Here is a 230,686-nt window from a genome sequence, read left to right as displayed (position 1 = left end):
GCCGCCTCGATGCGGCGCTCGGCTCCCAGCGTCCGCTCATGGCCATTGGCTTGCTCGAAGGTTTCGGGACCCGCGATGCAATAGCTGCATAATTGTGCCACCGACGCATAGGTGCCCGGTGGCGGCTCGTCGGGCCAGCGATCCTTCATGAGATTGACGAGGGTAAGCTTCACGCCCTCCGGCACAAGGGCTGGATGCAGATCGGCGCCGCGCAATGCATCGTCGAGCTGCCTCAAATCGCCCGAACGGCCGAACACTCCGAGGAAGCCGAGGGAAGATCGCCGTCCGGCCATGATGTTTCCTTCCATTTCCAGCCCACTTAGGTGGTGGGCAAGCGGATTGCAAAGGCGGTGCTGTCTAACCAGCCGCCGCCAGCAAGATCCCTGCAAGGGCGGATAGCGCGAGTGTCGGCAGCATGCCGACTTTCAGCTTCAGGATGGCGACCATGGCGGCCACGGAAAGCAAGGCCGCGCGCCAGTCGATCGACGAAGGCACCGGCACGTTCATGCCAAGGCCCGTCGCGTGCACCTCACGGAAGATGACGTGCAAGGCAAACCATAGGGCCAGATTCATAATTACCCCGACAACGGCGGCGGTGATCGCGCCCAGTGCGGCCGACAGTGCCTTGTTGCCGCGCAAGGCCTCGATGTAGGGCGCACCGAGGAATATCCAGAAGAAGCAAGGCGTGAACGTCACCCACAGAGTGAGCAAAGCCCCCAGCGATCCGGCAACCAACGGGTCCAGCGAGCCGGAATGGCGGAACGCGGCGATGAAGCCGACGAACTGCAGCACCAGGATGAGCGGCCCTGGCGTCGTTTCGGCGAGCCCAAGGCCATCGACCATTTCACCCGGCGCCAGCCAGCCGAAGGACTGGACGGCTGCCTGTGCGACATAAGCGAGGACCGCATAGGCGCCACCGAAGGTGACGACAGCCATGAGACTGAAGAACCGGCCTATCTCGGTCCAGACGCTTGCAGAGCCGGTGAACCACCAGATTAAAAGAACAGGCCCGAGCCAGAGCGGCAGCCAGATCGCGACGGTGCGCGGTGCATGCCATCTGGTCGGTTTGACATGGGCCAGTTCGCCACGTTCGAACATCAGGTCGACCGCTCCCTTGAAGTCGGCAACATCGTCCTTGCCATGGGCCGAGCCGGAAAACAGGCCGGGAGCAATGCGATCCCCCAGCCATCCCGTCAGGCCGGCTAGCAGGACGATGAGCGGAAAGGGCACATTCAACGCATAGATGGCGATGAACGCCGCGACCGCGATCGACACCATGACCCGGTTCTTGAGGGCACGCCGGCTGATCCGGACCACCGCCCCGACGACAATGGCAAGCACAGCCGCCTTGACCCCGAAAAACAGCGCCGCGACAAGCGGCACGTCGCCATAGAGGACGTAGAGGCTGCTCAAGGCGAGCATGACGAGCGCGCCCGGCAAGACGAACAGGATGCCGGCGACAAGGCCGCCGGCCGTCCTGTGCAGCAGCCAACCGATGTAGATGGCGAGTTGCTGGGCTTCCGGGCCAGGCAGCAACATGCAGTAGTTCAGCGCGTGCAGGAAACGCCGCTCACCGATCCAGCGCCGCTCCTCGACCAGTTCCTTGTGCATCAGCGCGATCTGCCCGGCCGGACCGCCAAAGCTGAGCAATCCGATTTTCGCCCAGACCTTCACGGCCTCGGTGAAGGTTGGTGCAGCCGGCACCGGGACGGTTCCCGCCTTATTGTCCGGGACAAGAGCGGTCACGACGGCTTACCCGCAGCCGGCCAGTTGTGCGTTTCTTCGGTGGCGTCGCGACACCAGCGGAAGAACGCGTCGTAGAGCAGCATGCCTGCTTCCAGTTGTTCCAGATCGTCGCGGTACATACGCGACAAACCAAGCGAGGCAGCCAGAAAGCCGGCCGCCTGAGGCACCAGGTCGAGGCTTGCAGTGTCGGCCGCGCGCACGATTGCAGCGAGGCCATCGAGCGCCGCGGATTCCAGCCCGAACTCCTCGATCATCGTGTCGAAGGTGCAGCGCTCGCCGCGATGGCTCCAAAACACATTGTCGATGTCGAACGGCACGGCCTGAAAGCGGTCGGCAACAGCCAACACTTCAGCGGGTTCGACGAACAGGAACACTGCGTCGGGGTCGACGAAACGCCGGATCAGCCACGGGCAAGCGATGCGGTCGACCTTCGGGCGCGATCGCGTCACCCAGACGGTGGCGCCCTTTTCATTGCGTGGCGGCATCTTGGCGGTGCGGGCCAAAAGCCCTCCGGCATCGCGCCAGGCCTCAAACCCGCCTTCGAGAGATTCAGCTGATATCCCCTCATGGCGCAGCCATGCGGTCACGCCTTGCGAGAGCTTTTGCCCCCTCTGGCAAACGACGGCCACCGGCTTGCCGGCGAACGTGGCCGCCCAGCTTGAAACGGTTTTGAAATCGCGACGGCACGACGCCGGCAACAGCCGCGGATCGGCGTCGAAATCTTCATCTATGCGAACATCGACAATGACTGGGGCGCCCGGCAGACCTATGAGCCGGGACAATTGCGGTACGGTGATAGCGGTTGTTGACGGCATGGCGTCCACCTCCTGAAAAGAGAAGCTTGGACGCGAACGTTGGGCTGACGCCTCACGGGGTCGTCGCGATGCACCCCTTGTCATGATGGTGGATTTCTTGGGCGCGCTTGTCAAGGACGGTGGCCGTTCTCGACCTACCCGGCCGCGATGCAACACGCTGACCGGAAAACCGACGGCGGCCTGATTTGATCAAGCCGCCATCCGTCGATCCAGAATCAATGATTGTCCCTGGGGACACCGCTGGTGTGCGCGACATCCTGGTATTTCACCGCCGGCTTCAGCACCATTCCCTCCGAAAACTGCGCGACCATACCGCGCTGGATCTCCTGCCAGGGCGTCTGGTGCTCGGGATAGTGGAAGCCGCCATTGTTCTGCAGTTCGGCGCGGCGCCGGGTGATCTCGTCGTCGGTGACGAGGATGTCGGCCGTGCCCTTGCGCAAGTCGATGCGGACCCGGTCGCCCGTCTTGAGCAGCGCCAGTCCGCCGCCGATCGCCGCTTCCGGCGAGGCGTTGAGGATCGACGGCGAACCCGACGTGCCCGACTGGCGGCCGTCCCCGATGCAGGCGAGCGCGTGGATGCCCTTCTTGATGAGATAGGCCGGCGGCTGCATGTTGACGACCTCGGCACCGCCGGGATAGCCGACCGGGCCGGCGCCGCGCATGAACAGGATGGTGTGTTCGTCGATGCCTTGCGCCGGGTCGTCGATGCGGGCGTGGTAATCCTCCGGCCCGTCGAAAACCATGGCGTTGCCTTCGAAAGCCTCGGGATCCCTAGGATTGGACAGATAGCGCTCGCGAAACTCGGGCGAGATGCCGCTGGTCTTCATGATCGCCGAATCGAACAGATTGCCCCTGAGGTTGATGAAGCCGGCATTGGCCTTCAGCGGCTTGGCGACAGAGCGGATGACGTCGGGGTTTTCGTTGGCGACGCCCTCGCTATTCTCGCCGATCGACTTGCCGTTGACGGTGCGTGCGCCGGGATGCGGCAACAGGTCGCCCTTCATCAGTTCGGCAATGACCGCCGGCACGCCGCCGGCATGATGGTAGTCCTCGCCAAGATATTCGCCCGTCGGCTGCAAATTGACCAGCAGCGGCACATTGAGGCCGACCGTCTGCCAGTCGTCATTGTCGAGCTTGACACCAAGGTGGCGGGCGATGGCATTGAGGTGGATCGGCGCGTTGGTCGAGCCGCCAATGGCCGAATTGACGACGATGGCGTTCTCGAAAGCCTCTCTCGTCATGATGTCGGACGGCTTCAGATCCTCATGCACCATCTCGACGATGCGTTTTCCGGTCTCATAGGAAATCTGGCCACGCTCGCGGTAGGGCGCGGGAATGGCGGCCGAGCCCGGCAACTGCATGCCAAGCGCCTCGGCCAGCGAGTTCATCGTGGTGGCGGTGCCCATGGTGTTGCAATAGCCGGTGGACGGCGCCGACGAGGCGACGATGTCCATGAACTCGTCATAATCGATCTCGCCGGCCGACAGGCGCTGGCGTGATTCCCAGACGATGGTACCGGAGCCGGTGCGCTTGCCCTTGTGCCAGCCATTGAGCATCGGCCCGACCGACAGCGCGATCGCCGGAATGTTGACGGTGGCCGCTGCCATCAGCAGCGCCGGCGTCGTCTTGTCGCAACCGATGGTCAGCACGACGCCATCGAGCGGGTAGCCGTAAAGCACCTCGACCAGGCTGAGATAGGCAAGGTTGCGGTCGAGCGCTGCGGTCGGGCGCTTGCCGGTCTCCTGGATCGGATGGCAGGGGAACTCGAACGGAATACCGCCCATCGAGACGATGCCTTCGCGCACACGCTTGGCCAGTTCGATATGATGACGGTTGCAGGGCGACAGATCCGAGCCGGTCTGGGCGATGCCGATCAGCGGCTTGCCGGACATCAGTTCGGCGCGCGTCAGGCCGTAATTGAGATAGCGCTCGAGATAGAGAGCCGTCATGCCCGGATTGTCGGGATTGTCGAACCACTCCTGCGAGCGAAATTTTTTCTTATGGGTGGGGGCGCCTGCCATCATGGTCTCCGTATTTGTAAGACAAATCGATATGGCAACGCGCGGGAGCAGGCAAGAGGGCGTGCGGTCGCAACCGGACTTTGGTGCGATAGACACGCACCAAGCCGTGCGTTACGGGTTCGGACAGTCTTGTCCGGGAGGTTTTCATGGCTTTGGTGATCGAAGGCGAGGAGCGCATTGCCGCACCGCTGCAAAAAGTGTGGGAAGCGCTGAACGATCCCGAGGTCTTGAAGGCGACCATTCCCGGTTGCCAGAGCCTGGAGATGAAGTCGCCGACCGAGATGGCGGCAACCGTGGTGGTGAAGATCGGACCGATCAAGGCGACGTTCAACGGCGAAGTGACGCTGAAGAACCTGAAGCCGCCGCACTCCTACACCATCCAGGGCGAAGGCAAGGGCGGCATTGCAGGCTTCGCCAAGGGTGGCGCCGACGTGACGCTGACGGCAGATGGACCCGACGCCACGATATTGAACTACGCGGCCAAGGCCGATGTCGGCGGCAAGATCGCCCAGCTCGGCAGCCGGTTGATCGAATCGACCTCGAAGAAACTGGCCGGACAGTTTTTTTCCAGCTTCGGCGAGAAGGTCGGCGCGGCCTAGGCTGCAGAGCGGCGGCGGCTACCGAACAAGCTACTCGAAAACAATACTCGGCACCGCCGCTGCCGCAGCACCACGCTCTTCGTTAACCCGGTCCCAGACCTTCGAGGCGATGTCGCGGTAGATTTTCGCCTCGGCGCCGTCGGGCTTGGAGACGACAACCGGCGTGCCGGCATCCGAGCTTTCGCGAATGCCCATCTCGAGCGGCACCTCGCCGAGGAAGGTGACGCCAAGGCGCTCGGCCTCGCGCCGCGCCCCGCCATGACCGAAGATGTCGTAGCGCTTGCCGGTGTCCGGGGCGATGAAATAGCTCATGTTCTCGACGATGCCGAGCAGCGGCACGTCGACCTTCTTGAACATGTTGAGGCCTTTTCGCGCGTCGATCAGGGCCAGGTCCTGCGGCGTCGAGACGATGACGGCGCCAGCCAGCGGCACCTGTTGGGCCATGGTCAGCTGCGCGTCGCCGGTGCCGGGCGGCATGTCGACGACGAGCACGTCGAGACGGCCCCATTCGACTTCACGCAGCATCTGCGTCAGTGCCGACATCACCATCGGACCACGCCAGATCATCGGCGTTTCCTCGTCGACGAGGAAACCCATCGACATCACCTTCAGGCCGTAATTCTCCATCGGTTTCAGGATCTTGCCGTCGACGGTCTGCGGCCGGCCGTGGATGTTGAGCAGCCTTGGCATGGACGGGCCGTAGATGTCGGCATCGAGCACGCCGACGCGCAGGCCGTTGGCGGCGAGGCCGAGCGCGATGTTGACGGCGGTGGTCGACTTGCCGACGCCGCCCTTGCCGGAAGCAACGGCAATGATCGCCTCGATACCGGGTACGCCACGCTTGCCCGAGCTGTGCGAGGCCGGCGCGTGCGGAGCCGCACGCGGCGCGGCGGCAGCGGGCGCAGCCGGCGGAACGGGCCTGGGTGCGGGGCGCGATGGAACCGGCGCCTCCATGCCGCCGCCCTTCTTCTCCGCCGTCAGCGCGACGACGGCGCCGGCGACACCGGGGATCGCCTTGACGACACGCTCGGCAGCGGCGCGCAGCGGCTCCATTTCCTGGGCGCGGGCGGCGGGAACGGTAATCGAGAAGAAGACCTTCCCGTCGGCGATGAAAATTTCCGAAACCATGCCGAGGTCGACGATGTTGCCGGTGAAATCCGGCCCGTTGACCGTCTTCAGACGCTCGGTGACGATTTCCTTGGTGACGGACATGGCAGTTTTTCCTTACGCAGCTTGCGCCTGAGATGCAGCTTGCACCTGAGATAATGCAGTTTCCGGACAGAACCAAGCCGTGGAGCAATGGCTGTCTTGGCGTGCCTGAAAAACCGGCGGGTCCTGCCGGATTTCATCCGCGCCAAACGTCCTCCAGATAAGCGAGCGCCGATGCGGCCAGCAATCAATCCAGCCGACAGTCGCCAAACGATCGCAGCGACATATTTCAACGACCAGCACGGGACCGACAAGCCGAGAAGGAGGCGATTATGCTCGCAAACAGCAACGCAACGGCAAATCTGGCGGTAAGCGATCTGGCAAAGGCCAAGGCTTTCTACGAAGGAACGCTTGGCCTGAAACAGGTGCAGGATGAGGGGGGCGAACTGATCGTGTACAAAAGCGGCGATACCACCCTCAACGTCTATCATTCCCAATTTGCCGGAACCAACAAGGCGACAGCGGTGACCTGGATGGTTGGCGACGAGATCGGCAACATCGTCAAGGAGCTGAAGTCGAAGGGCGTCGCCTTCCAGCACTATCAGATGCCGGGCTTGACGCTGGAGGGCGATCTCCACGTCGGTTACGGAATGAAAGTTGCCTGGTTCAAGGATCCAGACGGCAACATCCTGAACCTTGTGGACAGGTAGATTTCTTCACCTCACCTCGCCAGGCCAACCGCGAGGTAGGTGAGCGCCGAAATCAAAGCGGTGGCCGGCAAGGTAACGATCCAGGCGATGACGATGTTGCCGGCAATGCCCCAGCGCACGGCCGAGACGCGGCGGGCGGCGCCGACGCCGATGATGGCGCCGGTGATGGTGTGGGTGGTCGATACGGGAACGCCGAGCCAGGTCGCCGCAAACAGCGTGATCGCCCCACCGGTTTCGGCGCAAAAACCCTGCATCGGGTTCAGCCGGGTGATCTTCGAGCCCATGGTGTGGACGATGCGCCAGCCGCCGAACAGGGTGCCGAGCGCCAGTGCCGACTGGCAAGTGAGGACCACCCACAGCGGCACGTAGAAAGTCGCGCCGAGCATGCCTTGCGAATAGAGCAGCACGGCGATGATGCCCATGGTCTTCTGGGCGTCATTGCCGCCGTGCCCGAGGGAATAGAGCGAGGCGGAAAAGAACTGCATGACGCGGAAGGTGCTGTCGACCGCAAACGGCGTCTGGCGCACGAAGAGCCACGAGACGACGAGAACCAGGACGAGCGCCAGGATAAAGCCCGTCGCTGGCGACAAGACGATTGCCGCGACCGTCTTGCCAAGCCCGGTCCAAACGATGGCGCCCACGCCTGCCTTCGCAACACCGGCGCCGACCAGGCCGCCGATCAGCGCATGCGAGCTGCTCGAAGGGATGCCGGCGATCCAGGTGACGATGTTCCAGACGATGGCGCCGACCAGGGCTGCAAAGATCACCGCCGGGGTGACGATGCTGACGTCGACGATGCCTTTGCCTACGGTCTCGGCAACGTGGAGGCCGAAGAACATGAAGGCGATGAAATTGAAGAATGCCGCCCACAGCACCGCATATTGCGGCCGCAGCACGCGGGTGGAAACGATGGTGGCGATGGAATTGGCGGCGTCGTGCAGGCCGTTGAGAAAGTCGAAGAACAGTGCGACGGCGACGAGGCCGGCCAGCACGGGAAAGGCAATGGTTGCTTCCATCACCTAGACATTCTCAATGACGATGCCGCTGATCTCGTTGGCGACGTCCTCGAAGCGGTCGACCACCTTTTCCAGTTGGCCATAAATCTCGCTTCCGATCATATAGGCCATCGGATCGCTGCTGCCGTGCTTCCTGAAGAGATCCTTCAGCCCTTGCTCGTGCAGGTCGTCGGCCCGGCTTTCGACGCGCATCACCTCTTCGGCGATGGCGTTGAGGCGCACAGTATGCGTTGCGACCTTGTTGAGCAGCGGGATCGCCTCGGCCACCAGCTTGGCGGCGGCGACGATGACGCCACCCATTTCCTGCATCAGCGGATCGAACTCCTTGCGCTCGAACAGCTTCACCGTCTTGACCGTCTTGTGCATCATATCGATGGCGTCATCCATCGACTGGATCAGGTCCTTGATGTCGCCGCGATCGAAAGGCGTGATGAAGGAGCGCCGTACAGCCAGCAGGACTTCCGCGGTGATGTGGTCGGCCTCATCTTCGAGATCGATGATTTTCTGGCACCAGAGATCGATATCCCTGCCCTGGAGAAGCTGCTCCAGCGCCTCGGCGCCGCCGACCACGGTGCGGGAATGTCGTTCGAACAGGTCGAAGAAGCGATCTTCGCGCGGCAAAAGCTTGCGGAACCAGCCCAGCATGGTCGATCTCCCAGTTTCATCCACATAGCGCCGCATTCAGCCGCGGGAAACAGGTAGCCGGCTTAAAGGTGTGGATGCAGGGCAATTGTGCGTGGCGCTTGCGGTAGAGCACAATTTCCCCGACCTTGCAGCGAACGACCGGAAAGATCACATGATCGACAAGCTGGAATTCTTCATCGCGCTCGCCAGGGAGGAGCATTTCGGCCGGGCGGCGGAGGTGTGCGGCGTCACGCAGCCGACGCTGTCGGCCGGCATCAAGCAGTTGGAAGGCCAGCTTGGCGTCATGCTGGTTCTGCGCGGCTCACGCTTCCAGGGGCTGACGCCGGAGGGAAAACAGGTGCTGGTGTGGGCACGCCGCATCGTCGGCGACACCAGGACCATGCGCGAGGAAATGCGCGCGGCGCGCCACGGACTTTCGGGCCGTATCCGCATCGCCGCCATCCCGACGGCGCTCGCCATGCTGCCGCGGCTGACGACGCCATTTCGCGAAAAGCATCCCGGCGTCACCTTTTCGGTGCTGTCGCGGACTTCGATCGAGGTGCTGTCGCTGCTCGGCAATTTCGACATCGATGCCGGCATCACCTATCTCGACAACGAGCCGCTGGGGCGGGTGACCAGCGTGCCGCTCTATGACGAGCGCTACCAACTGATCACCGCGATGGGAAATCCCTATTCCGACCGCGACAAAGTGACATGGGCGGAGCTCTCAAGCCTGCCGCTGTGCCTGTTGACGCCGGACATGCAGAACCGCCGCATCATCGACCAGCATCTGGCCGAAGCCGGCGTGCAGGTGCGACCGACGCTGGAATCCAATTCGATGATCGTGCTGTTTTCGCACATCCGCACCGGCAAATGGTCGTCGATCATGCCGCTCAACCTTGCGGAAACATTCGGCTTTTCCGAACCGATCCGGGCCATTCCAATCATCGAACCAGACGCCAGCCACACGGTCGGCCTGGTGGCGACACCGCGCGAACCGCACACACCTTTGGTCTCGGCGCTGCTGGACGAGGCAATGGCGCTGGCGGACGATTTCCATGCCAACCGTTCCGCTAGACAGGGTTAGTCAAACGGAACGATAGAAGATTTCTATCGTACAACGAAACCGCTTTATTGATTTCAGAGGTTTTCTCTGGTTTCTTAAGCACTTAGCGATAAAGCGGCACGCGCATGTCGTTGTTCCAAAACAGCTTGATGCTTTTGGCCGATATGCGTGGGTCGCTACGATAGGGAGGGCGCTGCATGACAATGCAGCCTGCAAGTACCGAGATTACGTCGCGCACGGCCGCGATCATCCAGGAGATGAAGGGGCTCGAAGGCCCTTTGCTGCCGATCCTCCACGGCATCCAGGAAGAGTTCGGCCATGTGCCCAAGGATGCGCTGCCGGTCATCGCCGAGGCGCTGAACATTTCCAGGGCCGAGGTGCACGGCGTCGTCAGCTTCTATCACGATTACCGAAGCCATCCGGCAGGCCGGCATGTGTTGAAGCTCTGCCAGGCGGAATCCTGCCAGTCCATGGGTTCGGATGCCATCGCCGCCAAGTTGAAGCAACTGCTGGGCATCGGCTTTCATGAAACGACCCGCGACGGTTCGGTGACGCTGGAGCCGGTCTACTGTCTCGGCCTGTGCGCCTGTTCGCCCGCCGCCATGCTCGATGGCGAGGTGATCGGACGGCTCGATGACGAGAAGCTCGACGAGATCGTTGCAGAGGTGCGCTCATGATCCCGCGTATCTACATTCCCGGCGATTCCGGTGCGCTGGCGCTTGGCGCCGAAAAGGTCGCCAAGGCGATCGCCGGCGAACTCGCCGAGCGCGGCATCGAGGCCAAGATCGTGCGCAATGGTTCGCGCGGCGCCTATTTCCTCGAACCGATGGTCGAAGTCGCTACAGCCAACGGACGCATCGCCTACGGGCCGGTCAAACCGTCCGACGTCAAAAGCCTGTTCGACAGCGGCTTCCTTACCGGCGGCCATCATAAACGCTGGCTGGGCGCGCCGGACAAGATCCCCTTCCTGGCCAAGCAGACGCGGCTGACTTTCGCGCGCTGCGGCGTCACGGATCCGCTGTCGCTCGAATCCTACAAAAAACATGGCGGGTTGAATGGACTGATGAACGCGCTGGCGCTGACGCCTGCCGCCATCGTCGCAGAGGTGACCGAATCCGGCCTGCGCGGGCGCGGCGGCGCCGGCTTCCCGACCGGCATTAAGTGGAAAACGGTGCTCGATACATCAGGCGACCGCAAATACATCGTCTGCAACGCCGATGAAGGCGACTCCGGCACTTTCGCCGACCGCATGATCATGGAGGGCGATCCCTTCGTGCTGATCGAAGGCATGACGATCGCCGGTATAGCCACGGGCGCGACCAAGGGCTTCGTCTATGTCCGCTCGGAATATCCGCATGCGGTGGCGGCGATGAACAAGGCCGTCGAGATCGCCCGCAAGGCCGGCGTTCTTGGCGCCAGCGTGCTGGGTTCCCCTCACGCGTTCGACATGGAGATCCGGGTCGGCGCCGGCGCCTATGTCTGCGGCGAGGAGACGGCGCTGCTCGATTCGCTCGAGGGCAAGCGCGGCATGGTACGCGCAAAGCCGCCTCTGCCGGCGCATAAGGGGCTGTTCGGCAAGCCGACGGTGATCAACAACGTCATCAGCCTAGCCTCTGTGCCCGTCATCATGGACAAGGGTGCTGCCTTCTACAAGGATTTCGGCATGGGCCGCTCGCGCGGCACGATCCCGGTCCAGATCGCCGGCAATGTCAAATTTGCAGGGCTGTTCGAAGCCGCTTTCGGCATGACGCTTGGCGAGATCGTCGACGAGATCGGCGGCGGCACGGCCACCGGCCGGCCGGTCAAGGCAGTGCAGGTCGGCGGACCGCTCGGCGCCTATTTCCCGCGCGCGCTGTTCGACACGCCATTCGACTATGAAGCCTTCGCGGCCAAGGACGGGCTGATCGGCCATGCCGGTATCGTGGTGTTCGACGACACCGCCGACATGCTGAAACAGGCGCGCTTCGCCATGGAGTTCTGCGCCATCGAAAGCTGCGGCAAGTGCACGCCCTGCCGCATCGGCTCGACGCGCGGTGTCGAGACCATCGACAAACTCGCCGCGGGCATCGAGCCGGAGAAGAACCTCGCTCTGGTCACCGACCTCTGCAACACGATGAAATTCGGCTCGCTCTGCGCGCTGGGCGGCTTCACGCCCTACCCCGTGATGAGCTCGATCACCCATTTCCCCGACGACTTCAAGCCCGCGCCCGTGCGCGTGGCTGCCGAATAGGAGCTGGCAGATGAACATCAAGGCCGACTTCCCCTCCCTCGTCGAAGAGATCGACTACGGAACCCCGCAATCGAAGGCGCAGAAGCAGGTCACGCTGAACGTCGACGGGCGCAGCATCACCGTGCCGGAAGGCACCTCGATCATGCGTGCCGCGATGGAGGGCGGGGTCGAGATCCCGAAGCTCTGCGCCACCGACATGCTGGACTCCTTCGGTTCGTGCCGTGTCTGCCTTGTAGAGATCGAAGGACGCGGCGGCACGCCGGCATCCTGCACGACGCCTGTCGGCGAAGGCATGATCGTGCGCACGCAGACCGAGCGGCTCGATGCCATTCGCCGTGGCGTCATGGAGCTCTACGTCTCCGACCATCCGACCGGCTGGAACGAACAGGCCGGAACCGGCGCCAGCGAGTTCGACGCGGTGGCGAAGTCGATCGGCCTGACCGAGAACCGCTACGGCATCGAGGGCCGCAACCACGTCAAGCCGGAAGGTGGCGTGGCGCCCGGCCATGGCTCGCTGGCAGTCGATTACATCGCCCGCGACGAATCCAACCCCTATTTCACCTATGATGCCTCGCAATGCATCGTCTGCTCGCGCTGCGTGCGGGCGTGCGAAGAAGTGCAGGGCACGTTTGCGCTGACCATCGAGGGACGCGGCTTCGAATCCCGGGTTTCGGCGGGAATGCACGAGGCGTTCATCGATTCGGAATGCGTGTCCTGCGGCGCCTGCGTCCAGGCCTGCCCGACCGATGCGCTGCGTGAGAAGACGGTGCTTGCCAAGGGCCTGCCGGAGCGCTCGGCCGTCACCACCTGCGCCTATTGCGGCGTCGGCTGCTCGTTCAAGGCCGAGGTGAAGGGTGACGAAGTCGTTCGCATGATGCCCTACAAGGAGGGCAAGGCGAACCACGGCCATTCCTGCGTGAAGGGCCGTTTCGCCTATGGCTACGCCACCCACAAGGACCGCATCCTGTCGCCGATGATCCGCGAAAAGGTCACCGATCCGTGGCGCGAAGTAAGCTGGGAAGAGGCGATCGCCCATACCGCCAAGGAATTCCGCCGCATCCAATACCAGTACGGACGCACCGCGATCGGCGGCATCACCTCGTCGCGCTGCACTAATGAGGAAACCTACCTCGTCCAGAAGATGGTGCGGCAGGGTTTCCGCAACAACAATGTCGACACCTGCGCACGCGTCTGCCATTCGCCGACGGGCTACGGGCTCGGCCAGACATATGGCACGTCTGCCGGCACGCAGGATTTCGATTCCGTCGACTTCACCGATGTCGCCGTCATCATCGGCGCCAATCCGGCTTCCGCTCACCCGGTGTTCGCCTCGCGGCTCAAGAAGCGGCTGCGCCAGGGCGCCAAGCTGATCGTGCTCGATCCGCGCCGCACCGAGATGGTCAAGTCGGCCCATATCGAAGCGGATTACCACCTGCCGCTGAAGCCCGGCACCAATGTGGCCGTGCTGACGGCGCTGGCGCATGTGATCGTCACCGAGGGCTTGTTCGACGAAGCCTTCATCCGCGAACGTTGCGACTGGACGGAGTTCCAGGATTGGGCATCGTTCGTCGCCTTGCCGGAAAACAGCCCCGAAACCGTCGGCAAATTGTCCGGCGTCGATCCCGAGCTGATCCGCGGGGCGGCCCGCCTCTACGCCACCGGCGGCAACGGTGCCATCTATTACGGCCTGGGCGTGACGGAACACAGCCAGGGTTCCACCACTGTGATGGCAATCGCCAACCTCGCCATGGCCACCGGCAACATCGGACGGCCCGGCGTCGGCGTGAACCCGCTGCGCGGCCAGAACAACGTGCAGGGCTCCTGCGACATGGGCTCGTTCCCGCATGAGCTGCCCGGTTATCGCCACATCTCCGGCGAAGCCGTGCGCGATATCTACGAGACCTTGTGGGGCGTGAAGCTGGACGACGAACCCGGCCTGCGCATCCCCAACATGCTGGACGCCGCCGTCGACGGCAGCTTCAAGGGCATCTACATCCAGGGCGAAGACATTCTGCAGTCCGATCCCGACACCAAGCATGTCGCAGCCGGCCTTGCCGCGATGGAATGCGTCGTCGTGCACGACCTCTTCCTCAACGAGACGGCGAACTACGCCCATGTCTTCCTGCCGGGCTCGACCTTCCTGGAGAAGGACGGCACCTTCACCAACGCCGAGCGCCGCATCAACATGGTGCGCAAGGTTCTTGAGCCGAAGGCGCGCTACGCCGATTGGGAGGCGACGCAGGAGCTTGCCCGCGCGATCGGGCTGGACTGGAACTATAAGCATCCCTCCGAAATCATGGACGAGATCGCGATGACCACGCCGAGCTTCGCCGGCGTCTCCTTCGAGCTGCTCGACCGTGTCGGGTCCGTGCAATGGCCCTGCAACGAGAAGGCGCCGCTCGGCACCCCGATCATGCATATCGACGGGTTCGTGCGCGGCAAGGGCAAGTTCATCCGTACCGAATATGTGGCGACGGACGAAAGGACGGGGCCGCGCTTCCCGCTGCTGCTCACCACCGGCCGCATCCTGTCGCAGTACAATGTCGGCGCGCAGACCAGGCGCACCGATAACAGCATGTGGCATTCGGAGGACCGGCTGGAGATTCATCCGCACGATGCCGAGAACCGCGGCTTGCGCGACGGCGACTGGGTCCGGCTGACCAGCCGCTCGGGCGAGACGACGCTGCGCGCGCTGATCACCGACCGGGTGTCGCCCGGCGTGGTCTACACGACGTTCCACCATCCGGACACGCAGGCCAACGTGATTACCACCGACTTCTCCGACTGGGCGACCAACTGCCCGGAATACAAGGTGACGGCGGTGCAGGTCGGCGCCTCCAATGGGCCGTCGGAATGGCAGCGCGACTATGACGAGCAAGCCAAGCAGAGCCGGCGCATCGCGTCTTTGCAGGCGGCGGAGTAGCCTTGAGCGCGCGGCGCAAAGCCACGACGCAGGTATCGCGGCTGGCGCACCGCGCCAGCGGCACTGCTACGGCGAACCGCATGGTGCCGGAAGAGACGCCGGTGGCGTTCTCCTTTGCCGGCACCACGCATGCGGTGATGATGGCAAGCCCGGCCGATTTCGAGGATTTCGCGCTTGGCTTCTCGCTGACCGAGGGCATTGTAGCTGCGCCGGAGGAGATCGAAGCCATCGAGGTCGAGGACCATGGCGCCGGCATCGACATCCAGATCCGGCTGAAGGACCGAGCCAACACGCGCTTCGAAGCGCGGCGGCGAAGGCTCGCGGGTCCGGTCGGCTGCGGGCTCTGCGGCATCGAATCGATCGAGGAAGCGATGCGTTCGGTCGACGCGGTTGGTGTGTCAAAGCTTACGCTTGATGCCAACGATATCGTCCGTTCGGTCAAGCTTTTGTCGAAAGTGCAGCCGCTGCACACCGAGACCGGAGCCGTGCACGCCGCCGGCTTCTATGTGCCTGGTAAGGGCATCGTCATGGCACGCGAAGATGTCGGCCGTCACAACGCGCTCGACAAGCTGGCCGGTGCGCTGGCCAAAGCCGGCATCGATGGTGCATCCGGTGCTGTCGTGGTGACATCCAGGGTTTCGGTCGAAATGGTGCAGAAGACGGCTTCTATCGGTTCGGCCTTCATCATCGCCGTCTCGGCGCCGACCGCCCTTGCCATCCGCACGGCGCAAGAGTCCGGCATGACGCTGGTGGCGCTGGTTCGCGGCGACGATTTTGATATTTTCACCCACCCCGACCGGGTGGTTTGCGGAGTTGCCAAGCATGTCGCATGACGAAGAACACATTATGAGCACCGCCGAGAAGCTGGTGCGCATGGCAAACCAGATCGCCGACTTCTTCCATTCCAAGCCGCGCGAGGAAGGCATTGCCGGCGTCGCCGAGCACATCAACAAGTTCTGGGAGCCGAGGATGCGGCGGCAGTTCTTCGAAATGCTGGACGACGGCACCGGGAACTTCAACGAGTTGGTGGTGGCCGCCTCCGCCAGGATCAAGCGACCGATCACGCCGGCTGCGGCCGACCTCAAACTCGGGCTCAAGCCCTCCCCTGCCGACGTCGCCGCCTCGCAGGAATAGCCGCCAAGCCGCGCCAGCTTACATTCACAATCGCTAAAGTTTAAGCTGCCGCAATCTGCGCTGTTCTGCTATGGTTTGACGACCAGAAATCGTCAGGCCGGGGTGGAAATCTCGTGAGGCCGATCGAGACGCGATACGCCTGTAGCGGCGATGTGCGGATCGCCTATCAGGTGGTCGGGCAGGGATCGTTCGATCTCGTCTTCGTGCCGGGCTTCATTTCCAACCTCGACCTGCACTGGGAAGACGAGGGCTACACCAGGCTCTTGAAGCGGCTTTCGGCGTTCTCTCGGCTGATCCTGTTCGACAAGCGCGGCACCGGCCTGTCCGACCGTGTCGACGCGCATAACCTGCCCAGTCTCGAGACGCGGATGGACGATGTGCGCGCGGTAATGGACGCCGCCGGCAGCGGTCGTGCGGCGCTGCTCGGCTCCTCCGAAGGCGCGCCGATGGCGATGCTGTTCGCCGCCACCTATCCGGAGCGGACACGGGCGCTGGCGCTCTATGGCGGCTATGCGCATTTCCACAAATGGGTGATGTCGCCCGAACGCCTCGACGCTTTCATCGAGATGGCGGAGACAGCCTGGGGCACTGGCGCCACGCTGCCCCATTTCGCGCCGAGCCGGGTCGACGACGCGCATTTCGCCCAGTGGTGGGCACGTTTCGAACGATTGTCGGCGAGCCCGACGGCGGCGGCGGCGCTGGCCCGCATGAACGCCGACGTCGACATCCGCCATATCCTGAGCGTGATCAGCGCGCCGACGCTTGTAATCCATCGCCGCAACGATGCGCGGGTCGACCCCGATGCCAGCCGCTTCCTTGCACAGAAGATCCCCGGCGCCCGGCTGGTCGAGAGTCCCGGACGCGACCATCCGATCTGGACCGGCGATGTCGATGGGGTGGCCGACCTGATCGAGGAATTCCTGACCGGCGAACGCGCCGTGGGCGAAGTAGACCGCGTGCTGGCCGCACTGCTGGTGACACGCATCTACGACACGGCACGGCTCGGCGACCGGATGTGGAGCGAACGCAGCCAACGCTTCCAGGAAACCTGGCGGCTGCTGGTCGGGCGCCATGGCGGGCGCTCTGTGGGCCTGCATGGCGAGTTGATGATTTCGCGCTTCGACGGCCCGGCACGCGCCATACGCTGCGCGGCAGCGCTGCGCGAGGCGGCGCAGGAAATCGGCGTGGCAAGCGCACAAGGGGCGCATGTCGGCGAGATCGAAGTGCGCGGTCCACCCGTTGGGACGACGGCGCGGGTGGCAATGCAACTGGCCGCCCATGCCGGCCGCGGCGACATTATCGCGTCGCGTCTGATCGCCGATCTGGCGGCTGGGTCGGGCCTGCATTTCACCGACGCCGGGCGCATCAGTGTCGACGAGCTGGAGCAGCCGCTGGCGCTGGTCCATGCGACGTCCGAACAGCATCTGGAACCCGCCTGCCGGCCCAAACCCAAGACCGCCGAGCCGGCCGCATTGACGGCGCGCGAAAGCGAGGTGGTGAGCCTCGTCGCCGACGGCAAGAGCAATGCCGCGATCGCCGCCGAATTGCGGCTGAGCGAACACACGGTCAAGCGCCATGTCGCCAACATACTGCTCAAGCTGGATCTGCCGTCGCGGGCGGCGGCGGCGGCGTTTTCGGCCAGGCACCCTGGCCCGCACGGGCCATGAGAGCCATGGCGCTTTCGGGCGAAGCGGCCATGGGCGGGTAAGCGCTATCAATTCTCTCCACGCAGGCTAGGCGGATGTCGCTGGAAAAGGCGCTGCGAACGGAGGAGGAAATGCTGAAGTCGAACCGGACACTCAAATTGCTTGTGATTGCTGCAAGCGTTGGCGCGTTGTTCGCCATCTCTCCCGCAAAGGCCGAGGACGCGTCCGCGGCGGCCGCCTACAAGGACATCGAGGCAACGCTCGGCTCGGTGCCGGACATGTTCAAGACCCTGCCGGATGTGGCCGTCGCCGGCGCCTGGGCCGAGATTAAGGGCGTGCAGCTCAACCCGAAGACGGCGCTTGACGGCAAGACCAAGGAACTTTTGGGCCTCGCCGTCGCGGCGCAGATCCCATGCCAGTACTGCATCTATTTCCACACCGAGGCGGCCAAGCTCAACGGCGCCAGCGACGAGGAGATCAAGGAGGCGGTGGCGATGTCCGCCATCGTGCGCCATTGGTCGACGATGCTCAACGGCAGCCAGGTCGATCTGACGACCTTCAAGAAGCAGACCGACGACGTATTCGCGGCCGTCAAGGCGAAGTCGCAGTAAGAACCACTGCCCGGCGATGAGCGCCGGACGGCACATCGACCATCAACCGCCCGGTCGGAAGACGGGCCAATGGAGGATGAAATGCTGACCAAGACCCAAACAGTGGACGGCGCCGCGATCAAGAAGGCGATCGAAACCCGTGACGGCAAGATGCTGTCGAGCTTCTATGCCGAAGACGCGCTGGTGCGGGTGATCGACCGCAACAACCCGCCGAGCAAGCCGCGTGAAATCCGCGGGCGCGCCGCGATCACCACATTCTGGGACGACATCTGCAGCCGGGCGATGACCCACAAGGTCGACACCACCATCGCCGACGGCGACAGCCTCGCCTTCACCCAGGCCTGCGCCTATCCGGACGGGACCAAGGTGTTCTGCGCAGCGATGCTGGAGCTGAAGAACGGTCGGATCGCAAGACAGACCGTCGTGCAGGCCTGGGACGAGTAGATCAACAACCGTGGATCAACCGCGGCCTGGGCCGCAAACCTGGAGGAGAAGACGATGTTCAGCGCCAGATGGCAGATCGACGCCAAGTTCGGACACAAGCAGACCGTGCTCGATCTGTTGAAGAAATGGGAACGCGAGATCGGGTCACAGGTCGGCCTCGACGAGCTGGAATTCCAGATCATGACCGGTTCGATCGGCGCGCGGGAGGCGACGGTCGAGTCCCATCACCAGGTCGAAAGCCTGGCCCAGTTGGAGGCGTTCTTCGCCAAGATCGGCAAGATCGACGCGCACGCGAAATGGGGCAAGGAGATCGAGCCCTATGTCGTGTCTGGCACCAGCCTGTGGAATATCTATCGCATCGTGGAGTAGTGGTCTGCGGTCTTACCTCTCCTCTTGTGGGAGAGGTCCGGATTGCCCCGATTTGTCCTTCACAAATCGGTTGGCAACCCGTGTGAGGGGTAAGCTGGCGTCAAGCTGGAACACCCCCTCATCCGTCTCGGCGCTACGCGCCGATCCACCTTCTCCCACAAGAGGGGAGAAGGCAAAACTAGCCATGCGCAACCATCACATGCCGCACGGCGGTGTAATCCTCCAGTGCGTAGAGCGACATGTCCTTGCCGTAGCCGGACTGCTTCAACCCGCCATGCGGCATCTCGTTGGTCAGCATGAAGTGGGTGTTGATCCAGGTGCAGCCATATTGCAGGCGGGCGGCCGTCGCCATGGCGCGCGAGACATCCTTGGTCCATACGGATGACGCCAGGCCGTAGTCGCTGTCATTGGCCCAGTTCACCGCCTCGTCGACTTCCGAAAAACGAGTAACCGAGACGACCGGGCCGAACACTTCGCGGCGCACGATCTCATCTTCCTGCAGCGCGCCGGCGACGACGGTCGGCTGGTAATAGAAGCCGGAGCCCTCGCCCGGCTTGCCGCCGGTGGTGATCTCGATGTGTTTCAGTTCCGAGGCGCGCTCGACGAAGCTCGAGACGCGGTCGCGCTGGCGGCGCGAGATCAGCGGGCCGATTTCGTTTTCGGTATCGTCGGGGCGGTCGTACTTGATGGTCGAGACGGCCGAGGAGAGATCGGCGACGAGCTTGTCGTAGATCTTCTTGCCGGCGTAGATGCGGCAGGCGGCGGTGCAGTCCTGGCCGGCATTGTAATAGCCGAAGGCACGCAGGCCGTTGACCACGGCGCCGAGGTCGGCGTCGTCGAAGACGATGACCGGCGCCTTGCCGCCGAGCTCGAGATGCGTGCGCTTGACCGACTTGGCGGCCGCCTGCAGCACCTTCTTGCCGGTGGCGACATCGCCGGTGATCGAGATCATGTTGACCTTGGGATGATTGATCAGCGTGTTGCCGACGCTGTCGCCGCGGCCGAGCACGACATTGACGACGCCTTCGGGCAGGATGTCCGCAAGGATTTTTGCCAGCTTCAGCGCCGTCAGCGGTGTCTGCTCGGACGGTTTGAAGACGACGGTGTTGCCGCCGGCGATCGCCGGCGCCAGCTTCCAGGCCATCATCATCAGCGGATAGTTCCACGGCGCGATGGAAGCGACGATGCCAATGGCATCGCGACGGACCATCGAGGTGTGGCCGGGCATGTATTCGCCAGCGACGACGCCCGGCATCGAACGGACGGCGCCGGCGAAGAAGCGGTAGCAATCGACGATCGCCGGGATTTCGTCATTGAGCACGGCGTTGATCGGCTTGCCGCAGTTGAGCGCCTCGAGCGTGGCGAACTCCTTCGCGTCGGCTTCGATGCGGTCGGCGATCTTCAGCAAATAGCCGGAGCGCTGCGCCGGCGTGGTGCGCGACCACAAGACGAACGCCTGTTCGGCAGCAGTGACCGCCGCCTCGATCTGCGCCTGGCTAGCCTCGGGCAGGTTGAGGATGGTCGCCCCGGTCTTTGGATTGAGGATCGGCTCCTCGGTCTCGGTGCCCTTCTCGAATTTCGAGCCGATCAGCATCTGGGTGTCCATAAGGTTTCTCCCTTTACAGAAGCGAGTAGCGAGTAGCTGAAAGCGAGTAGGGTTTGACCGTCGATGATCCCTATTCGCTACTCCCTATTCGCTGTTTTTCATTTCCCGCTTCCAGCGATCTGGTCGCCGTCACGGCTGAGGTAATAAGCGGCAAGGATCGGCAGCAACGTCACCAGCATGACGACCATGGCAACGACATTGGTGACCGGGCGCTGGCGCGGACGGATCAGTTCTTCCAGCATCCAGATCGGCAGCGTCTGCTGCTGGCCGGCGGTGAAGGTGGTGACGATGACCTCGTCGAAGGACAGCGCGAAGGCCAGCATGCCGCCGGCAAGCAGCGCCGTGGCGATGTTGGGCAGCACGACATGGCGGAAGGTCTGAAAACCGTCGGCGCCGAGATCCATCGAGGCCTCGATCATCGAACCGGAAGTGCGGCGGAAACGGGCGACGGCGTTGTTGTAGACGACGACCACGCAGAAGGTGGCGTGGCCAAGCACGATCGTCCAGAACGAGAACGGGATGTCGGCCAGCGAAAAGGCCGAGCGCAGCGCAATGCCGGTGATGATGCCGGGCAGCGCGATCGGCAGGATGACCAGCAGCGAGATGGTTTCGCGGCCGAAGAATCTTGTCCGCGACACCGCCGCCGAACAGAGCGTGCCGAGGATGAGCGCGATCGCCGTCGAAATCGCGGCCACCCTGACCGACAGCGACAGCGCCTGCCAGACATCTGGCCGGTTCCAGGTCACGGCGAACCACTGCGTCGTCAGCCCTGGCGGCGGCCAGACGAAACTCTTCTCTTCGGTGGTGAAGGCATAGACGAAGATCAGCAGGATCGGCAGGTGCAGGAACAGCAGCCCGCAGGCGGCGGCAATCTTCAGGCCGAGCGGAGCCGACTGGGAACCATCAGAGCGCATCGAAGGCCCCCATGCGCTTGGCGCTCCAGAGATAGAAGCCCATGATGACGATCGGCACCACGGTGAAGGCGGCGGCGAGCGGGATGTTGCCGGCGGTGCCTTGCTGCGAATAGACCGCCTGGCCGATGAACAGACGCGAGGTGCCGATGATCTGCGGGATGATGTAATCGCCGAGCGTCAGAGAGAAGGTGAAGATCGAACCGGCGACGATGCCCGGCAGCGCCAGCGGAAACAGCACGTTGCGGAAGGTCTGTCCCGGTGAAGCGCCGAGGTCGGACGAGGCCTCGACCAGATTGCCGGGCACGCGCTCGAGCGCCGCCTGAACGGGGAGGATCATGAAGGGTAGCCAGACATAGACGAAGACGATGAAGGTGCCGGTGAACGATACCGACAGGGAATTGCCGCCGACGATCGGCAGCGACAGCCAAGCGTCGAGAACCCACAACAAATGCAGCTTGGCGAGCAGCCAGGTGAGGATGCCTTCCTTGGCCAGGATCAGCTTCCAGGCGTAGATCTTGACCAGATAGCTCGACCACAGCGGCAGCATGATGCCGAGATAGAACAAGGCCTTCCAGCGGCCGCGCGCATAGCGCGCCGCGTAGTAGGCGATGGGGAAGGCGATGACGGCCGAGGCCAGCGTGACCAGAGCCGCCATCGTCACCGTGCGCAGGATGATGTCGAGATTGGCGGCCTGGAACAGATCGCCATAGGTCTTGAGCGTGAACTCGCGGTTGATGAGGCCGGAAAACTCGTCGATGGAGAAAAAGCTCTGCGCCAGCAGCGCAAACAGCGAGCCGATATAGACGATGCCCAGCCACAAAACCGGAGGCAGCAGCATGAGCAGCAACAGGACCTTCGGCTTGCGCCAGAAAAGGTCCGACAGAGCGCCGCGCAGACCGCCGCTACCCGGCAGGATGGCGGGGGCCGTTGCACGCACCATGGCGGCGTCGAGGCTCATGCCGGCTCGTCCATCAGATGCAGGTGCTCGCGGTTGAAGGTCAGCACAACCGCCTCGCCTTCTGCCGGCAAGGCGATGCCGGCCGGCACGATGGCGTGCAGCCGCAGCCCGTCGGCGTCGAGCGCCAGCTTTGTCGTGGCGCCGAGATAATTGGTCGAGATGAGGCGGGCCGATACGCCTTCACCACTTGTGACCCCCTTGGCCGCGCGGCCGACGCGAATGGATTCGGGGCGGAGACTCCCCCAGCGATGCTGGCCGGAATAGCGCTGCACGAAATCCGGCGGCAGCACGTTGGAGGAGCCGACGAAATCGGCGACGAAGCGGGTCCTCGGCCGCTGGTAGATATCTTCCGGAGTGCCGATCTGCATGATCTTGCCATCGTTGAAGACGGCGACGCGGTCGGCCATCGACAGCGCTTCGCCCTGGTCGTGAGTGACGAAGACGAAGGTGATGCCGAGCGCCTTCTGCAGCGACTTCAACTCCTCCTGCATGTTCTCGCGCAATTTGAGGTCGAGCGCGCCGAGCGGCTCGTCGAGCAGCAGCACCTTTGGCTGGTTGACCAGCGCGCGGGCCAGTGCCACGCGCTGGCGCTGGCCACCGGAAAGCTGGCCGGGCCGGCGGGCGCCATAGCCGGGCAGCCGCACCAGTGACAGCGCCTCTTCCGCCGCCTTGTGCCGCTCAGCCTTGCCGACGCCCTTGACCATCAGCCCGTAGGCAACGTTGTCGAGCACGTTCAGATGCGGGAACAGCGCATAATCCTGAAACACGGTGTTGACGTTGCGGCGATAGGGCGGAACGCCCTCGGCGCGGTCGCCGAAGATCGAGATCGAGCCCGATGTCGGCTGCTCGAAGCCGGCGATGAGGCGCAGGCAAGTGGTCTTGCCGGAACCGGACGGCCCGAGCATGGCGAAGAATTCCCCAGGCGCGATGTCGAGATCGACCGCGTCGACCGCGCGCACGCTGCCGAAATGGCGCGAGGCTTTCTGGAAGGAGACGGCGGAGGTCATGAGATGTCAGTCCGTTGCCGGTTTGATGTGTTGATGTCGCGCGACGTCCCACCTCCCCCTTGGGGAGGTCGCGACGAAGCCGCGGGTGGGGGTGTCTCGAAAAACCCCGAGCAGACCCCGCCCAGACGCTATGCGTCGACCCTCCCCACAAGGGGGAGGTAAGGATGCTCATCGTCCGCCGATGACGCCGATATAGTCCGACACCCAGCGATAGTAGGGCACGCACTGATCGTTCTGGGTGGCGCATTTCGACACCGGCGTCTTCCAGAACTTGATCTTGTCGAAGTTCTCGTAGCCGTTGGTCTTGCAACCCTCGTCGGTCAAAAGCTCATTGCCCTTGCAGGCGGCGGGCACGACGGGCAGTGAGCCGAACCAGGCTGAGACATCGCCCTGCACCTTCGGCGACAGCGAATGTTCCATCCACATATAGGCACAGTTGGGGTTGGCGGCGTCGGCCTCCATCATGGTGGTGTCGGCCCAACCGGTGGCGCCCTCCTCCGGGATGGTGGACGCGACCGGCTTCTTGGCGGCGACCAGCGTGTTGACCTGATACGGCCACGAGCCGGAAGCGACGACGCCTTCGTTCTGGAAATCGTCGACCTGGATGGCGGCGTCGTGCCAATAGCGGCCAACCAGTGTGCGTTGGACGCGCAGCAATTCGAGCGCCGCCTTGTACTGGTCCTCGTTCAGTTCATAGGGATCCTTGATGCCGAGTTCCGGTTTGTGGAACATCAGATAGTTGGCCGCATCCGCAATGTGGATCGGCCCGTCATAGGCCTGGACGCGGCCCTTGTTGGACTTGCCGTCCGGCAGCTTCATTTCCTCAAAGACGATGTTCCAGCTCTTGGGAGCCTCCTTGAACACGTCGGTGTTGTACATCAGGACGTTGGGACCCCACTGGTAGGGAACGCCGTAGTGGGCGCCGCCGACGGTGAACCACGGCGCGTCCTTGAGGCGCTCGTCGACCGTCTTCCAGCTCGGGATGAGATCGGTGTTGATCGGCTGCACGCGCTTGCCGGCAACGAGGCGCAACGAGGCATCGCCCGAAGCGGTGACGAGGTCGAAGCCGCCCTCATTCATCAGCGAGACCATCTCGTCGGAGGTGTTGGCGGTCTTGACGTTGACCTTGCAGCCGGTCTCCTTCTCGAAGGAAGTCACCCAGTCATAGCCCTTGTCGGTTTCGCCGCGCTCGATGTAGCCCGGCCAGGCAACGATGTTGACCTGGCCTTCGCCCTTGCCAAGTTCCTTGACCTGGGCGACGGCCTGACCGGAAAAGGTCAGCGCGACCGTCAGAGCAGTGCATGACTTCAGGAATGAATTCATTGTCGATCTCCCATTTAGGCGCCTGACCCTGAAAGCCGGTTTCGGTCTTCGTTAGGGGTCACGCGCGGACTGAAAACTGTCAGTTCGTCCGTTGGGCTTGATGCCGCTCTGATGGCGGCTTTGGTCCCTGAACCGAAAGTGCTTTGAAAATTCCGGTTTCGCAAATTCATTTATCAGAAGGGCGATATCGGTTTTTCCGATAGATGTGCAGCCGGCCTCTCAGGGACGCTGGCGGACCGTCCGTTGCGACTGGGCAAGACCGATGAAATCGCGCGCGGCCTGCGGCAGACCGGAGCCGCGCCGCCAGACCATGCCGACCTGGACCACCGGCAAGGAGCCGGAAATATCGCGCGATTCGATGCGGTCGCCTTCCAGCGACCAGGGCCGGTAGACGAGATCGGGCAGCAGCGCCACGCCGGCACCGGTGGCGACCAGACTGCGCACGGCCTCCACGGAACGGGTGCGGAAGGCGACATGCGGCTTGGCGCCGATCGCCGTCAGCAGCTTGCCGGTATTCTCCTCGATCTCGTCGACGGTCAGCATGATCAGCGTTTCGGAGGCAATGTCGCCAATGCTGATGATGTCGGCGCCGACGAGCGGATGACCGAGCGGCAGCCACAGCCGATAGGCCGAGACTTCGAGGATTTCCGACTGCAACGCGGTGCGGTCGCGCAAATTGGAGGTGACCATGACGGCAATGTCGAGCTTGCCGCCGATCAGGAGGTGTTCGAGATAATCGCCATTGTCCTCGATGGCAGAGACCTCGACGCCCGGATAGGCACGGCGGTAGCGGGCGAGCAGATCCGACAGCACATAGCCGGCGACCAGCGAGGTGACGCCGAGCTGCAGCCGGCCGGCCGCCACCGCCTGCTCGCCGGAGAAAGAGCGGCGCGCGTCGGAAACATCGGCGAGGATTTTCGTCGCATGGCGCAGGAACTGGTGACCCTTGTGGGTGATGTTGAGGCCGCGCGGGTGGCGTTCGAACAGTTCGACGCCGAGATCGCTTTCGAGTTCCTTGATCGCTTCGGTGACCGACGATTGCGAGATGGAGAGGTTCTGGGCGGCGCCCGAGACCGTGCCTTGCTCGGCAACGGCGATGAAGAACTGCAGCTGGCGGATGGTGAAAGCCATGCCCGGACTAAACACCGGCGGCCGAATGAAGGAAAGCCGACTGCAGAGCTTATCCCATGACCTGAGAGCTGGCGCTCAACCGAGCGCCAACTTGATGCGCCGCCGGCATGCGGGGCCATAGCGCAGCGCAAGCATGAATGCCGTCTCCAGAGCCACGACGATGACAATGATGCGCAGGCCCACCGTGAAGGAGTCCCGGCCGCTGCCGCGCAGCAGATAGCCGGTGGTGAGAAAGCCCGCGTTCCAGAACGTGGCGCCGAGCAGCGTCGCGGCCGCGAAGGGCAAAGCGGGCAGGCAGAGTGCGCCGGCGGCGATCGGCAGGTAATTGCGCACAGTCGGGATGAACTGCGCCAGCAAGGACACCCGGACGTGATTGCGCCGATAGGCCTGGCCGAGCCTGCGGTAGGTCGCGTGGCGCAGGAACACGTACTTGCCGAAACGCTCGACCAGCCTGTCGGCACGGTCAAGTCCAACCCGGCGGCCGACCGCATACCAGACAAGGCAGCCGCTGGCGGACGCAAGCGTCGTCACCATCAGCAGGATCGCCAGCGTCGAAGCATCCGGCGCCGCCGTCATGCCGAGGAACAGCAGCAGCACATGCGAGGGCGGAATTGGCAGGATCTTTTCGGTGAAGGCGAGGCAGAAAACGCCCAACAGACCGAAGCCGAGGATGGCTGCCAGCGGCCCCGTCATGCGAAGCGACATGGTGACGCCGACACCAAACGGTGCCACGGTCCATCTCTGGAGAAAAGACAAAGCATCAGGCAACCTTCATCCTGGATCCAACGCTTCGATCGGTCGGCGTGGCGTTTGCTGCAGTCAGCGTCGGACCCGAAATCCGTTGCATATGTCGGGTCCGACGCCTTGGCGCCGGCATACGAGGTGAATCGCGCACCGACTGGTTCTGTTTGCCGCGAATGGATTGCGTGGACATTGCGCCTCGGCGCGGATGAGACGTGTTTGACATCGACACCAATCGTAACTAACTAAGTTACATGAAGCGCAACAGCCGGCTGTCCTCTACCCTGCACATTCTCGTCCACATGGCCGAGAAGCCCGAACAGGCGCTGACCTCCGAGCAGCTTGCCACCTTCATCCACACCAATCCGGTGGTGGTCCGCCGCACCATCGCAGGCTTGCGCGACGCCGGCATCGTCACCTCGTCGCGCGGGCACGGTGGCGGCTGGCTGCTCGGGCGGGCGCCCGAGAAAATATCCCTGGCCGAGATCAGCGTCGCCCTTGGCGAGACACTGCTGCCGTTCAGCACCGATCCGGAAAGCCCCGGCTGCCTCGTCGAGCAGGCGGTGATCGCCGTGCTCGACGATTTTCGCAACGCCGCCGAAAGGCTGCTGGCGGAGAAGCTGAGCCGCATCACGCTGGCTGACCTGACCGCCGATTTCCGCCGCCGTTTTGACCTCATTGGAGTCTCCAGCCATGCAGTATGATCTTGCCGTCGTCGGCGGCAGCTTTGCCGGCCTGTCCGCCGCCATCCAGGTGGCGCGGGCAGGACGCAAGGTGCTGGTGATCGACGCCGGCCGGCCGCGCAACCGCTTTGCCGAGCATTCGCACGGCTTCCTCGGACATGACGGGCGCGCGCCCGGCGCAATCCTGGATGACGCAAGGCGCCAACTACTGGCCTATCCGGCAGCCAGGGTTGTCGACGGGCGCGCCGACAAGGCCCTTGCCGCTGGCAGCAGCGATTTCGAAATCACCACCGAGGGTGGCGAGACATTCGGCGCGGCACGGCTGGTACTGGCCACTGGGGTGCGCGATATCCTGCCGGAGGTTGCCGGGCTTGCCGAGCTCTGGGGAAAGAGCGTGTTGCACTGCCCCTACTGCCACGGCTACGAAGTTTCCGGCGGGCCGCTCGGCGTGCTCGCAACCGGTCCGATGTCCATGCATCAGGCACAGCTGATCACCGATTGGGGCGATGTCACGCTGTTCGGCAATGGCCTGTTCGAGCCTGACACAGAGCAGATGCGCGCGCTGGAGAGCCGAAAGGTGCGGTTTGAGCCCACCAGCGTTGCCGAGCTAGAGGAAGACGGCTCCGGCGGATTGATCGTCCACCTCGACGACAGCAGAAAGGCCGGCGTCAGGGCGATGTTCACCGCTCCGCGCAATATCATGGCCAGCCCGCTGGCCGAACAGCTCGGCTGCGGCTTCACCGAAAGCCTCCTCGGCACGGTGATATCAGTCGACGACAGGCAGCAGACGACCGTGCCCGGCGTCTACGCCGCCGGCGACGCGGCACGTTCGATGCACAACATCGCCTTTGCAGTATCGGGTGGCACCTTTGCGGGCGTCTGCGCCCACCAATCGCTGGTCTTCGGCTAGAACCCGGCTTCCGCGCCGGCGATGCTGAGCCGGGCGCCGGCCTGCGCAAGGGCGGCGGCCAGGTCGTGCGGCGGCGAGCGGTCGGTGGCGAGTTCGGAAAAGCTGTCGAAGCCGCAGACCTGGACCAGACCAAGACGGCCGAATTTCGAGTGATCGGTGATGACGAGGGACCGCTGGCCGCGCGAGAGCACCATGCGGGCGAACTCGGCCTCATCCAGATCAAAATCCATGACGCCCATCACCGCGTCGACCCCCCCGGTGGAAATGATGGCGTGACTGACCGAGAAGCGACTGACAAAATCGATCGCCGAGGCGCCGAAAGCAGCGCCGGAATCGCTGCGCAACTCGCCGCCGGCCATATAGACCTTGTTGCCGTTGATGGTGGCCAGCGTGCGGGCGATGTCCGAGGAATTGGTGACGACCGTCAGGCGCCGGTGGCCAAGCAGTTCACGCGCAAGGAACGAGGTCGTCGTTCCGGTGTCGAGCATGATGGATTCCCCGTCGCGGATGGTGGCGGCGACCATGCGGGCAATGACGCGCTTGGCGTCGGCGTTCTCACGCATGCGCCGCTCGAACGGCGCTTCGCCGATCATTGACGGCAGGCCGATGGCGCCATGCATCTTGAGGACAGAGCCATCACCGGTCAGTGGCTTGACGTCGCGGCGCACCGTCTCGAGCGACACGCCCAGCCGGTCGGCCAGACTGGCGATGGTGACGGTGCCCTCTTCCTGCAGGAGCCGCAGGATCTCGCCGTGTCGTTTGGACTGGGCCATCTGGTTTCCCGAACTGATGCTCTTGACCGATTCTAAGGTAATTCAATTGCTTTTAAAGGAACTACCTTATGCTTTCAGGCAAAATACCCAAAAAAAGTCACAGCTTTTTATTGACAAGCGGGAAACCCTGGCGTGAAATCAAAGACATCAACAGGCTTCAGATCTGCGACTGGGGGCAGAGCCGCAACTCAGCGATCAGGCCGTTTGGAACGTGCCTGTACAAGGAATTTTCAGATCCGCGGGGGCGGATGCCGGGCTCAAAAACCTGGCCAAGGGGCTCGTCGGTGCGGTGCGGGATACCGATCCTGGCGTCCCGCACCGACGAGATTATTTACGTTTCTCCCCGCCGTCGTTGCGCTGTTCACGGCGCCTTGTCGAAGCCCAGCAAACCAGGGATGATTCCGTGACCGCCGAAGATCGCATCCGCGCCCTGCCCTGCTGGACCGGTGGCATCGAGATCGCACCGCTGCCCGGCGGTCTGAGCAACGCGAATTATGTGGTCACGGACGCGGCGGGACGACACGTCGTGCGCTTCGGCAAGGACTATCCGTTCCACCATGTCTTTCGCGAGCGCGAGGTGATGACGGCGCGGGCGGCGCATGCCGCCGGTTTCGCGCCGGCCGTCCGCCATGCCGAACCGGGCATCATGGTCACAGAGTTTCTCGGCGCCAAGACCTATCTCGCCGAGGACGTACGCGCCAATCTTGGCCGCGTCGCAGCCCTGATGCGCGCCTTTCACCGGGAGATGCCCAATCACGTCTCCGGCGCCGGCTTCATGTTCTGGGTGTTCCATGTCATTCGCGACTATGCGCGCACGCTTGAAGAAGGCGGCAGCCGCAAGCGCAGCGACCTGCCACGCCTGCTGACGCTGGCCGACGAACTGGAGCGCGCGCAGAAACTGCTGCCGATCGTCTTTGGCCACAATGATCTGTTGCCGGCCAACATTCTCGACGACGGCAACAGGCTGTGGCTGATCGACTTCGAATATGCCGGCTTCAACACGGCGATGTTCGACCTCGCAGGCGCCGCCTCCAACGCCGGCATGAGCGACGAGGAATCCTTCGCCTTTCTGACCGCCTATTTCATGAAGGAACCGGACGAAGCGATCCGCCGTTCGCACGCGGCCATGCAATGCGCCTCGCTGCTGCGCGAGGCGATGTGGAGCATGGTGTCCGAGCTCTATCTCGACGCGCCCGGTATCGACTACGTCGCCTACACCGAGGAAAATCTCGCCCGGCTCGACACGGCGCTGGAAAACTACAGAACGAAGTACGGGATACAGAAATCATGACATTGCCGACCCAGGCCGCCATCGTCGTCATCGGCGGTGGCATCATCGGCTGTTCGACGGCTTATCATCTGGCGCGCGACCACAAGGCCGATGTCGTTCTGCTCGAACAAGGCAAGCTGACCTCGGGCTCGACCTGGCATGCCGCCGGCCTTGTCGGCCAGTTGCGCTCGTCGGCTTCGATCACCCGCGTGCTGAAATACTCCGTCGACCTCTACAAGGGCCTCGAGGCCGAGACCGGCCTTGCCACCGGCTGGAAGATGACCGGCTGCCTCAGGCTCGCCACCAATGCCGACCGCTGGACCGAGTACAAAAGGCTGGCGACGACGGCGAAAAGCTTCGGCATGGACATGCAATTGCTGTCGCCGGCGGAAGTCAAGGCAATGTGGCCGCTCATGGAAACCGGCGATCTTGTCGGCGCCTCCTGGCTGCCGACCGATGGCCAGGCGAGCCCCTCCGACATCACGCAGTCGCTGGCCAAGGGCGCGCGCATGCATGGCGCCAAACTGTTCGAGGATGTCCGCGTCATCGGCTTCGAAATGAAGGACGGCCGCATCACGGCGGTGAAGACCAACAAGGGCGACATTGCTTGTGACAAGGTGGTCAACTGCGCCGGCCAGTGGGCGCGGCAGGTCGGCGCCATGGCCGGCATCAACGTGCCGCTGCAGCCGGTGAAGCACCAGTACATCATCACCGAGAAGATCGACGGACTGGCGACCGACGCGCCGACCATCCGCGATCCGGACCGGCGCACCTATTTCAAGGAAGAGGTCGGCGGGCTGGTGATGGGCGGCTATGAGCCGAACCCGCAGGCCTGGGCTACTGGTCTCCCCGGCGGCGACGTCCCCAATGATTGGGAATTCAGGCTGTTCGACGATGATTACGACCATTTCGAGCAGCACATGAGCCAAGCGATCGCGCGCGTGCCGGCGCTGGAAACTGTCGGCGTCAAGCAGATGATCAACGGGCCGGAGAGTTTTACGCCAGACGGCAATTTCATTCTCGGCACAGCGCCCGAATGCGCCAACATGTTTGTCGGCGCCGGCTTCAACGCCTTCGGCATCGCCTCGGGCGGCGGCGCCGGCTGGGTGCTGGCGCAGTGGGTGGTCGATGGCGAAGCACCGCTCGACCTGTGGGTGGTCGACATCAGGCGCTTTGCTAATTTGCACCGTGACCGTCAGTGGGTCTGCGACCGCACGCTGGAGGCCTATGGCAAACACTATACGATCGGCTTTCCGCATGAGGAGTATGCCAGCGGGAGGCCGCGCATCGTCTCGCCGCTCTACGACAGGCTGAAACAGCAAAATGCTGTGTTCGGCTCGAAGCTCGGCTGGGAGCGGCCTAACTGGTTCGCGCCCGAAGGCGTCGAGCCGCAGGACATCTATTCGATGGGCCGGCAGAACTGGTTTGTGGCGGTCGGCGACGAACACCGGCATGTGCGCGAAAAAGTCGGCATATTCGATCAATCCTCCTTCGCCAAATACGAGCTGAGCGGGCCCGATGCGCTGAAGGCGCTGGACTGGGTCTGCGCCAACGACGTCAGCAAGCGGGTCGGCCGGCTGACCTACACGCAGCTTCTCAACACACGCGGCGGCATCGAGGCCGATCTGACGGTGGCGCGGCTGGCCGAAGAGAAGTTCTACATCGTCACCGGCACAGGCTTCCGTACGCATGATTCCTCATGGATCGGCGATCATATCGGCGAAGGGCTCGATGCCAGGCTCGTCGATGTCACCGAGGATTTCGGCACGCTGTCGCTGATGGGTCCTCGGGCGCGCGACGTGCTTTCGGCCGTGACCGAAGCCGACGTGTCAAATGTGAGCTTCCCATTCGGCCATGTGCGTGAGATTGCCATCGCCGGCCACACGGTTCGGGCGCTGCGCGTCACCTATGTCGGCGAGTTGGGCTGGGAACTGCACGTGCCGATCGCGGCCACCGGCGAAGTCTTCGACGCGCTGATGGCGGCAGGCAAAAAGCACGACATCCGCCCGATCGGCTATCGGGCACTGGAATCGCTGCGGCTGGAAAAGGGCTATCGTGCCTGGGGCTCCGACATCACGCCCAACGACACGCCGCAGGAAGCCGGGCTCGGCTGGGCGGTCAAGCTGCGCAAGAACACGGATTTCATCGGACGGCGCGCGCTGGAGAAGACCGGCGGCACGGCAATGAAGAAACGCTTTGCCGGCTTCACGGTCGACGACCCCGAGATCGTGCTGCTCGGCCGCGAAACCATCCTGCGCAATGGCGAGCCTGTCGGTTATCTCACCAGCGGCGGTTATGGCTATACGCTGGGCAAGACCATCGGCTACGGCTACGTGCGCAACGCCGACGGGGTCAGCGACGATTTTCTCGCCTCGGGCGACTACGAACTGGTGGTTGCGATGGAGAGGACGCCGGCCAAGATCCACCTCGAGCCGATGTACGACCCGGCAGGCGCGAGGGTCAAAGCGTAGGTCAGGTCACGCGCAGTGCGAGGCCGCGGCTGGGCACGGTGTCGGCTTCGCCGGGCATCGAGACATAAGGGCGCGTTTCCTCGACGCGGGTGACGAGGCCCTGCGCCTCGAGCTCAGCGACGCGCGTGGCGAAGCCCTGATCCCACAGCGAGTTCTTGACCGTCAGCACGATGATGCCGCCCGGCCGGCATATGCGGATCAGTTCGTCCAGCCCCTCGACGCCGACATGACCTGATGTGAAGACGCCGGCCGAGATCACTCCGGCATAGGCATCATCGGCAAAGGGCAGATGACCGCCCAGCGCCAGGCAATGGAGCGCGGAATAGACACCCTTGCGGGCCGCCTGATCCAGCATGCCTTGTGAAATATCGAGTGCCTCGACTTGCGGGTAACCGGCAATATCAAGCCATTCGCCGATGAGACCGGTGCCGGCCCCGGCATCGAGCAGCGGTGCTGAACCGCGCGGCAGATGGCGGGTCAGCAGCGCAAGGCAGATCGTCGGATGGCGATAGCCGGCGGCCGACATGTCGGCGTCGTAGGTCTGCGACCAACGATCATAAAGTGCGGCGACCTCTTCGGGCCGCTTTGCCGCGTAGGCCGCGCCAAGCGCACCCTGATGTTTGTTGTCCGCCACTTTGATCCAGTCCGCCAATTTTTGATCTCGCAGTGATGATAGCCAAAGCGCGAAAATTGTGGAACCGTTGCCGCGACAAATAACAGTGTGTGGGGGCGCAGGCATGATTACAGACGAGGCGCGTGCGGCACTGGACGCCATTCCCATGCTGGCCGGCTACAGCGGGCCGCTGGAACGGCTGGGCGGCCTCACCAACCTCGTCTTCAAGGCCGGCGACTTCTGCCTGCGCATTCCTGGCAAGGGCACCGAGGAATACATCAACCGGGCCAACGAAGCGGTGGCCGCACGCGAAGCGGCAAAAGCAGGGGTCAGTCCCGAGGTGCTGCATGTCGATGCCGGCACCGGGTTGATGGTGACACGCTACATCGCCGGCGCCGAAACCATGTCGGAGGAGAAATTCAAGGTTCGGCCGGGCAGTCCAGCCCGCGCCGGCGAGGCCTTTCGCAAGCTGCACAATTCAGGCGCGGTGTTTCCCTTCCGCTTCGAGCTGTTTGCGATGATCGACGACTATCTCAAGGTGCTGTCCACCAAGGAGATCGCCCTGCCCGCCGGCTATCATGACGTGGTGCGCGACGCCGGGACAGTGCGGTCGGCGCTGGCCGCCCATCCGCTGCCTCTCGTCGCCTGTCATTGCGATCCGCTGTGCGAAAACTTCCTCGACACCGGCGAGCGGATGTGGATCGTCGACTGGGAATATTCGGGCATGAACGACCCGCTCTGGGACCTTGGCGACCTCTCCGTGGAAGGTAAATTCGATCTGGCGCAAGACGAAGAGATGATGCACGCCTATTTCGGCGGCGAGGCGAGGCCGGCGCAGCGCGGCCGCATCGTCATCTACAAGGCGATGTGCGACCTGTTATGGACGCTGTGGGGGCTGATCCAGCTCGCCAACAACAACCCGGTCGATGATTTTCGCGCCTATGCCGACGGGCGGTTCGCGCGCTGCAAGGCGCTGATGGAGACGTCCGAGTTTTCACGGCATCTGGCGGCGATCCGCCGGGGGTGAGCCTGGACTAATTCACGCCCTTCGGCACGTTTTCGGGCGGCACCGTGGTCTCGACCACTTTCTGGCGGTGGAAGATGAACAGGCCGGCGAGAACGACAATGCCCGAGCCGATCAGGATGCGCGGACCGGGAACGTCGCCGAAGAACACCAGTCCGAACACCACCGCCCACAGCAGCAGCGTGTAATGCAGCGGCGCCAGCGTTGAGGCCGGCGCCAGCTTGAGCGCCCTGGTGATCATCAGATGGGCGCCGCAGGAGACGATGCCGAGCAGCAGCATGGCGCCGAGATCGAGCGCCGACGGCGTCTGCCAGGCGCCGATGCTCAGCACGCCGCCGACCAGCAGCGTGCCGATGGTCTGCCATGTCACTAGATTGGTGTCGCTGGTGCCACGCAGGCGGCGGTTGAGGATGATGGCGAAGGCGAAGGCGATACTGCCCACCAGCGCAAAACCCGATGACAGCGAGAAGGCCGCCGAGGACGGTTTCAGCATGATCAGCACACCGCAGAAGCCGAGCAGGATCGCCATCCAGCGGCGCCAGCCGACCTTTTCGCCAAGCAAGAGGTGCGAGAGTGCCGCGACGTAGATCGGCCCCGCCATGTAGAAACTCATCACATCGGCCAGCGGCAGATAGACCACGGCGGCATAGAAGAGCGCGGTGTCGAGCGTGGTCATCACCACCCGCAGCAGCTGCAGCTCCAGGCGTTCCATGCGAAACAGCTTGGCCGGGCCCTGGTTGGCGATCATCGGGCCGAGCACGAAGAAGGCGCCGATGGAGCGGATCAGCACCACCTGGCCGACGGAGAAGCTGGCGACCAGCCATTTGCCCATGGCGTCGTTCAGCGCAAACAGGAAATCGCCGGCCAGCATCAACAGAATGCCGGCCAAAAGCACATTCCTGATCGTCGAATTCTGCGCCACGGGCTGCGTCATGCCGATCCCGATTCCTCCCCCTTGTAAGCCCGCGTCGTAGACGGAAGCAGCGGCTTTGACGAGGAGAATTCGGGCGATGGGTAAGACCAGCGCCGGGAATCGGCTGTATCTAGAGCATGATGCCGAAAAGTGTGAAGCGGTTTTCGGACGACATCATGCTCTATCTCTTTGATTGGAGCCGGATATGTGCCGCCGGTTCACCATTCCCGGCCTTCCGCCGATGGACAGCCTGGTTTCCTGCTTCGTCCGCTCCGCCACCACCTTGCCCCTGGCAATGACGCACAGGCGCTCGGCGCGCAGCCGCAGGGCTTCGACCGGATTGCCGGCATCGAGGACGACCAGGCTGGCGCGCTTGCCGACCGCCAGGCCGAGATGATCGAGGCCCATGATCGCGGCATTGACGTTGGTGACCATGTCGAAGCAGCGCGCCATCTCGGCCGGGCTCGACATCTGAGCGACGTGCAGACCCATGAAGGCGACATCGAGCATGTCGGCGGTGCCCAGCGAATACCAGGGATCGAGCACGCAATCCTGGCCCCAACCGACGCGAATGCCGAGCGCCAGCATCTCCTTGACCCGGGTAAGGCCGCGGCGCTTCGGGAAGGTGTCGTGGCGGCCCTGCAGCATGATGTTGATCAGCGGATTGGGAATGACCGAGACGCCGGCCTCGGCGATCAGCGGCAGCAGCTTCGAGACGTAGTAATTGTCCATCGAATGCATCGAGGTGAGGTGCGAACCGGCGACCTTGCCCTGCAGACCAAGACGCTGCGTTTCATAGGCCAACTGCTCGATATGGCGCGACAGCGGATCATCGGTCTCGTCGCAATGCAGGTCGACCATCAGGCCGCGGCTGGCCGCGATCTCGCACAGCTCCGTTACCGAGCGCGTGCCGTCGGCCATGGTGCGCTCGAAATGCGGGATGCCGCCGACGATGTCGACGCCCATGTCGAGCGCGCGGATGGTGTTTTCACGCGCCGATGGAGAGCGATAAAACCCGTCCTGCGGGAAGGCGACCAATTGCAGATCGATGTAGGGAGCGACCGTCTTCTTGACCTCGAGCAGCGCCTCGACCGCCAGCAGGCGGTCATCGCAGACATCGACATGGGTGCGGATGGCGAGCAGGCCCATCGACACCGCCCAGTCGCAATAGGCCAGCGCGCGATCACGCACCGCCTCATGCGTCAAAAGCGGCTTCAACTCGCCCCACAGCGAAATGCCTTCGAGCAGCGTACCCGACGCGTTGATGCGCGGAATGCCGTAGGAGAGCGTCGCGTCCATGTGGAAATGCGGATCGACGAAGGGCGGCGAGACCAGATTGCCATGGGCGTCGACCTTCGTCCGCGCGGAACCCTGGAGAACGGGCTCGATCGCCGCGATCGTCTCACCGTTGATGCCGATGTCGGCAACCCTGCCATCAGGCAGTGTGCCGCCGCGAACGATAAGGTCGAAATCCATCCGTCGTCATCCCGTCAAAAGAATCATCTGATATAGCCGAGGCTGAAAATCGCATCCCGTCGATGCCGCTTGCAACAGCGATTTGTCCGCGGCGGCCGCGGATGGTTTCATCCGGCCGCAACTCCCTCTATAAGCCGCCTTCGTTGTCCCGGTTTCAAGGATCCGCCGTTTGTTTCGTTTCTTCCGCTCGACGGAAAACCAGCGCCTCGTCGCGAGGTTGATCCGGGAATCCTTTTATCAGCACAGGTTTGGCTACGGCGCCGCGATCTTGTCGATGCTTGTGGTGGCCGCCACGACCGGCGCCAGCGCCTGGATTCTCAAAGAGATCACCGACGAATTCGTAGTTTTCAAGCGGATTGACCGGGTCAACCTGATTGCGGGCGGGGTCGCCACGATCTTCATCCTCAAGGGCCTCGCCAACTTCATTCAGGCCTATTTCATGAGCCGTGTCGGCAACGCCATCATCGCCGACCGCCAGCGCAAGATCTACGACCGCATCCTGGCGCAAGGCATCGAATTCTACCATTCGACCTCGTCGTCCGACCTGATCACACGCATGACCAACAATGCGCAGGCGGCACGCAACGTGCTCGACCTCGTTGTCACGTCCTATGTGCGCGATCTGTTGTCGCTGGTCGTCCTGGTAGGAGTCATGGTCTGGCAGCAGCCAGCCTTGTCTATAATCTGCTTCGTCGTCGGCCCCTTGGCTATCTACGGGGTCAACCGCATCCTGAAACGTGTTCGCAAGTTCGCCGCGATGGAGTTTCGCTCGGTCGGCCAGATCGTGCAGGTGATGCAGGAAACGGCAATCGGCGTGCGCGTCGTCAAATCCTTCAACCTCGAAGGCGCAATGCGCAACCGCATGTACAAAGCGGTGTCGGACGTCGAGAACCGGGCCAACAACATCGCGACGCTGGAGGCTGCGACAAGCCCGGTGATGGAGACGCTGGCCGGGCTGGCAATTGCCGGGGCCATCTTCGTCAGTGGCTTCCTGGTCTTGCAGGGCGGCCAAATGCCGGGAAACATCATGGCCTTCATCGGGGCACTCCTGTTTGCCTATGAGCCGGCAAAGCGCCTTGCGCGCGTGCGCATATCGCTGGAAAGCGGCATTGTCGGCGTGCGTATGATGTTCGAGCTCGCCGACCAGCCGCTCACTCTGGTCGAGAAGCCGGACGCGAAGCCGCTTCTGGCCGGACCGGGCGAGATCCGGTTCGACGCCGTCGACTTCGCTTATCAGAAAGGGCCGCCGGTGCTGGACAGGTTCGATCTGACGCTTGCGCCCGGCAAGATGACGGCGCTGGTCGGGCCTTCCGGCGGCGGCAAGTCGACGATTCTAAACCTGATCATGCGCATGTATGATCCGCAGAGCGGCAGGGTGCTGTTCGACGGTCAGGATATTTCCCATGCGACGCTCGCATCGCTGCGGGAAAAGATCGCCTATGTCAGCCAGGATACGTTCCTGTTTGCCGGCACCATCATGCACAACATCCGGCTTGGGCGCGAGGGTGCGACCGACGATGAGGTGATCGCCGCCGCCAAGGCGGCCAACGCGCATGACTTCATCAGCGCGCAGGCGAAAGGCTACGAGACGGATGTCGGCGAGAATGGCGGCCTACTGTCGGGCGGCCAGCGCCAACGGATCTCGATCGCACGCGCCATGCTGCGCAATGCGGAGATCCTGCTGCTGGACGAAGCGACCAGCGCGCTCGACGCCGAATCGGAAGCGCTGTTCCGCGACGCGCTGCAGCAATTGACGGAAGGCCGCACGACGATCGTCATCGCGCACCGTCTGTCGACCGTGCACCAGGCCGACACAATCGTGGTGCTCGAAGCCGGCAAGGTGGTGGAAAGCGGCCCGCACAAGGCCTTGCTCAAGCAGGGCGGGCTTTACCAGAAGCTCTATGAGTATCAGTTGATGCCGTAGCACTTCTCTTCCCTTCCCCCACTTGTGGGGGAAGGTGGATCGGCGCGCGTCGCCGAGACGGATGAGGGGTGTTCCAGCGGAGTGAGACATCGGTGTTCTCTGGAACACCCCTCATCCGTCGCCTGCGGCGACACCTTCTCCCACAGGGGGAGAAGGAAGAAACCTCACTCCGGCACAAACCTCACCGCGCCCTTGGCCGCGCTGGTGGCCATGGCGGCATAGGCGCGCAAGGCGGTCGTCACCTTGCGCTTGCGCTTTTCCTCCGGCTTCCAGGCCATGGCGCCCTTGGCTTCCATCGCCGCCCGTCGCGCAGCGAGTTCCGCCTCATCGACAGCCAGGCGGATGCTGCGGTTCGGGATGTCGATCTCTATCGTATCGCCCTCCTGCACCAGCCCGATCAGCCCGCCTTCGGCGGCTTCCGGCGACGCATGGCCGATCGACAATCCCGAGGTGCCGCCGGAGAAGCGGCCGTCAGTGACCAGAGCGCAGGCCTTGCCGAGGCCCTTCGACTTCAGATAGCTGGTCGGGTAGAGCATCTCCTGCATGCCGGGGCCGCCGCGCGGTCCTTCATAGCGGATGACGACGACATCGCCGGCCTTGATCTCATTGGACAGGATCGCCTTGACGCTCGAATCCTGGCTTTCGAACACGCGGGCCGGGCCGGTGAATTTCAGGATCGATTCATCGACGCCCGCCGTCTTCACGATGCAGCCGTCGAGCGCCAGATTGCCCTTCAGCACGGCAAGGCCGCCATCCTTGGAAAAGGGATGTTCGGTCGAGCGGATAACGCCTTTCTCGCGGTCGAGATCGAGCTCGTCCCAGCGGCGCTCCTGGCTGAAGGCGACCTGTGTCGGCACGCCGCCAGGGGCGGCGAGGAAGAAATCGCGCACGCTCTGGCTGGTCGTGCGGGAAATGTCCCAATGGTCGAGCGCCTCGCCCAGGGTTGACGTATGCACCGTCGGCAGGTCGCGGTTGAGCAGGCCGGCATTGTCGAGCTGGCCGAGGATCGCCATGATGCCGCCGGCGCGGTGGACGTCTTCCATGTGGACGTCGGACTTGGCGGGCGCAACCTTGCACAGCACCGGCACCTTGCGCGACAGCGCGTCGATGTCGTCCTGATCGAAATCGATCTCGCCCTCATGCGCGGCAGCCAGGATGTGCAGCACGGTGTTGGTCGAACCGCCCATGGCGATGTCGAGCGTCATGGCGTTCTCGAAAGCGCCCTTCGAGGCGATGTTGCGCGGCAGTGCGGTTTCGTCGTCCTGTTCGTAATAGCGCTGCGCGAGATCGACGATCAGGTGGCCGGCCTCGACGAACAGACGCTTGCGGTCGGCATGCGTCGCCAATGTCGAGCCGTTGCCGGGCAGCGACAGGCCAAGCGCCTCGGTCAAACAATTCATCGAATTGGCGGTGAACATGCCCGAGCAGGAGCCGCAGGTCGGGCAGGCCGAGCGCTCGATGACCTTGACGTCCTCATCGGAGATCTTGTCGTCGGCGGCCGCGACCATGGCATCGACCAGGTCGAGCGCCTGCGTCTTGCCGGCGAGCACCACCTTGCCGGCTTCCATCGGACCGCCGGAGACGAAGACGGTCGGGATGTTGAGGCGCAACGAGGCCATCAGCATGCCGGGCGTGATCTTGTCGCAATTGGAGATGCAGACCATGGCGTCGGCGCAATGCGCGTTGACCATGTATTCGACGGAATCGGCGATCAGCTCGCGCGACGGGAGCGAATAGAGCATGCCGTCATGGCCCATGGCGATGCCGTCATCGACGGCGATGGTGTTGAATTCCTTGGCAACGCCGCCGGCCTTTTCGATCTCGCGCGCGACCAATTGGCCGAGATCCTTCAGATGGACATGGCCCGGCACGAACTGGGTGAAGGAGTTGACCACCGCAATGATCGGCTTGCCGAAATCCGAGTCCTTCATGCCGGTGGCGCGCCAGAGGCCGCGAGCGCCGGCCATGTTGCGGCCATGGGTGGTGGTGCGGGAACGATAGGCAGGCATGTTTTTTCCTTGGTGGCTGGCCGCAGCCCAGGGGTTGGCGCGGCGGAGCTGAATTCGGACCGCAGGCGTTATAGACGCGCAAGTATGGTCTGGCCACAATTTTGCAATGCGCCAGATTCTCTCAAAAAAATGCGTGGCACTGTCGGATGGCGCGCTGCATGTCCGTCCTTGGGCAGACGGCAAGGAGATGGCACCATGTTCGGAGTCAGCCGTTTCACAGGAACAGCGACCGAAACAGCACGAGGAGCACGACATGCAAAAGATCACCACCTGCCTGTGGTTCGACGGCCGAGCCGAAGAGGCCATGAACTTCTACGTCTCCATCTTCAAGAATTCCAAGGTGCTGAGCGTGATGCGTTGGCCCGAAGGCCACGCCGATGCAGGCAAGGTGCTGGTGACCACGTTCGAACTCGACGGCGTGCAGTTCCAGGCGCTCAATGGTGGACCGCAGTTCAAGCACAGCGAAGCGATGTCGCAGTCGATCGACTGCAAGACGCAGGAAGAGGTGGATTACTTCTGGGACAAGCTCATCGAAGGTGGCGGCCAACCATCGCAATGCAGCTGGCTGAAGGATAAATTCGGCGTCTCCTGGCAGGTTGTGCCGGAGCAGCTGCCGCGCCTGCTTCTGGATCCGGACCGGGCCAAGGCCGGCCGCGTAATGTCGGCGATGATGCAGATGAGCAAGATCGACATCGCCAAGATCGAAGAAGCCGCTAGAGGATAGTCGAGGGTCGCGCCGCCCCTCAACCGCCCTTCGGGCACCTTCTCCCCGTGAACGGGGAGTAGGAAAAAGCGCGACTTACGCCGCTCTGTCGCGGACCTGATAGTCCTTGATCGTGGCAAACTCGATCGCCTTCCAGCGCTCCGCTTCGTAGTTCAGCGAGAAGGCGTGCTGGGCGAGGAACACCGGGTCGTTGTCGAGGTCGCGGGCGATGTCGCCGCGATGCGCCTCGATGAAACGCTGGACCTCGGCCTTGTCGTCGGCCGAGATCCAGCGGCACACGGAAAAGCGCGACATCTCGAATTCGACCGGCAGGGTGTATTCGAAGTTCAGCCGTTCCTTCAGGACGTCGAGTTGCAGCGCGCCGACGACACCGACGATGGCCGGTGAGCCGTCCTCGGGCGAAAACAGCTGCACGACGCCCTCCTCTGCCATCTGGTGCAGCGCTTCCTTCAGCTTTTTGGCCTTCATCGCGTCGCCGAGGCGGACACGGCGCAGGATTTCCGGGGCGAAATTCGGAACGCCGCGGAACAGGATTTCCTCGCCCTCGGTCAGCGTATCGCCAATACGCAGCGTGCCGTGGTTGGGAATGCCGACGACGTCGCCGGCAAAGGCCTCGTCGGCGGTGACGCGTGTGCGGGCAAAGAAGAACTGCGGCGCCGACAGCGACATCGGTTTTCCCGTGCGTACCAGCTTGGCCTTCATGCCGCGCTCGAGCTTGCCCGAACAGACGCGGACGAAGGCTATGCGGTCGCGGTGGTTGGGATCCATGTTGGCCTGGATCTTGAAGACGAAGGACGTCATCTTCTCTTCGGTCGCCTCGACCTTGCGGGTGTCGGCCTCTTGAGCACGCGGCGGAGGTCCAAAAGCGCCGAGCGCCTCGATCAGGTCGCGCACGCCATAATTGCGCAGCGCCGAGCCGAAATAGACCGGCGTCAGGTGACCCTCGCGGAAGGCTTCTATATCAAGGGGTCTGCACGCTTCCCGCGCCAGCTCCAGCTCCTCGATGAAGGCCTCGCGCTCGTTCTCCGGCAAAAGGCCGGCGACGTGGTTGGAATCGGGACCGTTGACCGGCGTGCGCTCCTTCTCGTCGTCGCCCCTGCGCACGGCGTTCAGCGCCAGATGGTAGGTGCCGGAAAAATTCTTGCCCCGGCCGATCGGCCAGGTGATCGGCGCCGTATCCAGCGCCAGCTTCTGCTCGATCTCATCGAGGATCTCGAACGGATCGCGGCTTTCGCGATCCATCTTGTTGACGAAGGTGATGATCGGGATGTCGCGTAGCCGGCAGACTTCGAAAAGCTTCAGCGTGCGCGGCTCGATGCCCTTGGCGGCATCGATGACCATGACGGCCGAGTCGACCGCCGATAGCGTGCGATAGGTGTCGTCTGCGAAATCCTCGTGGCCGGGCGTGTCGAGCAGGTTGAAGACATTGTCCTCATACTCGAAGGTCATCACCGAAGTGACGACTGAAATGCCGCGCTCACGCTCGATCTTCATCCAGTCCGACCGCGTCTGGATCTTGTCCTTCTTGGCCTTGACCTCGCCGGCAAGCTGGATGGCGCCGCCGAACAGCAGCAGCTTTTCGGTGAGCGTGGTCTTGCCGGCGTCCGGGTGCGCGATGATCGCGAAGGTGCGGCGGCGCGCCACTTCTTCTTCTATTGCTTCGGGCATTCTCTGGGATTTCCGTGTGACAGGCCGGGCTTCTAGCAGCGCACTGCCGGCCTGTCGACCGGTCCGGCGGCAGGGAAGCCGCCGGAAGCCATGGCTTGCTTCAGGCCAATTCGGCCGTGCGGCTCGCCTGAACGACCTCGGGGAGCCAGCCGGCAATGGTGCCGCCTATCGCGTCGGCATGGTCTTCCTGCAGATAGTGCGCACCGGGTCCGAGATTGATGAACCGGCAGTTCTTCAGCCCGGCGGCGAATTCGCGTGCGGCCTGCGGCGCAATCAGCGCGCCGGGATCGCCCGCAAACAGCAGTTTCGGATAGGTGGAGAGCCGAAGTGCGCGATGATCATGTTCGCTGATGGCGGCAACGTCGGCGGGCTGGCCCTCGATCGGCAATTCCCGAGGCAGGCGCAACACCGGCTTTCGCGATTGCGGTGTCGGGAACGGCGCCCGGTAGACGGCCATCTCCTCATCGCTCAGTGTACGCAGCACCGAGGCCGGCAACACTTTTTCGACGAAGACATTGTCTTCCAGGACCAGCTTCTCGCCGACACCCGGCGTGCGCAGCGCCTTGAACATTTCGCGGGCTTGCGGGCGCTGATGAAAATCCTCCCAGCGCTCGAAGGGTCGGACGAATTCCATGAAGGCAAGGCCGAGCACGCGTTGCGGTCGCCGCGCCGCGAGATGGAAAGCCAGGGCCGTGCCCCAGTCCTGCGCGACCAACACCACTTCCTGGATGTCGAGCACGTCCAGGAAGGCGTCGAGATAGCGGACGTGATCGAAGAAGCGATAATCGATATCGGGCTTGCCGGATTGGCCGTAGCCGATCAGGTCGGGCGCGATGCAGCGACCGAGCGGCGCGACATACGGGATGATGTTGCGCCAGATGTGGGATGAGGTCGGATTGCCATGCAGGAACAGAACGGTGGGGCCGGACGCTCCCGTCTCGACATAGGACATGGTCGAATCGAGCACGGCGATCTGCGAGCGTCTCGGTGCAGCGACGCCAGCTTGAGAAATGTTGGCTTTCGAACTCATGGGGTCGGCTCCTTTGCAAAAACTGTGCTGAAGATGATTTTCTTGAACCGCTCGAGCGGCGCGGGGCTACGTTCAACCTTCATGCGCAGCATGGCGCCCTGCCAAGACGACAGCAGGAAGTCGGCAAGGTCCTCGGCCTCGAAGGCCTTGGAGATGTCGCCGGCTGCCTGGCCTTCGGCGATGCAGGCGGCGAAGGGCTGGCGCCAGCGTTCGAAGATGTCGACGAGTTGCAGGCGCAGCGGCTCGCTGTGGACCGCGGTCTCGAGGCTGAGATTGCCTATCATGCAGCCGCGTGCCCAATCATGCGCCTCAAGCTTCGAGGTGATGACATCGACGTAGCGCCTCAGCCGGCCGATGGGCGGCGTGCCGTCCTGCGCCAAGGCTTTCTCGACCAACGTGCCGACATAGGCGAAATAGCGGTCCAGCACCTCCCCGGCAAACTCCTCCTTGGAGGCAAAATGGTTGGTGAACGAGCCGGGCCGGGCGTCGGCGGCGGCAACGATGTCGCGCACACCGGCGGCGGCATAGCCGGAATTCCAGATGGTCCGGAACCCGGCGTCAAGGAGGTTTTCGCGGAGTGATTGTCTGGCCATACCGATATAATACGTACGTACGTATTGATGTCAAGCCGAATAATTTGCGTTGCCGATGTTGGCAAGCGGGGGTGGCACTGGAAGAGTGTCCCTCCGGGGGTGGCGAGTTTGAGGAGCGAACATGGCTGCGGTGAAACAAGTGATCGTCATCGGCGCCGGCATCATCGGTGCTTCCATGGCCTGGCACCTGACCAGGGCAGGCGCACAGGTGACGGTCATCGCCGCCGACAGCGCCGCCGGTGGGGTCGCCACGCCGAACTCCTTTGCCTGGATCAATGCCACCTGGGGCAATCCGGAGCCCTATTTCCGGCTGCGCACCCGCGCCATGGCCGAATGGTCGCGGCTGGCGCGGGACGTGCCCGGCCTGCCGCTCAACTGGTGCGGCGGCCTGTGCTGGGATCTATCGGCGGCCGACATGGAAACCTATACCGCGCAGCATTCGGCCTGGGGCTACGGCATCGAGCGCGTCGACCGCGCCGGCGCGGCCCGTATAGAGCCTAATCTCACCGAACTCCCGGACGTCGCTTTGCATGTCGCCGAAGAGGGCGTTGCCGAGCCGGTCGCGGCAACGAAGGCGCTGCTGGCCGATGCCGAACGACGCGGCGCGCGGATCATCTCCAGCACGGTGACGGCGCTTGTCCAGACAGGCGGCAGGATTTCGGGCGTCGACACATCGCATGGGCTGCTTGCCACCGACGAGGTGTTGATCGCGGCCGGCGTCGGCTCGGCGGGCATTGCCGCCACCGCCGGCATAAATCTGCCGCTCGAGACGCCACCTGGCCTGATCGTCCACTCGCGGCCCTACGAGAAACTGCTGAACGGACTGGTGCTGGCCGAGCGGCTGCATATGCGCCAGACCGCCGAGGGCCGTATCATCGCCGGTTCCGATTTCGGCGGCGCCGACCCCGGCATGGATGCGCAAGCCACCGCCAGCGAACTGTTCGCGGTCCTGAAAGCCAGCCTGCGCGGCGGAGACGGGCTGGCGCTCGATTTCCACACGGTCGGTTACCGGCCGACGCCGATCGACGGTTTTCCGATCATCGGCCGCGCCGAGGGCATGGACGGCGTCTATGTCAGCGTCATGCATTCCGGCATCACGCTGGCGCCGGCCGTCGGCCTGTTTGCCGCTCGCGAAATCCTTGATGGCGAGCGCGATCCGCTGCTCGCGCCTTACGGGTTGGGACGGTTTGCTCAATAACCCGGACGGACGGCAGCGTCGGCCGATGTCTGTATAGGTTAACGCCCTACGGCGCCCCCCTCTGTCCTGCCGGACATCTCCCCCTCGAGTGGGGAGATTGGCAGTTTCGGCGCCTCGCTCAGTCCCGCAAGGTCGGCGATTGGCGAAAGCCGTCGCGACATCCAATCTCCCCCCTTGAGGGGGAGATGTCCGGCAGGACAGAGGGGGGCGCTGGCCCGCGGCGTTGCCGCAATTTGCAACTACCCGGCCAACGCCAGCTTCGCCACGGCCGGAGCAAAAGGCCGAATGTTGATCCCGTCCCTGGTCATGGTGACGAAGCTCGATGGCGGGATCGCCTAGGCGCGATCCATAAGAGCCGCAGGCTCCTTGGTCGCGTGCGTGCCTCTGTTGTGCGTCCGCTCGTAAAGCTCGCGAACGATTCGGCTGGCGGTAGTTTCAAACAGAAATGGCAAGAAAGCATGAACGAGCGCGGCGCCGGCCGCCATCAACAGGCGCGACGAAAACCAGGCGGCAAAGCCCATGTGGCTGAAATAGGTTTCGCCGACCTTGGCCGGATGAGAGGTGAAAATCCTTGCAACCGACATGCTGGTTCCCCTTCAGCGCTTGAAGTTCCTGATATGAGTATCCTGACATGCTTCGCCGGTTCATCGGTCTCAAAATGTCCTTGTATTTCGGTGATGCATGGGACAAATATCCCACATGGCGCTGGAAATTGACGAAATCGACCGGAAATTGCTCGCCGAGTTGCAACGCGACGGCACGCTGTCGGTCGACCAGTTGTCGGAACGGGTGGCGCTGTCGCGCAATGCCTGCTGGCGCCGGGTGAAGCGGCTGGAGGAGGCCGGTGTCATCACCGGCAGGGTGGCGCTGGTCGATGCCGAAAAGCTCGGGCTTGGCCTTTCCGTCTTCATCCTGATCCGCACGTCCAACCACGATCCGGAGTGGCTGCAGAGATTCCGGGCGGCGGTGACCGGCTTTCCCGAGATCATCGGCGTCTACCGCATGTCCGGCGACCTCGACTACGTTCTGCGCGCCCGCGTCGCCGACGTGAAGGCCTATGACCGGCTCTACCAGCGGCTGATCGCCAAGGTGGCGCTGTCTGATGTTTCCGCCTCTTTCGTGATGGAAGAGATCAAGGAGACGACGGTGGTTCCGATGGAAGTGCGCTAAGATATGTCGATATTCAGGTGATGCCGGCCTGCAAACGACGGGTTTCGACTCGGCCTGACCTGAATCTCAACACACCTCAGGCCATACTGATGCCTGAAAGAAAGCCGTTGATAGGCTTGCGGGCGAGTTGACCGAATCGCCGTTCGCGCCGATAGGATCGATTTTATGCGCGCAGCCCTTCAAACTCCCTCCGTCATCGGTCCGACCGTCGGCTTCGTCAGGTTGCCGCATGCTGAAGGACTTCCCCTTCCTGCTTATGAAAGCACCGGTGCTGCCGGCATGGATCTGCGCGCCGCGGTGCCGGACGACCGGCCGCTGCTGATCCTGCCCGGAAAACGCGCTCTGGTGCCGACCGGGCTGATCCTGGAAATTCCCGAAGGCATGGAAGGCCAGGTGCGGCCGCGCTCGGGCCTTGCCTTCAAGCATGGGCTTACCGTCCTCAACACGCCCGGCACCATCGACAGCGACTATCGCGGCGAGGTGAAGGTGCTGCTGATCAATCTCGGCGATGAGGACTTTGCCGTGACGCGCGGCATGCGCATCGCCCAGATCGTTTTTGCCGCGGTGACGCAAGCCGCCGTGGAAGAGCGCAACCTGGCCGGCGGCACGGCGCGCGGCGCGGGCGGGTTCGGATCGACCGGCACCGCCTGATGCCTGAACTGCCTAAACTTGTCATCTTCGACTGCGACGGGATCCTGGTCGATACGGAGAACCTGGCCAATCGGCGCCTTGCCGAATGGCTGACCGCTGCCGGCTATCCGACAAGCTTCGAATATTGCCGCAAGAATTTCTCCGGTCGCAGCATGGCGTCGGTGCAGAAAGAGATCGAAGAAGAGACCAGCGTCAGGCTTGGCGCCGATTTTGTCGATCTCTGGAACGCCGGCCTGCCGGATTTGTTCGCCCACGGCGTCGAAGCAATCCCTTATGTCCGCGAATTCGTCGAGGCCGTGCGGTCAGCCGGGATCGCCTATTGCGTCGCCACCTCGGCCCGGGTATCGAAGATGCACATCACACTTGGCCAGACCGGGCTGTTGCCGCTGTTCGAACACGCGATGTTTTCCTCGACGATGGTCGCGCGCGGCAAGCCGTTTCCGGACCTGTTCCTGCATGCTGCGAAAACGGTGGGCTTTGCACCTGCCGACTGCATCGTCATCGAGGACAGCGTCGCTGGCACGCAGGCCGGCATCGCGGCCGGCATGCGGGTGTTTTCCTATCACGCCGATCCCTATTCCGACCGCGACGGCCTTATCCAGGCCGGCGGCATCCTGTTCGACGACATGCGCGAACTGGCCGGGCTGGTGCCGATCCACTGAGCTGGCTGACGGACTGGACGGGTTGGGAGGCTGTGCTACGTTCCGCGCGGCCGACAGCCTGAGGCGACCATGCCGACGAACCTGCTTCGCTTCATCCTCGCCGTGATGCTGCTGCCATTGCTGTGGACCGCAGCCGGCGCGCAAGACGCCAGCCTTCCGGAGCTCGGCAGCCCACTGCCCGGCCAAAAAGACATCACCTATCTCGACCTCGCCAGGATGATCATTCCAGACCTCGCCGCCGACAAGAATGGCTTTTACAGGGGCGGGCTGCCGATCGCGATGCGCCATATCGAGGGACCCGACAGCGGCGGCTCGCCGCCCGAAACCTCAGGCTTTTCCAATGCCTCCGTGCTTGCCATCAAGGCGGGAGGCAAGGACCGCCTGACCATGCTGTTCGATCTCGGCGATTCCTCAGACAGCGCAGAAGGCTATGCGGTGCTAGCGCTCTACGACATTACGGGCAAACCAAGGCTGCTCGACGCCGCCAATGTCGCCCTCGACCGCAGCACCTATTTCCGCGAACCCGGCAAGCTCGGCATCGGCGCCAATGATGATATCCTCATGATCGAGAGTTCGCATTCCAATTCAAACCAGAACTATATGATCGTCCCGCTGATTATGGTCGCCAGGGACAAGTTGAAGCTGATCGACATCATCTATTTGTTCGACGAGCACGTGTGTGCCTATAGCCGGACGCAGGACGTTGCCTTTAAAGCCATCGCAGAGGGCCGACGCCATGCGGCGATCAAGGTAACGGTGACCGATGCCACCGTCGTGAACGACGAAAGCTGCGATGACCAGCCGCCCAAACCTGAATCTCACGACATCTCCGTCACCTATCATTGGGACAAGACAACGTCGCACTACGCCAAGGATTCCGACGCGCTGAACAATTTGGCAGGAGAGAACGCCAAACGCTTCTGAACCAACCGCATTCGTTTGCCCGGCCAGATGGAGCAGGATAAAATCCGCTTCGCCACACCGCATATGATGGGGGAACTACCATGGACAAGGGCAAGATCTTTCGCGACCTGCATGCCTCGACCTTCGTCGTGCCCAATCCCTGGGATATCGGCACGACCAAGCTGCTCGGCTCGTTCGGCTTCACGGCGCTGGCGACGACCAGCGCCGGCTTTGCCTTTTCGCGCGGCCTGCCGGACGGCGCGGTGACCTTCGACCAGATGATCCACCATTGCCGCGAAGTGACCGCGGCGACCAGCCTGCCGGTCTCGGCCGACCTCGAGAAAGGCAAGGGCGACAGCGCCGAGCAGGCCGCCGAAACCATCTTCGCGGCGGAAGCTGCCGGCCTTGCCGGCTGCTCGATCGAAGACCACACCGGCGATCCGGACAAGCCGATCTATGATTTTGCGCACGCCGTCGAACGCGTTGCGGCGGCCGTGGAAGCGGCGCGGGCCCTGAAACGCGATTTCGTCTTCACTGCGCGGGCCGAGAATTTCCTCTGGGGCAAGTCCGACCTCGACGACACGATCAAGCGGCTGCAGGCGTTCGAGAAGGCCGGCGCCGACGTACTCTATGCGCCAGGCATCGGCAACGTCGAGATGATCCGCACGCTCTGCTCTGCCGTCAGCAAGCCGGTCAATGTCATGGCGGTACCGGGTTTTACCATCGCCGATCTCGCCATGGCCGGCGTCAAGCGTATCTCGCTCGGGCCGTGGCTGACCAATTTCGCCTACGGCATGCTGGAAACGGCGGCACGCGAAATCCAGCAAGACGGCACCTTCGGCTTCACCCGCGCCGCCATGCCGTTCAGCAAATTGCAGGCCCTCTTCGGCAAATCTTCGGATTAATGGGGCCCGTCGCATGACGCTGACCGTGATCGACATGCATACTGGCGGCGAGCCGCTAAGGATCGTCACCGGCGGCTATCCCGGTATCCCCAAGGGCACGATCCTGGAAAAGCGCGCCTATGTGCGCGACCATCTCGATCATCTCAGGAAAATCCTGATGTTCGAGCCACGCGGCCATTACGACATGTATGGCGCCTTGCTGGTCGAGCCGGACCTGCCCGGCGCCGACCTCGCCGTGCTGTTCATGCACAATGAGGGCTATTCGACGATGTGCGGCCACGCCATCGTCGCGCTCGGCCGCTACGCCATCGATGAAGGGCTGGTGGCGAAACAGGAACCAGTCACGACAGTCAATATCGAGGCGCCGTGCGGGCTGGTCGTCGCCTCGGTCGAGGTCAGGGACGGCAAGGCCGGTGCGGTTTCGTTCGAAAGCGTGCCGGCCTTCCTGTTCGCCGGTGGACAGGCGATCGAATTGGCGAGCCACGGCACGATTGGCTTCGACGTCGCCTATGGCGGCGCCTTCTACGCGCTGGCCGATTGTCACCAATTCGGGCTCGAATTCGGCAGAAGCCGGATGCGCGATTTCGTCGATGCGGCAACGGGGCTGACGGACAGGCTCAAGGCTGAATTTCCGCTGTCGCATCCCGACCACGGCGACCTTGCCTTCCTATACGGTACCATCCTGACCGATGGCCGCGACACATTTTCCGGCGAGGTGACCAAAAACATCTGCGTCTTCGCCGAAGCCGAGGTCGACCGCTCGCCAACCGGTTCCGGCGTCACCGCAAGGCTGGCGGCCATGCATGCCAAGGGCGAGATCGCGATCGGACAGACGCGCACATTCGAGAGCATCGCCGGCTCGCGTTTTTCCGGAGCCGTGGCGCGGACGGCGAAGGCTGGACGGCATGAGGCGATCATCGCCCGCGTCGGCGGCCGCGCCTATTATTCCGGGCGGGCCGAATTCATCGTCGAAGCGGACGACGAGCTCGGACGCGGATTCCTGTTGCGCTGAAGAAAATGCTCAGCGGCGCGAGGAGCGAGCCACTTCCCGCACCGAGATCGCCTTGTGCAGATGCACCATCATGGCGGCGGCGAACAGCGGCGTCAGCAGGTTAAGCAACGGCACGGCGAGGAAAGCCGCGATGAGCAGCCCGGCGAGAAACACCGTGCCGGCATAGTGCCTGCGCAAGGCCCTGGCCTCGTCTTCCCCGCGAAAGCGCATGGCTGCGAATTCGAAGAACTCGCGCCCGAGCAGATAGCCGTTGACGATGAAGAAGGCGGCTATGTTGACGCCCGGCACCAAGAGAAGCAGCAGCGCGACGATGTTGCCAAGAATGACGACACCGAGGAATCGCGCCGACAGCACCAGCGAGCGCAGCGCCGGCATGGCGCGGCCGGTCGGATCGCCGGGGTAGTCGGTGCGCTCGACCACTTCGGCGATATCGTCGAGGAACAGGCCGGCGACAACAGCCGTCACCGGCGCGATGAGCAACGCCATGCCGAAGGCAAGCGCTATTGCCGCGATGATGCCGCCGAGCCACCCGGCCCAGGACGGCATGCCGGGCAACAGCGTCTGCAGCCACGGCAGCGCCAGCCACTCGACGAGGCTGGTCAGGCCGAACCACAGAGCCACCAGTGCCAGCACGGTCAAGCCCAGCGTCTTGACGAACACGGCCCGAAAGGGAGGCGAAATCAGCTCGAGGGCCGCAGCGCGGGCAGCGTCGAAAATCACCTTGTCACACCCCCGGTTAGCTGACGCCGCCTAAAAGGCGGATGCTTCCGAGATAGGCAGCGCAGGCCATGAGCACAAGCGGGCTGGCGTTTACCGCGCAAACGCCGGCTTTCGAACCGGGATGGTCATGGCAGCGACCCCGGCCACGACAAAACCCATGCCCAGCCATGCCGTCGAACCAAGACTTTCGCCGAGGAAGAGAGCGCCGATGCCGACGCCGATCGGCACGCGCAGATAGGCCTGCGAGGTGGTGCCGACCGAACCCAGCGTGTGGATGAGGCGGAAATAGATAACGAAGGCCAGCGCGGTGGAAAAGACCGACAGGCCGAGCAGGGCCAGGATCGACGCGGTCGATGGCGCCAGCGTCCACGGCTGGTCGAACACCAGACTGAGCGGCACGAGGATGACGGCGCCGCACAGCATGGAACCGGCGGCCGGTAGCATTGGGTCGAGGCCCTTGAAACCACGGCCGAAAATGGCGGCCCCGGCATAGCAGACCGTCGCGGCGACGATTGCCAATTGCGCCCACAATTCATGACCGAGGCCACTCAGCGCCTGCGTGCCGATAATGAGGCAGATGCCGGCAATGCCGGCGCCCACACCGATCAGTTTGCGCAAGGTGACCGGCTCGTGGCGGGTGATGAGCGCGGTCAAGAGGAAGGTGAAGATCGGCGAGGTCGCGTTGAGGATGGTGGCGAGGCCGGCATCAACCGAGCGTTCGGCCGCGGCGATCAGGGTGAACGGAATAACGCTGTTGAGGCAGGCCTGGAAGGCGAAGCGGCGCCAGCTTGCAGCATCGCCCGGCAAGGCGAGCCCGCGCCAGCGGATGATGGCCAACAGGATGCCGCCAGCGATCAGGGTGCGGGCGGCAATGAAGGTGACCGGCGGGATGGTTTCGACGCCGATCTTGATGAAGGTGTAGGAGGCGCCCCAGAGCACTGCCAGCACGACGAGCAGTACCAGGTCGGTGGTCAGATCGTTTTTTGCAGGCTCGTTCTTCGTCGACATGCTTTTTGTAGACATTGGGGGCTGGCTCGCCTTCGAAGCGGGATCGTCTGATCCAGGCTTATAGGCGGTGCGGCGATGAAATGCTTCGGCCACGGTCGAATTGTCATAGCGCCTCGCGGCTGATGCGCCTTTGCCTGTTCCGCCAAAGTTGCGTGTCAAGCCCTAGGCAAACCGGTTTCAAATCGCTAGACCCGCGCCGGGCCGGCGTGGCAAGAAGCCGGCCCGGGTTTTTGGCGGAGATTTTGATGCCGGATTATGACGTGCTTTGCATCGGCAATGCCATTGTCGACATCATCGCCCAGTGCGACGAGGAATTCCTCGAGACCAACGGCATCATCAAGGGCGCGATGAACCTCATCGACACACAACGCGCCGAACTGCTCTACAGCCGCATGGGCCCGGCGATCGAGGCGTCCGGCGGCAGCGCCGGCAACACGGCGGCCGGCGTCGCCAGCTTCGGCGGCCGCGCCGCCTTCTTCGGCAAGGTCTCCAACGATGCGCTGGGCGAAATCTACGCGCACGACATCCATGCACAGGGCGTCGCCTTCGACACCACGCCGCTCAAGGGCGAGCCGCCGACGGCGCGGTCGATGATCTTCGTCACCCCTGACGGCGAGCGTTCGATGAACACCTATCTCGGCGCCTGCGTCGAGCTTGGGCCGGAGGATGTCGAGGCCGACAAGGCTTCTGGCGCCAAGGTCACCTATTTCGAAGGCTATCTGTGGGACCCGCCGCGCGCCAAGGAAGCGATCCGCCAGACGGCGAAGCTGGCGCACGCAGCAGGCCGCGAAGTGTCGATGACGCTGTCGGATTCGTTCTGCGTCGACCGCTACCGCGACGAATTCCTCGAACTGATGCGTTCGGGCACGGTCGACATCGTCTTTGCCAACAGCCACGAGATCAAATCGCTCTACCAGACATCCTCGTTCGACGAGGCGCTGGCGCAGATCCGCAAGGATTGCCGGATCGCCGCCGTGACCCGCTCGGAAAAAGGCTCCGTGATCGTGCGCGGCGACGAGACGGTGGTGATCAAGGCGACCGCCATCAAGGAACTGGTCGACACGACGGGCGCCGGCGATCTCTATGCCGCCGGCTTCCTGCATGGCTACACACAAGGCCGCGACCTGCAAACCTGCGGCGACCTTGGCTCACTGGCGGCCGGATTGGTGATCCAGCAGATCGGCCCCAGGCCCCGGCAGAATCTGCGCCGCGAGGCTGAGCAGGCGGGGTTGCTTTAACAACCGTCAAGCTGCCGCCCCTCACCGTCGCGCAGTTGTCATACATCGCACCTACACGCAATCTGGGCGTCCCGCGACTGACATTTCGGTGCGCCCTCAGTCAGTTGGGGTGTCAAGAAATGCTGGACAGCATGCTGTCGGGCGGCCGGACCGGTTGCCGCCGCGATTTCCGTTTTCCGCACTAGAAGTTCAACAATCGGCCGCAACTGAGGGGGAGCGCGCGGCCAGAAGACAGATGCATGAACAGATTTCAAATCCAGGGCCTCAAGCAGGACGACTTCGCGGAGATGGTCGCGGAAGACGTCGAACGTGCACTTGCCCACTATGACGAGGCCATCAACAAGCCCACCATGGTCTCGGTCGGCAAGATCGCCGGCAGCATAGCGTCCGCCGTCACCTTGCTGTCACCGAAGCACCAGCGCGCCATCGACGCCATCCATGCCGACCTGCCCGGCCTGGCGTCGAAATTCGTGCGCGCGCTGGCGGCGGAAGCCGCGCGCCGCAGCGAAGCCGGTATTGCCGGCGTGACAAATCCGCCGACGACCCCGTTGGCCGATGTCGAGCCTCCTTCGCTGCCAAAGTCCGACGATCTCGAATCGATGCTGATCGAGGACTGGGCCGGCCGCGTCGCCGGTTCGACCTATCTGGAAGAGCATCTGCGCATCGCCCGCTCGACCCTGCACCGCTGGCAGCGGCGGGGTGAGGTCATCGCCTTGCGCAAGGGCGGCCGCAAACATGTCTTCCCGCTGGCGCAGTTCGTCGACGGCCGGCCGGTTGCAGGCATTCGCGACGTGCTATCCCTGATCACCAATCCGAGGCTCGCATGGCTGTGGCTGACGCGGCCCTCGGCGCAGCTCGACGGCCGCGTCCCGATCGACTTGCTGCGGCAGGATCAGGTGGACGAGGTCGTCGAGGCCGCGCGCGTATTCGCGCCGGGCTGAAGGCAGCGCGCCCTTGATAAGGCGCGCGCCTAGGCAGTCTTGCTTATCGAGTGGCGAGGACCGGACGATGGTTGTTGCGGCGCCATTTCCCTGGCGGTGACCAGCCGGTTGCGGCCGCTCTTTTTTCCGATGTACATCAGCCGGTCGGCGAGCGCGATCAGCGCCTCGGAATCGGTGGCTTCCGCCGGATACATGGCCACGCCAACGGTGCAGCCGACCTGGATCTCGCCATTCGGCGTCGGAACCTTGATCCGCAACCTTTCCAGGATGCGTTCGGCGACGCGCACGGCCTTCTGCTGTGCCAGATCGGCGTCGCCCGAGAACAGGAAGGCGAACTCGTCACCGCCAAGCCGAGCCACGAAATCGGCGCTGCGCAGGATCGAGCGAAGCTGGCTCGAGACGCGCTGCAGCAGCGCATCGCCGGCCTCGTGGCCGAGCGTGTCGTTGACTTCCTTGAACCGGTCGAGGTCGATGAATAGAAGACCCGCCGCCTCGCCGGTGGCGCCGCAGCGGGCGACCACCGATTTCAGTTCGTCGTGGAAGGCGCGCCGGTTGGGCAAGTCGGTCAATGCATCGTGGTTGGCCGAATGATCGCTCTGCTGCTTCGCCACCTCGATCTCGCGCTTTTGCGCCGACAGTTCCTCATTGGCGGTCTTCAGGTCCAGGAGCAGCTGGGCGTTGAGGTCCTCGACCACCTTGCGGTCGCTGATGTCGACGACGAAGCCTTCCAGAAACTCGAGTTCGCCGGCATCGTCCCAGACACCGCCGCCGATCTCGCGGACCCAGAGCGGTTCGCCGGCCCTTGGCACGATGCGGTAGTCGACGTTCCAGTTGCAGCGCGCCTCGAGCGCGGCATCGACAGCGGCATAGACCGAGGGCAAGTCATCCGGGTGGATGGCCGAGACGTAGTCGCGCACCGCGTTGTGAATAAAATCGCTTGGCCGGTAACCGCTGACGGTGAGAATGCCGTCGCTGATGTAGAGCATGGTGTAGGAGGCGTCGTTGCGGCAGCGGTAGAGGTAGCCGTCCATCCGCCCGGTGATGCTGAGCAAAGCATCCAATCGCTCGTCATGGTAGGCTCGCTCGCCGACCACGGATAAAGAAACTCCGTCATGCTTCATGGCCGCACCCCCATTTGGCGGTCTGAGCGCGCCGTGGATGCCGTCACGGCATGCGGCAAGAGCTTCCCTATATCAGCTGAATCTTATCAATGTCTTATGGCAAACGTGGGCGCTGAATCGGCCGCTGTTGGTCAGTGCGCAATCGATCGACAAAATGAGCACTGGTGTCTGTTCCGCATGACCCATTTTTCATTTTACTTTTTTTGACGTAGAACTAACCTTTGGGATATGTAGATTCGATGGGGGAGGAATGATGTCGAAGTTTAAGATCAAGATGAAACTCCAGGGTTTTGAATTGGAAATCGAAGGCTCAAAAGACGACATTCCTTTGATCGCACAAAATGTGGGACAGCAGATTGCAGGCTTAATTCAACCTTCGGCTGCGATAGTTGAGGGTGATCCATTGAGTACGGGCAATGGACGGCAGCACCCATTAACTATCGACAACTCCGACCGTGACGTGACCAAAAGTAGAAAGCCGCGACGTACGAAGAGATCAGGGGGTGAGCCCCAAAACTCCGTTGAGACGCCTACAATCGAGTGGAGACATGATCCAGCAAAATACGGCAATCCAAAACAAGACTGGAATGCGGCATCAAAAGCTCTGTGGCTAATTTATGTAGTCTCCCAGGAACTGGAATATGCGCAGCTGTCTGTAACACAAATTTCAAATACTTTTAACCGAAAATTCAAGCAGTCAGGAACAATTAGGCCGAGCAATATTTCACGTGACCTGGGAACTTTTAAGACAAAAAACCCGGCCCTAGTTGGCGATGATACCACAAAGTCTTCTACTGAGTGGTTCCCGACCGACGCCGGCATTAGGAAGGTTCAAGAGCTTATAGTGGAAACTCTTTCTCCGGCGCCTTAATACGATGGGACTTATTGAAAAGAGCAAACTCGTCAGAGAGCTTAGCCCCCCATTCGATCATTTACTTTGTACACAGATCGTTGACGAGTTTATTTCAGCAGAGCGACGCTTCATTCAACGTGATTGGGAGCCAGCAGAGCTCGATGGAGGTCAATTCTGTGAAATTGCGGCGCGGATCTACTATCATATAGATAGTGGGAATCTAAGCCATACCAAGCCGTTTGATGATTGCGTCAAATATCTAGAAAATGACCAAGTTCCTCATGCCATAAGCCCTCGGCATGACGCTTTGCATGTCGGGCGCGTCCTAAGAACAGTTTACAAATTTCGGAGCCAACGAGGGGCGGTACATATATCTCCTAACTACGGCCCAAATCACATGGATGCCCGTCTTATAGTAGAGTGCATTAGATGGGTAATGAACGAGACCCTACGAATCTTCTGGAGAGGTGATCGAGAGCAGGTCGCGCGGGCAATTAGAGAGCTTCTGCAGTTTGATGTCCCCTGTATCGGCCTGTTTGAAGACGTTATTTTGGTCCAGCGAACCGACCTAACCGCTGAGGAGGAGATTCTCGTCCTTTTACATTACGCAGGTGAAATTGGATTTTCACGCACTGAAATCGGCAAGGCGGCTAAGCGCGCTCCGTCAACCGTTACCACAACACTTCAAAATCTCTCATCGCCAACAGTCAGGCAAATTGTGAAGATAGGCAGCGGCAACTACCGCCTTACAGGATTGGGATCGAAACGAATCAGAACGAGTTTGGCTGACAAACTCATTCTTGAGTAATCAAGGAGCAGTCTCAGCACCGGAGTGATGCCCCTCAAGTCCCCGCCGTGTACGCCGCGATCGCCGCCATGTTGACGATATCGCTGTCCTTGGCATTCAGCGACACGATCTGAACCGGCTTGTTCAGGCCGACCAGCAGCGGCCCGATCACCGTCGAGCCGCCGAGTTCCTGCAACATCTTGGTCGAAATCGAGGCCGAGTGGAACGCCGGCATGATCAGCACATTGGCCGGGCCGGTCAGGCGGATGAACGGATATTGCGCCATGGCGCGGGCGTTGAGGGCGACGTCGGCGGCCATTTCGCCGTCATATTCGAAATCGACGCGGCGCTTGTCGAGGATGCGCACGGCTTCCTGGACGCGCTCGGAGCGTTCGCCCTGCGGATGGCCGAAGGTGGAATAGGCGAGCATGGCGAGCCTCGGCTCATAACCCATGCGGCGGGCAAAGCCTGCCGCCTCCTCGGCGATGTCGGCGATCTGCTCGGCGTTCGGCATATCGTGCACGGCGGTGTCGGCGACCAGCACGGTCTTGCCCCGCGCCAGCACGATCGAGACGCCGATGACGCGGTGGCCGGGCTTGGCATCGATGACGCGGCGGATGTCGTCGAGCGCGGTCGAATAGTTGCGGGTGACGCCGGTGACGATGCCGTCGGCGTCACCCAGCGCCACCATGCAGGCGGCAAAGTGGTTGCGATCGTTGTTGATCAGCCGCTGGCAGTCGCGAAACAGGAAGCCTTTGCGCTGCATGCGCTCGTAGAGGTAGTCGGTGTAGATGCCGTTGCGGCGCGACAGCCTTGCATTGATGATCTCGATGCCTTGCTTGTTGAGATCGATGCCGGCGTGCTTGGCGTTTTCCTTGATGACGTCGTCGCGGCCGAGCAGGATGGCGGTGCCGAGCTTCTGGTTCACATAGGAGACGGCGGCGCGCATGACCTGTTCCTCCTCGCCCTCGGCGAAGACGATGCGCTTGGGCTGGCGGCGCACGCGGTCGTAGATGCGCTGCAGGGTCGAGGCGATTGGGTCGCGGCGGGCCGACAGTTCCTGCGCGTAACGGTCGAGGTCAAGGATCGGCTTGCGGGCGACGCCTGAATCCATCGCCGCCTTGGCGACCGCAATCGGAATGGCCGAGATCAGGCGCGGGTCGAACGGCACCGGGATGATGTAGTTGGGGCCGAATTTCGGCCGATTGCCCTGATAGGCGGCGGCGACGTCGTCGGGCACGTCCTGGCGCGCCAGTGCCGCCAGCGCCTGGGCGGCGGCGATCTTCATGTCGTCATTGATGGTGGTTGCCCTGACATCCAGCGCGCCGCGGAAGATATAGGGGAAGCCGAGCACGTTGTTGACCTGATTGGGATAATCGGAACGCCCTGTGGCCATGATGGCGTCTGTGCGGATTTCGGCGACCTCCTCCGGCGTGATTTCCGGGTCGGGATTGGCCATGGCGAAGATGATCGGGTTCTTGGCCATCGACTGCACCATGGCGGTGGTCAGCGCGCCCTTGGCGGAGAGGCCGAGGAAGACGTCGGCGCCGTCGAGCGCCTCGGCGAGGCTGCGCGCCTCGGTCTTGACCGCATGCGCCGATTTCCACTGGTTCATGCCTTCGGTGCGGCCCTGGAAAACCACGCCCTTGGTGTCGCACAGGATGATGTTTTCGGGCGAAAAGCCCATCGCCTTCATCAGCTCGATGCAGGCGATGCCGGCGGCGCCGGCGCCGTTGCAGACCATTTTCGTGGTCTTCATGTCGCGACCGGTGATCTCCAGCGCGTTGATCAGGCCGGCGGCGGAGATGATCGCAGTGCCGTGCTGGTCGTCATGGAAGACCGGAATGTCCATCAATTCGCGCAGCCGCTGCTCGATGATGAAGCATTCCGGCGCCTTGATGTCCTCGAGATTGATGCCGCCGAAAGAGGGCCCGAGGAAACGCACGCAGTTGATGAACTCGTCGGCGTCCTCGGTGTCGACCTCGAGGTCGATGGAATCGACATCGGCGAAGCGCTTGAACAGCACCGCCTTGCCCTCCATCACCGGCTTGGAGGCCAGCGCGCCGAGATTGCCAAGGCCGAGGATGGCTGTGCCGTTGGAGATGACTGCGACCATATTGCCGCGCGTCGTGTAGTCGAAGGCGCGCGAGGGGTCTTCGGCGATGGCCAGGACCGGAACCGCGACACCAGGCGAATAGGCGAGGCTAAGGTCGCGCTGCGTTGCCATGGGCTTGGTGGCGACGACCTCCAGCTTGCCCGGCCGACCCATGGCGTGGAATTCGAGCGCTTCCTGCGCACTGACGGACGGACCGCTGTTCTCGGTTTTCCTGGCCATGATGTACTTGATTTCCTCACCGGTGCAGCACCTCGTTGAAGCGGGTGCTTTGTGTCGGACCGAATTAAGACCACGCGCCGCCGCGTGTAAACCGCCAGCGTGCGGAATCGCGGTTGGTACGCGCGATTGCGGGCATCCTGCCGTCCCGGTCGTCCCCTGTTTTTCGAAGCCCCGGCATTAAACCGCGCGATCACATCTGCTAGCGTGCGGCGCATGAACATGCACAGCCCGAACGAGCCAGACGCCCCCGAGGCGATGACGCCGGTGCCGACCGCCCACGCCGGCGCCACGCCGATGATCGAGCAATTCATCGAGATCAAGGCGGCAAACCCGGATTCGCTGCTGTTCTACCGCATGGGCGATTTCTACGAGCTGTTCTTCGACGATGCCGAGAAGGCGAGCCGGGCGCTGGGCATCGTCTTGACCAAGCGCGGCAAGTATCAAGGGCTCGACATTCCGATGTGCGGCGTGCCGGTGCATGCTGCTGACGACTATCTGCAGAAGCTGATCGGCCAGGGTTTCCGCGTTGCCGTCTGCGAACAGATCGAGGATCCGGCCGAGGCGAAGAAACGCGGCGGCAAATCGGTGGTGCGCCGCGATGTGGTGCGGCTGGTGACACCAGGCACCATCACCGAGGACAAATTGCTGGCGCCGTCGGAATCGAGCTTCCTGATGGCGCTGGGGCGGGTGAAAGGCGGAGCGGACCACTCCTTTGCGCTGGCCTGGATCGACATCTCGACCGGCGCCTTCCGCGTCACCGACACCACCGCCGACCGGCTTTTGGCTGACATCTTCCGTGTCGATCCGCGTGAGTTGATCGTTGCCGAGCCAGTGTTCCACGATCCGGAGCTGAAGCCGGTGTTCGACGTGCTCGGCCGCGTCGCCAGCCCGCAACCTCCGTCACTGTTCGATTCGGCGTCGGCGACAGGGCGCATCGCCCGCTTCTTCGATGTGGCGACGCCGGACAGTTTTGGCGCCTTTTCGCGCGCCGAACTGTCGGCGATCTCGGGCGCCATTGCCTATGTCGAGAAGACGCAGAAAGCGGAGCGCCCGCCGCTGTCGCGGCCCGAACGCGAGGAGCAGGGTTCGACCCTGTTCATCGATCCGGCGACACGCGGCAATCTGGAACTGCTGCGCACGTTGTCGGGCAGCCGCGAAGGCTCGCTGTTCAAGGCGATCGACCGCACGGTGACCGGCGGCGGCGCAAGGCTGCTCGCCGACCGGCTGATGGCGCCGCTGACCGACCCGGCGGCGATCGGCGCCAGGCTGGACTCAGTGTCGTTCTTCCGTTCCGAAACGCGACTTTGCCAGGCGGTGCGGTCGAGCCTGAAGAGCGTTGCCGACATGCCCCGCGCGCTGTCCAGGCTGGCGCTCAACCGGGGTGGGCCGCGCGACCTCGGCGCGCTGCGCGCCGGCTTCGAGGCTGCAGGCGCGATCGCCGAAATCTTTGCCGCCACCGCCCTGCCCCCGGAACTTGCGGCGGCATTGGCCGCCATCCATGCACTGCCCCAAGCGCTTTCGCAGCATCTAATGCAGGCACTTGGCGACGAACTGCCGCTGCTCAAGCGCGACGGCGGCTTCGTTCGTGGCGGCTACCATGCCGATCTCGACGAAATGCGGGCGCTGCGCGACGAATCGCGAAAGGTGATCGCCGGGCTGGAACGCTCGCTGATCGACGAGACCGGCATCCGCTCGCTGAAAATCCGGCACAACAATGTGCTTGGCTACTATATCGAGGTGACCGCCAACCATCATGCGGTGATGACCAGCAGCGATGGCGCCAAGGCGCGCTTCATCCACCGCCAGACCATGGCCAACGCCATGCGCTTTACCACGACCGAGCTTGCCGAGCTCGAGACCAAGATCGCCAATGCCGCCGACCGGGCGCTCAACATCGAACTGGCCGCCTTCGAGGCGCTGACGACGGAAGCGGTCGGCGAAGCGGAGAAGATCCGTGCCGGCGCCGATGCGCTGGCCGTGCTCGATGTCTCCGCGGCGCTCGCGCTTCTGTCGGAAAGCGAAGCCTGGTGCCGGCCGGTGGTGGATTCGAGCCTTGCCTTCGAGATTACGGGCGGGCGGCATCCGGTGGTCGAACAGGCCTTGCGCCGCTCCGGCGAAGGCCCGTTCGTCGCCAATGATTGCGACCTGTCGCCGGAGGGAGCTGCCCGGAACGGCGCGATCTGGCTTTTGACCGGCCCGAACATGGGCGGTAAATCGACATTCCTGCGGCAAAACGCGCTGATCGCCATCCTGGCCCAGACCGGCTCGTTCGTGCCGGCGACATCGGCCCATATCGGCGTCGTCGACCGGCTGTTCTCGCGTGTCGGCGCCTCGGACGATCTGGCGCGCGGCCGCTCGACCTTCATGGTCGAGATGGTCGAGACGGCAGCGATCCTCAACCAGGCCGGCGAGCGCGCACTGGTGATCCTCGACGAGATCGGCCGCGGCACCGCCACTTTCGATGGCCTGTCGATCGCCTGGGCCGCGGTTGAATATCTGCATGAGAAGAACCGCTGCCGGGCAATCTTCGCCACCCATTTCCACGAAATGACCTCGCTGGCCGGCAAGCTGGCGCGTCTCTCCAACGTCACCATGCGGGTCAAGGAATGGGAAAACGACGTCGTCTTCCTGCACGAGGTCGGCAAGGGTGCCGCCGACCGCTCCTACGGCGTGCAGGTGGCGCGGCTGGCCGGCCTGCCGGAAGCGGTGGTCGACCGGGCCAAGGAAGTGCTGCACCAACTGGAAGAGGGCGAAGTTTCGGGCAAGACCAACCGGCTGGTCGACGATCTTCCATTGTTTTCGGTGGCGGTGAAGCGAGAAGCGCCGAAGCCGATCAAGAGCGACGCGCTGGGCGCGGCACTCGGCGACATCAACCCGGACGAAATGACGCCACGCGAGGCGCTGGAAGCGCTCTACCGGCTGAAGGGGTTGGCGGGGACATAGTCAGATCATCTCCAACCCGCGCTTGCGCGCTGGTGGCGGGAAGGCGCGGTCGAGATCGGCGATGTCCTGCGGCGCAAGCTTGATGTCGAGCGCAGCGACATTCTGGCGGACATGCTCCTCGCTGCTGGCCTTCGGGATGGCGATGACGCCCTCCTGATGCATCACCCAGGCCAGGGCGATTTGCGCTGGGGTCGCATTGTGGCGGACGGCGATGGCTTCGAGCCTGGCATTGCGCGCCAACGCACCCTGCTCGACCGGAGAATAGGCCATCAAGGGGATGCCGCGCTGCCGGCTCCAGGGCGCCAGATCGAATTCGAGGCCACGCCGGACCAAATTGTAGAGCACCTGGTTGGTCTGGACATTGCCGCCATCGGGCAGGCCGATCAGCTCTTCCATCTCGTCGGTGTCGAAATTGCTGACGCCCCAGTGGCGGATCTTGCCGGCCTTTTTCAGGGCCTCGAAGGCCGCGACGGTTTCCGTCAATGGCACGCTGCCGGGCCAATGCAAGAGATAGAGATCGATGCGGTCGGTGCGCAGGCGTTTCAGGCTGTTTTCGCAGGCGCGCTGCACGCCCGCGCGCGAGGCGTTCGACGGTAGCACTTTCGAGACCAGGAAGGTCTCGTCGCGGCGCCCGGCAATGGCTTCGGCCACCACCTCCTCGGCACCGCCGCTGGCATACATTTCGGCGGTGTCGATCAACGTGATGCCGAGGTCGAGGCCGAGCTTGAGGGCATTGACCTCATCGGCGCGGCGACGGGAATCTTCGCCCATCTTCCATGTGCCCTGGCCAAGCACCTGAACGGCTTCGCCGGAGGACAGTTTGGTGGTTCTGATGGTCGGCATGGCGGGCTCCAGTTGGGGCCGGATCGCATCACAGGCTGGGCGATAAATCCAGAGGCGTTCTCGCCGCGCTGGCGATGGCTGAAGACTTACTTCACCGGATGGGCGGCGAGCCAGGCCTGCATCTGCTTGATCTCTGCTTTCTGCGCGGCGATGACGCCTTCGGCCAGCTTGCGGATTTCCGGGTCCTTGCCATTGGCAAGTTCAACCTTGGCCATGTCGATCGCACCCTGATGGTGCGGGATCATGCCTCTGACGAAATCGACGTCGGCATTGCCGGTGTAGTCGGACGCCATCATGTCGGCATGCATCTTGTCCATCGCCGCCTTGTAGCCTTCCGTCGAAGGACTGGTCGCGTCCGTCGCCATGGCGCCCATGTCGTGTTTCATCTCTTCGCTCTGCGCCGGAACGCTTTCGAGGAAGACGGCAACCAGCATTCCGGCCGCCATCAGCAGCAGCACGAGTTTTTTGGCGAAGGTCATACATGGTCTCCTGTGGATGGGTTTCGTATTTGGGGGCTTGGATCAGAGTTTCAATGTTCTCAGCCGCAATGCGTTTGCGATCACCGACACCGAGGACAGGCTCATCGCCGCCGCTGCCAGCATCGGCGACAGAAGCGTGCCGGTGAGCGGATAGAGCACGCCGGCGGCGACCGGCACGCCAAGCACGTTGTAGAGGAAGGCAAAGAACAGGTTCTGGCGGATGTTGCGGATCGTCGCCTGAGCCAGCGTGCGCGCCCGCACGATGCCGTTGAGGTCGCCTTTGACCAAGGTGATGCCGGCGCTTTCGACGGCGACATCGGCGCCGGTGCCCATGGCGATGCCGACATCGGCGGCGGCAAGGGCCGGTGCATCGTTGACGCCGTCGCCGGCCATGGCAACGCCGGTGCCTTTTGCGCGCAGTTCCTCGACAAGGGCTGCCTTCTGTTCCGGCAGCAGGCCGGCGCGGACCTCGTCGATGCCGAGGCTTCTTGCGATCGCGTTGGCCGTGCGTTCATTGTCGCCGGTCGCCATGACGATCCGCAAGCCGCTTTCATGCAGCGCCTTGATCGCCTCGGCCGTCGTTGTCTTGATAGGGTCGGCGACGGCGACGATGCCGGCCGGTTTTTTGTCGACAGCAACGAACATCGCCGTCTTGCCTTCGAGTTGCAGCGCCTCGGCCTTGGCCGAGATGGATGCGATGTCGACGCCAAGGTCGGCCATCATCGCGGCGTTCCCGAGCGCGACCGTCTTTCCCGAGACCGAACCGGACACACCCTTCCCGGTGACCGCCTCGAAGCCGCTGGCCTCTGCAACGGTCACGCCGCGCGTAGCGGCGCCGTCGACGATGGCTTCAGCCAGCGGATGCTCCGAGCCTTTCTCCAGGCCCGCGGCAAGCGCCAGTAATTCGTCTTCGGAGAAGCCGTTTGCCGTGACGACATCGGTCAGCTTCGGCCGGCCTTCGGTCAGCGTCCCCGTTTTGTCGACGATCAGCGTGTCGACGGAAGCGAAGCGTTCGAGTGCTGCGGCTTCCTTGATCAGCACGCCGGCATGCGCCCCGCGCCCGGTGGCGGTCATGATCGACATCGGCGTCGCCAGGCCGAGCGCACAGGGACAAGCGATGATCAGCACCGACACCGCCGAGACGATGGCAAAGATCAGGCTGGGCTCGGGTCCAAACACGGCCCAAGCGATGAAGGCGACAATCGCGACAAGGACGACGGCCGGGACAAAGTAGAAAGAAACGCGATCAGCCAACCCTTGGATCGGGGCGCGCGAGCGCTGCGCCTTGGCGACGAGCTCGACGATGCGCGCCAGCGTCGTCTCGGCGCCGACCTTCTCAGCGCGCATGATCAGCGCACCATTCTTGTTGAGCGTGCCGCCGGTCAGCGCATCGCCCTCGACCTTCTCGACCGGCAACGGCTCGCCCGTGATCATCGATTCGTCGAGCGAGGACCGTCCTTCCAGCACCGTGCCATCGACCGGCACGGCGTCACCGGGGCGTATGCGCAGGCGATCGCCGGCCTTGACGGCGTCCAGAGGCACGTCGTTTTCGGAACCATCGGCGGCGATCAGCCGCGCTGTCTTCGGTGCGAGATCGAGCAAGGCGCGGATCGCCGAACCGGTCTTTTCACGGGCGCGCAGCTCCAGCACCTGGCCAAGGAAGACCAGCGCGACGATGACGGCGGCAGCCTCGAAATAAACCGGCACCGCACCGCCATGGCCGCGGAACTGATGCGGAAAGATATCCGGAAACAGCGTGGCGACGACGCTGTAGAGATAGGCAGCGCCGACGCCGAGCGAGATCAGCGTCCACATGTTGGGGCTGCGGTTGACGAGCGAATCCCAGCCGCGGTGGAAGAAAGGCAGTGCCGCCCACAACACGACGGGGCTGGCCAATGCCAGCTCAAGCCAGACCTTCGTCCGCTCGTCGACAAAAGCCTGGAAAGTCAGGCCAAGCATCGGCGCCATGGCGACGACCAGCAAAGGGACGGATAGAGCGGCACTGACCCAGAATCGCCTGGTGAAATCGACCAGTTCCGGATTGGGACCCTCGTCACCCGTTGGTATGCCCATCGGCTCCAGCGCCATGCCGCATTTCGGGCAGGATCCGGGCTTGTCGCGGACGATCTCCGGGTGCATCGGGCAGGTGTATTGCGTGCCCTTGGGCATCGGCTGCGGTGCTGGCCTGCCGCCGAGATATTTTTGCGGCTCCGCCTCGAATTTCGCCTGGCAAGCGGCCGAGCAGAAATAGAAGCCCCGGCCTTCGTGGCGGGCAAAGTACCTGGCTGTCGCGCGGTCGACGCTCATGCCGCAGACCGGATCGGTGGCGGTCAGGAATTCTTCCGGTTCGGCGACGAATTTCGTGCGGCAGCCCTGGCTGCAGAAATGATAGAGATGGCCATCATGTTCGACCGTCGGCTTGCCAGCCGCCGGATCGACAGTCATGCCGCAGACCGGGTCGCGGACGACGCTCTTCGTGGTGGGCACGGCGCCTTTTGTCGAGCAGCAGCTACCGTGCGCGTGATGATCGTGATCGGAATGCGTCATTCGAAAATGCCTTGATGGATCGGTGTGTGACGTGGAGATAGGGCTTCCAGTAACTGGAAGGTCAAGGGCTGTTTCGACTTTTCTTCTCCGGTCCACGGCGCGTCCATCCACCCCAGAAAAAGTCTCACGCGGCAACACCAGGCCTGCTAGAAAGCGCGAGCGTCGCGGGGGTGGGGATTTTCTTCGGCAATGAAGCGTCTGGTCATCAATCTCGATCGGTCTCCCGATCGCCTTGCCCGTGTGACGGCGGAGTTTGCCCGCATCGGCGTTGCATTCGAACGCGTTCAGGCCATAGACGCACGCGACCGGCCGGAGCTGGACCAGCTGCCGCAAAATGTCGGATATCGGAACAGGCTGCCATTGACTGACGGCGAGATCGCCTGCCTGCTCAGTCACCGGGCCTGCTGGGCTGTCATCGCGCAAGGCGACGCCCGCTACGGGGCGATTTTCGAGGACGACATCGTCTTTGCCGCAAAAGCCGGCGCATTGCTTCGCGACAGCGACTGGATCCCAGCCGATGCCGAAGTCGTCAAGCTCGAAAGCTACTTCTGTAAGACCGTGATCCGACGCAAGCGCATTGCCATCGGTCACGGCTTTTCCACATCCAAACTCGACGCCGGACATATAGGAACCGCCGGCTACATCATCTCCAGGCAAACCGCGCTCGACCTGATCAAGGCCACCGAGGAGATCGGCATCGCTGTCGACGACCTTGTCTTCAACCCCGAGTTTTCGGTTTTGCGAGGCGAGACGATCTATCAGCTTGTTCCTGCGCTCTGCGCGCAAGATCAGTTCCTTGGCGACAGGGCGCTCCATTTGCCAAGCCTGCTCAGAGAAAAGCGGGATATCCAGTGCGCCGCACCTGCCGGGACCGGGAAACGCAGAAAGACAGCCATAGCGAGGGTCAAAGCCGAGGCTCGGCGAATAGGCAAGCGCATTGTCGATTTCGGTCGACTGAAGCGAAGAATGGTCATTCCATTTACTTATCCGAGCCAAAACTCAGCCGGGTCTTGAACCGGCTTCAACGCCCCATACCCAGCGCCGCCAAAACGCGCTATAGACGCCGCCGAAACGGCAAGGCCGACTGGATATATGGCAAGAATCTCCCTGAAGCTCGACGAATTGATCGACGGCGAAGCCTTGCGCCGCGAGATGACCGCGCTGACCGCGGGCACGGCGGGCGACGGCTCAGGGCAGGCTGCGCGCAATGGTGTGCTCCAGCTGCTCAAGGGACGACTGGCGGACGGGCGCGCCATTGCCGAACGCATGCTGAGGGACGATGGCGGCGGCAGCGCCTGCGCGGCGCGGCTGTCGCATCTCATGGACGAGATCATCCGGGCGCTTTACGATTTCGCCGTCACCCATGTCTACCGGGTCAAGAACCCGTCCTCCGCGGAGCGCATGGCCGTCGTCGCTGTCGGCGGCTACGGCCGTGGAACGCTGGCGCCGGGGTCCGACATCGACCTGTTGTTCCTGCTGCCTTACAAGCAGACGCCGTGGGGCGAACAGACAGTCGAATACATGCTCTACATGCTGTGGGACCTGGGGCTGAAGGTCGGCCACGCCACACGCAATATCGACGAATGCCTGCGCCTGTCGCGCACCGATGTCACCATCCGCACCTCGATCCTCGAAGCACGTTTTCTGTGGGGCGAGGAAAAGCTCTATGATGAACTGATGCTGCGCTTCGACCATGAGGTGGTGCGCACGACCGGCCCCGAATATGTCCAGGCCAAGCTTGCCGAACGCGATGACCGCCATGCCAAGGCCGGCGAAAGCCGCTATCTGGTCGAGCCCAACGTCAAGGACGGCAAGGGTGGCCTGCGCGATCTGCAGACGCTGTTCTGGATCGGCAAATATTTCTACCGGGTGCGCACCGGCGAGGAATTGGTCGATAAAGGCGTCTTCACCGAGGGCGAGTACCGCGAGTTCCAGAAAGCCGAGGATTTCCTGTGGGCGGTACGCTGTCACATGCATTTCCTCACCGGCAAGGCCGAGGAGCGGCTGCATTTCGACATCCAGCGCGAGATCGCCGAACGGCTCGGCTACACCACGCACCCCGGCCTGTCGGCGGTCGAGCGCTTCATGAAGCACTACTTCCTCGTTGCCAAGGACGTCGGCGACCTGACCCGCATCTTCTGTGCCGCGCTCGAGGAGGAGCAGGCCAAGCACGTGCCGGGCTTCAACCGCATCTTCCTGACTTTCTCGCGGCGCAAGCGCAAGCTGGCCGGCACGTCGGACTTCATTGTCGACAACCACCGCATCAACATCGCCGACGACCAGGTGTTCGAGCGCGATCCGGTCAATCTGCTCAGGCTGTTCTGGTTCGCCGACAAGCACGGTCTGGAATTCCACCCCGATGCGCTGAAGCTGCTGACCCGTTCGCTCGGCCTGGTCAACAAGTCGCTGCGGCGCGACGAGGAGGCCAACCGGCTGTTCCTCGACATATTGACCTCGGATCGCAATGCCGAACTCAATCTGCGCCGCATGAACGAGGCCGGGCTGCTCGGCAGGCTGATCCCGGATTTCGGCAAGATCGTCGCCATGATGCAGTTCTCGATGTACCACCACTACACGGTGGACGAGCATCTGATCCGCTGCATCGGCGTGCTGGCCGAGATCGAACGCGGCGACGGCGAAAAGGTCCATCCCCTGTCGCACACGCTGATGCCGGGGCTGAAGAAGAGCCGCGAGGCGCTCTATGTCGCCGTACTGCTGCACGACATCGCCAAGGGGAGGCCGGAGGATCATTCCGAGGCGGGGGCCAGGATCGCACGCCGTATCTGTCCGCATATGGGGCTGTCGCCTGCCGATACCGAGACCGTTGCCTGGCTGGTCGAGAACCATCTCGTGATGTCGATGACAGCCCAGACCCGCGACCTCAACGACCGCAAGACCATCGAGGATTTCGCCGCGATCGTGCAGTCGGTCGAGCGGCTGAAGCTGCTTTTGATCCTCACCGTCTGCGACATCAGGGGCGTCGGACCGGGTGTCTGGAACGGCTGGAAGGGCCAGTTGCTGCGCACGCTCTACTACGAGACCGAATTGCTGTTGACCGGCGGGTTTTCGGAAGTGTCGCGCGCGCAACGCACGGCGGCGGCGCGCGAGCGTCTGGCCGAGGCGCTTGCCGACTGGCCGGACAAGACCCGCAAGCGCTATGTCGGCCAGCACTACGAGAATTACCTTTTGACCGTCGATCTCGCAGACCAGCTGCGCCATGCCGAATTCATTCGTGAGGCTGACGCGTCAGGCAACAAGCTTGCCACCATGGTCAAGACCCACCAGTTCGAGGCGGTGACCGAAATCACCGTGCTGGCGCAGGACCACCCCCGCCTGCTCTCGGTCATCGCCGGGGCGTGCGCCGGGGCCGGCGGCAACATTGTCGACGCGCAGATCTTCACGACGTCGGACGGCCGTGCGCTCGACACGATCCTGATCAGCAGAGAATTCGACCGCGACGAGGACGAGCGCCGGCGTGCCGAGCGTGTCGGCCGGCTGATCGAGGACGTGCTGTCGGGCAAGAGCTGGCTGCCGGAAATGATCGAGAAGCGCACCAAGCCGCGGCGCGGCTCCAAGGTGTTCAAGATCCCGCCGCGTGCCGAAATCCGCAACACGCTGTCGAATCGTTTTTCGGTCATCGAGGTCGAGGGCCTCGACCGGCCTGGGCTGCTGTCGGAGATCACCGGAACGCTTTCCGACCTGTCGCTTGACATCGCATCGGCCCACATCACCACCTTCGGCGAAAAGGTCATCGACACTTTCTATGTCACCGATCTCACTGGCCAGAAGATAGATAGCCCGGCCCGCATCGCCACCATCCGCAATCGGCTGATGGCAACGCTCGAAGGCATCGTGCCCGAACGCGGCGGCAAGTCCAGGGCGGCGGCCGAGTGACAACGACCATCACTTTGTCCCAATTCCGCAGGCAGTTCCCAAAAGCATGAGCCTCGTCAAGAAATTCGCAACGGTCGCTTCCGGCACGCTGATGAGCCGCGCGCTCGGTTTCGGCCGCGAGATGCTGATGGCCGCCGCACTCGGCACCGGACCGGTCGCCGATGCCTTCAACGCCGCCTTCCAGTTTCCCAACACCTTTCGCCGGCTGTTTGCCGAGGGCGCCTTCAACGCCGCCTTCGTGCCGCTGTTCGCCAAGGAGATCGAGACCCACGGCACCGAAGGCGCCAAGCGCTTTTCCGAGGAAGTGTTCGGCGTGCTGTTCACGGCGCTGCTGGCGCTGACCATCATCATGGAACTGTCGATGCCGCTGATCGTGCGCTATCTGGTGGCGCCGGGTTTTGCCGGCACGCCGGGGAAGTTCGACACCACGGTGACGCTGGCGACGATCATGTTCCCTTATCTGATCTGCATGTCGCTGGGCGCGATGATGGCGGGGATGCTGAATTCGCTGCGCCGCTATTTCGCCGCCGCCGTGGCGCCGGTGTTCCTCAACATCATCCTGATCGGCGTGCTCGCCTATGCCTGGTACAAGGGCTCGGATGCCCTCACAGTCGGCTACGGGCTGTCCTGGGGCGTGCTTGCCGCCGGACTGGTGCAGCTGGCGATCGTCTGGGTGGCAGTGCGCCATGCCGGCATCTCGATCGGCTTTCGCCGTCCCAGAATGACGCCTGCGGTCAAGCGGCTGCTGATCCTGGCGCTGCCGGCGGCCATCACCGGCGGCATCACCCAGATCAACCAATTGATCGGCACGGCGATCGCCTCGGCGCAGAACAGCGCGGTCTCCTCGCTCGCCTATGCCGACCGCATCTACCAGTTGCCGCTCGGCGTGGTCGGTGTCGCGGTCGCCATCGTGCTGTTGCCCGAACTGTCGCGCGCGCTGAAGTCGGGCAATTTGATCGAGGCGGCCAATCTGCAAAACCGCTCGGTCGAGTTCACGCTGTTCCTGACGCTACCGGCAGCCGCCGCACTCTGGGTGATGTCGGAGCCGATCGTACGGCTGGTCTATGAGCGCGGCGCGTTCGCCGCCAACGGCTCGACGCCGACGGTGGCGGCGATCCTGGCGATCTTCGGCCTCGGCCTCCCGGCCTTCGTGCTGATCAAGGCATTCACGCCGGGTTATTTCGCCCGAGAGGACACGCGTACACCGATGATCTTTGCCGCCATCTCGGTGGCGGTGAACGTCACCACGGCGCTGACGCTGTTTCCACGGATGGGCGCACCCGGCATTGCGGTGGCCTCGGCCGTCGCCGGCTGGGTCAACGCGGTGATGCTGCTCGGCGTCCTGATCCGGCGCGGCCACTGGGGCCGCGACGTGCCGCTGATGAAGCGCATTCCACGTCTGGTGCTGTCGGCTATCGTGATGGGGGCAGCGCTCTATTTTGCAGAGCATTGGTTCGCCGTCAGGCTCGGGCCCGGCTCGCCGCTGGTGGTCAAGGCGACGACGCTGCTGTCGCTGGTTGCGGGTGGGGCGCTGCTGTACTTCATCACGGCGTTTGCCACCGGCGGCGCCGATTTCGGCATGATCCGTCGCAACGTCAAGCGGGGATCTGGCAAGTCGGCGCCACCGATCGCAAAGACCGACCGGGACGAGTAGCGCCCGACACGCTCGCAGCGCCGTCTTGATCGCAGCGCCGTCTTCGTCCATAAGCGCGCCGTCGCAAGACTTTCGCCGCGCGCGGTTTCCAGCCGCGTGATTGGCTCCGAAAAGTCTGCAACTTTTCGGAATCACGCTTATACGGCCCTCCACAAGCCATGAGGACAATCATGACCGCCTTCAAGCCACTCGTCTTTTCCGGTGTCCAGCCGACCGGCAATCTGCATCTCGGCAATTATCTCGGCGCCATCAAGAAATTCGTTGCCCTGCAGGACACCTCCGATTGCATCTATTGCGTCGTCGACCTGCATTCGCTGACAGCCCAACTCGTTTATGAAGACCTGGCCGACCAGACGCGGTCGATCACTGCGGCGTTCCTGGCCTCCGGCATCGATCCGAAGAAGCACATCGTCTTCAACCAGTCACGGGTCATGCAGCACGCCGAGCTTGCCTGGATCTTCAATTGCGTGGCGCGCATCGGCTGGATGAACCGCATGACGCAGTTCAAGGACAAGGCCGGCAAGGACCGCGAGAATGCCTCGCTCGGCCTGCTCGCCTATCCCTCGCTGATGGCTGCCGACATCCTGCTCTACCGTGCCACCCACGTCCCTGTCGGTGAGGACCAGAAACAACATCTGGAGCTCACCCGCGACATTGCGCAGAAATTCAACAACGACTTCTCCGACCGTATCGCAGCGCTCGGCGTCGGCGTCGAGATGCAGATCGGCGAAGAGACCGTGAACGGCTATTTCCCGCTGACCGAGCCGGTCATCGGCGGGCCGGCGGCGCGCATCATGTCGCTGCGCGACGGCTCCAAGAAGATGTCCAAATCGGACCCGTCTGATCTGTCGCGCATCAACCTGACCGACGACGCCGATGACATCTCGAAGAAGATCCGCAAGGCCAAGACCGATCCGGAAGCGTTGCCGAGCGAGCTGGATGGCCTGGCCGGCCGGCCCGAGGCAGAAAACCTGGTCGGCATCTATGCGGGTCTCGCCGAGATGTCGAAGGCGGATGTGCTCAAGCAATTCGCCGGCCAGCAGTTTTCCGTGTTCAAGCCGGCCTTGGCCGATCTTGCTGTGGAAAAACTGGCGCCGATCGCCAGCGAGATGCGCCGCATTTCGGATGACCGCGCCTATGTCGACGCGGTGCTCAAGGACGGCGGCGAGCGCGCCGGCGTGCTGGCCGAAGCGACGATGAAGACGGTGCGCGACATTATCGGCCTGCTGCAGGGCTGATCGCGACATCGGGTGCACTGGCACAAGGCCGGCGGCTTGCCGCCGGTCCGCCGCAGTGGCAGATTGCGCCGCAAGACACCGAGTAGATAGACATGGTCTCCAAACGCCTCAGCCGCGAAGCCGGCCATCGCAGGAAATTCCTGACGATCATCGACGACACGCCGGAATGCGAGCGTGCCGTCGCCTATGCCTCGAAACGGGCGCAGAGCACCAGCGGCACGCTGGTGCTGCTCTATGTCATCGTGCCGGACGATTTCCAGCATTGGCTGGGTGTCGAGAAGATCATGCGCGAGGAAGCCAACGCCACGGCGCGCGCCGCACTCGACAGCTATGCCAACAAGGTGCGCCAGAAGCTCGGCATCGAGCCCGAGATGGTGGTCCGCGAAGGCAAGCCGACGGAAGAGATTCACAAATTGATCGAGGAAGACCAGGACATCGCCATCCTGGTGCTGGCCGCCGGTGCGGGCAAGGAAGGCCCGGGACCGCTGGTCGGCGCCGTGGCCGGCAAGGGTGCCGCCTTCCCGATCCCGGTGACTGTCGTGCCGCAGAACCTTTCGGACGAGGAAATAGACAGCCTGGCCTGAGGTGTGCTGATTTTCAGGTGATGCCGGCCTGACCTGAATCTCAACACACCTTCGGGCGCGTCCCAGGGGCGCGCAAAAACATTCCGCCAGCCAGCCATTCCGGCGATGCGTTTCGCTTGAATGTCCAGCCAATTGAGCCTATTTAGAATTGTTCCAAACTAGATGCCCAAACGGGCACGGAGACGGCCATGTTCATCCAGACCGAATCGACGCCAAACCCGGCGACGCTGAAATTCCTGCCCGGCAAGGAAGTGCTTGTGGAAGGCACCGCCGATTTCCGCGATGCCGACAGCGCCGCCGTCGCCTCGCCGCTGGCCGGCCGTCTGTTCGAAATTCCTGGCGTCACCGGCGTTTTCTTCGGCTATGACTTCATCACCGTGACCAAGGATGGCCCCGACTGGCAGCATTTGAAGCCGGCGATCCTCGGCGCCATCATGGAGCATTTCATGTCCGGCGCGCCCGTCATGGCCAAGGCTGGCCCGGCCGCCGAGACCAGCCAGACCGGTGAGTTCTACGACAAGGCCGACGAGGAGCTGGTCATCACCATCAAGGAGCTGCTCGACACGCGGGTGCGCCCGGCGGTCGCCCAGGATGGCGGCGACATCACTTTCCGCGGCTTCGAGAATGGCACGGTGTTCCTGCACATGAAGGGTGCCTGCGCCGGCTGCCCGTCATCGACGGCGACGCTGAAGCACGGCATCCAGAACCTTCTGCGCCATTTCGTGCCGGAAGTGCAGCAGGTCGAGCAGGTCTCCTGACGCCCGTTTGACAATTCTACCCTGCTGACCGTCTGGTCCGATTTCCTCGCTTCCGGCGCATCGGTCAGAAGGAACTCCAAAATGATCTACGAACTTCGGGTTTACCGGGCTTTGCCGGGACGCTTGCCGGCGCTTCTTGATCGCTTCGACAAGATCACGCTCAAATTATGGGAAAAGCACGGTATCCGCCAAGCGGGTTTCTTTACCACGCTGATCGGAGCTTCGAACAACGAACTGACCTACATGCTGGCATGGGAATCGCTGGCCGAACGCGAAGAGCGTTGGACGGCGTTCGTGAAGGACCCTGCCTGGACGCAAGCGCGGGAAGATTCCGAGCGTGATGGCCAGATCACCGAGACAATCATCAACCAAATTTTGGTTCCCACCGCGTTCTCGGCGGTGTCCTGACCGCCGAGCAGGCGTCGCATCGCGCAAACAACAAAAAACCGGGCCGAATTGCCCGGTTTTCTGCTTGGGACGTCCGTTGTTGCCTAGACGGTCCGCGTACGAAAACTGCCTCTAGAGAACGATGACCTTGGCGCCGACCGAGGCGCGGTCATAGAGGTCGATAATGTCCTGATTCATCAGCCGGATGCAGCCAGACGACATCGCCTTGCCGATCGAATTCCATTCCGGGCTGCCATGCAGGCGATAGCCTGAATCACCGCCCTTGTTGAACAGGTACATGGCGCGCGCGCCGAGCGGGTTTTTCAGGCCCGGCTCCATGCCGCCGGCAAACTTTTCCAATTCCGGCTGGCGCTGGATCATCTGCCTCGGCGGCGTCCAGGTCGGCCATTCGCGCTTGAGCGCAATGTGGGCGGTGCCATGCCACTCGAAGCCCTCGCGGCCGACGCCGATGCCGTAGCGAATGGCCCTTCCGTCGCCCTCGATGAAATAAAGGAACTTGTTCTGCGTATCGACGATGATCGTGCCCGGCTTTTCCGGGCTATCGTAGTTCACTTCCTGCCGATGGTACTTCATCGGCACTTTCTCGATCGGGATACGCGGCAGCTGATAACCGGCGTCGGTGACCGCGCCGTAGTCGTTGGAGAAGATCTGCGAGCCGATGGTGCTGCAACCGGCGATAGCAGTGGAGAGCGCCAGTGCGGCGATGATTGCAAACGACTTCATGCGCATCAGGTGATCCGGTGCCCCGCCCAAACTCGGCGGCACGAGTCGGCCGCTCTCTCATCATCATTCATGCTGGCATTTGCTTTGCTTGCCAAGCGCGCGATGCCTATATGCCTGCCTTGACGTACCGGTAAGCGTATCACTATGGCATTTTGGCAACAGGACTCACCGGATTGTGAAGCAAATTCAAGGGGCCTGCTCCATGGGTTCCTGGAAATCGAGGAGAACCGTCATGAATGTCGGTGACGCCGCCCACCGCTCCGGCCTGCCGGCCAAGACCATCCGTTACTATGAAGAGATCGGCCTGATCGCCCCGGCACGCGCCGCCAACGGCTACCGCGATTATTCCGGAGACGACATCCATCGGCTGGCCTTCCTGCGCCGCGCGCGCAATCTCGGCTTTTCCATCGACGATTGCCGCCAGCTGATGGCGCTTTACCAGGATCGCAGCCGCGCCAGCCAAAACGTGCGCGAAATCGCCGCCGCCCATGTCACGGCGATCGAGGAGAAAGTGCGCGAGTTGCAGTCAATGCGCTCGACGCTGCAGAAACTGATTCATGCCTGTCACGGCGACGAAAGGCCGGATTGTCCGATCCTTGATGACATGGCGGGCGCGGCATTGCCCAGCGACAAGGGCGCCTCTGCGCCTGCATAATGACCGTACGTCGACGACGCCCGAAGCCTGGTCGACTCCTGCCGGGAGGACATCCGCAATGGTCTCGATGACCGTCGAACTGCGCAATGTGGAGGACACGCGAGCCGCCATGGGCTGGGCCGGCGGCCACACGATCATCGTCGACCGGCCCGAAGGCAAGGCCGGCGGCATGGGCCTGGGCTTCAATGGCGGCCAGTTGCTTGCCCTGGCGATCGGCGGCTGCTTCTGCAACGATCTTCGCTACGTCGCCGAGGAAATGGGCGTAACGCTCGACAAGATCGCCGTGACCGTGACGCTGAACCTCGAAGGCAAGCCTTTGCTCGCGACCTCGTCAACCATGGCGGTTTCATGCACGACGCTGGACGGCTCCGACCCGGCCGAGATCATTACAAGGGCCGCGGCGATTTCCACGGTCAGCAACTCCCTGCGCCAGGGCGTGCCGGTGAGCATTGAAACGGCCGCAACGACGGCCGGCTTGTCGGAGGAATGATCCCCGGGAACAGGCGCATTGGCCGCGTGGATTGTCAGAGATCGCCAAAAAAGGCCCGCCGCCGGCACGGCAGAGCGATTGACCCAATTTTCTTCGGCATCTGGGCGCGTCAATCAGCCGCTCTATGTCTTCCCTTGTCGCAATGATCAACGATGGAGGTTGGCATGGATCGGCGATTGTTTCTGACTGGAATGCTTGGGCTGGCAGGGGCTGCGACCGTCGTCGCAATCGCGCGTCCTGCCACCGCCTTGGCCGGCATCCCGAATACGGGGCCCGGCATTCTCGACGAGCTCGACAAACCGTCCGACGATATTCTCGACCCGGATGGTCCCAGTGTCCAGGATGGCGTCGAGTTGGTGCGGCACCGCAGATGGCACCGCCGCCGTCGCCGACGCGGGTGGAGGCGGGTCTGCCGTCGCTATTGGCGCAATGGCTATTGGCGCCGCAGATGTTTCCGCAGATCCTTCTGGATCCACTTCTGACGAGACCAGCAACGCGAAGGTCCCGGCGCCCGCCGGGGCCTTCGCTATCGCTGCGGGCTTCAATCAATCGGCAAAAAAGGCCCGCCGCCCCTCGGCAGCGGGCAGGTCCTGGAGTGCCGGGGGATCAACCCGGCATGGGATCAACGAGCGGGTCACCGGTTGGTTGCAGGGATCGGCCCGGTAGCCTTCCTTTGGGTGGACCGCCACCGGGCCTGACCGGAGCGGGGTGTATTGGGGGAGCCCCGGCTGCTTCCAAAATATCACTTTTCTCTTATATTCGCTTTAGCTAATTTACATAAAGCCATGCATCACCCGCAGATGGGGTGCGCACTTCACGAAAGTGTCGAAGTGACGTCTCCCTGCTTATGCCATTCGGCATTCGCGGAACTAAAGCGGTGCATCTGACTTTGGTTGGTGACGCGCAAAGATTTTTTCGCTGCTATCTTAAAGTTACCAAATGGAAATTGACCGGCGCAGCATATCAAGTCGATTTGCGCTGACGATCTCTTTGTTTTTCCAGGAACTGCTTGGCGTGCTCCGCCCAATCAGCCGTCGTGACTTTATGCTCCTGAACGGACTTTCTGAAAGCCTTGCGCAGAGCATCAAGATCAAAGGCCCACAGTTGTTCACCATCAGTGCTGTTCAATTTTGTGCCGCCCGTCCCCATGAGAACGATGGTGTGCACCACAAGCTCAATCTTTCAAGGATCAATGCCTGACTTCTTTTGGGTATATCCGGGTATATCGAATATACAATCGCCTGCATAAAACAGGTTCAAACCGTGAACAGAATCTGGCATGGTGCCCGGCATGCCGATCATCTCGCCCATCCCCATCAACCCTCTCATCGACGGTCGCCAGTCCGAACGCGCCATGCTGGTGCGACGCGGTGTGCAGCGGCTGCTCATGGATATGGGCGCGCATATCTTGCCCGAACTGTCGCTGGCCACCGGCCGCCGTGCCGACCTCGTCGCTTTGACCCGGCAGGGCGATATCTGGATCATCGAGATCAAATCCTCGATCGAGGATTTCAGGGTCGACCGCAAATGGCCCGACTACCGGCTGCATTCCGACCGCTTCTTCTTCGCCACCCATCCCGGCGTACCCTCGGAGATCTTCCCGCACGAATGCGGCTTCATCCTTTCCGACGGCTATGGCGCCGAGATCCTGCGCGATGCGCCCGAGCACCGCATGGCAGCGGCAACGCGCAAGGCGCTGATGCTGCGGATCGCGCGGGCCGGCGCTTCGCGGCTGCTGGCGGCGGAGCTTGCCGGCGTGTCGGTGCCGGCGCTGGAGGGTGAGAGCGAGTAGCGGCGTCCTTCACTCTATGACCGGCTCTCCTCTTCGCCGTCCTCCACGCCACCCCTACCGGACGCCATGAGCAGCACGGCAGCGCCCAGGATGGCGGCGATGAAGGAGCCGGCGAGGATGCCGACCTTGACCGCGTCCTGCAGCGCCACGTCGCCGGCGAAGGCGAGCAGGCCGATGAACAGGCTCATGGTGAAGCCGATGCCGCACAGCAGCGATATGCCGATCATGTGCGTCCAGCCGGCATTGGCGGGCAGGTCGGCAAGACCGAGCCTGATGGCAAGTGCCGAGGAGCCGAACACGCCGACCAGCTTGCCGACAACCAGGCCGGCGGCGACACCCAGCGTCAACGGCTCGATCAGCGCGCCAAAGGTCAGGCCGGCGAGCGAAACGCCGGCATTGGCAAAGCCGAAGATCGGGATGACGACGAAAGCCACAATCTTGTGCAGGCCGTGCTCGAGCCGGTGCAGCGGCGAATGGTCCAGATCGTGACCGATCCCGGCGGAGCGCTCAAGCGGGATGGTCAGCGCCAGCGCCACGCCGGCAAGCGTTGCATGGACGCCAGATTTCAGCACCAGAACCCACAGGACGACGCCCAGAACGAGATAGGGCACAAGCGTCATCACCCGCATGCGGTTGAGCACGACAAGCGCGGCAATGATTGCGAAGGCGGCACCCAGATAAGCCAGCGACAAGCCGCTGGTGTAGAAGATGGCGATGATGATGACGGCACCGAGGTCGTCGATGATGGCCAATGCTGTGAGGAACACCTTCAGCGAAGCCGGCACGCGGCTGCCGAGCAGCGACAGCACGCCGAGCGCAAAAGCTATGTCGGTGGCGGTCGGGATCGCCCAGCCGGACAGGGCGGCCGCATTGTTGCGGTTGACGGCGACATAGACGAGTGCCGGAACCAGCATGCCGCCGGCGGCGGCGATGCCGGGCAGCACGCGCCGAGGCCAGGTGGAGAGCTGGCCGTCCAGCATCTCGCGCTTGATCTCCAGCCCGACGAGCAGGAAGAACACCGCCATCAGCCCGTCATTGACCCAGTGCGAGACGCTGAGCGGGCCGAGATAGGCGTGGAGCACGGAGAAATAGGTTTCGGCGAGCGGCGAGTTGGCGACGATCAACGCAAGTGCCGCCGCCGCCATCAGGATGATGCCGCCGGCCGCTTCGCTATCGAGAAATTCGCGGAAGACGGAAATCGGCCGCTGCTTCAGATCCTGCATGTCGCCTCCGTCATGCCGCCTGTTTCGGCGGGTTTCAATCGGCAAGATGGCAAACGGTGGCCTTAACGCGGCGCGCGCTTTGCCAGTATGCGCTGCAAGGTGCGACGGTGCATGTTGAGCCGGCGCGCTGTCTCGGAGACGTTGCGCTCGCACATCTCATAGACGCGCTGGATATGCTCCCATCGGACGCGGTCGGCCGACATCGGGTTTTCCGGCGGCGCCGCGCGCTCGCCGGCGGTGCGGGTGAGTGCGGCGAAGATATCATCGGCGTCGGCGGGCTTGGAGAGATAATCGACCGCACCGAGCTTCACCGCGGTCACCGCGGTGGCGATGTTGCCATAGCCGGTCAGGATGATGGTGCGGGAATCCTCGCGCTTTTCGCGGATGGCCGCGACCACGTCGAGGCCGTTGCCGTCGCCAAGCCGCATGTCGACCACGGCGTAGGCGGGTGGATTGGCGCGCGCCTTGGCAACCGCCTCCTCGACGCTCTCGGCCGTCTCGACCACGAAGCCCCTGGCTTCCATGGCGCGAGCCAGACGCGTGAGGAACGGCTTGTCGTCATCGACGACAAGCAGCGAGGTGTCCTCGCCTTCAACCATTGCGCCAATATTCTCGTCGCCTGTCATAGTCTCAAAATTCCTGCTGCCTTAATTTTACGCAAATATAGTTCCTGAGCCTCCTTGTCCAATTTTTAGAGGTCCTTCAAGGCTCTCAGGCAGTGTCGAACATGCTGGCCGAAGTGATTTCCGGATTGAGGAACACACCACGCGGCCACGATATCTGGACCATGGCGCCCTCCCCCAGGCCACTCGAATTGCGGAAATCGAGCACGGCACCAGAGCGTTCGAGCAAGGTCTTGGCGATGAACAGGCCGAGGCCCAGACCACCGCCGGTTTCATCGCCCTGGCGCGTCGACATATAGGGCTCGCCGATGCGGTCGATGATCTCGGCCGGAAAACCGGGGCCGTCATCGACGATCGAGAAGGTGACGGTGGCCTCGTCCCAGCTCCAGCGCACGGTGACGCTTTTGCGAGCGAAATCGACCGCGTTCTCGACCAGATTGCCGAGGCCGTAGATGACGCCCGGATTGCGCTGCCCGACCGGCTCGGGGCCGATGCGTTCGCCGGGCCGAAGCTTGATCGAGATGCCGAAGTCCCGGTGCGGCGCGGTGACCTCCTCGACCAGCGATGTCAATGGCAGCCGCGAAAGATGCGCCTCACCCTCCGAGGACAGGCTGGTCAGCCGCTTGAGAATCTCGCGGCAACGCTCGCTCTGCGAACGCAACAGCGTCACGTCTTCCCCGTATTTCGGATCCTTGCCGAGCGCCTTTTCCATCTCCTTGGCGACAAGCGCGATGGTGGCGAGCGGCGTGCCGAGCTCGTGCGCGGCCGCGGCGGCCAGCCCGTCGAGCGCCGAAAGGTGCTGCTCGCGCTGCAGCACCAGCTCTGTTGCGGCGAGCGCATTGGCCAGCAGCCGGGCTTCGGCGGCCACCCGGAAGGCGTATATGGCGGTGAAGGCGATCGAGGACAGCACCGCCATCCACATGCCGGCGACATAGAGAAAAGGCATCGCCAGCGGCGCATCCTCATGCCAGGGCAGCGGCAGATGGACAAAGACCAGAAAGGTCGCCGCCGACATGACCAGCCCGCCGAGGATGGCGGTCAGGCGCAGGGGCAGCGATGTCGCCGAAATGACGACAGGCACGGTCATCAGCAGCGAGAACGGATTGGTGAGGCCGCCGGTCATGTAGAGCAGGCCGGCAAGCTGCAGGCTGTCGAAGATGAGGATGCCGAAGGCCGCAAGCGGCGTGAGCCGGTGCGCCGCCGGAAAGCGAAAGGCGAGAAACAGGTTCATCCAGGCCGAACAGGCGATCAGGGCAAAGCAGAGGCTGACCGGCAGCGGAAACTTCAGCCCATAGGCGACGACGAGCACCGCCAGGCTCTGACCGACAATGGCAAGCCATCGCAACCGGATTAGCGTGTTGAGGCGCAGTCTCTGGCTCTGCTGGAAATCGGGCGAACGCAAAACGTTGATCATGGCCATGAATTACAGCCGCGAAGCTCCAAAGGCTAGGTCCCGCGCGGCTTGGCCCTGGCGGTGGCGGCGGCGAGCAGCGGGTTTTCCGGCCAGACATGCTTGGGATAGCGGCCGCGCATGTCGGCGCGTACGTCGGCCCAGGAGCCGCGCCAGAAGCCGGGCAGGTCGCGCGTCGTCTGGATCGGCCGGTGCGCCGGCGACAGGAGTTCGAGCGTCAGCGGCACAGTGCCATTGGCGATGGCGGGATGCCGGTCGAGCCCGAACAGTTCCTGCACGCGAACCGCCAGCACCGGCCATTCGCTGTCATAGCGGATAGGCACATGGCTGCCGGACGGAGCGTCGAAATGGGTTGGCGCCAGCGTATCGATCCTGCGCTGCAGATCATGCGGCACGAGGCTGGCCAGTCCGGCCGAGACAACACCTGCATCGATGGCGGCAAACGATGCCGCGCCGGCGAGGTAAGGCAGCAGCCAGTCGTCGAGGCGCTCGACGAGGGCGTCATCCGCCATATCGGGCCATGGCGCGCCCAGGCCGCGATGCAGCCAGCCAAGCCGCTGGCGCAGCGTTTGCGCCTCCTTGCTCCAGGTCAGCAGCGACAGCCCGTGCTGGCGCACGGCATCGAGGACGGCGCGGTCGGCGTCGGCCCCCGTTGGCGGCGGCAGCATGCGCTCGGCGAGCGTGATGGCGCCAAGGCGCACGGTTTCACGTACACGCACGGCGCGCTTGTCCCGATCGAAGCTCGTTTCACGGCGCGCCTCGATCCTGTCCGCCAACGCGACACGGACATCGTCCTCGCCGATCGCCGCTGCCGCCGTGATGCGCGCATTCTGTGCCTTGCCCTGCAGGTCGGCGACGACCAGAAACGGCTCGCCCGCCAGCGGATCGGCGGCGTCGAGCATAGCGCCGGAGCCGTTGGCCAGCACGAAACGGCCACGCTCGCCACGCGCCTTCGCCACCCGATCCGGCCAGGCGTGGACGAGCAGGGGACCGCCCGCCGCAGCTTCGCTGCCCTTCGCCCCGCCAGCCTGCCTTGCCAGCCTTTCGGCGAGTTGCTTGGCGGCGGCAGCGCGCGGAGATCTTTCCCCGCGAAAACGCATCAGCCGCCGCTCCAGATCGGCGCCGTCGCCACCGAGGCCGCGTTCGGTGAGGAGCACGGCGAACATTGCCGCCTCGAAGGCATGGCCGCTCCGGGATGCCTCGGCAACCATATGCGCCAACCGCACCGGCAGAGCGAGCTTGCGCATCGCTGCACCCGCCTCCGTCAGGCGCCCCGTGTGGTCGATGGCATCCAGCGCGCGCAGTAGCCCCCTTGCCTCATTGAGGGCCGGAACAGGCGGCGGATCGAGAAAAGCAAGCGCTGACGGGTCGGCAACGCCGAAGGCAGCACAATCGAGCAGCAGTCCGGACAGATCGGCCTCAAGGATTTCCGGCGGCGTGAAAGCAGGAAGTGCAGCCGTTTGCTCGGCCCGCCACAGCCGGATGGCGACGCCTGGCTGCGTGCGCCCGGCACGGCCGGCGCGCTGGTCGGCGGAAGCCTTGCTGACACGCACGGTCTCCAGTCGGGTCAAGCCACTGGCCGGCTCATAGCGCGGCAGCCGCGACAGGCCGGAATCGATGACGACGCGCACGCCGTCGATGGTGATCGAGGTTTCGGCTATCGAGGTGGCCAGCACCACCTTGCGGCGGCCCGATGTTGCCGGCTTGATCGCCGCGTCCTGCGCCTTGCCGTCCAGCATGCCGTAGAGCGGGACGATGTCGGTATCGGTGCCGACCTTGCCGGCCAGCCGTTCGGCGGTGCGCTCGATCTCGCGCTGGCCGGGCAGGAAGGCAAGGACGCTGCCGCTCTCGTCGGCAAGGGCGGCGCGGATCGCCTTGGCCATCGCGTCCTCGATGGCGATGCCGGCCGGCCGTTCGTCATAACGGATATCGACGGGAAAGGCGCGACCCTCGCTTTCGACGACCGGCGCGCCCGACATGAGTTTGGCGACGCGCGCGCCGTCGAGCGTCGCCGACATCACAGCCAAGCGCAGATCCGGCCTGAGCGCCCCCTGCACGTCGAGCGCCAGAGCGAGACCGAAATCGCCGTCGAGCGAACGCTCGTGGAATTCGTCGAAAATGACAGCCGAAACACCGGGCAGTTCGGGATCGTCGAGGATCATGCGCGCCAGCACGCCTTCGGTGACGACCACGATCCTGGTCTTTGCCGAAATGCGGTTTTCCATGCGCATGGCGTAGCCGACGGTGGCGCCGGGTTCCTCACCAAGCAACTCAGCCATCCGGCGAGCGGCGGCGCGAGCGGCGAGGCGGCGCGGTTCAAGCAGGATGATCTTGCCGGCGCCGAGCCAAGGCGCGTCAAGCAGCGCCAGCGGCACCAGCGTGGTCTTGCCAGCGCCGGGCGGCGCCACCAGCACGGCGCTGTTGCCATCGCCAAGCGCTTCCCTCAGCGCCGGCAGCACGACGGACACAGGAAGCTCCGGCAGGGGTTTTGTGGTCATGGCGCCCGCATATCAGCGGTTACGGCCACGGCGCAACCAGAGTCGGTTCAAAGCCGGGTACGCGAAAACGGGTTCCAGCGCACGGTCCCCAGCCGCGCTTCCTCACGCACCATGGTCAACAGGCCGGCGCCGCCAACGACCGCCAGGCCAACCAGCGACAGCCCGTCCGGATATTCCTGGAAAAACAACGCGCCGAGGATCACCGCCCAGGCGATCTGCGAATAATGCGTCGGCGCGACCCGGTTGGCAGGCGCGTATTTCATGGCCAGCAGTTGAAGGAATTGTCCACCTGCTGTGAAGGCACCGGCCGCCACCAACCACAGCAACTGCTTGCCGTCGGGAACGGTGAACGAGGTGGCGGCGGCACCGATGCCGTTGAACAGCAGGCCGTAGCCGACCAGCACGCCGAGCATGGTGGTGCGCTTTTCCTGCTGCGCCAGCGAGCGCATCAGGATGACGCTGGTGGCGGCGAGGAAGGCAACACCGAAGGCGGCAAGGTGGCCGAGATTGAGCTCGCGAAAGCCCGGCCGCACCACCAGCATGACACCGGCGAAACCGGCGACCACCGCCAGCCAGCGCCAGGGGCCGACCTTCTCCTTGAGGATCACCGTGGAGAGAATGGTGACGCAGAGCGGCGCCAGGAATATCAACGCATAGGACTCGGCCAGCGGAATGGTGGTGAAGGCGTAGACACTGAGCACGCCGGAAGCGATGCCCGCCCAGGCACGCGCCTGCACCGCCCATGGCCTTCTGGTGCGCCAGAAATCGCGCCAGCGTTCGCCCGCGGGCCGCGTGAAGAACAGGAAGAAGCCCGCGAACAAGGTTATGAAAAAGCCGATCTCGAAGATCGTGAGCTGACCGCCCAGGCTTTTGACAACGGCATCGCTACCCGAATAGCTTGCGTAGGCGATCAGGGCGAGCAGGATTCCGTTCGTCACGTTGTTCCAATTCCGGGGAGAGAGTGGTTTGAAAATCCTGGCGCTCGGTGCGCATCCGGACGACATCGAGATCTTCATGTTCGGTACGATGGCCGCCTATGCCGCGCAAGGCGCAGAACTCACTTTTGCCATGGCCACGGATGGTGCCAGGGGCGGCACAAGTGATCCCGCTGTTCTCGCTCGTGTCCGTCGCGACGAAGCAACGACCGCGGCCGCGCTGGTAGGCGCAGTGCCACGCTTCCTCGACTTCCCGGACGGCGAGCTGGTGGCCGATGCAGCGCTGATTGGAGCTCTGAAAGCACTGATCGGTCAAATCGGCCCGGATCTGGTGATCACGCATGCGCCCAACGATTATCATGCAGACCATCGCGCGCTGTCGGACGGCGTTCGTATCGCGGCGTCTTTCGCCGTCCCAGTGCTGCATGCCGACACGATGGGCGGCACCGGTTTCTCGCCGACGCACTATGTCGACATTTCCGCCCATGCCGACGTCAAGGCCGAGGCGATCCGCATGCATCAATCGCAGGATCCCGACCGCTTCGTCGACATTGCGCGGACACAGAACGCCTTTCGCGCCGGCCAGTGCAACGGCGCGCAAGGCTCATCGGCCGAAGCCTTCCGTTTCGAACCGTCGTTCCCGTTCGCCGATATCCGCGCGCTGCTGCCGCCGGCGCCGGCGATCCGCAAGGTGATGGTGAGCACCAGAAGGGTAGATTGAAAGCCGAGGCTGCCCCACGTCCCGGTCAGAATCGGCCTGAACAGCTTCGGTAAACCAGCCAGCGACCCGCGCTTTTCCCAACGTTTTCAGACATCGCCATAAGCATGCTGCGGCGCAGCAACGAATTCGCTTGCCTTGTTTAGTAAAAATTGCATCACTAAACAAATTACTAAACATCTGCAGTGTAACCGCGCAGCCATGTTTGGGCCCCTGAGGAGAGGGGTTGAGGGCTTTTTGAAACCGTCATCCGGGCGCGTTTCGCAAATGGGAGGAAGTCATGAAATCGAGCTTGAAACTGGCGTTGGGACTGACCTCGGCAATCACAGCGTCGACAGCCGTCGCGAACGTCGCGCACGCTGAAGACCTGACCCTGTGCTGGGCCGCCTGGGACCCGGCCAACGCGCTTGTCGAACTGTCCAAGGATTTTACCAAGGAAACCGGTATCGGCATGAAATTCGAGTTCGTGCCGTGGACCAACTATGCCGATCGTTTTCTCAACGAACTGAACTCGCACGGCAAATTGTGCGACCTGATCATCGGCGACAGCCAGTGGATCGGCGGCGCTGCCGAGAACGGCCATTACGTCAAGCTGAACGACTTCTTCGACAAGGAGAAGATCAGCATGGACGATTTCGTGCCGGCAACCGTCGTCGGCTATTCGGAATGGCCGAAGAACACGCCGAACTACTGGGCGCTGCCGGCCATGGGCGACGTCGTCGGCTGGACCTATCGCAAGGACTGGTTCTCCAAGCCGGAACTGCAGAAGGAATTCAAGGAGAAATACGGTTGGGATCTCGGCCCGCCGACCACTTTCGACCAGCTGAAGCAGGTCGCCGAGTTCTTCCAGAAGCGCGAGATCGACGGCAAGACCGTCTATGGCGCCTCGATCTACACCGAGCGCGGCTCCGAAGGCATTACCATGGGCGCCATGGACGTGCTCTACAGCTATGGCTTCCAATACGAAAACCCCAAGAAGCCCTACGAGATGGAAGGCTTCGTCAACTCCGACAAGTCGGTCAAGGGGCTGGAATTCTACAAGGCGCTCTATGATTGCTGCACGCCGCCCGGTGCCTCGAACAGCTACATGGGCGAAGGCGTCGATGCCTTCAAATCCGGCCAGGTGGCGATGCACATGAACTTCGCCTTCACATGGCCGGGCCTGCAGAAGGACGAGAATGTCGGCGGCGACAAGATCGGTTACTTCGTCAACCCGAAGGGTCCGGACGGCGAGCAGTTCGCCCAGCTCGGCGGCCAGGGTATCTCCGTGGTGTCCTATTCCGACAAGCAGGAGGCGGCGCTGAAATACATCAAGTGGTTCGCCAACAAGGACGTGCAGGCCAAATGGTGGTCGCTCGGCGGCTATTCCTGCCTCAACGCGGTGGTCAAGGATCCGAAATTCCCGGCCAGCCAGCCCTACGCGCAGACCTTCCTCGACTCGATGGCCATCGTGAAGGACTTCTGGGCCGAGCCGAGCTACGCCCCGCTGCTGCAGGCCTCGCAGAAGCGCTTCCACGACTATGTCGTCGCCGGCCAGGGTTCGGCCAAGGATGCGCTCGACGGCCTGGTCAAGGACTGGACCCAGGTCTTCCAGGACGATGGCAAGATGTAACCAGCTCCTCCCGAGCTAAGCCAAGCATCCCGTGCCGCCCCTTGGCACGGGATGCAGTTCAGATAAATTCCATGACAGAGACGACCAAGTGACCGAAGCAGGACTCACCATGCTCAATCGGACCGCGGAGAACGTTGCCCGGGCGACCCCGGAACCGTTGGCCCGCAAAGTCCGGGGCATCAGCGACAAGGGCCTCGCCTGGCTGTTCATCTCGCCGACGATCCTGTTGCTGCTGGCCATCAACATCTTCCCGCTGTTCTGGGCGATCTATCTGTCGTTCACCAACTACCGGGCCAACCGCCCGAACGAGGTGGTGAAAAATCTCGGCCTTGCCAACTACCAGCGCATCCTCGGCGACAAGGATATCTGGATCGCCATGCAGACGACCGCGCATTTCGTGTTCTGGACGATCCTTTTGCAGACGCTGATCGGCTTCACGCTGGCCTGGCTGATCGACAGGAAGTTCCGAGGCCACGCCTTCTGGACGACGCTGATCCTGGTGCCGATGATGCTGTCGCCGGCGGTGGTCGGCAATTTCTGGCGCTTCCTCTATGAGCCGCAGATCGGCCTGTTCGCCTATGCGATCTCCTTCGTCACGAGGATTCCGCCGACCGATATCCAGATGCTCTCCAACGTGTCGCTGGCGCCCTGGTCGATCATCATCGTCGATACCTGGATGTGGACGCCCTACGTGATGCTGATCTGCCTCGCGGGCCTCCGCTCCATCCCCGAATACATCTACGAGGCGGCCGAGGTCGACCGCGCCTCCAACTGGCGGCAGTTCTGGTCGATCACGCTGCCGATGGCGCTGCCCTTCATCATGCTGGCTGTGCTGTTTCGCGGCATCGAGAACTTCAAGATGTTCGACATGGTCAATCTGTTGACCGGCGGCGGGCCGGGCTCGACGACCGAGGTCGCCTCGATAACGCTGAAGCGGCAGGCTTTCGAAAGCTGGCGCACCGGTTATTCCTCGGCCTTCGCCATCATCCTTTTCGTGGCGGTGTTCGGCCTGGCCAACATCTACGTCAAGGCGCTCAACAAGGTGAAGCAGAGATGAGCCTGACCACAGCCCATTCGGTCGTCGCACCGAGCAGCAACTCGAAACGGATCGCCGGCACGATCATCGTGCTTTACGCACTAATCTCGATCGTGCCGCTGCTGTGGATCTTCGCCACCAGCTTCAAGACGCCGCCGGATTCAATCGCGTATCCGCCCAAGATCCTGTTCCAGCCCAGCCTCGAGGGCTACTGCAATTTGTTCACGACGCGGACCCGGCAGACGCCGGAATACATCAACTCGCTGGGCCCGGCGACGGGCTTCTGCGACGAGACCACGCGCAAGCGCAACATGGTGATCGCCGGTCCGTCCAACTTCCTGCCGCGCTTCGTCAATTCGCTGATCATCGCCTTCGGTTCGACCTTCTGCGCCGTGTTCTTAGGCACGCTGTCGGCCTACGGCTTCTCACGCTTCAAGGTGCCGCTCGCCGACGACCTCCTGTTCTTCATCCTGTCGACGCGCTTCATGCCGCCGATCGCCGTCGCCATTCCGATCTATCTGATGTACCGCGAGCTTGGCCTGTCGGACACCGCGCTCGGCATGATCCTGCTCTACACGGCGGTCAATGTGTCGCTGGCTGTCTGGCTGCTGAAGGGCTTCATCGACGAGATCCCGCGCGAATATGAAGAAGCGGCAATGATCGACGGCTACACGCGGCTGCAGGCCTTCTGGCGCACCGTGCTGCCGCAGGCGACGACCGGCATAGCCGCGACCGCCATCTTCTGCCTGATCTTCGCCTGGAACGAGTATGCGTTCGCAGCGCTCCTGACCTCCGGCACGGCGCAGACCGCGCCGCCCTTCATCCCGACCATCATCGGCGAAGGCGGCCAGGACTGGCCGGCGGTCGCGGCCGGCACGACGATCTTCCTGGTGCCGATCCTGGTTTTCACCATCCTGCTTCGCAAGCAATTGCTGCGCGGCATCACCTTCGGCGCGGTGCGCAAATGAGCTTGACCAAGCCTGGGAACCGCAAATCGCGCTGGCCGGCCTGGGCACGGCGCGGGCTGATGGAAAACATCGCGACAGCGCTGATCGCCATCGGCTTCCTGATGCTGTTCCAGCCCTTCGCGCTGTCGCTCTACACCTACTCCTTCATCACCATGCTCGCTGGCACCGTGATGTTCATCATCGTCTCCAAGTTCCCGGAATAATCATGGCCGAAATCCGTGTCCAGCACCTGAGAAAGGCTTTCGGCGATTTCGTCGCCGTGCAGGATTCCAACTTCGTCGTCGAGGATGGCGAGTTCTTCGTCATGCTCGGCCCGTCCGGCTGCGGCAAGACGACGACCTTGCGCATGATCGCGGGGCTTGAGCTGCCGACCGGCGGCCAGATCCTGCTCGGCGGCGACGACGTTACCATGCTGCGGGCCCGCGAGCGCGACATCGCCTTCGTCTTCCAGCTGTTCGCGCTCTACCCGCACATGAATGTGCGCAAGAACATCGGCTTCCCGCTGCTGGCGCAAGGCATGCCTTCGGCCGAAATCCGCACGCGGGTCGAGGAAACGGCGAAGCTGCTGCGCATCGACCATCTGCTCAACAAATCCGTCTCCGGACTTGCCGGCGGCGACCGCCAGCGCGTCGCGCTCGGCCGCGCCATCGTGCGGCGGCCAAAATGCTTCCTGATGGATGAGCCGCTGGGAACCCTTGACACCGAATTCCGCGATTTGATGGTCCATGAGCTGCGCGAACTGCACAACCGCATCCACGCCACGACGGTCTATGTCACGCACGACCAGATGGAAGCGATGTCGATGGCCGACAAGATCGCGGTGATGAACCATGGCGTCATCGAGCAGTTCGGAAGCCCGCGCGAAATCTATGACCGCCCGGCGACCATGTTCGTCGCCGACTTCATCGGCTCGCCACCGATGAACTTTTTGGGATTTGGCGGCGGGCTCGCCAAGGGCGCCAGGGAGATCATCGTGCAAGGCGCGAAGGTCGCGGTGCCGGAGGTGCGCGAGGACATCGCACCTGGCGACATGGCGCTCGGCATCCGCCCTGAACACATCCGCTTCGACGACGCCTCAAAATTGCGCGGCGCCATCTACGGCACCGAATATCTCGGCACCACGCAGATCGTCGCGGTGGAGACGGCGGATGGCATCATCAAGGCACGCGTACCGGCCGAAATCAGGCTCGCCACCGGCGACCATGTCGGCCTGACGCTGAGCAGCGCGCGGCTGTCGCTGTTCGAGAAGGGATCGGGCCGCGCGGTGAGAACCGCGATCCACGATGTCGCCTCGGAACGGAGGGCCCAGCATGGCTGAGGTGCACATCAAGAACGTGACCAAGAGTTTCGGCGACCATGTCGCCGTCGACGGCCTCGACCTGCACATAGCGGATGGTGAATTCGTCGTGCTGCTCGGGCCAACCGGGGCCGGCAAGACGACGACGCTGCGGCTCATCGCCGGGTTGGAACGGCCAGACAGCGGCACGATCGAGATCGGCGGACACAATGCCACGACGCTGTCGCCGGCCGAGCGCGACACCGCCTTCGTCTTCCAGCAATATTCGCTCTATCCGCATCTGTCGGTGTTCGACAATCTCGCCTTTCCGCTGCGCTCGCCGGCGCGGAAAATGCCGGAAGACCAGATCCGCCGCCGGGTCGAGGAGGTGGCGAAGATGGTACGCATCCATCACAAGCTCGCCAACCGCTCGACCAAGCTTTCGGGCGGCGAAATGCAGCGCGTCGCCATCGGCCGCGCGCTGGTGCGCAAGCCTTCGATCTATCTGATGGACGAGCCGCTGTCATCGCTCGACGCCAAGCTGCGGGCGGATCTGCGGCTCGAGCTGAAGCGCATCCAGACCGAGCTCGGCGCCACCATGCTCTACGTCACCCACGACCAGATCGAGGCGATGACGATGGCAGACCGCATCGGCATCCTCACCGAGGGCGTGCTGGTGCAGATCGGCTCGCCGCGCACCATCTATTCAGAGCCGGCAAACCTGCATGTCGCGGCGAGGCTCGGCCAGCCGGCGATCAATCTTCTGCCGACCGGGCTGCTGCCTGACGGCGGCGCACCGGCCGGCACCAAGACGATCGGCGCGCGCACCGAGCATCTGACGATCGCGAAGGCCGCGAATGGCCATGCTGACGGCGTTGTCGACTGGGTCGAGCATCTCGGTGACCAGAACCATTTGCATGTGACGGTAGGCACCAAGAAACTGGTGACGCTGACCGATCCCGACACGGATCTGGCGCAGGGCGACAAAGTGGTGATCCGCTACCGGGCGCCGCTGTATTTCGGCGCCGATGGACAGCGATTGATGTGAGCGGTTTTCGGTGATTCAGCACCGGTTTTGACTTTGCCAGTACGGGACGAATCGATGAAGCACTTTTTCAATCGCAGGGAAACGATCGTCACCGAGGCGCTGGACGGCCTGCTACGAACCATTGGCTCCGGCGATCTCGCGCGCCTCGACGGCTATCCCGAGATCAAGGTCGTCCTGCGCGCCGACCGGGACAAGACGAAGGTCAGTGTCGTCTCCGGCGGCGGGGCCGGGCACGAGCCTTCACATGCCGGTTTCGTCGGCAGGGGCATGCTGACGGCGGCGGTTTCGGGCGAGATCTTTGCCTCGCCAAGCGTCGAAGCGGTGCTGGCCGCCATTCGCGCGGTCACCGGCCCGGCCGGCTGCCTGCTGATCGTCAAGAACTACACCGGCGACCGTCTCAATTTCGGCCTGGCGGCAGAGAAGGCGCGCGCCGAAGGGTTTCGTGTCGAGATGGTCATTGTCGCCGACGATATCGCTTTGCCCGACATCACCCAGCCGCGCGGCGTTGCCGGCACCTTGTTCGTGCACAAGATATCAGGCCACCTGTCGGAAGCCGGCCACGATCTGGCTGAAATCGCGGCAGCGGCGCGGGCGGCGGCTAAGGACATAGTTTCGCTCGGCATGTCGCTGTCGTCCTGCTCGATCCCGGGCCAGCCGCACGAAGACAGATTTGGCGAGAACGATGGCGAACTCGGCCTTGGCATTCACGGCGAGCCGGGCGTCGAGCGGATTGCGGTGCAGAGCGCCGACAGGCTGGTGGCGATCATGGCGGAGCGCCTCGCGGCACGGCTTGATCCCAAGGCCACCTACGCCTTGCTGATCAACAATCTCGGCTCCGTGCCGCCGCTGGAAATGTCCGTTATCGCCAATGCGGTGCTTGCCTCGCCGTTGGCCAAAACCATCAAACTGACGATCGGGCCGGGCCCGCTGATGACGGCGCTCAACATGAACGGCTTCTCGCTGTCGCTGATCCGGCTGGATGCGGCGCGCGAAACCGCCTTGCAGGCGCCGGTCGGCCCGCATGCCTGGATACCGGCAAAGCCGGTTGTTTCACCTGCCGTCGTGCCGATGGCGAAAGCGGCCGGACAAAGCGTGGCACGCAAGCCCAGCCAGGATGCGCGGACCCGGTCTCTTCTCGTTACCATCTGCGAAAGGCTGATCGCGCTCGAAGCGACTTTGAACGGACTGGACGCCAAAACAGGCGACGGCGACACCGGTTCGACGGTGGCGACCGGCGCGCGCAGTGTTCTCGAGCGGCTCGACGCGCTACCGCTTGCCGAGCCTGCAGCCACCCTTGGCGCGATAGGCGACATTCTGAGCGCGTCGATGGGCGGCTCCAGCGGCGTGCTGCTGTCGATCTTCTTCACGGCGGCGGCGCAGGCTCTGGGCGGCGGCGCGAGCCTGCCCAGAGCGCTGCTTGCCGGCCTTGAACGGATGACCTTTTACGGCGGCGCCAGAATTGGCGATAGAACCATGGTCGATGCGCTTGAGCCGGCGCTCAAAGCGCTCGACGCGAACGGCCTTGAGGAGGCGGCAACAGCAGCCCGCCATGGTGCCGAGGCCACGGCGGCCATGGACAAGGCAAAAGCCGGGCGGTCGGCCTATGTCGGCAGCAAGCTGCAAGGTGTGGTCGACCCCGGCGCTCACGCGGTGGCCGAAGTCTTCGCGGCGGCCGCGGCATTGCATGAAGCGGCCTGACGTATGCTCCAGTTGTCGAATGACCGTTCTTTCGATACTGCCGGCAAGATGGAAACCGGGAATGCGGGTGACATGGCGGCGTTGAACCTTGCCCGGCTGATCGCGGCCGCCGCGGATACGATCGCCGCGAACGCCGAGGAATTGACGGCGCTCGACCAGGCGATCGGCGACGGCGACCACGGGCTGAACATGAAGCGCGGCTTCGAGGCCGTGCGCGCCGAAGCCGAAGCATTTTCGGCCAAACCGCTGCCCGATGCCCTGAAGGCGATCGGCACCAAGCTGGTGATGACGGTCGGCGGCGCCTCCGGCCCGCTGTTCGGCACCCTGTTCCTGGCACTCGGCAAGGAGATTTCGGCGAAACCCGATCGCGCCAATCTGACGGCGGCGTTCGGCAAGGCGATCGAAGCTGTGGCAGCACGCGGCAAATCGCAGATCGGACAAAAAACCATGCTCGACGTGCTGCAGCCGGTGCATGACGCGCTGCTGCAGGGAAAGACAGCTCTTGAAATCGCCGATATCGCCGACGCCGCGGCCGACGCGACCGTGCCTATGAAAGCCTTGCGTGGCCGCGCCTCGTTCCTGGGCGACCGATCGATCGGTCATATGGACGCCGGCGCGCGCTCAACCGCGGTGCTGGTGCGCACAGTGGCGCACAGCCTCGGGGAAAGCGCATGAGCAATGTCGGCATCGTCATCGTCTCGCATTCGCCGCTGGTTGCCGAGGGCACGGCCGACATGGTGCGGCAGATGGTGGGCGACGAAGTGCCGCTTGCATGGTGCGGCGGAAACGGCCATGGCGGGCTCGGCACCAATGTCGAGGCGATCATGGGTGCCATCGACAAGGCCTGGTCGGAAGCCGGTGTCGCCATTCTGGTCGATCTCGGCGGCGCCGAGACCAACTCGGAAATGGCGGTGGAGATGATCGGCGAGCCACGGTCGCACAAGATCATAGTCTGCAACGCGCCGATCGTCGAAGGCGCGGTGATGGCAGCGACCGAGGCCTCCGGCGGCGCTACGCTCAGGGAAGTGGTGGCGACGGCACATGAATTGTCGCCGTCGTGAACGAACGGGAATTTTGAAAGACATGTCCGCATCCGCCGAAGCGACCGTTGTGATCACCCACGAGGTGGGTCTGCACGCGCGTCCTTCGGTGAAGTTCACCAAGCTGGCCAAGAGTTTTGCCGCCGAGGTGGAGATCGCGCTCGCCGCCAATGGGCCATGGTTCGACGCCAAGAGCATCGTCAAGGTGATGGCGGCCAAGGCGCCGAAGGGCACCGTGCTGCACATCAGGGCCAGCGGTGACGGCGCCAATGATGCCGTCGACGCGTTGGTCGAACTGGTGCGGCGCGATTTCGACGAAGGCGCGGACCATGTCCGAACCGCTTAGACTGCAAGGCATTTCGGCCTCGGCCGGCTATGCCGAGGGGCCACTGTTCGACCTCGACCAGACTGTCGTATCCTATGTCGGCAAAGAAACAGCCGACGACGAGAAGGCCGCGCTCGAAGCCGCAATCGCCGTCGCGACAAGCCGTCTCACCGCATTGAGCGAGATGGCCGAGGGCGATGCCGCCGACATTCTCGAGTTTCAGATCGCCATGCTGCAAGACGATGCGCTGAGCAGCCCGGCCTTTGCCGCGATCCGCACCGGCCTGCCAGCCGACAAAGCCTGGCGGCAAGCGCTTGATACCGAGATTGCCGGCTACGACGCTTCAGACCAGGATTATTTCCGCGCACGGGCCGCCGACATACGCGATATCAGGGACCAGGTGCTGCGGGCGCTGTCCGAGGATGGCGACGTCCAGGCGCCAACCGGCGCCATCCTCTACGGCTGGGATATCGCGCCGACGCGTTTTCTCGAAACCGACTGGAGCCGCGGCGGCGGCATCGCACTGAAGGCGGGCAGCACCGCCAGCCACGTCGCCATGCTGGCGCGTTCGCGCGGCGTGCCGATGGTTGTCGGGTTGGGCACTTCGCTGGCTCGTCTAACCGGCACAGCGCTGCTCGACGCCGAACATGGCGGCATTGTGCTGTCACCCTCCAAGACTGAAATCGCTGCTTTTCGCCAATCGTCTTCATCATTCCGGGCGCGCAGCGACCGGGCCGGGACGTTCCTGGCGCGACCGGCGGTGACCAAGGCCGGCACGGCGGTGCGCGTGCAGGTCAACATCGCCGACCCGTCCGATGTCGACCTCATCGACATTACGACCTGCGACGGAGTCGGGTTGATGCGCACCGAATTCCTGTTCGGCAAGACGCTGCCGGATGAGGAGACGCAGTATCGCGCCTATCGCAAGGTGCTGGAGTGGGCCGGTGAAAAACCGGTGACGATCCGCACCGTTGACGCCGGCGGCGACAAGCCGGTGCCCGGCTTTACGGTCGAGGAGAGCAATCCGTTTCTCGGCCTGCGCGGGATCAGGCTGTCGCTGGCGAGACCCGAGGTGTTTCGTGTACAGATCCGGGCGCTGCTGCGCGCCGCTGTCCATGGCAGCCTGAAAGTGATGTTCCCTATGATCGCCATTGTGGAGGAATACCGACAGGCAGCGGCGATGTTCGCCGAAGAGCAGACTGCACTTGCCGCACGCGGCGTCGCACACAACATGCCGCCGCTCGGCATCATGGTCGAAGTGCCTTCGGTGGCGATCGTACCGGAAGCCTTTACCGATGCCGCCTTCTTCTCGATCGGCTCCAATGATCTCACCCAGTATGTCATGGCGGCCGCCCGCGACAACGCTGCCGTGGCGCATCTCAATTCGGTCCGTCATCCGGCCGTGCTGCGGCTGATCGCTGCCGTGACCGCGTTTGGCCAGCGGGAAGAGATCCCGGTCAGCCTGTGCGGCGATGCAGCCGGCGATCCAGCCTCGATCCCGTCACTGATCGAGGCCGGCCTGCGCGATCTTTCCGTCGCGCCGGCGCAACTCGCCATGGCCAAGGCGGCCGTCGCGGACGTTTCTGTCTAGGCGCGGCCGGCATGGTCGACAGGACACCCGAACCCGGTTCCGAAGAGGCGATCCGCGCCTACAAGACGATCCTGTCGCAGGTCATCGACCAGCGCCCGTCCGGCATGCGCCAGCGCCTGGCCGATGCGCTCGGCAAGCACCGCAGCTTCGTCACGCAGATTTCCAGTCCTGCCTATTCGATCCCGATTCCGTCAAAACATTTGCCGGCTATATTTTCCGTCTGCCATTTCAGCCCGGCCGAGCGCGACCAGTTTCTCGCCGCCTATCACCAGGCGCATCCAGGCAAGATGTCGATCGCATCAGGCATGCGCAAGACGCGGCATGTCTCGCTGATCGTGCCGGATTTCGGCGACGACAAGCAGAACGCCGCGCTCGATAAGGCGGTGAACGATTTTATCCAAAAGATCACCAGCATCACCGGCAAGAGTGGCTGATCGAACTCTTGTTTTACGCAATTCCGGACGGAAAACCGCGATACACTTTTCCTGGAATTGCTTTGGAAGGCCTATTTCGGGAGGAGACGGCCGTGAAGAAGTTTATCAATTCGGTGGACACGGTGCTGACCGAAAGCCTCGACGGCTTCGTCGCCGCCCATGCCGACATCCTCGTGCTCGGCGACGCGCACAAATTCATCCGCCGCAAGACCTTGCGGCCGGGCAAGGTGGCGCTGATCTCCGGCGGCGGTTCCGGTCACGAGCCGCTGCATGGCGGCTTTGTCGGTCACGGCATGCTGGACGCCGCCTGCCCCGGCCAGGTGTTCACCTCGCCGACACCGGACCAAATGCTGGCGGCGGCAGAGGCCGTCGACACCGGCGCCGGCTGCCTGTTCATCGTCAAGAACTATGAGGGCGACGTCATGAATTTCGAGATGGCGGCCGAAATGTCGGAAGGCGTCCAGCAGATCGTGACCAATGACGATGTCGCGGTCGAGAATTCTTCCTATACGACGGGCCGGCGTGGCGTCGCCGGCACGCTGGTGGTGGAAAAGATCGTCGGCGCGGCGGCCGAACATGGCCTGGCTCTGGCGTCGCTGAAGGCGCTTGGCGACCGCGTCAACGCTGCTACCCGCTCGATGGGCGTGGCGCTGACCAGTTGCACCGTGCCGGCGGCGGGCAAGCCGACTTTCGATATCGGCGACGGCGAGATGGAGTTCGGCGTCGGCATCCATGGCGAGCCCGGCCGCCGGCGCGATGCGCTGAAAAGCGCCGATGCGATCGCGCAGGAGATTTGCGCCGCGATCCTCGGCGATCTCGGCGACAAAGCGAAAGGCCCGGCGCTGCTGTTCGTCAACGGCTTCGGCGGCACGCCGCTGATGGAACTCTATCTGATGTACAACAGCGCACGGCTAATCTTCGAGAAGCATGGCGTGACGGTGACCCGTTCGCTGGTCGGCTCCTACGTCACCTCGCTCGATATGGCCGGCTGCTCGATCACGCTGACCATGCTCGACGACGAGACGACCGCATTCTGGGACGCGCCGGTACACACTGCGGCGCTGCGCTGGGGCATGTAAAAGCTGGCTTACATTAGGCTTTTCTGCAACCATTCCTGACTTGCTCGCAATGCTAGCTGGGTTGATGCTGCCACCGCTTACTTCCGCCGAAGAAAGACTCTTGCTGCGCTTCGCTGACCCCGAGGCGGCGGCAGGCGGCGAAGATTTGTCGGCAAAGACGCTGACGGCGCTGCTCGACAATGCCGAGTTTCACGGCGTGCTGCCGATCATGTTGCGCAAGCTCAGCGGGGACGCGCGGCTGCCAGCGGATGCCGACCTGCACGGCAAGCTGGAGGATCTGCGCCAGAAGGCAACGATCGCCACCGGCCAGTCGATGCTGTTGAAGTATCATGGGGACCGCATCATGAAGGGACTGGCGGCGGACAATATTCCGGCGCGGATCGTCAAGGGACCCGTCTTCGCGCGAAAGCTCTACCGCAACGTCGCCGACAGGCCCTTCACCGACATCGACATCCTGGTCGAACCCGCCAATCTGGCCAGGGCAAACCAGGTGATCGCGGCATGCGGCTTCGAGCTTGGCAGCAACGAGGCCGAATCCTACGAATTGCAGGAATTCAAATGGCTGGAAAAAGAGAATTCCAGCCTGCTGGTCGAACTGCATGGCGACCTCGTGCATGACACCGGCATGCGGCGGCGCCTGTCGCTGGGTTTCCCTGAATTGCGCGCCATCGACGGCGAAGCCACGGACACGCCGGCGGCTCTTCTAACGATCGCCATCGTGCACGCCGCCGGCGGCCACAAATTCCACCGCCTGCAGCTTTGCGTGGACGTGCTGCAAGGGGTGCGGGCGCTGCAATCACCCGAAGCGGAAGCACGCCTGTTCGACGCTGCCCGCATGACCGGCATCGAACTGGAGTTGGCAATCGTGCTCAATGTGACCGGCCAGCTGTTCGACGAGAGCCGCGCGCTCGAACTCGCCGGCCGCATCAAGCCCGATCTCTCCATACGGCTGGCCAGGCGGCTGATCACAACGAATACGCTGCTTGGCGTCAATTCCAGGGACAGACTGGGCTCGCGCCTGCGCCGCGACGCCTTCCGGTGGATTCAGAAATTGGCCAAGGCCAGGCCGCAAGTAGCCTGACTTGACGTCAATCCAGGGTAGCGCGGATCAGCGCCGCCGCGTCAGCGGGGCGCCCGCCTACTTCGAGCTGGAAGGTCGGCACCGCATTGACCAGCCCGGCGATGGTCGCCAGCCTGCGCTTCTGCATCGGCAGCAGCCCGGTCATGCCGGTGCGGACATTGTCTACTGCCAGCGCCACCATCGCGTCGGTCCTGGCCATGGCGACGAGCCGGGTCTGGCCGTCGGCGGAACGCGCCAGATGCAGAAGCGCCGCCACCGGCCGGGCGGATGCGTTTTCCACCCGGATGATACCCTCCAACCGTTCTAACGAGACCGGCTGTTCGCCGTTGCGATCCCACGTCTGGCCAAGGCATGGCGCCACCTGCGGGATCATTTCGGCAGTCTTCCGGTGGATTTTGACGGCGCGCGGCAAGCCCCAGGCTACAACCTTGCCCGAAGCGACATTCAGGATCATGGCGTCGTCGGAGCAGAGGCCAAAGCCCTGTGTTGCCAGCGCCAGCGACGTCGTGGTCTTGCCGGTGCCGCTCGGGGCGTGGATCAGCACCACCGCATCGCGGTCAGGCAAGGTCAGCCCGGCCGTATGCAGCATATGCTGGCCACCGGCGTCGAGCGCGGCATCCAGCACCAACATCGACGGCGTCCAGGCGGCTTTCGTACCGGTGCTAATCCGGAGTTCGGCCCAACCTTCCCCACCATTGATCGCAACGGTTTGGCGCCCGGGAAAGACCAGATGGACAATGCCGCCATCCTCGATCATCCGGCAGGGACCATCCTCCGGCACCTCGCCATCGAAGATCAGGGATCCATTGGGTGTCTCGTCCAGCGTGTCTGTTTCGGTGATCTCAAGACGAAAGTCCGGCGCGACGGGTTCCTCTATGCGCAGGCTGCCCAGCATCCGGTCGAAATCCTGCCACAGCTCGGAGCGCTCGGCCGACATGCAAAGGATCAGGCCGTTGAGGCCATAGCAGGCTGAAGGTCTGGTCAAGCGGGACGCGCCTTTACGGCATCGGCATGATGACGATAGATCTCGACCATGCCGGGAAGCTTGTCGCTGACCACCGGCTTGCCGTCGAGGCAGACCCAGCAATGCGCCGATAGACGCTGCGCTTGCATCGACTGCGGTTCGACGCCGAAGCGCAGGTCCGGATCGAAGCCGGCTAGTCGCAGGAAACGATGACCGAGCAGACCTTCCCTCAAGCACCTGCGGTCACGCATCAGCCAGGGGTGGCGGACCGTGCGGTTGACGCTCTCGACGATGTAGGCGGACGGCAGACCGCGATAGGGCGTCGACGAGGCGAGCGGCGCCCATCTGAGCACCTCCTCGAAGCTCCGGTTGGTGACAAGGACCGGCATCAGCCGCGCGCTCGCCCAGAGATGGCAGCGAAAAAGAGCGCGCAGGAGCGGGCCGTCAGCCATCAAGCACCTGGCGCGGCGAGGATACCTTCCGAGATCAGATCCGTGGCCAGTGCCGCCATGTCCTGATCGAGCGTCCCCTTGTCGACCTCGAACTCCTCGCAAAGCAGGTCGACGATCTGGTCGAGGTTGCGCGCGCCGTCCACCTTGTCGAGAAAGGCTTCGGTCGTGCCGTTGCATGTATAGAGCTGGCCGCTGCGCGCCAAAAGCACGACTGCGCCATCGCCCACATGCTGCACCGAGGCATCCTCGGCCAGCCGCAGAACGGTTCCAGAGACTATTTCCACCACGCCCCCTCCAAGCCATGCTCATCCCGGAAATCAGATAGCGCGGAGGTGGAGCGCTGTCTATCAGCCGATCACGGGAGCCCGGTGCACGGACCAACGGCCTTGCTGACAGATTTTCCGCGCCAGTCGCGTTAGAACCTGCTCGGTTGCGTCTTCCCGGCCGCATTCGGCCCAGAAATAGTCATCGATGAAACGTGACAAACAGCGGGCTGCCGGCAGCGGACGTTGCATTTCTTCCCCTAAGTAAGGTAAAACCTGCCTGGGTATTGGGGAGATAGCGTATGCGTTACAATTGGGAGCGAGCTCCGACGAGCTTCGAACGTCACAGAAAAGTGCTGGCGACAGCCATTTTGATCGCTGGCGGCATTGGCCTTATGCTTGTGGCCCTGCCGATCTAGAAACAACCTTCAGACAGAGCGGCTGCCGGCGCCTGGGGCTGACCTCTCAGCGTGGCTGCCCGGTCACTGCGAGGAAGCGGCGATCGCGCCCCTCGAAACCCTGGCTAAAACGCTGCACCAGCACGACAATTACCGGCAGCTTGCCGGCCGGGGTAAGTTCGTAGGATTCCGACAGGCTGTAGGAGGTCGGGCAGTTTCTTGAGCCCGGCACGGTCTTGTCCTCGTGCAGGATCTTGACCGGCTTGCCGTCCTGGCCTTGCAGCGTCAGCCGGAAGCCGAGTGCCTTGCCAGATGTGTCGCGCCGCTCCGTCGTTGCGAAACTCGCCGAACAATCGCCCGTGCTGGCTGCCAGGATCTCGTCGAGCTGGATGGTCGAAACGCCCGTTTCGCCATGGAGCGGCGACAGCCATTTCTGCGACACCTGTTCGAGGCGGGAGATGTCGTTGTAGGCAACCATTTCACCCGGAAAGGTGAATTTGTCGGACGCTGTCTGCTCGGCTGGGGATGTGATTGCATAATGGGCGAGAATGGGCGCCGCCTGAGCGGCGGCCTGCGCCCTCGCCTGCTCCAGCGTCAGTGTCGCCTCCTCCGTCTCATCGACGACGAGGATCGGCTTACCGCCAACGAACCGATCCGTACGGGTATCGATGATGTCGATCTCAGACCAGCCGGAGTCCGAGGCGCCGGCGTCGAGCGTTCCATATTGCTCGAAGGCGAAATAAGCGCCATCCGGCGAAAAGCCGATGATGTGCCGTGCCGCGGCATCGCCGGCTTCAGCGGTTCCGGTAGACATAGCAAGTACGGCGCCCATGACCGACGATAGCGAAAAGCGCCCGATGATCCGAACAGCAGCAGACATCACCACCCCAGTCCCGTCTCGCAGTTCATAGCTGCTTGCCCCCAAGCGCCAGGTCGATGCCGTCGTCACAATGGCGTGGATTTGCGGCCAAGGGTAGAGCGCGCTATCTGGAAGGAAGAAAAACATTTCCCGGGGAGGTATGGATGGCTTCACGCTATCACGAGGTCTATGAAGGCTGGAAACGCGATCCGGAACAATTCTGGGCGGATGCGGCCGGCGCCATCGACTGGTATTCGCCCTGGGACAAGGTGTTCGACGCCAATGCCGGTGTCTATGGCCGCTGGTTCACCGGCGCCACCTGCAACACCTGCTACAATGCCATCGACCGCCACGTCGCCGGCGGCCGCGCCGACCAGATCGCGCTGATCCACGACAGTGCGATTGCCGGAACCGTGAAAAAGTTCACTTATGCCGAGCTGAAGCGCGAGGTCGTCGCGCTGACCTCGGTGCTGAAGAACCGCGGCATCGGCAAGGGTGACCGCGTCATCATCTACATGCCGATGGTGGCCGAGGCGGCCATCGCCATGCTCGCCTGCGCCCGCATCGGCGCGGTGCATTCGGTGGTCTTCGGTGGCTTCGCCTCGCATGAGCTTGCCACCCGCATCGACGATGCCAGGCCGAAGCTGATCATTTCGGCATCCTGTGGCCTGGAGCCAGGCCGCGTCGTTGCCTACAAGCCGTTGCTCGACAAGGCGATCGAGATCTCCCGCCACAAGCCGGACGCCTGCCTGATCCTGCAGCGCGACCAGTTGCGATGCGAGTTGAAGGAGCATTTCGACATCGACTACGCCGATGCGGTCGCCCGCGAACGGGCAGCGGGCGCCAATGTCGACTGCGTTCCGGTGCTTGCCACCGATCCGCTCTACATCATCTACACATCGGGCACGACCGGTCAGCCCAAGGGCATCGTGCGCGACAATGGCGGCCATATGGTCGCGCTGAAATGGACGATGGAAAACGAGTTCGGCGTCAAGCCGGGCGAGGTGTTCTGGGCGGCATCCGATGTCGGCTGGGTGGTCGGCCATTCCTACATCGTCTACGGACCGCTGCTGCATGGCTGCACCAGCATCCTGTTCGAGGGCAAGCCTGTCGGCACGCCCGATGCCGGCACCTACTGGCGGGTGATAGCGGAGCATGGCGTGGTCGCGCTGTTCACCGCGCCGACCGCATTCCGCGCCATCAAGGGGCAGGACCCGAAGGGCGAGTTCATTGCCAAACACGACCTCTCGAAGTTCCGCACGCTGTTTCTTGCCGGCGAGCGCGCCGACCCGGAAACCATCAAATGGGCGGAGCAGAAGCTGAATGTGCCTGTGGTCGACCATTGGTGGCAGACAGAGACCGGCTCGCCGATGACGATCAATCCCGCCGGCCTTGGCCTGCTGCCGGTGAAATACGGCTCGCCCGGCGTGCCGATGCCCGGCTACGACATCCGCGTGCTCGACGATGCTGGCCATGAGGTGAAGCGCGGCACGCTGGGCAATGTGGTGATCAAACTGCCGCTGCCGGCCGGCTGCCTGCCAACGCTGTGGAATGCCGATCAACGGTTCCGCCAAGCCTATCTCGACGAGTTCCCCGGCTTCTACAAGACGGCGGATGCCGGCATGGTCGACGAGGACGGCTATCTCTACGTCATGGCCCGCACCGATGACATCATCAATGTCGCCGGCCACCGCCTGTCAACCGGCGCCATGGAAGAGGTGCTTTCGGCCCATCCCGATGTCGCCGAATGCGCGGTCATCGGCATTGCCGACGCCATGAAGGGCCAGGTTCCGCTGGGCTTCGTGGTGCTGAATGCGGGTGTGACCCGCGATATCGGCTCCATCGAGAACGAGGTGGTCGGCCTGGTGCGCGAACGCATCGGCCCGGTCGCCGCCTTCAAGACGGTGGTGACGATCAAGCGCCTGCCCAAGACGCGATCGGGCAAGATCCTGCGCGGCACCATGCAGAAGATCGCCGACAAGGAGGAATGGGCCATGCCGGCAACCATCGACGATCCGGTCATCCTCGACGAGATCACTGCGGCGCTGAAGGAACGTGGGATCGGCCTTTGAGCCACTGAAGGTGGGCCGCGGACGACCTTTTCGATCGGCAAGCAATACTTTTATTGTGCGACGCAGCAATGCACCCTAAAGTCGTTCGCGGGGGGCCATCGACAAAGGTCGCATGGCTCAGCAGAAGATTACATTTGGCGGCGTCGACATCCTGCGCTTTCTCGCCGCCGTCATGGTCATGGTCTACCACTATGGCTTCTGGGTGTGGGCGTATCCTGACGGTGTTTCGGCGCGCGCCACGGGCGGCGTTCCCCCGCAGCCGGCAATAGGCGCCTGGGTCGAATCCGGCTGGGTCGGCGTCCAGATCTTCTTCGTCATCAGCGGCTTCGTCATCGCCTTCAGCGCCGAAAGGTCGACACCCCTGCGGTTTTTCGAAGCCAGGGTGAAACGGCTGGCGCCGGCCGTGTGGATCTGTGCGCCGGTCACTGCGGCGGTGCTTTTGATCGTCGGCCTCAGCTGGCCGACCGATGCCGTCGTCAGGCTCGTCCGCACCGGCCTGTTCGCCCCTTACGCGCCATGGGTGGACAGCGTCTACTGGACGCTCGGCATCGAGATCGCCTTCTATGCCGTCGTCTGGACCTTGCTGCGGCTCGGCCGCTTCCATCTAATGGAAATTGTGGCGCTCGCCATCGGCCTGGTCAGCGCGCTGTTCTGGTGCCTCTACTACCCGCTCGACTGGGCCGACCTTGCCGAAACACGCACGCTTGACCTGCTTCTGGTGCATCACGGCGTGTTCTTCGCCACCGGCGTCATGCTGTGGCTGATGCGCTTCAAGGCGGTGACAGCCGCCCGCCTAGCCTTCTGCGCCCTGTTCCTGGCCGGTGGTGTGCTGCAGATCGCCAGTTCGGTCGACGTTCATATCCTGAAGGTCGGGCGTGATATGCCCTTCGCCCCGCCGATCCTCATCTTCCTCATAGGCATCGCGCTGATGGCGTGGTCGCTGCGGCTCGACCTCTCCTGGAGCGGCTGGCGTCGGATCGGGCTGATGACCTATCCGCTCTACCTGCTGCACGATGTCGTCGGCGCGGCCCTGCTCGGCATCCTGGTCCGCGCCGGTCTGCCGCATCTGTTCTCGATGGCGGTCGTCGGCGCGACGATGATCGCGGCAAGCTGGCTAGTGGCGACCGAGGCCGAACCACGCATCCGGCTGCTGCTCGACCATACCGTTTTCCGTTATCGGCTCAAGGCAGCCTGACGACGGTCCGGCAGACCGGGCCGGCCGCCGACCTAAAGCATGTCGCGCCTGAGCGGATTCAGGCCCACTCCAGGCCTTTGTTCCACGGATCGCTCTCCCAAAACGGAGCTCACTTCCGAGCGACATGCATTGGCGGTGCCGACCCGGCGCAGCTGCATTTTCCACGATTGCGGAATTCTTCGTTTCGGGCATGATAACAGGCACTTATGCCTTCGGCATGAGAGCTTGCCTCGAGACGCCCGGCACGTGACCCTGTTCCAGCGAAAACCCCGCATCGCGGCGCGTCCGCGCCTCGATATCGACATGCAGGACGCCGTCGTCTATGCGATCGGCGACGTGCATGGCTGCTACAAGGAACTCCGCGCGCTGGAGCAGAAGATCCTGCTCGATTCGCTGCGCTTCCAGAGCCGCAAGATCATCGTCATGCTTGGCGACTACATCGACCGGGGGTTTCAGTCGGCGCGGGTGCTCGATCACCTCCTGGCGCCGCCGCCGAAAGGATTTCAGCGCATTTGTCTTGCGGCAACCACGAAGTGGCAATGCTGAACTATCTCGACGGAAATCTGTCCCGCGAACCCTGGCTGGCGACGGGCGGCCTGCAAACCCTGTTTTCCTATGGCATCGATCCGGCGCGCCTCACCAGCCTCTACGGGAGCAGCGCGCAGATCGACCGGCGCATAAGGGAGATCATTCCGGACGATCACGTCAGCTTCCTGCGCGGGCTGCCGATCATGGTCCGTTCGCGGAAGTTCGTGTTTGTCCACGCCGGCATCAGGCCCGGCGTCGACCTTGCGGCGCAAACCGACCATGACCTGATCAACATCCGTTCGGACTTCTTCGAGGCAACGCACCTGCTCGACCGCTGGGTGGTGCACGGGCATACGCCTGTGGATGTCCCGAAGCTCGAAGGGCGCCGGCTCGGCATCGACACGGCCGCCTTCCAGAGCGGACGCCTGACCGCCGTCAGGATCGCCGACAAGCAAGGCAGGCTGATCTTCTCCTGACGCGCAACGATATTCAGGTGTGCTGGCCTGAAGATCGATACACGTCAGAGTGGACCCACTCGCGCAACGGTCGACGTCAGACCGGCGCCTTGCCGCGCACTTCCGACTTTTCCAGATAGTAGCTCGAATATTTATCGAAGAATTTTTCCGAGCCGCCGAACGATCCGTATTTGGCCAGTTTCTTCAAATCGACCTTGTTCAGCACCGCGCCGACGATCTTGTTGGCGACATAGGGTTCGGATTCCAGCATCGACCTGACCATCGCGCGCGGGGTGCGCCCCCACTCGGTGACCAGTACAAAACCGTCGACCAATGGCGCGAAGGCCTTGGCGTCGACCACCGGTCCGAGCGGCGGCAGATCGACGACGATGTATTCGAACGTCTCCTTGGCGTTCTCGATGAAGCGCCGCATGCCGGCCGAGGAGAGAAGTTCGCTGGTATGCGAGAAGTGACCGCGCAGCACCGCCGGGATGATCGCCAGCTTCGTCTGCCTGTCGATCTTGCCGGCGGACTGCCAGGTCTGGCCGCCGACCACCGCTTCCATCAAGCCCTGCTCGGTTTCCATGCCAAGGCCTCGGCTGAGGCCGGGATTGCGCAAGTCGCCGTCGATCAGCAGCGTCTTGGAGCCATTGGCGGCAAGCAAGCCGGCGAGATTTGCCGCGACCGTCGACTTGCCCTCGCCGGGAAGCACCGAGATGATGCCGATGACGCGGCTGCCTTGCCCTTCCATCACGACATCGAAGGCGATCTTGGCGCTGCGCAGCGTTTCGGAGAACATCGAGGCTGGAGAATCGATGCTGACCCGCATGCGCGCCCGCTTTTCGGCTGAAGACAGCGATTGGGTGGTCTTGGCGTCCACCTGGGTCTCGACCGGCTTTTCTTCCTTGCCGAGCTTGCCGCCGATCGTCGGCAGGTAGCCGAGGAATTTGAGGTTGACGCGGTCGCGCACGTCCTCGCCGGTCCTGAAGAAGCGTTCGTTGAACTCGTTCAGGCCACCAAAGCCGGCGCCCATCAGCAGGCCAAGCACCAGCGAAAGTCCGAGCACGACGATGGTGCGCGGGCTTGAGGCCGTCATCGGCATCGACGCGTCCGAGATGATGCGGATCTTGCCGACCGGGAAGGACTGCTGCTGCGCGGCTTCCTCGTAACGACCCAGGAATGTCTGATAGAGCGTGGTGAGCGCCGTCGCCTGCTGATCGAGTTCACGCAGCTTGACTTGCGTCTGGTTGTCGACGGAACTCTTGCCTTGCGCGGCCGCGACATTGGCCCTGAGCGCGGTCTCGCGTGCCTGCGCCACCTCATATTCGTTGCGATAGCTTTCGGTCAGCTGCTTCAGCTCGCCGAAAATCTGCGTCGATATGTCGGCCTTCTCCTTGGAGAGAGCCACCGCCTGCGGGTGCTCGGGGCCGAAATTCGCCTCGACGTCCTGCAGCCGCTTGGCCACCGTGAGGTAGCGGGTCTTGAGCGCCGATATGACCGAGCTGCTTGGCTGGTCGCTCGATATGGCGGCATCCTTGAAAGCGTTTTCGGAGCCGCTGTCGACGATGGCCTTGTACTGCTGGTAGCGGGCGCTGGCGCGTGCGGTGTCGGCCTGCGCCACGATAAGCTGGGCGTTGAGGTCGGAAAGCTGCTTGTCGCTCATCAGCTGGCCATCGCTGTTGGCCGCCAGCCCATGTTCAGCCCTGAATTTCTCAACCGCGAGCGAAGCTGCCTGCGAGCTCTGGCGCAGCTCCGTCAACCGGCCCTGCAGCCAGACCGCAGCCCGCTCGGTGGCATCGAAGCTGGCATCGAGCTGATCGGCGAGATAGGCATCGGCATAGGCCTTGGTGATGGCGTTTGCCAAGGCCGGATCCGTCGCCTGATAGCCGAGCGCGATGACGTAGCTTCGGCCGACGCGTTCCGCCCGGATCTCGTTCTGCAGCTTGAGGATCGCGTAGTCGCGGCGCGACGTGGCGATCAGCGCATCGCGGGCGGCCGGGTCGAGCTTGCTGAAGTCAGCGCCACCCGGCATGGAAGAGCTGGGGCGGACATACTGGATCAGGCCGCGGATGAGGCCTATGCCTTGGGCAAGCGCCGACTGGGGCGGATTCATGAACGTGTCGTTCTGGTCGAGCTTCAGCTTGTCGACGACCACGGCGGCAAGCCGCGTCGAGGTCAGGATCTCGATCTGGCTCAGGATGGCGGAATCGGTCTGCATGGTTGTCGACGTCGCCGAAATGTCGTCGACGATTTTGTTCAAGCCCTCGTCGATCAGCACGCTGGCGATCGACTGATATTTGGGCGGCGTTGTCTGCAAATAGAGCAGGCCCAGGAAGAGACCGATGACGGCACACACGGCAACCACCTTGGCCTGCCGTGCGGCCATGCCAAGCAGCCGCTCGATATCGATGAAGTCTTCGCCGTCTCCTGCGTCCGAATTCGGCAATGGCATCCTCTTGTCGAGAGGAAAGTTGGCATAATTCATCTTCGGTCCAATTCTAGAGCCGGTCCTATTCCGATTGATCGCAATTGGCTCTATCTTACTGTTTCAACATGATCTTTTCCGGAAACCGGGACCCACTTTCAGGGATCATGCCTTGGCTTGCAGGCGCCTCGAAGATCGGGAGCATCGCCAGAGCAATGCAAGCGTCGTGCCAGACGGAGAGAACCTGCCGGCCCCTCTTCGCCGGCCATCTGACGATACTCCCGAAAGATGGGCATTATGCGGCTTCTTCCTGGCGTTCATGCGACCGGACGAACTCCTGAAGCATCTCGAAAACCGGACCCTTCATGTCGTCGCGCGCCAGCGCGAAGGCGATGTTGGCCTGGATGAACCCTTCCTTGGAACCACAGTCGAACATGCGGCCGAGGAAAGGCTGGGCGAAGAACGGCTGATCCTTCGACAGACGAACCATGGCATCCGTCAGTTGAATCTCGTTGCCGGCGCCGCGCTGCTGATTGCCCAGGAGCGCGAAAATCTCCGGCTGCAGGATGTAGCGGCCGTTGATGTAGAAATTCGAAGGCGCATTGGCCGGCGCCGGCTTCTCGACCATGGCCGTCACCTCGAAACCGCCGCCGATCTCGGCGCCACGGCCAACGATGCCATATTTGTTGGTCTCGCTGGGTTCGCAACGCTCGACGGCGATTACGTTGCCGCCCGTGCGCTCATAAAGCTCGACGGTTTCGGCGAGGCATCCGCGACCGCCGAAGGACACCATGTCCGGCAGCAGCAAGGCGAAGGGCTCGTTGCCGATAACCTCGCGCGCGCACCAGACGGCATGGCCGAGGCCTTGCGGGGATTGCTGGCGGATGAAGCTGGTGGCGCCGGCCACAGGCAGCATGCTTTCGAGCGCCTCCAGCTGGGTCTTCTTGCCGGTCTGCTCCAGGGTGCCGATCAATTCCGGATGCAGGTCGAAATAGTCCTCGATCACCGCCTTGTTGCGACCGGTCACGAAGACGATGTGTTCGATGCCCGCCTCGAAGGCCTCGTCCACCGCATATTGGACGACGGGCCTGTCGACGACGGGAAGCATTTCCTTCGGCATCGACTTGGTCGCCGGCAGGAACCGCGTTCCAAGCCCCGCCACCGGTATCACGGCCTTCCTGATTTTCTTCATCGCAAATTCCTTCTGAGGAGATCGACTTCAATCCGTTCACAGGCCACGAAAATTCCCTCCATGTGCCTGCATCTTCACCTCCCCGCCCCGACGGCAAATTGTGCCGCCATTCTTCGCAACCGCACGGCGATCGGCATGCCCATATGCCTGACCGCCGCCGGGTCGCTGAGCGCAGTCCGGATCGCCTTGAGCGGGGACCGCGCCTTGATGTGCTGTACCAGTGACAGAAACGATGCCGCCTTGCGCAGGCTGCGGCCACGCCGCGCGAACGCGGCCTGCGCGGCCTCATCCATCCGATGGGTTTGAGCGAACACGGCATCCGCCCTGCGCATGGCTTCGACGTGGTGAAGCTCGAGCACGCGCGAAATGGAGGCGCTGCGAATATGGTAGGCATAGCCGATATCGGGCTCGACGACGCATTTTCCGCCCTTGGCCAGGGCGGCGGCAAAGAGGATGTAGTCTTCGCCGATCCTCAGCTTCTCGTCATAGCGAAGCCGGTTTTCGTTCAGGAACTCGCGCTGGAAGATCGGCTTGAGGTAGCCGAGGTTGAACTTGGATTCGAAGACGACGTTGCCGGCGATGTAGGTGGCCAGCGAAATCTCGCGCAAGCCTTCCAGATAATGCCGCGGAAACATCGCGTCCTCGATAACGCCGTCCTCGCGAACGACCTGCAGATTGTCGACGGCGATCTGGGCATCCGCGCTTTCGGCACGCGCGATCATCCTGGCGAGCCGGCCGGGAAAGACCGCGTCGTCGGAATCGAGAACCGCGATCCATCTGCCGCGGGCGGCATCGAGGCCGGCATTCCTGGCGCCGCCCGGGCCGCGATTGCTTGGCAGGGCGATGACACGGACGATATCCCCGGGATAGGCCCGCGCAACATCGAGCGTCGCATCGCGCGACTTGTCGTCGACAACGATGATTTCGACGCTGACACCCTTCTGGGCGATGGCGCTGGCGATCGCCCGATCAAGGGTCGTCTCGGCATTGTAGGCGGCAATAACGAAGGAAACATCGGGGATAGAGCTGACGTCAGGCTGCACGCTTGCCTCCCTCCTGTGGCGACGGCTGGCCATAGAGGCGGATTTCGCGGATGCCGACGAGGCCGCTGACGACACCAACATGCATAATGCCGCGCAGCACGCTGCGGTTCCTGCGTACCGGACTGACGACGACCGGAAGTGCCGAGGCGAAGCAATAGATGGCCTTTGCCGAGGCCAGGCCGACCTGCTTGGCCAGGCCGATTCCGCTGGCGCTGCTGCCCAGGAGATGGCCATGCGTCTGGCCGACGCGGAAGCGGCGGCGGCCGAGCCAATCGAATGCCGCCCTGGAGCGCGGCACCACCTCGTCGACCCACGCCTCGGGCGAGAAGGCGATGCGGCCGCCTGCCTTGTGCATCTGGTCGAAGAATTCGGTGTCCTCGCCGCCGGTCTGGCCACGCGCCAGGCTGAAGCGGCGGCCGCGCAGGCTGTCCGAGCCCATCCGCAGCAGAACGTTGCAGGTGTAGCCGGTCTGGATCTCGCCGCGCACCCAGACGGGCAAGGTCGAATGGAAATCGCCGCGCCGCATCCAGTCCGGCGCGTCCGGGCGATAGCGCGCCCTGACCGGGCCGAGCACGGCGGCGGCACCGCTTTGCTGCGCCATCGCGACCAGTTCGGCAAGCCATGGCGTCGTGGCCGTCTCGTCGTCATCGATGAAGGCGACGAAATCCGCGGTGCTCGCATCGAGGCAGGCGTTGCGGGCGATCGAGATGTTGCGCGCCGGGGCGTGCTGATAGTGGATCGGCACCGTCAATTCCCGCGACAGCGCCGCCACCAGGTCACGGGCCGTTGGGGTGTCGTCATTGTCGGCGACGACGATGCGGACATCGAATCCCACCGGCATCTCCATGGCGTCGAGCGAGCGCAGCGTGTCGGCCAGTTCCGGCCGGCGGAACGTGCAGACGCCGATGTCGATGCTGCGGTTCTTTGCCGACACCGCCATCAGGCCACTCCTCGTCGCGAGCCGAGGCCGAGAAGCTGCAGCCAGAAGCCGACCGACCAGCCAAGATGCATGACCATGGCCGAGACACCGGCCAGCGCAACGTCGGCCTTGCGCTGGCGGATAGCCGCCACCAGCCCGTAGCCCAGGCAAACCGACGCCCACAGCAGCAGCGGCACCGCCGCCAGCCAGTGCACGAAGGAGAAGGCCGCCAGCAGCACCACCGGGAACACCAGCAGCGGCACCATCTGCCTCACCTTCGGGATGACGCGATGCTTCAGTACATTCTTGGCACGCCCGCGACCGTAGCCGAGATACTGGAAATAGAGGCCTGAGAGCGAGGCACGCGGGTAGTAGACCATCTGCGTCTTGCCGCTCATCCAGATCTTGTAGCCGGCCTTGCGCAGGCGATAATCGAGCTCGGCGTCCTCGTTGTGGCTGAACGTTTCGTCATAGCCGCCGACGGCGCCGAACGCCGATATCCGCATCAGTGCATGATGGCCGTGATCGATCCACTGTCCCTGCGAAAGATGCCTATGCTTCGAGCCGCCGGTGCCGAGCTTGGAGTTCTGCGCCGCGGCCGCCGCCTTCTGCACGGCACCGCTGCCGCTGGTCAGCATCGAAACGACAACCGAATCCGCCGATGTAGCCAGGGCTTCCTCGACCAGCCGGTCGCAATAATCGTCGGGATAACCGCCATGCGCATCGATGCGGATGAGATAGTCGGCACCATCGCCGAAAGTACCGACGGCGAGATTGATCGCCGCGCTCTGGATACGCCGCTTGTTGTGGAGCAGGATAACCCGCGGGTCCCTGGCAATGACGTCGTCTACGATGGAAAGCGTGCCGTCGGTGCTGCCGCCGTCGACGACGATGATCCGGGCGCCAAGCCTGGCGGCCGCGGGCCGCAATTGATCGAGCAGCGCACCGATATGGGCGGCTTCGTTCAGGCATGGGATAACGATCAGGCTGGATGAGGGTTTTTCCGTCTGCGTCATCAACCTCTGTCCATCTTGCCTCTGTCCATCCCCTGCCATCCTATGCCAATGCCTCGGCGGCAAACGAACCGGGCACGGCCGTCAGGCTGCGCAGCCGCTCGACAAGCGCACGGCAATCGCTGCGATCGTAGCTCCAGGTCCTCGGGTTGCGCGCCAGAACACGCCCCTTCAGCCTGGCGAAGCGATGCTCCTCCATCTTGCCTAGCGCGGCTTCGAGCGCTTCGGGCGACGCTTGCGGCAACAGCACGCCGATATCCTGCTGCTTGAGGAACCGCCCGGTCTCGGTGTTGCCCATCGAGATCGGCACCGCGCCGAAACGGCAACCCTCATAGAGCCGGTTGGGCAGAAGCCATTCGGAGTTCTGCCCCGCTTCGAAGAAATCGATCGCCCAGGAAAAATGGACATCGTTGTAGATCGCCGCCATGTCTTCCGGATTGCGGTAGGGCCCGAGAAACGACAGCCATGGCTCGGCCTCGACAAAGCCGTGAAAGTCAGGGAATTCCGACAAAGCCGGACGGCCGCGCAGCACGATCTCGAAGCGGCCCTCCGTGCGGCGGGAGAAATCAGCCAGCAGCTCGAGCGAGCGGCGGCAGCGCAGCGCGCCGAACCAGCCGATCCGCCATGGCGGGCCGACCAGGCTCTCTTCAGCCTCCGGAGCGCCGGGCACAATCGTCGCGGCCTCGAAATATTTGTTTTCGACCAGCTCGATGGGTGCCGCGACCTGGCCGAACGGCTTGAAATAATTGGCGATGAAGGCAGGCGAACTGGTCACCAGCAGCTTCACATCCCTGGCCAGAAATCGTTCGGTGGCACGCAGCGCCTTGCCCAGGACATCGTTGCGCAGCACAAGCCGATGAATGTCGAGGCACTCGTATACGATCGGAACCGATGCACCGAAGGCTGACCTGGCGCGGCGGGCAAGCGCCAGCATTTCCAGGTTGCGCGCGACGATGACATCCGGCTTTGGCATTCCGCCCAGCTTCGAGCCTATCGAAACGGCTGCTTTGGCTACGGCCGCGAGGCGTTGGCCGAATCGCCCGTCACGCGTCCCGCCGAGGTCGATCGGGCGCAGTCCCTCGATATCCGCAATCGGCTTCGCGGTGCGACGGAATCCGGCCAAGGTGACCTGGGCCCCACCTGCCCTGAGCATCGTGATCCGCCGGCGCACCGCCGGGTCGGAAACGTCGTGCACTAGGTACAAGACATGCAGCATAAAAACTCGACCGCTGTTGGCCCACCCGAGGGAATGCTAGTACAGGTCTTGCTGCATCGCAACATTTTTGGTGCGGCGGTCCACGTTTTCTGTTGCACTGCAAAATTATTGCCGTAGTTTGTGGTCGGCGGCGGTCGTGGATTTTCGGGCTCGAAAATCCACGTAAAAAATCAGGAATCCTGAATTTGGAAGCCAATGCATTCGATCCGCCAGAAGGCTCCTTGCGCAAATCGGTTGGGCGCGGCGCGGTTGTCACGGCCATGGCGCAATCGGTGCGGGTCGCGACACAGATTCTGTCGGTTGTCGTGCTGTCGCGGTTGTTGTCGCCACAGGATTTCGGTGTCGTGGCGATGTGCGCGCCGGTGCTTGCCTTTATCGCACTGTTCCAGGATTTCGGCCTGACCCAGGCAACGATCCAGAAATCAGGCATCCGGCATGAGGAGGTGAACTACCTCTTCTGGATCAATGTCGCCGTCAGCGCGATCCTGGCTTGCGTGCTTGCGGGTGCGGCGCCGCTGGTTGCTGCCTTCTACGGCGAGCCGCGCGTGACAGGTCTGGTGGCTGCGTTCGGGCTGCAGATCATGGCCTATGGGCTTGGCGCCCAGCATCTGGCGCTCTTGACGCGCCGTATGCAGTTCGGCCGGCTGGCCGTCATCGACGTCGCCAGCGCAATCGCCGGGCTTGCCGTGTCGATCGCCTGGACCTTCATCGATCGCTCCTATTGGGCCCTGTTTGCCGGCACGCTGACCGGTGCCGTGCTGCCGACGCTCTGCTACTGGGCGAGTTCGCGCTGGCGTCCGGGCCTGCCGCGCAAGGTCGCCGGCATCGGCGAGCTGATCAATTTCGGCGCCGGCATCACCGGCTTCAACTTCGCCAATTTCTTTGCCCGCAACCTCGACAACGTGCTGATCGGCAAATATTGGGGCGAGGCGCAGCTCGGCCTCTATGACCGCGCCTACAAGCTGCTTCTGTTTCCGCTGAGCCAGATCACCAACCCCTTGTCGAAGGTGATGGTTCCAGCACTTTCCAGGCTGAAGGACGAGCCGGATCGCTACCGCAGCGCCTATCTGCGCGTCATGCCGCTGATCCTGCTGGTGGCGCTTCCCGGTGTCGCCTTCGCCACCGCGATGTCGGATGTGCTGATCCCCTTCGTGCTCGGCGAGCAATGGCGCGCAAGCGCCTCGATTTTCCTGGCGCTCGGCTTTGCCGGGCTGCTGCAGCCGCTCAACAATCCGGCGGGGTGGCTTTTCGTCAGCCAGGGCCGCTCCGGCGATTTCATGCGCTGGGGCATCATAACGGCCGTGACGTCGGTGCTGGCTTTCATGCTCGGCCTGCCCTATGGCGCGCTGGGCGTGGCGATCGCCTATGCGATCAGCGAATATCTGCGGACGCCTTTCCTATGGCTCTATGTCGGCAAGAGCGGACCGCTGCAGGCGCATCATGTGCTGCGCGCGGCAACGCCGTTCGTGCTTGGCGCCCATCTGGCGCTGGCCGCGATCTGGTTCGTCAAGCCACTGCTGCCGCAGCAGCATGTCGTCGCCCTGGCCAGCAGCGCCGTGTTCGCCTACCTCATCACAATCATCATCGCACTGGCATTCGCCTCCGGCCGCGAAGCCTTGCGCGAGGCGCTCAAGATGCTGCCGGCAAGGCTGCCTGCGGCAGCGCCGCGCGAAGCGCAATAATTTGGGCGTCTTCGACTGCTACGGACATCTCCTCCAGGACCAGGTCTGAACCATGCACTACCGATCGATCTCCGATATGAACGACGCCATCGTCAGGGGCCTGCACCGGCTGCCGCGCGACATCGACCTGGTCGTCGGTGTGCCGAGAAGCGGCGTTTTGGCAGCGACGCTGGTCAGCCTTGCCGCGAACATCCCGATGACCGATCTCGACAGCTTCCTGGCTGGGCGAATCTACACATCAGGCGTGACCAAGCGCCGTGCCGCTCTCGACCGCAAGGTTTCCGAGATGCGCAAGGTGCTGGTGATCGACGACAGCGTCGCCGGCGGCAATGCCATGCGCGACGCACGCGCCCGCATCCAGGCTGCGGGCATCGAGGCGGACTTCACCTTTGCCGCCGTGTTCGGCCTTGAGCCCCTGCACCAGGAAACTGACCTCGTCTTCGAGGTCGTGCCGCATCCGCGCATGTTCCAGTGGAACTTCATGCATCACAAATTCCTGGCGCAATGCTGCGTCGACATTGACGGCGTGCTGTGCCTCGACCCGACAGAGGCGGAAAACGACGACGGCCCGGCCTATGAGAAATTCCTCAGCGAAGCGCGGCCGCTCCATGTCGCGACCCACACGATCGGCTGGCTGGTCACCAGCCGGCTGGAGAAATACCGCGCGCTCACCGAGGCATGGCTCGCCAAGCATGAGATCAAATACGACCAGCTGATCATGCTCGATCTGCCGAGCAAGGCGGAACGGCAACGACTCGGCGCGCATGGCAGTTTCAAGGCCGATTTCTACCGCAAGTCCGATGCCATCCTGTTCATCGAGAGCGAGCACGAACAGGCGCTGAAGATCACCGAACTGTCAGGCAAGCCGGTGCTGTGCGTCGAAACGCATATGGTCAGCTTCCCCGAAGCGCTGTCGCTGCCGGCACTTGGCCAGGCGGCCCGCAACCTGCCGGCAAGGCTGCGGCAGATCAAGTCGCAAGAGGGCCGCAAGAGCGCCGCCAAGACCATTGCCCGCGCACTGCTTGGCGCCCGCGGCTACGAGACGCTGAAAAGCCGGGTCAAGCGTCCGGCCTGACCTGCTCAGGCGGCGTCGTCAGGCCGCCTGTCGCGCGCGCTGCTGCATGGCCCTGTCCAGTATCGAGAAGAAGGTGATGAACTGGCGATCGGGATCGAGTTCCGGGCGCCCGGCGAAGCTGCGAGCGAGACCGGAAAGCCGGTCATATTCCTGGTTGTCGTTCCACAGCCGCCTGACGGCCGCGACCCAATCGGCCAGCGGAGCATCGTAATCCAGCACCACGCCACCGGAGCCGACAGCCTCGGGCAGACCGCCGCGCCGCGAACCGATAACGGGGATTCCGCTGCAATGGGCCTCCGAAGCGACGCGGCCCCACGCCTCTTCCCACTTGCTGGGAGCAAGCAGGATCTTCGTGCGGCCATAGATCGTCTTCATGTCGCTGGTGCGGCTCTCCAGGACGACATTGCCCAAGGGAGCGATCGTCTGTTCGATCCGCGCCCGGTGATCGTCGTCGAGCTTCCAGCTTTCGACGAACAGGAAGGGAATTTCGCGGCAGGCGCCGGCAATCCGCACCGCGAGCTCAAACCCCTTTTCCTCATAAGGGTTGATCAGCGTGACGAACTGGCCCGTCGTCGGCGTCGAGTAATGCGCCGGGTTGATGGTTGGCGGGATCACCGCTGCCTCGATGCCGAATTCTTTTTTGTAGGTTCGCGCGGTGAAGTCCGAATTGGCAATGTAGAGCGCCGAATGCAATTCGCGCAGATCGCCGCCCAGTTCATGGAACTCGACATTGCGGAGATAAACGACCAAAGGCACGCCCTCCGCCTGCAGCGCCTTGCCGATCGGAACCGATTTGTGACACTGGACCACGGCGACATCGGGCTTCAGCCTGTCGACGGCATAACCCGCCGCTTCCCAGGGAAACCAGGCCCGCACCACCGGATAGCCGGGATAGCTGTCGACAACCGCCGGCTGCCGCAACAGCTTCATCTTGGCGCGCGCCTTGAAGCCGAAGACACCGTCACCGAACAGGGCGGCGAGCACAGCGGCTTCATGACCGTGCTCGATCAGCTGTTCGGCCAGATGATGCGTGCTCGACTGAACGCCGCCACTGAACTCGGGCGGGTAGCCGTTGCCGCCTGCAAAGAGAACTTTCATGATCGGGCTCCTTGTCGCATCTCGTATTCCTTGCTCGAAGACAACAGGCAAAGGCCGCCGCCTCGCTTTCGACGTCAGGCAAGTTTCGGCGGCTCCAGATTGGCGAAGGGATTGGTACAGGATTGCCAGCCGGTAAACCGGATCGGGTCGTTGGGCGAACTGCGCCAGGCGTAGTCCGTCAGCATATGGAATTCGGCGACGACCCAGCGGTCGAAATGCAGCAGATCTTCCCGCTTCCGCCGGGGCAGCAAGCGACGCGCGGCGCCCAGTTTGAGCTCCTCCACCAGGGTGACGGCATCACTCAGTTTTTCGCTTGGGAAATTCCATGGATTCCTGTCGCGGAACGCCAGCACGAACTGCTGCAGATGCTCGATGCGGATGTTCAACTTGCCAAGATATTTTTCCAGCGTGACGCGCACCAGATCCTCGTCCGAGAAGGAGGAAACGGTGGCGTAGGCGACCCCCGTCGAAACCACTCCGCCAGCCAAGACGGCCAGGGCCGAGCGTCTGGAAATCTCGATCATGCGATACCTCCTTTCACGCGATCCGGCTCGCCGCCCGCAAGGACAGCGCTGCCGCGGTCAGGCTCGGGTTGGCGCAGGAGCAGCTCGGATAGGTGCTGGTGCCGACGACGACCAGGTTTCTGAGCTGATGGTGGATCATGCCGCTGTCGACCACAGAATCGGCCGGGCCGGTGCCCATCCTCAGCGTGCCCTGGACGTGCGATTCGGTCGGCCGAATGCCGCGGTCGAAGAGCTTTTCGACCGGCAGCGGCGCCAGAAGGTCAGGCAATTTCTCCAGAGCGCGCGCCATGCCCTTCACCGCGTAGTCCGATGGCGCCTTGAAGCTGACGAAGGCATTGTCATCCGCGTCAAGCGTGACGTAGTTCTCGGGGTCGAGCAGGTTCTCGGTGACCACGACCAACGGCAGCGCCTGGCGTAGCCGCCCCTTTTCGGCACGCATTCCGTGCTGCCAGCGGTTCTCGAAATAGACCAATGCCGCCGCATGCTCCGATCGGTGAGGACCATCATAGAGGCCGAAATTCAGGCCTGTTGTGATGGTGCTGCCGTCGAAATTGTCGACGCCGTCGAGATAGACCTCGAAATTCCAGCCGTAGGATTCATGCAGGCCGCTGCCGACAAACTCGCCGCCCAGGCCGGATCGCAGCATGATCGCCGCGCTCTGGATGGCATTGGCGCCGAGAATGAAGAGATCGCCGCTGACCTGGTATTCCTTGCCGTCATGGCTGAACGTGACCGAACGGACAGCGCCGCCGACGTGATCGAGCCGGCGCACCTCCGCACCGAGGCAGACCGAGATGTCGGGATGCTCGAAGACGTGCATCAACCCGTTGTTGACGGTGAATTTGGCGTCGACCGGGCACAGCCAGCAACGCAGATTGGCACAGCACGAGCTGCGCTGCGCGGTCGGCACGCGAGCCCGCGCGGTTGGCATGACGAAGTGCTGGTCGGGCTGCGCCGCCTTCATCATCCTGTCCGGTGTCGACATGCGATGCGGCGGTTGCGGAAACGGCTTCGAGCGGGGCAGCATCGCCGCCATGTCGGGGTCGCCGGAGATCGACATGATGTCTTCCGCGTCGCAGTAGAACGGCTCGACGTCGTCATAACTGATCGGCCAGTCATTACCGATGCCGTAGGTGCTTTTCAGCCGGAAATCATTGGGATGAAATCTTGGCGTCTGCGCGAACCAGCAGTTCGTCCCGCCACCCAGTCCGATCGTGTAGTTCCACGGCTTGTCGGAATTGGTCTTGTAGGTCGTCTCGTCTTCGATGTCGGTGTTGACGTTCTGTTCGAGCTGCCATTCATGGGTGTTGTGGCGTCCCCACTCCAGCACCAGAATGCGCGCCTTTCGGCGCCTGGCGAACTCATGCAGGAAGAAGGCCGAACCGAAGCCGGAACCGATCGCGACGAGATCGAAATGATCCTTGGTGATTTGCTCCGGCTTTACGTCCAGCACCATCAGCTACAACTCCACACAGAAATACGCGCTCAACCCCAGCGTCCGCAGGCCGTGTGCGGACCGGTCTTGCATCCGTCTGACAGGGCCCGGTCTCATGCCGCCATTCTGCCGATCGAGTGATATTCGATGCCATGGCGGGCGATGACCTTGGGGTCATAGAGGTTGCGGCCGTCGAAGATGACCGGCGTGGTCAGCGCGTCCTTCACCGCGTCGAAGGACGGCGCGCGAAAGCTCTTCCATTCTGTGGCGATCAGCAGCGCATCGGCGCCGCGCAGCGCCGCCTCCTTGGTGCCGCACAGAAGCAGGTCGTCGCGCAGCCCGTAGATGGCCTGGCATTCCTGCATCGCCTCGGGATCATAGGCCTGCACATTGGCGCCGGCCTTCCAGAGCGCCTCCATCAGGACGCGCGCCGGCGCCTCACGCATGTCGTCGGTGTTGGGCTTGAAGGCCAGACCCCAGAGCGCAAAGGTCCTGCCTTTGAGGTTGCCCTTGAAATAGCGGTCCACCTTGTCGAAGAGAACCGATTTCTGTGCGTTGTTGCGCTCCTCAACGGCGCGCAGCAGCTTGGCGTCGAACTTGACGCCTTCGGCGGTCTTGATCAGCGCCCGCACATCCTTCGGGAAGCACGAGCCGCCATAGCCGAGGCCCGGATAGATGAAATGGTAGCCGATGCGCGGATCGCTGCCGATGCCCTTGCGGACCTCCTCGATGTCGGCGCCGAGTTGTTCGGCCAGATTGGCCATCTCGTTCATGAAGCTGATCTTGGTCGCCAGCATGCAGTTGGCGGCATATTTGGTGAATTCTGCGCTGCGCACGTCCATCACGATCATCTTCTCGTGGTTGCGATTGAACGGCGCGTAGAGTTCGCGCATCACAGCCTCGGTGTCCTCGCTGTCGGTGCCGACGATGATGCGGTCCGGCTTCATGCAGTCGGCAACCGCGGACCCTTCCTTGAGGAATTCCGGATTTGAAGCGACATCGAAAGCCAGGTCCTCGCGGCCTCTTTTCTTCAGCGTGTCGGCGATCCTGGCCTTCACCTTTTCGCAGGTGCCGACCGGCACCGTCGACTTGCCTACGACGATCTTGGGTTTGTCCATTTCGCGGCCGATGGTCTCGGCGACTGCCAGCACATATTTGAGGTCGGCCGAGCCGTCCTCGCCCGGCGGCGTGCCGACCGCGATCATCTGGATCTCGCCGTGCCTGACAGCGGCGGCGGCATCCGTTGTGAACTTGATGCGGCCGGCGGCATGGTTCTCCTTAACGAGGTTTTCCAAACCGGGTTCGAAAATGGGAACCAGGCCCTGGTTGAGCCGCTCGACCTTGGCGGCGTCGATGTCGACGCACACCACCTGGTGCCCGACTTCGGCAAGCACCGCCGCCTGCACGAGGCCGACATAGCCAATTCCAAACACCGTCAAATTCATTCGGTTTCATTCCCATGCAAGGCAGCGGACCGTTTTCGGCCCCGCCGGTTCAAATCGACTTTCCCAACTACTTTACACTGCATGCCAGCGATTCCGGAAATTGACAGGGTTCGCCGAGCGCCGTGAAGGCGACCCGCTCGACCTGCAGGGAAAGCTTGCGGCCCGGATCCGCGAACGCTCCCATCCAGCCCTTCATCGTATCGCTACCCCAAAAGCTGAAGAATATCTTCTGTGCATGGCTGGGCAGCTTCGCCGGGTCGGTAATCGTGTTCACCAGTTGGCCGTTGACGTACCATCGCAAGCTGTCCTTCTGCCAGACGAAGGCGTAGTCGTTGAAGGCCTTCTCCGTGCCGCCCGGTACGTCGACCCGTTTCTCGTTCTTGCCCTTGCCCGCGATATAGGCGTTGACCTGCACCTTGGAGGTGTCCTTGGTCAGGACCTCGAAGTCGATCTCGTCCCAGGGCTGCTTGTCGCTTGGACCGATATAGGTGAAGAACGCGGCGTTGAGGCCGGAGCCGGTATCGGTCTTCAGCCGTGCCTCATAGGTGCCATAGCCGAAGCGCTGCTTGGTCTGGATCTCGCCGCAGACGTAGTCGCGATCCTTCAGCGTCTGCTTTTCGAAGCCGAGCGACAGCACACCATTCGACAGTTCGACCATATTTTTCGACCAGGTGCAATTCTGATGGCTGCCGTTGTTCCAGCCGTCGGAAACATACCAGCGCGTGCGGTCGAAGCTTTTGAAATCATCGACAAAGGACGGCGATGTCGGAATGTCCTGGGCATGGGAAGGGGTTGCCAGGAAACCGCCAAGAGCAGCCAGCAGCAACGCACCGAGCGACCCCAGCCGCCGGGCGGCTTGTCCGGTCCGATATGCGAGAGGCGGTGCTTCAATTGCCGTCGTAGGTTTCGGATTCCAATTCATACCAAACTCACCTTTGCGCTGTGTGTCCCCAACCCAAAGTCGACGTTCGAACCGCTCCTGCACGGGCCAACCTTGACCTTCCTTGTGACCCTCTCGATTGCTTCTGCTTCCCGCCTTGCATCAAATCTGTTGCAACAGTTCCGAGCCTTCACGTTCAACCTCTGCCGGCGCCTGCCGGCCAGGCGAATTCCGCCGCGGCGGCCGAGGAGGCATCCTCGTCAAAGACCATATCCAGCGAATGACGGAGCTCTTTCATCATGCCGTCCTGGCGCGACAGCGCCGCGATGCGGCGCTCGCAATTCAGGATCGACTGTGTCAGGGCGCTGACTTCCGAAGACCGCTTGTCGGAAGCAGAGCCGTTTTCCATCGCTTCGACCAGAAAGGCGGCGTTGGTCGACGTCGTCCGGTAGCGATTCTCAAGCCCGGTTCTCTCGGCCTCGATCTCGGCCGCAATCTGCTCGAACAGCTTTGCCAAACGATCAAGACGTGAAACATCGGCCTGACGGTCGCGGGCCGGATCCCTTGATCTGAAACCGAATATCGAGGCCATGAACTCAGGTTCCCGTCATCGCCGGCTTGTGGGCCGGGCTTCTGGCCGATCCCCGCAGCCGGGGCTCAAAAACTCGTGTTGCGTTGTCGTGCTCCTTTTGAGGGAGAGACATCAGACCAATCCGATCGGGGGCCAAGTTCGGCTGGTCGTCCACTATGCTGCACCGCAACATAGACTGCCATCGTCGGAGCCGCGAGGCAACCACCCAATTCGTAAACTCATAAATCCGGCCGAAATGGTTTGCGTGATGACATGCCGCGAGTGGACAAATCGCTGCATCGGGACCACTCTCAGCGTTCCTTGCCCGTGCTGGTTCCGGCCATCAGAAAGCGCAGCGGCGGCACAGGCTTTTGGCTGGACACAAGGCCGACACGACGAAACAGCGCCTCGAGCTTGTCGGAAGCCACGCCCTGGACGATGGGGACGAGGTTGGACAGGCTGGCGAAGGCGTAAGCCGCAGCCGAGCCCAGCCCCCGCTCGGCCTTGACGTCAAGGAAATTACGCAGCCGATATTTGTCGCGCACGTGCCGTTCATGCCGCCGCAGCACCGCCTTCGAGCCTTCCGGCAGGCTGTCGATCGCCAGCAGCGCCAGATCCGCATCGGCCAAACGCTTCAAGTCCTGGGTCTTGTGGCGGCCGCTCAGGGAATCGGCGCGGACGATGGCGCCGTAGCCGCAGGAGCGAATGACCTTGAACCGCGCCCCGCATGCGACCGCGCGGGCGTAGAGTTCATAGTCCTCGCCCAGCCGCAGGCTCTCGTCGTAGCTCAACCCATAGCGGTCGAGGAAGGCACGGCTGATCACCGGCTTCAAAAAGCCCAGTTCGCCCCTCTGCACGCGGCGCCTGGAGATGTTGCCTTCGACGAAACGCTCGAAATCGAGGAATTCCGGATCGGCGGCAAATTGCGGCGCGACGATTTTCGTCGCGTCGCCTGTCGCATCATCCCTGATCAGCATGATGTTGTCGGCGGCGAAATCCCAATCGGCGCCGGCAAACAAGTTGCGAAACCGGCCTTCGAGGAAGAAATCGTCGGCATCGAGAATGCTGATGAACGGCGATTTCGAGCCGGCGATGGCTGCGTTGCGGGCAAAGGAGGGGCCGCGATTGACATCGAGGCGCATCACGGAGAGCCGCCCGCTGCCATCATCGGCGGATCGTGCGACACCGGCGGTGTCGTCGGTGGAGGCATCGTCGACGACCACGACCTCCGCCACTTCCGGTTCGCGCAATGCGGATGCGATGGCGACGGCGATTGTCGCTGCGGCGTTTTTTGCCGCGATGATCACGCAGACCTCGGATTTCGTCATCGACATGGATTTGCCTCTCGTACAGGTAATATCGATTTGCCCTCGCCCCGTACTCGTTCGATGCACTACAGAATTGCCATCAGCATCCAATTTACCTTCAGCGACTCGCCGGCCGCTCGAAGATGCGGCGGCTGATATCGGCGGACGCCGCCCAGCCTGCTTCGGCCAGATAGCGGACCGGCGCGCGGCCGCACAGTTCCCAAAGCACCGTTCGCCGCTGCGGCCACCGCAGCGACGGCAGCCACGGCGCGATGACCATGCTGAGCAGATCCTCATCGCCGATGCGCGGCAGGATCCTGGTCGCGCGCTGCGACAGCAGCGTGGCGGCACCGCCGAGTAGCACGTCGGCGGCGCGCAGGCCAAGCAGCAGCGTGTCGTCCAGACCTTGCGCGGTAGCGGCATCGAGCAAACGCTGCTGATCCGCCTCGTCGAGGCGGCCGGCGCTGGCGCCGATATCACAGACGTATCCGGCGCAGGGTTCCCGGTTGAAAAGTGCCTTGGCGACGCTGATGCAGGACAAAAGCAATGTATCGGCCACCGAGGTGAACGGCACCGTCGCACCGGCGATTTCGACCTGTCGCTTGCGCCGCAGGAACCCGTCCGCGTCGCGCGGGCTTGGCGAGCCGGGCTGCTGGAGGCGGTAGTGGAGATCGACGGTGGACGACCTCGGCCCGTCGTCCCGGGTCATGTGCTGTTCGCCGAGGAAGCGGACCCACCAGACGGAGCTCGACTTGCCTGATACCTCATAGCCGATCTTGCGAAGCGCATCACGCGCCCTGAAAAATCCGAGCGGCGAAACCAGGATGTCGACATCGCCCGAGGGCTTCATAAAATGGTCGTCGTAGAGAAGTTGCTGCTGGAACGGACCCTTCAGAAAAACGAAATCGATCTCGCTGGCGCGCAGCACGTCCTGGATCGCCATCGAATCCATGATGCAGGACGCGTTCATCGAAACCGTTTTCCTGCGGTAGGTGTCGAGCCATTGGAAAAGCTTAGTTGGCCTCTGAAGCGCGGGTGCGCGCGAAAGCGCCTTGAGGACAAAGACGGCGACCTTGTTCAGCCTGGCAATCTCGGCAATTTTTTCACCGTCAAGATGGCGCATCGAAACGTCGCCCGCGCCCGGGCCGGCGAAAAACAATCGCAGGCAAGCCTGCACATAGGCCACCTCGCCGGCACAGCCGGCGGCGCGCAATCGTTCGTATGAGCCATCCGGCAAGGCCATTTAGCGCACAGTCTCCCAAGAAAGCGTTTCGCGCCGACACTTATGCTGCAATGCGAAGCAAGCATCACCAAAAACCTCGATGCCGTAAAGCCTTTCCTTCTGCAGTGCGAATTTTTGCCACCAAAGCGTCTATCGAGGTGGCATCGGAAAGCAGTGAAAACCGCGGTTGAAATGTCCCTTGCCACGTCGGCTTAGGCAATCTCCGGACGATTTCTCAAATGGAAATTCTTTTCATTAGAGAGGCCTAAATATAGGCACAACGCAAACGGCTTATGCAAGCAAAATCAAATGCTTAAAGAATCAGCACAGGCGCGATCGTCGTGCACAAGGAATCGGCTAAAAAATGACAAGTTTTAGGCATGCCGCTCATGTGACGACGCCAGCAACCGTAATTGATTAACAGAAAGTAAAACAGTCTTGACTCATAAATGCTGCCGTGCAGCTATTGCATTGCAGCATAAAAGTGCTGACGGCACTCGACAGGCCGTTTCCAGTCCTAAATCGGAGAGTAAAATGGAACAGAATGTTGAAAAGCATGAATATGAAACGCCAAGCCTGACGGTCCATGGTTCGATTGAGACCATCACCCAGGGCGGCGGCGGCAGCACGGCGATCGACGCATCGTTCCCCGCGCATACGCCGATTGGCGACCTGACGTTCTCCTGAGACCTACAGCCGATTCCAGAGTGACATGTTGGGACTCTGGATTCAAAAGCAGACGTAAGAGGGGTCGGGGGGCCAGCCTCCCGATTTCTCCTGCGCCACCTGGAGATGTCGCAGCGTTTTGTCAGCGAGGTTTGGGGATGAACGGGGAGCTATCCGACCGTGATCTGGGCGACCACGATAGCGTGTGCGCGACCAAGGATGCCGTGGCTTGCGAGTTCGGAGATGGCTTGGCGCTGCTCAATCTCAAATCCAATGTCTACTACAGCCTGAATGGCGTCGGCGCCTTCATCTGGGATTTGATCCAGGAACCCCGGTCGATCGGCGACATCCGCAGCGCCGTGCTTGCGCGCTACAATGTCGACCCGGCGCGCTGCCAGGCCGATGTCGACGCATTGCTGAAGGGCCTGGCCGATAATGGGCTTGCGAGACGGCATCATGAGGCACTTGTCTAAGCCGGTCCAGCACAAGTCCCTGGTTTCACGGGCCCTGGTTTCGCGGGCCTTGTCTTCGCGGGCCACGGCTTTACGGCAGGAACCGGCGAGAGAAACAAACGTCAAGCAGACGAAGCGCGGGGGAAGCCGGCGCGGGCTGGTCAGGATTTTCTCCCTGAGTGGCTCGGAAATGATCTTCCTTGGCCATTGCCTGCTGGTGGTGGCGACAGTTCGGCTGGGGCTGACGCTGTTGTCCTACAATCGTGTACGCAGCCTGGTGACGCGCCTCGACGCGCGGCAGTGCGCCTCAATGGGCGAACTGCGGCGTGTCGCCTGGGGCGTTGCCGCCGCGGCCCGTTTCGTCCCTTACGCCACGTGCCTGACCCAGGCGCTCTCCGGCCAGTATATTCTCGCCCGCCAAGGCAATGAATCGACGATACGCATCGGCATCGAACGTGGCACAGGCGAGCAGTTGAAAGCACATGCCTGGCTGGTCAGCGACAACCATATCGTGCTTGGCGGATCGATCGACGGCTTCGCCCATCTCGTCGACCACGGCAGCCGATGAGCGGCGTCGCCGGAATCCTGTTGCGCGGAGCAAACGCACCGGCGGTCGCGGCGGCCGACATTCAGCAAATGCTGGCGCGCATGCGCCATCGTGGTCCTGACGGCAGTTCTTGGTGGCTGGACACCAGCATCGCCCTTGGCCACGCCTGGCTCAACACATCGGATGAAGTCGGTCCGGGCCCTTTGACGATGGCTGGGGGCCGGCTCGCCATCACCGCCGATTGCCGGCTGGACAACCGTGACGAGTTGCTGGCCAGGCTCGGTATCCGCGACCAGTCGGTAGCCGACGCGATCGTGCTGATGCGGGCCTATCTGCGCTGGGGCGAAGCCTGCCCGGAGCATCTGCAAGGCGATTTCGCCTTCGCCATCTGGGATGACGAGCGGCAATCGCTGTTTTGCGCGCGCGATCATTTTGGCGTCAAGCCGTTCTACTACCACGCGGCGGACCGGCGTTTTGCCTTTGCGTCGGAGATCGGTCCGATCCTGGGCGTCGAGGGTATCCGCGCACGTGTCAGCGAGCGCCAGATCTCCGGCTTCCTGGCCGGGCTTCCCGACGACCCGCAGTCGACCCCCTACAGCGATATATTCAGCCTGCCGGCCCGCCACAGCCTAACCGTCACCGCGCAACAAGTGATGCTGCGCCGATACTGGCAGATCGAGCCGTCGGCGCGGCCCTTGCGGTCGGATGCATCGGAGGAATTCGCCCATCTGTTCTCGCAATCGGTGCGCAACCGCATGCGAGGGACCTCGGCGGTCGGAGCAATGCTGAGCGGCGGCCTCGATTCCTCGTCTATCGCCTGTGTCGCCGGCCTGCAGAATGCCGCCGCGCGCAAGCCGAGGCTGCCAACGTTCTCGCTGATTTTCGAGAAGGGCTCGCCGATGGACGAGCGGCCCTTCATCGATGCCGTTCTCGACCAGCAGAAGGTCGACGCGACGCTGATCCCGGTCGGCAACTATGCCCCATTCGCCGAATTCGAGCGCGTGCTGGAAGAACAGGAAGGAACGTTCCTGGCGCCGGGCCTGACGCTCACCCGCGGCATCTACCGGACTGCCGGCGCCAAGGGCATCAAGGTGCTGCTGGACGGCCATGGTGGCGACGAGGTCGTTTCACAAGGCCACGGCCACCTGCACGAGCTTGCGAATGGCGGCCGATGGATGGATCTGTGGCGCGAGGTCCGCAGCGCATCCAACACCTATGGCGACAGCACGCTTGGCCTTTATCTCCAGTTCCTGACCCTCTACGGGCCGGCCTGGCGCATCGCCAGGCTGAGGCATATGGCCAACCGTGCCCTGAACAAGATCCGCAAGCCCGCGCAAGTGTCGCGCGCACGAAGCTGGCGCGACCTGATCAATCCGGACCTGGCCAAGCGCACCGAGCTTGTCGACCGGTTTCACCGGGCCGGCTACATGCCGCCCGGCGTCCAGGCCAGCGACGCCTTGAGCCATCGCTGGATCCTGTCGAACGGCTATGTCCCGCATGCTTTCGAGGTTCTCGACAAGGCCGCCGCCAATTTCGGGGTCGAGCCGCGCTACCCCTTCTGGGACAAGCCGCTGGTCGAGTTCTGCCTGGCGCTGCCGGGCGAGGAGAAGCTGAGCCACGGTTTTGGCCGCTATGTGCTGCGCCGCGCCATGCAAGGCGTATTGCCGGAGGCGGTGCAGTGGCGGCGCGACAAGATCGACTTCACTGCCAATCTCGTCAACGGCATGCTGCGCAACCATCGCGACCTCCTGGAACAGCTGCTGGTCTCGGATGCGAACCGCATCGCGCCTTACGTCAATCTGCCGCAAGTGAGTGCTGCCTATGCGCGGCTGCTGCGCCAGCCCGATCAGGCAGCCCCCCTGGATGTCCAGTACGTCTGGCGCTCGGCCTCGCTGTCGCTCTGGCTGCGGCAACTCCAGCATGGCGGGAGCCCCGCATGATGCCGCGCAACGAGCCGGTGGCCGCATACAGTGATAATCCCCGTCCGTATGACCGGGCCATACGAGAGCGCCGCTTCTACCGGGCCTACGGCCTGACCATCGCGTCGGAGGTGACGTTGCCCGAACTGCAGCCGGCGGCGCCGGGGGCGGCGGATGTCGTGATTGCCGTCGGCGCGATCGACCTGCCAAAGCCCTCGCCCGAAGCCGCGACCGACTTTCGCTTCGAGCCGGACCGGCAATATCTGGCGTGGCATGCCGTGGGCGCGTTCCTGATCACCGATTCCAGCCGTATCGACATCGAACCGGCGCCCGGCGTCGACGACGCGCTGCTCGCGTTTCCGCTGCTTGGTCCGGTCATGGCGCTGCTCTTGCACCGGCGCGGCCTGCTTGTCCTGCATGCCAGTGCCATCGCCGCCGCCGGCACGAGCGCCATCTTCATGGGTGACAAGGGAGCCGGCAAGTCGACGACCGCAAGTGCGATGATCCGGGCCGGGCATCGACTGCTTACCGATGACGTGGTGGCGCTGGACCTCGCCAATCCGAGTGAGCCAATGACCGTTCCGGGCTTTCCGCAGATCAAGCTGGCGGCCGACGCCGCGGCGGCGATCTCGCTTGAGGAAGCGGAAGTGCGGCCGCAAGTGAATCCGGCGATCGACAAGATGCAGCATCGCCTGAACGGCGGCTTTTCGGGCGACGAGGTGCCGGCGACCAGGATCTATATCCTCGAGCGCGGCGAAAGGGCTGGCATCACGCCCTTGCCCGCCATTGCCGCCCTGCCGGCCATCATCAAATTCTCCTATGTGACGCGCTTCGGCCGCGCGGCCCTGCCCGGCGACTTCGCGACGGCGCATCTTCGGCAATGTTCATGGATTGCCAACCATATCGGCGTGTACCGGCTGGAAGTCCCGACGGGCCTGGACAGGATCGGCGAAGCCGTGGAACTGATCGAAAAGGATCTGTCGGCTGGCAGCCGGCGGTTGTGAGCGCAACCATGTCGAAGCCCCCAATCCTTCGCCTGTCGCTGTTTCGAGAAATTGCCGCCTTCGGCGCCACCATTGCCCGGATCGGCGGCCGGCGAACGTGGACGGCGCTGTTCTTCCTCATCCTCGGTAGCCTGACCGAGGGCATTTCGATCCTGCTGCTCGTCCCGCTGCTGCATCTGGTCGGACGTGCCGACCAGGATTTCGCTGTTCGGCTGCCCAACGATGATTTCGTGCGCTGGCTGGTGCCTGATGGCACGCTGCAACTGACGACCGTGCTTTGCGCGCTGGTCGGGCTTGTTGCGGCGCAGGCGGCGTTCAATCGCTTCAAGTCGGTCTACATGGCCAAATTGCTGTTCGATTTCATCAATCGCGTTCGCATGAACCTGTTCGAAAGCATCGGCAAGGCGCGCTGGGGCGTTTTTACACGCATGCGCAGTTCCGACCTCGATCATGCCCTGACCGGCGACATCGACCGCGTCCAGGGCGCGGCTTTCTCACTGCTGATGCTGGTGCAGATCGCCGTTCTTCTGGCCGGCTATCTCCTGGTTTCCGTGTTTATCTCGCCGGTCATGACGCTGTTTGCCGTGGTCATCGGCATCCTGATGTTCGTGGCGCTGCGGCCCTTCCGGGCACGGGCCACTGCCTTCGGCCGTGTGCTGACCGCCAATCGCCAGGACCAGTACCGGACAGTCTCGGAATTTCTCGGCGGCATCAAGGTGGCCAAGAGCCTGAACGTCGAGGACAGCTATTTCGCGCAGCTGCGGTCGACGCTTGAGAGGATGAAGGCCGACAACATCGACTATGTGCGCAACAGCACCATCGGCACTGCTGTATTCCAGGTGGCGAGCGTCGTGGGCCTGAGCCTGTTCATCTATGTGGCTTTGGTCCGCTTCAACCTGTCGCTGGCCGAGATCGTCGTCCTGCTCCTGGTCTTCATGCGTATCGCGCCGCGCTTCATGGACATGCAGACGCAGGCCCAGCAAGTGCTGATCAACCTGCCCGCCTTTACGGCAATGCGCAGCCTGCAGGCACGTTTCGACGCCGAACGCGAACCCGGCCATACCGAGTTCGCCGACGCCGGGACACTCTCCCTCAATACGGGATTGAATATTCGCGGCGTGTCCTTCGCCTACGGAGATGCTGTCGACAAGGCGGTGGTGAGCGGCATCACCTTCGGCCTGCCGGCCGGCAAGGTCACCGCCCTGATCGGGCCGTCCGGATCGGGCAAGAGCACGATCGCCGACATGCTGCTTGGCCTGCTGGAGCCCACCACTGGCAAGATGCTTGTCGATGGCGTCGAGATCGATGCCAGCAATCGCCGTCGCTGGCGCGACCAGGTGGCCTATGTGCCGCAGGACGTGTTCCTCCTGCACGACACGATCGCGGCGAACCTGCGCCTCGCCGCGCCACGGGCCAGCGATGGCGATCTGTGGGCCGCGCTGCGTCAGGCGCACGCCGGCGAGTTTGTCGAACGGCTCGACCTCAGGCTCGAGACGGTGGTCGGCGATCGCGGCGTGCGGCTCTCGGGCGGCGAACGTCAGCGCATCGCGCTCGCGCGCGCGCTGCTGCGCAAGCCGTCGCTGCTCATCCTCGACGAGGCGACCAGCGCGCTCGACTGGCAGAACCAGTCGCTGATCGCCAGGTCGATCGATGGATTACGCGGTACGATGACGATCCTGACCATCGCGCACCGGCCGTCGATGATCGCCTTCGCCGACTGGGTGGTGGCGATGGAAAACGGCCGTATCGTCGAGGTCGGCCAATATCAGCGGCTGAAGGAAAAAACCGGCAGCCGGTTGTCGAGGATGCTGTTGGGGGAACAGTCGGAGAGCGAACCCGCTGATGTGGCGTGAGCCGGCGACCAAGACGCGTCCCGCCGAGACGGATTCACGCGGCGCTTTGGTCCCTTTGTCTCGAAGCATGTCGTTGCCGCCAAACCGGGCCACGTTTGAGCAGTCTGCATCAATGCAGGCCGCGCCTGGCACCGCCCAGCTTCTCGCTTTCGGCGACCTCGGGTGCGTTCAGTTTGCGCTCGGCGTCACGAGCTATGTCGGCAGGCGTCGGCGCGCTCCTGGCGATCATGGTGTAGATGAGCACGAAATAGCCGGCCTGAATGGTCACGGCGCAGATGATGACACGCACCAATATCGTGCCTATCGACGCACCGCCCAGCCAGGACCAGCCGACGACGATCGCCAGAGCGAAAATCATCCCGAGGATGAATTTTGGAAGTGCCATACCCAACAGCCCATAAACCGGCTCGGGTATTATCGCGATTGCCCCACCCGAGCGCCGTCCCTTGTCATGTGGGCTTGTTAAGGTCGCCCACTCTCGACCGGTTGCTTCCGGCCTTTTCCACCTGTCGTCACCGTGACAGGTATAATTTGCAATTCTATTAAGGCGAGCAATAGGCGGCAAGGGCAACTTCGGTTATTTTTGATCGAGCTTTTGCGATCGACTCTGCCATGTTGCAATGCACGCAACGGGAGCTAGGCCGATATCCTCTCGTCGATATTTTTTAGTAAAATTGGCAATATTAAGTAGTACTTTATACGGTTTTGACCAAGCATCACGGCATGATGAAGCACTAATTTGTACCTCGCCTTGGCAAATAGGTAGGTCCGCCTAAAAACCGCCCCACAAAGGCCTCTATTTTTTCGGCCGTGCCCATTTATTGTCACAAATGTGCTAAATATGCCGAAATTTGTGCATAGCAAGCTTATTATTTAGTCATTTCATGACGTGACTATTTCAACGGGGTGGTAAATTGTGTGTTGCGCTGCAACATTTTTTGGGTATCGTGTGGTGAACCATTCGTTCAACGCATGGAGTTTACGGCATGAGGGACGTTGCCAAGTCGGCCACCGCGAGCTTTTCGCAGGCTGACATCGATTTTCCGCCGCCGATCGGCGGCCTGCTCAAACGCAGCTTCGATATCACCGGTTCACTGATTGGCTTGATCGCCCTCAGCCCGCTATTTGTCATGATAGCGCTGCTCGTCAAGTTTTCCGACGGCGGCTCGATTTTCTACGGCCACAGGCGAATCGGGCGGGGCGGACGGATTTTTCCGTGCCTGAAGTTCCGCACCATGGTTCCGGACGGCGACAAGGTGCTGGCAGCCTACCTCGCCACAAACCCGGACGCCAACGCGGAATGGATCGCGACCCGCAAGCTGAAGAACGACCCGCGCGTCACCCGCGTTGGAGCGGTGCTGAGGAAACTCAGCCTCGATGAGTTGCCGCAGATCATCAACATCCTGCAGGGCGATATGAGCCTTGTCGGTCCGCGTCCGGTTGTGCGCGACGAACTGGAGATCTATGGCACATCCGCCGTCTACTACCTGAAATCGCGTCCGGGCCTGACCGGCCTGTGGCAGGTCAGCGGCCGCAACGATGTGTCCTATGACAGCCGCGTCGCCTTCGACCGTCACTATGTCGAGAACTGGTCGCTGTTCGAGGACGTTCGCATCATCATCAAGACCGTCCCGGCCGTCTGGATGTCGCGCGGTTCTTACTGACCGGCCGGTGGCCAATGCCAGACATTGGCGTCGGCCATTCGACGCAAGCTCATCGGGCGATGGGGCTATAGCGGATCGGAACGTTGAGTTGAAAACAGATTTGTTCGAAGCCTTTCGCGGCCCGGTTTCCGGCCGCCTGCGGCGGGCGCGTTTGCTGGCCACATGCCTTGCCATGGCCCTCGTCGTCCCGCACATCGCCGCCGCCGGCGACTATCGCCTCGGCTCGCAGGACAAGCTCACCATCCGCGTCGCCGAATGGCAGACCGTTGAAGGCACATTCCGTGACTGGTCGGCGGTGAATGGCGAGTACACGGTCGGTCCATCCGGCACGCTGTCGGTGCCGTTCGCCGGCGAACTGCCGGCCTCCGGCAAGACCACGTCCGAAATCGCAACGGCGATCGGCGAGGCTTTGCAGAAAAAGCTCGCTTTGTCAGACAGACCGGAAGCCTCGGTCGAGATGGCGCAGTTCCGGCCATTCTACATTTCGGGCGAAGTCCAGAACCCCGGCCAGTTTCCTTATGTGCCCGACCTGACGGTGTTGAAGGCCATCAGCGTCGCCGGAGGCATCCGGCGAAACGCCGACTACGGCCCCCAGCTCGGCAAGGACCTGGTCACCGCCAAGGGCATGTTCGACATCTCCGACGACCAGCGCATCCGACTGATCGTCAGGCGCGCCCGCATCGATGCGGATATGGCCGGAAAGGCGAGTTTCGACGTGCCGAAGGAGGTCGAGGGCGATCCGAGACTGCCAGCCATCGTGGCGGACGAGATGACGATCCTGACAGCGGACCAAAAGGCGCTGAAGCTGAAGCTTGAAGCGCTCGACGATCTCAAAGGGGTTTTGGAATCCGAGATCGAATCGCTGCAGAAGAAGATCGTCAACCAGCAGCAGCAGGTCGACTTGGCGCAGCAGCAGCTCGCCAGCATCGGCCCGCTGGCGCAGAAAGGCCTGATCGCCAACGCCCGACTGCTGGATTCGCGCCAGTCGGTTGCCGACCTGCAGGGCAAGATCCTGGACTACGAAACCGCCATCCTCACCGCCAAGCAGGCGATCAGCAAGGCGAAGCAGGATGCTATCGATGCCCAGAACACCTTGAGTTCAAGTCTCGCCACTGACCGGCAGCAGACCGAAACCGACCTGAACGAGGCCGCGTTGAAGGTGAACATGCAGAAAGGCCTGATAGCCCAGGCCAGCGATCCCGCGATGGCGGCCGCTATGACAAATGATCAGCAGCCGACCCTGCTCTATTCACTGGTGCGCAATGTCGACGGCAAGACCAGCGAAATAGCCGCCAAGGAAGAAACCCCGGTGCTGCCTGGCGATGTGATCAAGATCAAGCTGGCGCCGCTGGCCAGCCAGTAGACCGACTTCCAACACGATCCAGTGTTTCGAGCCAGAGCCTCACCCGACAAACCGGGATGAGGCCCTGGCTCAGTTGTTTGAACATCTCCCTGCGGAAACTATGATAGCCGTCTCGGGATCGAGGCTTCCCGTCCGAGCACATGCTTGCTCAAAGAGGAAGGCCGCTCCCTTCAGCCCGCGAGATGATAATTTATGAGGGACCGGCGCCCGCCGGATGGCCGGCATACCGAGGCCAGTCAGTCTCGCCCCCGGCCGCGTCAGCCGGCTCCAGAGCCGGTGACCGCCGCCTGCGGGTAACGGGCAGCCGCGCCAGCTTGAAGAAGCTGAAATACATCAGGAAAGAACCCATGATGTAGGGGTTGAGTATCTCGACCTCGACGAAGGAGCGGATCAGCAGCAGGACCATCACGCCGAAAAGGATCACCGAGTCCGCCTGCCATGCCTTGAAGATCACCGCCGAGACGTGGCCGTAGAGCGTGCGCAGCATGATCAGCGACACCAGCGTCGCTCCGACGAAGCCGAGTTCGACGAGGGCCTCGATATAGGTGTTGTGGAAGTGGAAGCCGGTGCGGGTGGTGATGTAGAATTCGTTCCACAGCCGCTCGGCTTCAGCGAAACCCTGCACCCAATAGGCGGCATAGCCGACGCCGAGAATCGGCGATTTCTGGACCGTGTTCCAGCCTTGCTCCCACAGATAGGTTCGCCCGGTGAGCGTCGAATCCTTGCCGAAGAGGCCGAGGACGAAGTCCATCAACCCGAGATTCAAGGCGACGAAGGCCGTCACGACCAGCAGGCCGGCGCCGATCAGGAAGATGACCCGGCGATAGCGTCGTGACAGAAGTTTGCTCATCGCAAGAAGCGCCACCAGCGCCAGAACCGCGGGTATCGAGGCCATCGAGGTGGCGGAATGCGAGGCGACCAGGACATAGGCCGACAGCAGCACGACGGGCACCGCCAGGATGAAGCTCAGCCGGCCGCGCCTGTAGAACGCAAGGAAGACGACGCAGAAATAGATGCCGAGCGAGCCGACAAAGCCGATCTGGTTCTTGGAGGCGAAGGCGCCGACGAAGTTGACGGTGCCGTCGAGGACATCCTCGGAATAGTTCCCGACCTTCAGCGAATAGATGAGGACGACAAATATCCCGATCAGCGCCCCTATGGTCAGCGTGCGCACGCTGACGGTGCGCGCAGCTACGTAGGCGCAGGCAATATGGGAAAAATACTGGACCGACGTCCTTGCGGTGACGCCGGGAGCCTGCGACCAGAAAACCGAGAAGCAGACATAGGCAGCAAACAGCAGCGGCAGCCAGGCGCTGGACAGATGCCTCACAAACCGCCGGTAGTCGACCAGGATGAGCGGGAGCCAGACCGCATAGTAGGCCAGGATCAATATCTGGCCGAAGATGACCGAATAAGAAAACGCCCAGATCGAAACGGCTACGGCAAAGGCGCCATAGACCGAATTCTTCTCGGGATCGATCAGCAGGGACTTTGGAATCTTCATCTCAGAGTCCCGCCGACACGACCCAGGGCCGGCAAGCCATGAGCCGGCCGGAATCTTCGCAGACATGGGCGTGCAATAAACGGCGTCTCCATTGTGCAGTGCAATATAACCTATTGCGCCCGGCGCTCAATGGCAAATCCGGTCACCTTGTCTTACAGCGAGGCATCTGCGGAGAGATCAGCCGGTTGCGTGTCCGAGACGCTACCAAAGCGCTCCGCCGGTGATCTGGATGTTTTCCATGGTGATGCCCTTGGCCAGATCGGAGCACAGGAAGACTGCCAAAGCCGCGATCTCCTGCGGCTGCAGCATGCGCTGCTGCGGGTTGCCCCTGGCGATCTCGGCCATCGCTTCCTCTGGCGTGCGCCCCTTGCCTTCGCGCTCGACGACCTGCGCCACATTGCGGCGCATCAGTTCGGTCTCGACCCAGGTCGGGCTGATCATAACGCAGGTGACGCCATGCGCCGCCCCTTCCAGCGCCACGCAGCGGGTGAGACCCAGCAGGCCGGCCTTGGACGCGCAGTAGGCCGGGTTGTCCTTCCACCCGACCAAGGCGGCCGTCGAGCCAATGTTGACGATGCGGCCCCAGCCGCGCTCGATCATACCCGGCAGCACGGCACGCGTGACGCGGAAGGCGCCGGTCAGGTTGGTGTCGACGATCTTGTCCCAAAGCGCGTCGGAATGGCCGCAGACCGGCTGCTCGGCGGTGGTGCCGGCGGCGTTGACCAGAATGTCGGCGGGGCCGATGGCCGTCTCGGCATCAGCCGCGAAACGGTTGGTGACGTCGCTGTCGCGAACGTCAAGGTGTGCGGCGTGAACTTTCGTTCCATGGACGGCAAGGGCCGAGCGCACGCGCTCGATCTCGTCGGCGGCCGGATAGTAGGCGGCATCGGATCTGTCGGCGCCGGCAGGCGCGATGTAGGAGCCGACGGCGACATTGGCCCCAGCCTCGGCCAAAGCCGTGGCAATGGCGAAGCCCATGCCCGAGAAACCGCCGGTCACGATGGCGCTACGGCCGGAAAGGTTGTTCATGGCGCACGGTCTCCGCTTCGTTTGGGCAGGCAATCAGTCCTGACCGGATTTGGCAATCACAGCGGCGCAGCCTCCATCGACGAGGGTTCAGGACCCCTGAAGCGGTCTGCCCAGCCATTCGCGATAAAAGCCTTCGAGGTCGGGTTCGAAATCATGCACGATGGGATAACCGGGTGCCGCCGCCTCGACCTCATGCAGCGTCCCGCACTCCGGGCAGATGAACTCCCGGATTTCCATCCATTCGGGATCAGGGAGATCGCTGTTGGGATAGATCTCGCGCAAAGCCTCCTCGGTGTTGCGCACGTTAATCGCGGCGTTGAGCTTCCAGTTCTTCCGATAGTCGCCGAAGGAGTGGCCGCATTCGCAGCGGGTAATACGCTCATCGCCACTCTGGCAGATGAACAGATGGTCCGAGACCGGCAGCAGGATCGGGTCCTTCCAGGCGACACGATCCTGATAGACGGCAACCATCTTGAAGAAACGGTCGTCATCCTTGTAGGCACTCATGATGCGCCTTGTCTGCGGCCAGGGCAGCTTGCCGGCGGCCAGATCGCCCAGGACTTCCTTGCTGTATGACGTCATGGCTTGGCTCCCGGCGTGAAGATCGATTTGGCGTCGACGTTCCAGAAATCGCTGAATTCCTTGGTGAAGCGCGACGACAGCTTGATCGCGCTGGCGTACATTTTCTTCACTTCGGGCGCGAAGTCGGCCTTTCCGACGCGGCCACGCTCCTTGGCGATCCAATCCGCCACCGGAATCGCCTTAGCCAGGCGCTCTTTGCGCATGGCGGCGCGGCGTTCGACCGTGGCGTCGATATCGGCGACGGGATAACCGTCTTCATCGTCCTTCAGCACAATGCCGAAAACCTGGTCCGCCGCTTCACGGGTGAGAAAGCCGTTCTCGACATCCCATGCCGTCTTGATCGGATCGCGCTCCAGCACGTCGCCATAGCCGCCGCCGCCATTGTAGGAATGGCTGAAGATGTCGCCGGATTTGTGCGGCGAGGTGATGTAGGGGCCTTCGACCACGACATGGTCGCCGCCGATGTTCTTCTCGTAGTCGGAGACGTCAGGGTCGATGCCGGGCGAATGCGCCAGCGGTTCGCCTTTTGCCGCCAGTTCGTGAATGTCTGAGTTGCGCGCCGCGCGATGCTTCTGGCAGGTCGGCGCCGGATAACCACCGCACATGCCGCCATTGTCGAACACGCGCGAGGAGTGCTCGGAGGTGTGGAGCCGCAGATGTGAGGTCTTGTTGATCAGCCAGGTCGAGACGAAGGAACAGCCACCGCGATATTTGCCGGCGCCGCCGGAATTCGGCACGATCGAACGGCCGATATAGACCATCGGCATCGACTGTTCCCAGACCTCGATGTTGCCCATGTCGGATTCCGGGTTCCAGCCGACATAGGCGGTGTCGAGACCATCCTTGATGGCGAGCGCCCCGGACCCGGCGGCAGCGCACTCGAAATGCGCCATGCCGAACGGCGTGCCGTATTGGCTTTCGCCGCCCATCTCGATCATCGGGCTGTTGACCTGGCCGACAAAGGCCTCCTCGACGAAGCCGCGCGCGACAAAACTGCGCGACAAAAGCCGCTGGAAAACACCGTAGGCCGGCAGCAGCAGCGCCCATGAGGTGGCGGTGGCCACCATCTCGTTGTCGGGGTTGGTCCAGGTGCCGTGCGGCAGTTTCAGTTCGGTCGCCATCCAGGCACCGTCATTGACCAGGCCTTCGAAATTCATGTGCTGGGTCAGCGTCACGAACATGCCGCCATCCATGCCGGCCGGCGTGCAGTTCATCGAATGGTAACCCCAGGGCTGCGTGCCCTCGAAGTCCATGGTGATCTTGCCGTCGGTGGTGATCTCCATCTCGATCGGGATGTTGTAGAGCCAGTCGGGATCGCCGAGCAACTGGAAGCCGGGCTTTCCCGCCGTGACATGGCCGTAGAACGTGTGGCCGCGGTAGATGCCGGGCACGGTGAGCTGGCGGGTGCGGGCGAGCTGGGCGCGGCGACCTTCCTCGATGAACTCCTTCGACACCTTCATCCAGTAGTCCAGGCCGATCTCCGAGATGAGCTGCTTGACGCTTTCGCGCATGTCGATGCAGGAGGCGACCTTGGCCTTCTCGTCGAGCACCCAGTAGATCGGCATGCGCAGATTGCGCTCACAGCGGATGACGTAGTCGCGCCGGATCTCGTCATTCTCGCCGATCTTCTCGGCGCAGACGAACAGGCCTTCGGTGAAGCGCTCCTGCGCCAGGCAGACATCGCCGCCCGGCGTAATGCCGCCGGCTTCCAGCTCGTGGCAGACGGCACCGGCCCAGCCGACCAGCGTGCCTTCATGGAAGATCGGCACCACGTCCATGACGTCGGGCACCTGCACGGTGCCGATGAAGGCGTCGTTGTTGGCAAAGATGTCGCCTTCGCGGATCTTCGGGTTTTCCTCGTAATTGTTCTTGATCATCCATTTGATGAAGCGGCTCATCGTATGGACATGCACCATGATGCCATTGGAGAGCGCGATGGCGTCGCCTTCGGGCGTATAGATGGCGACCACCATCTCGCCGACTTCGCGCACGCCGGGCGAGGCCGAGATGCGGCGGGCCATTTCGCGAGCCGAGACGCAATAGGCGCGCAGCTTGGTGTGCAGCGTCTCGAACTTCAGCGGATCCTGGTTGCGCAGCGTGAGTTCCGTGATGCCGTCATAGCAGCCGGTCTCTTCCATCAGCCGCTCGGAATCGAGCAGTCTTTCGCGAAGGCGCAGGGTCGAGGCAGGTTTGTCCAACATGGCGATGCCCTCTCAAGCGTGGGTGTAGTGCAGCAGCGTCCATTCATCGACATGGACGCGGTCCTGCGGATGAACGACGAGCGTGGTGGCGGGGTGTTCGATGATGGCGGGACCGATGACTTCGTGACCGGGCTGCAGCAGGTCCATCTCGTAGAGATTGGCCTTGTGCCAGCGTCCGCCGATATAGGCCTCACGCACGCCCTTGTGCGCGGAAGCCGGATCCGACTTGCCAAGCGGACGCTTGAGCAGCACCGGTTTGACCTTGTCGGCGGTGGCGATCAGCCCGAGTTCGGTGATGGTGAAGCCGGCCTCGCCGTAGCGCGACACGCGATGATTGACCTTGGCGTAGACCGCCTCGAACTCGTCGATAACCCTGCGCATGTCGTCGGCCGAGTTGACCTCAGCCAGCGGCGCCATGACTTCGACATCCTCGAGCTGGCCGGTGTAGCGCATCATCAGGAACGGCACGGTCCTGATCTTCTCGCGCGCATGGCCGTCGGCGATCATCTCGTCGACCGCGGCCTTGGTCAGATCGTTCCAGACCGTGGTGACCTTGACGCCGAAGGCGGCCAGCGTCGCCTCATCGGCGCGTGACGGGATGTCGTGCTGCGTCGACACCGAATGCCGGCGCATGAAATCAGCCGTGGTGCAGCCGAAGGCGGAGAAGGCGGCCGCAAACTGGAAGGTGATGATGTCCTTGAAGCCGATGCCCCTGGAACAGCCGGCCAGGTGCAGCGGGCCAGAGCCGCCATAGGACAGCAGCGTGAACTCGGAGGGATGGATGCCCTGGCCCGAAATGACGCGGCGCAGCGCGTTGTTGGCGTCGGCCTCCAGCATGTCGATCATGCCTTCGGCGGCTTCCTCCAGCCCGACGCCCAGGATGTCGGAGCATTTCTCCTGGAAGGCGCGGCGGGCCTTTTCGACCTGCAGCACGACCTTGCCGCCGAGGAAATAGTGCGGGTTGAGCCGGCCGAGAATCGCATCGCAATCGGCAATGGTCGGTTCGGTGCCGCCCCTGGCGAAGCAAATCGGACCTGGATCGGAGCCGGCGCTTTCCGGTCCAAGCGAGACTTTCTTGGTCAGCGGATCGACCTTGAGGATCATGCCGGCGCCGGCACCGATCGTATCGAGGTGCAGCGTCGGCACGTTGAGCTTGAAGCGATCCATCAGCGGCTCGTTCTCGATCCGCGTCTGGCCGCGCGTGATAACGCCCATGTCGAAGGAGGTGCCGCCCATGTCCGAGCAGATCAGCGAATCATTGCCGATCAGCTTGCCGACATAGGCAGCACCGAGGATGCCGCCGATCGGGCCGGAGATCATGGTTTCATGCAGGCGCGGATGGTTGATCGAGGTCAGGCCGCCGAAGGAGAGCAGCGTCTGCACGCCATATTTGAAGCCGTATTTCTTCGAGACGTCCTCGATACCCCTAAGCTGCTTGCGGCCGCGCGAGGTGGCGTAGGCCTCGATCAGGACCGAGTTCAGCCGCGACTGCTCGCGGATGACCGGGCGGACCTCGTGGCTGGTGTAGACGATGATGTCGGCGCCGGCCTTGTCGACCTCTTCGCGGCAGATTTCCGCGATGCGCTTCTCGTGCACCGGATTGACGTGCGAGAAGATGGTCATGATGCAGATCGCTTCGACCTCGTCGGCGATCAGTTTTTTTGCGGCTGCAGAAACCTCGTGCTCATAGAGCGGCAGCACGACGTCGCCGAACTGGTCGATCCGCTCGGTGACGCCATGGGTGCGGCGGCGCGGCACCAGCGGATCGGGATGATGGTGGGTGACCGCATGCAGCCGGTCGGCGTAGGAATAATCGGCCCAGGCCTGCAGCCCGCGGCCCATCAGGATCATGTCCTCGAGGCCCTTGGTGGTGATCAGGCCGAGCCGGCGGCCGGTGCGCGACAACAGCGTGTTCAGCATGCCGGTGCCGGAATAGAGCACGACGTTGACGCCTGAAAACAATGATTCCAGCGAGATGCCCCAGGCATCCGCCGCGTCCTCGGCCGAGGCCAGAAAACCCTCGGCTTCGTTCTTCGGCGTGGTCGCCGACTTGCCGATCTTGAAGTGGCCGTCCTGATCGACAAGGATCGTGTCGGTCATGGTGCCGCCGGCGTCGATGCCGATGACGATTGGGTTGCCGACAATGGGGGCGGTGAGATTGGGTTGGGTCACGGTCGCCTCGGGATCTGGTCTAGGTTGACGCCAGGCTAGATTCATTGGATGGCCTCGCGCCATATGCCTAAAGACACAATGACGGTTGGGCTGACATCGCCGAGAAAAGGGCATGGGCATGGGCAATATCTGGGCGCCGCTCGCCAAAGCGATCGCCGCCATCGGCACGGACAGGCATGTCGACTGCCTGATCGACCTGATCGGCGCCGACATCGACCACGACCTCGTCACGGTGACGCGCTATTCGGCGACGCAGACACCCGAATTCATCAAGCACCGGCGCTTCTCGGATGAGATGGTCCGGCGCTATCTCCACAATTACTACGTGTTCGACCCGTTCTATGCCTCGTGGCGGCGCGAGCGCAGGTTGGGCATCATGCCGCTGAAACGGCTCGCCGACGACGAGGCCAAGCGCGGCCAGTACATTGCCGGCTTCCTGGCGCAGTCGGAGATCTGCGACGAGGTCGGCATCATGCTTGCCGATGGCGGCGACTGGTGCCTCGGCATCTTCCTCGACCGCTCGACCACGTCGTTCAAGGAGAGCGAGATCGCTTTGCTGGACGAGCGGTTGCCTGTATTCGAGGCGCTGCATGCGCTCGACATCAAGGCGCGCGGAACCAAATTCTCCCGCACGTCGGCGCCGACAGGCCCCGGCGCCTCGCCCCGGCAGGAGCCGACGATCCCGGCCAGTCTGTGGCCGGAGCTGTCGCTGCGCGAGCGGGAATTGGTTCAGTTGATCCTCGCCGGCCACCCGACGGCCAACATCGCCGAGCGCCTCGGCATCACCGTCGGCACGGTCAAGAACCATCGCCGGCGCATCTACGAGAAGCTCGACATCACCACCGAGCGGGAATTGTTTTTGCAGTTCTTCCAGCATCAGGCCGATCGCTAGCCGCTCGCTTACCCAGCCGATCCGCCAGCCGAATGCCTGATTTGCAGAGCCGCTCCCTCCGTGAATTGGTGCAGGGGGCTTGTCGCCGGAATGGCTCGAAAACTGGCTTCAAAATTCCTCTTGCGGAACGCCGCCGTCCCGGCTTAGTCTCGGCTTCGCACAGAAAATGAAATTTAATTCCATTTGTGCGGTGCCCGCAAGCCAGTGCAGTGCCCAGGAAAAGTGCCCGGACGCAATCGACTGAGAAAATATTTGATATATCATCTACCAGAACGGAAATAGCTGACATGGTCCAGCAGACATCGATCCAGCCATCGGCGCCCTGGTTGCGGCTCGACGTCGACGATTCGGACTGGAACGACGCCGAGGTTTCGAGCCTGGTGCGCTGGTATCAGCAGATGCTGCTCATCCGCCGTTTCGAGGAAAAAGTGCTCGATCTCGCCAATGCCGGGCTGGTGCATGGTCCGGCGCATGCCAGCATCGGACAAGAGGCGACGGCGGTCGGCGCCATGTCCGTGCTCGGTACGGGCGACCGCATCAACGGCACCCACCGCGCCCATCACCAGGTCTTGGCCAAGCTTGTCAACGCGCAGACGCCCGGCGGATTCGACCCGTTGCATGACGCTTTCAACCCGGACATGCAGGGCTCGGTGCGCGGCTTGATGGCCGAGATCATGGGCCTCAAGTCAGGCTATTGCGGCGGCCGTGGCGGCTCGATGCATATGCGCGACGATGCCTCCGGCATCCCTGGCACCAGCGCGATCATTGGCGGCAACCTGCCGCATGCGGCCGGCTATGCGCTGGCCGACAAGCTGCTCGATACCGGCAACATCTCGGTCGCCTTTTTCGGCGACGGCACGATGATGGCGGGGCCGGCCTATGAGGCGATGAACATCGCCGCGCTCTACCGGCTGCCGGTGATCTTTTTCGCCGAAAACAATCTCTATGCCGTCTCGACGCACATCAACGAGCAGACGCGCGAGACGCGGCTGGCCTCGCGCGGACCTATGCTCGGCTTTCGCGGCATCGAATGCGACGGCATGGATGTGGTGGCGGTCCACCATGCCATGCGCGAGGCGCGCCGGGCGATCGAGGAAGACGGTGGCCCGGTGCTGGTCGAGGCGCTTTGCTACCGCTTCCTGCATCAGAGCGGCGCGCGCCCGGGTAGCGAATTCGGCTACCGCACGCGGGCCGAGGAAGACGCCTGGAAAGCGCGCGATCCGCTGGTCACGATGGCGGCTCGCCTGAAGACGATGGGCATTTTGAACGCTTCCGACCTCGGCACACTCGACCAGCGCGTCATGGAGGTGGTCAACACCGCTGCCGATTCGCTCACCGAAATGAGTGGCAACGCGCTGGGCATTCCCGACCATCTGTGGCCAGACCCAGGCGGCGTCGACAACCAGATACGCGGTGATCTTTCCGAACTGAAGGGCGAGCGTTTCCTCGAGATCGAGGATATGCCGCCAGCCGACACCAGGCCGGTCAAGTTCATGGTTGCCGCGTCCGAGGTGATTGCGCGCGCCATGGAAAAGGATTCGCGCATCATTATCATGGGCGAGGATGTGCACCGGCTGCGCGGCGGCGTTTCGGGCGCCACAAAGGGTGCGCTGGAACGCTGGCCGGAGCGTGTACTGGCAATGCCCATCGCCGAGAACGGTTTTGTCGGCGTGGCGCTGGGTGCAGCGCTTTGCGGGCTGCGGCCTATCGTCGAGATCATGTTCGGCGATTTCTGCCTGGTTGCCGCCGACCAGCTGTTCAATGCGGTCAGCAAGGTGCGCCACATGTTCGGCGGCGGCTTCCCGGTGCCGATCGTGATCCGGGTGCGCGTCTCGCCGCACACCGGCTACGGCTCGCAGCATTCGGGCGATCCGTCTGGCCTGTTCGCGCTGTTTCCCGGCTGGCGCATCGTCGCCCCGACGACGCCCTTCGACTATATCGGCCTGATGAATTCGGCGCTGAAATGCGACGATCCGGTCGTCGTCATCGAGCATGTCGAACTGTTCCCGAGCGAAGGGCCTGTGCCTGCGGATGACCGCGATTATTGCGTGCGACTCGGCAAGGCGAAAACCGTCAGGCCGGGCAGTGCCTGCACCTTGCTCACCAGTGCCAGCATGGTCGCCGTCGCCAAGCAGGTGGTCGAGGAGACCGGCGTCGATGCCGAGATCATCGACCTGCGCAGCCTCGACCCGACCGGGCTCGACTGGCCGATGGTGGAGGCCTCGATCCGCAAGACCAACCGGGTGGCCGTCGTCGAGCAGGTGCAGCGTGGACTGTCGCTTGGCGGACGGCTGACACAAGAGATTCAGGATCGCGTGTTCGACTATCTCGATCACGAGATCCTGCATGTGACGGGAAGCCTCTCGGCTCCCGTCGTATCGGCCCCGCTCAACCGCGCCGCACTGGGCGGCGCTGATAAGCTCAAGGCCGCGCTTCAATCCCTCATTGCCGTGGGTGGATAGAGCAACGCATTGCCACAAAGATCTGACAAGAAAATGGGAGAATGAAATGGACATGACGATCCTACCAAGAGCCAAGACCAGGGCGACGATGCTGGCGGCCGTGCTGCTGGCCACCAGCGCCTTCTGGGCGCCTGCCACTTTCGCGCAGGACAGCAAGCCGCTGGTCATCGCGCGTAACATCGACCTCAATTCGCTCGATCCGCACCGCGCCTTCTGCGACACCTGCCAGATCTACAATTCCAGCGTCTACGAATCGCTGCTGACGCTGGACAAGGACAACAAGCTGATCCCGCTGCTCGCCTCGAAGTGGGAAGGCAATGCCGACCAGAGCAGCTTCACCTTTACGCTCGACCCGGCCGCCAAATTCTCGGACGGTTCGCCTGTCGAAGCCAAGGACGTCAAATGGTCCTGGGAGCGGCTGAAGAACCTCAAGGGCAGCGCCTCGTTCCTGATGGACAATGTCGCCTCGATCGAGACTCCGGACGCGCATACGGTCGTCGTCAAGATGGTCGCGCCGAGCTCCGAATTCCTCAACATCGCGGCGGCGCCCTACGCAGCGGTCGTCAACAGCAAGGTTGCTTCCGAAGCCGGCGCCAAGGCCGATGCGGACGCCTCGACGACAGACAATGCCGAGGCCTGGTTCCTGGCCCATTCGGCCGGCAGCGCGCCGTTCGTGCTGAAATCCTATGAGCCCAATTCGGAACTGCGGCTGGCGCGCAACGACAAGTACTGGCGCACGGCGCCGGCGCTGAGCGAAGTCGTCATACGCCAGACCAAGGATGCGGTGGCGCAGGCGCAGATGCTGCAGAGCGGCACCGCCGATATCGCCATGCAGATCGACCCGGACACGGCCAAGACGATGACCGGCAGCGACGTCAAGATCGAGACCGTGCCGTCCTACAACTTCATCTATGTGGCGCTGTCGCCCGGCGCCAAGGCCAACAAGGTGCCGCTGACGCCCGAAGTGCGCGAGGCCATTTCGCTCGGTCTCGACCGTCCTGCTATCCTCGACTTCACCATCGGCTCCGAGGGTCAGCTGATCAGCGCGCCGATCCCGCTCGGCTTCCCCGGCGGTTCGGGCTTCGAGGCGCAGCCCTATGACGTTGCCAAGGCAAAGGAACTTCTGGCCAAGGCCGGACACGCCGACGGCTTCGAGATGGAGGCAGCGTTCCCCGGCATGAACGTCTACGGCGTCGATCTCTCGCTCTTGATGCAGAAGGTTCAGCAGGATTTGGCCAAGATCAACATCAAGCTCGACCTGCAGCCGATCCCCTTCGCCAATTGGCGCGAGCGCGTCAATGGCGACGGCATCCCAATGACGGCGGTGTTCTACGCGCCGGACTATTACGGCACCTCGCAATACATCGACTATTTCGCCATGACGAAGGGCAGCCCTTGGTCGCGCCGTGCCGGCGCGGAGCGCGACCCGTCGGTGCTCAACCCGAAGGAAGCGGATATCTACAAGGCAGCCCTTGCGGCAAGCGGCGACGAGGCCGCCAAGCTGTGGCACCAGGCCGGCGAGGAGATGATCAAGGACAGGATCATCCTGCCGCTGATCAGCCCGAACCTGATCCTGGCCTACAAGTCGGACGTCAAGGGCGTGCGCTACAGCGCCTGCTGCAACCTGCCGCTGGCAGAACTCAGCCACTGAGCAAAACAATACAGGGAGGCGACTGTCGCCTCCCTGTTCTCCATCCGGAAGGCCAGCAAATCCTGTTCTTCCAACATTACATTCAATATATGATATATCAATGAGCGGAGACCTCTTCATGCCTTCCCTGATCAACTCCAAGGACCAGTTGCTGCGCGAGCGTGCGGCCTCGGTGATTCCGGGCGGCATGTGGGGACACATGGCGACGCGCTATCTCGGCTCCGCCTATCCACAATTCTTCGAACGCGCCGACGGCTGCCGGGTCTGGGACGTCGACGGGCACGAATACATCGACCTGATGTGCAGTTGGGGGCCCAACATTCTCGGCCACCATCATCAAGCAGTCGAAGAGGCTGCCGCCCGGCAGCGTCGCCTCGGCGATGCGATGAACGGCCCCGGCGAGGTGCTGGTCGAGCTGGCGGAACTGCTGGTCAAGACGGTCGCGCATGCCGACTGGGCAATGCTGCAGAAGAACGGCACCGACGCCACCACGGCCTGCGTGACGATCGCGCGCGCCGGCACCGGCCGACGCAAGGTGCTGGTCGCGCGCGGCTCCTATCACGGCGCCGTGCCGTGGTGCACGCCATCGCTGGCCGGCGTCACCGCCGAGGACCGCGCCCATCTGATCCATTTCGACTACAATGACGTCGCCAGCCTCGAAGCGGCCGTCGAGCAGGCCGGCAACGATCTCGCTGCTGTCGTCGTCACTGCCTTCCGGCACGACATCGCCCGCGACCAGGAACTGCCGACCGCCGCCTTCGCCAAACGGGCGCGCGAACTCACCACCGCCGCCGATGCGGCGCTGATCGTCGATGATGTCAGGGCCGGCTTCCGCATCGACCTCGCCGGCAGCTGGGAGCCGCTCGGCGTACGGCCGGACCTGTCCGCCTTCTCGAAGGCGATCGCCAATGGCTATCCGCTGGCCGCCATCGCAGGCACCGACCGGTTTCGCGAAGCCGCGACCAAGGTCTATGTGACGGGTTCGTTCTGGTATGGCGCCGTCGCAATGGCCGCGGCGATCGCCACCATCAGCACGCTGCGCGATACCGACGCCGTCACCCACATGACACAGGCCGGCGACAGGCTGCGCTCAGGCCTCGATGCTGCAGCGAAGAAGCATGGTCTTTCGCTGCGACAGACAGGTCCGGTGTCGATGCCGATGGTGCTGTTCGACGGCGATGCCGAATTCAAGCTAGCCAACGCCTTCTGCTCGGCCGCCTTGCGCGAAGGCGCCTATTTCCATCCCCGGCACAACATGTTCCTGAGTGCTGCGCACACCGCAAAAGATATAGATCTCGCCCTGCAGGCTGCCGATGCGGGCATGGCCGCCGCGGCGCAGGTGGCGTGACCGGCGCCAATGCGGTGGAAAGGAACAAACTGTTCAGCCGGTGGCCGACACCAGTCGGCCGTTCTGCGCAGCGCGGCGCAGTTCCTCCGGCGTGACCGCGCCGTCGTTCAGCCGTTCGAGAACCTTGACCAGCAGGCGGCCGCCTTCGATCATGTCCTGCTGAATGCCCTTGCGCACACCGTTCTCGTCGCGCGCCCGCAGCGCTTCAAGAATGTCGAGATGCCGGTGGCGGCCGTCATAGGTCGGCCGGGCGTGCGGGTATTGGTAGTTCACCAGCGGTCCGTTGCGCAGCCAGATTCCCTCAATGATGGCCAGCAGCTCCGGCATTTGCGCCGCCTGGTAGATGGAGTGATGGAATTCCCAATTGTCGCGGACGGCTTCGAACCAGCGGCCATTGTCCTCGTTGGCAATGAGTTTCTCATGCACCGCCGCCAGACGGTCGATCTCGCGCGGCTCGATGCGCGTCGTTGCCGCGGCACCCGCCATGCCTTCGAGATGCAGCCTGATGCTGCGCAGTTCCAGATACTGAGCCAGCGACAGCTGGGCGACGGTGATCGAACGGCCGGCCTCCATCTCCAGGCCTTTTTCGCGCACCAACTGCATCAGCGCCTCGCGCACCGGCGTCTCGGACACCTGAAGGCTGGCGGCAAGGTCGCGGATCTTGAAGCGATGGCCCGGCCAGAAACGGCCTTCCATCATGGCACGGCGAAGCTCCTCATAGACACGCGTCGTCAGATTGTCGCGCGCGATCGGCGCGATAGAAGCAGTCACATCCGCTCTCCGTTCTTGCAACAGCGCAGGCGTCGCCTGCGTCGCGTGGCTTGTGTATATGATACCACGAATGGCCTGACCACCGACATGAGACAAGCCGCCCCGAAACCGGCAGACATGAGACGGGCCGCATGACCGCGTCGATGCCTTCCTTGCTGTTCGGCGCCATTGCCGACGATCTGACCGGCGGCACCGAGCTGGCGTCGATGCTGGTCGCGCGCGGCATTCCGACGGGATGCACGGTCGGGCTGGACGCGCCGATCCCATCAGGCAATCTTGCCCATGTGATCCTGCTGAAGACCCGCGTCATCGCAGCCAGCGATGCGGTGCGCCAGGTGCTGGAGGCCGCGGACCGGCTGGTCGAAGCTGGCGCGCGGCAGATCTTCTTCAAATATTGCGCCACCTTCGATTCGACGCCCGCGGGCAATATCGGTCCTTGCGCCGAAGCGCTGCTCGAGCGCCTTGGCGGCGGCGTCACACTGTTCGCCCCCGCGCTGTGTGAGACTGGGCGCACCGTCTATCAGGGGCATATGTTCGGCGGTCCCCAGCTGCTTGCTGAGTCGCCCAAGCGCTTCGATCCGCTGACGCCGATGACCGATTCCAATCTGGTTCGCGTGCTGCAGGCGCAGAGCAGGGGCAAGGTCGGGCTGGTGCCCTATCTCGTCGTCGACGCCGGCGCTGGAGCCATCCGAAGCGCTATACGAGCACACAGCGCGCGTGGCGAGACGCTGCTGGTCACCGACACCATCCGCGAGCGCGATCTGGCGGCGATCGCGGAAGCCACCTTCGACCTGCCGCTGATGACCGGTAATTCCTCAGTCGCCGCGCATCTGCCACCGGCCTGGCTCACGCATGGGCTGCTGGATTCAGGCGATCTCGTTGCCGCCAGCCTGCCGGCCGTCGAAGGGCCGGCAGCGGTGCTGGCCGGCAGCGTCGCCGACCGCACCATCGAACAGCTCGAGCGTTTTGCGCAAAACAATCCACTGCTGACGATTGACCTTGCCAGCGCCTTTGCCGGCGCCGATGTCATGGCCGAAGCGCGTACCTTCGCCCAACGGCATTTGCCCGGCGCGATGATCGCCATTGCTACGACAGCGCCGCAAGCGACCGTCGAAGCGCTGCAGCAGGCGCACGGCCGCGATATGGTGGCGGCAAGGGCGGAAGAGATCCTGGCCGGGATTGCCCAGATTCTGGTGCGCGAACTCGGCGTCCGCCGGCTCGTCGTCGCGGGCGGCGAGACCGCCGGTTCGGTGGCGAAGGCTCTCGGCATCGACCGGATCGCCATGGGCGCCTATGAGGGCCCCGGACTGTCGCGCGCCATCGCTCACCTCCCCGGCCGGCCTTCCGATCCGCTGGCGCTGATGCTGAAATCGGGAAAGCTCGGCGGCCCGGATATTTTCGCCGACGTCCTGCAAGACATGACACGGCCGAGCACTATTGCGCCGGCGATCGACACATGGCCACCGGCAAGGAGAGCATCGTGATGGAACTCGAAATCGAACGCACGAGCCTGATCACCGCGACGCAGACGCTGGACGCCAGCGGGATGAATGTCGGCACCACCGGAAACATCAGCGTTCGCACGACAGGCGGCATGCTGATCACGCCGACGGGAATAGCCACAAGCGCCTTGCGGCCGGAGCAGATGGTGGGGATGCAGCTCGATGGATCCTGGGACGCTGCGTTCCGGCCGTCGAGCGAATGGGAGATGCACGCCGAAATCTACAAGGCGTTTCCCGAGGCCGGCGCCGTCGTGCATGCCCATCCCGACCATTGCGTGGCGCTGTCGTGCCTGCGTGAACCGCTGCCACTGTTCCACTACATGGTGGCGGGCTTCGGCGGCGATGATGTGCGCTGCTCGGACTATGCGCTTTTCGCGTCAAGCGAACTGGCCAAGGTTGCCGTCGTCGCGCTCAAGGACCGCACGGCTTGCCTGCTCGCCAATCATGGCATGATCGCCTTCGGCGGCGATCTCGACACGGCGCTCATCCGCACCATCAAGCTGGAAACCCTGGCGCGGCAGTACCTTTTGGCGCGCAGCGCCGGCACGCCGGTGCTCATCGAGGGCAGCGAGATCCCCGCCATTCGCGGGCGCTACAAGAATTACGGCCAGCAGAAGTAGCCGGCCGAGCAATTCCAGAAAAGGTGAAGCGGTTTCCCGGGAAAAGCGCATAGCGCTTTCTCCAGGGGATTGCGCCAAAACAAGGAACGGCTCTTCGCCCTCTTGAAGAACCATTCAGTCGACCTGCAAATGCGAGACGAAGGCCCGTCAGGCTCCATGAAGATCAGGCGGGGATCGATTCGGCGGCCGGCGTATAGACGCCGATGGCGCCGGTGCCGATCAGCTGGTCGATGATCTCGGCGCTATAGCCGAGCACGTCGGCCAGCACGGCAGCTGTGTCCTGGCCCAGCATCGGCGGCGCGGTGAAGTCCGCGGTCAGCTGCGCGGCAAGTCCCTGCGCCGGGCGCACCATGGCGACGGAGCCGAGATGCGGATGCGGCAAGGTCTGGACGAGACCACGCTCGCGCACATTGGAACTGTCGAAGACTTCCGGTATCGATTTTACCGTGCCGGCCGGCACGCTGGCGGCGGCACAGGTGGCCATCCAGTGGTCACGTGGCTTGGTCTTGAAGACGGCGGCTAGTTGCGGGATCAGCGCCTCACGGTTGGTGGCGCGCGCCCCTGCTTTGATGAAGCGCGCATCCCCAGCCAGATGTGGCAGATCAACGACCTTCTCGCACAGCGCTGCGAACTGGCGGTCATTGCCGACCGCCAGCGCAAAGCTGCCATCGGAGGCTTCGAATATCTGATAGGGAACGACCGTCGGATGGGCATTGCCGTAGCGGGCGACCTCTTGGCCGGTGTTAAGGTAACCGCTGCCGACATTGATCAGCAGGCTGAGCGCGCAGTCGATCAGCGACAGGTCGAGGAACTGGCCCTTGCCGGTCGTCGCGCGCTCGTAAAGCGCCGCCAGGATCGACTGCGTGGCGACCATGCCGCAGACGATATCGGTAATGGCGACGCCGACACGCATCGGTTCGCCATTGCTCTCGCCGGTGATGGCCATCAGGCCGCTTTCGGCCTGCATGACGAAATCATAGCCGGGCCGTCCGGCATCGGGCCCGGTCTGGCCGTAGCCGGAGATCGAACAGTAGATCAGCCGCGGATTTGACGCGCTGAGTTCCTTGAAACCGACGCCGAGCCTATCGGCGATACCTGAGCGGAAATTCTCGACGACGATGTCGGCCTTCGCCGCCAGCTCGCGCACGATCGCCAGCCCCTGCGGGCTTTTCATGTCGAGCGCGATGCTCTGCTTGCCGCGATTGGCGCAGAGATAGTAGGTCGAGACACCCTTGTAGCTCGGCACCGACCACGCCCTGGTGTCGTCGCCGCCGTCGATGTTCTCGATCTTCCAGATCTCGGCGCCGAGATCGGCAAGGCTCATCGTTGCCCACGGCCCGGCCAGCACACGCGAGAGGTCGAGAACCTTGATGCCTTCGAGCGGCAAGCGCGCGGGTTCTGCCGTACCGGCATTCGCGGAATGGTCCTCAGTCACGATCAAAATTCCTTCGGGTGAATTCGGCAGGCTACTCAGACAGCCCTGAAAGTGTTGACCGGCTCCGGGAAATGGCAGGCGACGCGATGCGAACCACCGGCCGGATCGAGCGGCGGTTCGACGGCAGCGCAGATCGCCTGCGCCTTGAAGCAGCGCGTGCGGAAGCGGCAGCCGGATGGCGGGTTGAGCGGGCTCGGCACATCGCCGCTCAGCACGATGCGCTCGCGCTTGCGCTCCTTCTCGGGATTGGCGAGCGGCACCGCCGACAGCAGCGCCTGGGTGTAGGGATGCAGCGCCCTCGAATAGAGTTCGGCCGCCGGCGCGATCTCGACGATCTTGCCGAGATACATCACCGCCACCTGATGCGAGATGTGGCGCACGACGGACAGATCATGCGCGATGAACAGATAGGAGGTGCCGAAGGATTGCTGGATGTCCTTGAGCAAATTGAGCACGCCGGCCTGCACCGAAACGTCGAGGGCCGAAACCGGCTCGTCGAGGATCACCACTTGCGGATTGAGTGCCAGCGCGCGGGCGATGACGACACGCTGGCGCTGGCCGCCGGACAGTTCGTGCGGATAGCGCTTGCCATGCTCGGGATTGAGCCGCACCAGTTCGAGCAATTCGGCGACGCGCGCGCGGCGGTCGGTCGCCGACATGTCGCTCATGCGCAGCGGCTCGGCGATGTTGTCGGCAATGCGCATGCGCGGATGCAGCGACCCGTAGGGATCCTGGAAGACGAGCTGGATGTAGCGCCGCATCAGGCGCATGTCTTCGTGATTGAGCGCGAGCAGGTTCTGGCCACGGAACCAGCTTTCGCCGCTGGTCGGCTCGATCAGCCGCATCAGGCAGCGCCCGAGGGTCGACTTGCCGCAACCGGATTCACCGACCAGACCCAGCGTTTCGCCCGGTGCTACGTCGAACGAGACATCGGCGACCGCACGGACATGGGCAACGGCACGGTCGAAGACGAGGCCGCCGCGAACCGGAAAGTCCTTGACGAGATGGCGAACAGAAAGCGCAGCCGCCGGTTTGGTTTCCGCCTGGAGTTGCTCCGCTGCGCTCATGGGGCCACGTCTCCATTGTCCAGGCTCGCCGCCGCCAGCACAGCACTGTGGAAGGGCGGCAAGGTCGTCGCGAAATGACAGGCCGAGAACCGGCCGCCGACATCGTGCAAAGGCGGGTCCTCGGTCCGGCAGCGTGCCGCGGCATAAATGCAGCGCGGATGGAAGGCGCAGCCGCCCGGCAAGCGCCCAAGTGCGGGCGGCGAACCGTCGATCGAGAACAGCCGCTCGCGGCTTTCCTCGAGGTTGGGGATCGAGGCGATCAGGCCACGCGTGTAAGGATGGCGCGGATCGGCGAACAGCTCGGATACGCCTGCCTGTTCGACGACACGGCCGGAATAGACGACCGCGACGCGGTCGGCATGGCCGGCGACGACGCCGAGATCATGGGTGATCAGCACCAGGCCGAGGCCGAGCCGTTCCTGCAGCGAGCGCAGCACGGCCAGGATCTGTGCCTGCACCGTGACATCGAGCGCCGTGGTCGGTTCGTCGGCAATCAACAGGTCAGGATCGTTGGCGACGGCCATGGCGATAACCGCGCGTTGGCGCATGCCGCCGGAGAATTCATGCGGATACTGGTTGACCCGGCGCTCCGGCTGCGGGATCGCCACCAGATGGAGCAATTCGACCGCGCGCGTCATCGCCTGTTTGCGTGTCACGCGCTGATGCAGCCTGACCGCCTCGGCAATCTGGGCGCCGACGGTCATCACCGGATTGAGCGAGGACAGCGGGTCCTGAAAAATCATGGCGATGCGCGCGCCCCTGATCTTGCGCATCTCGCGCGCCGGTTTGCCGACCAGTTCGTCGCCGTTGAAGCGGACCGAGCCGGTGACCACCGCGTTCTTTGACGTGAGGCCGAGCGCGGCGAGCATGCCGACGGACTTGCCCGAGCCGGACTCACCGACAATGCCGACCACTTCGCCCTTGGCGACGTCGAGGTCGATCCCGCGAACCGCTTCGAACTGACTGCCGGCCTTGCGGAACCCGACCCGCAGACCGCGTATGGACAGCAGCGGCTCGCGCTCGCCCACCTTGTCGACTGCGCCCGGTGGCGCTGAGGAAATCTGTGCGCTCATCGCCTAGTCCGACCTTGGATCGAGAATGTCGCGCAAGCCGTCGCCTATGAAGTTAAAGCCCAGCACGATGGTGAGGATGGCGACGCCGGGACCGAAGGCGATCCACCATTGATAGAAATGAACGGCGCCATCGGAGATCATCGAGCCCCATTCGGGTGTCGGCGGCGTGGCGCCGAGGCCGATGAAGCTGAGCGACGCGGCAAGCAGCACGACCTGGCCGAGATCCATGGTTGCGCTGATCAGCACCGGGGTCCAGCAAAGCGGCAATATGTGCGTGAACAGCACGCGCCGCGGCCTGGCGCCGGCGGCGATTGCCGCCTCGACATGCTCGCGCTCCTTCACCTCCAATACCTGCGCCCGCATCAGCCGGGCGTAGACGGGCCACCAGACGAGCACCATGGCTATGGCGGCATTGCCGAGGCCTGGTCCGAGCGACGCCGCGACGGCCATGGCCAGCAGCATCGGCGGAAAGGACAGAGTGACGTCGACAAGCCGCATGATCGCCGCGCCGGTCGATCCGCCGACGAAGCCGGAAATGGCGCCGAGCAGCGAGCCTATGATCACTGCAGAGACGACGACCAGAACCGCGATCGGCAGCGAATGCGCGGCCCCGTGCAGAGTGCGGGCCAGCACATCGCGGCCGAGTGCGTCGGTACCCAGCCAATGCGCCCAGCTTGGCGCCTGAAGCCGGCGTGCGACCATTTCGAGCGGATCGAACTGCACGACCAGGTTGGCGAATACGGTCATGAACAGCCAGAACAGGATGACGACCGTGCCGATGGCCAATGGCGCGGTCAGCCATTCGGGAACCGTCGAGGAGCGGGACTTGGTGACGACGACCGCCATCAGCTCAACCTCACGCGCGGATTGGCCACCACGTAGAGGATGTCAGTGATGAGGTTGGTGACCAGGAAGGCGAGACCACCGACGATGGTGACGCCGATGATCGCCGGGAAATCGAGCGCACGCGCTGCCTCCACGGCATAGGACCCCATGCCCGGCCAGGAGAAGATGGTTTCGGTCAGCACCGCGCCGGTGATCAGATAGGCGAAGGAATAGCCGATGACGGTCAGGGTCGGCACCATGGTGTTGCGCAGGGCATGGACGATGACGACGCGGAATTCGCTCGCCCCCTTGGCGCGCGCGGTGAGCACGAACTCGCGGCTCATCACATCAAGCATGTTGGCGCGCACCAGCCGCGATATGGTGCCCGAAACCGTCCAGCCGAGGACGAAGGCCGGCAGAAGCAGGTGCCAGAGCGCGTCCTTGAAGACGGTCCAGTCGCCAGCCAGAAGCGAATCGATGGTCAGGAAGCCGGTGATGCCGGGCGGCAATGCCAAGCGGGCATCGACCCTGCCCGGCCCCGGCAGCCAGTTCAGCATGACGGAGAAGATGAACAACAGGCCGAGCCCCGACCAGAACACCGGCAGCGAAGAGCCGAACAAGGCGAACAGCCGCGCGCCATGGTCGATCAGGCTGTTGCGGAAATAGGCGGCCAGCACACCAAGCACGATGCCGAGCGTGGTGCCGAAGATCATCGCGGCGAAAACCAGTTCGAGCGTTGCCGGCAAGCGGTAGAGAATGTCGGTGCCGACATTGCGCTTGGTGATGAACGAGGTGCCAAGATCGCCGCTCAGCAGATTACCAAGATATATCATATAGCGTTCCGGCAAAGGACGATCGAGACCCCAACGCGTCTTGGCGGCGGCCACCACTTCGGGGTTGCTCATCTGCTGTTCGGCGACAATCGCGGTCAGCGGATCCCCCTTGGTCACCGTGGTGATCAGGAAGGCGATGGTGACGATGCCGAGCACCAGAAACGGCATTGCGATAAGCCGGCGCAAAATATAGCGAGACACGTGGCTACCTTCACAGGGAGGGGCTTCGTAAGATGGCACAAGGCGCTGGGACATGCCATCGACGGAAGCATATTGACAGCCCGAGAAAGCCGCTGTCAATATAAATGGAATTTAATTTCATTTTTGATCGACAGTGCCGACGTCACCGGCCCGACAGGCGAACGACGACGCCAGAAAGACCTCAGCGTGCGCAAGCGAGCGACCAGGGACGAGACGGAGCTTGAAGGCGAAGGCGCACAGCTTTCGTCGTCGCTGGTGCGCGGGCTCGGCATCCTGCGCGCCTTCCGGCCGGGCGACGCCTCGCTCGGCAACCAGGACATCATTGCCCGCACCGGCCTGCCCAAAGCCACGGTGTCGCGCATCACCTATACGCTGAGCGCGCTCGGCTACCTCCTGTACGACAAGGATCTCGGCCGCTACAGCCTGGGGTCGGCTACCGTGGCGCTCGGCTATTCGGCGCTCAGTTCAAGCGCCGTCGTGCACGTCGCCCGGCCGCTGATGCAGCCGCTGGCCGATTTGACGGGGGCGGCGGTGGCGCTCGGCACGCGCGACAGCCTCAACATGGTGTATCTCGCCAATTGCCGGTCGGAGAGCCTTGTCACGCTGCGGCTCAACCCGGGCTCCTATCTGCCGATCTGGAAGACATCGATGGGGCTGGCCTATGCGGCGGCCCTTTCACCCGAGGAGCGCGTCAGCCTTGTACGGGCTTTGCAGGAGGCGGAGCCGGACAAGGCAGCGATGATCGCGGCGGCGATCGACGATGCGATCGCCCAATATGCACGCCAGGGCTATGTCACGTCGTTCGGCGCCTGGCACAGCTACATCCATGCAGTCGGCGTGCCGTTCCGCCCGCGTGACGGCTCGCCGCTGGTTGCCATCACCTGCGGCGGCATCGGCGAGATCATTACCGAGGACCGCGCGCATGCCGAGATCGGACCAGCGCTGGTGGCGATGGTGAAAGCACTGGGCGACCAGCTCGAGGGAATTCCCGTGTAATCCCGGCACGGGATTGGCCCAGACGATCGGGCTGCATGCCGGCTTGAACTTGCCTGGTGGTGGCAGCACAGTCGCCGCCGATGGCATGGCGCTCGCGTTGTCAGTCCATCGGGTTCGGGTGACGGGGGGAGATCGGATGCCGATGAATTTTGCAGGACGGTTCAGCGATCGGGTGGCGGTCATCACCGGTGGCGCATCGGGCATTGGTCTGGCGGTGGCGCAGAGGATTGTCGAAGAAGGCGGACGGGTTTCGGTCTGGGATCGCGATCCCGCCCAGATCGAACAGGCCAAGGCCGTCATCCCCAGTCTTCACGGCATCGCTATCGACGTTGCCGATGCCGCTGGCGTGGAGCGCGCTGCCCGGTCGACGCTCGAAGCGCTTGGCGGTGTCGATATCCTGGTCACCAGCGCGGCGATCACCGGGCCGAACATGACGACCTGGAACTATTCGGCGGAAGATTGGCAGAAGGTCATCGACATCAACATCAACGGCGTCTTCTACTGCAACAAGGCGCTCGTGCCGCACATGCTCGAGCGCAACTATGGCCGCATCGTCAACATCGCCTCGATCGCCGGCAAGGAAGGCAATCCCAACGCCTCCGCCTACAGCACGTCCAAGGCCGCGGTAATCGGCCTGACCAAGTCGCTCGGCAAGGAACTGGCCAAGACCGGGGTGACGGTCAATTGCGTCACGCCGGCGGCCGTGCGCACCGCGATCTTCAAGCAGATGAGCCAGGAGCACATCGACTTCATGCTGTCCAAGATACCGATGGCGCGCTTTGGCGGTCGACGAGGTGGCGGCGCTGATCTGCTGGATCGCCTCGGAAGAGTGTTCGTTCACGACGGCCGCCGTGTTCGACGTTTCCGGCGGCCGCGCCACCTACTGAGGCAGAACGAATCTCAATTCCACGTGACGGTGCAACGGATGGAGCATGCGGGCGTATAGTTGGACGCCTCGAATCGACAAGTCGCGACAAGGTAGCGGGAACCATGACACGGAATGCAGCCGTCAGGCGGGAGTTTGCTACTTTTGCTAGAGCCGAATCTGCCGCACTGTCCGACGATGAGCTTCTGGACCGCTATCAGCGCGCCGCCTTCGATTATTTCCTCGATAACGTGAACCCCGAAAACGGACTGGTCGCCGACACATCGCGGCCAAATTCGCCGGCCAGCATCGCTGTCGTCGGCTTCGCGCTGTCCAGCTATCCGATCGGCGTCGAGCGCGGTTGGATGACGCGCGATGCCGCCGCGAAGCTGACGCTGGCCGCGCTGCGTTTCTTCTCGACCAGCCGGCAAGGCAATAGCGACGACGTCACCGGCCATAAGGGTTTTTACTACCATTTCCTCGATATGCGGACCGGCCTGCGCGTCTGGCGCTGCGAACTGTCGATGGTGGATACGGCGTTGCTGATATCAGGCATGCTGGTGGCGAGCGCTTATTTCTCCGGTGACGATGACGAGGAAGCCGAAATCCGCCAACTGGCCGAGGCGCTCTACCGGCGCGTCGACTGGCGGTGGGCACAGGGTTCAAGCCCGACCCTGCGGCAAGGCTGGAAGCCAAAGAGCGGCTTTCTGCACTATGGCTGGGAGGGCTACAACGAAGCGACGATCCTCTACGTGCTGTCGATGGCCTCGCCTGACAGTCCAACCTCGGATAACAGCTACGAGGGCTGGACGGCGACCTATCAGTGGGAAAACATCTACGGCTACGACGTGCTGTATGGCGGCCCATTGTTCATGCACCAGTTCTCGCATGCCTGGATCGATTTCGCCGGCATCCGCGACGCCTTCATGCGCGAGAAGAACTCGGACTATTTCGAAAACAGCCGCCGCTCGACCTATCTGCATCGCGACTATGCGCGCCACAACCCTTACGGCTATGACGGCTATGAAGAGAACCTTTGGGGACTTTCGGCGGGCGACGGGCCGGGCGGCTTCCGCACCAGCGTGGAGCGACAGCGCCGGCGGTTTTCCGGCTATGCCGCGCGCGGCGCTCCGTTCGGGCCCGATGACGGGACGATCGCCCCTTGGTCCTATCCGGCATCACTGCCTTTCGCGCCGGAGATCTGCCTGGCGGCGCTGCGCCATCTCGGTGATCGCTACCCCGAGGTGATCGACAATTTCCGGCTGCCGAGCGGCTTCAATCCGACATTGGCGAACCGGCGTAAATTCGGGAGGCACGGCTGGGTGTCGGAAGGCCACTATGGGCTGGATCAGGGTATCGTGGTGATGATGATCGAGAACCATCGGTCAGGGCTGATCTGGAAGCTGATGCGGTCCAATCAGCATATCCGTCGCGGCCTGCACAAGGCCGGATTCAATGGCGGCTGGCTGTCTCAGCCGGCAAGCCCGGCGTCAGGTGGCGGCAATGTCGCGTGACCGGACCAGGATCACCGCCTTCCCCGTCGACAGCAACGACATCAGTCTGATCGCGAGCGCCCATCCGCCGCACTGGAAGAACCCGCAGCCGGACGGTCCCTACAACCTCGTCGTCATCGGTGCCGGGCCGGCTGGGCTGACTGCCGCCTACGAAGCGGCCGGCCTCGGCGCAAAGGTCGCGCTCATCGAGCGCAATCTGATCGGCGGAACTTGCGTCAATGTCGGTTGCATCCCGTCCAAGTCGATCATCCGCACCGCAAGGCTTTATGCCGACATGCGCGATGCCGAGAATTTCGGCGGCGACATGCCGGACCGTCTTCACGTCGACTTTCCGCGCGCCATGACGCGGATGCGGCAGATCCGGCAGCGGATCAGCCGCGCGGATGCCGCCGATAGGCTGGTTTCCGAAGGCATCGACCTTTATTTCGGCGAAGCGCTGTTTTCCGGACCGGACGCTGTCACGGTCGCCGGACAAACCTTGCGTTTCAGGAAGGCGCTGATCGCGACAGGCGCGCGCCCGAGGCTGCCGACGATTCCAGGCCTTGCCGAGGCCGGCTATCTCAGCAACGAGACCATGTTCGAGCTCACGGAGTGCCCGAAGCGGCTTCTGGTCATTGGCGGCGGACCGCTCGGCTGCGAGGCGGCGCAGGCCTTCTGCCTGCTCGGTGCCAAGGTCATCCTGGCGCAACGGGAACCGATGTTCCTGCCCGGCGAGGAACGCGACGCCGCCCAGATTCTTTCGGACGCGCTGGCGCGCGAAGGTGTCGAGGTTCGCCTCAACACCGAGGTGGTAGCGGTGCGAACGGAAGGCGGCAAGAAGCTCGCCGATCTGGTGTGCGACGACATCACGACAACGATTTCCGTCGACGAGATCATCACCGGCATCGGCCGATCGCCCAATGTCGACGGCCTCGACCTGGAAAACGCCGGGGTGGCATACGATGCCGACGGTATCAAGGTGGACGATTATCTCCGCACCACAAATCCGCACATCTATGCGGCGGGCGATGTCTGCCTCGCCTACAAATTCACCCACACCGCCGAGGCCACAGCTCGCATGGTCGTGCGCAATGCCCTGTTTCTCGGACGCAGGAAACTGAGCGAGCTGGTCATTCCGTGGTGCACCTACACCGATCCGGAGATCGCCCATGTCGGCCTCTATCCGGCGGAGGCGCGCCAGAACGGCATCCCGGTCAAGACTTATACGGTGCTGATGAACGATGTCGCCCGGGCGGTCATGGACGGCGAGGAGGAGGGTTTCGTCAAAATCCACGTCAGGGAAGGGTCCGACCGCATCCTGGGCGCCACGGTCGTCGCCAGCCATGCCGGTGAGATGATCAATGCGGTGTCGCTGGCCATCAAATCGGGCATGGGATTGCGTGCGCTGGCCGACGTCATCCATCCCTTCCCGACGCAGGCGCTAGGCATAAAGATGGCCGGCGACGCCTATCGGCGGACAAGGCTCACCTCATCATGGAAGCATCTGGCGGGCCGCTGGTTGGCGTGGTCCAGGCGATGGTGACATTCCGGCAGCCTGCCGCAGCTGGTGCGTCGGACATTCGGCGACGATGCGGCGCTTGACGAAAGCCTCGTCGACCATCTCGGATATCCGCCAAACGTCGGTGCCATCCAGAGGTTAGCCGGCTCTATATTTCCGCGGATCCTGCGGGCCCTGCCGACCGCGACTCCAATTTCGTGGCTGCCCTGTCAGAGTGCGTGCAGAAGTTCTTGCCGAATGGGCTCGAGATAGGTTTGCGGATGCAAGCGTCCCCAAACATGGTCGCGCTCGGTCAGGTGCTTAACCTGCTCTATCCAGCGCCTCGGCGCATCAGGGTCCCTGACCTCATGCCAGTCGTCGACGATAATGACCGGCAGACCCTGATAGAGCGGGTCGAGCGGCGAGGTCTTGGTGACGACGATGCAGCCGAGATAAAACAGCTCCCATGTCCTATGGCAGTCCAGGCCGTTGCCTTCGGTGGACAGCACAAGCGGGTATTGCGAGTACAGTTGCCAGATCGAGCGCTGCGAGACGCGTTTCGTCAGGAAATCGACATGCGGACATCCGCGCAGGGCATCAAGCAGTTCCCGGCGCTGTCTCGAGCCATTGCTGATGCTGAAATCAGAGAACAGTCTGGGCGGGCGGCGGTCCACATGATCCTGCCGGGCGCGTATGATTTCCAGTTGCTTCACAAGCCCTTCCGGCGTGGCGAAGGACCGAGGCGTGTGAAGATCGAGCCCGATCGGGAAAGGCTTGACCCTGGGGTGAGTGCCGTCACAATTCTGGCTGTACCAGGAGACCAGGAAGGGGTTGGCGAGAAGCTGGTCGACGGTGTCCTTCGCCAGATCAGACGGCACCGAAGCATCGCCATCGGTCGTCAGCAGCGTGAACGGTGCCGTGATCGTCGGCAACACGATCCTGACGAACGTGTCGAGATCACAGGTTTGCGCATCCCTGGACAAGGTGCTCAGACGCAGCCAGACGATGCCATGTGCGCCGCTGTAATGCTGGCGGAAAAATGCCTCGCTCTGTGTCGATGCGGTTGACGCGTTGCGATACCAGCGCGGCCCGGCGAAATCGCAGAAATGTCCGATCCCTTGCGACCACAGCACGGGCGGAACGCCAAGAAATCTCAGCGCCCTGGAATAGACGGCTCTTTTGACTGCCCTTCGCAACCTGCCCATGGGCAACTCCTAGCGCGGATGCCAACACCGTTGCAACGTGCTGCCCGACATATTCGCCTTGAGCGGAACAAAGGCCAAAAGTTTCCCCGCAATACCCCTTCCGGCTCCGGAGAACCCAACTTACGACAGGCGCAGCCGTCGGCGAGGCAGGCGGCGATCTACAGACTTGATTATGACAAAGGTCGAAGGGCTTGCGGTCGGCGCAAGGCCGCACGTCTCAATCGTGCAATTCCCGCGATATCGGCGGCCCCACCGAAAAGCCGGAGAATGTGACCTCGAAGCCCTCGCGTTGCGGCGAACAGCACATCATGCCGACATCGACCGTCCTGGAGATCGGAAAGTAGGCGAGCCGCACAGGCTTCCAGTGGCCGTCGGAAGCATCGAGATACTGGACACGGATCGTTTCGGCGTGACGGGTCAGCCGGATCCTGACGCCGCCCGGACCGGCATGAATGGCGACCAGCGACCAGTCTGACGTGTCGTTGGTGACCACGACGGAGAAATAGGCAAGGCCGTCGGTGTACTCGATACCGGCCTTGATCCAATGGGTTTCGCTGAGCCGGACCATCAGCCCCGCCTGATCATAAAGCACCTCGTAGTCGCCTTTGACGGTGACCTCGGCGGTGAAATCGCCTTCGACGGGCCGGTGCAGGAAGTGGCCATTGTCGCGCCAGAAACCGTAGAAGGTCTCGCGCCAGAAATCGGTCTCCTTGCCGGTGCGCACACGAACGCTGTCGCCATCGATAGAATGGTGCGGCGGCGGGTTAAGCCAGGTCAGGTCCTGCACTGTCATCCTTCGCGCCGCTCCAATCCAGATGTGCATGGCGGGGTTGCCGGCGTGGTCGGCAGTGACCGATCAGCCCGGCTGATCGGTCGACGGCTGATCAGCCCGCGAATGTATAGGCCGTCTTTACCGTGGTGTAGAACTCCGCCGCATAGTGGCCCTGCTCGCGCGGCCCATAGCTCGAACCCTTGCGGCCGCCGAAGGGAACATGGAAATCGACACCCGCCGTCGGCAGGTTGACCATCACCATGCCGGCCTCCGAATTGCGCTTGAAGTGCGTGGCATGCTTGAGGCTCGAGGTGCAGATGCCGGAGGTCAAGCCGAAGGGCGTGTCGTTGGCAACGGAAAGCGCCTCGTCATAGTCCTTGACGCGAATGACGCTGGCGACAGGCCCGAAAATCTCCTCGCGCGAACTGCGCATGGCGTTGGTCGCCTCGGTCAGCAACGCCGGCTGCAGGTAGAAGCCCGGCGTCTTGCGGTCGAGCCGCTCGCCACCGAAGGCGAGCGTGGCACCTTCCCTGACGCCGATGGCGATATAGTCCTCGTCCTGCTTCAGCTGCGTCGCGTCGACGACAGGACCGATCTGGGTCTGCGCGTCGAGCGCATCGCCGATGACCAGTTTGCTCATGCGATCCTTGAGGGCGTCGACGAAGCGGTCGTGAATGCCGTCAGCCACAATCAGCCTGGACGAGGCGGTGCAGCGCTGGCCGGTCGAGAAGAAGGCACCGTTGAGCGCGCAATCGACGGCGATCGCGAGGTCGGCATCGTCGAGCACGACCAGCGGGTTCTTGCCGCCCATTTCAAGCTGGAACTTGCGCATGTGTTCGATGCTTGCCGCAGCGACGCGCTTGCCGGTGCCGACCGAGCCGGTGAAGCTGATGGCGTTGACATCGGGACTGTCGAGCATCGCCTGACCGACGACCGAGCCCTTGCCCATGACGAGATTGAGCACGCCCTTCGGCAGGCCGGCGCGATGCAGGATGTCGACGATGGTCCAGGCGCTCTCGGGAACCAGCTCCGCAGGCTTGAAGACGACGGTGTTGCCGTGTGTCAGCGCCGGGGCGATCTTCCAGGCCGGAATAGCGATCGGAAAATTCCACGGCGTGATGATGCCGACCACGCCGACCGCCTCGCGCGTCATCTCGACGCCGACGCCCGGCCGCACGCTCGGCACGACCTCTCCGGTCAAACGCAACGTTTCGCCGGCAAAGAAGTCGAATATCTGGGCGGCGCGAATTGTCTCGCCGATGCCTTCGGCCAGCGTCTTGCCTTCCTCTCGCGCCAGGTTGCGGCCGATCTCGTCCTTGCGCGCCAGAATCTCGTCGGAGGCCTTTTTCAACACCGCGTGACGCGCCAGCGGACCGGAGCGGGACCAAGCCGGGAACGCTGCCTTGGCCGCAGCGATCGCCTGCTGGGCCTGTTCGACACCCGCCGATGCATAGTCGCCGACGATGTCGCCGGTATCCGAGGGGTTGATGTTGCGCGAACCGGCATCGCCGACCCACTCGCCATCGATGAGGTTCTTTCGAAACAGCGTCATATCGTGTGTTCCTGCTTGTTGGCCGCGCGGGCATCTGTCTGAACTGGTATTTGCCAGACAATTGCCTCGCGGGAAAGCAAACAGTGAACCGCCAGCCGCGACAAAAATCCCCGTGCCTGCGCCGCGCGGATGGCGGGCGACGACGATTCCCCATCGAGCCTCGATGCAGCCAACCTCCATCGTGCATCAATCGGCTTGGGCCGATTCATCCTGTACACTTATGTCCATAGCCTTGATTTGCCTGAGGCAGCATGTCATGCGTCGTGTCGATGGCAGCTCTCGAAACGACGATTCAGCGCGCCGGCGCCACCGGCAACATCAAGGCCACTCGCGAAGACTGGCTGAAGCTTGCGCTTGAAACGTTGATCTCTGACGGAGTCGAACGCGTCCGCGTGCTGACGCTTGGCCAGAAGCTCGATGTGTCGCGCTCCAGCTTCTACTGGTATTTCAAGAGCCGGCAGGATCTGCTCGATCAGTTGCTGGATTACTGGCGGCAGACGAATACCAAATTCATCGTGGAACGCGCCAGGCGGCCTTCCGCCACCGTCATACGCGGGGTGATGAGCATTTTCGAATGCTGGGTGGACGAAAGGCTGTTCGACCCCCAGCTGGATTTCGCGATCAGGGCCTGGGCCCGTCGTTCGCCCGCCATCAGGCGCGCCTTAGACGAGGCCGACGAGGAGCGTGTCAACGCCATACGCGACATGTTCATGCGTCACGGCTACGACGAGGAGGATGCCTTCGTGCGGGCCCGCGTGCTGTATTTCATGCAGATCGGCTATTACTCGCTTGAGCTCAACGAGCCGATGAGCAGCCGCCTGCCTCACGTCGCCGGTTATCTGCGCAGCTTCACCGGCCAGGAGCCTCCGGCGGAGGATGTCGAGGACTTCTCGCGCTATGTCGAGAAGACGCTTTCGCGCAACCGATAGTACGGCCCGGCCGCCGCGGCCTGACGATTTCGCTTCGCGCATCGGCCCAATGGCAAGCACGGTTGCTGCCGACAGCAGCAGAGGAGCCCTCTGCCGTATCGGCGCAGAGCGGCGCACGGGCGCTCATTCCGCTGTCCGCCATCCTCTAGACACATATGTACAATACCGATAGGGTACGCCACACTGGCTGGGTGGAGTGCGACAGGATGAAATCCCAATATCGGGCGATCGTCATCGGCGGCGGCGTGGTTGGAGCCTCGGTGCTCTATCACCTGGCGAAGTTCGGCTGGAGCGACGTCGCGCTGATCGAACGCGAGGTGCTGACCGCAGGGTCGAGTTGGCATGCGGCCGGCGGGTTCCATGCGCTGAACGCCGATCCCAACATCGCCGCCCTGCAGGCCTACACGATCGACCTGCTCTCCGAGGTCGAGAAGGAATCGGGCCAGAGCATCGGCATGCACATGACCGGCGGTATCTCGGTCGCCTCGGCGCCGGAGCGCTGGGAATGGCTCAAGGCTTCCTACCGCATCTTCCAGACCATGGGCATCGACGATGTCCACCTGGTCGGAGTCGATGAGATCAAGCAGCGCTGCCCGATCCTCAACACCGACGGCATGCTGGGTGGACTCTATGCCGCGCGCGAAGGCCATATCGATCCCTCGGGCGTCGTGCACGCCTATGCCAAGGCAGCCAGGCTGCGCGGCGCCGATATCATCGAGCACAACCGCGTGCTGGCACTCAACCGCCGCGCGGACGGCGGCTGGGACGTGGTCACCGAGAAGGGCACGGTGATTGCCGAACACGTCGTCAATGCCGGCGGGCTGTGGGCCAAGCAGGTCGGCCGGATGGCCGGCATCGACCTGCCGGTGTCGCCGATGGAGCACCATTATCTCGTCACCGAGGCGCTGCCCGAAATCCAGGCGCTGGACAAGGAATTGCCGCTGATCGTCGATCTCGAAGGCTTCACCTACATGCGCCAGGAACAGAAGGGCCTGCTGCTCGGCATCTACGAGATCAACCACAAGCACTGGAACATGGATGGGGCGCCGTGGGATTACGGCATTGAACTGATCCAGGAAGACACCGACCGCATCGCCGACGAGTTGGCCCTCGGCTTCAGCCGATACCCCTGCCTGGAGAATGCCGGCATCAAGCGCTGGGTGAACGGCGCCTTCACCTTCTCGCCGGACGGCAATCCGCTGGTCGGCCCGGTGCGCGGGGTTCCCAACTACTGGGTGGCGTGCGGCGTCATGGCCGGTTTCCTGCAAGGCGGCGGGGTCGGCAAGTCGCTTGCCGAATGGATGATCCATGGCGAGCCGGAAGCCGATGTCTACGGCATGGACATCGCCCGCTATGGCGATTTCGCCTCCAACCGCGAATACATCAGGCAGACCACCGGGCAGTTCTATTCGCGCCGCTTTGTCATGAGCTATCCCAACGAGCAGTTGCCGGCGGGGCGGCCCTTGAAGACAGCCGGCGCGCATGACGCGATGGATGCCGCCGGCGCGCGCTGGGGCAATTCATGGGGCATGGAAGTGCCGCTCTATTTCGCGCCGCATGGCTTCGTCGAGACACCGACGCTGAAGCGCTCCAACGCCTTCGACATCGTCGCACAGGAGTGCCGCAAGGTGCGCGAGGGCGTCGGTCTGCTCGATATCACTGCCTTCTCACGCTACGAAATCGCCGGGCCGCAGGCGGAAGCTTGGCTCGACCGGCTGCTTGCCTGTGCGCTGCCCAATCCGGGTCGCGCCAAGCTCGCGCCTATGCTCGGCGAAAACGGCAAGCTCAAGGGCGACCTCACCGTCTTCAACTGGGGCGATGGCTCCTGGTGGATCATGGGATCCTACTATCTGCGGCAGTGGCATATGCGCTGGTTCGAGCAGCATATGAGCGACGGCGTCACCGTCCGCGACATTTCAGACGCGGTCGTCGGTTTCTCGCTGGCTGGTCCCAATGCGCGAATGCTGCTTGAGCGCCTCACACATCAGGACGTTTCGCACGAGGCCTTTGGCTTTCTAGCCTGCAAGACATTGGATGTCGGGCTGGTGCGGGCCAAAGTCGGGCGGCTCTCGGTCATCGGCGAACTCGGCTACGAGATCCATTGCCAGGCCAATGAGCACGCAGGCCTGCGCCGCGCGCTGCTTGCCGCAGGCAGCGATCTGGGCGTCACCGAATACGGCTTCGGCGCGGTCAATTCGCTGCGGCTCGAAAAGAGCTTTGGTATCTGGTCGCGCGAGTTCACGCAGGACTATACGCCCGATGAGACCGGGATGGACCGCTGGATCGCTTTCGACAAGGGCGATTTCATCGGCCGCGAGGCGGCCCGGAAGGAGCTGAAGGCTTCATCGAGGCGCACGTTGGTGACGCTTGAAATCGACGCGGTGGACGCCGATGCCAGCGGTTACGAGCCGGTCTGGTATAGAGGCAAGCTTGCTGGCTTCGTCACCTCGGGCGGCTACGGCCATACGGTCGGCAAGAGCCTCGCCATGGCGCTGGTCGAGCGCGAGGTGGCTGATATCGATACGCAGTTGACAACCCACATCGTCGGCGTCGAAAGAGGTGCGCGCGTCATCGCCTCGTCGCCATACGATCCACTGGGCAAGGCGATGCGGGCATGACCGATCGAACGGGTGACGTCGGTGCGGAAGACCATGCGATGATCCACGTTTCTTTCCGAAAATCAGGCCTGTCCGGCACGTCATGACCACACGCTATTCCGCCTTTTCGCTGTTCAAGGAGGGCCTGGCCGGCCAAACCGGCTGGCAACCGGCGTGGCGCTCGCCCGAGCCGAAACTGTCCTATGATGCGATCGTCATCGGTGGCGGCGGCCATGGGCTGGCAACGGCCTATTACCTGGCCAAGAACCACAACATCACCAGCGTAGCGGTGCTGGAAAAAGGCTGGATCGGCGGCGGCAACACCGGCCGCAACACCACCGTGGTGCGCTCCAACTACTATTATCCGGAGAGCGTCGAGCTCTACGGGCTGGCGCACCGGCTCTATGAGGGATTGTCGAAAGAGCTCAACTACAACGTCATGCTGTCGCAACGCGGCATGGTCAATCTCTGCCACTCGACCGGCGAGATGGAGATCGGCGCCCGCACCGTCAACGCCATGCAGATCAACGGCATCGATGCGGAGCTGTTTTCGCCTGACGATGTGCGCCGGGTGGCGCCGATCTACAATTTTTCACCGGACGCACGCTTCCCGGTGTTCGGCGGTATCTGGCAAGGCAGGGCCGGAACGGCACGCCATGATGCGGTCGCCTGGGGCTATGCGCGGGCCGCAAGCCGACTCGGCGTCGACATCATCCAGAACTGCGAGATCACCGATTTCATCATCCAGGGCGGCCGCTGCCGTGGCGTCCAGACCTCGCGTGGCGCGATCCGTGCCGAGCGTATCGGCATGGCGGTGGCCGGGCATTCTTCGGTGCTGGCGGCCAAGGCCGGCTTCCGCCTGCCGATCAATTCCTATGCGCTGCAGGCCTGCGTTTCCGAGCCGGTCAAGCCAATCCTCGACACGGTGGTGCTGTCGCCCGGCTGCGGCGTCTATGTCAGCCAGTCGGACAAGGGCGAGATCGTCATCGGCGGCGGGCTCGACCGCATCCCCTCCTACGCGCAGCGCGGCAATCTGCCGACGCTGGAGGGGGTGATTGCCGGCCTGCTGGAGATGTTCCCGATCTTCGGCCAGCTCAAGCTGATGCGGCAATGGGCTGGGATCGTCGATGTCGTGCCGGATTCCTCGCCGATCATCGGCCCCTCGCCGCTGCCCGGCCTGTTCCTCAATTGCGGCTGGGGCACGGGCGGCTTCAAGGCCATTCCCGCAGGCGGCACGCTGCTGGCGAACCTGCTGGCGACTGACGAACACAACCACATCAGCCGTCCGTTCGACCTTGATCGCTTCGCCAGCGGGCGCCTGATCGACGAAGCGGCCGGCTCCGGCATCGCGCACTGATACATGTCGCCCAAAAGTGCGCAGCGGTTTTGGGAGAACGACATGCATAAAGACGAAGATTGAGGATTTTATGCAGCTTTTCCCTTGCCCATTCTGCGGCCCGCGCGACGAAACCGAATTCCACTATGGCGGCGATGCCGGCAATGCGCGGCCGGATGGCGCCGATGTGCCGATCGATCGCTGGGCTGATTACCTCTATCTGCGCACCAATCCGAAAGGCACGGCGCGCGAAATCTGGGTTCACATGAACTGCGGCGAGTTCTTCGTCATGGAGCGCGACACCGTCACCCACAAGGTGCTGTCCTCGGCCGCACTCGGCGGGGAGCACGTCGCGTGACCGCCTCGCGCCTTGCCACCGGCGGCAGCGCCATCGACCGCTCGCGCCTGATCCGCTTCAGCTTCGACGGCACCATCGTGCAAGGCTTTGCCGGCGACACCATCGCCTCGGCGCTGCTGGCGGGTGACGTCGCGGTCGTCGGCCGCAGCTTCAAATATCACCGGCCGCGCGGCATATGGGGCGCCGGCGTCGAGGAGCCAAATGCGCTGGTCGATATCGGCGGCTCGCGGGCGACGCCCAACACGCGCGCCACGACCGGGCCGGCGCGAGACGGACTGGTGGCGAAAAGCGTCAACGCCACGCCCAGCGCACTGGCCGACCGCAACGCCTTCCTGGACCGTTTTGCGCGCTTCATCCCGGCCGCGTTCTACTACAAGACCTTCATGTGGCCGGACTGGCACAGGTTCGAGCCGCGCATCCGCGCCATGGCGGGGCTGGGCACAGTCGATGCCGACTGGACCTCGCCCGGCATGGCCGACCAGATCAACCATCATTGCGACGTGCTGGTGGTGGGCGCGGGGCCGGCAGGGCTGGCGGCGGCAAGACTGGCGTCCGGTGCTGGCCTGACCGTCACACTGGTCGACGACCAGCAGAGCCCCGGCGGATCGCTCGGCCATCGTGCCGCGGAGATCGACGGCAAGCCGGCGGCCGTATGGGTCAAGGAGACGATTGCCGGGCTTGCCGCTGGCGGTCACCTCATCCTGCCTTCGACCACCGCCTTCGGCATTTACGACCACAATCTGGTCGGGCTGAACCAGCGTCATCTCGACGGCCGGCCGGATACGCTGTGGCGCGTCAGGCCGCGCCAGATCGTGCTGGCGACCGGCGCCATAGAGCGACCGCTGCCCTTCGCCAACAATGACCTGCCGGGCATCATGTCGGCGGATGCGGCGCTCGCCTATCTCCGGCGCCACGCTGTGCTGGTCGGCCGCCGCATCATCGTCGCAGCCAACAATGACAGCGCCTATGAGGTCGCGGGGGCGCTCGCCGAGGCCGGCGCCGACGTCACGCTTGTCGATATCCGGCGTGACGGCACGCCTGCGGCGGCGGCCAATGTCCGGCTGATCAAAGGCCGTGCGCTGGCTTCCGCCAGCGGCAAGCTGCGCGTCGACGGCGTGACGCTCGACGACGGCACGAGGTTCGATGCCGATTGCGTTGTGGTCTCGGGCGGCTGGACGCCGACCATTCATCTCTTCGGCCAGGCCAAGGGCAAGCTCGCCTGGAGCGATGCGCGCGCGGCCTTCCTGCCGGGCGAACCGGTCGGCGGTATCGCCGTGGTCGGCGCCGCAGCCGGCGCGGTCTCCTTATCGGAGGTGTTTGCCGGCGTGGAAAAGGCATTCGCCGGCAAGGAGAACGCGGCAACACCACGCAGCACCGGGCCGGAGGCGACGGACGGCATTCTCCCGGCCTGGCCGATGCCGGGCTCGAAAGGCCGCATCTGGATCGACTACCAGAACGACGTGACGGTGAAGGACGTCGAGCTGGCCGCACGCGAAAACTTCGTCTCGGTCGAACATCTGAAGCGCTACACCACGCTCGGCATGGCGACCGACCAGGGCAAGACCTCCAACCTGCCCGGGCTGGCGCTGATGGCAGGGATTACCGGCCGCACGGTGCCGGAGGTCGGCACCACCACCTACCGGCCGCCGTTCACGCCGGTGCCGCTGGCAAGCTTTGCCGGCGCGCGCGTCGGTGAATTGATGGCGCCGGTACGGCGACTGCCGCTCGAAAACGTCCATCGCGCCAGCGGCGCTGTCTTCCAGGAATATGGCGGCTGGCTGCGGCCTGCCCACTATGGCGGCAACGCGGACGCGGAACGTTCGATCGCGGACGAGGCGCGACGTGCGCGCCAGTCGGTCGCGCTGTTCGATGGTTCGACGCTCGGCAAGATCGAGGTGATCGGGCCGCAGGCGGCGGCGTTCGTCGATTTCCTCTACTACAACACCATGTCAACACTGAAACCGGGCCGCTGCCGCTATGGCTTCATGCTGTCTGAGAACGGCGTGGTCTTCGACGACGGCGTGCTGGTGCGGCTGGACGAGCATCGCTTCATCGTGTCGTGCTCGTCCTCGCATGTCGCCGCCGTCCATGCGCGGCTGGAGGAATGGCGCCAGGACCGTTTTGGCCGCAGCGCCGTTTACATCCACAACGCCACACCGGACATGGCGACACTGACCGTTTCGGGGCCAAATGCCCGCAAGCTGCTGGAAAAGCTGCATCTTGGCCTCTCGCTCGACGATGCCGACCTGCCGCATATGGCGATCGGTCATGGCACTTATGCCGGCGACGAAGTCCGCATCGCCCGCGTCAGTTTCACCGGCGACAGGAGCTACGAGATTTCGATCCGGGCCGACCACGCCGAGCCGCTATGGGCGCATCTGCGCGAGGCCGGCCAGGCGCTCGACCCCATCGTCATCGGCCTGGAGGCGCTGATGATCCTGCGTGCCGAAAAGGGTTTTATCGTCATCGGCAAGGACACCGACGGCACCACATTGCCGCATGATCTCGGCGTCCACGGTCCGCGGGCCAAACGCAAGACCGAGTTCGTCGGCCGACGCTCATTGTTCACCGATGAGGCGTCACGTGACAATCGCATGCAGCTTGTCGGGCTGGCAGTGCCGCAAGGCGAAGCACCGCTGCCGACCGGCGCGCATGGCATCAAACGGATCGACGGCAGATTGCGCAGCCAGGGCTTTGTCACCTCGAGCTACCAGAGCCCGACGCTTGGCCGCCCGGTTGCGCTTGGGCTGATAGAGCGCGGCGCGACGCGGCACGGCGAGACGATCGACATCCAGCATCTCGGCAAGATCAGCAAGGCGACAATTACCGCCCCTTGCGCCTTCGACCCGGCAGGAGACCGGCTGCATGCGTGATCTCGCGGAAAAATGGTCCGTTGCACCGGACTGGCAGGGTGCGGTCATCGCCACGCCGGGCCTTGCGATACGAGCAGTCCTCGACCTCTCCCAGTTGCTGGTCAGCGGCGATCTCGACGCATGGGCGCGAGTATCTGGCGTGGACCGCACTGGTGTCGGAGCCTTTGGCACCGCACAAGGTGACCGCTATGCGGCACGACTGGCGCGCGACCGGCTGCTGGTCGTCTCGAACAGCCCGCTTGCCATCGCCTCGGGCTGGCACACAGACGGGTTCGCGGTGACGGCGATCAGCGCCGGGTTGCAAATGTTCGAGGCCGAGGGCACGGCGCTCGACGCTTTCATCGCGCGTGGAACGACGCTCGATCCCAGCCAAGCGAGCGCCAGTGCAGCGCTGTCCTTCGCCGACATCAGCGCCGTCGTCTATCGCCATGACGCCAAGCTGCGCATCCATGTCGATCGCGGTCTTGCCGCCTATCTCTGGACATGGATGGAAATTGCCGCCGGCAACATCGCCGCAGGATCAGCGAAGTAGCCGGTTACGGCTGGTCAGAGTGTGAACGACCAGAACAGGCAGGCCAGCGTCGCAGCGGCAAAGACGACGAAGAACAGGCTGCGCAGCAGCACGTTGCGGCGCAGCTCGTTCATGACAAAGTGACAACCGACGATCGCCGCGGCAAACAGGAACCGCCAGTTCAGCAATGTCCACACGGCGCTGCCCTGCCCGAACGCCCATCTGGCGACCATACAGCCGACGATGGTCGCAAACAGTGCGATCACGGTCCAGAAAAGGGCATCGGCGGCATGGGTCAGGACGATACCGGCCGCCCTTATCGGCAGGATCATCATCAGCATCGCGCTGAAGAAATAGACGGCGGCAATCGGGATGAACACGCCGGCGTCGGCAATGCCGTCAAGGCGCCTGACGCCGATCGCGCCATAGGGATAGCCGTGCCTGGCGACAGCCAGGCTCAACGCCATGAGCAAGGCGGTCAGCACGGCGACCAATGCGAAGGATGTGAGGGCTTTGCTCATGACGTTCCTGTCCCAGACGAATCAGACAGGAACGGTTTTAGCGGTCGGTCGTAAATTGCGCGTAAGCGGGGGCGCTGCCCTCACGGATTTCGTTCAGTTCAATCTGGCTGACGACAGGCTATTCAGCGGCGATCCGGCCTGCCGAACGATTGGCCAGCACAAAGCCGACCTCGTCGACCGCCTGCGCCGCACGCTTAAGGATCGCCTCGGAGCGCAGTACGCCGTCGGTGAAATCCTTGTCGGTGGCGTAGACGGCGGTGGGCAGCGCAAAGGCCTCGAAGAAGCCGAACAGCGGCCGCAGCTGATGCTCGACGATCAAGGCATGGCGCTCGCCACCGCCGGTCGCCGTCAGCACGATGGGCTTTCCCCGCAATGCCGCCGGATCGATCAGGTCGAAGAAATGCTTGAAAAGGCCGGTATAGCTGCCCTTGTAGGTCGGCGAGCCCACGACAAGCACGTCGGCGGCGAGGATTTGTTCCAGGATCGCGTGCGCCTGGCCGTCGAGATCGCGGGCCCATTTCGCCGTTCCCAGCGTCGGGCCGAGGTCCTCGATATCATAGGTGCTCGCCGACAGGCCGTGGCTGGCGGCAATGTCCCTGGTGACCAGATCGACGAAGGCGCGCGTCTTTGACGGCCTGGTGATGTTGCCGGAAAAGCCGACGACTGTTGGGTTTGACATGGCAGTGGGCCTCTTGAATGGTCGAAGGTTTGACGTGGCAGGCCGCCAGCCCGCCGGTGGAAAATCAGCTCCAGGCGTGCAGCGGCGGGTTTTCGCCGTTGAGGAAATATTTGCCGAGGATCGAGTATTTCCAGCGCACCGGATCGTGCAGCGTGTGCGTGCGAGCGTTGCGCCAATGCCGGTCGAGATTGTGCTCGGCCAGGGTTGAGCGGGTCCCTGCCAGTTCGAACAGCTTGTTGGTGGCGGCGATGGCGATCTCTGTCGACAAGATCTTGGCTTCAGCAGTGACGATCTGGGCGTGCGCCACCGTCTCGGCTGTCGGCTCGGCCACTGCCCGGTCGATTGCATGACCGGCCTTTTCGAGCAGCGCCTGCGCCGCGTGCAGGCGCAGCGTCAGGTCGCCGATGGCCTGAATAGTGTAGGGATCGTCCCAGGCGTTGTCGACGCCGCTGTCGATCCAGGCGCGGCTTTTGGTCCTGACGAAATCGACCGTCTCGTCGATCGCCGCCTGGGCGATGCCGGTGTCCACGGCCACCTGGATGATCTGGAAGATGGCGCCGTCGGCGGTCGGTTTGTCGTAGCCCTTGTAGCCGGGTACCAGATGCGTCTTCGGCACCTTGACGTTGTCGATGATGACGGTGCCGGACAGGGTCGTGCGCTGGCCGAAGCTCGACCAGTCGTCGATGACGGTCAGGCCGGGTGCGCCGCGGTCGGCGATCGCATACCAGGCGCGGCCCTCGTCATCGAGCGCCACGATCGGCACCAGATGGGCGAGCAGCGCGCCGGACGAATAGAATTTCCGGCCGCTGACAACCACATGATCGCCGGCATCGGTGAAGCGGGTCTCGAAATCGGCGGCGCGCTTGGAACCGAACTCGGAAAAGGCGTTGCCGAACCGGGTGCCCTTCAGCGCTTCGGCGAACAGCAGCTTCTGCTGATCGGCGTCGGACACGGTGCGGACGGCGGCTACAACACCGAGATGATTCTGCGCAACCTGGCCAATCGAGGAATCCGCCGCCGAGATGATCTCGATCACCTTCGCCAGCGTCGCATAGGACACCTCCGGCCCACCGAATGCCTTGGGTACATTGATCGACCACAGGCCGCTTTGCGAAAAGGCATCGAGTTCGGCGACCGGCCAGATCCGTTCACGGTCGCGCCGGGAGGAGTCCTTGACGAATTCGGCGGCGAGCGCATGGGCAACCGCAATCGCCTCGGCGTCGTCCTTGATGATGTGCGCCGGGGCGGTCGGCCTTGCGACTGGCGGCACGGCGGCGGAAGCCTTGTCGGTCTTGACGGTCGAAACGGTCATTTCACTGCTCCTTGGGATTTCGATTCAGGCAACGGCGTGGAGATGGGCGGGCTTGGTGGCGGGTGACGCCTGTTGCCCGGGGTTCGATTGACCGAGATAGAAGGCCCTGATGTCCTCGCGCTGGCGAAGCTCGGGGGCCGCGCCGGCGAGAACGGAAACGCCGTTCTCCAGCACCGTGGCATGGTCGGCATATCGCAGCGCCACTGCGGAGTTCTGCTCGGCGACCAGGATGGATAGGCCAGTCTCGCGGTTGAGTTTTCTCAAGCTCTGGAAGATGTCCTGGACGATGATTGGCGCGAGCCCCATCGACGGTTCGTCCAGGACGAGCAGCCGCGGCCGCGACATCAGCGCCCTGCCGATGGCGGTCATCTGCTGTTCGCCGCCGGAAGTCAGGCCGGACAATGTCCGGCGTTTTTCCCGAAGCCTCGGGAAATAGCCGTAGATCCGTTCGAGATCCCCGTTGATCTCGGCGCGGCTGCCGCTGCGGCCGATGCCGCCGGCGATCAGATTCTCCTCGACGGTGAGGCTTTTGAAGCAGTGGCGGCCTTCCAGCACCTGAACCAGCCCGGCGCGCACCAGATCACCCGGTTTGCGGCGCGAGACATCAGAGCCCTCATAGCGGATGGTGCCGGCATTGACCTGGCCGCGTTCGGCCGGCAGCAGGTTGGAGACGGCCTTCAGCGTCGTGGTCTTGCCGGCACCATTGGCACCGAGCAATGCCAGTATCTGGCCGCGCCTGAGCTCGAAACTGACACCATGCAGCGCCGTGATGGCGTGGTTGTAGGTGGCATGGACCGTGTCCACAGCAAGAATGACGTCATCGTTCGGCATAGGCTGTTCTTTCGCGGTTCGAAAACCGAACAGGTCGGGCGCCACGGAAACTTGGTCCGCGACGCCCGGCACTGACTGATCAGTTGGTGGTCACAGCATTGGCATCGTCGGCGGTGCGCAGCTTGATGCCCTTCTCGGCGGCGTAGGCCTCGGCGGACTTCTCGATGATTGGCCGCAGAAGCGCCCAGTCCGGCGCGATCCAGTCGGAGACGACGTTCCACTTCTTGCCGTCCCACTGCTGGAAGGTCACGTAGCCTTCGCCTTCATGGTTGTCCCAGCTGACATTGATCGAGTGGAACAGGTCCTTGGCGCCGAGCGCCTCGACCTTGGCCGGATCAAGCTTGAGATGCTCGAAGCCCCAGCGGACCTCGTCGCCGGTCAGCGTGCGGTGGCCGAACTTCTCCTGCGCGACCCGGATCGCCTCGACATTGAGGATGCCGTTGACGATGCCGAGATTGTGGTAGACCGAGCCGATGCGCGCCTTGTCTTCAAGGTTACCCTTGCCGGCGCCGTAGACCGTCTTCACGATCTCCTGAACCACCGGGTAGGAGTTGCCGGAAGCCTGCGTGGTGATGGCGGTGTAACCCTTGGCGGCGTCGCCGGCAGGGATGACATCCTCTTCAGAATTCGACCAGACATTGCCGACGATGTGATCGACGGGATAGCCGACCTTGACCGCCGTCTTCAGCGCCACCGGGTTCATCACACCCCAGCCGCGCAGGACGACGAAATCCGGCTTGGCGCGGCGGATGGTCAGCCACTGCGACTGCTGCTCGTTGCCGGGATGCGGCACCTCGATCTGCTGCACGGTGAAGCCGTATTTCTGCGCCAGCAGCTCATAGATCGGGATGGTCTCCTTGCCGTAGGGCGAGCCGTGATAGAGCACGACGATCTTCTTGCCCTTCAGCTTGTCGATGCCGCCTTCCTTGGAGGCGATGTAGTTCACGATGCCTGATGTCTCGCTGTAGGGATTGAGCAGCAGCGGGAAGACGTAGGGGAACACACGCCCGTCGGTGGAATCGGTGCGGCCGTGGTTGACGGTGATCAGCGGCACCTTGTCGGCGGTGATGCGGTCAATCATGGCATAGGCGATGCCGACCGAGAGCGGGTTCCAGGCGGCGGCGCCGGCATGGCTCTTCTGCCGCTCGTAGCATTCGACGCCGCGCTCGACCTCGTACTGGGTCTCGCATTCGCCCCAGGTCAGCTTGACGCCGTTGACGCCGCCGTCGCGGATGTTGATGAGGTTGAGATAGTCGATGAAGCCGCCGAAGAAGCCGGTGCCGCCGGCCGCGTAAGGCCCGACGCGATAGCTTTGCAGCGGGAAATATTGTTCGTCGGCGTGCGCGGCGGGCAAGGCCACCGACACGATCATCGCCGCGGACAACGCCGCCGCCTTGATTGTGCTGAGGAAAGTCATGGTCGAGGTACTCCCGGTATGGGCCGTCTTGTTCGGCCCCTTGTTCATTTTCGGATGCGTCAGCTCAGGTCGACTGCCAGGCGAACAGGAGCCGTCTTCGGACCCTGTCCCACAGCGCCACCAGCCCGTCGGGCTCAAGGATCAGAAACAGGATGATGAGCGCGCCCAGAACGATGCGCTGGCTCATGTCGAGCACGCCCGAATCGAAGAGATCGCCGAGCAGGAAGCCGCCGAGGCGCGACAGAGCGAGCGGGAAAACCACGATGAGGGCGGCGCCGAAAAACGCGCCGCGGATCGAAGCCAGCCCACCGATGGTGATGATGAACAGGACCTGGAACGACCGGTCGAGATCGAAGCCGTCCGGCTCGACGGTCCTCAGATAGGCGAAGGCCCAGATGACGCCTGCGACGCCGATGATGAAGGACGAGATGGCGAAGGCCAGCAGCTTGGTCCTCAGCACCGGAATGCCGATGATGCGGGCGGCGGTTTCATTGTCGCGGATGGCGATGAAGTTGCGCCCGGTCTGCGACGAGACCAGCCGATGGGCGAGGAAGGTCAGGACGGTGACGATTGTCAGCGCGAAGAGATAGCGACCGATGGCGCCGTCGAGCGCGAAACCTGAGATCGACAGTCTCGGCGCGTCGATGACGCCTGACGCCGAGTTGTTGGAGAACCAGCTGAACTTGGTCAGCGCCCATTGCACGAAGAACTGCGCGGCAAGCGTCGATACTGCGAGATAAAAACCCCTCAGCCGCAGGCTGGGCAGGCCGAAGACGATGCCGATCGCGGCGGCGACGATGCCGGCCAGGAAGATGCTGCCGATCAGCGGCAGGCGCTCGACGCGCAGGTTGAAATTATAGGCGGCGAAGGCGCCCGCCGCCATGAAGGCGGCACTGCCCAGCGAGACCTGGCCGGCATAGCCGGTGAGAATGTTCAAGCCCACGCCGGCGAGGCTGAGCGCCAGGAACGGCAGCAGGATGGCCTCGAACAGATAGCTTGAGCCGATCAGCGGCACGACACCATAGGCGAAGGCGAGCAGCAGGACCGGTACGACCCATTTCGGCAGCACCGGCGCGGCGACGAAATCGCTTGTTATCGCGGTCATTGTTCAGATCCTCTCAACGAGCTTCTGGCCGAACAGGCCGGAAGGGCGGATCAGCAGGAAGACGAGCGCGACGACATAGGCAAACCAGCTCTCGATGCCGCCGCCGAAATAATCGCCGATATAGACCTCGGCGAGCTTCTCACTGGCGCCGATCAGCAGCCCGCCGACGATGGCGCCGAGGATGGAATCGAAGCCGCCGAGCACCAGCACCGGCAGCGCCTTGAGCACCACCAGCGACAGCGAGAACTGCACGCCGAGGCGTGCGCCCCAGAGCAGTCCCGCCACCAGGGCGACAAGGCCGGCGGCAGCCCACACGGTGGCCCAGATCAAGGGCAGCCTGAGGCCGACCGCGAGGGCCGCAAACTGATCATCGGCAACGGCGCGGAAGGAGAGGCCGATGCGGGTGTAGCGGAAGAACAGCGACAGCAGGAGGACCATGCCGGCGGCAACCACCGCGGCAAAAATGTCGAACTGGCTGATCAGCACGCCGCCGATTTCCAGCGGCACGTCCTCGATGCCGAGATCGAGGCCATGGACCTGCGTGCCCCAGATCAGCTGGGCGGCGCCCTCGATGATGTAGGACAGGCCGAGCGTCGCCATGAACAGTGTGATCGGCGGCTTGTTGGTCAGTGGCCGCAGCACCGTGCGCTCGATGGCGACACCCATCGCCACCACGATGGCGAAGGTGACCGCCAGCGCCAGCGCGAACGGAATACCGCGCTCGACGAGGCTGACGAAGGTGAGTGCCGCAAACAGCAGCATCGCGCCTTGCGCGAAATTGAGCACGCCCGAGGTCTTGTAGATGAGCACGAAGCCGATCGCGACAAGCGAATACATGACGCCTGAGAGCAGGCCGCCGACGAGCACTTCGATGAAGAATTGGTAGTCGAAATCGGCGATCATATGCCTGCCCCGTCCTCATTGTCCGAGGCGACGCCGAGATAGGCATCGATGACGCGTTGGTCGTTCCTGACTTCATCGGGCGTGGCGTCGGCGATCTTGCGGCCGTAGTCGAGAACGGCGATGCGATCGGACAGACCCATGACGATGCCGACATCGTGCTCGATCAACACCGCGGTGGTGGCGAAACGATCGCGCGCGGCACGGACGAAAGACGCCATCTCGCTCTTTTCGCTCGCTGTCATGCCGGCCATCGGCTCGTCGAGCAAAAGCAGGCGCGGCTCGGCCACCAGCGCGCGGGCCAGTTCGACACGCTTCTGCAGCCCGTAAGGCAAGGTGCCGACAAGACGGTCGCGAATGGCGGTGAGATGGAGGAATTCGAGGATCTGTTCGGCACGGCTGCGTGAATCGCGCTGCTCGCCACGCGAGCGGCCGATGCCGAGCACCTGGCCGGCAAAGTTGGAGCGAACCTTGTAGGCAAGGCCAGAGGCGACATTGTCGAGGACGCTTAGGCCCTTGAACAGTGCGAGGTTCTGGAAGGTTCTGGCGACGCCGAGATGGGCCAGCCGCTGCGTCGGGACCTGGGCATAGGAGGTACCGTCGAGCTGGACATGGCCGCGATCCGGCCGGTAGACGCCGCTGATGACGTTGATCAGCGAACTCTTGCCGGCGCCATTCGGGCCGATGATGGCACGTATCTCGCCTTGGCGGACCGATAGGTCGACGTCCGCGAGTGCGACGACGCCGCCGAACGACAGGCTGATGCCCTGAAGCGAAAGCAATGCTGAGGCATCGCCGGCAACGGCCCCTGCCGGCTTGGCGACATTTTCGAACGACTGCTCCGGCCGTGGGCCTGACGGCAGGCCGCGCGCAAAGACCTCCGGTGCATAGGCGGAAGCCTCCATCACTCCGAGCGTATAACTGGGCAACGGCATTCCAATCGTCCTCGATTAGGCGCGCAAAATCCTGTTGCCGCCCGACGGATCAGCACGCCGGGCAAGCTTCATGTGTGCAGGCCGGCGCGTGTCCGGCGTGCCTATGGGGTGACTATTCCGCCGCCAGCGACGCCGCCGCCTCGGCGTCTTCCAGTTCGCGAACGAGCGGGATGACATGCTTGCCGAAATACTCGACCTCTTCCTGGAAGTGCAGGAAACCGAGCAGGATGAGATCCGCACCCGCGCGCTTCAGGTCGACGACGCGTTGAGCGACCTGCCTGGGGGTGCCGATCAGGTTCGAGCGGAAGCCGTCATTGTACTGGACCAGATCGTCGAAGGATGATTTCGCCCAATTGCCCTCACCTTCCGGCGAGGCCTTGCCGGCATTCTTGACCTCATGGCCAAAAGCATTGACCGCGTCGGGATTGGCCTCGGCGATGATTTCGGCGAGCACCGCCCTGGCCTCGTCCTCGGTCTCGCGAACGACCGCGAAGGCGTTGACGCCAACTTTGACGGAATGGTTATTGGCCTTCGCCTTGACCCTGATATCATCGACCTGCTTGGCGATCTCGGCCGGCGTGTTGCCGTTGGTGAAGTACCAGTCCGAGACGCGCGATGCCATGTCGCGCGCGGCGCGCGACGAGCCGCCTTGGAAGATTTCGGGTACTTGCGGCGGTTTCGGCTTCAGCGAATACTCATTGAAGCGGTAGAAATCGCCACGGAAGGTGAAGCTGTCTTCAGTCCATATTCCGCGCAGCGCACGGATGAATTCCTCCGAGCGGCGGTAGCGCTCGTCATGGTCGAGCCAATGCTCGCCGATGGCATGGAACTCGCCGCGGAACCAGCCGGAGACAAGGTTGATCGCGACGCGGCCGTTGGTCAGGTAGCTGATGGTGGCGATCTGCTTGGCCGCCAGCGCCGGGTTCCATGGTCCTGGCAGGATCGCCGCGATGACCTTGAGCGTCGTGGTCGCCGCCAGCAGATCATGGCTGAACGCCACCGATTCATGCTGTTCGTCGGCGCCGTAGCCGGCGGTGAAACGTATCTGGCTGAGCGCGTAGTCGAAGCCGGCCTTCTCGGCGATCTGCGCCAGCTTGCGATTGTACTCGGCAGAATGGTTGGTGCGCTGCTCGATGTTGGAAATCACCAGGCCGCCCGAAACATTCGGCACCCAGTAGGCGAATTTGATCGGATCGGCTTCTGCATGTGCCATGAACTGTCTCCCATTCAGGCCGTGTCGTTGATCGCTCCGGTCGCGCCGGCTCCGATATTTATTATGTTTATAGAATATATATACAAAGAAGGATTTTCCGTTTTTGGGGCGCTCTTGGGACGGAAATACCAATTTTCGCTGCCGAACCCGGCCCGCAGGTGTCAGCCCACGTGTGGACGGTGCGCGGCATTGGGGCCGATGGCCTGCGCTGACGGCAGCGTTACCAGCAGCTTGGCAATTTCAACCGCGACCGCCTGGGCATGGCGGGCGACTTCCGGCAGACCCATGAGCTCGCCGAAAGTCCCTCGTGCCAGCGGGCCGGCGACCAGGAGTGTCGCGACCGCCGCGCCGTCCCGGCCGATCGCGCGGCTGTCGAGACCTGTCTCGATGCCAAGCCCATATTGGTCCGTCCTGATCAAGCCGGCTTCCGCCAGCGAGCTTAGCGCCGGGTTCAGCTGCAGCGCCTGCCCATGGGCCGGACCGGTGGTGTTGATGACGGCAGCGAAGCGCATCGTCTCGATCCGGGTCTGCCCGCGCCGTTGAAAGCTGACAGCCAGGCTGCCGTCCTCGTCGTTCGACGCGACAAGCCTGGCGGCAATGGTGTCGACTGTACCGGCGGCATGACGCCGGTCGAGCACGGCGGCGACCTGCGGCGCGATCCTGAAGCGATGCACGTCCCAGAACACGCGCAGCTGGCGCACCAGCCTTGCCCGCTCCGGCGGCGCAAGTGCGGCCCACAGCACCGGCCCCTGGAGGCGCAGCTGATCGAAGACCGACTGCCAGTTGACGCTGGCGGCGCGCGCGGCCGCCAGCGTCGCGCGAATGGTCTTGAGCAGGCCGAGCGCCGTCGTGGCCGGCGCGGATGCAAAGTCGCCAAAAGGCTCGCCCCTGATATCCGGGTGGCCGCGCGAGCGCAGGCCGCGGCGCGACAGCGCGAGGATACGGCCGCGATGGCCACGGCGGTCGAGTTCGGCGACCATGTCGGCCGAGGTCAACCCGGAGCCGACGATCAGCACCGACGCCTCCGGCCCGATCCCTGAAAGCGCGGCGGAAGCGTACGGATCGGCGACGAAACCTGGCGCTTCCGTCAGCGAGGCCAGCGCGTTGGGAATGCCGGGCCGCGGATGCGTCGCTGCCAGGACGAGGATATCGGCGACGACCGGTCCGGCAGAGGTGTGCACGGTCCAGCCCGCGCCACTGGCATCGCGTGTCACGCGTGTGGCGGAACCTTCGACATGATGGACAAGGCCGGAACCGAGATACGGCGCCAGATGCTCGGCGACGTAGCGGCCGAACACGCGACGGCGCGGAAAAGCGTCGCCGTTCTTCCAGATGGCATCCGGGTCGTGTTCGAGTTCTCCGCTGCCAGCCAACCAGCGTGCAAAATGCTGCGGATCATCGGGAGCCATGCTCATCCTGACTGCGGGGACATTGACCCGGTGCGACGGTTCCGCGCTGGAATAGGCCACGCCGCCGCCGAGCGCTGGTCGCGGCTCGATGACGGAAATCGACAGGCACTCCGATTGAGGTGCCCGCGCCAGATGCCAGGCCACCGCCGCGCCGGAAAAGCCGCCGCCAAGGATGGCGACGCGCAACCGGCGGGCCGGAGGGAGCGCGTTCACGAGGCGCTGGCGAGCGATTTCGGCCGGTGGTCGCCGGCGATGGTCTCGCCGAACGGACCGGTGTTGACGGACGAGCCGGCGGCTTTTACCGGATGGTCGGTCGGCAGTTTCGGCAGCACCAGTTCGCCGAAGCGATAGGCTTCTTCCAGATGCGGATAGCCGGACAGGATGAAGGTATCGATGCCGAGGCGCCGGTACTCGTCGATACGCTCGGCGATCGTGTCGGGGTCGCCGACAAGGGCAGTACCGGCACCGCCGCGCACCAGGCCGACGCCGGCCCACAAATTGGGCGCGATCTCGAGCTTGGCACGATCGCCGCCATGCAATGCGCTCATCCGCGCCTGCCCGACCGAATCCATGCGCGCAAAGACTTTTTGGGCCGAGGCGATCGTCGTGTCGTCGAGGCGGCTGATCAGCCTGTCGGCAGCGGCCCAGGCCTGCTCGGTCGTCTCGCGGGCAATGACATGCAGCCTAATGCCGAAGGAGAGCTTGCGGCCGGCCTTCTGCGCCAGTTCACGCACGCTGTCCAGCTTGCGCCCGACATCGGCAGGCGGCTCGCCCCAGGTTAAATATTTGTCGATCTCCTGCGCCGCCACCACGGACCCAGCGTCGGACGAACCGCCGAAATACAGCGGCGGGTAAGGCGTCTGCACCGGCGGAAACAGCAGCCTTCCGTCCTCGATGTGGAAATGCTTGCCGTCATGCTCGACCGTCTCGCCGCTCAGCACCCGCTTGTATATGCGCAGGAACTCCTGCGTCACCTCATAGCGTTCGGCATGCGACAGGAAAATGCCGTCGCCCTTGTTCTCCAGCGGATCGCCGCCGGTGACGACGTTGATCAGCAGGCGGCCATTGGAGATGCGGTCCAGCGTCGCAGTCATGCGCGCGGCCAGCGTCGGCGACTGCAAACCGGGCCGCACAGCGACAAGGAAACGCAAGCGTTCGGTCATCGGCACAAGAGCCGATGCGATCACCCAGGAATCCTCGCACGAGCGGCCGGTCGGCAACAGCACGCCATAGTAGCCGAGCGTGTCGGCCGCCTTCGCCACTTGCGTCAGATAGGGCAGATCGACCGATCTGCCGCCCTCGGCCGTGCCGAGATAGCGGCTGTCGCCATGCGTCGGCAGAAACCAGAGCACCTTGATACGGTCGGGAATGTCCTTGCTCACGGCCTGTCTCCCGCTGCCCGACGGAGGCGGCCGGATATGCCTGCTTTGGTTGACGGCGAGCGCAAAAGGGTAGGCATGGCGTGGTCCTGTCCGGATGGAAACCAGATCGCCAGTGCAGATTACTTATTCTACAAACTCTGTAGAGTTAGTTTATTCCAATTCCGTTGCCGCTATTAGAATTTCTCTCCCCAAGAAATCGGCGGCGAGGCCGACCCGAGTGCAGCGGGCCGGCCTTCCTGCATCAGAACGCTGGTTCGACCGCGTTGACGTTGTCCTTGGTGACGACGGTCAGCGGGATCGGCAGCCGGTCCTTGACCTCCTTGCCCTCGATGATCTCGGCCATCGTGTTGATCGCCAGGCGGCCATCCTCGACGGGCGACTGGACGATGGTCGAGTACATCTCATTGGTGCGGATCGATTCGAACGCATCCTTCTGGCCATTGATGCCGACGATCGGCGGTGCGGCCTTGGAGGGGTTCGCCTCTTTCCATGCGTCGATGAAGCCGCGGGCCATCGTGTCGTCATTGGCGTAGACACCGCTGATCTGGTCGCCGAAGCGCGTGATCAGATCGCGGCTCACCACCAGCGACTTTTGCTGGTCGAAATCGGCGTTGACCGTGTCGAGCACCTTGATGCCGGCATTGGTTTCCTTGAGACGGTCGGTGAAGCCGCTGACGCGGCCGATCGTGGTGCCGTTGCCGGCCTGGCCGGCGATGATGACGACGGAGCCCTTGCCGCCCAGCGCCTTGCTCAGCGAGTCCGCCGCCAGCTTGCCTTCCTCGTAGACATCAGGCCCGGTGAACGACTTGATGAACGGCTTGGCATCGTCGCTCATCGGCGAATTGATGAGGATCGCCGGAATGTTCGCCTGCTGCGCGCGCGCCAGCCCCGGTATGTATGCCTGCGGGTCGAGCGGCCACAGGATGATGCCGTCGACCTTGCGCGCAACGCAGGTGTTGAGCTGCTCGGTGCCTTTCTGGACATCAAAATCCTGGCTGAGGCTCAGGATCTCGATGCCGAGTTCCGCAGCGCGCGCCTGAAGCGCCTTGTTGGCCGGCGTCGCGTAGGCATGCGAATCCGCTGCCGTCACGTAGCAGACCGTCTTGGCGCTGGCCCAGCCCGTCGATGCCAGCACAGCCGCCATGGCGGCGACGTGAAGCATGCTTTTCTTGCCAATCATGTGTTTCCTCCCAATCATGTGTTTCCTCCTTGAGTGATTGGATTGTCGCGAACGAGCGCCGGGCGCGTGCCCGGAGCCCTCCCCTTGGTGGTAACGGCCCGATCGAGCACGACGAGCAGGATCAGGATAAGCCCGGACACGACCTGCTGGACGTATGCGGGAACGGACTGGAACTCCATCGCGATGGTCAGCGAGCCGATCGTCAGCACGCCGCCGAGCGTGCCGAGCGCGGATCCCTTGCCGCCTTCGAGACGAGTCCCGCCGACAACGACCGCGGCAATGACGGCGACCGTCAGTTCCGAGCCGAAGACAGGCGAGCCGGTGTTGGTGACGAGGCTCTGGAGAACCCCCGCCAAGCCGGCAAGCGTGCCGGCAAAGACAAAGCCGAGAAAGACGATACGGTCCGAGGCGATACCGCTTTCCTTGGCAGCCGCCGGGTTGGACCCCACCGCAAAGACGTTGCGCCCAGGTATGGTGCGCGTCAGCCAGAAATGCAGCAGCACGATCAGGGCGATGAACAGCACGCTGCGGAGGGTGAAGACATCGAGATAGATCTTGGCCAGCGCCAGGGAGAGCATGATGTCGGTTCCGGTCACCGGCTGGCTGTTGGTGATCCAGTGCGCGAGTGAGCGGAAGATCAGCATCGTCGCGAGCGTCAGCACGAGCGAATTCACCTTCAGGCCGACGACCAGCATGCCGTTGATGGCGCCTGCCAGGGTACCGACCAGGATGCCGGCGATCGCGGCAGGCAGGATGCCGATCTCTCGCTGCAGGATGACCGATACGATGCCGGCCAGGGCAAACACCGCGCCACCGGAGAGGTCGATCTGGCCCGATATCAAAAGCACCGTCAGGCCGACCGCGATCAGGCCGATCGTCGCCGCCCGGTCGAGACCGAGGCCGAGGGTCGATGCCGAGAGGTAGCCGGGGACCAACAGCGCGGAAATGACGAGCGTCAGGCCGAGAATGATGACGACGCGATGCTGCGAGACAAGCGAAAGAAAACGCATCACGCCACGCCCCGCTTGCGCAGCGCCGCATCCATGCCGACGGCACCGACGATCAGGATGCCGAGCAGGAAACCCTGGATTGGCGTGCGCACACCGTCGAGCACCATGACGTTGGTCAGCAGTTGCACGAAGATGAGGCCGGCAATGGCCCGCGGCACCGATCCGAAGCCGCCGACGATCGACACGCCGCCGACCACCACCGCCGTGATGGCGCTGAATTCGTAGCCGCCGCCGATGAGCGGCCGCGCGCTCTGCAGCGTCAGCCCGAGCAGGCCGCCGCTGATGCCGGAAGCCAGTGCGGTGATCACGAAGGCGCCAGCCTTCACGGCCCGCACCGGAACCGCACTAGCCTCGGCGGCGCTGTAATTGCCGCCGGTGGCGAGCGTCCATCTGCCCCAGAAGGAGCGGGACAGGACGAAATGGCCGACAAGGGCGATGACCAGGAAGATCAACACCACGACCGGAATGCCGAACAGCCGGCCCTTGGCGAATTCGGCTGAGGCGGGATTGCTGCCATAGACGATGACCCCGCCGACAGCCGCCTGGACGATGCCCAGTCCGATCGTGCCAACGCCGAGCGTGGCAATGATGGGATTGATGCCGACATATCCGACCAGGCCCCCGTTGAGCAGGCCTATGAGGCCCGCGAGACCCACCGCCAGCAGGAACGCCGGCAGCGGCCCGATCATCGGCTGCAGCCCGAGCGACAGGATGGCGCCGCAGGCGATGGTGGCCGGCACCGACAGGTCGGCCAGGCCGCCGACCACGAGCACGAAGGTCATGCCGACGACGACGATGCCGACGATGGACATCGAAGTCAGGACGTTGAGCAAATTGCCTGACGTGAAGAAGGCGGGGCTGACGAGGGAGCCGTAGAGCATCACGGCGACGATGGCGAAGGCGAGCCCCGCCTTCGACAGGACATCGACAAGCCTGCTGCCACGCGTAAAGCGGTCGTTGCGGTTCACGCCACCGATCTCCATGGCCGCTTCGCTCAAGCCATCTCCTCCCCGGTGGCCAGCGCCATGATGCGCTCCTCGCTCAATTCGCTGCGCAAGAGAGGCTCGGAGGCATAGCCATCGCGCATCACCACCACGCGGTCGCAGACTCCGAGGATTTCGGGCAGTTCCGACGAGATCATCACGACCGCCATGCCGCCGGCGACGAGTTGGCCGATGATGTGGTGGATCTCGGCCTTGGCGCCGACGTCGACGCCCCGCGTCGGCTCGTCGAGGATCAAGGCCGAAGGTTTGGCGGCAAGCCATTTGGCGAGGACCGCCTTCTGCTGGTTGCCGCCCGACAGAAGGCTGATGCGCCGTTCGCCGTCGGGCGGTGAAATAGAAAACTGTTTCACCGAATCCCGGGCAAGCGCGCGATCGGCGCTGCGGCTGATGCGTCCGAAACGGGTCAGGCGGCGCAGGATGGGCAGGCTGATGTTTTCCCGGACCGACATTCCAGGCACGACGCCATCGCCCTTGCGATCTTCCGGAACATAGGCAATGCCTGCCCTGACCGCCTGGGATGGCGAGTTGATCGAGACCTCGCGTCCGTTGACGCTGACCGTGCCCTCGACAAGCCGCGACAGGCCGAAGATTGCGCGGGCAACCTCGGTGCGGCCAGCGCCCACCAAGCCGGTCAAGCCCAGTATCTCGCCGGCGCGCACATCGAAGCTGACATCGCGGAAGCGCTGTCCGTCGCTGATATGCTCCACGCGCAACACGGACTTGCCGATCGCGGCCGGACTTTTCGGGAAGACATTGCTAACTTCGCGACCGACCATCAGCCTGATCATATCGGCAGCCCTTATGCCCTTGATCGGACGCGTCTCGATCATTGAGCCATCGCGCAGCACCGTCACCTCATCGGCGATTTCGAGCACCTCCTTCAGCCGATGGCTGATGTAGACGATGGCGATGCCGTCATCGCGCATCTTGCGCAGGATCCGGAACAGCGCCGCCGTCTCATGCTCGCTGAGGCTGGATGTCGGCTCGTCCAGCACGATGATCCTCGGCTGCGCCGCATAGGCCTTGGCGATCTCGACGAGCTGCTGCTGGCTGATAGAAAGGTTGCCGAGCCGTTCACGCGGATTAATGGCCGCTCCGAGCTCGTCGAGGACGGCAGCCGCCGCCCTGACCATCTCGCGCTTGCGCAGAAAGGTCCATTTGCCGGGGATGCGGCCGAGATAGACGTTCTCGGCGACGGTCAGGTCGGGGACCAGATTGATTTCCTGGTGCACCATGCGGATGCCGAGCGCCTGGGCGTCGGCGGGCCGGCGCATGCGCACCTCGGCGCCACCGACTTTGATCGTGCCGCTGGTGGGCGCGTAGGATCCGTTGAGGATCTTCATGAGCGTCGATTTGCCGGCGCCGTTCTCACCCACGACCGCATGAACGGTGCCGAATTTCACGGCAAAATTGACGTTGGACAGAGCCTTCACGCCTGGAAAGTTCTTGCTGATGCCTCGCATATCCAAGGCGCAATCGGCGGCGACGGTCATATCTGGCTAGGTTCCTCCTGGCGGCCGTCCGGTGCGCTACATCGGCCTTCGATATGTTAGTATAATAGCGGTGCAAACGCAGTTCGGGCTTCTTCGAACAAGCTTGAATGGCCTACGCTGTTGAAGATCCAGGCCTCAGTCCCGCTGAATTTTCCATCGCTCATCCTCACTATTGCACTAATATAACAGTTCTGGCAAGCTGGATTCCGGCGGGTCGTCATGACGTGGTGCGTCCCCGACCCCAGGCTTGTATTGGATGCGTTCCAATTGACATTCTAGTATTATCTGGCCATTTCTGGTGAACGAAGACACGGATTTGCAATGGACCTGGATCCTTCGACGCTCAATCGGGCTCTTCCGCTCCGCGATCAGATCTACCACAAGATCCGCAACCTGATCGTCGTCGGGCAGTTGAAGCCGGGAGAAGTCATCAACGAGGTCGCCATCGCGGAGGCCCTGGGGGTGTCTCGCACCCCCGTTCGCGAAGCGGTCAAGCGCATCAGCGACGAGGGCCTGGTCAAGATCCTGGCGCAGACCGGCACCTATGTTGCTCCGATCAGCCGGGCCGACCTGGAAGAAGCCTATGTCATCCGGCGGGCACTGGAGATGGAAAGCGCCCGACGCGCGGCCGCCAAGTTCACAGCGGCAGCCAGCGAATTGCTGGAAGACAACATGGCGGCGCACCGGCTTGCCATATCCCGCGGCAGATATGCCACCGCGATACAACTCGACGATGTCTTCCACCGCACCATAGCCGAGATCTGCGGCCTGCCGATGATCTGGAGAGCCGTCGACATCTCGAAGGCACAGATGGATCGCGGGCGCTATCTCGCTATCCCAAGACCGGGTTATGGCGAACAGACGATCGAGCAGCACGAGGCCATTTTCGACGCGCTGAAGCGCCACGACGCCGAGGGTGCGGCACGGGCCATGGAACATCATCTCGAGACGTCGTTCCGCAACACGCTCGAAGTCGCCGCCGACCTTCTCGGCTGAAGCCCCGCGAGCAACCAGCATGCAAAGAATGGGACTTTGTATCGGCGTGAAAGCCGAGGCGATCGCGGACTATAAGCGCGTCCACGCCGCCGTCTGGCCCGAAGTGCTCGACGTCATCAGCCGCGCCAACATCAGCAACTATTCGATCTTCCTGCGCGAACCGGAGAACCTTCTGTTCGCCTGCTGGGAGTATTACGGCAGCGACTTCGCCAGGGATGCAGCGCGGATGAGCGAGTCGCCGGCCATGCGCAAATGGTGGGAACTGTGCGGCCCCATGCAGACGCCGCTGCCGACGCGCGCCGACGGCGAATGGTGGGCGGCCATGGAAGAGGTCTTCCATCTCGATTGACCAGAACGTTATCGGGCAGTCGCTTCCCGGATATGCCCCAACGACGTGGCGACCGGTCCGTCTTTCATGACGACCTCATCCAGTCTCCGGCCTTGACCTCTGACATTCTATTATATTAGTATTCCAAATCATTTCTTGTCTCTCGACCTCCTGTCGCGGAGAACTTTTTCAGAGTTTGGGTCATGGCGCGGTTCATCAAGCTTTCGGGGGCCGACAACATTCTTCTGGCGATCGATCCGTTGAAGATCGGCGAAAAAGCCGGTGACGTGGCTGCCAGGGCATGCATACCGCGCGGGCACAAAATGGCCTTGCGCGACATCGGCTCGGACCAGCCGATCGTGAAATACGGCCAGACCATCGGTTTTGCGCGGGAACCAATCGTCGCCGGCGACTGGGTTCACGAGCACAATGTGTATCTGCGAAATTTCGAACGCGACTACGTCTTCGGCACGAATACCAGGCAAACCGAGATCGTTGCCGAGGCCGAGCGCGCTACTTTCATGGGTTACCGCCGGCCGAGCGGCAAGGTGGGCACGCGCAACTTCATTGCCGTCCTGACCTCGGTGAACTGCTCTGCCAGCGTCGCCCGGTTCATCACCGACGAGGTCAACCGATCTGGCATCCTGCGCGACTATCCCAATGTCGACGGTATCATCGCACTCGTCCACGGCACTGGCTGCGGCATCGACACCAAGGGTCCCGCTTACGACCTGTTGAAAAGGACGCAATGGGGCTTTGCCACGAACCCCAATATCGGCGGCGTGCTGATGGTCGGACTCGGCTGCGAAGCGTTCCAGATCCCGCGCTGGATGCAGTCGTACAACATCGAGGAGAGCACGATTTTCCGCACGATGACCATCCAGGAAACCGGCGGTACGCGAAAGACGGTCGAGGCTGGCGTGAAGGCGATCGTCGACATGCTGCCTACAGTGAACGCCGCCGAAAGGACGCCGCGACCAGCCTCCGAACTGGTGCTTGCGCTGCAATGCGGCGGATCGGACGGTTACTCCGGCATCAGCGCCAATCCGGCACTAGGTGCTGCGGTGGACCTGCTTGTCGGGCAAGGCGGTACGGCGGTGCTCTCGGAGACGCCCGAGATCTATGGCGCCGAACATCTCCTCGCCTTGCGCGCCGAGAGCCGCGCGGTGGGCGAAAAGCTGATCGAACGCATCCGCTGGTGGGAGGATTATACCGCCAGGCACGACATGGAGATGAACAACAACCCTTCGCCCGGCAACAAGCTGGGTGGGTTGACGACCATCCTGGAGAAATCGCTCGGCGCTTCCGCCAAGGGCGGCACCACCAATCTGCGGGCGGTGCTGGAATATGCCGAGCCGATCAACGAGCGCGGCCTCGTCTTCATGGATACGCCCGGCTACGACCCGGTCTCGGCCACCGGGCAGGTCGCCGGCGGCGCCAACATATTGTGCTTCACCACCGGCCGCGGTTCGGCCTTCGGCTGCAAGCCGACGCCCTCGATCAAGCTTGCCTCCAACACCTTCATCTTCGAGCAGATGCGCGAGGACATGGATATCAATTGCGGAGACATACTGGACGGCGTCTCGCTGGCCGAGAAGGGCGAGGAGATCTTTGCCGAGATCCTGCGCGTCGCTTCCGGCGGGCGCACCAGGTCGGAAGCGCTCGGCTATGGCGACAACGAGTTCGTGCCATGGAGCCTTGGCGCGACCATGTAGCGATCGCCGGCCTGCACAGGCCGGCCTTTATCCCGGAAGTAGCTCAAACGGAAAGAACCGCTCGACATGAACAGGATCGATCTTGACGGCCAGCACGCTGTGGTCACCGGTGGCGCCCAAGGCCTCGGCTTCGCGATGGCCAGGCGTTTCGTCGCTTCCGGCGCGACGGTCAGCTTGTGGGATCTCGATGAGGCCCGCCTCGAAACCGCCAAGAAGGAACTCGGCAACGCTGCCACGACAGAGATCGTGGACGTCGCCGATTGGACGTCGGTGGACGCGGCGCGCGCCAGGACCGAAGATCTGGCCGGCAAGATTTCCATTCTGGTCAATTCCGCCGGAATTGCCGGCCCTGCCGCCCCGCTCGACGTCTACGACATCGAGACGTGGAAGAAGGTCATCGACGTCAACGTAAACGGTACGTTCTACGTCAATCGCGCCGTGGTTCCCGGAATGAAGGAGCGCAATTACGGACGGATCGTCAACATCGCTTCGGTCGCCGGCAAGGAGGGCAACCCCAACGCCTCCGCCTATTCAGCCTCGAAGGCGGCGGTCATCGGCTTGACCAAGTCGCTCGGCAAGGAACTGGCGCAGTACGACATCGCCGTGAACTGCATCTCGCCGGCCACGGCACAGACGCGCATCCTCGAACAGCTGACGCCGGAGCACATCGAATATATGCGCTCGCGCATTCCGCGCGGCCGCCTGCTGGAGGTCGACGAAGCCGCGGCGATGGTCGCCTGGCTCGTCTCCAAGGAGAACAGTTTCACGACCGCCTCCACGTTCGACCTGTCGGGTGGGCGGACGACCTATTGAAGGGCAGTTGCCGTTCAGCCAGGCAACCGACCGAGGCCAGCCGCAAAGCGCGCCACCATCGCCACGCCGGTCTCGTTGGGCCGCATCGCCGGAGCCCGGTCGTGTATCGGGATGCCTGCGCGGGCGCCGAACAGCCGCTTGCCGTAGCAGATCAGGTTCTCGATGCCCTGCATGACGAAGACCGCTGCCGGCAGCATTCTTGCGTACTCGGCCTCGGCCGTCGCTTCGTCACCGATCCGAAACGCATTGTAGGCGCGCACGGCGAGGTCGATGCCATCAGGCGCCAGGATCATGCCGCGGCAACCGATGCGGAAATTGTCGATCAGTTCAAGGCCGCCGCGTCCGTTGAAAACGGGTATCCGGCCTTCGGTGCGTTCGATCAATCCGGCAATGTCGGTGACAGGGCCTTCGCCCTTGATCAGCCTTATGTTGGGATGAAGCGTGACAAGTTCGCGGATCTCGTCCGATGACAGGCCGCGCCCGAAAAACGCCGGCGCGTTCTGGATCGCCACCGGCAGGTCGGTTGCCTCGGCGACGCGGCCGAAGAACCTGGTGTATTCCAGCGCACCATAGGATCCGACCGGCGGCGGCTGCAGGATCACCCAATCCGCTCCCACGCTTTCAGCATGGCGAAGCTGTGCCACCTGCTCAGCCACCGAAGCGCCGAAGATGGTGAAGGCAAGCGGCACTTTTCCAGCCGTATCTTCCGCCGTCCAGTCCATGATCGTCCGGCGCTCGGCCTCGGTCAGCTTGGCGACTTCCGTCGCCAGGCCGAGCGCCGCCATGCCGTGCACGCCCGTCGCCAGGCAGATCTCGACCTGCCGACGCATCGCCGCGCGGTCCAGTTGTTCGTTCGCGTCAAAGAGCGCGTAGAGAATGGCGTGAATGCCGTGGAAATCGTCAGGCCGGAAATTGGGCATGCTGGTCGGCCTCAATGGCTTTCGCGTGGAATGGCGTGGCCACGGCATCCGACGAGAAAGTCGAGATCGGCGCCGCGGTCCGCCTGCAGGACACGGTCGACATAGAGGCCCTGATAGCCGCCGCGCATCGCCGGGACGGGCGGTAGCCAGGATTCACGACGCCGCGCCAGCTCCTGTGCCGACACGTCGAGATGCAGCTTCCTTGCTTCGACGTCGAGCTCGATGAAGTCGCCGCTCCTGACCAGCGCCAGCGGGCCGCCGATGGCGGCTTCGGGTGCGGCATGCAGCACGACGGTGCCGAAGGCGGTGCCGGACATGCGGGCATCGGAGATGCGGATCATGTCGCGGACACCCTGCTTCAGCAGCTTCCGGGGCAGCGCCATGTTGCCGACCTCGGCCATCCCCGGATAGCCCTTGGGGCCGCAATTCTTCAGCACCATGATCGACGCTTCGTCGACGTCGAGCGCGGGATCGTCGACGCGCGCCTTGTAGTCGTCGATGTCCTCGAAGACGACGGCGCGGCCGCGATGCTTCATCAGGGCCGGTGACGCGGCTGACGGCTTGATGATGGCGCCGTCGGGCGCCAGATTGCCACGCAGCACCGCGATACCGCCATTGGGAGTAAGCGCCTTGTCGCGCGGGCGGATCACCTCGGGATTGTAGTTTTCAGCGTCACGGATGTTGTCGCGCACGGTCTTGCCGGTGACGGTCAGCACGTCGAGATCGAGCAGATCGCCAATCTCCTTGATGACCGCCGGAATGCCGCCTGCGTAGCAGAAGTCCTCCATCAGGAAGCGGCCTGACGGCATCAGGTCGAGGATGGTCGGTACATCGCGGCCATACCGATCCCAATCGTCCAGTGTCAGTTCGGTGCCGACGCGGCCGGCAATCGCCAGCAGATGCACGACCGCATTGGTCGAGCCGCCGATGGCACCATTGACACGGATGGCGTTGGCGAAAGCTTCTTTCTTGAGGATGGCGGACGGGCGGAGATTCTCATTGACCATCTCGACGATGCGCCGCCCCGTCATGCGGGCGATGCGACTGCGGCGCGCGTCGGCCGCCGGATAGGCAGCGTTGCCCGGCAGCGCCAGGCCGAGCGCTTCGACCATCGAGGCCATGGTCGAGGCCGTGCCCATGGTCATGCAATGACCCGGCGAGCGTGACATGGCACTCTCGGCATTAGCGAAATCCTGCTCGCTCATCACGCCGGCGCGGACATCCTCGGAGAATTTCCAGACATCGGTGCCGGAACCTATCTCGCGGCCCTGGAAACGGCCATTGAGCATCGGCCCGCCGGAAATGACGATCGACGGCAGGTCGCAGGAGGCCGCGCCCATGACCAGCGACGGGGTGGTCTTGTCGCAGCCTGCCATCAGCACGACACCGTCCATCGGATTGCCGCGGATCGCTTCCTCGACATCCATCGAGGCGAGATTGCGGAACAGCATCGCCGTCGGGCGCAGATTGGATTCGCCGCAGGAGAAGACCGGGAATTCCAGCGGCAGGCCGCCGGCTTCCAGCACGCCCGCCTTGATGTGCTCGATCAGGCCACGGAAATGCACGTGGCAAGGCGTGAATTCGGAGAAGGTGTTGCAGATGCCGATCACCGGGCGGCCGTCGAAGGCATCGTCGGGCAGGCCGTTGTTCTTCATCCAGCTGCGGTGAATGAAGGCGTCCTTGCCCTGCCCGCCGAACCAGTGCTGCGATCGTCTCTTGGTCATGATTTCCCGGAATTCAGGCTGGATGCTGGAGCTGGCTCAGCCCACCATCTACGACGAGCGTGGCCGCATTCATGAACGGGCACTCGTCGGAAATCATGAACACCGCAGCCAGCGCAATCTCGCGCGCCGTGGCGATGCGGCCGCCAGGATGTAGCGCCATGGTGTTGGCGCGTGCTGTGGCCGGATCGGCAAAGCTGTTCCAGTAGTCGATCGCCTTCTGGGTTTCGACATAGCCGGGCGCCAGCGCGTTCACGCGCACGCCTTGCACCGCATATTCGAGCGCCAGCGATTTGGTCAGGCCGAGCAGCGCGTGCTTGGCGACCGGATAGGGAAAGGTGTGTGGGATGATGGTGAGGCTGTGCGTCGAGGCGATGTTGAGGATGGCGCCGCCGCCGCTCGCGATCATGCCCGGCAACACCGCCTTGCTGCAATTCCAGGCGCCCTTGACGTTGACGTCGAAGTTGCGGTTCCATTCCTCCTCGGTCGCCTCGAGCGGCGTCGAGAACACATTGACCCCGGCATTGTTGATCAGCGCGTTGATGGGGCCGATCTCGGCGGCCGCTTGGCTGACGACAGCGGCAATCGCGGCACCGTCGCTGATGTCGGCTGCCGCATGCCCGACATGGCCGCGCGGCACGGCGAGGCCCGCGACGGTCTTGTCCAGCAGTGCGCCGTCGCGGTCGACCAGGAACAGTCTTGCGCCTTCGGCAAGGCAGGCCTCGGCGATCGCCAGCCCGATGCCTTGCGCGGCGCCGGTCAGGAAGATGCGTTTGCCGGAAAGGCGCTCAGCCATGGTTGTCGCTCCAGTCGAAGACGGTCATTGCGAATCTTGCTCTGAGAACCTCGCCGGGGGAAAGTACCTTGATCCCCATTGGGTCGGCATCGAAATGCTTCAACGCACTTGGGGTATGGCTCATCGGCTCCAGGCAGAAGAAGCTTCGGTCCGTGTCCGGCGCAACGAGCATGTAGCGGTCGAGCTCCGCGTCCGCCTCGATGTCGATCCCCAGACAATGCTCCGGCCAGATGATGCGCGCGATGCCGCTCCACCCTTCGAAGCCATTGTTCAGCCAACGGTCGGGCAAATGGCGCGGCGTTGAGAAATCGACATCGTCGGCAATGGCGCTCCTGGACGCTGGAAGGTGCCCGTCGCGCTCTGTCCACCAGGTTTCGGCCGGCGCAAACAAGGTCGTCCGCGGCGTGCGCGGAAAGAATGGATGGAAACCGAGGCCGAATGGCAGTGGAATGACGCCGGTATTTTCGACGGCAAGCCGGAGTTCCAGCCGCGCGCCGGCGAGCCGGAACGACTGTCGCGCATGGTAGACATAGGGCGAGTCGACGCCGCGCGGATGATCGAAGGCCAAATGGAGGCGGTCGACGCGATGCTCCTCGACCTTCCAGTTCGCCTGCCAGCCGTCACCGTGAATATAGAAAGGATCAGTCGTGTTGGGCGCCAGCGTGAAGTTTTGACCGCCGCAGGAAAACGCATTGCCCTCGACGCGATTGCCGATCGGCACCATCGGAAAGCAAGCGCAGTGCACAACGTCGAACTCGGCCTCGCCTTGGTAGGGACGCAGGAATGGCACCCCGTCGGCCGTATGGCCGTTGACGATTGCGCTGCCAGAGGGGCTGATCTCGACGCACAGCCGATTGCTTTCCAGTAGTATTCCAGCCGACATGCCCTGCCCCGAGTCAACGCCGGCCCAAAGCCGACGAGCGCAGATTGTCGAGCAGCACGGCCAGCAGCAAAATAACGCCGCGCACGATGTACTGGTAAAAGGCCGGGATGTTGAGCAGGTTCATGGCGTTCTCGGCGATGCCCATGATCAGCACGCCGACGATGACGCCCGACATGGTGGCGCGGCCGCCGGCAAGCGAGACGCCGCCGAGCACGCAGGCCGAGATGACCGAGAGTTCCAGTCCGACCGCCGCGTTGGGCTGGCCCGAGGTGATGCGCGACGCCAGCAGGATGCCGGCGATGCCGCAGACGACGCCTTGCAGCGCAAAAATCCAGATGCGCGTCCGGTCGACATTGACGCCGGCAAGGCGCGAAGCCTCCGGATTGCCGCCGATGGCCAATGTGTTCTTGCCGAAGACGGTGCGGTTGAGGACGAAGCCGAAGATGAAAAACAGGATGGCGAGCACCCAGACCGGCGTCGGAATGCCGAGCAGTTTGGACAGCGCGAGCTGGTAGAAATCCGGGCTGTTGATGCCGACGGCGCGGCCGTCGGACGCAATCAGCGCAAACCCGCGCACGATCTGCATGGTGGCCAGCGTCGTGATCAGCGCGTTGATGCGGAATTTGGCGATGACGACGCCATTGATGAAGCCGACGAAGGCGCCGCTGGCAATTGCCGCCAAGAGGCCAAGCAGGATCGAGCCGGTGTAATTCGACGCCATCACAGCGACCATGCCGGCAAAGGCGACGATGGAGCCGACCGACAGGTCGAAGTCGCGTGCGGCAAGGCAGAACATCATGGTGCAGGCGACGATACCGACGGTGACCACCGACTGCAGCAGGCCGAGCATATTGCGGTCGGTGAGGAAATTCGGCACCAGAGCCGAGACCAGCGCGAAGGCGACGACAAAGATGACGACGAGGCCCTGTTTGCCGAGCAGGATTTTTTTCAACTGGTCGGTCATGCCAAAAGTCCTCAAGATGCGATCGCGTCGGGGGTTTTCTGATCGGGGAGAGCGGCGGCCAGGATCGCCCTTTCGGCGAACTGGTCGCGGGTGAGCTCGGCGCTGACGCGGCCGCCGCACATCACCAGAATGCGATCGCAGATGCCCATCACCTCCGGCAGTTCGGACGAGACGACAACGATCGCCATGCCGTCCTGCGCAAGCTGGTAGAGCAGTTCATAGATTTCCGATTTGGCACCGACGTCGATGCCGCGCGTCGGCTCGTCGACAATGAGAACCCGCACCCCTTGTTCGGACAGCCAGCGGCCAAGAATGACCTTCTGCTGGTTGCCGCCGGAGAGGTTGATGATGTCCTGCTTGCGCGACGGCGTGCGCACCTTGAGCTTCTTGATGAAGGTTTCGGCGGTGGCGATCTCGCTGGCGCGGTTCAACACGCCGAAGCGCGTGTGATGGCGCCGCGACGAGATGTTGATGTTCTCCTCGACCGAGCGGCCCTGGATGATGCCGTCATGCTTGCGATCCTCCGAACACAGCACGATGCCGGCCCGGATCGTACCACGCGGATCGGTGGCAGGGACCAGCTTGCCATCGACGGTGATGGTGCCGCCCGAGCGCGGATCGGCGCCATAGACCAGACGCATCAGTTCCGAGCGCCCGGCGCCGATCAGGCCGAAGAAGCCGACGATCTCGCCTGCCCTCGCCTCGAAACTGGCCGGCGTCTTCAGTTTGGGGCCGCTGAGAGCGTCGACCTTCAGGCGGACATCGCCCGTTTTTCGTGCGCGAAAACCCCAGATATCCGAAATCTCGCGGCCGACCATTTCGGCGACGACCTGGTCGCGGGTGACGCCTTTCAGCGACGCATGGTGCGCCGCCAGCTTGCCGTCGCGCAGCACGGTCAGGCTGTCGCAGAGCCGGAACACTTCGTCGAGCCTGTGCGAGACGTAGATGATGACCTTGCCCTCGCCGCGCAGGCGGTCGATCAGGGCAAACAGGATTTCGCTTTCGCGCGAGGACAGCGACGAGGTCGGTTCGTCCAGCGCGATAACGCGTGCGTCGAGCATGATCGCCTTGGCGATCTCGACCATCTGGCGTTCGCCGATGGACAGCGTCTTGACCTTGCGGCGCATGTCGATGTCGATGCCGGCCGATTTCAGCTTGGCGCCGACGTCGTCCAGCATCCGGCGGCCGGCGATGATGCCGGCGTTGGCAGGGAAACGACCGAGGCTGAGATTTTCGGCAACGGTGAGTTCAGGAACCAGCTGCAGTTCCTGATGAATGACGATGACGCCATTGTCGAAGGCATCCCGGGTCGACGTATAGGCCTGAACCCTGCCGTCGATGCGGATCTCGCCCTGATCGGCATGCTGGTCGCCGGACAGTATCTTGATCAGGGTGGATTTGCCGGCGCCGTTCTCGCCCATCAGCCCATGCACGGCGCCTTTGTCGACGCCGAACGAGACGTCCGACAGCGCCTTGACGCCCGGATAGGTCTTGGTGATGTGCGAGAAGTCGAGAAAGGACACGGGCAGCGATCCTCTTATGGAATGGCAAACAGGCGGCGGGATGAGCCGCCGCCTGTTTGTACAGGGAGGATTATTCGATGCCGAGGCCCTGGCGGACCTTCTGGTAGTCGTCGCGCTTGGCGAGTGCACCGGAAGTAAGGATCAGCTTCTCCGGCTCCTTGTTGCTGGCAACCCAGTCATACATGTTGAGCGCCGTTTCGTAGCCATGACGCTTCGGCGAGATGATCACGGTGCCGACGAAGCCGGTGGCCGTCGGCTTCTTGAACTCGTTGATCGCCGAATCCGCGCCGCCAATGCCAACGCCGATCACGCTATCAGCGGGGATGCCGACGCTTTCGGAGGCACGCACCGCACCCAGCACCGCTTCGTCGTTGAGGCCGAAAGAAACCCACTTCTTGATCTCGGCATGGGCGTTGAGCACGACGGTCGCCGCATTGAGGGCAGCTTCCGTATCGGTCTTGGCCTGAGGGGCGTCAAAAATGTTCTCGGCCTTGAAGCCGTTTGCCTTGAGCACCGAGATGGCGCCTTCGACGCGGTCGACGGCGGTCGGCAGTTGGTCGTAAGAGACGCGGATGGCGCCGACCTCGTCGGCCTTCCAGCCGCGCGCCTTCATCTCGTCGACGATCGCCTGGCCGACCGCCTCGCCGATCTTGGTTGCCGAGATGCCCATATGCGGCACGTCTTCCAGCGCCTTGCCGTCGGCGCCGACCAGGCGGTCATCGACAGTCATCAGCTTGAGATTGTTGGCGGCGGCCTTGGCGACGATGCCGGGGCCGAGCTTCACGTCGGGCGTGCAGACGATGAAACCCTGCGCGCCCTGGGCGCCGAGATTGTCGATGGCCGACATCAGCTTCTCACCGTCTTCGGCGCCGATCTTGACCAGGGTGAAGCCCTTTTCCTTGGCGGCCTGATCAGCGAACTTCCATTCGTCCTGGAACCACGGCTCCTCGGGCTGTTTGACGATGAAGCCGATTTTGGTGTCCTGAGCATATGCAGCGATGGTCGTGACGGACAGCACGGCAAGCGCGCCCGCGACGAGCGCGGTCTTCAAAAGTCGCATGATTACCTCCCAGCGATGACCGGGCGCTCAGCCCGGATGCCGGAGTCTCTAATCGCTTTTATCATACTCGTCAATTGATCTGGTATGATAATTAATGTACATGCTCTGACCAGCGATCGCTGGCGCAATTGATCCGCATCCGTTAAGGCCGGACCGGTTGTGCGAAACCAGCGGTTCGCCGCCTTGGAGGAGGGCTGAGGTGACCGGGACTTTGAAGAAACCGCAAGGCGACACAGCCACTCGCCGCCCGCGCGTCATGCCCGACGTGACCAAGGCGATTGCCTCGGACATCTTTTCCGGGCGCTATCCGGCCGGCTCCTCACTGCCGACCGAAAACGAGCTCGGCGTCGAATACAGCGTCAGCCGCACCGTCATCCGTGAGGCCCTGAAAGTGTTGGCGGCAAAAGGGCTGGTGCTGTCGCGGCCACGCGTCGGCACGATCGTCTGCAACGAGGACGACTGGAACATCATCGACCCGCAGGTGCTGGCCTGGCACGCGCCGCATGCACTGGACGACAAGCTCTTCGACGCCATTCTTGAGACTCGCCGGGCCATCGAGCCGCTGGTTGCCGAACTCGCCGCCAGGCGCGCGACGCTGCAGGAGATCGCCGATCTCGAAGCCACCTGGCGCGGCATGGCCGGCGCCGGCGAGGATCTCGCCGCCTTCTCGCGCAGCGACATCGCTTTCCACCAGATCGTCTATGCCGCGAGCCACAACCCGATCTTTCGCCAGATCGGTAATCTCATCGACACCGGGCTGAAATTCTCGCTGGAGGCGACGGCGGTGATTTCGCTCGACCGGCGCATGGAGGCCGTGGCGGCGCACCGCGAGGTGGTCGAGGCGCTGCGTATGCGCAATGCCGATGCCGCGCGTGGCGCGGCAAACAAGATCCTCGACCTCGCGGCGCGCGACCTCGTCAGCGCCAAGAAACTCAAGAGCAACTGAGACTGCGCATGAAAATCATCTCGCTCACCACCTACATCGTTCCGCCGCGCTGGCTGTTCCTGAAGATCGAAACCGATGCCGGCGTCACCGGCTGGGGCGAGCCGGTGGTCGAAGGCCGGGCGCTGACCGTCGAGGCGGCGGTCAAGGAGCTTGGCGATTATCTCATCGGCAAGGATCCGCGGCTGATCGAGGACCACTGGACGGTGATGCACCGCGGCGGTTTCTACCGCGGCGGCCCGATCCTGATGAGCGCCATTGCCGGCATCGACCAGGCACTGTGGGACATCAAGGGCAAGGCGCTCGGCGTGCCCGTGCACGAACTGCTCGGCGGCAAGCTGCGCGACTCGATCAAGGTCTATTCCTGGATCGGCGGCGACCGCCCGGCGGAGGTCGCGGCCGGCGCCAGGGAAATGGTTGCGCGCGGTTTCCTGGCGCTCAAGATGAACGGTACCGAAGAACTGCAGATCGTCGACAGCCATGACAAGATCGACGCCGCTGTCGAACGCGTCGCCATGGTGCGCGAGGCCGTCGGGCCCAACATCGGCATCGCTGTCGATTTTCATGGCCGCGTGCACCGGCCGATGGCGCGTGCGCTCGTCAAGGAACTCGAACCCTATAGGCTGATGTTCATCGAGGAGCCGGTGCTCAGCGAAAACCGCGAGGCGCTGAAGGAGATCGCCGCGCTTGGCTCGACACCGATCGCGCTCGGCGAGCGGCTCTATAGCCGCTGGGACTTCAAGTCCGTGTTCGAGGAAGGCGTCGTCGACATCATCCAGCCCGACCTGTCGCATGCCGGCGGCATCACAGAATGCCGCAAGATCGCGGCGATGGCGGAAGCCTATGATGTCGCGGTCGCGCCGCATTGCCCGCTCGGGCCGATCGCGCTTGCCTCGTGCCTGCAGCTCGACGCGGTCAGCTACAACTGCTTCATCCAGGAGCAGAGCCTCGGCATCCACTACAACGCCGCCAACGACCTGCTCGACTATGCCGCCAACAAGGATGTCTTCCGCTACGAGGATGGTTATGTCGCCATTCCCGACGGCCCGGGCCTGGGTGTCGAGATCGACGAGGATTATGTCAAGGAACGTGCCAGGGAAGGCCACCGCTGGCGCAACCCGGTCTGGCGCCACAAGGACGGTTCCTTCGCCGAGTGGTGATCGGGCTGGCTTTCAGACTCCAAGCACTCCAGGAATAGTGAAGACTTTGTCCGGCGAGCAGTTGCTCTCGAGAAATGGCTCGTTCGTTCGGTTTGATCGAGGGGCTTTCAGCGGCATTGCCTGAATTGACCATCAAACGCAGATGACCGCAGTGCGGCACATTCATCGGCTGCGAATTGCAGAGGGACTGTTTGGTGGAGCCAATCGGGATCGAACCGACGACCTCTTGAATGCCATTCAAGCGCTCTCCCAACTGAGCTATGGCCCCACTTCCGGCAGTCAACCGGCGCCGTTTCCGGCGAAGAGATCCGGCGCGGGTTGGAGACCGCGCCGTTAGTGCAGGCGGCTTCTAACCCCGCCCTTCTCAGATATCAAGCCTTCGAGAGTCGCTTTTTCTTCACAGTCCTCGAAAGCCCGCAAACGCCCGCTTTCAAGGCCGATCAGACCTCGTCGTCGTCGTCGCCGACGCCGATCATGTCGGCAACGTCGTCATCTTCTTCCTCTTCGTCGGCGAGGAAGGTGTCATCTTCGTCGTCGCCGAGATCAACGTCGTCCTCGTCGTCGCCAAGATCCGGCAGGTCGTCGCCCTTGACGTCCTCATCTGCCTCTTCGAGCGAGACGACCTCAACGCCTTCTTCTTCCTCGGCGTCCACTTCCTTCTCGGCCACTTCCTCTTCCTCCTCGAGAGCGGCAATCTTGCCTTCCTCGAAATAGGAACGCGGATAGGTCTTGCCGGTGTAGGGCGAGACGATCGGGTCCTTGTTCAGGTCGTAGAATTTTCGGCCCGTCTCCGGGTCGATACGTTTTGTGCCAAGTTCGGTTTTTGCCACGGCAAGCCTCGTCAATAAAAGAGTGGTCCCCTTAACCACAGTTTGCAGCGCTGTCAAAGCGAAAAGCCGGCGTCACAAAACCATGCATTGAAAGGCCTCGCGTGAAGTGACGACCATGGGGATGACCATTTCGGCCCACCGTGGTACGAGACCGCCGCAACAAATGAAAAGCGCCGGCCCGCCGGCATTCCGTCCAGGGAAATTCCATGTCTCACGCCGCCGCCCCCAAGCCGGCCACCGCCCGCCAATCCCCAGCCCTTTCCGGCATCGCGCGCGTGCCGGGTGATAAGTCGATCTCGCACCGTTCCTTCATGTTCGGCGGCCTCGCCTCCGGCGAGACCCGCATCACCGGCCTGCTCGAAGGCGAGGACGTGATGCGCACGGGCGCGGCCATGAAGGCAATGGGCGCGCATATCGAGAAGAACGGCGACGAGTGGGTGATCCGCGGCACCGGCAACGGCGCGCTGCTGCAGCCGGAAGGCCCGCTCGATTTCGGCAATGCCGGCACCGGCTCGCGGCTGACCATGGGCCTTGTCGGCACCTATGACATGGAGACGACCTTCATCGGCGATGCCTCGCTGTCGGGCCGGCCGATGGGCCGTGTGCTGGAACCCTTGCGCCAGATGGGCGTGCAGGTGCTGAAGGCGACGCCGGGCGACCGCATGCCGATCACACTGCATGGACCCAAGCATGCCGCACCGATCACCTATCGCGTGCCGATGGCCTCGGCGCAGGTGAAGTCCGCAGTGCTGCTCGCCGGCCTCAACACGCCCGGCATCACCACGGTGATCGAGCCGGTGATGACACGCGACCACACCGAAAAGATGCTGAAGGGGTTTGGCGCCAATCTGTCGGTCGAAACCGACGAGCGTGGCGTGCGCCACATCTTCATCGAAGGCCAGGGCAAGCTGACCGGCCAGACCATCGCCGTGCCGGGCGACCCGTCCTCGGCCGGCTTCCCGCTGGTGGCCGCCCTGATCGTGCCGGGTTCGGACATCACGATCGAAAACGTACTGATGAACCCGACCCGCACCGGCCTGCTTTTGACGCTGCAGGAGATGGGCGGCAACATCGACATCCTCAACCCGCGCAATGCCGGCGGCGAGGATGTCGCCGACCTGCGGGTACGTTACTCCGAGCTCAAGGGCGTCATCGTGCCGCCCGAGCGGGCGCCGTCCATGATCGACGAGTATCCGGTGCTGGCGGTCGCTGCGAGCTTCGCCGAGGGCGAAACGCTGATGCAGGGGCTGGAGGAGCTGCGGGTGAAGGAATCCGACCGGCTGTCGGCCGTCGCCAACGGGCTGACGCTCAACGGCGTCGACTGCACCGAGGGCGAAGCTTCGCTTGCCGTGCGCGGCAAACCGGGCGGCAAGGGCCTTGGCGGCCATCCCAACGGCAAGGACACCACCGTGCAGACCCATCTCGACCACCGCATCGCCATGAGCTTTCTGGTCATGGGGCTGGCGACGGAAAAGCCGGTGACCATTGACGACGCCGCCATGATCGCGACCAGCTTTCCGGAGTTCATGGGGCTGATGACGGCGCTGGGCGCGGAGATCGGGTGACGGTCGTGGCAACCAATAGCCTTGGTACGTTGGCAGGCCAGCGCCCAACCCTTTCGGCGGTCTGCCAATGACACACGTCTTCACCATCGCCATCGACGGCCCCGCCGGCGCCGGCAAGGGCACCCTCGCCCGCCGGCTGGCCGACCACTACCGCCTCAACCTGCTCGACACCGGCCTCACCTACCGTGCCGTGGCCTATGCGCTCATCCAGCACGCGCTGCCGCTCGACAATGTCTCGGCGGCTGAAACCGCTGCCCGCCAGGTCGATCTGGCAAAGCTCGACCGGACGGTCTTGTCGGCGCATGCGGTCGGCGAGGCGGCCTCCAAGGTCGCGGTGTACCCGACCGTGCGGCGCATCCTCGTCGAAAAGCAGCGCGACTTCGCCAAGACGCCGCCGGGTGCGGTGCTCGACGGGCGCGACATCGGCACCGTGGTGTGCCCCGACGCCGACATCAAACTCTATGTGACGGCGAGCGCCGAGGTGCGGGCACAGCGCCGGCTGGCCGAGATCGAGAGCATCGGCGGGACCGCTGATTTTACCGAGATCCTCGCCGATATCATGCGCCGCGACGAGCGCGACATGGGTCGAGCGGACTCACCTTTGAAGCCGGCCGCCGACGCGCACTTGCTTGATACCAGCGAAATGGCTATAGAAGCCGCGTTTCTTGCAGCCATGGCGATCATCGATGACGTCTTGGCCAAGAGAGACTAGGCCTGATCCGGGTTTTTCCCTCGTCTTTCCGTTGTCGGAGGCGAAGAAAATACCCATATCGGGCACGAACCAGCCTGCCAGCATTCTTCATGCGCCGGAATTGCCGCTTAAAGAGCGGCCCAGGGCTTTTGTAGCCCGGAACGCCGGCAGGCCAACGCAACGCTAACCCACGGCGCCCGTCCCGCTTGAGATGCGGGGCACTCCAGGAGAAACAATGTCAGCTGCAAATCCCACTCGCGATGATTTCGCGAGCCTGCTCGAAGAATCATTCACCACCGGTCACTCCGGCGAAGGCCAGGTCGTCAAGGGCACGATCACGGCGATCGAAAAGGACATGGCCATCATCGACGTCGGCCTCAAGGTCGAAGGCCGCGTGCCGCTGAAGGAATTCGGCGTCAAGGGCAAGGACACTACCCTCAAGGTTGGTGACACCGTCGAAGTCTATGTCGAGCGCATTGAAAACGCGCTTGGCGAAGCAATGCTTTCCCGTGAGAAGGCCCGTCGCGAAGAGAGCTGGGTCCGCCTCGAAGAGAAGTTCACCAAGGGTGAGCGCGTCGAAGGCGTTATCTTCAACCAGGTCAAGGGCGGCTTCACGGTCGACCTCGACGGCGCCGTGGCCTTCCTGCCGCGCAGCCAGGTCGATATCCGCCCGATCCGCGACGTCTCCCCGCTGATGCACAACCCGCAGCCCTTCGAGATCCTCAAGATGGATCGCCGCCGCGGCAACATCGTGGTGTCTCGCCGTACCGTGCTCGAAGAGAGCCGCGCCGAACAGCGTTCGGAAATCGTGCAGAACCTCGAAGAAGGCCAGGTTGTCGAAGGCGTCGTCAAGAACATCACCGATTACGGTGCGTTCGTCGACCTCGGCGGCATCGACGGCCTGCTGCATGTCACCGACATGGCATGGCGCCGCGTCAACCATCCGACCGAAATCCTCAACATCGGTCAGACGGTCAAGGTGCAGATCATCCGCATCAACCAGGAAACCCACCGTATCTCGCTCGGCATGAAGCAGCTCGAGAGCGATCCGTGGTCCGAGATCGGCACCAAGTTCCCGATCGGCAAGAAGATCAAGGGTACCGTCACCAACATCACCGACTACGGCGCGTTCGTCGAGCTGGAGCCGGGCATCGAGGGTCTCATCCACGTTTCGGAAATGTCGTGGACGAAGAAGAACGTGCATCCCGGCAAGATCCTGTCGACGACCCAGGAAGTCGACGTGGTGGTGCTCGAGGTCGATCCGGCCAAGCGCCGCATCTCGCTCGGCCTCAAGCAGACGCTCGAGAATCCGTGGCAGGCTTTCGCCTCGAGCCATCCGGTCGGCAGCCAGGTCGAGGGCGAGGTCAAGAACAAGACCGAGTTCGGCCTGTTCATCGGCCTCGAAGGCGACGTGGACGGCATGGTGCACCTTTCCGACCTCGACTGGACCCGTCCGGGCGAGCAGGTCATCGAAGAGTACAATCGCGGCGACATGGTCAAGGCGCAGGTGCTCGACGTCGACATCGACAAGGAGCGCATCTCGCTCGGCATCAAGCAGCTGGCCAAGGATACGGTCGGCGAAGCGGCGACTTCAGGCGAACTGCGCAAGAACGCGGTCGTCACCTGCGAAGTCATCGGCGTCAAGGATGGCGGTCTGGAAGTGCGGCTGGTCGACAGCGGCATCGAAACCTTCATCAAGCGCTCCGACCTGAGCCGTGACCGCGACGAACAGCGCCCCGAGCGCTTCACCGTCGGCCAGAAGGTCGATGCCCGCGTCATCGCCTTCGACAAGAAGACCCGCAAGCTGCAGGTCTCGATCAAGGCGCTGGAAATCGCCGAAGAGAAGGAAGCGGTCGCTCAGTACGGCTCGACCGACTCCGGCGCTTCGCTGGGCGACATCCTGGGTGCCGCGCTGAAGAAGCAGGGCAGCTAAGTCTTCGCACCGCGAAGCCTTCGCACAGGCTCCAAAACAAAACCCCGCCGGAGCGATCCGGCGGGGTTTTTCTTTGACCTAGGTAAAGGTTGGAAAGTTACGCCCTGCCGTAAAGCGGCACCAGCGTGCCGCTCATCGCCTGATTGGCCGGCGAGGCGAGATAGGCGATGGCCTCGGCGGCGGCTTCGAGGCTGACCCATCTTGTGACATCGGCATCCGGCATATCGGCGCGGTTTGCCGGCGTATCTAGCGTCGACGGCGCCACGGCATTGACCAGGATGCCCTTGTGCTTCAGCTCTTCGGCCATCGCCACCGTCATGGCTGCCACCGCCGCCTTGCTGGCGGCGTAAGCGACCATGCCGGCGCCGCGCCGCGGATCGAGCCCGGCGCGCGCGGTGACGTTGACGATGCGGCCCGCCGTGTCCGACGACAGCATCGAGCGGATCGCGGCGCGGCAGCACAGGAAGGCGGTGCGCGCATTGGTGTCCATCATCTCGGCAAAGGACGCCGACTCGATCTTTTCAACAGGCGCCGAGGTGAAGCCGCCAGCCAGATGGATCGAGCCCCAAAGGCCCGGAACCTGGCTATAGAACGCTTCGACCTTCGCGGGGTCCGAGAGATCGACGTTGTGCACCAACTGGACACGGTCATGCGAGGTAAAGGGGAAATGCGTAGGGGCGGCAGCATGAGCATTGGGCACATGGCAGATCGCGCCGTCGCTCAGCAGTTTGCCGACAACCGCACCGCCGAGCGCACCGGTCCCACCAGTCACGACGATATGCTTGCCTTCAAGTGTTTCCGTCATCTTGGACGCTCCTGTCATTTTTTTATCGTTAGGTCGTTTCTGTGCCGCCGACGCGAAGCGTCGCGCCTTTTGCGCCATCACTCAATTGACATCTCGACATGGCAGTTGTCGCGTCTTTGCATGCGTCCGACACTTCAGCCGTGGCCCGCCAAAACGGGAAACCCGCGCTTCAGTCAACTGTGATTTCGATGACGCGCGGCAGTCCGGTGGCCCGGGCGCGCTTCAGCGCGTCCGCGAGAGCATCGATATCGGCAAGCCGTTCGGCGCCGATGCCATAGGCCTCGGCCAGCTTGCAGAAATCCGGCGGCGCCGGCGATACGCCGACCGGCTCGACGCCGACATCGAGCATCGAGGTTTCGATCTCGCGGTAGCCTCTGTTGTTCCAGACGACGAAGATGACCGGTACCCGCGCGTCGAGCGCGGCGCCCAGTTCCGGCAGCGTGAACTGGAAGCCGCCGTCACCCGTGAGGCAGACGACCGGCGCATCGGGTATCGCAAAGGCCGCGCCAATTGCGGCCGGCGGGCCGTAGCCAAGCGCGCCGAAGCCGGTGGCGGCATTGAACCAACCGCCTGGCCGATCATGGTCGTAATAGAGGTTGGCCGCATAGATTGGCTGCGTCGAATCGCCGACGATGAGCGCGCCCGGCAAAGCGTCGCGGATCATCTCGACGGCGCGCACCTGCCCCTGCAGTGTCGGATTGAGCTCGGCAAAGGCTGCTTTGCGTGTAGTAGCGGCGCGCGACGAACCGCCCTCGCTTGCCCGGACATGGCGGGTTTCCAGAAGCAGTGCTTCGAGCGCCTCGGCGCAATCGGCCTGGATCGAAACCGTCGCCGGGCGGCGGGCAAGCTGGTCCGCGCCGATATCGATGCGGATCAGGTTGGCGGGCAGGACGAAGCCGCCATCGCTGTAGCCGTCATAGTCGGTCGGGCCGAATTCGGTGCCGGCGGCAATGACCAGGTCGGCGTCGGCCATCAGCGCCCGTACTGTCTTCAGGCTGGGACTGGCCGGCACGCAAAGCGGATGACCATGCAGCAGGCCGCGCGCATTGGTGGTCTGGACGACCGGCGCCCCCAGCCGTTCGGCCAGACGCCGCAGTGGCGCTTCGGCGCGTTTGGCGCCGCCGCCGACCAGGATCAGCGGGCGGCGCGCTGCACTGATGAGTTTGGCCGCGTTGGCAATTGCGACACCTTCCGGCACGGGCGGCGTCACATTGCTCAGCATGGCAGCGATGCCATCCGCCGGCTTGACCATGACGTCGGTCGGGATCTCGATATGTACCGGGCCGGGCCGGGCCGATGAAAACAGGGCGAAGGCCTGCGCCAGCGCGCCGGGCAATTCGCCAGCCTCGGTAACGCGCTGCGAAAACAGCGCCACCTTCTCCATTATGCCGCGCTGATCCGGCAATTCGTGCAGATGGCCCAGCCCCTTGCCCAGCGTCGGCGTGGCGTTGACGCCTGAGATCACCAGCATCGGCACCGAATCGGCGCGTGCCTGCCCCATGGCGGTGATGGTGTTGGTCAGCCCCGGTCCGGTGATGACGAAGGCGACGCCCGGTCTGCCGCTGGCGCGTGCGTAGCCATCGGCCATGAAGCCGGCGCCCTGTTCATGGCGCGGTGTGACGTGGCGGATCTTGGAGCGCGCTAGCCCGCGGTAGAGTTCTACCGTGTGGACGCCGGGAATCCCGAAGACCGTGTCGACGCCATGGGCTTCGAGCAGCGAAATGAGCGCTTCGCCGAGTGTCGTCATTGGTTTTCCTCCCCTTCCGGCGCGAGGCCTAGTTCGGCCTCGACGGCCTTGATGCCGATCGCCGCCAATTCGCCGGGCGAGAACATCTCGCCGGCCAGGCAGCCTTCGATCCAGAGTCCGTCGATGATCGCATTAATCGCGATGGCATGGTGGCGCAATTGGCTTGCGTCCGATTTGCGCCGTTCGGCGGCGAGCACCTCGGCCACAACCGCTTCCACCTCATTGCGAAAACCAAGGTAGCCTTCGCGGTGGGCGTGGGCCAAGGTCGGATCCGCTCTGGCGCGGCCGATGAAGGTTGCCCAGAGCGAAAACACCCGCGCGTCGATAATCGGCGCATTGAGGTTGGCGGTGACGAAAGCCGCAAGGCGCTGGCGAGGCGAGGCATTCTCCATGACCAAAGCCGCTTTCGCCTGCTCGGTCATGCGGCCCATCAGCGCTGCATAGGCTTCCTGCAGCAATTCTTCCTTGCCGGGAAAATAGTGCCGGATCAGCCCGGCGGTGACGCCGGCACGCAATGCGATGGTGCGCAAGGTGGCGCCCTGCAGGCCATGTTCCGCCACGCTGTCCAGAGTGGCCTCGATCAGATCCTGCCGCCGCCGCTCCTCGCCCTCGCGACGGAACCTGCGGCGGGATGGCATATTCATTGGCGCAGGATCGGTCGCGTCAGGCATGTCGGCCCGCCCTCGCAGGCGATGCAGAGCGCATCCGCCTCGAAGATTTCGACCGTGCAGCCGGCGGCTTCCATCGCGGCTTTGGTCTTTGGAAAGCCCGCGACGGCAATGATCTTGTGTGGGCTGGTCGGCAGCACGTTCAGGCTAAGGCCGTTGGAAGCCGCGAACTCTTCGGCGTCGCCTTCGACCAGCCGGATGTTACGCGCCTTCAGCATCTGATAGAATGGGGCCGGCAAAAGCGGTGAATGGACCAGTGCGAGGTCGTCGGCCAGCGGGCTGATCACCGACATCAGATGCAGGCACGCTTCTTCGCCTTGCCACAGCGGAAGATCAAAGCCGTAGACGGAAACGCCCAGCGGCGTCAGCAGGTTGGAAACCTGCTGGATGCCTTCCTGGTTGGAGCGGACACCGCGCCCGATCACCAGCGTACGGGCATCGAGCCATACGCAATCACCGCCTTCGACCTGGCCAGGAACCTCGACGCGGCCCAGGATTGGAATGCCCAGCCTTCGGTACGTTTCCTCATGCAGCGAGGGCTCCCTGGCGCGCAACGGCTTGCCCATGGACAGAATCAGCGCGCCGCGATCGGTCATCAGCGACGGGTCGTGCGTGAACACCGAGTCCGAAAGTCCATCCGCCGTGTCCTCGATCCATTCGATTTCGGCACCGGAAGCCGCCACCAGTTCAGCAAGGAGCGCGTGCTGCGATGCCGCTTTCGCCGGATTGAATCCCGGGCCATAGTGCCAGGCAACCCTGTCGGCATTGCGCATGGCGTTGGCCGCCGACCGCATCAGCACGCGGCGCAGCGGCGCCGCCATGGACTGTGATCCGAAAGCGCTCATCGAAGTCCTTTTTCGCTGAAAAAAATCGAGAAAATTTCATGGAAGGCTATTTATACACTTGCACAACAAGCTCGCAAGTGCCGTAATAAGCAGGATTGACGGGCTCTCGCCGTTGGGTCCATGCTGAAGTCTGGAGCGGGGCAGTACAGCGTATATGTTAATTAGCCGGATACACGTTCGACGAACCGCAGCCGACCCGATAGAGGTCACCCGGTGAGCGTGGTGGAAGCTGCCGCAGTCCGATCCGGCAAGGCGCAGGACGGCGCCGCCGAAGCCATCCATGTCGAGAACCTGCACAAGAAGTTCGGTGAGCTGCATGTGCTGAAGGGCGTCTCGCTGTCGGCGCGCGACGGCGAGGTCATCGCCATCATCGGCGGCTCGGGCTCCGGCAAATCGACCCTGCTGCGCTGCATCAACTGCCTGGAAAACCCGACCAGCGGCATCATTCGCGTCAATGGCGAGGAGATCAAACTCAAGGCCGACAGCCACGGCCACACCATTCCGGCCGACCGCAAGCAGATCGAGCGCATCCGCTCCAAGCTCGGCATGGTGTTCCAAAACTTCAACCTGTGGAGCCACATGACGCTGATCGAAAACGTCATCGAGGTTCCGGTGCATGTGCTTGGCGTCAAGCGCGATGTGGCGATCGGCGAGGCCGAGAAGCTGCTCGCCCGTGTCGGTCTGGCTGAAAAGCGCGACGTCTATCCGGCCTATCTGTCGGGCGGCCAGCAGCAGCGCGCCGCGATCGCCCGGGCGCTGGCCATCAATCCGCGCGTCATGCTGTTCGACGAGCCCACCTCCGCGCTCGATCCCGAACTGGTCGGCGAGGTGCTGAAGGTGATCGGCGACCTAGCGCGCGAAGGCCGCACCATGGTGCTGGTCACCCACGAGATGAAGTTCGCCCGCGAGGTCGCGACCCATGTCGTCTACCTCTACAACGGGCTGGTCGAGGAAGAAGGGCCGCCGGAGCAGATCTTCGGCGCACCGAAATCCGAAAGGCTGAAGCAGTTCATCCGCAACATCGGCTAGGCAAGCCGGGACGGAAGAAAACCGGGAACCAACAACAAACTGGGAGTCATGAAATGAAGACCGTTCTGAAGACATTTGCCGCAGCGCTGCTGCTCGGCGTCGCCGCCATGGGCGTGGCCAAGGCCGATCCGGTCAAGATCGGCGTCGCCGCCGAGCCTTATCCGCCCTTCACCTCGCCCGATGCTTCGGGCAAATGGATCGGCTGGGAGATCGACTTCATCGACGCCGTCTGCGCCGAGGAGAAGCTCGATTGCGTCATCACCCCGGTTGCCTGGGACGGCATCATCCCGGCTCTGACGACCAAGAAGATCGACCTCATCGTCTCCTCGATGTCGATCACCGCCGAACGCGCGAAGACGATCGATTTCTCGGACAAGTACTATAACACGCCGACCGCGATCATCGGCCCGAAGGACCAGAAATTCGGCTCCGCTCCGGACGACCTCAAGGGCAAGATCGTCGGCGTGCAAGTGTCGACGGTGCACGCTGTCTACGCCAAGAAGCACTTTGGCAGCACAGCCTCCGAGATCAAGGAATACCAGACCCAGGACGAGGCCAACAACGATCTGGCCGCCGGCCGTCTCGACGCGGTGCAGGCCGATTCCATCGCGCTTGGCGAATTCCTCAAATCCGACCAGGGCAAAGCCTGCTGCGACCTGAAGGGCATGGTCGCTCCCGATGACGAAGTGCTCGGACCGGGCGTCGGCGCCGGCGTGCGCAAGGAAGACACCGACCTGAAGGGCAAAATCAACGCCGGCATCAAGGCGATCCGCGCCAACGGCAAATATGACGAGATCTCGAAGAAATACTTCGATTTCGACATTTACGGCGGCGGCGGCGCGCAGTCGAACTGACGATCCTCGTATGAGCTGTGGGGTGTGGCGTCGCGCCATGCCCCACCTGCTCGATCTTTCCCAGGCATGTTTGCCGCCCACGCAGCCGTCGGCGGTTAGTCAGCACTTCGGGGGCGACGCTGATCGACGCACTTCTTTCGGCCTCCGCGGCCGGCATCACCGAGCTTCTCTCGCCCTACCCGCCAGGCTGGGGCGGGGCGCTTCTGGTTGGGCTGCTGCATTCGATCGAGATCGCGCTGGGCGCCACGTGCCTCGGCCTTCTGATCGGCACCGGCGGCGCCTATGGCAAGCTTTATGGCGGGCCGGTGGTGCGCGATCTCCTGGCGGTTTACACCACCATCGTGCGCGCCGTGCCCGAACTGGTGCTGATCCTGCTGCTCTATTACGCCGGCACCGACCTGATCAATCAGGCGCTGACGGCCATGGGTTATCAGCGCGTCGACGTGAGCGGCCTTGCCGCCGGCATCGCCGTGCTCGGCTTCGTCCAGGGCGCCTATTCGACAGAGGTGATACGCGGCGCGATCCTGGCCATTCCGCAGGGCCAGATCGAAGCCGCCCGCGCCTATGGAATGTCTCCGGGCCTGATGTTGCGGCGCATCACCTTGCCGTCAATGCTGCCCTTCGCTATTCCGGGCCTCGCCAATCTCTGGCTGATCGCCACCAAGGACACCGCGCTATTGGCTGTTGTCGGCTTCTACGAGCTGGCGCTGGCAACGCGGCAGGCAGCGGGCGTCACCAAGGCCTATTTCACCTTCTTTTTCGCGGCGGGCGTGCTCTATCTGCTTTTGTCGCTGTTTTCCAACCTCGTTATCGGCCGGGTCGAGACCTGGTCGCGGCGCGGCATGCCTTCGCTCAAGGGGGCGCGCTGATGGCCAACGAGGCGACCATCATCGACGTCGTCGCGCGAACGTCGCTGTGGCTGCAGCCGCACCGCATCGTGCTGATCCTGATCGCGCTCGGCCTGGTTCTGTCGGCCGCCTTTTTCATGCGCTGGGACTGGCTGCCGCAATATTATGAAATGGGCTTGATCGGCCTCTGGCGCTCGCTGTGGATCCTGGCCGTCACCTGCGTGCTGGGCTTCCTGCTGGCCGTCCCGCTTGGCCTGGCGCAGGCTGCCGGCTCGTTCTGGTTCGCCGCACCCGCCAAGGTGTTCTGCACGGTGATCCGGGGCACGCCGCTGCTGATCCAGCTCTGGCTGCTCTATTACGGCCTGGGTTCGCTGTTCCCGCAATATCCGTGGATCCGCGAATCCTGGATGTGGCCATATCTGCGGCAAGCCTGGCCCTATGGCGTGCTGGCGCTGACCCTGTCGTTCGCCGGTTATGAGGGCGAGGTGATGCGCGGCGCCTTCGCCGGCGTGCCCAAGGGGCAACTCGAAGCCGCCCGCGCCTTCGGCATGAGCCGCTGGAAGGCGTTCCGGCGGATCTGGCTGCCGCAAGCCATCTACCGGGCGCTGCCGACGCTGACCGGCGAGACCGTGCTGCAATTGAAGTCGACGCCGCTGGTGGCAACGATCAGCGTCATCGACATCTTCGCCGTTTCGTCCAAAGTACGGCAGGACACCTACCTCACCTACGAGCCCTTGCTGCTGCTGGCGCTGATCTACATGACGATAACCGGCATTCTGGTCTTCGCCTTCAGCAGGATAGAGGCCAGGATCCCGAACAAGATTGGTTAGAGGGGAGTAGGGGAGTAGGGGAGTAGGGGAGTAGGGGAGTAGGGGAGTAGGGGAGTATCAGGCCACTATCCACATTCACATTTCCATCCCCATTCGCTATTCACTGCCCACTGTCCCGTACTCCCCTATTTCCTTACTCCCCTACTCCCCTACTCCCCTAGGACGGCCATGATGCAACTCAGTCTCGACCAGGCAAAAGGACTGTGCCGGATGGCGGCACTTGGCGCCGGCGCCAATGAGGAAGCGGCGCAATCGCTCACTGCTTCGATCATATCAGCCGAGGCCGAAGGGCTTTCCTCGGTCGGTCTGTCGCATTTCATCGACTATCTCGAGGCGCTGGAAGCCGGACGCATCGACGGCAATGCCGACCCGGTGATCACCCGGCCGGCGCTGGCAGTCTATCTCTCCGATGCACGCGGCGGGCTGGCGCATACCGGCTTCGACCGCACCATCGACGACCTCGCCAAGGCGGCAAAGCTGTTCGGTGTCGCCATCTTCTCGCAGAAGAACGCCTATACATGCGGCGCGCTCGGCTATTTCACCGGAAGGCTGGCAGCACAAGGACTGGTGTCGTTTGCAGCCACCAACGGCCCGGCCGTGCTTGCCGGCTCGGGCTCGGTCAAGCCGGTCTACTGCACCAACCCGATGTCGTTTGCCGCGCCTGCCGCCGACAGGGCGCCGCTGGTCATCGACCAGTCGTCGAGCGCCACCGCTTTCGTCAACATCCGCAAAGCGGCCGAGGACGGCAAGACAATCCCGGAAGGCTGGGCGCTGGACGCCAGCGGAAACCCGACCACCGATCCCGCCGCCGCCATAAAGGGTGCAATGCTCGCCTTCGGCGGTCAGCGCGGCGCCAACATCGCGCTGATGGTCGAGGTGCTGGCGGCGGGCCTGTCGGGCGCCAACTGGTCGCTCGACGCGCCATGGTTCAGCGGCGGGCCGGACAGCCCCGGCACGGGACTGTTCGTGCTTGCTATCGAACCCAAGCTGCTCGATCCAGATTTCGAGCAACGAATGAAGGACCAGCTTGACCGGCTGCGGCGGCGCTTCGGCGTACATGTGCCCGGTCGTGCTCGCGCAGAGGCCGCCGAGAAGGCGCAAGCGCGCGGCATTACCGCATCGAAGGCCGTGGTGCAGCGCATTTCCGAATTCGCCGCACGCTATTCTTCCTGAACATCTATTAAATATCAATCAGTTATCTGGAATTCGCCCGCCGCAGGCGCGGCGCAGTGCGATTTTCTTTGCGCGTCGCTGAACCTTTCCGCGCCTTGCTGCGACCCAGCTTTGTCCAGGGCAAGGCGAGCTTGCCCGATCCACACCGAGGGAAGCAGCAAACCGAAATCGAAAGCCTGCATCACGCGAAGGCCGGTCCTTCGCGCCTCGGAAAACTCAACCCAAATCAAAGGAAATTGCCATGACCAACACCAAGATCACCATGCTGACCGCCGTCCTTCTGCTCGGCTCGTTCATGGGCGCCACACAGGCAGCCACCCTGAAGGCCGCACCGGTCAAGCCGTCCAGCCCGGGTGTCATCGCTGCCCCGAGCGGCGGGGCCACCGAAGACCACTACTGCAAGAACGGCCATGCAAAATTCGCCAATTGCAGCGCTGATTTCGTCGCCGCCTGCAAGAAGGTTGGTGGCACCATGTCGGATGTTCAGGGCTGGGGTGGGCGTACTTGCTTCACGCCCTCCTGATACCGTCTCAGGTCAGGCCGCGCCGTCGGCCCCTGGCTTCGCATGGATGTCACCCGGAAAACCCCGCTTCAGCGGGGTTTTCTGCGTTTTGATCGCACGATGGTAAAACATTCTCGTTTTGGTCAACTTTTGTTTATTTGACTTCGACCAACCTGATCGGCCGTTTGCGCTGATTGAGCAAAACAGAGGAGCTACAATGTCGGCAAGCACGGACAATCCCCGCAACGCCCTTGTCATCCCGGTCCTTGGCAGGTTTTACGCGGCCCTGCACGATGGTGCCGAAACCGTTCTTCGCGTCGTCGCCGGCGGGTTTCTCGCGATCCACGGTTCGCAGAAGATCACCAATCCTTTCGGCGCTGCCGAGATGGTCGAGGGTCTCGGCTTCTATCCGGGCGCGTTGTGGTCGTTGCTTCTGGCCTGCACTGAATTCTTCGGCGGCATCTTCATCGCCATCGGGTTTTTGACGCGGCCGGCCGCCTTTGCCGGCCTGTTCGTGCTGCTGGTCACGGTCTGGTTCCACTGGGTCACCATGGGCCAAGGCTATTCGGGTGCGGAAAAGTCGCTGCTGTGGGCAGCGATCCTGCTCTTCTTCGTCATTCGCGGCGGCAACCGCCATTCGGTCGACAACCGTATCGGCAAAGCGTTCTGACAGGCTGACAGCGACGACGCGTCGCCCTTTGCCTTTGGCACGAAACGGATTATGAAACGGCTTCAGCCAAGCCTGCGAGCGCCGGAGCCAGCCATGACCGAAATCCTGCAGACCCCAAAGCTCGTCGTCGTCTTTGGCGGGTCAGGCTTTGTCGGCCGCCATGTCGTGCGCGCGTTGGCCAAGCGCGGCTATCGCATCAGGGTCGCCTGCCGGCGGCCCGATCTCGCCGGCCATTTGCAGCCGCTCGGCAATGTCGGCCAGATCCAGCCGGTCCAGGCCAATGTGCGCGTGCGCTGGTCGGTAGACCGCGCCGTGCAAGGCGCCGACCATGTCGTCAATCTGGTCGCCATCCTGCATGAGAGCGGCCGGCAGAAATTCTCCGCCGTGCACGAGTTCGGCGCCCGCGCAGTGGCCGAGGCCGCGCGCTCGGTCGGCGCCGGCCTGACCCACATTTCTGCGCTTGGCGCCGATCTGGACTCCGAATCAGACTACGCGCGCACCAAGGCGCTTGGCGAAAAGGCTGTGCTGGAGACGATCAAGGACGCCGTGATCTTCCGGCCGTCGATCAATTTCGGACCCGAAGACGGCTTCTTCAACCGCTTCGCCAACATGGCGCGCTATTCGCCGGTGCTGCCGCTGATCGGCGGCGGCCAGACCAAGTTTCAGCCGGTCTATGTCGGCGACGTGGCCGAAGCGGTGGCGCGCTCGGTCGACGGCAAGGTGGATGGCGGCCAGATCTATGAACTCGGCGGACCGAAGGTGCTCACCTTCAAGCAGTGTATGGAAGAGCTGCTCGACGTGATCGAGCGCAAGCGGCTGCTGGTGCCGGTTCCGTGGTGGGTGGCCAACATCCAGGCCTCGATCCTCGGTCTCCTGCCCAACCCGCTGCTGACCAAGGACCAGGTGATGCAGCTGCGCGAGCACAACATCGTTTCGGACGCCGCCAACCAGACCAACAGGACGCTTGCGGGGCTAGGCATCCAGTCGCAGTCGATCGCGACGATCCTGCCCAGCTATCTCTGGCGCTACCGCGCCGCCGGCCAGTTCCAGCAACGCAAGCCCGCGGCCTAATTCGGCGCAACTGCCTGAAGGTGTCACGCCTAACGCGGCGTGACCTGCATCGGTAGACCGCCTTGCGGCTGCGTGGTCAGTTTCTGTACCGGCCAGGGTTTCGTTTCGGCGGTGGTGTCGAAGCGGAAGCGCGACAGCATGATCGCCAGCGCGATGATCGCCTCCTGCATGGCGAAGCTGGCGCCGATGCAGACGCGTGGGCCGGCGCCAAACGGCAGATACTGGAAGCGGTCGATCTTTTCGCGATTTCCCGGGTGGAAGCGCTCCGGCAGGAAGGCATCCGGCCGGTCCCACAGTTTCCTGTGGCGATGCACGACCCAAGGCATCACCAGCACCGCGGCGTGCTTGGGGATATGAAGATCCTTCCACATTTCCGGTTCGATCGGCTCGCGGTTGATCGACGGCGCCGGCGGATAGAGCCTGAGCGCTTCGTCGAAAGCCGCGCGCGTGAACGGCATGGCATCGAGCCATTTCGTCGGATCGGGCTCGCGCTCCAGCACCTGGTCGATCTCCTGCTCGACCCGGTTGCGCTCCCAAGGTGATTCAGCCAGGCAATAGAGCGTCCAGCCGAGCGCACGCGCCGTCGTCTCATGGCCGGCGCCGATGAAGGTGATGATGTTATCCTCGACCTCGGCCCGCGTCAGTCCGTCGGGTCCCTCGGCCTTGAGCAGCAGTGTCAGGAAATCCTGCGGCACGGCATCGGGATCGCGCTTGAATTTCGCTTCGCGCATCTTGACCGTGTCGGTGACGATCTTGCGGAAATAGGCCATGGTCTTGCGGCCACGGATGCGGGTCAGCCTCGGCAGCCAGTCGGGCGCACGCAACAGGTCGAGCGGATCGACGCGACCCATGGTCTCGAACAGGCGGTCGATCTCGTTGGCGAAACTGCCGGGCTCGCCTGATATCTCGCCGGAAAACAGCGTCTCGGCCAGGATGTCATAAGTGAGCAGCGTCATGTCATGGGCGATGTCAGACGTGCCGCCGTCTTCGTAACGGGTGACGAAGTCCTGCGTGCGCCTCAGCATCGGCTGGGCGAAGCCGAAGATGTGGCGCGGCGTGAACACCGGCGCCATCGCCTTGCGCGACCGCTTCCAGACCTCGCCCTCGGCGGTGAGCAGGCCGTCGCGCAGGATCGGCCGCAGGATCTTCTGGCGCACCGTCGCCATCTTGTAGTTCCTGGCGTTGTCGACCAGCACATGCCGGATCAGGGCGGGATCATTGGCGACGATCAGATGTCCGCCAACGCCGTTCGCCGAGATCCACGGCTCGTTATAGGTATGCTCACCCCACAATTCGAGCGGGTTGCGGTAGACGATGCGGATCATCTCCAACGTCGAGGGCGGCGTCGTGCGCGGCTTCGGCGCCGGGGGAATGAAGGGGGCGGGCTGGATGTCCATGCTGTGCTCCGCTGATGACCCAATGTAGTGGGCCGCAAAGCAGGCGTCCATGTGACCGAACGGCAAGGCCCTACTCTCCGGAATGTGACCGGTTACCGCGAGGTGCCTTCTTGTTGCCCCGAGCGGCATGCCCTAGGTGGCAGTCACCAATGGATACCGCCACCGCAGGAGCCCAGCTTGAAGCACCAGTTGAACATCATCATCGGCAGCACGCGGCCAGGCCGCGCCGGACCGATTTTTGCCGAGTGGCTGGAGAGGTTCGCGCGCGAGCACGGGAAATTCGAGCCTGTACTGACCGACATCAATGCGTTCAAGCTTCCGGTGCTGGACGAACCGCACCATCCAAGGCTTGGCAACTACCAGAACGATCATACCAAAGCCTGGTCCAAGGCGATCGATGCCGCCGATGCCTTCGTCTTCGTGGCGCCGGAATACAATTATTTCGTGGCGCCGGCGATCGTCAACGCGATCGACTATCTCTCGCGCGAATGGAAGTACAAGGCAGCCGCCATTTTCAGCTATGGCGGCGTCTCCGGCGGCCTGCGCGCGGCGCAAGCGCTGAAGCCGCTGCTGACCTCGGTAGGTGTCATGCCGATCCCGGAAGGCGTCGCGCTGCCGATGTACCAGAAACTGCTCGACGAAAATGGCGCTTTCAACGCCAGCGAACAGGTGCAGGGCGGAGCCAAAACCATGCTCGACGAGCTGCTGCGCTGGAGCGAGGCTTTGAAGCCGATGCGGGCAGGCTGAAAACGCTGGTTTTCCGCAAAAAACCCCGGTTTGCTGCCATAGAGAGGTGGTCGTGCACAGGAACGAGCTGGGGGGCAGTTCGATTTGCGCTTGCTGTTTGCCTTGCTGCCTATGCTCACCACCGCCACCGCAGTGGTGGCGCCTGGCCCTGGTCATCGCCAACGACGACCACCGCCTGATCCGGCCGCCCGCCCGACATGACGCCGGGGCGCGATCGCAGCAGGCGGCTGGCGCCGAGATACAAGTTCATGATCAAGGTTTCTCAAGGACCCGCTGGCCGAAGTGAAATGGGGGCCGGCGGAGGCCCGCCATTGGCAGCCGGCCATTCCCAGTGAAATGCCTGCAAACCTTGGAAAAACCGCCTTTTGCGCCTATATCTAGTCGATATCAGAGGCGCGATTCGGCGCGGATTTTTCGCGCTGTGCAGGCGGCATCCAGACAACAGGTTTTCATGAGCGATCAGATCGACAACAACAACGGCGCTGAAGCCGAATACGGCGCCGATTCCATCAAGGTTTTGAAGGGGTTGGACGCTGTCCGCAAACGCCCCGGAATGTATATCGGTGATACAGACGACGGCTCGGGCCTGCATCACATGGTCTATGAAGTGGTCGACAACGCCATCGACGAGGCGCTGGCCGGTCACGCCGACCTCGTCACAGTGACGCTCAACCCCGATGGTTCGGTCACTGTGATCGACAATGGCCGCGGAATTCCGACCGATATCCACACCGGAGAAGGCATTTCGGCGGCCGAAGTGATCATGACGCAGCTGCATGCCGGCGGCAAGTTCGACCAGAATTCCTACAAGGTCTCGGGCGGCCTGCATGGCGTCGGCGTCTCGGTGGTCAACGCGCTGTCGGCGTGGCTAAAGCTGAAGATCCGCCGCAACGGCCAGATCTTCGAGATGAGTTTCACGCATGGCAATGCCGACGCACCTCTGAAGGCGACCGGCACCTATGAGCAGGACAAGCAGCCGGGCACCTATGAGGGCCGCAGCGGCAGCCAGATCACCTTCTTCCCGTCGGCCGAGACCTTCACCATGGTCGAGTTCGACTTCGGCACGCTGGAACACCGGCTGCGCGAGCTTGCCTTCCTCAATTCCGGCGTGCGCATCATTTTGACCGATGCCCGTCACGCCGATGTCGTGCGCCATGAACTGCACTACGATGGAGGCCTCGAAGAATTCGTCAAATATCTCGATCGCGTCAAGAAACCGCTGATCGACAAGCCGATCGCCATCCGGGCGGAGCGCGACGGGATCACCGTCGAAGTGGCGATGTGGTGGAACGACAGCTACCACGAGAACGTGCTGGCCTTCACCAACAACATCCCGCAGCGCGATGGCGGCACGCATCTGGCCGGCTTCCGCGGCGCGCTGACGCGTCAGATCACCGGCTATGGCGAATCCTCTGGGCTGACCAAGAAGGAAAAGGTCTCGCTGATCGGCGACGATTGCCGCGAAGGTCTAACGGCGGTGCTGTCGGTCAAGGTTCCCGACCCGAAATTCTCCTCGCAGACCAAGGACAAGCTGGTCTCGTCGGAAGTCCGTCCTGTCGTCGAAGGCCTGGTCAACGAAGCGCTCGGCACCTGGCTGGAAGAACACCCGAGCGAAGGCAAGGTGGTCGTCGACAAGGTGATCCAGGCGGCGGCGGCGCGCGAAGCGGCGCGCAAGGCGCGCGATATCACCCGCAAGAGTTCGCTCGGCGTCACCTCCCTGCCCGGCAAACTGGCCGACTGCCAGGAACGCGACCCGGCGAAATCCGAAATCTTCATCGTCGAGGGTGATTCCGCCGGCGGCTCCGCCAAGGGTGGGCGTTCGCGCCAGAACCAGGCGATCCTGCCGTTGCGCGGCAAGATCCTCAATGTCGAGCGGGCGCGCTTCGACCGCATGCTCGGCTCCGACATGATCGGCACGTTGATCACGGCGCTCGGCACCTCGATCGGCAAGGACGAGTTCAACGCCGACAAGCTGCGCTACCACAAGATCATCCTGATGACCGACGCCGACGTCGACGGCGCCCATATCAGAACCTTGCTTCTCACCTTCTTCTTCCGGCAGATGCCGGAGCTGATCGAGCGCGGCCATCTCTACATCGCCCAGCCGCCGCTCTACAAGGTGACGCGCGGCAAGAGCTCGCAATATATCAAGGACGAGAGCGCGTTCGAGGAGTTCCTGATCGGTTCGGGACTGGAGGAAGCATCGCTTACGCTCGGCTCGGGCGAGGTTCGCATCGGGCAGGACCTGCGTGGCGCCATCGATGACGCGCTGGCGGTGCGCCAGCTGATCAACGGCCTGCACACGCGCTACAACAGAGGCGTCGTCGAGCAGGCGGCGATCGCCGGTGGGCTCAACCCGGACGTGTTCGCCGATCTCGGCCGCGCCAACGACATGGCGGAGCGGATTGCAAAACGCCTCGATATCATCGCCGAGGACACCGAGCGCGGCTGGACCGGCCGCATGTCGACCTCGAATGAAGGCGTTGGCGGCTATGTGTTCGAGCGCACGGTGCGCAGCGTCAAGGAATATGCGCATCTCGACCTGGCGCTGATCAATTCGGCCGACGCACGCCAGCTCGACCGCTACGCACAGCGCCTCAGCGAGGTCTACGGGTCGCCGCCGGTGCTGCGCCGCAAGGATGTCTCCGAAACCATCTCGGGGCCGCTGGCGATGCTCAATGCGGTCTTTGCGACAGGCCGCAAGGGCCTGACGATGCAGCGCTACAAGGGTCTCGGCGAGATGAACGCCGAACAGCTGTGGGAAACCACGCTCGATCCGAACGTGCGCTCGCTGCTGCAGGTCAAGGTCAATGACGCGACCGATGCGGATTCGCTGTTTTCGCGGCTGATGGGCGACGAGGTCGAGCCCAGGCGCGAGTTCATCCAGGACAACGCGCTGTCGGTCGCCAATCTGGATATCTGATCTGGACGTTAAATCTGAATTGGCGCGCTGCGGCGCGCCAATTGTTCCACCGGCGGCAACAAAATCAATTTGCAACGCGCCGGAACGGAAGTCCCTGCGAGACATTGTGACAATATCGATCACAATTTCTAACAGGAGGCTTCCATGGGACGCGGCATTTTGCTCTGGTTGCTCGGCATACCGATCCCGATCATCATTCTGATCATGCTGTTCGTACGATAGGGGGCACTTATGCAGTCCACCCTATCGGCTGTCGACGTTTCCACTTCAACAGAATCCTCCTCCACCGCCGTCAGTTGGGGACCGATCATCGCCGGTGCCTTCGCGGCCTCGACGCTGACCTTCATCCTCATGCTGCTGGGCTCCGGGCTTGGATTGAGCATGGTGTCGCCCTGGTCGGGATCCGGCGCATCTGTCACCACTTTCGCGGCATCCACCGCCGTCTGGCTGATCATCGTGCAATGGCTGTCCTCGGGTGTCGGCGGCTACCTTGCCGGACGCCTGCGCACCAAATGGGTCGGCATCCACACGGACGAGGTGTATTTCCGTGATACCGCCCATGGCTTTCTTGCCTGGGCGTTGGCCACACTGCTCGTCGTCGGCGTGCTTGGCTCCGCGCTTTCCGCTGCCATAGGCTCGGGCGTGCAGGCGGTGTCCACCATCGCGTCTGGTGCGGCCATGGGCGCATCGGCGGGGGCTTCGGCCAATGCCGGCAGCGCGTCGGCCGACAACGCGACATCCTACCTGGTGGATTCACTGTTCCGTCCGGCTGATCTGGGCAAGCTCGCGGCCGCCAATCCGGACAGCGATGCGGCCGCGGTTGGGCAGGCTTCGCGCATCCTGATCGCCGGCGCCGCGGCAGGCGAGGTTTCCGCAGACGACAAAACCTATCTGTCGCAGCTGGTCGCCGTTCGCACGGGGCTTTCGGAAGCAGATGCCAGGACCCGGGTGGATGCCGTCCTCGCCAAGGCCCAGGACGCCAAGGTCAAGGCGCAGCAGGCCGCCGACACAGCCAGGAAGGCCAGCGCGACGTTTGCCTTGCTTGGTGCGCTCTCGCTGGCGATCGGCGCCTTTATCGCCAGTGCTGCCGCGGCCCTTGGCGGCAGGCAGCGCGACGATGAGGAAGCGGTTTTTATCACCAACCGTTGAACTGCACTTGCAACAAAGCCACTCTGGCCCGCCCGGAGCGGCTTTGCTTTGAAGTTGTCGAGCGGCGCTGCCTTGGCCCCGTTCGCTGAAATCCGTTCTTATTTTCGGGGAGGAATCGCCGGCACTTCGGCTTGGCTCGGCTCCAGTTTGCGACCGAGGTCGACAGCGTCGCGCAGCACGGCGAGATGCGAGCGCGGCTGATCGCCGGCGGCAACCTCGATACCGGTCGCCGCCAACGACCAGTACAGCGTGTGGGTGAAGACCCGGCCGAGGGAACCGCGCAGCTCGACCTGGATGTTTTCTATGCCCGGGCCGAAATTCTCCGCCATCGGCCCGGAGATCGGGTCGCCCGTCAGCCAACCGTTGCCGCGGTCGAAGATATTGGTCCAGCGCGTCGCAGCAAACACCGCGCCATGATGCACCGCCCGCTGCGGCTTGCCGGAAGAACGGTTGCGCCCTTCCTGATAAAGCACGGTGCCACCGGCCGCCGCTCCCTCGGCAATCGGCGGACATGCCGAGAACAGGCGCTCGGCGATGCCGCGCCTGAATTCAGCCAGATTGTGCGTCACCAGAAATTCGCTGTGGGTCAGCGGGCTACCAAGCGTGACGAAATCGCTGATCTTCCAAGGCCGATGGCTGTCGTCCCTGGTGCGCAGTTGGCGATAGAGCTCCCACTGATCGCGCCGGAACCCGGCAAGATCGTCAAGGCTGCCGGGCCATGCCGAGCCGTCGGCAACAAGCGTCGCCTTGTCGATGGCGTGGATAGCCTTCAGTTTCGCCTTGTCGCGGATGGCCTCCAGTTTTCGGGGCCTGAAATCGGACCACAAGATCTGCAACAGGTCATAGGCAATCATCGAGCCGAGGCTGTGCGAGACCAGCACGATGCGATCGTAGGTATCGTCCATCATCAGACGCTTCAGCAGTTTCAGGCCGCGGTCGCGGATCAGCGCGCGCTTCTCTACCGTGGCCGCTTCAGCGCGCACATAGGCCGCGACATCGCCGAAATAGGGAAGGCCAAAACGGTCCACCGACCAGATGACGAACGATGCCAGGATGGTGACGAGGACGCCGACAGTCCACGAAATCTGCTGCTGCCAAACCGACGTCGCAAGCGCGAGCGTCGCGACCAGGACGATGATGACGGCAACCAGAGTGACCAGATAGAGCTTTCGGGCGTCCGGCGGTATGTCGGCGGGCTTGCGCCACAGCAGATTTGTCACCCAGGCGGCAAGCCGGCCTCGCGTCGTGCCCTGCGTGATGTCGGCCCAGTAAAGCTCGTAGAAGTCGGTGCGGCGGCCATCGACATCGTAGGGCGTGGTGATGCGGCGAAGTTCGTACGAATTGGTCCGGCTGTCGGGAGTGATCCAGCTCTGGTTGATCTTCGCGCCGGCGGGGTCGGCCGGATCGGCGACATGGGCATAAAACGGCGCGCGGTTGGCGTCATGGCTCCAGACAGCCTGGACAAAGCCTCGCAGCGTATCCATCGGCCGCTGTTCGCCCATGCCATGCACAATCACCACCGCCTGGCCAGGTTTGCGCGGCGCTTTCCCGGCGGGCGGCGATGCGATCGGGTCAGGCACCAACGTCTCCGTCGACGACAATCCCGCCGTCGAGGCGGGAATTCGTCATCGTAGCGCCGAAATCGCCGTCAAGCCAAGAAAGCCAGCCAAGAAAAAGCCCGGCGCGAAGCCGGGCTCTTCTTGGCGTGTCCCGGCGCTTATCCCGGATCAGTGATCCATGGCCTTGACGATCTCTTCGGTCATCTTCTTGGCGTCGCCGAGCAGCATCATGGTGCCGTCCTTGTAGAACAGCGTGTTGTCAATACCGGCATAGCCGGAACCGAGCGAGCGCTTGACGAACAGGCAGGTGCGCGCCTTGTCGACGTCGAGGATCGGCATGCCGTAGATGGGTGAGGACTTGTCGTCGCGGGCGGACGGGTTGGTGACGTCGTTGGCGCCGATGACATAGGCAACGTCGGCTTGCGCGAACTCAGAGTTGATGTCCTCAAGCTCGAACACCTCGTCGTAGGGCACATTGGCTTCGGCGAGCAGCACGTTCATGTGGCCGGGCATGCGGCCGGCGACCGGGTGGATGGCGTACTTCACGTCGACGCCATTGGCCTTGAGCTTGTCGGCCATTTCGCGCAGTGCATGCTGCGCCTGGGCAACCGCCATGCCATAGCCCGGCACGATGATGACTTTCTGGGCGTTCATCATGAGGTAGGCGGCATCGTCGGCAGAACCCTGCTTGACCGTGCGTTCGATGCCGTCATCGGCGGCCGCTGCCGTCTCCCCACCGAAGCCGCCGAGAATGACCGAGATGAAGCTTCGGTTCATGCCCTTGCACATGATGTAGGACAGGATCGCGCCGGATGAGCCGACCAGCGCGCCGGTGATGATCAGCGCCAGATTGCCGAGCGTGAAGCCCAGGGCTGCCGCCGCCCAGCCGGAATAGGAATTCAGCATCGAGACGACGACCGGCATGTCGGCGCCGCCGATCGGGATGATCAGCAGGATACCGAGCACCAGCGAGGCGGCAACGATCAGCCAGAAGACCAGCTTGGACTCGGTGGTGACCAGCAACACGATCAGCACGACGAGCGCGATGGCAAGTGCGGCGTTGATGAAGTGGCGTGCGCCGATCATGATCGGCTTGCCGGACATGCGGCCATCGAGCTTGAGGAAAGCGATGACCGAGCCGGTGAAGGTGATGGCGCCGATGGCAACGCCAAGGCTCATCTCGATCAAGGCCTGGGCATGAATGTCGCCATCCGTGCCGATGCCGAAGCTTTCCGGGGCATAGATCGCGGCAGCCGCCACCATGACGGCGGCAAGGCCGACCAGCGAGTGGAAGGCAGCGACCAGCTGCGGCATCGAGGTCATGGCGATGCGGCGCGCGGTAACGGCGCCGACGCCGCCGCCAATGGCAAGGCCGAGCACGATCAGGCCGAAGCGACCGGCGGACGGGGTCGCCAGAGCCAGTGTGGTGGCGATGGCAATACCCATGCCGATCATGCCGTAGAGATTGCCCTGGCGGCTGGTGGTCGGATGCGACAGGCCGCGCAGCGCCATGATGAACAGGACACCGGAGACGAGGTAGAGGAAGGACGCGAAGTTGGCGTTCATGGCGCTCTACTTGTCCTTCTTCTTGTACATGGCCAGCATGCGCTGGGTGACGAGGAAGCCGCCGAAGATGTTGACCGAAACCAGCATCAGCGCGACGAAGCCGAAACCGGCGGCAATGCCGGAGGCGGCAATGCCGACCGCAAGCAGCGCACCGACGACGATGACAGAGGAAATGGCGTTGGTGACCGCCATCAGCGGCGTGTGCAGCGCCGGGGTCACCGACCAGACGACATAATAGCCGACGA

The 230,686-nt window shown here is 63.3% G+C and carries 206 protein-coding genes, 1 tRNA gene and 1 pseudogene (1 of these 208 cut by a window edge); 107 read left to right on the top strand and 101 right to left on the bottom strand.

The features are described from left to right. The 4 genes from P3C39_RS18725 to P3C39_RS18710 form a co-directional block, all read right to left on the bottom strand. On the bottom strand, nt 1–293 hold the 5' portion of the coding sequence (locus P3C39_RS18725; protein WP_082826722.1) for a hypothetical protein. The gene continues 106 nt to the left of window position 1, outside the view; the window shows 293 of its 399 coding nt (coding positions 1–293); the start codon lies at nt 291–293; its stop codon lies beyond the left edge, outside the window. 64 nt (nt 294–357) lie between these two features. Continuing rightward, the gene (gene chrA, locus P3C39_RS18720) at nt 358–1,746 is read right to left on the bottom strand and encodes a chromate efflux transporter (RefSeq protein ID WP_275954120.1); all 1,389 of its coding nucleotides are present in this window, start codon (nt 1,744–1,746) and stop codon (nt 358–360) included. Then, a complete protein-coding gene (locus P3C39_RS18715) occupies nt 1,743–2,561 on the bottom strand; it encodes a chromate resistance protein ChrB domain-containing protein (RefSeq protein ID WP_275954121.1) in 819 nt (272 codons plus the stop codon). Before P3C39_RS18715 ends, chrA begins: the two co-directional genes overlap by 4 nt. 215 nt (nt 2,562–2,776) lie before the next feature. Continuing rightward, the gene (locus P3C39_RS18710) at nt 2,777–4,582 is read right to left on the bottom strand and encodes an IlvD/Edd family dehydratase (protein WP_013528004.1); all 1,806 of its coding nucleotides are present in this window, start codon (nt 4,580–4,582) and stop codon (nt 2,777–2,779) included. Nucleotides 4,583–4,728: 146 nt separating this feature from the next. Between P3C39_RS18710 and P3C39_RS18705 the strand changes: the two genes are divergently transcribed. Next, nucleotides 4,729–5,181 (top strand): carbon monoxide dehydrogenase subunit G, encoded by a 453-nt coding sequence (locus P3C39_RS18705; RefSeq protein WP_013528005.1) that lies wholly within the window; start codon nt 4,729–4,731, stop codon nt 5,179–5,181. 30 nt (nt 5,182–5,211) lie between these two features. Here P3C39_RS18705 and P3C39_RS18700 read toward each other — a convergent pair whose 3' ends face one another. Beyond that, entirely contained in the window at nt 5,212–6,393 is a 1,182-nt protein-coding gene (locus P3C39_RS18700; RefSeq protein WP_013528006.1) for an Mrp/NBP35 family ATP-binding protein, read from the bottom strand. 269 nt (nt 6,394–6,662) lie between these two features. On the opposite strand from P3C39_RS18700, the gene P3C39_RS18695 reads away from it, so the two are divergent. Then, a complete protein-coding gene (locus tag P3C39_RS18695) occupies nt 6,663–7,040 on the top strand; it encodes a VOC family protein (protein ID WP_013528007.1) in 378 nt (125 codons plus the stop codon). Between the two features lie 11 nt (nt 7,041–7,051). Here the strand turns inward: P3C39_RS18695 and P3C39_RS18690 are convergent, their stop codons facing one another. Beyond that, the gene (locus P3C39_RS18690) at nt 7,052–8,056 is read right to left on the bottom strand and encodes an inorganic phosphate transporter (RefSeq protein ID WP_013528008.1); all 1,005 of its coding nucleotides are present in this window, start codon (nt 8,054–8,056) and stop codon (nt 7,052–7,054) included. Between the two features lie 3 nt (nt 8,057–8,059). Beyond that, a complete protein-coding gene (locus tag P3C39_RS18685) occupies nt 8,060–8,701 on the bottom strand; it encodes a DUF47 domain-containing protein (RefSeq protein WP_013528009.1) in 642 nt (213 codons plus the stop codon). 151 nt (nt 8,702–8,852) lie between these two features. Between P3C39_RS18685 and P3C39_RS18680 the strand changes: the two genes are divergently transcribed. The 10 genes from P3C39_RS18680 (at nt 8,853) to P3C39_RS18635 (ending at nt 19,103) form a co-directional block, all read left to right on the top strand. Next, complete coding sequence (locus P3C39_RS18680; RefSeq protein ID WP_013528010.1) at nt 8,853–9,767, top strand: LysR family transcriptional regulator; 915 nt, start codon at nt 8,853–8,855, stop codon at nt 9,765–9,767. 176 nt (nt 9,768–9,943) lie between these two features. Further along, nucleotides 9,944–10,423, top strand: a complete 480-nt coding sequence (locus tag P3C39_RS18675) for a formate dehydrogenase subunit gamma (RefSeq protein WP_023811689.1) — start codon at nt 9,944–9,946, stop codon at nt 10,421–10,423. After that, nucleotides 10,420–11,976 (top strand): NADH-quinone oxidoreductase subunit NuoF, encoded by a 1,557-nt coding sequence (locus P3C39_RS18670; protein ID WP_064995764.1) that lies wholly within the window; start codon nt 10,420–10,422, stop codon nt 11,974–11,976. Before P3C39_RS18675 ends, P3C39_RS18670 begins: the two co-directional genes overlap by 4 nt. 10 nt (nt 11,977–11,986) lie before the next feature. Beyond that, on the top strand, nt 11,987–14,899 hold the full coding sequence (fdhF, locus tag P3C39_RS18665; protein WP_024503375.1) for a formate dehydrogenase subunit alpha: 2,913 nt from the start codon (nt 11,987–11,989) through the stop codon (nt 14,897–14,899). Nucleotides 14,900–14,901: 2 nt separating this feature from the next. Then, the gene (fdhD, locus tag P3C39_RS18660; RefSeq protein WP_224673745.1) at nt 14,902–15,732 is read left to right on the top strand and encodes a formate dehydrogenase accessory sulfurtransferase FdhD; all 831 of its coding nucleotides are present in this window, start codon (nt 14,902–14,904) and stop codon (nt 15,730–15,732) included. Further along, nucleotides 15,722–16,033 carry a formate dehydrogenase subunit delta gene (locus P3C39_RS18655; protein ID WP_013528015.1) on the top strand — a complete coding sequence of 104 codons (312 nt, stop codon included), beginning with the start codon at nt 15,722–15,724 and terminating at the stop codon, nt 16,031–16,033. The genes fdhD and P3C39_RS18655 overlap by 11 nt, the downstream gene beginning before the upstream one ends. 113 nt (nt 16,034–16,146) lie before the next feature. Next, nucleotides 16,147–17,700, top strand: a complete 1,554-nt coding sequence (locus P3C39_RS18650; protein ID WP_275954122.1) for an alpha/beta fold hydrolase — start codon at nt 16,147–16,149, stop codon at nt 17,698–17,700. Between the two features lie 110 nt (nt 17,701–17,810). Beyond that, nucleotides 17,811–18,290 carry a carboxymuconolactone decarboxylase family protein gene (locus P3C39_RS18645; protein WP_013528017.1) on the top strand — a complete coding sequence of 160 codons (480 nt, stop codon included), beginning with the start codon at nt 17,811–17,813 and terminating at the stop codon, nt 18,288–18,290. An 81-nt stretch (nt 18,291–18,371) separates the two neighbouring features. Then, nucleotides 18,372–18,734 carry a nuclear transport factor 2 family protein gene (locus P3C39_RS18640; protein WP_024503372.1) on the top strand — a complete coding sequence of 121 codons (363 nt, stop codon included), beginning with the start codon at nt 18,372–18,374 and terminating at the stop codon, nt 18,732–18,734. A gap of 54 nt (nt 18,735–18,788) precedes the next feature. Beyond that, nucleotides 18,789–19,103, top strand: a complete 315-nt coding sequence (locus tag P3C39_RS18635) for a hypothetical protein (protein WP_013528019.1) — start codon at nt 18,789–18,791, stop codon at nt 19,101–19,103. A gap of 178 nt (nt 19,104–19,281) precedes the next feature. Here the strand turns inward: P3C39_RS18635 and P3C39_RS18630 are convergent, their stop codons facing one another. The 7 genes from P3C39_RS18630 to P3C39_RS18600 all read right to left on the bottom strand — a co-directional run bounded on the left by P3C39_RS18630 (nt 19,282) and on the right by P3C39_RS18600 (nt 26,774). Beyond that, complete coding sequence (locus tag P3C39_RS18630; protein WP_275954123.1) at nt 19,282–20,709, bottom strand: gamma-aminobutyraldehyde dehydrogenase; 1,428 nt, start codon at nt 20,707–20,709, stop codon at nt 19,282–19,284. Between the two features lie 98 nt (nt 20,710–20,807). After that, nucleotides 20,808–21,623: an ABC transporter permease gene (locus P3C39_RS18625; RefSeq protein ID WP_013528021.1), complete on the bottom strand. Its 816-nt coding sequence runs from the start codon at nt 21,621–21,623 to the stop codon at nt 20,808–20,810. After that, a complete protein-coding gene (locus P3C39_RS18620; RefSeq protein ID WP_275954211.1) occupies nt 21,613–22,563 on the bottom strand; it encodes an ABC transporter permease in 951 nt (316 codons plus the stop codon). Before P3C39_RS18620 ends, P3C39_RS18625 begins: the two co-directional genes overlap by 11 nt. A gap of 14 nt (nt 22,564–22,577) precedes the next feature. Then, complete coding sequence (locus P3C39_RS18615) at nt 22,578–23,588, bottom strand: ABC transporter ATP-binding protein (protein ID WP_063169923.1); 1,011 nt, start codon at nt 23,586–23,588, stop codon at nt 22,578–22,580. A gap of 168 nt (nt 23,589–23,756) precedes the next feature. Next, complete coding sequence (locus P3C39_RS18610; RefSeq protein ID WP_013528024.1) at nt 23,757–24,911, bottom strand: ABC transporter substrate-binding protein; 1,155 nt, start codon at nt 24,909–24,911, stop codon at nt 23,757–23,759. A gap of 219 nt (nt 24,912–25,130) precedes the next feature. Next, entirely contained in the window at nt 25,131–26,042 is a 912-nt protein-coding gene (locus P3C39_RS18605) for a LysR substrate-binding domain-containing protein (protein ID WP_013528025.1), read from the bottom strand. A gap of 75 nt (nt 26,043–26,117) precedes the next feature. Further along, entirely contained in the window at nt 26,118–26,774 is a 657-nt protein-coding gene (locus P3C39_RS18600; protein WP_275954124.1) for a DedA family protein, read from the bottom strand. A gap of 263 nt (nt 26,775–27,037) precedes the next feature. On the opposite strand from P3C39_RS18600, the gene P3C39_RS18595 reads away from it, so the two are divergent. Together P3C39_RS18595 and P3C39_RS18590 are read left to right on the top strand one after the other, a co-directional pair. Continuing rightward, nucleotides 27,038–27,487 carry an Rrf2 family transcriptional regulator gene (locus P3C39_RS18595; RefSeq protein WP_063169921.1) on the top strand — a complete coding sequence of 150 codons (450 nt, stop codon included), beginning with the start codon at nt 27,038–27,040 and terminating at the stop codon, nt 27,485–27,487. Next, entirely contained in the window at nt 27,477–28,376 is a 900-nt protein-coding gene (locus P3C39_RS18590; protein WP_275954125.1) for an NAD(P)/FAD-dependent oxidoreductase, read from the top strand. Before P3C39_RS18595 ends, P3C39_RS18590 begins: the two co-directional genes overlap by 11 nt. Here the strand turns inward: P3C39_RS18590 and P3C39_RS18585 are convergent. After that, complete coding sequence (locus P3C39_RS18585) at nt 28,373–29,149, bottom strand: DeoR/GlpR family DNA-binding transcription regulator (protein ID WP_013528029.1); 777 nt, start codon at nt 29,147–29,149, stop codon at nt 28,373–28,375. The two genes, P3C39_RS18590 and P3C39_RS18585, sit on opposite strands and share 4 nt — an antisense overlap. A 403-nt stretch (nt 29,150–29,552) precedes the next feature. On the opposite strand from P3C39_RS18585, the gene P3C39_RS18580 reads away from it, so the two are divergent. Beyond that, nucleotides 29,553–30,440, top strand: a complete 888-nt coding sequence (locus P3C39_RS18580) for a phosphotransferase family protein (RefSeq protein ID WP_275954126.1) — start codon at nt 29,553–29,555, stop codon at nt 30,438–30,440. Then, nucleotides 30,437–32,890, top strand: coding sequence for an FAD-dependent oxidoreductase (locus P3C39_RS18575; RefSeq protein WP_275954127.1), 2,454 nt, complete (start codon nt 30,437–30,439; stop codon nt 32,888–32,890). Before P3C39_RS18580 ends, P3C39_RS18575 begins: the two co-directional genes overlap by 4 nt. A gap of 1 nt (nt 32,891) precedes the next feature. On the opposite strand, the gene P3C39_RS18570 is transcribed toward P3C39_RS18575, so the two are convergent. Further along, nucleotides 32,892–33,524: a class I SAM-dependent methyltransferase gene (locus tag P3C39_RS18570; protein ID WP_063170453.1), complete on the bottom strand. Its 633-nt coding sequence runs from the start codon at nt 33,522–33,524 to the stop codon at nt 32,892–32,894. Nucleotides 33,525–33,627: 103 nt separating this feature from the next. Between P3C39_RS18570 and P3C39_RS18565 the strand changes: the two genes are divergently transcribed. Continuing rightward, nucleotides 33,628–34,530, top strand: a complete 903-nt coding sequence (locus tag P3C39_RS18565) for a phosphotransferase family protein (protein ID WP_275954128.1) — start codon at nt 33,628–33,630, stop codon at nt 34,528–34,530. A gap of 7 nt (nt 34,531–34,537) precedes the next feature. Here the strand turns inward: P3C39_RS18565 and P3C39_RS18560 are convergent, their stop codons facing one another. Then, complete coding sequence (locus P3C39_RS18560; RefSeq protein ID WP_024503360.1) at nt 34,538–35,461, bottom strand: DMT family transporter; 924 nt, start codon at nt 35,459–35,461, stop codon at nt 34,538–34,540. Nucleotides 35,462–35,614: 153 nt separating this feature from the next. Next, the gene (locus tag P3C39_RS18555; RefSeq protein ID WP_275954129.1) at nt 35,615–36,916 is read right to left on the bottom strand and encodes an amidohydrolase family protein; all 1,302 of its coding nucleotides are present in this window, start codon (nt 36,914–36,916) and stop codon (nt 35,615–35,617) included. Nucleotides 36,917–37,085: 169 nt separating this feature from the next. On the opposite strand from P3C39_RS18555, the gene P3C39_RS18550 reads away from it, so the two are divergent. Continuing rightward, nucleotides 37,086–38,840, top strand: coding sequence for an ABC transporter ATP-binding protein (locus P3C39_RS18550; protein ID WP_013528036.1), 1,755 nt, complete (start codon nt 37,086–37,088; stop codon nt 38,838–38,840). Between the two features lie 164 nt (nt 38,841–39,004). On the opposite strand, the gene ilvD is transcribed toward P3C39_RS18550, so the two are convergent. Further along, a complete protein-coding gene (gene ilvD, locus P3C39_RS18545) occupies nt 39,005–40,849 on the bottom strand; it encodes a dihydroxy-acid dehydratase (RefSeq protein WP_275954130.1) in 1,845 nt (614 codons plus the stop codon). A gap of 253 nt (nt 40,850–41,102) precedes the next feature. Here ilvD and P3C39_RS18540 point away from each other — a divergent pair, with 253 nt between their 5' ends. Next, on the top strand, nt 41,103–41,573 hold the full coding sequence (locus P3C39_RS18540) for a VOC family protein (RefSeq protein WP_063170452.1): 471 nt from the start codon (nt 41,103–41,105) through the stop codon (nt 41,571–41,573). 75 nt (nt 41,574–41,648) lie between these two features. Here the strand turns inward: P3C39_RS18540 and P3C39_RS18535 are convergent, their stop codons facing one another. From P3C39_RS18535 to P3C39_RS18525, 3 genes are all read right to left on the bottom strand, one after another. Next, a complete protein-coding gene (locus P3C39_RS18535) occupies nt 41,649–43,241 on the bottom strand; it encodes a peptide chain release factor 3 (protein ID WP_275954131.1) in 1,593 nt (530 codons plus the stop codon). A gap of 100 nt (nt 43,242–43,341) precedes the next feature. Continuing rightward, the gene (locus tag P3C39_RS18530; RefSeq protein WP_224673739.1) at nt 43,342–44,271 is read right to left on the bottom strand and encodes a haloalkane dehalogenase; all 930 of its coding nucleotides are present in this window, start codon (nt 44,269–44,271) and stop codon (nt 43,342–43,344) included. After that, nucleotides 44,268–44,864, bottom strand: coding sequence for a TetR/AcrR family transcriptional regulator (locus tag P3C39_RS18525; protein ID WP_275954132.1), 597 nt, complete (start codon nt 44,862–44,864; stop codon nt 44,268–44,270). Before P3C39_RS18525 ends, P3C39_RS18530 begins: the two co-directional genes overlap by 4 nt. A 121-nt stretch (nt 44,865–44,985) precedes the next feature. On the opposite strand from P3C39_RS18525, the gene P3C39_RS18520 reads away from it, so the two are divergent. After that, nucleotides 44,986–46,062 (top strand): FAD-binding oxidoreductase, encoded by a 1,077-nt coding sequence (locus P3C39_RS18520; protein WP_275954133.1) that lies wholly within the window; start codon nt 44,986–44,988, stop codon nt 46,060–46,062. Between the two features lie 335 nt (nt 46,063–46,397). On the opposite strand, the gene P3C39_RS18515 is transcribed toward P3C39_RS18520, so the two are convergent. Beyond that, nucleotides 46,398–46,646 (bottom strand): DUF6356 family protein, encoded by a 249-nt coding sequence (locus tag P3C39_RS18515; RefSeq protein WP_013528043.1) that lies wholly within the window; start codon nt 46,644–46,646, stop codon nt 46,398–46,400. 115 nt (nt 46,647–46,761) lie between these two features. Here P3C39_RS18515 and P3C39_RS18510 point away from each other — a divergent pair, with 115 nt between their 5' ends. The 6 genes from P3C39_RS18510 to P3C39_RS18485 all read left to right on the top strand — a co-directional run bounded on the left by P3C39_RS18510 (nt 46,762) and on the right by P3C39_RS18485 (nt 51,365). After that, entirely contained in the window at nt 46,762–47,232 is a 471-nt protein-coding gene (locus P3C39_RS18510; RefSeq protein ID WP_013528044.1) for an Lrp/AsnC family transcriptional regulator, read from the top strand. Nucleotides 47,233–47,397: 165 nt separating this feature from the next. Beyond that, the gene (gene dut / locus P3C39_RS18505) at nt 47,398–47,883 is read left to right on the top strand and encodes a dUTP diphosphatase (RefSeq protein ID WP_013528045.1); all 486 of its coding nucleotides are present in this window, start codon (nt 47,398–47,400) and stop codon (nt 47,881–47,883) included. Further along, entirely contained in the window at nt 47,883–48,545 is a 663-nt protein-coding gene (locus tag P3C39_RS18500) for an HAD family phosphatase (protein WP_027163757.1), read from the top strand. The genes dut and P3C39_RS18500 overlap by 1 nt, the downstream gene beginning before the upstream one ends. A 69-nt stretch (nt 48,546–48,614) precedes the next feature. After that, nucleotides 48,615–49,469: a hypothetical protein gene (locus P3C39_RS18495; protein ID WP_013528047.1), complete on the top strand. Its 855-nt coding sequence runs from the start codon at nt 48,615–48,617 to the stop codon at nt 49,467–49,469. Between the two features lie 80 nt (nt 49,470–49,549). Next, a complete protein-coding gene (locus P3C39_RS18490; RefSeq protein WP_024505790.1) occupies nt 49,550–50,353 on the top strand; it encodes an oxaloacetate decarboxylase in 804 nt (267 codons plus the stop codon). A gap of 13 nt (nt 50,354–50,366) precedes the next feature. Then, entirely contained in the window at nt 50,367–51,365 is a 999-nt protein-coding gene (locus P3C39_RS18485; protein WP_275954134.1) for a proline racemase family protein, read from the top strand. 9 nt (nt 51,366–51,374) lie between these two features. Here P3C39_RS18485 and P3C39_RS18480 read toward each other — a convergent pair whose 3' ends face one another. Beyond that, a complete protein-coding gene (locus P3C39_RS18480; RefSeq protein WP_024505792.1) occupies nt 51,375–52,085 on the bottom strand; it encodes a sulfate transporter family protein in 711 nt (236 codons plus the stop codon). A 90-nt stretch (nt 52,086–52,175) separates the two neighbouring features. Next, nucleotides 52,176–53,108 carry an EamA family transporter gene (locus P3C39_RS18475; protein ID WP_013528051.1) on the bottom strand — a complete coding sequence of 311 codons (933 nt, stop codon included), beginning with the start codon at nt 53,106–53,108 and terminating at the stop codon, nt 52,176–52,178. Between the two features lie 230 nt (nt 53,109–53,338). Here P3C39_RS18475 and P3C39_RS18470 point away from each other — a divergent pair, with 230 nt between their 5' ends. Both P3C39_RS18470 and P3C39_RS18465 read left to right on the top strand, forming a co-directional pair. Beyond that, on the top strand, nt 53,339–54,331 hold the full coding sequence (locus P3C39_RS18470) for an adenosine kinase (RefSeq protein WP_013528052.1): 993 nt from the start codon (nt 53,339–53,341) through the stop codon (nt 54,329–54,331). Between the two features lie 239 nt (nt 54,332–54,570). Continuing rightward, nucleotides 54,571–55,272 carry an antitoxin Xre/MbcA/ParS toxin-binding domain-containing protein gene (locus P3C39_RS18465; protein ID WP_013528053.1) on the top strand — a complete coding sequence of 234 codons (702 nt, stop codon included), beginning with the start codon at nt 54,571–54,573 and terminating at the stop codon, nt 55,270–55,272. A gap of 29 nt (nt 55,273–55,301) precedes the next feature. On the opposite strand, the gene P3C39_RS18460 is transcribed toward P3C39_RS18465, so the two are convergent. Beyond that, a complete protein-coding gene (locus P3C39_RS18460; protein WP_275954135.1) occupies nt 55,302–56,393 on the bottom strand; it encodes a sensor domain-containing diguanylate cyclase in 1,092 nt (363 codons plus the stop codon). A 253-nt stretch (nt 56,394–56,646) separates the two neighbouring features. Here P3C39_RS18460 and P3C39_RS18455 point away from each other — a divergent pair, with 253 nt between their 5' ends. Beyond that, a complete protein-coding gene (locus P3C39_RS18455) occupies nt 56,647–57,264 on the top strand; it encodes a hypothetical protein (RefSeq protein ID WP_275954136.1) in 618 nt (205 codons plus the stop codon). A 4-nt stretch (nt 57,265–57,268) separates the two neighbouring features. Further along, on the top strand, nt 57,269–58,054 hold the full coding sequence (locus P3C39_RS18450; RefSeq protein WP_275954137.1) for a hypothetical protein: 786 nt from the start codon (nt 57,269–57,271) through the stop codon (nt 58,052–58,054). A 34-nt stretch (nt 58,055–58,088) separates the two neighbouring features. Here P3C39_RS18450 and P3C39_RS18445 read toward each other — a convergent pair whose 3' ends face one another. Beyond that, nucleotides 58,089–60,368 (bottom strand): NADP-dependent malic enzyme, encoded by a 2,280-nt coding sequence (locus P3C39_RS18445; protein WP_024501796.1) that lies wholly within the window; start codon nt 60,366–60,368, stop codon nt 58,089–58,091. A gap of 213 nt (nt 60,369–60,581) precedes the next feature. On the opposite strand from P3C39_RS18445, the gene mutS reads away from it, so the two are divergent. Further along, entirely contained in the window at nt 60,582–63,311 is a 2,730-nt protein-coding gene (gene mutS / locus P3C39_RS18440) for a DNA mismatch repair protein MutS (protein WP_275954138.1), read from the top strand. Here mutS and P3C39_RS18435 read toward each other — a convergent pair whose 3' ends face one another. The 3 genes from P3C39_RS18435 to P3C39_RS18425 all read right to left on the bottom strand — a co-directional run bounded on the left by P3C39_RS18435 (nt 63,312) and on the right by P3C39_RS18425 (nt 67,180). Then, nucleotides 63,312–64,154, bottom strand: a complete 843-nt coding sequence (locus P3C39_RS18435; protein WP_275954139.1) for an aldo/keto reductase — start codon at nt 64,152–64,154, stop codon at nt 63,312–63,314. Between the two features lie 86 nt (nt 64,155–64,240). Further along, on the bottom strand, nt 64,241–64,633 hold the full coding sequence (locus P3C39_RS18430) for a DUF305 domain-containing protein (RefSeq protein WP_224673728.1): 393 nt from the start codon (nt 64,631–64,633) through the stop codon (nt 64,241–64,243). Between the two features lie 42 nt (nt 64,634–64,675). Beyond that, nucleotides 64,676–67,180, bottom strand: coding sequence for a heavy metal translocating P-type ATPase (locus P3C39_RS18425; protein WP_275954140.1), 2,505 nt, complete (start codon nt 67,178–67,180; stop codon nt 64,676–64,678). Nucleotides 67,181–67,369: 189 nt separating this feature from the next. Here P3C39_RS18425 and P3C39_RS18420 point away from each other — a divergent pair, with 189 nt between their 5' ends. The 7 genes from P3C39_RS18420 to P3C39_RS18390 all read left to right on the top strand — a co-directional run bounded on the left by P3C39_RS18420 (nt 67,370) and on the right by P3C39_RS18390 (nt 75,716). Then, nucleotides 67,370–68,194: a glycosyltransferase family 25 protein gene (locus P3C39_RS18420; RefSeq protein ID WP_024501800.1), complete on the top strand. Its 825-nt coding sequence runs from the start codon at nt 67,370–67,372 to the stop codon at nt 68,192–68,194. Nucleotides 68,195–68,272: 78 nt separating this feature from the next. Beyond that, nucleotides 68,273–71,074 carry a [protein-PII] uridylyltransferase gene (locus tag P3C39_RS18415; RefSeq protein WP_063171105.1) on the top strand — a complete coding sequence of 934 codons (2,802 nt, stop codon included), beginning with the start codon at nt 68,273–68,275 and terminating at the stop codon, nt 71,072–71,074. Between the two features lie 46 nt (nt 71,075–71,120). After that, entirely contained in the window at nt 71,121–72,728 is a 1,608-nt protein-coding gene (gene murJ / locus P3C39_RS18410) for a murein biosynthesis integral membrane protein MurJ (RefSeq protein WP_275954141.1), read from the top strand. A 170-nt stretch (nt 72,729–72,898) separates the two neighbouring features. Beyond that, a complete protein-coding gene (gene trpS, locus P3C39_RS18405) occupies nt 72,899–73,966 on the top strand; it encodes a tryptophan--tRNA ligase (protein WP_063173534.1) in 1,068 nt (355 codons plus the stop codon). Between the two features lie 92 nt (nt 73,967–74,058). After that, a complete protein-coding gene (locus P3C39_RS18400) occupies nt 74,059–74,550 on the top strand; it encodes a universal stress protein (protein ID WP_013528063.1) in 492 nt (163 codons plus the stop codon). Nucleotides 74,551–74,738: 188 nt separating this feature from the next. After that, nucleotides 74,739–75,308 carry a NifU family protein gene (locus tag P3C39_RS18395; RefSeq protein WP_013528064.1) on the top strand — a complete coding sequence of 190 codons (570 nt, stop codon included), beginning with the start codon at nt 74,739–74,741 and terminating at the stop codon, nt 75,306–75,308. 81 nt (nt 75,309–75,389) lie between these two features. Next, on the top strand, nt 75,390–75,716 hold the full coding sequence (locus tag P3C39_RS18390; protein WP_013528065.1) for an NIPSNAP family protein: 327 nt from the start codon (nt 75,390–75,392) through the stop codon (nt 75,714–75,716). A gap of 111 nt (nt 75,717–75,827) precedes the next feature. Here P3C39_RS18390 and P3C39_RS18385 read toward each other — a convergent pair whose 3' ends face one another. After that, on the bottom strand, nt 75,828–76,445 hold the full coding sequence (locus P3C39_RS18385; RefSeq protein ID WP_013528066.1) for a L,D-transpeptidase: 618 nt from the start codon (nt 76,443–76,445) through the stop codon (nt 75,828–75,830). Between the two features lie 226 nt (nt 76,446–76,671). Here P3C39_RS18385 and cueR point away from each other — a divergent pair, with 226 nt between their 5' ends. The 4 genes from cueR (at nt 76,672) to P3C39_RS18365 (ending at nt 79,376) form a co-directional block, all read left to right on the top strand. Continuing rightward, nucleotides 76,672–77,094: a Cu(I)-responsive transcriptional regulator gene (gene cueR / locus P3C39_RS18380; RefSeq protein ID WP_024501803.1), complete on the top strand. Its 423-nt coding sequence runs from the start codon at nt 76,672–76,674 to the stop codon at nt 77,092–77,094. A gap of 58 nt (nt 77,095–77,152) precedes the next feature. Further along, nucleotides 77,153–77,584 (top strand): OsmC family protein, encoded by a 432-nt coding sequence (locus P3C39_RS18375; protein ID WP_024501804.1) that lies wholly within the window; start codon nt 77,153–77,155, stop codon nt 77,582–77,584. 939 nt (nt 77,585–78,523) lie between these two features. Next, nucleotides 78,524–78,784 carry a hypothetical protein gene (locus P3C39_RS18370; RefSeq protein WP_063171103.1) on the top strand — a complete coding sequence of 87 codons (261 nt, stop codon included), beginning with the start codon at nt 78,524–78,526 and terminating at the stop codon, nt 78,782–78,784. A 91-nt stretch (nt 78,785–78,875) separates the two neighbouring features. Then, complete coding sequence (locus P3C39_RS18365; protein WP_275954142.1) at nt 78,876–79,376, top strand: MmcB family DNA repair protein; 501 nt, start codon at nt 78,876–78,878, stop codon at nt 79,374–79,376. A 14-nt stretch (nt 79,377–79,390) separates the two neighbouring features. On the opposite strand, the gene nhaA is transcribed toward P3C39_RS18365, so the two are convergent. The 5 genes from nhaA to P3C39_RS18340 form a co-directional block, all read right to left on the bottom strand. After that, nucleotides 79,391–80,599 (bottom strand): Na+/H+ antiporter NhaA, encoded by a 1,209-nt coding sequence (gene nhaA, locus P3C39_RS18360; protein ID WP_275954143.1) that lies wholly within the window; start codon nt 80,597–80,599, stop codon nt 79,391–79,393. A 62-nt stretch (nt 80,600–80,661) separates the two neighbouring features. Continuing rightward, nucleotides 80,662–81,225 (bottom strand): ActR/PrrA/RegA family redox response regulator transcription factor, encoded by a 564-nt coding sequence (locus tag P3C39_RS18355; RefSeq protein WP_013528072.1) that lies wholly within the window; start codon nt 81,223–81,225, stop codon nt 80,662–80,664. An 85-nt stretch (nt 81,226–81,310) separates the two neighbouring features. Further along, nucleotides 81,311–82,642 carry an ActS/PrrB/RegB family redox-sensitive histidine kinase gene (locus tag P3C39_RS18350; protein ID WP_032809909.1) on the bottom strand — a complete coding sequence of 444 codons (1,332 nt, stop codon included), beginning with the start codon at nt 82,640–82,642 and terminating at the stop codon, nt 81,311–81,313. Between the two features lie 26 nt (nt 82,643–82,668). Further along, on the bottom strand, nt 82,669–85,131 hold the full coding sequence (gene hrpB, locus P3C39_RS18345) for an ATP-dependent helicase HrpB (protein ID WP_275954144.1): 2,463 nt from the start codon (nt 85,129–85,131) through the stop codon (nt 82,669–82,671). 47 nt (nt 85,132–85,178) lie between these two features. Then, nucleotides 85,179–86,069, bottom strand: a complete 891-nt coding sequence (locus P3C39_RS18340) for a DMT family transporter (RefSeq protein ID WP_013528075.1) — start codon at nt 86,067–86,069, stop codon at nt 85,179–85,181. 28 nt (nt 86,070–86,097) lie between these two features. Between P3C39_RS18340 and P3C39_RS18335 the strand changes: the two genes are divergently transcribed. The 15 genes from P3C39_RS18335 to P3C39_RS18265 all read left to right on the top strand — a co-directional run bounded on the left by P3C39_RS18335 (nt 86,098) and on the right by P3C39_RS18265 (nt 99,972). After that, nucleotides 86,098–86,787: a PIG-L deacetylase family protein gene (locus tag P3C39_RS18335; RefSeq protein ID WP_275954145.1), complete on the top strand. Its 690-nt coding sequence runs from the start codon at nt 86,098–86,100 to the stop codon at nt 86,785–86,787. Nucleotides 86,788–87,064: 277 nt separating this feature from the next. Beyond that, complete coding sequence (locus P3C39_RS18330) at nt 87,065–88,396, top strand: ABC transporter substrate-binding protein (protein ID WP_027164284.1); 1,332 nt, start codon at nt 87,065–87,067, stop codon at nt 88,394–88,396. 109 nt (nt 88,397–88,505) lie between these two features. Next, entirely contained in the window at nt 88,506–89,453 is a 948-nt protein-coding gene (locus P3C39_RS18325) for a sugar ABC transporter permease (protein ID WP_013528078.1), read from the top strand. Continuing rightward, complete coding sequence (locus tag P3C39_RS18320) at nt 89,450–90,400, top strand: carbohydrate ABC transporter permease (RefSeq protein ID WP_013528079.1); 951 nt, start codon at nt 89,450–89,452, stop codon at nt 90,398–90,400. The genes P3C39_RS18325 and P3C39_RS18320 overlap by 4 nt, the downstream gene beginning before the upstream one ends. Then, complete coding sequence (locus P3C39_RS18315) at nt 90,397–90,603, top strand: hypothetical protein (RefSeq protein WP_013528080.1); 207 nt, start codon at nt 90,397–90,399, stop codon at nt 90,601–90,603. The genes P3C39_RS18320 and P3C39_RS18315 overlap by 4 nt, the downstream gene beginning before the upstream one ends. A gap of 2 nt (nt 90,604–90,605) precedes the next feature. Continuing rightward, complete coding sequence (locus P3C39_RS18310; RefSeq protein ID WP_013528081.1) at nt 90,606–91,718, top strand: ABC transporter ATP-binding protein; 1,113 nt, start codon at nt 90,606–90,608, stop codon at nt 91,716–91,718. Next, nucleotides 91,711–92,724 (top strand): ABC transporter ATP-binding protein, encoded by a 1,014-nt coding sequence (locus P3C39_RS18305; RefSeq protein WP_013528082.1) that lies wholly within the window; start codon nt 91,711–91,713, stop codon nt 92,722–92,724. Before P3C39_RS18310 ends, P3C39_RS18305 begins: the two co-directional genes overlap by 8 nt. 54 nt (nt 92,725–92,778) lie before the next feature. After that, nucleotides 92,779–94,422, top strand: coding sequence for a dihydroxyacetone kinase subunit DhaK (locus P3C39_RS18300; RefSeq protein WP_275954146.1), 1,644 nt, complete (start codon nt 92,779–92,781; stop codon nt 94,420–94,422). 72 nt (nt 94,423–94,494) lie between these two features. Continuing rightward, nucleotides 94,495–95,097 carry a dihydroxyacetone kinase subunit DhaL gene (dhaL, locus tag P3C39_RS18295; protein WP_275954212.1) on the top strand — a complete coding sequence of 201 codons (603 nt, stop codon included), beginning with the start codon at nt 94,495–94,497 and terminating at the stop codon, nt 95,095–95,097. Beyond that, the gene (dhaM, locus tag P3C39_RS18290; RefSeq protein WP_275954147.1) at nt 95,094–95,483 is read left to right on the top strand and encodes a dihydroxyacetone kinase phosphoryl donor subunit DhaM; all 390 of its coding nucleotides are present in this window, start codon (nt 95,094–95,096) and stop codon (nt 95,481–95,483) included. The genes dhaL and dhaM overlap by 4 nt, the downstream gene beginning before the upstream one ends. 22 nt (nt 95,484–95,505) lie before the next feature. Beyond that, on the top strand, nt 95,506–95,808 hold the full coding sequence (locus P3C39_RS18285; protein ID WP_013528086.1) for an HPr family phosphocarrier protein: 303 nt from the start codon (nt 95,506–95,508) through the stop codon (nt 95,806–95,808). Beyond that, on the top strand, nt 95,792–97,378 hold the full coding sequence (ptsP, locus tag P3C39_RS18280) for a phosphoenolpyruvate--protein phosphotransferase (protein ID WP_224618439.1): 1,587 nt from the start codon (nt 95,792–95,794) through the stop codon (nt 97,376–97,378). The genes P3C39_RS18285 and ptsP overlap by 17 nt, the downstream gene beginning before the upstream one ends. A gap of 11 nt (nt 97,379–97,389) precedes the next feature. After that, the gene (locus P3C39_RS18275) at nt 97,390–97,812 is read left to right on the top strand and encodes a hypothetical protein (protein WP_013528088.1); all 423 of its coding nucleotides are present in this window, start codon (nt 97,390–97,392) and stop codon (nt 97,810–97,812) included. 92 nt (nt 97,813–97,904) lie between these two features. Further along, nucleotides 97,905–98,891: a dihydroxyacetone kinase subunit DhaK gene (gene dhaK / locus P3C39_RS18270; RefSeq protein ID WP_063173532.1), complete on the top strand. Its 987-nt coding sequence runs from the start codon at nt 97,905–97,907 to the stop codon at nt 98,889–98,891. Nucleotides 98,892–98,955: 64 nt separating this feature from the next. Beyond that, nucleotides 98,956–99,972 carry a nucleotidyltransferase family protein gene (locus P3C39_RS18265; protein ID WP_275954148.1) on the top strand — a complete coding sequence of 339 codons (1,017 nt, stop codon included), beginning with the start codon at nt 98,956–98,958 and terminating at the stop codon, nt 99,970–99,972. A 7-nt stretch (nt 99,973–99,979) separates the two neighbouring features. On the opposite strand, the gene P3C39_RS18260 is transcribed toward P3C39_RS18265, so the two are convergent. From P3C39_RS18260 to P3C39_RS18245, 4 genes are all read right to left on the bottom strand, one after another. Further along, nucleotides 99,980–100,957: a serine kinase gene (locus tag P3C39_RS18260; RefSeq protein ID WP_275954149.1), complete on the bottom strand. Its 978-nt coding sequence runs from the start codon at nt 100,955–100,957 to the stop codon at nt 99,980–99,982. Beyond that, a complete protein-coding gene (locus tag P3C39_RS18255) occupies nt 100,954–101,388 on the bottom strand; it encodes a lasso peptide biosynthesis B2 protein (protein WP_063169891.1) in 435 nt (144 codons plus the stop codon). The genes P3C39_RS18260 and P3C39_RS18255 overlap by 4 nt, the downstream gene beginning before the upstream one ends. After that, nucleotides 101,388–101,672: a PqqD family protein gene (locus P3C39_RS18250; RefSeq protein ID WP_013528093.1), complete on the bottom strand. Its 285-nt coding sequence runs from the start codon at nt 101,670–101,672 to the stop codon at nt 101,388–101,390. The genes P3C39_RS18255 and P3C39_RS18250 overlap by 1 nt, the downstream gene beginning before the upstream one ends. 444 nt (nt 101,673–102,116) lie before the next feature. Beyond that, a complete protein-coding gene (locus P3C39_RS18245) occupies nt 102,117–102,929 on the bottom strand; it encodes a DUF2259 domain-containing protein (RefSeq protein WP_224618434.1) in 813 nt (270 codons plus the stop codon). Nucleotides 102,930–103,072: 143 nt separating this feature from the next. Between P3C39_RS18245 and P3C39_RS18240 the strand changes: the two genes are divergently transcribed. From P3C39_RS18240 to P3C39_RS32925, 4 genes are all read left to right on the top strand, one after another. Continuing rightward, nucleotides 103,073–104,980, top strand: coding sequence for a propionyl-CoA synthetase (locus tag P3C39_RS18240; protein ID WP_063169890.1), 1,908 nt, complete (start codon nt 103,073–103,075; stop codon nt 104,978–104,980). 112 nt (nt 104,981–105,092) lie between these two features. Further along, complete coding sequence (locus tag P3C39_RS18235) at nt 105,093–106,175, top strand: acyltransferase (protein ID WP_024501824.1); 1,083 nt, start codon at nt 105,093–105,095, stop codon at nt 106,173–106,175. 246 nt (nt 106,176–106,421) lie between these two features. Next, a complete protein-coding gene (locus tag P3C39_RS32930; protein ID WP_346016447.1) occupies nt 106,422–106,721 on the top strand; it encodes a metallophosphoesterase in 300 nt (99 codons plus the stop codon). Then, nucleotides 106,715–107,179, top strand: coding sequence for a hypothetical protein (locus P3C39_RS32925; protein ID WP_346016446.1), 465 nt, complete (start codon nt 106,715–106,717; stop codon nt 107,177–107,179). Before P3C39_RS32930 ends, P3C39_RS32925 begins: the two co-directional genes overlap by 7 nt. A 76-nt stretch (nt 107,180–107,255) precedes the next feature. Here P3C39_RS32925 and P3C39_RS18225 read toward each other — a convergent pair whose 3' ends face one another. The 6 genes from P3C39_RS18225 to P3C39_RS18200 form a co-directional block, all read right to left on the bottom strand. Continuing rightward, nucleotides 107,256–109,643 (bottom strand): polysaccharide biosynthesis tyrosine autokinase, encoded by a 2,388-nt coding sequence (locus tag P3C39_RS18225; RefSeq protein ID WP_275954150.1) that lies wholly within the window; start codon nt 109,641–109,643, stop codon nt 107,256–107,258. A 235-nt stretch (nt 109,644–109,878) separates the two neighbouring features. Further along, nucleotides 109,879–110,775 carry a UTP--glucose-1-phosphate uridylyltransferase gene (locus P3C39_RS18220; RefSeq protein WP_013528099.1) on the bottom strand — a complete coding sequence of 299 codons (897 nt, stop codon included), beginning with the start codon at nt 110,773–110,775 and terminating at the stop codon, nt 109,879–109,881. 74 nt (nt 110,776–110,849) lie between these two features. Then, the gene (locus P3C39_RS18215; protein WP_275954151.1) at nt 110,850–111,818 is read right to left on the bottom strand and encodes a glycosyltransferase family 2 protein; all 969 of its coding nucleotides are present in this window, start codon (nt 111,816–111,818) and stop codon (nt 110,850–110,852) included. Next, complete coding sequence (locus P3C39_RS18210; RefSeq protein ID WP_275954152.1) at nt 111,808–112,758, bottom strand: glycosyltransferase family 2 protein; 951 nt, start codon at nt 112,756–112,758, stop codon at nt 111,808–111,810. Before P3C39_RS18210 ends, P3C39_RS18215 begins: the two co-directional genes overlap by 11 nt. Beyond that, on the bottom strand, nt 112,758–113,753 hold the full coding sequence (locus P3C39_RS18205; RefSeq protein ID WP_275954153.1) for a glycosyltransferase family 2 protein: 996 nt from the start codon (nt 113,751–113,753) through the stop codon (nt 112,758–112,760). Before P3C39_RS18205 ends, P3C39_RS18210 begins: the two co-directional genes overlap by 1 nt. Nucleotides 113,754–113,793: 40 nt before the next feature. Next, a complete protein-coding gene (locus P3C39_RS18200) occupies nt 113,794–114,966 on the bottom strand; it encodes a glycosyltransferase (protein WP_275954154.1) in 1,173 nt (390 codons plus the stop codon). Between the two features lie 185 nt (nt 114,967–115,151). On the opposite strand from P3C39_RS18200, the gene P3C39_RS18195 reads away from it, so the two are divergent. Further along, nucleotides 115,152–116,648, top strand: coding sequence for a lipopolysaccharide biosynthesis protein (locus tag P3C39_RS18195; protein ID WP_346016445.1), 1,497 nt, complete (start codon nt 115,152–115,154; stop codon nt 116,646–116,648). Nucleotides 116,649–116,700: 52 nt separating this feature from the next. Beyond that, entirely contained in the window at nt 116,701–117,723 is a 1,023-nt protein-coding gene (locus tag P3C39_RS18190) for a phosphoribosyltransferase family protein (RefSeq protein WP_275954156.1), read from the top strand. Between the two features lie 18 nt (nt 117,724–117,741). On the opposite strand, the gene P3C39_RS18185 is transcribed toward P3C39_RS18190, so the two are convergent. From P3C39_RS18185 to P3C39_RS18150, 8 genes are all read right to left on the bottom strand, one after another. After that, complete coding sequence (locus tag P3C39_RS18185; RefSeq protein WP_275954157.1) at nt 117,742–118,821, bottom strand: glycosyltransferase; 1,080 nt, start codon at nt 118,819–118,821, stop codon at nt 117,742–117,744. Between the two features lie 74 nt (nt 118,822–118,895). Then, nucleotides 118,896–119,345 carry a hypothetical protein gene (locus P3C39_RS18180; RefSeq protein WP_013528107.1) on the bottom strand — a complete coding sequence of 150 codons (450 nt, stop codon included), beginning with the start codon at nt 119,343–119,345 and terminating at the stop codon, nt 118,896–118,898. Nucleotides 119,346–119,358: 13 nt separating this feature from the next. Further along, the gene (locus P3C39_RS18175; RefSeq protein WP_063169883.1) at nt 119,359–120,801 is read right to left on the bottom strand and encodes a GMC family oxidoreductase; all 1,443 of its coding nucleotides are present in this window, start codon (nt 120,799–120,801) and stop codon (nt 119,359–119,361) included. 92 nt (nt 120,802–120,893) lie between these two features. Next, entirely contained in the window at nt 120,894–122,225 is a 1,332-nt protein-coding gene (locus P3C39_RS18170) for a UDP-glucose/GDP-mannose dehydrogenase family protein (protein ID WP_013528109.1), read from the bottom strand. 67 nt (nt 122,226–122,292) lie between these two features. Continuing rightward, a complete protein-coding gene (locus P3C39_RS18165) occupies nt 122,293–123,147 on the bottom strand; it encodes a family 16 glycosylhydrolase (RefSeq protein WP_275954158.1) in 855 nt (284 codons plus the stop codon). 154 nt (nt 123,148–123,301) lie between these two features. After that, nucleotides 123,302–123,697 carry a hypothetical protein gene (locus P3C39_RS18160; protein ID WP_127369213.1) on the bottom strand — a complete coding sequence of 132 codons (396 nt, stop codon included), beginning with the start codon at nt 123,695–123,697 and terminating at the stop codon, nt 123,302–123,304. A gap of 290 nt (nt 123,698–123,987) precedes the next feature. Further along, complete coding sequence (locus tag P3C39_RS18155) at nt 123,988–125,010, bottom strand: glycosyltransferase (RefSeq protein ID WP_275954159.1); 1,023 nt, start codon at nt 125,008–125,010, stop codon at nt 123,988–123,990. Between the two features lie 91 nt (nt 125,011–125,101). Then, the gene (locus P3C39_RS18150) at nt 125,102–126,226 is read right to left on the bottom strand and encodes a nucleotidyltransferase family protein (protein WP_275954160.1); all 1,125 of its coding nucleotides are present in this window, start codon (nt 126,224–126,226) and stop codon (nt 125,102–125,104) included. Between the two features lie 513 nt (nt 126,227–126,739). On the opposite strand from P3C39_RS18150, the gene P3C39_RS18145 reads away from it, so the two are divergent. The 6 genes from P3C39_RS18145 to P3C39_RS18120 all read left to right on the top strand — a co-directional run bounded on the left by P3C39_RS18145 (nt 126,740) and on the right by P3C39_RS18120 (nt 132,646). Further along, nucleotides 126,740–126,892, top strand: coding sequence for a lasso peptide (locus tag P3C39_RS18145; RefSeq protein WP_010913078.1), 153 nt, complete (start codon nt 126,740–126,742; stop codon nt 126,890–126,892). A gap of 137 nt (nt 126,893–127,029) precedes the next feature. Next, nucleotides 127,030–127,344 (top strand): PqqD family protein, encoded by a 315-nt coding sequence (locus P3C39_RS18140; protein ID WP_013528114.1) that lies wholly within the window; start codon nt 127,030–127,032, stop codon nt 127,342–127,344. A 169-nt stretch (nt 127,345–127,513) separates the two neighbouring features. Beyond that, nucleotides 127,514–127,891, top strand: coding sequence for a lasso peptide biosynthesis B2 protein (locus P3C39_RS18135; protein WP_024501836.1), 378 nt, complete (start codon nt 127,514–127,516; stop codon nt 127,889–127,891). Further along, nucleotides 127,888–129,810 carry a lasso peptide isopeptide bond-forming cyclase gene (locus P3C39_RS18130; RefSeq protein ID WP_275954161.1) on the top strand — a complete coding sequence of 641 codons (1,923 nt, stop codon included), beginning with the start codon at nt 127,888–127,890 and terminating at the stop codon, nt 129,808–129,810. The genes P3C39_RS18135 and P3C39_RS18130 overlap by 4 nt, the downstream gene beginning before the upstream one ends. Next, nucleotides 129,807–130,793 (top strand): serine kinase, encoded by a 987-nt coding sequence (locus tag P3C39_RS18125; RefSeq protein WP_275954162.1) that lies wholly within the window; start codon nt 129,807–129,809, stop codon nt 130,791–130,793. Before P3C39_RS18130 ends, P3C39_RS18125 begins: the two co-directional genes overlap by 4 nt. Nucleotides 130,794–130,801: 8 nt before the next feature. Further along, nucleotides 130,802–132,646: an ABC transporter ATP-binding protein gene (locus tag P3C39_RS18120; RefSeq protein ID WP_024501839.1), complete on the top strand. Its 1,845-nt coding sequence runs from the start codon at nt 130,802–130,804 to the stop codon at nt 132,644–132,646. Nucleotides 132,647–132,755: 109 nt separating this feature from the next. Here P3C39_RS18120 and P3C39_RS18115 read toward each other — a convergent pair whose 3' ends face one another. Further along, on the bottom strand, nt 132,756–133,031 hold the full coding sequence (locus P3C39_RS18115) for an exopolysaccharide production repressor ExoX protein (protein WP_013528119.1): 276 nt from the start codon (nt 133,029–133,031) through the stop codon (nt 132,756–132,758). 601 nt (nt 133,032–133,632) lie between these two features. On the opposite strand from P3C39_RS18115, the gene P3C39_RS18110 reads away from it, so the two are divergent. Both P3C39_RS18110 and P3C39_RS18105 read left to right on the top strand, forming a co-directional pair. Beyond that, on the top strand, nt 133,633–134,310 hold the full coding sequence (locus P3C39_RS18110; protein ID WP_013528120.1) for a sugar transferase: 678 nt from the start codon (nt 133,633–133,635) through the stop codon (nt 134,308–134,310). 100 nt (nt 134,311–134,410) lie between these two features. Further along, nucleotides 134,411–135,673, top strand: coding sequence for a polysaccharide biosynthesis/export family protein (locus P3C39_RS18105; RefSeq protein ID WP_064992948.1), 1,263 nt, complete (start codon nt 134,411–134,413; stop codon nt 135,671–135,673). A 190-nt stretch (nt 135,674–135,863) separates the two neighbouring features. Here P3C39_RS18105 and P3C39_RS18100 read toward each other — a convergent pair whose 3' ends face one another. The 5 genes from P3C39_RS18100 to P3C39_RS18080 form a co-directional block, all read right to left on the bottom strand. Continuing rightward, nucleotides 135,864–137,177, bottom strand: a complete 1,314-nt coding sequence (locus P3C39_RS18100) for an O-antigen ligase (RefSeq protein ID WP_127367914.1) — start codon at nt 137,175–137,177, stop codon at nt 135,864–135,866. Between the two features lie 201 nt (nt 137,178–137,378). Then, the gene (locus P3C39_RS18095; RefSeq protein ID WP_275954163.1) at nt 137,379–138,206 is read right to left on the bottom strand and encodes an SDR family NAD(P)-dependent oxidoreductase; all 828 of its coding nucleotides are present in this window, start codon (nt 138,204–138,206) and stop codon (nt 137,379–137,381) included. An 87-nt stretch (nt 138,207–138,293) separates the two neighbouring features. Then, nucleotides 138,294–138,788, bottom strand: coding sequence for an acetone carboxylase subunit gamma (locus tag P3C39_RS18090; RefSeq protein WP_013528124.1), 495 nt, complete (start codon nt 138,786–138,788; stop codon nt 138,294–138,296). Further along, the gene (locus P3C39_RS18085; protein WP_275954164.1) at nt 138,785–140,989 is read right to left on the bottom strand and encodes a hydantoinase B/oxoprolinase family protein; all 2,205 of its coding nucleotides are present in this window, start codon (nt 140,987–140,989) and stop codon (nt 138,785–138,787) included. The genes P3C39_RS18090 and P3C39_RS18085 overlap by 4 nt, the downstream gene beginning before the upstream one ends. 12 nt (nt 140,990–141,001) lie before the next feature. Further along, nucleotides 141,002–143,161 (bottom strand): hydantoinase/oxoprolinase family protein, encoded by a 2,160-nt coding sequence (locus tag P3C39_RS18080; protein WP_082826633.1) that lies wholly within the window; start codon nt 143,159–143,161, stop codon nt 141,002–141,004. A gap of 112 nt (nt 143,162–143,273) precedes the next feature. Here P3C39_RS18080 and P3C39_RS18075 point away from each other — a divergent pair, with 112 nt between their 5' ends. The 4 genes from P3C39_RS18075 to P3C39_RS18060 all read left to right on the top strand — a co-directional run bounded on the left by P3C39_RS18075 (nt 143,274) and on the right by P3C39_RS18060 (nt 149,514). Further along, the gene (locus P3C39_RS18075; protein ID WP_063169873.1) at nt 143,274–144,053 is read left to right on the top strand and encodes a helix-turn-helix transcriptional regulator; all 780 of its coding nucleotides are present in this window, start codon (nt 143,274–143,276) and stop codon (nt 144,051–144,053) included. A 287-nt stretch (nt 144,054–144,340) separates the two neighbouring features. Beyond that, nucleotides 144,341–146,515, top strand: a complete 2,175-nt coding sequence (locus P3C39_RS18070; RefSeq protein ID WP_275954165.1) for an alpha-ketoacid dehydrogenase subunit alpha/beta — start codon at nt 144,341–144,343, stop codon at nt 146,513–146,515. Nucleotides 146,516–146,603: 88 nt separating this feature from the next. Then, the gene (locus tag P3C39_RS18065) at nt 146,604–148,166 is read left to right on the top strand and encodes an ABC transporter substrate-binding protein (RefSeq protein WP_164747171.1); all 1,563 of its coding nucleotides are present in this window, start codon (nt 146,604–146,606) and stop codon (nt 148,164–148,166) included. A gap of 118 nt (nt 148,167–148,284) precedes the next feature. Then, the gene (locus P3C39_RS18060) at nt 148,285–149,514 is read left to right on the top strand and encodes an aminotransferase class III-fold pyridoxal phosphate-dependent enzyme (RefSeq protein ID WP_275954166.1); all 1,230 of its coding nucleotides are present in this window, start codon (nt 148,285–148,287) and stop codon (nt 149,512–149,514) included. Between the two features lie 33 nt (nt 149,515–149,547). On the opposite strand, the gene P3C39_RS18055 is transcribed toward P3C39_RS18060, so the two are convergent. Beyond that, entirely contained in the window at nt 149,548–150,285 is a 738-nt protein-coding gene (locus P3C39_RS18055) for a GntR family transcriptional regulator (protein WP_013528131.1), read from the bottom strand. 131 nt (nt 150,286–150,416) lie between these two features. Here P3C39_RS18055 and otnK point away from each other — a divergent pair, with 131 nt between their 5' ends. Together otnK and P3C39_RS18045 are read left to right on the top strand one after the other, a co-directional pair. Further along, nucleotides 150,417–151,769 carry a 3-oxo-tetronate kinase gene (gene otnK, locus P3C39_RS18050; RefSeq protein ID WP_275954167.1) on the top strand — a complete coding sequence of 451 codons (1,353 nt, stop codon included), beginning with the start codon at nt 150,417–150,419 and terminating at the stop codon, nt 151,767–151,769. Then, nucleotides 151,769–152,407 (top strand): class II aldolase/adducin family protein, encoded by a 639-nt coding sequence (locus P3C39_RS18045; RefSeq protein WP_084015593.1) that lies wholly within the window; start codon nt 151,769–151,771, stop codon nt 152,405–152,407. The genes otnK and P3C39_RS18045 overlap by 1 nt, the downstream gene beginning before the upstream one ends. A 163-nt stretch (nt 152,408–152,570) precedes the next feature. On the opposite strand, the gene P3C39_RS18040 is transcribed toward P3C39_RS18045, so the two are convergent. The 5 genes from P3C39_RS18040 to P3C39_RS18020 are packed head-to-tail and all read right to left on the bottom strand — an operon-like array spanning nt 152,571 to nt 157,841. Continuing rightward, nucleotides 152,571–153,842: a CaiB/BaiF CoA-transferase family protein gene (locus P3C39_RS18040; protein ID WP_275954168.1), complete on the bottom strand. Its 1,272-nt coding sequence runs from the start codon at nt 153,840–153,842 to the stop codon at nt 152,571–152,573. Nucleotides 153,843–153,877: 35 nt separating this feature from the next. Further along, the gene (locus tag P3C39_RS18035; RefSeq protein ID WP_013528135.1) at nt 153,878–154,909 is read right to left on the bottom strand and encodes a dipeptide ABC transporter ATP-binding protein; all 1,032 of its coding nucleotides are present in this window, start codon (nt 154,907–154,909) and stop codon (nt 153,878–153,880) included. After that, on the bottom strand, nt 154,906–155,982 hold the full coding sequence (locus P3C39_RS18030) for an ABC transporter ATP-binding protein (RefSeq protein ID WP_275954169.1): 1,077 nt from the start codon (nt 155,980–155,982) through the stop codon (nt 154,906–154,908). The genes P3C39_RS18035 and P3C39_RS18030 overlap by 4 nt, the downstream gene beginning before the upstream one ends. 3 nt (nt 155,983–155,985) lie before the next feature. After that, a complete protein-coding gene (locus P3C39_RS18025) occupies nt 155,986–156,831 on the bottom strand; it encodes an ABC transporter permease (protein WP_346016451.1) in 846 nt (281 codons plus the stop codon). After that, on the bottom strand, nt 156,828–157,841 hold the full coding sequence (locus P3C39_RS18020) for an ABC transporter permease (protein ID WP_027164248.1): 1,014 nt from the start codon (nt 157,839–157,841) through the stop codon (nt 156,828–156,830). The genes P3C39_RS18025 and P3C39_RS18020 overlap by 4 nt, the downstream gene beginning before the upstream one ends. 186 nt (nt 157,842–158,027) lie before the next feature. Between P3C39_RS18020 and P3C39_RS18015 the strand changes: the two genes are divergently transcribed. From P3C39_RS18015 to P3C39_RS18000, 4 genes and pseudogenes are all read left to right on the top strand, one after another. Then, a complete protein-coding gene (locus P3C39_RS18015; protein WP_013528139.1) occupies nt 158,028–158,837 on the top strand; it encodes an IclR family transcriptional regulator in 810 nt (269 codons plus the stop codon). Nucleotides 158,838–158,973: 136 nt separating this feature from the next. Then, nucleotides 158,974–159,724, top strand: a pseudogene (locus P3C39_RS18010) (SDR family NAD(P)-dependent oxidoreductase). Nucleotides 159,725–159,827: 103 nt separating this feature from the next. Continuing rightward, a complete protein-coding gene (locus P3C39_RS18005; protein WP_275954172.1) occupies nt 159,828–161,216 on the top strand; it encodes a glucoamylase family protein in 1,389 nt (462 codons plus the stop codon). Then, nucleotides 161,206–162,738, top strand: a complete 1,533-nt coding sequence (locus P3C39_RS18000) for a mercuric reductase (protein ID WP_275954173.1) — start codon at nt 161,206–161,208, stop codon at nt 162,736–162,738. Before P3C39_RS18005 ends, P3C39_RS18000 begins: the two co-directional genes overlap by 11 nt. Nucleotides 162,739–162,923: 185 nt before the next feature. Here the strand turns inward: P3C39_RS18000 and P3C39_RS17995 are convergent, their stop codons facing one another. The 3 genes from P3C39_RS17995 to P3C39_RS17985 all read right to left on the bottom strand — a co-directional run bounded on the left by P3C39_RS17995 (nt 162,924) and on the right by P3C39_RS17985 (nt 166,222). Beyond that, on the bottom strand, nt 162,924–163,898 hold the full coding sequence (locus P3C39_RS17995) for a hypothetical protein (protein ID WP_275954174.1): 975 nt from the start codon (nt 163,896–163,898) through the stop codon (nt 162,924–162,926). A gap of 217 nt (nt 163,899–164,115) precedes the next feature. Next, entirely contained in the window at nt 164,116–164,691 is a 576-nt protein-coding gene (locus tag P3C39_RS17990) for a DUF1349 domain-containing protein (protein WP_063170443.1), read from the bottom strand. Between the two features lie 91 nt (nt 164,692–164,782). Continuing rightward, the gene (locus P3C39_RS17985; RefSeq protein ID WP_127384628.1) at nt 164,783–166,222 is read right to left on the bottom strand and encodes an aldehyde dehydrogenase family protein; all 1,440 of its coding nucleotides are present in this window, start codon (nt 166,220–166,222) and stop codon (nt 164,783–164,785) included. Between the two features lie 269 nt (nt 166,223–166,491). Here P3C39_RS17985 and P3C39_RS17980 point away from each other — a divergent pair, with 269 nt between their 5' ends. From P3C39_RS17980 to P3C39_RS17955, 6 genes are all read left to right on the top strand, one after another. After that, complete coding sequence (locus P3C39_RS17980) at nt 166,492–167,151, top strand: TetR/AcrR family transcriptional regulator (protein WP_024501867.1); 660 nt, start codon at nt 166,492–166,494, stop codon at nt 167,149–167,151. Nucleotides 167,152–167,357: 206 nt separating this feature from the next. Further along, a complete protein-coding gene (locus P3C39_RS17975; protein WP_064992936.1) occupies nt 167,358–169,769 on the top strand; it encodes an FAD-dependent oxidoreductase in 2,412 nt (803 codons plus the stop codon). 82 nt (nt 169,770–169,851) lie between these two features. Beyond that, nucleotides 169,852–171,105 (top strand): sarcosine oxidase subunit beta, encoded by a 1,254-nt coding sequence (locus P3C39_RS17970; RefSeq protein WP_275954175.1) that lies wholly within the window; start codon nt 169,852–169,854, stop codon nt 171,103–171,105. Between the two features lie 70 nt (nt 171,106–171,175). Beyond that, nucleotides 171,176–171,442 carry a sarcosine oxidase subunit delta gene (locus P3C39_RS17965; protein WP_013528149.1) on the top strand — a complete coding sequence of 89 codons (267 nt, stop codon included), beginning with the start codon at nt 171,176–171,178 and terminating at the stop codon, nt 171,440–171,442. Then, nucleotides 171,439–174,315 carry a sarcosine oxidase subunit alpha family protein gene (locus P3C39_RS17960; RefSeq protein WP_275954176.1) on the top strand — a complete coding sequence of 959 codons (2,877 nt, stop codon included), beginning with the start codon at nt 171,439–171,441 and terminating at the stop codon, nt 174,313–174,315. The genes P3C39_RS17965 and P3C39_RS17960 overlap by 4 nt, the downstream gene beginning before the upstream one ends. Beyond that, nucleotides 174,308–174,847 carry a hypothetical protein gene (locus P3C39_RS17955; protein ID WP_063171072.1) on the top strand — a complete coding sequence of 180 codons (540 nt, stop codon included), beginning with the start codon at nt 174,308–174,310 and terminating at the stop codon, nt 174,845–174,847. Before P3C39_RS17960 ends, P3C39_RS17955 begins: the two co-directional genes overlap by 8 nt. A gap of 14 nt (nt 174,848–174,861) precedes the next feature. Here the strand turns inward: P3C39_RS17955 and P3C39_RS17950 are convergent, their stop codons facing one another. The 15 genes from P3C39_RS17950 to P3C39_RS17880 all read right to left on the bottom strand — a co-directional run bounded on the left by P3C39_RS17950 (nt 174,862) and on the right by P3C39_RS17880 (nt 191,217). Further along, nucleotides 174,862–175,347, bottom strand: a complete 486-nt coding sequence (locus P3C39_RS17950; RefSeq protein ID WP_063169862.1) for a hypothetical protein — start codon at nt 175,345–175,347, stop codon at nt 174,862–174,864. A gap of 118 nt (nt 175,348–175,465) precedes the next feature. Beyond that, complete coding sequence (msuE, locus tag P3C39_RS17945; RefSeq protein WP_064992932.1) at nt 175,466–176,026, bottom strand: FMN reductase; 561 nt, start codon at nt 176,024–176,026, stop codon at nt 175,466–175,468. A gap of 64 nt (nt 176,027–176,090) precedes the next feature. Beyond that, entirely contained in the window at nt 176,091–177,338 is a 1,248-nt protein-coding gene (locus P3C39_RS17940) for an SfnB family sulfur acquisition oxidoreductase (protein WP_064992931.1), read from the bottom strand. 24 nt (nt 177,339–177,362) lie between these two features. Further along, on the bottom strand, nt 177,363–178,169 hold the full coding sequence (locus P3C39_RS17935; RefSeq protein ID WP_275954177.1) for an ABC transporter ATP-binding protein: 807 nt from the start codon (nt 178,167–178,169) through the stop codon (nt 177,363–177,365). A 79-nt stretch (nt 178,170–178,248) separates the two neighbouring features. Next, entirely contained in the window at nt 178,249–179,586 is a 1,338-nt protein-coding gene (locus P3C39_RS17930; RefSeq protein ID WP_275954178.1) for an ABC transporter substrate-binding protein, read from the bottom strand. Nucleotides 179,587–179,650: 64 nt separating this feature from the next. Further along, nucleotides 179,651–180,691 (bottom strand): branched-chain amino acid ABC transporter permease, encoded by a 1,041-nt coding sequence (locus P3C39_RS17925; RefSeq protein WP_275954179.1) that lies wholly within the window; start codon nt 180,689–180,691, stop codon nt 179,651–179,653. Between the two features lie 3 nt (nt 180,692–180,694). Further along, nucleotides 180,695–181,594 (bottom strand): branched-chain amino acid ABC transporter permease, encoded by a 900-nt coding sequence (locus P3C39_RS17920; RefSeq protein ID WP_275954180.1) that lies wholly within the window; start codon nt 181,592–181,594, stop codon nt 180,695–180,697. Further along, complete coding sequence (locus P3C39_RS17915; protein ID WP_275954181.1) at nt 181,591–182,526, bottom strand: ABC transporter ATP-binding protein; 936 nt, start codon at nt 182,524–182,526, stop codon at nt 181,591–181,593. The genes P3C39_RS17920 and P3C39_RS17915 overlap by 4 nt, the downstream gene beginning before the upstream one ends. A 112-nt stretch (nt 182,527–182,638) precedes the next feature. After that, a complete protein-coding gene (sfnG, locus tag P3C39_RS17910) occupies nt 182,639–183,739 on the bottom strand; it encodes a dimethylsulfone monooxygenase SfnG (protein WP_013528160.1) in 1,101 nt (366 codons plus the stop codon). Between the two features lie 161 nt (nt 183,740–183,900). Beyond that, on the bottom strand, nt 183,901–185,361 hold the full coding sequence (locus P3C39_RS17905; protein WP_275954182.1) for an FAD/NAD(P)-binding protein: 1,461 nt from the start codon (nt 185,359–185,361) through the stop codon (nt 183,901–183,903). Then, nucleotides 185,358–186,530: an FMNH2-dependent alkanesulfonate monooxygenase gene (gene ssuD, locus P3C39_RS17900; protein WP_063171063.1), complete on the bottom strand. Its 1,173-nt coding sequence runs from the start codon at nt 186,528–186,530 to the stop codon at nt 185,358–185,360. Before ssuD ends, P3C39_RS17905 begins: the two co-directional genes overlap by 4 nt. 241 nt (nt 186,531–186,771) lie before the next feature. After that, on the bottom strand, nt 186,772–187,710 hold the full coding sequence (locus tag P3C39_RS17895) for a sugar ABC transporter substrate-binding protein (protein WP_275954183.1): 939 nt from the start codon (nt 187,708–187,710) through the stop codon (nt 186,772–186,774). A 14-nt stretch (nt 187,711–187,724) separates the two neighbouring features. Further along, nucleotides 187,725–188,720: an ABC transporter permease gene (locus tag P3C39_RS17890; protein WP_275954184.1), complete on the bottom strand. Its 996-nt coding sequence runs from the start codon at nt 188,718–188,720 to the stop codon at nt 187,725–187,727. Continuing rightward, nucleotides 188,720–189,718, bottom strand: coding sequence for an ABC transporter permease (locus P3C39_RS17885; protein WP_245268583.1), 999 nt, complete (start codon nt 189,716–189,718; stop codon nt 188,720–188,722). The genes P3C39_RS17890 and P3C39_RS17885 overlap by 1 nt, the downstream gene beginning before the upstream one ends. Further along, entirely contained in the window at nt 189,715–191,217 is a 1,503-nt protein-coding gene (locus P3C39_RS17880; RefSeq protein ID WP_275954185.1) for a sugar ABC transporter ATP-binding protein, read from the bottom strand. Before P3C39_RS17880 ends, P3C39_RS17885 begins: the two co-directional genes overlap by 4 nt. Before the next feature lie 321 nt (nt 191,218–191,538). Here P3C39_RS17880 and P3C39_RS17875 point away from each other — a divergent pair, with 321 nt between their 5' ends. From P3C39_RS17875 to P3C39_RS17860, 4 genes are all read left to right on the top strand, one after another. Beyond that, a complete protein-coding gene (locus tag P3C39_RS17875; protein WP_013528167.1) occupies nt 191,539–192,213 on the top strand; it encodes a GntR family transcriptional regulator in 675 nt (224 codons plus the stop codon). 19 nt (nt 192,214–192,232) lie between these two features. After that, nucleotides 192,233–192,562: an L-rhamnose mutarotase gene (locus tag P3C39_RS17870; protein ID WP_275954186.1), complete on the top strand. Its 330-nt coding sequence runs from the start codon at nt 192,233–192,235 to the stop codon at nt 192,560–192,562. 182 nt (nt 192,563–192,744) lie between these two features. Further along, nucleotides 192,745–194,256 (top strand): altronate dehydratase family protein, encoded by a 1,512-nt coding sequence (locus P3C39_RS17865; protein ID WP_275954187.1) that lies wholly within the window; start codon nt 192,745–192,747, stop codon nt 194,254–194,256. Nucleotides 194,257–194,322: 66 nt separating this feature from the next. Continuing rightward, nucleotides 194,323–195,069, top strand: coding sequence for an SDR family NAD(P)-dependent oxidoreductase (locus P3C39_RS17860; RefSeq protein ID WP_013528170.1), 747 nt, complete (start codon nt 194,323–194,325; stop codon nt 195,067–195,069). Nucleotides 195,070–195,083: 14 nt separating this feature from the next. On the opposite strand, the gene P3C39_RS17855 is transcribed toward P3C39_RS17860, so the two are convergent. The 7 genes from P3C39_RS17855 to P3C39_RS17825 form a co-directional block, all read right to left on the bottom strand. Further along, nucleotides 195,084–195,989 (bottom strand): dihydrodipicolinate synthase family protein, encoded by a 906-nt coding sequence (locus P3C39_RS17855; RefSeq protein ID WP_027164224.1) that lies wholly within the window; start codon nt 195,987–195,989, stop codon nt 195,084–195,086. Nucleotides 195,990–196,000: 11 nt separating this feature from the next. Continuing rightward, nucleotides 196,001–197,713 (bottom strand): IlvD/Edd family dehydratase, encoded by a 1,713-nt coding sequence (locus P3C39_RS17850; protein WP_275954188.1) that lies wholly within the window; start codon nt 197,711–197,713, stop codon nt 196,001–196,003. Nucleotides 197,714–197,726: 13 nt separating this feature from the next. After that, complete coding sequence (locus P3C39_RS17845; RefSeq protein ID WP_275954189.1) at nt 197,727–198,506, bottom strand: SDR family oxidoreductase; 780 nt, start codon at nt 198,504–198,506, stop codon at nt 197,727–197,729. Then, nucleotides 198,499–199,389, bottom strand: coding sequence for an aldose 1-epimerase (locus tag P3C39_RS17840; RefSeq protein WP_275954190.1), 891 nt, complete (start codon nt 199,387–199,389; stop codon nt 198,499–198,501). The genes P3C39_RS17845 and P3C39_RS17840 overlap by 8 nt, the downstream gene beginning before the upstream one ends. A 13-nt stretch (nt 199,390–199,402) precedes the next feature. Beyond that, the gene (gene araH, locus P3C39_RS17835; RefSeq protein WP_275954191.1) at nt 199,403–200,353 is read right to left on the bottom strand and encodes an L-arabinose ABC transporter permease AraH; all 951 of its coding nucleotides are present in this window, start codon (nt 200,351–200,353) and stop codon (nt 199,403–199,405) included. An 11-nt stretch (nt 200,354–200,364) separates the two neighbouring features. Then, nucleotides 200,365–201,876 carry an L-arabinose ABC transporter ATP-binding protein AraG gene (araG, locus tag P3C39_RS17830; protein WP_027164219.1) on the bottom strand — a complete coding sequence of 504 codons (1,512 nt, stop codon included), beginning with the start codon at nt 201,874–201,876 and terminating at the stop codon, nt 200,365–200,367. 70 nt (nt 201,877–201,946) lie between these two features. Beyond that, a complete protein-coding gene (locus P3C39_RS17825; RefSeq protein WP_024501894.1) occupies nt 201,947–202,936 on the bottom strand; it encodes an arabinose ABC transporter substrate-binding protein in 990 nt (329 codons plus the stop codon). Between the two features lie 256 nt (nt 202,937–203,192). On the opposite strand from P3C39_RS17825, the gene P3C39_RS17820 reads away from it, so the two are divergent. Next, nucleotides 203,193–203,882 carry a FadR/GntR family transcriptional regulator gene (locus tag P3C39_RS17820; RefSeq protein WP_275954213.1) on the top strand — a complete coding sequence of 230 codons (690 nt, stop codon included), beginning with the start codon at nt 203,193–203,195 and terminating at the stop codon, nt 203,880–203,882. 8 nt (nt 203,883–203,890) lie between these two features. Next, nucleotides 203,891–205,039, top strand: a complete 1,149-nt coding sequence (gene dgoD, locus P3C39_RS17815) for a galactonate dehydratase (protein ID WP_127368303.1) — start codon at nt 203,891–203,893, stop codon at nt 205,037–205,039. 192 nt (nt 205,040–205,231) lie between these two features. Here the strand turns inward: dgoD and P3C39_RS17810 are convergent. Both P3C39_RS17810 and P3C39_RS17805 read right to left on the bottom strand, forming a co-directional pair. Continuing rightward, nucleotides 205,232–205,307 (bottom strand) — tRNA-Ala (locus P3C39_RS17810). Between the two features lie 172 nt (nt 205,308–205,479). Continuing rightward, on the bottom strand, nt 205,480–205,869 hold the full coding sequence (locus P3C39_RS17805; protein ID WP_013528180.1) for a TIGR02300 family protein: 390 nt from the start codon (nt 205,867–205,869) through the stop codon (nt 205,480–205,482). A gap of 206 nt (nt 205,870–206,075) precedes the next feature. On the opposite strand from P3C39_RS17805, the gene aroA reads away from it, so the two are divergent. The 3 genes from aroA to rpsA all read left to right on the top strand — a co-directional run bounded on the left by aroA (nt 206,076) and on the right by rpsA (nt 210,058). Next, entirely contained in the window at nt 206,076–207,434 is a 1,359-nt protein-coding gene (aroA, locus tag P3C39_RS17800) for a 3-phosphoshikimate 1-carboxyvinyltransferase (protein WP_013528181.1), read from the top strand. A gap of 67 nt (nt 207,435–207,501) precedes the next feature. After that, nucleotides 207,502–208,146, top strand: a complete 645-nt coding sequence (cmk, locus tag P3C39_RS17795; protein WP_013528182.1) for a (d)CMP kinase — start codon at nt 207,502–207,504, stop codon at nt 208,144–208,146. A 214-nt stretch (nt 208,147–208,360) separates the two neighbouring features. After that, nucleotides 208,361–210,058, top strand: coding sequence for a 30S ribosomal protein S1 (rpsA, locus tag P3C39_RS17790; protein WP_013528183.1), 1,698 nt, complete (start codon nt 208,361–208,363; stop codon nt 210,056–210,058). A gap of 97 nt (nt 210,059–210,155) precedes the next feature. On the opposite strand, the gene P3C39_RS17785 is transcribed toward rpsA, so the two are convergent. From P3C39_RS17785 to P3C39_RS17770, 4 genes are all read right to left on the bottom strand, one after another. After that, nucleotides 210,156–210,863 carry an SDR family NAD(P)-dependent oxidoreductase gene (locus tag P3C39_RS17785; protein ID WP_063171055.1) on the bottom strand — a complete coding sequence of 236 codons (708 nt, stop codon included), beginning with the start codon at nt 210,861–210,863 and terminating at the stop codon, nt 210,156–210,158. 169 nt (nt 210,864–211,032) lie between these two features. Next, a complete protein-coding gene (locus P3C39_RS17780) occupies nt 211,033–212,610 on the bottom strand; it encodes a 5-guanidino-2-oxopentanoate decarboxylase (protein ID WP_275954192.1) in 1,578 nt (525 codons plus the stop codon). Next, on the bottom strand, nt 212,607–213,254 hold the full coding sequence (locus P3C39_RS17775; protein WP_032809890.1) for a TetR family transcriptional regulator C-terminal domain-containing protein: 648 nt from the start codon (nt 213,252–213,254) through the stop codon (nt 212,607–212,609). Before P3C39_RS17775 ends, P3C39_RS17780 begins: the two co-directional genes overlap by 4 nt. Beyond that, complete coding sequence (locus tag P3C39_RS17770; protein ID WP_063171053.1) at nt 213,251–214,123, bottom strand: dimethylarginine dimethylaminohydrolase family protein; 873 nt, start codon at nt 214,121–214,123, stop codon at nt 213,251–213,253. The genes P3C39_RS17775 and P3C39_RS17770 overlap by 4 nt, the downstream gene beginning before the upstream one ends. Before the next feature lie 213 nt (nt 214,124–214,336). Between P3C39_RS17770 and P3C39_RS17765 the strand changes: the two genes are divergently transcribed. The 8 genes from P3C39_RS17765 to P3C39_RS17730 all read left to right on the top strand — a co-directional run bounded on the left by P3C39_RS17765 (nt 214,337) and on the right by P3C39_RS17730 (nt 221,100). Beyond that, on the top strand, nt 214,337–215,152 hold the full coding sequence (locus P3C39_RS17765; RefSeq protein WP_013528188.1) for an ABC transporter ATP-binding protein: 816 nt from the start codon (nt 214,337–214,339) through the stop codon (nt 215,150–215,152). Between the two features lie 53 nt (nt 215,153–215,205). Then, nucleotides 215,206–216,006 carry a transporter substrate-binding domain-containing protein gene (locus tag P3C39_RS17760; RefSeq protein WP_063169843.1) on the top strand — a complete coding sequence of 267 codons (801 nt, stop codon included), beginning with the start codon at nt 215,206–215,208 and terminating at the stop codon, nt 216,004–216,006. 155 nt (nt 216,007–216,161) lie between these two features. Continuing rightward, a complete protein-coding gene (locus P3C39_RS17755) occupies nt 216,162–216,875 on the top strand; it encodes an ABC transporter permease (protein ID WP_275954214.1) in 714 nt (237 codons plus the stop codon). Further along, nucleotides 216,875–217,684, top strand: a complete 810-nt coding sequence (locus tag P3C39_RS17750) for an ABC transporter permease (protein ID WP_013528191.1) — start codon at nt 216,875–216,877, stop codon at nt 217,682–217,684. The genes P3C39_RS17755 and P3C39_RS17750 overlap by 1 nt, the downstream gene beginning before the upstream one ends. Nucleotides 217,685–217,855: 171 nt before the next feature. Next, on the top strand, nt 217,856–218,857 hold the full coding sequence (locus P3C39_RS17745) for an Ldh family oxidoreductase (RefSeq protein WP_275954193.1): 1,002 nt from the start codon (nt 217,856–217,858) through the stop codon (nt 218,855–218,857). A gap of 241 nt (nt 218,858–219,098) precedes the next feature. Beyond that, a complete protein-coding gene (locus tag P3C39_RS17740) occupies nt 219,099–219,380 on the top strand; it encodes a hypothetical protein (protein ID WP_013528193.1) in 282 nt (93 codons plus the stop codon). Between the two features lie 196 nt (nt 219,381–219,576). Continuing rightward, nucleotides 219,577–220,029, top strand: a complete 453-nt coding sequence (locus P3C39_RS17735; protein ID WP_013528194.1) for a DoxX family protein — start codon at nt 219,577–219,579, stop codon at nt 220,027–220,029. Between the two features lie 93 nt (nt 220,030–220,122). Then, nucleotides 220,123–221,100 (top strand): complex I NDUFA9 subunit family protein, encoded by a 978-nt coding sequence (locus P3C39_RS17730; protein WP_013528195.1) that lies wholly within the window; start codon nt 220,123–220,125, stop codon nt 221,098–221,100. 29 nt (nt 221,101–221,129) lie between these two features. Here the strand turns inward: P3C39_RS17730 and P3C39_RS17725 are convergent, their stop codons facing one another. After that, nucleotides 221,130–222,497: a cytochrome P450 gene (locus P3C39_RS17725; RefSeq protein WP_275954194.1), complete on the bottom strand. Its 1,368-nt coding sequence runs from the start codon at nt 222,495–222,497 to the stop codon at nt 221,130–221,132. Between the two features lie 177 nt (nt 222,498–222,674). Here P3C39_RS17725 and P3C39_RS17720 point away from each other — a divergent pair, with 177 nt between their 5' ends. From P3C39_RS17720 to P3C39_RS17710, 3 genes are all read left to right on the top strand, one after another. Beyond that, nucleotides 222,675–223,244 carry an NADPH-dependent FMN reductase gene (locus tag P3C39_RS17720; RefSeq protein ID WP_275954195.1) on the top strand — a complete coding sequence of 190 codons (570 nt, stop codon included), beginning with the start codon at nt 222,675–222,677 and terminating at the stop codon, nt 223,242–223,244. 451 nt (nt 223,245–223,695) lie between these two features. Then, nucleotides 223,696–226,167: a DNA topoisomerase (ATP-hydrolyzing) subunit B gene (gene gyrB / locus P3C39_RS17715; RefSeq protein WP_013528198.1), complete on the top strand. Its 2,472-nt coding sequence runs from the start codon at nt 223,696–223,698 to the stop codon at nt 226,165–226,167. Between the two features lie 231 nt (nt 226,168–226,398). Next, nucleotides 226,399–227,316, top strand: coding sequence for a hypothetical protein (locus P3C39_RS17710; protein ID WP_275954196.1), 918 nt, complete (start codon nt 226,399–226,401; stop codon nt 227,314–227,316). Nucleotides 227,317–227,414: 98 nt separating this feature from the next. Here P3C39_RS17710 and P3C39_RS17705 read toward each other — a convergent pair whose 3' ends face one another. The 3 genes from P3C39_RS17705 to P3C39_RS17695 form a co-directional block, all read right to left on the bottom strand. After that, entirely contained in the window at nt 227,415–228,896 is a 1,482-nt protein-coding gene (locus P3C39_RS17705) for a hypothetical protein (RefSeq protein WP_275954197.1), read from the bottom strand. Nucleotides 228,897–229,043: 147 nt separating this feature from the next. Beyond that, nucleotides 229,044–230,441 carry an NAD(P)(+) transhydrogenase (Re/Si-specific) subunit beta gene (locus P3C39_RS17700; protein ID WP_013528201.1) on the bottom strand — a complete coding sequence of 466 codons (1,398 nt, stop codon included), beginning with the start codon at nt 230,439–230,441 and terminating at the stop codon, nt 229,044–229,046. A gap of 6 nt (nt 230,442–230,447) precedes the next feature. Further along, on the bottom strand, nt 230,448–230,686 hold a 239-nt coding region (locus P3C39_RS17695), incomplete at its 5' end, for a proton-translocating transhydrogenase family protein (protein ID WP_275954198.1).

The sequence above is a fragment of the Mesorhizobium sp. XAP4 genome (genome assembly GCF_029269325.1).
GTDB lineage: Bacteria > Pseudomonadota > Alphaproteobacteria > Rhizobiales > Rhizobiaceae > Mesorhizobium > Mesorhizobium ciceri.
Note: the sequence above shows the minus strand (reverse complement) of the source record. Positions and strands in the feature narration are given on the sequence as shown.

Bases quoted from the DNA above. Each gene is read 5' to 3' on its own strand.
- P3C39_RS18175 (WP_063169883.1), bottom strand. From the start codon at position 120,801: ATGGTGCTGGACGTAAAGCCGGAGCAAATCACCAAGGATCATTTCGAT.
- P3C39_RS18275 (WP_013528088.1), top strand. From the start codon at position 97,390: ATGGTCGACAGGACACCCGAACCCGGTTCCGAAGAGGCGATCCGCGCC.
- P3C39_RS17895 (WP_275954183.1), bottom strand. From the start codon at position 187,710: ATGATTGGCAAGAAAAGCATGCTTCACGTCGCCGCCATGGCGGCTGTG.
- P3C39_RS17940 (WP_064992931.1), bottom strand. From the start codon at position 177,338: ATGACCGTTTCGACCGTCAAGACCGACAAGGCTTCCGCCGCCGTGCCG.
- P3C39_RS17730 (WP_013528195.1), top strand. From the start codon at position 220,123: ATGACCGAAATCCTGCAGACCCCAAAGCTCGTCGTCGTCTTTGGCGGG.
- P3C39_RS18605 (WP_013528025.1), bottom strand. From the start codon at position 26,042: ATGGCTTTCACCATCCGCCAGCTGCAGTTCTTCATCGCCGTTGCCGAG.
- P3C39_RS18540 (WP_063170452.1), top strand. From the start codon at position 41,103: ATGCAAAAGATCACCACCTGCCTGTGGTTCGACGGCCGAGCCGAAGAG.
- P3C39_RS17850 (WP_275954188.1), bottom strand. From the start codon at position 197,713: ATGACCAAGAGACGATCGCAGCACTGGTTCGGCGGGCAGGGCAAGGAC.
- P3C39_RS18225 (WP_275954150.1), bottom strand. From the start codon at position 109,643: ATGAATTATGCCAACTTTCCTCTCGACAAGAGGATGCCATTGCCGAAT.
- P3C39_RS18525 (WP_275954132.1), bottom strand. From the start codon at position 44,864: ATGGCCAGACAATCACTCCGCGAAAACCTCCTTGACGCCGGGTTCCGG.
- P3C39_RS18420 (WP_024501800.1), top strand. From the start codon at position 67,370: ATGAAGCGTCTGGTCATCAATCTCGATCGGTCTCCCGATCGCCTTGCC.
- P3C39_RS18115 (WP_013528119.1), bottom strand. From the start codon at position 133,031: ATGGCACTTCCAAAATTCATCCTCGGGATGATTTTCGCTCTGGCGATC.
- P3C39_RS18450 (WP_275954137.1), top strand. From the start codon at position 57,269: ATGGGACTTATTGAAAAGAGCAAACTCGTCAGAGAGCTTAGCCCCCCA.
- P3C39_RS18565 (WP_275954128.1), top strand. From the start codon at position 33,628: ATGATTACAGACGAGGCGCGTGCGGCACTGGACGCCATTCCCATGCTG.
- P3C39_RS18625 (WP_013528021.1), bottom strand. From the start codon at position 21,623: ATGCGCTCTGATGGTTCCCAGTCGGCTCCGCTCGGCCTGAAGATTGCC.
- P3C39_RS17700 (WP_013528201.1), bottom strand. From the start codon at position 230,441: ATGAACGCCAACTTCGCGTCCTTCCTCTACCTCGTCTCCGGTGTCCTG.
- dgoD (WP_127368303.1), top strand. From the start codon at position 203,891: ATGAAAATCATCTCGCTCACCACCTACATCGTTCCGCCGCGCTGGCTG.
- P3C39_RS18590 (WP_275954125.1), top strand. From the start codon at position 27,477: ATGCAGTATGATCTTGCCGTCGTCGGCGGCAGCTTTGCCGGCCTGTCC.
- P3C39_RS17880 (WP_275954185.1), bottom strand. From the start codon at position 191,217: ATGACCGTCGCCGCCGATTGCGCCTTGGATATGCGAGGCATCAGCAAG.
- P3C39_RS18460 (WP_275954135.1), bottom strand. From the start codon at position 56,393: ATGAAGCATGACGGAGTTTCTTTATCCGTGGTCGGCGAGCGAGCCTAC.
- P3C39_RS17855 (WP_027164224.1), bottom strand. From the start codon at position 195,989: ATGCCCAATTTCCGGCCTGACGATTTCCACGGCATTCACGCCATTCTC.
- P3C39_RS18035 (WP_013528135.1), bottom strand. From the start codon at position 154,909: ATGAGCGCAGCGGAGCAACTCCAGGCGGAAACCAAACCGGCGGCTGCG.
- P3C39_RS17980 (WP_024501867.1), top strand. From the start codon at position 166,492: ATGGCAGCTCTCGAAACGACGATTCAGCGCGCCGGCGCCACCGGCAAC.
- P3C39_RS18265 (WP_275954148.1), top strand. From the start codon at position 98,956: ATGCTGCCACCGCTTACTTCCGCCGAAGAAAGACTCTTGCTGCGCTTC.
- P3C39_RS17760 (WP_063169843.1), top strand. From the start codon at position 215,206: ATGAAGACCGTTCTGAAGACATTTGCCGCAGCGCTGCTGCTCGGCGTC.
- P3C39_RS32925 (WP_346016446.1), top strand. From the start codon at position 106,715: ATGCTGAACTATCTCGACGGAAATCTGTCCCGCGAACCCTGGCTGGCG.
- P3C39_RS18385 (WP_013528066.1), bottom strand. From the start codon at position 76,445: ATGCGCATGAAGTCGTTTGCAATCATCGCCGCACTGGCGCTCTCCACT.
- P3C39_RS18170 (WP_013528109.1), bottom strand. From the start codon at position 122,225: ATGAATTTGACGGTGTTTGGAATTGGCTATGTCGGCCTCGTGCAGGCG.
- dut (WP_013528045.1), top strand. From the start codon at position 47,398: ATGCGCGCAGCCCTTCAAACTCCCTCCGTCATCGGTCCGACCGTCGGC.
- araH (WP_275954191.1), bottom strand. From the start codon at position 200,353: ATGACCGACCAGTTGAAAAAAATCCTGCTCGGCAAACAGGGCCTCGTC.
- sfnG (WP_013528160.1), bottom strand. From the start codon at position 183,739: ATGGCACATGCAGAAGCCGATCCGATCAAATTCGCCTACTGGGTGCCG.
- P3C39_RS18575 (WP_275954127.1), top strand. From the start codon at position 30,437: ATGACATTGCCGACCCAGGCCGCCATCGTCGTCATCGGCGGTGGCATC.
- P3C39_RS18200 (WP_275954154.1), bottom strand. From the start codon at position 114,966: ATGCTGCATGTCTTGTACCTAGTGCACGACGTTTCCGACCCGGCGGTG.
- P3C39_RS17740 (WP_013528193.1), top strand. From the start codon at position 219,099: ATGACCAACACCAAGATCACCATGCTGACCGCCGTCCTTCTGCTCGGC.
- P3C39_RS18475 (WP_013528051.1), bottom strand. From the start codon at position 53,108: ATGTCTACAAAAAGCATGTCGACGAAGAACGAGCCTGCAAAAAACGAT.
- cmk (WP_013528182.1), top strand. From the start codon at position 207,502: ATGACACACGTCTTCACCATCGCCATCGACGGCCCCGCCGGCGCCGGC.
- P3C39_RS18535 (WP_275954131.1), bottom strand. From the start codon at position 43,241: ATGCCCGAAGCAATAGAAGAAGAAGTGGCGCGCCGCCGCACCTTCGCG.
- P3C39_RS18205 (WP_275954153.1), bottom strand. From the start codon at position 113,753: ATGACGCAGACGGAAAAACCCTCATCCAGCCTGATCGTTATCCCATGC.
- P3C39_RS18095 (WP_275954163.1), bottom strand. From the start codon at position 138,206: ATGAACAACCTTTCCGGCCGTAGCGCCATCGTGACCGGCGGTTTCTCG.
- P3C39_RS18715 (WP_275954121.1), bottom strand. From the start codon at position 2,561: ATGCCGTCAACAACCGCTATCACCGTACCGCAATTGTCCCGGCTCATA.
- P3C39_RS18630 (WP_275954123.1), bottom strand. From the start codon at position 20,709: ATGGACACCCAGATGCTGATCGGCTCGAAATTCGAGAAGGGCACCGAG.
- rpsA (WP_013528183.1), top strand. From the start codon at position 208,361: ATGTCAGCTGCAAATCCCACTCGCGATGATTTCGCGAGCCTGCTCGAA.
- gyrB (WP_013528198.1), top strand. From the start codon at position 223,696: ATGAGCGATCAGATCGACAACAACAACGGCGCTGAAGCCGAATACGGC.
- P3C39_RS17965 (WP_013528149.1), top strand. From the start codon at position 171,176: ATGCAGCTTTTCCCTTGCCCATTCTGCGGCCCGCGCGACGAAACCGAA.
- P3C39_RS18585 (WP_013528029.1), bottom strand. From the start codon at position 29,149: ATGGCCCAGTCCAAACGACACGGCGAGATCCTGCGGCTCCTGCAGGAA.
- P3C39_RS18640 (WP_024503372.1), top strand. From the start codon at position 18,372: ATGCTGACCAAGACCCAAACAGTGGACGGCGCCGCGATCAAGAAGGCG.
- P3C39_RS18445 (WP_024501796.1), bottom strand. From the start codon at position 60,368: ATGGCCAGGAAAACCGAGAACAGCGGTCCGTCCGTCAGTGCGCAGGAA.
- murJ (WP_275954141.1), top strand. From the start codon at position 71,121: ATGAGCCTCGTCAAGAAATTCGCAACGGTCGCTTCCGGCACGCTGATG.
- P3C39_RS17975 (WP_064992936.1), top strand. From the start codon at position 167,358: ATGAAATCCCAATATCGGGCGATCGTCATCGGCGGCGGCGTGGTTGGA.
- P3C39_RS18045 (WP_084015593.1), top strand. From the start codon at position 151,769: ATGGAACTCGAAATCGAACGCACGAGCCTGATCACCGCGACGCAGACG.
- P3C39_RS18135 (WP_024501836.1), top strand. From the start codon at position 127,514: ATGATCTTCCTTGGCCATTGCCTGCTGGTGGTGGCGACAGTTCGGCTG.
- P3C39_RS18065 (WP_164747171.1), top strand. From the start codon at position 146,604: ATGCTGGCGGCCGTGCTGCTGGCCACCAGCGCCTTCTGGGCGCCTGCC.
- P3C39_RS18300 (WP_275954146.1), top strand. From the start codon at position 92,779: ATGAAGCACTTTTTCAATCGCAGGGAAACGATCGTCACCGAGGCGCTG.
- P3C39_RS17915 (WP_275954181.1), bottom strand. From the start codon at position 182,526: ATGCCGTTGCCCAGTTATACGCTCGGAGTGATGGAGGCTTCCGCCTAT.
- P3C39_RS18145 (WP_010913078.1), top strand. From the start codon at position 126,740: ATGGAACAGAATGTTGAAAAGCATGAATATGAAACGCCAAGCCTGACG.
- P3C39_RS18655 (WP_013528015.1), top strand. From the start codon at position 15,722: ATGTCGCATGACGAAGAACACATTATGAGCACCGCCGAGAAGCTGGTG.
- P3C39_RS17875 (WP_013528167.1), top strand. From the start codon at position 191,539: ATGGACCTGGATCCTTCGACGCTCAATCGGGCTCTTCCGCTCCGCGAT.
- P3C39_RS17950 (WP_063169862.1), bottom strand. From the start codon at position 175,347: ATGAGCAAAGCCCTCACATCCTTCGCATTGGTCGCCGTGCTGACCGCC.
- P3C39_RS17925 (WP_275954179.1), bottom strand. From the start codon at position 180,691: ATGACCGCGATAACAAGCGATTTCGTCGCCGCGCCGGTGCTGCCGAAA.
- P3C39_RS18455 (WP_275954136.1), top strand. From the start codon at position 56,647: ATGTCGAAGTTTAAGATCAAGATGAAACTCCAGGGTTTTGAATTGGAA.
- P3C39_RS18530 (WP_224673739.1), bottom strand. From the start codon at position 44,271: ATGAGTTCGAAAGCCAACATTTCTCAAGCTGGCGTCGCTGCACCGAGA.
- P3C39_RS18395 (WP_013528064.1), top strand. From the start codon at position 74,739: ATGTTCATCCAGACCGAATCGACGCCAAACCCGGCGACGCTGAAATTC.
- P3C39_RS18130 (WP_275954161.1), top strand. From the start codon at position 127,888: ATGAGCGGCGTCGCCGGAATCCTGTTGCGCGGAGCAAACGCACCGGCG.
- P3C39_RS17955 (WP_063171072.1), top strand. From the start codon at position 174,308: ATGCGTGATCTCGCGGAAAAATGGTCCGTTGCACCGGACTGGCAGGGT.
- P3C39_RS18160 (WP_127369213.1), bottom strand. From the start codon at position 123,697: ATGGCCTCGATATTCGGTTTCAGATCAAGGGATCCGGCCCGCGACCGT.
- P3C39_RS18325 (WP_013528078.1), top strand. From the start codon at position 88,506: ATGCTCAATCGGACCGCGGAGAACGTTGCCCGGGCGACCCCGGAACCG.
- P3C39_RS18370 (WP_063171103.1), top strand. From the start codon at position 78,524: ATGGAAATTGACCGGCGCAGCATATCAAGTCGATTTGCGCTGACGATC.
- P3C39_RS18285 (WP_013528086.1), top strand. From the start codon at position 95,506: ATGTCCGCATCCGCCGAAGCGACCGTTGTGATCACCCACGAGGTGGGT.
- aroA (WP_013528181.1), top strand. From the start codon at position 206,076: ATGTCTCACGCCGCCGCCCCCAAGCCGGCCACCGCCCGCCAATCCCCA.
- P3C39_RS18210 (WP_275954152.1), bottom strand. From the start codon at position 112,758: ATGGCGGTGTCGGCAAAGAACCGCAGCATCGACATCGGCGTCTGCACG.
- dhaL (WP_275954212.1), top strand. From the start codon at position 94,495: ATGGCGGCGTTGAACCTTGCCCGGCTGATCGCGGCCGCCGCGGATACG.
- dhaM (WP_275954147.1), top strand. From the start codon at position 95,094: ATGAGCAATGTCGGCATCGTCATCGTCTCGCATTCGCCGCTGGTTGCC.
- P3C39_RS17770 (WP_063171053.1), bottom strand. From the start codon at position 214,123: ATGAGCGCTTTCGGATCACAGTCCATGGCGGCGCCGCTGCGCCGCGTG.
- P3C39_RS18240 (WP_063169890.1), top strand. From the start codon at position 103,073: ATGGCTTCACGCTATCACGAGGTCTATGAAGGCTGGAAACGCGATCCG.
- P3C39_RS18070 (WP_275954165.1), top strand. From the start codon at position 144,341: ATGGTCCAGCAGACATCGATCCAGCCATCGGCGCCCTGGTTGCGGCTC.
- P3C39_RS18150 (WP_275954160.1), bottom strand. From the start codon at position 126,226: ATGGCCTTGCCGGATGGCTCATACGAACGATTGCGCGCCGCCGGCTGT.
- P3C39_RS18000 (WP_275954173.1), top strand. From the start codon at position 161,206: ATGTCGCGTGACCGGACCAGGATCACCGCCTTCCCCGTCGACAGCAAC.
- P3C39_RS17735 (WP_013528194.1), top strand. From the start codon at position 219,577: ATGTCGGCAAGCACGGACAATCCCCGCAACGCCCTTGTCATCCCGGTC.
- P3C39_RS18085 (WP_275954164.1), bottom strand. From the start codon at position 140,989: ATGTTGGACAAACCTGCCTCGACCCTGCGCCTTCGCGAAAGACTGCTC.
- P3C39_RS18030 (WP_275954169.1), bottom strand. From the start codon at position 155,982: ATGAGCGCACAGATTTCCTCAGCGCCACCGGGCGCAGTCGACAAGGTG.
- fdhF (WP_024503375.1), top strand. From the start codon at position 11,987: ATGAACATCAAGGCCGACTTCCCCTCCCTCGTCGAAGAGATCGACTAC.
- P3C39_RS18515 (WP_013528043.1), bottom strand. From the start codon at position 46,646: ATGTCGGTTGCAAGGATTTTCACCTCTCATCCGGCCAAGGTCGGCGAA.
- P3C39_RS18595 (WP_063169921.1), top strand. From the start codon at position 27,038: ATGAAGCGCAACAGCCGGCTGTCCTCTACCCTGCACATTCTCGTCCAC.
- P3C39_RS18690 (WP_013528008.1), bottom strand. From the start codon at position 8,056: ATGGAAGCAACCATTGCCTTTCCCGTGCTGGCCGGCCTCGTCGCCGTC.
- trpS (WP_063173534.1), top strand. From the start codon at position 72,899: ATGACCGCCTTCAAGCCACTCGTCTTTTCCGGTGTCCAGCCGACCGGC.
- P3C39_RS18710 (WP_013528004.1), bottom strand. From the start codon at position 4,582: ATGGCAGGCGCCCCCACCCATAAGAAAAAATTTCGCTCGCAGGAGTGG.
- P3C39_RS18140 (WP_013528114.1), top strand. From the start codon at position 127,030: ATGAACGGGGAGCTATCCGACCGTGATCTGGGCGACCACGATAGCGTG.
- P3C39_RS17970 (WP_275954175.1), top strand. From the start codon at position 169,852: ATGACCACACGCTATTCCGCCTTTTCGCTGTTCAAGGAGGGCCTGGCC.
- P3C39_RS17710 (WP_275954196.1), top strand. From the start codon at position 226,399: ATGCAGTCCACCCTATCGGCTGTCGACGTTTCCACTTCAACAGAATCC.
- ilvD (WP_275954130.1), bottom strand. From the start codon at position 40,849: ATGCCTGCCTATCGTTCCCGCACCACCACCCATGGCCGCAACATGGCC.
- P3C39_RS18235 (WP_024501824.1), top strand. From the start codon at position 105,093: ATGGCTCAGCAGAAGATTACATTTGGCGGCGTCGACATCCTGCGCTTT.
- P3C39_RS17985 (WP_127384628.1), bottom strand. From the start codon at position 166,222: ATGACGCTGTTTCGAAAGAACCTCATCGATGGCGAGTGGGTCGGCGAT.
- P3C39_RS17990 (WP_063170443.1), bottom strand. From the start codon at position 164,691: ATGACAGTGCAGGACCTGACCTGGCTTAACCCGCCGCCGCACCATTCT.
- P3C39_RS18470 (WP_013528052.1), top strand. From the start codon at position 53,339: ATGCCGGATTATGACGTGCTTTGCATCGGCAATGCCATTGTCGACATC.
- P3C39_RS17750 (WP_013528191.1), top strand. From the start codon at position 216,875: ATGGCCAACGAGGCGACCATCATCGACGTCGTCGCGCGAACGTCGCTG.
- P3C39_RS17920 (WP_275954180.1), bottom strand. From the start codon at position 181,594: ATGATCGCCGATTTCGACTACCAATTCTTCATCGAAGTGCTCGTCGGC.
- P3C39_RS18220 (WP_013528099.1), bottom strand. From the start codon at position 110,775: ATGAAGAAAATCAGGAAGGCCGTGATACCGGTGGCGGGGCTTGGAACG.
- P3C39_RS18330 (WP_027164284.1), top strand. From the start codon at position 87,065: ATGAAATCGAGCTTGAAACTGGCGTTGGGACTGACCTCGGCAATCACA.
- P3C39_RS17745 (WP_275954193.1), top strand. From the start codon at position 217,856: ATGCAACTCAGTCTCGACCAGGCAAAAGGACTGTGCCGGATGGCGGCA.
- mutS (WP_275954138.1), top strand. From the start codon at position 60,582: ATGAACATGCACAGCCCGAACGAGCCAGACGCCCCCGAGGCGATGACG.
- otnK (WP_275954167.1), top strand. From the start codon at position 150,417: ATGACCGCGTCGATGCCTTCCTTGCTGTTCGGCGCCATTGCCGACGAT.
- P3C39_RS18670 (WP_064995764.1), top strand. From the start codon at position 10,420: ATGATCCCGCGTATCTACATTCCCGGCGATTCCGGTGCGCTGGCGCTT.
- P3C39_RS18155 (WP_275954159.1), bottom strand. From the start codon at position 125,010: ATGTCGATGACGAAATCCGAGGTCTGCGTGATCATCGCGGCAAAAAAC.
- P3C39_RS17870 (WP_275954186.1), top strand. From the start codon at position 192,233: ATGCAAAGAATGGGACTTTGTATCGGCGTGAAAGCCGAGGCGATCGCG.
- P3C39_RS18185 (WP_275954157.1), bottom strand. From the start codon at position 118,821: ATGAAAGTTCTCTTTGCAGGCGGCAACGGCTACCCGCCCGAGTTCAGT.
- P3C39_RS18190 (WP_275954156.1), top strand. From the start codon at position 116,701: ATGCACTACCGATCGATCTCCGATATGAACGACGCCATCGTCAGGGGC.
- P3C39_RS17820 (WP_275954213.1), top strand. From the start codon at position 203,193: ATGCCCGACGTGACCAAGGCGATTGCCTCGGACATCTTTTCCGGGCGC.
- P3C39_RS18255 (WP_063169891.1), bottom strand. From the start codon at position 101,388: ATGGCTGACGGCCCGCTCCTGCGCGCTCTTTTTCGCTGCCATCTCTGG.
- P3C39_RS18375 (WP_024501804.1), top strand. From the start codon at position 77,153: ATGGTCTCGATGACCGTCGAACTGCGCAATGTGGAGGACACGCGAGCC.
- nhaA (WP_275954143.1), bottom strand. From the start codon at position 80,599: ATGCAGGATCTGAAGCAGCGGCCGATTTCCGTCTTCCGCGAATTTCTC.
- msuE (WP_064992932.1), bottom strand. From the start codon at position 176,026: ATGTCAAACCCAACAGTCGTCGGCTTTTCCGGCAACATCACCAGGCCG.
- P3C39_RS18415 (WP_063171105.1), top strand. From the start codon at position 68,273: ATGGCAAGAATCTCCCTGAAGCTCGACGAATTGATCGACGGCGAAGCC.
- P3C39_RS17930 (WP_275954178.1), bottom strand. From the start codon at position 179,586: ATGACTTTCCTCAGCACAATCAAGGCGGCGGCGTTGTCCGCGGCGATG.
- P3C39_RS17995 (WP_275954174.1), bottom strand. From the start codon at position 163,898: ATGGGCAGGTTGCGAAGGGCAGTCAAAAGAGCCGTCTATTCCAGGGCG.
- P3C39_RS18390 (WP_013528065.1), top strand. From the start codon at position 75,390: ATGATCTACGAACTTCGGGTTTACCGGGCTTTGCCGGGACGCTTGCCG.
- P3C39_RS18495 (WP_013528047.1), top strand. From the start codon at position 48,615: ATGCCGACGAACCTGCTTCGCTTCATCCTCGCCGTGATGCTGCTGCCA.
- P3C39_RS18675 (WP_023811689.1), top strand. From the start codon at position 9,944: ATGACAATGCAGCCTGCAAGTACCGAGATTACGTCGCGCACGGCCGCG.
- P3C39_RS18620 (WP_275954211.1), bottom strand. From the start codon at position 22,563: ATGGTGCGTGCAACGGCCCCCGCCATCCTGCCGGGTAGCGGCGGTCTG.
- P3C39_RS18120 (WP_024501839.1), top strand. From the start codon at position 130,802: ATGTCGAAGCCCCCAATCCTTCGCCTGTCGCTGTTTCGAGAAATTGCC.
- P3C39_RS18520 (WP_275954133.1), top strand. From the start codon at position 44,986: ATGGCTGCGGTGAAACAAGTGATCGTCATCGGCGCCGGCATCATCGGT.
- P3C39_RS18320 (WP_013528079.1), top strand. From the start codon at position 89,450: ATGAGCCTGACCACAGCCCATTCGGTCGTCGCACCGAGCAGCAACTCG.
- P3C39_RS18110 (WP_013528120.1), top strand. From the start codon at position 133,633: ATGAGGGACGTTGCCAAGTCGGCCACCGCGAGCTTTTCGCAGGCTGAC.
- P3C39_RS18125 (WP_275954162.1), top strand. From the start codon at position 129,807: ATGATGCCGCGCAACGAGCCGGTGGCCGCATACAGTGATAATCCCCGT.
- P3C39_RS18355 (WP_013528072.1), bottom strand. From the start codon at position 81,225: ATGACAGGCGACGAGAATATTGGCGCAATGGTTGAAGGCGAGGACACC.
- P3C39_RS18700 (WP_013528006.1), bottom strand. From the start codon at position 6,393: ATGTCCGTCACCAAGGAAATCGTCACCGAGCGTCTGAAGACGGTCAAC.
- P3C39_RS17840 (WP_275954190.1), bottom strand. From the start codon at position 199,389: ATGTCGGCTGGAATACTACTGGAAAGCAATCGGCTGTGCGTCGAGATC.
- P3C39_RS17890 (WP_275954184.1), bottom strand. From the start codon at position 188,720: ATGCGTTTTCTTTCGCTTGTCTCGCAGCATCGCGTCGTCATCATTCTC.
- P3C39_RS18610 (WP_013528024.1), bottom strand. From the start codon at position 24,911: ATGAATTCATTCCTGAAGTCATGCACTGCTCTGACGGTCGCGCTGACC.
- P3C39_RS18560 (WP_024503360.1), bottom strand. From the start codon at position 35,461: ATGACGCAGCCCGTGGCGCAGAATTCGACGATCAGGAATGTGCTTTTG.
- hrpB (WP_275954144.1), bottom strand. From the start codon at position 85,131: ATGACCACAAAACCCCTGCCGGAGCTTCCTGTGTCCGTCGTGCTGCCG.
- P3C39_RS18425 (WP_275954140.1), bottom strand. From the start codon at position 67,180: ATGACGCATTCCGATCACGATCATCACGCGCACGGTAGCTGCTGCTCG.
- P3C39_RS18465 (WP_013528053.1), top strand. From the start codon at position 54,571: ATGAACAGATTTCAAATCCAGGGCCTCAAGCAGGACGACTTCGCGGAG.
- P3C39_RS18060 (WP_275954166.1), top strand. From the start codon at position 148,285: ATGCCTTCCCTGATCAACTCCAAGGACCAGTTGCTGCGCGAGCGTGCG.
- P3C39_RS18350 (WP_032809909.1), bottom strand. From the start codon at position 82,642: ATGGCCATGATCAACGTTTTGCGTTCGCCCGATTTCCAGCAGAGCCAG.
- P3C39_RS18245 (WP_224618434.1), bottom strand. From the start codon at position 102,929: ATGTCTGCTGCTGTTCGGATCATCGGGCGCTTTTCGCTATCGTCGGTC.
- P3C39_RS18090 (WP_013528124.1), bottom strand. From the start codon at position 138,788: ATGACGTCATACAGCAAGGAAGTCCTGGGCGATCTGGCCGCCGGCAAG.
- P3C39_RS18500 (WP_027163757.1), top strand. From the start codon at position 47,883: ATGCCTGAACTGCCTAAACTTGTCATCTTCGACTGCGACGGGATCCTG.
- P3C39_RS18305 (WP_013528082.1), top strand. From the start codon at position 91,711: ATGGCTGAGGTGCACATCAAGAACGTGACCAAGAGTTTCGGCGACCAT.
- P3C39_RS18695 (WP_013528007.1), top strand. From the start codon at position 6,663: ATGCTCGCAAACAGCAACGCAACGGCAAATCTGGCGGTAAGCGATCTG.
- P3C39_RS18555 (WP_275954129.1), bottom strand. From the start codon at position 36,916: ATGGATTTCGACCTTATCGTTCGCGGCGGCACACTGCCTGATGGCAGG.
- P3C39_RS18005 (WP_275954172.1), top strand. From the start codon at position 159,828: ATGACACGGAATGCAGCCGTCAGGCGGGAGTTTGCTACTTTTGCTAGA.
- P3C39_RS18685 (WP_013528009.1), bottom strand. From the start codon at position 8,701: ATGCTGGGCTGGTTCCGCAAGCTTTTGCCGCGCGAAGATCGCTTCTTC.
- P3C39_RS17935 (WP_275954177.1), bottom strand. From the start codon at position 178,169: ATGCCGAACGATGACGTCATTCTTGCTGTGGACACGGTCCATGCCACC.
- P3C39_RS17785 (WP_063171055.1), bottom strand. From the start codon at position 210,863: ATGACGGAAACACTTGAAGGCAAGCATATCGTCGTGACTGGTGGGACC.
- ptsP (WP_224618439.1), top strand. From the start codon at position 95,792: ATGTCCGAACCGCTTAGACTGCAAGGCATTTCGGCCTCGGCCGGCTAT.
- P3C39_RS18435 (WP_275954139.1), bottom strand. From the start codon at position 64,154: ATGCCGACCATCAGAACCACCAAACTGTCCTCCGGCGAAGCCGTTCAG.
- cueR (WP_024501803.1), top strand. From the start codon at position 76,672: ATGAATGTCGGTGACGCCGCCCACCGCTCCGGCCTGCCGGCCAAGACC.
- P3C39_RS17725 (WP_275954194.1), bottom strand. From the start codon at position 222,497: ATGGACATCCAGCCCGCCCCCTTCATTCCCCCGGCGCCGAAGCCGCGC.
- P3C39_RS18165 (WP_275954158.1), bottom strand. From the start codon at position 123,147: ATGAATTGGAATCCGAAACCTACGACGGCAATTGAAGCACCGCCTCTC.
- P3C39_RS17825 (WP_024501894.1), bottom strand. From the start codon at position 202,936: ATGCGACTTTTGAAGACCGCGCTCGTCGCGGGCGCGCTTGCCGTGCTG.
- P3C39_RS18100 (WP_127367914.1), bottom strand. From the start codon at position 137,177: ATGAAGATTCCAAAGTCCCTGCTGATCGATCCCGAGAAGAATTCGGTC.
- P3C39_RS18430 (WP_224673728.1), bottom strand. From the start codon at position 64,633: ATGACCTTCGCCAAAAAACTCGTGCTGCTGCTGATGGCGGCCGGAATG.
- P3C39_RS18310 (WP_013528081.1), top strand. From the start codon at position 90,606: ATGGCCGAAATCCGTGTCCAGCACCTGAGAAAGGCTTTCGGCGATTTC.
- P3C39_RS17780 (WP_275954192.1), bottom strand. From the start codon at position 212,610: ATGACGACACTCGGCGAAGCGCTCATTTCGCTGCTCGAAGCCCATGGC.
- P3C39_RS18075 (WP_063169873.1), top strand. From the start codon at position 143,274: ATGGGCATGGGCAATATCTGGGCGCCGCTCGCCAAAGCGATCGCCGCC.
- P3C39_RS18680 (WP_013528010.1), top strand. From the start codon at position 8,853: ATGATCGACAAGCTGGAATTCTTCATCGCGCTCGCCAGGGAGGAGCAT.
- P3C39_RS18400 (WP_013528063.1), top strand. From the start codon at position 74,059: ATGGTCTCCAAACGCCTCAGCCGCGAAGCCGGCCATCGCAGGAAATTC.
- P3C39_RS18510 (WP_013528044.1), top strand. From the start codon at position 46,762: ATGGCGCTGGAAATTGACGAAATCGACCGGAAATTGCTCGCCGAGTTG.
- P3C39_RS18315 (WP_013528080.1), top strand. From the start codon at position 90,397: ATGAGCTTGACCAAGCCTGGGAACCGCAAATCGCGCTGGCCGGCCTGG.
- P3C39_RS17845 (WP_275954189.1), bottom strand. From the start codon at position 198,506: ATGGCTGAGCGCCTTTCCGGCAAACGCATCTTCCTGACCGGCGCCGCG.
- P3C39_RS18615 (WP_063169923.1), bottom strand. From the start codon at position 23,588: ATGACCTCCGCCGTCTCCTTCCAGAAAGCCTCGCGCCATTTCGGCAGC.
- P3C39_RS17860 (WP_013528170.1), top strand. From the start codon at position 194,323: ATGAACAGGATCGATCTTGACGGCCAGCACGCTGTGGTCACCGGTGGC.
- P3C39_RS18180 (WP_013528107.1), bottom strand. From the start codon at position 119,345: ATGATCGAGATTTCCAGACGCTCGGCCCTGGCCGTCTTGGCTGGCGGA.
- P3C39_RS17775 (WP_032809890.1), bottom strand. From the start codon at position 213,254: ATGAATATGCCATCCCGCCGCAGGTTCCGTCGCGAGGGCGAGGAGCGG.
- P3C39_RS17865 (WP_275954187.1), top strand. From the start codon at position 192,745: ATGGCGCGGTTCATCAAGCTTTCGGGGGCCGACAACATTCTTCTGGCG.
- P3C39_RS18365 (WP_275954142.1), top strand. From the start codon at position 78,876: ATGCCGATCATCTCGCCCATCCCCATCAACCCTCTCATCGACGGTCGC.
- P3C39_RS18490 (WP_024505790.1), top strand. From the start codon at position 49,550: ATGGACAAGGGCAAGATCTTTCGCGACCTGCATGCCTCGACCTTCGTC.
- P3C39_RS18485 (WP_275954134.1), top strand. From the start codon at position 50,367: ATGACGCTGACCGTGATCGACATGCATACTGGCGGCGAGCCGCTAAGG.
- P3C39_RS18635 (WP_013528019.1), top strand. From the start codon at position 18,789: ATGTTCAGCGCCAGATGGCAGATCGACGCCAAGTTCGGACACAAGCAG.
- P3C39_RS18705 (WP_013528005.1), top strand. From the start codon at position 4,729: ATGGCTTTGGTGATCGAAGGCGAGGAGCGCATTGCCGCACCGCTGCAA.
- P3C39_RS18645 (WP_013528017.1), top strand. From the start codon at position 17,811: ATGCTGAAGTCGAACCGGACACTCAAATTGCTTGTGATTGCTGCAAGC.